The 228823-nt window shown below is 68.1% G+C and carries 218 protein-coding genes, 5 tRNA genes and 1 other RNA gene (2 of these 224 running past the window's edge); 93 read left to right on the top strand and 131 right to left on the bottom strand.

Features of this window, described 5'->3' with window-relative positions; genetic code table 11:
- Positions 1-588, top strand: partial view of a DUF1611 domain-containing protein gene (locus ASD13_RS08090; RefSeq protein WP_174799575.1) — the 3' portion only. It extends 570 nt beyond the left edge of the window; the window shows 588 of its 1158 coding nt (coding positions 571-1158); its start codon lies beyond the left edge, outside the window; its stop codon occupies positions 586-588.
- Here ASD13_RS08090 and ASD13_RS08085 read toward each other — a convergent pair.
- The 3 genes from ASD13_RS08085 to zapE form a co-directional block, all read right to left on the bottom strand.
- Positions 554-1108, bottom strand: coding sequence for a type II toxin-antitoxin system PemK/MazF family toxin (locus tag ASD13_RS08085; RefSeq protein WP_174799576.1), 555 nt, complete (start codon positions 1106-1108; stop codon positions 554-556). The two genes, ASD13_RS08090 and ASD13_RS08085, sit on opposite strands and share 35 nt — an antisense overlap.
- Positions 1109-1128: 20 nt before the next feature.
- Positions 1129-2367 carry an ammonium transporter gene (locus ASD13_RS08080; protein WP_055867970.1) on the bottom strand — a complete coding sequence of 413 codons (1239 nt, stop codon included), beginning with the start codon at positions 2365-2367 and terminating at the stop codon, positions 1129-1131.
- Positions 2368-2501: 134 nt separating this feature from the next.
- Positions 2502-3539: a cell division protein ZapE gene (gene zapE, locus ASD13_RS08075; RefSeq protein WP_055867968.1), complete on the bottom strand. Its 1038-nt coding sequence runs from the start codon at positions 3537-3539 to the stop codon at positions 2502-2504.
- Between the two features lie 145 nt (positions 3540-3684).
- Here zapE and ASD13_RS08070 point away from each other — a divergent pair, with 145 nt between their 5' ends.
- Positions 3685-4578, top strand: coding sequence for a sulfurtransferase (locus tag ASD13_RS08070; RefSeq protein ID WP_055867964.1), 894 nt, complete (start codon positions 3685-3687; stop codon positions 4576-4578).
- A 19-nt stretch (positions 4579-4597) separates the two neighbouring features.
- Positions 4598-5029 carry a SufE family protein gene (locus tag ASD13_RS08065; RefSeq protein WP_055867962.1) on the top strand — a complete coding sequence of 144 codons (432 nt, stop codon included), beginning with the start codon at positions 4598-4600 and terminating at the stop codon, positions 5027-5029.
- On the opposite strand, the gene ASD13_RS08060 is transcribed toward ASD13_RS08065, so the two are convergent.
- The gene (locus ASD13_RS08060) at positions 5013-6167 is read right to left on the bottom strand and encodes an alpha/beta hydrolase family protein (protein ID WP_055867953.1); all 1155 of its coding nucleotides are present in this window, start codon (positions 6165-6167) and stop codon (positions 5013-5015) included. The genes ASD13_RS08065 and ASD13_RS08060 overlap by 17 nt on opposite strands.
- A gap of 25 nt (positions 6168-6192) precedes the next feature.
- Here ASD13_RS08060 and ASD13_RS08055 point away from each other — a divergent pair, with 25 nt between their 5' ends.
- The 4 genes from ASD13_RS08055 to ASD13_RS08040 all read left to right on the top strand — a co-directional run bounded on the left by ASD13_RS08055 (position 6193) and on the right by ASD13_RS08040 (position 11391).
- Positions 6193-6774, top strand: coding sequence for a DUF3000 domain-containing protein (locus tag ASD13_RS08055; protein WP_055867949.1), 582 nt, complete (start codon positions 6193-6195; stop codon positions 6772-6774).
- Positions 6767-7960: a ribonuclease D gene (locus ASD13_RS08050; protein WP_055867943.1), complete on the top strand. Its 1194-nt coding sequence runs from the start codon at positions 6767-6769 to the stop codon at positions 7958-7960. Before ASD13_RS08055 ends, ASD13_RS08050 begins: the two co-directional genes overlap by 8 nt.
- A gap of 72 nt (positions 7961-8032) precedes the next feature.
- Positions 8033-9238: a thiolase family protein gene (locus tag ASD13_RS08045; RefSeq protein WP_017830501.1), complete on the top strand. Its 1206-nt coding sequence runs from the start codon at positions 8033-8035 to the stop codon at positions 9236-9238.
- Positions 9239-9246: 8 nt separating this feature from the next.
- Complete coding sequence (locus ASD13_RS08040; RefSeq protein ID WP_055869151.1) at positions 9247-11391, top strand: 3-hydroxyacyl-CoA dehydrogenase NAD-binding domain-containing protein; 2145 nt, start codon at positions 9247-9249, stop codon at positions 11389-11391.
- Positions 11392-11451: 60 nt separating this feature from the next.
- On the opposite strand, the gene ASD13_RS08035 is transcribed toward ASD13_RS08040, so the two are convergent.
- Genes ASD13_RS08035 through ASD13_RS08025 form a run of 3 tightly spaced genes read right to left on the bottom strand, consistent with a single transcriptional unit; the run spans position 11452 to position 15615 of the window.
- On the bottom strand, positions 11452-13074 hold the full coding sequence (locus ASD13_RS08035; protein WP_055867939.1) for a GMC oxidoreductase: 1623 nt from the start codon (positions 13072-13074) through the stop codon (positions 11452-11454).
- Positions 13071-13991: a YegS/Rv2252/BmrU family lipid kinase gene (locus ASD13_RS08030; protein ID WP_055867936.1), complete on the bottom strand. Its 921-nt coding sequence runs from the start codon at positions 13989-13991 to the stop codon at positions 13071-13073. Before ASD13_RS08030 ends, ASD13_RS08035 begins: the two co-directional genes overlap by 4 nt.
- Before the next feature lies 1 nt (position 13992).
- Positions 13993-15615, bottom strand: a complete 1623-nt coding sequence (locus ASD13_RS08025; RefSeq protein WP_235562503.1) for an FAD-binding oxidoreductase — start codon at positions 15613-15615, stop codon at positions 13993-13995.
- Between the two features lie 20 nt (positions 15616-15635).
- On the opposite strand from ASD13_RS08025, the gene ASD13_RS08020 reads away from it, so the two are divergent.
- From ASD13_RS08020 to ASD13_RS08010, 3 genes are all read left to right on the top strand, one after another.
- Positions 15636-16214: a TetR/AcrR family transcriptional regulator gene (locus ASD13_RS08020; protein ID WP_055867933.1), complete on the top strand. Its 579-nt coding sequence runs from the start codon at positions 15636-15638 to the stop codon at positions 16212-16214.
- Positions 16211-17662 carry a glycerol-3-phosphate dehydrogenase/oxidase gene (locus ASD13_RS08015; RefSeq protein ID WP_055867930.1) on the top strand — a complete coding sequence of 484 codons (1452 nt, stop codon included), beginning with the start codon at positions 16211-16213 and terminating at the stop codon, positions 17660-17662. Before ASD13_RS08020 ends, ASD13_RS08015 begins: the two co-directional genes overlap by 4 nt.
- Before the next feature lie 74 nt (positions 17663-17736).
- Positions 17737-18498, top strand: a complete 762-nt coding sequence (locus ASD13_RS08010; protein WP_055867926.1) for an SPFH domain-containing protein — start codon at positions 17737-17739, stop codon at positions 18496-18498.
- Between the two features lie 29 nt (positions 18499-18527).
- Here ASD13_RS08010 and dxs read toward each other — a convergent pair whose 3' ends face one another.
- The 5 genes from dxs to dut all read right to left on the bottom strand — a co-directional run bounded on the left by dxs (position 18528) and on the right by dut (position 25409).
- Positions 18528-20468, bottom strand: a complete 1941-nt coding sequence (gene dxs / locus ASD13_RS08005; RefSeq protein ID WP_055867924.1) for a 1-deoxy-D-xylulose-5-phosphate synthase — start codon at positions 20466-20468, stop codon at positions 18528-18530.
- Positions 20469-20636: 168 nt separating this feature from the next.
- Positions 20637-23471: an aconitate hydratase gene (locus ASD13_RS08000; protein WP_055867921.1), complete on the bottom strand. Its 2835-nt coding sequence runs from the start codon at positions 23469-23471 to the stop codon at positions 20637-20639.
- A 153-nt stretch (positions 23472-23624) separates the two neighbouring features.
- Positions 23625-24359, bottom strand: a complete 735-nt coding sequence (locus ASD13_RS07995) for a DUF3159 domain-containing protein (RefSeq protein ID WP_055867918.1) — start codon at positions 24357-24359, stop codon at positions 23625-23627.
- Positions 24356-24943 (bottom strand): DUF3710 domain-containing protein, encoded by a 588-nt coding sequence (locus ASD13_RS07990; protein ID WP_017830490.1) that lies wholly within the window; start codon positions 24941-24943, stop codon positions 24356-24358. Before ASD13_RS07990 ends, ASD13_RS07995 begins: the two co-directional genes overlap by 4 nt.
- The gene (gene dut, locus ASD13_RS07985; RefSeq protein ID WP_051056601.1) at positions 24936-25409 is read right to left on the bottom strand and encodes a dUTP diphosphatase; all 474 of its coding nucleotides are present in this window, start codon (positions 25407-25409) and stop codon (positions 24936-24938) included. Before dut ends, ASD13_RS07990 begins: the two co-directional genes overlap by 8 nt.
- Before the next feature lie 3 nt (positions 25410-25412).
- Here dut and ASD13_RS07980 point away from each other — a divergent pair, with 3 nt between their 5' ends.
- A complete protein-coding gene (locus ASD13_RS07980) occupies positions 25413-25886 on the top strand; it encodes a DUF3093 domain-containing protein (protein ID WP_051056600.1) in 474 nt (157 codons plus the stop codon).
- Between the two features lie 75 nt (positions 25887-25961).
- On the opposite strand, the gene ASD13_RS07975 is transcribed toward ASD13_RS07980, so the two are convergent.
- Entirely contained in the window at positions 25962-26255 is a 294-nt protein-coding gene (locus ASD13_RS07975) for a DUF4193 domain-containing protein (RefSeq protein ID WP_029259298.1), read from the bottom strand.
- 198 nt (positions 26256-26453) lie between these two features.
- Between ASD13_RS07975 and sepH the strand changes: the two genes are divergently transcribed.
- Complete coding sequence (gene sepH / locus ASD13_RS07970) at positions 26454-27503, top strand: septation protein SepH (protein ID WP_055867916.1); 1050 nt, start codon at positions 26454-26456, stop codon at positions 27501-27503.
- 32 nt (positions 27504-27535) lie between these two features.
- Here sepH and ASD13_RS07965 read toward each other — a convergent pair whose 3' ends face one another.
- The gene (locus tag ASD13_RS07965) at positions 27536-28606 is read right to left on the bottom strand and encodes an alkaline phosphatase family protein (RefSeq protein ID WP_055867908.1); all 1071 of its coding nucleotides are present in this window, start codon (positions 28604-28606) and stop codon (positions 27536-27538) included.
- Between the two features lie 95 nt (positions 28607-28701).
- Between ASD13_RS07965 and ASD13_RS07960 the strand changes: the two genes are divergently transcribed.
- Positions 28702-31143 (top strand): DNA gyrase/topoisomerase IV subunit A, encoded by a 2442-nt coding sequence (locus ASD13_RS07960; RefSeq protein WP_055867905.1) that lies wholly within the window; start codon positions 28702-28704, stop codon positions 31141-31143.
- Between the two features lie 42 nt (positions 31144-31185).
- On the opposite strand, the gene ASD13_RS07955 is transcribed toward ASD13_RS07960, so the two are convergent.
- Complete coding sequence (locus tag ASD13_RS07955; RefSeq protein WP_082524199.1) at positions 31186-33306, bottom strand: DNA topoisomerase IV subunit B; 2121 nt, start codon at positions 33304-33306, stop codon at positions 31186-31188.
- 181 nt (positions 33307-33487) lie between these two features.
- Between ASD13_RS07955 and ASD13_RS07950 the strand changes: the two genes are divergently transcribed.
- The gene (locus tag ASD13_RS07950) at positions 33488-33706 is read left to right on the top strand and encodes a DUF7455 domain-containing protein (protein WP_021200689.1); all 219 of its coding nucleotides are present in this window, start codon (positions 33488-33490) and stop codon (positions 33704-33706) included.
- Between the two features lie 45 nt (positions 33707-33751).
- Here the strand turns inward: ASD13_RS07950 and ASD13_RS07945 are convergent, their stop codons facing one another.
- Positions 33752-34792, bottom strand: coding sequence for an alanine racemase (locus ASD13_RS07945; RefSeq protein ID WP_055867902.1), 1041 nt, complete (start codon positions 34790-34792; stop codon positions 33752-33754).
- On the bottom strand, positions 34789-35493 hold the full coding sequence (locus tag ASD13_RS07940; RefSeq protein WP_235562501.1) for an alanine racemase: 705 nt from the start codon (positions 35491-35493) through the stop codon (positions 34789-34791). Before ASD13_RS07940 ends, ASD13_RS07945 begins: the two co-directional genes overlap by 4 nt.
- Positions 35494-35573: 80 nt before the next feature.
- Here ASD13_RS07940 and ASD13_RS07935 point away from each other — a divergent pair, with 80 nt between their 5' ends.
- On the top strand, positions 35574-36590 hold the full coding sequence (locus tag ASD13_RS07935) for a sugar-transfer associated ATP-grasp domain-containing protein (protein WP_055867896.1): 1017 nt from the start codon (positions 35574-35576) through the stop codon (positions 36588-36590).
- A gap of 61 nt (positions 36591-36651) precedes the next feature.
- On the opposite strand, the gene ASD13_RS07930 is transcribed toward ASD13_RS07935, so the two are convergent.
- The 3 genes from ASD13_RS07930 to ASD13_RS07920 all read right to left on the bottom strand — a co-directional run bounded on the left by ASD13_RS07930 (position 36652) and on the right by ASD13_RS07920 (position 39692).
- Positions 36652-37347 carry a coenzyme F420-0:L-glutamate ligase gene (locus tag ASD13_RS07930; RefSeq protein ID WP_055867893.1) on the bottom strand — a complete coding sequence of 232 codons (696 nt, stop codon included), beginning with the start codon at positions 37345-37347 and terminating at the stop codon, positions 36652-36654.
- Positions 37344-38582 (bottom strand): RNA polymerase sigma factor, encoded by a 1239-nt coding sequence (locus ASD13_RS07925; protein ID WP_017830477.1) that lies wholly within the window; start codon positions 38580-38582, stop codon positions 37344-37346. Before ASD13_RS07925 ends, ASD13_RS07930 begins: the two co-directional genes overlap by 4 nt.
- Positions 38583-38750: 168 nt before the next feature.
- Complete coding sequence (locus ASD13_RS07920; RefSeq protein ID WP_055867890.1) at positions 38751-39692, bottom strand: proteasome assembly chaperone family protein; 942 nt, start codon at positions 39690-39692, stop codon at positions 38751-38753.
- Between the two features lie 113 nt (positions 39693-39805).
- Here ASD13_RS07920 and ASD13_RS07915 point away from each other — a divergent pair, with 113 nt between their 5' ends.
- The 3 genes from ASD13_RS07915 to sucB all read left to right on the top strand — a co-directional run bounded on the left by ASD13_RS07915 (position 39806) and on the right by sucB (position 44489).
- Complete coding sequence (locus tag ASD13_RS07915) at positions 39806-41278, top strand: leucyl aminopeptidase (protein WP_055867888.1); 1473 nt, start codon at positions 39806-39808, stop codon at positions 41276-41278.
- A 3-nt stretch (positions 41279-41281) separates the two neighbouring features.
- Positions 41282-42655, top strand: coding sequence for a dihydrolipoyl dehydrogenase (lpdA, locus tag ASD13_RS07910; RefSeq protein WP_055867882.1), 1374 nt, complete (start codon positions 41282-41284; stop codon positions 42653-42655).
- A 67-nt stretch (positions 42656-42722) separates the two neighbouring features.
- On the top strand, positions 42723-44489 hold the full coding sequence (sucB, locus tag ASD13_RS07905; protein WP_055867880.1) for a 2-oxoglutarate dehydrogenase, E2 component, dihydrolipoamide succinyltransferase: 1767 nt from the start codon (positions 42723-42725) through the stop codon (positions 44487-44489).
- A 9-nt stretch (positions 44490-44498) separates the two neighbouring features.
- Here the strand turns inward: sucB and ASD13_RS07900 are convergent, their stop codons facing one another.
- Positions 44499-45974: a hypothetical protein gene (locus ASD13_RS07900; RefSeq protein WP_055867878.1), complete on the bottom strand. Its 1476-nt coding sequence runs from the start codon at positions 45972-45974 to the stop codon at positions 44499-44501.
- 161 nt (positions 45975-46135) lie between these two features.
- Here ASD13_RS07900 and ASD13_RS07895 point away from each other — a divergent pair, with 161 nt between their 5' ends.
- Positions 46136-46846: a DUF4191 domain-containing protein gene (locus ASD13_RS07895; RefSeq protein ID WP_055867876.1), complete on the top strand. Its 711-nt coding sequence runs from the start codon at positions 46136-46138 to the stop codon at positions 46844-46846.
- 59 nt (positions 46847-46905) lie between these two features.
- Here the strand turns inward: ASD13_RS07895 and ASD13_RS07890 are convergent, their stop codons facing one another.
- The gene (locus tag ASD13_RS07890; RefSeq protein WP_017830470.1) at positions 46906-48093 is read right to left on the bottom strand and encodes a RimK family alpha-L-glutamate ligase; all 1188 of its coding nucleotides are present in this window, start codon (positions 48091-48093) and stop codon (positions 46906-46908) included.
- A gap of 17 nt (positions 48094-48110) precedes the next feature.
- On the opposite strand from ASD13_RS07890, the gene ASD13_RS07885 reads away from it, so the two are divergent.
- Positions 48111-48599, top strand: a complete 489-nt coding sequence (locus ASD13_RS07885; RefSeq protein ID WP_036323483.1) for an ATP-dependent zinc protease family protein — start codon at positions 48111-48113, stop codon at positions 48597-48599.
- An 18-nt stretch (positions 48600-48617) separates the two neighbouring features.
- Here the strand turns inward: ASD13_RS07885 and ASD13_RS07880 are convergent, their stop codons facing one another.
- Positions 48618-49046 carry an RDD family protein gene (locus ASD13_RS07880; RefSeq protein ID WP_031206091.1) on the bottom strand — a complete coding sequence of 143 codons (429 nt, stop codon included), beginning with the start codon at positions 49044-49046 and terminating at the stop codon, positions 48618-48620.
- A 147-nt stretch (positions 49047-49193) separates the two neighbouring features.
- Between ASD13_RS07880 and glnA (ASD13_RS07875) the strand changes: the two genes are divergently transcribed.
- A complete protein-coding gene (gene glnA, locus ASD13_RS07875) occupies positions 49194-50618 on the top strand; it encodes a type I glutamate--ammonia ligase (protein ID WP_017830467.1) in 1425 nt (474 codons plus the stop codon).
- A 202-nt stretch (positions 50619-50820) separates the two neighbouring features.
- The gene (locus tag ASD13_RS07870; RefSeq protein ID WP_235562500.1) at positions 50821-51954 is read left to right on the top strand and encodes an AI-2E family transporter; all 1134 of its coding nucleotides are present in this window, start codon (positions 50821-50823) and stop codon (positions 51952-51954) included.
- Between the two features lie 34 nt (positions 51955-51988).
- Here ASD13_RS07870 and ASD13_RS07865 read toward each other — a convergent pair whose 3' ends face one another.
- The 4 genes from ASD13_RS07865 to ASD13_RS07850 are packed head-to-tail and all read right to left on the bottom strand — an operon-like array spanning position 51989 to position 57509.
- Positions 51989-52909 carry a diacylglycerol/lipid kinase family protein gene (locus ASD13_RS07865; RefSeq protein WP_055867871.1) on the bottom strand — a complete coding sequence of 307 codons (921 nt, stop codon included), beginning with the start codon at positions 52907-52909 and terminating at the stop codon, positions 51989-51991.
- A 50-nt stretch (positions 52910-52959) separates the two neighbouring features.
- Positions 52960-55935, bottom strand: a complete 2976-nt coding sequence (locus tag ASD13_RS07860) for a bifunctional [glutamine synthetase] adenylyltransferase/[glutamine synthetase]-adenylyl-L-tyrosine phosphorylase (RefSeq protein WP_055867869.1) — start codon at positions 55933-55935, stop codon at positions 52960-52962.
- A gap of 9 nt (positions 55936-55944) precedes the next feature.
- Positions 55945-57282 carry a type I glutamate--ammonia ligase gene (gene glnA / locus ASD13_RS07855; protein ID WP_017830463.1) on the bottom strand — a complete coding sequence of 446 codons (1338 nt, stop codon included), beginning with the start codon at positions 57280-57282 and terminating at the stop codon, positions 55945-55947.
- A gap of 2 nt (positions 57283-57284) precedes the next feature.
- Positions 57285-57509 (bottom strand): hypothetical protein, encoded by a 225-nt coding sequence (locus ASD13_RS07850; protein ID WP_017830462.1) that lies wholly within the window; start codon positions 57507-57509, stop codon positions 57285-57287.
- A gap of 68 nt (positions 57510-57577) precedes the next feature.
- On the opposite strand from ASD13_RS07850, the gene ppgK reads away from it, so the two are divergent.
- Complete coding sequence (gene ppgK / locus ASD13_RS07845; protein WP_055867859.1) at positions 57578-58324, top strand: polyphosphate--glucose phosphotransferase; 747 nt, start codon at positions 57578-57580, stop codon at positions 58322-58324.
- Positions 58325-58425: 101 nt separating this feature from the next.
- Here ppgK and ASD13_RS07840 read toward each other — a convergent pair whose 3' ends face one another.
- The 5 genes from ASD13_RS07840 to ASD13_RS07825 all read right to left on the bottom strand — a co-directional run bounded on the left by ASD13_RS07840 (position 58426) and on the right by ASD13_RS07825 (position 62551).
- Positions 58426-59082: a YoaK family protein gene (locus tag ASD13_RS07840; RefSeq protein WP_055867856.1), complete on the bottom strand. Its 657-nt coding sequence runs from the start codon at positions 59080-59082 to the stop codon at positions 58426-58428.
- Positions 59083-59234: 152 nt separating this feature from the next.
- Positions 59235-59591, bottom strand: an RNA gene (gene rnpB / locus ASD13_RS11055) — RNase P RNA component class A.
- Positions 59592-59634: 43 nt separating this feature from the next.
- A complete protein-coding gene (locus ASD13_RS07835) occupies positions 59635-61335 on the bottom strand; it encodes a bifunctional 3'-5' exonuclease/DNA polymerase (RefSeq protein WP_055867854.1) in 1701 nt (566 codons plus the stop codon).
- A 22-nt stretch (positions 61336-61357) separates the two neighbouring features.
- Positions 61358-62092 (bottom strand): zinc ribbon domain-containing protein, encoded by a 735-nt coding sequence (locus ASD13_RS07830; protein ID WP_055867851.1) that lies wholly within the window; start codon positions 62090-62092, stop codon positions 61358-61360.
- Between the two features lie 36 nt (positions 62093-62128).
- A complete protein-coding gene (locus tag ASD13_RS07825; RefSeq protein ID WP_082531443.1) occupies positions 62129-62551 on the bottom strand; it encodes a YchJ family protein in 423 nt (140 codons plus the stop codon).
- A gap of 42 nt (positions 62552-62593) precedes the next feature.
- Here ASD13_RS07825 and ASD13_RS07820 point away from each other — a divergent pair, with 42 nt between their 5' ends.
- Positions 62594-63442, top strand: a complete 849-nt coding sequence (locus tag ASD13_RS07820) for an aldo/keto reductase (protein ID WP_055867848.1) — start codon at positions 62594-62596, stop codon at positions 63440-63442.
- A gap of 38 nt (positions 63443-63480) precedes the next feature.
- On the opposite strand, the gene ASD13_RS07815 is transcribed toward ASD13_RS07820, so the two are convergent.
- The 3 genes from ASD13_RS07815 to ASD13_RS07805 all read right to left on the bottom strand — a co-directional run bounded on the left by ASD13_RS07815 (position 63481) and on the right by ASD13_RS07805 (position 66512).
- Positions 63481-64434, bottom strand: coding sequence for an L-lactate dehydrogenase (locus ASD13_RS07815; protein ID WP_017830455.1), 954 nt, complete (start codon positions 64432-64434; stop codon positions 63481-63483).
- A gap of 72 nt (positions 64435-64506) precedes the next feature.
- Positions 64507-65394, bottom strand: a complete 888-nt coding sequence (locus ASD13_RS07810) for a TIGR01777 family oxidoreductase (protein WP_055867845.1) — start codon at positions 65392-65394, stop codon at positions 64507-64509.
- Between the two features lie 104 nt (positions 65395-65498).
- Positions 65499-66512, bottom strand: coding sequence for an alpha/beta hydrolase family protein (locus ASD13_RS07805; RefSeq protein ID WP_082531442.1), 1014 nt, complete (start codon positions 66510-66512; stop codon positions 65499-65501).
- 38 nt (positions 66513-66550) lie between these two features.
- On the opposite strand from ASD13_RS07805, the gene ASD13_RS07800 reads away from it, so the two are divergent.
- Both ASD13_RS07800 and ASD13_RS07795 read left to right on the top strand, forming a co-directional pair.
- On the top strand, positions 66551-67141 hold the full coding sequence (locus ASD13_RS07800; protein ID WP_055867839.1) for a GNAT family N-acetyltransferase: 591 nt from the start codon (positions 66551-66553) through the stop codon (positions 67139-67141).
- Entirely contained in the window at positions 67138-67932 is a 795-nt protein-coding gene (locus tag ASD13_RS07795; RefSeq protein WP_055867836.1) for a PaaX family transcriptional regulator, read from the top strand. Before ASD13_RS07800 ends, ASD13_RS07795 begins: the two co-directional genes overlap by 4 nt.
- A gap of 65 nt (positions 67933-67997) precedes the next feature.
- On the opposite strand, the gene ASD13_RS07790 is transcribed toward ASD13_RS07795, so the two are convergent.
- Positions 67998-68070 (bottom strand) — tRNA-Val (locus tag ASD13_RS07790).
- A 153-nt stretch (positions 68071-68223) separates the two neighbouring features.
- Between ASD13_RS07790 and aceE the strand changes: the two genes are divergently transcribed.
- The 6 genes from aceE (at position 68224) to ASD13_RS07760 (ending at position 75840) form a co-directional block, all read left to right on the top strand.
- Entirely contained in the window at positions 68224-70950 is a 2727-nt protein-coding gene (gene aceE / locus ASD13_RS07785; RefSeq protein ID WP_055867833.1) for a pyruvate dehydrogenase (acetyl-transferring), homodimeric type, read from the top strand.
- A gap of 31 nt (positions 70951-70981) precedes the next feature.
- A complete protein-coding gene (locus tag ASD13_RS07780; protein WP_055867830.1) occupies positions 70982-72178 on the top strand; it encodes a PucR family transcriptional regulator in 1197 nt (398 codons plus the stop codon).
- A 90-nt stretch (positions 72179-72268) separates the two neighbouring features.
- Positions 72269-73189, top strand: a complete 921-nt coding sequence (locus ASD13_RS07775; protein ID WP_055867828.1) for an ACP S-malonyltransferase — start codon at positions 72269-72271, stop codon at positions 73187-73189.
- Entirely contained in the window at positions 73186-74187 is a 1002-nt protein-coding gene (locus ASD13_RS07770) for a beta-ketoacyl-ACP synthase III (RefSeq protein WP_055867826.1), read from the top strand. The genes ASD13_RS07775 and ASD13_RS07770 overlap by 4 nt, the downstream gene beginning before the upstream one ends.
- Positions 74188-74255: 68 nt before the next feature.
- The gene (locus ASD13_RS07765; RefSeq protein ID WP_017830435.1) at positions 74256-74504 is read left to right on the top strand and encodes an acyl carrier protein; all 249 of its coding nucleotides are present in this window, start codon (positions 74256-74258) and stop codon (positions 74502-74504) included.
- Between the two features lie 97 nt (positions 74505-74601).
- On the top strand, positions 74602-75840 hold the full coding sequence (locus ASD13_RS07760; protein ID WP_017830434.1) for a beta-ketoacyl-[acyl-carrier-protein] synthase family protein: 1239 nt from the start codon (positions 74602-74604) through the stop codon (positions 75838-75840).
- A gap of 138 nt (positions 75841-75978) precedes the next feature.
- Here ASD13_RS07760 and yczE read toward each other — a convergent pair whose 3' ends face one another.
- The gene (yczE, locus tag ASD13_RS07755; protein ID WP_055867823.1) at positions 75979-76644 is read right to left on the bottom strand and encodes a membrane protein YczE; all 666 of its coding nucleotides are present in this window, start codon (positions 76642-76644) and stop codon (positions 75979-75981) included.
- Between the two features lie 95 nt (positions 76645-76739).
- Between yczE and yczR the strand changes: the two genes are divergently transcribed.
- Positions 76740-78143 carry a MocR-like transcription factor YczR gene (gene yczR / locus ASD13_RS07750; protein WP_055867821.1) on the top strand — a complete coding sequence of 468 codons (1404 nt, stop codon included), beginning with the start codon at positions 76740-76742 and terminating at the stop codon, positions 78141-78143.
- Positions 78144-78279: 136 nt separating this feature from the next.
- Here yczR and ASD13_RS07745 read toward each other — a convergent pair whose 3' ends face one another.
- Positions 78280-78783 (bottom strand): DUF3145 domain-containing protein, encoded by a 504-nt coding sequence (locus ASD13_RS07745; RefSeq protein ID WP_017830431.1) that lies wholly within the window; start codon positions 78781-78783, stop codon positions 78280-78282.
- Between the two features lie 181 nt (positions 78784-78964).
- Entirely contained in the window at positions 78965-79738 is a 774-nt protein-coding gene (locus tag ASD13_RS07740) for a hypothetical protein (protein WP_021200730.1), read from the bottom strand.
- A gap of 176 nt (positions 79739-79914) precedes the next feature.
- Here ASD13_RS07740 and ASD13_RS07735 point away from each other — a divergent pair, with 176 nt between their 5' ends.
- The 3 genes from ASD13_RS07735 to ASD13_RS07725 are packed head-to-tail and all read left to right on the top strand — an operon-like array spanning position 79915 to position 83506.
- A complete protein-coding gene (locus tag ASD13_RS07735; RefSeq protein WP_055867807.1) occupies positions 79915-81918 on the top strand; it encodes a DUF262 domain-containing protein in 2004 nt (667 codons plus the stop codon).
- Positions 81915-83168 carry an alpha/beta fold hydrolase gene (locus tag ASD13_RS07730; RefSeq protein ID WP_157535605.1) on the top strand — a complete coding sequence of 418 codons (1254 nt, stop codon included), beginning with the start codon at positions 81915-81917 and terminating at the stop codon, positions 83166-83168. Before ASD13_RS07735 ends, ASD13_RS07730 begins: the two co-directional genes overlap by 4 nt.
- Before the next feature lie 56 nt (positions 83169-83224).
- Positions 83225-83506 (top strand): hypothetical protein, encoded by a 282-nt coding sequence (locus tag ASD13_RS07725; RefSeq protein ID WP_017830427.1) that lies wholly within the window; start codon positions 83225-83227, stop codon positions 83504-83506.
- A gap of 92 nt (positions 83507-83598) precedes the next feature.
- Here ASD13_RS07725 and ASD13_RS07720 read toward each other — a convergent pair whose 3' ends face one another.
- The 3 genes from ASD13_RS07720 to glgA all read right to left on the bottom strand — a co-directional run bounded on the left by ASD13_RS07720 (position 83599) and on the right by glgA (position 85935).
- Positions 83599-83856, bottom strand: coding sequence for a type B 50S ribosomal protein L31 (locus tag ASD13_RS07720; RefSeq protein ID WP_017830426.1), 258 nt, complete (start codon positions 83854-83856; stop codon positions 83599-83601).
- 91 nt (positions 83857-83947) lie between these two features.
- The gene (locus ASD13_RS07715; protein ID WP_017830425.1) at positions 83948-84733 is read right to left on the bottom strand and encodes an ABC transporter ATP-binding protein; all 786 of its coding nucleotides are present in this window, start codon (positions 84731-84733) and stop codon (positions 83948-83950) included.
- A gap of 17 nt (positions 84734-84750) precedes the next feature.
- Positions 84751-85935 carry a glycogen synthase gene (glgA, locus tag ASD13_RS07710; RefSeq protein WP_055867804.1) on the bottom strand — a complete coding sequence of 395 codons (1185 nt, stop codon included), beginning with the start codon at positions 85933-85935 and terminating at the stop codon, positions 84751-84753.
- A gap of 46 nt (positions 85936-85981) precedes the next feature.
- Here glgA and glgC point away from each other — a divergent pair, with 46 nt between their 5' ends.
- The 3 genes from glgC to ASD13_RS07695 are packed head-to-tail and all read left to right on the top strand — an operon-like array spanning position 85982 to position 88648.
- The gene (glgC, locus tag ASD13_RS07705; RefSeq protein ID WP_017830423.1) at positions 85982-87223 is read left to right on the top strand and encodes a glucose-1-phosphate adenylyltransferase; all 1242 of its coding nucleotides are present in this window, start codon (positions 85982-85984) and stop codon (positions 87221-87223) included.
- Between the two features lie 49 nt (positions 87224-87272).
- Positions 87273-87908 (top strand): phosphoserine phosphatase SerB, encoded by a 636-nt coding sequence (gene serB / locus ASD13_RS07700; RefSeq protein ID WP_055867802.1) that lies wholly within the window; start codon positions 87273-87275, stop codon positions 87906-87908.
- Positions 87909-87952: 44 nt separating this feature from the next.
- Positions 87953-88648 carry an alpha/beta fold hydrolase gene (locus ASD13_RS07695; RefSeq protein WP_055867799.1) on the top strand — a complete coding sequence of 232 codons (696 nt, stop codon included), beginning with the start codon at positions 87953-87955 and terminating at the stop codon, positions 88646-88648.
- 15 nt (positions 88649-88663) lie between these two features.
- Here the strand turns inward: ASD13_RS07695 and ASD13_RS07690 are convergent, their stop codons facing one another.
- Complete coding sequence (locus tag ASD13_RS07690; RefSeq protein WP_017830420.1) at positions 88664-89374, bottom strand: beta-ketoacyl-ACP reductase; 711 nt, start codon at positions 89372-89374, stop codon at positions 88664-88666.
- Between the two features lie 140 nt (positions 89375-89514).
- On the opposite strand from ASD13_RS07690, the gene ASD13_RS07685 reads away from it, so the two are divergent.
- Genes ASD13_RS07685 through ASD13_RS07675 form a run of 4 tightly spaced genes read left to right on the top strand, consistent with a single transcriptional unit; the run spans position 89515 to position 91430 of the window.
- On the top strand, positions 89515-90027 hold the full coding sequence (locus ASD13_RS07685) for a DUF4190 domain-containing protein (protein WP_235562499.1): 513 nt from the start codon (positions 89515-89517) through the stop codon (positions 90025-90027).
- Between the two features lie 55 nt (positions 90028-90082).
- A complete protein-coding gene (locus ASD13_RS07680) occupies positions 90083-90430 on the top strand; it encodes a DUF3099 domain-containing protein (protein WP_082531440.1) in 348 nt (115 codons plus the stop codon).
- Positions 90427-90621 (top strand): hypothetical protein, encoded by a 195-nt coding sequence (locus ASD13_RS17640; RefSeq protein ID WP_082524193.1) that lies wholly within the window; start codon positions 90427-90429, stop codon positions 90619-90621. Before ASD13_RS07680 ends, ASD13_RS17640 begins: the two co-directional genes overlap by 4 nt.
- Positions 90618-91430: an SURF1 family cytochrome oxidase biogenesis protein gene (locus ASD13_RS07675; protein ID WP_055867793.1), complete on the top strand. Its 813-nt coding sequence runs from the start codon at positions 90618-90620 to the stop codon at positions 91428-91430. Before ASD13_RS17640 ends, ASD13_RS07675 begins: the two co-directional genes overlap by 4 nt.
- A gap of 113 nt (positions 91431-91543) precedes the next feature.
- Here the strand turns inward: ASD13_RS07675 and ASD13_RS07670 are convergent, their stop codons facing one another.
- On the bottom strand, positions 91544-92167 hold the full coding sequence (locus ASD13_RS07670; protein ID WP_200942466.1) for a pyridoxine/pyridoxamine 5'-phosphate oxidase: 624 nt from the start codon (positions 92165-92167) through the stop codon (positions 91544-91546).
- A 53-nt stretch (positions 92168-92220) separates the two neighbouring features.
- The gene (gene abc-f, locus ASD13_RS07665; protein ID WP_055867785.1) at positions 92221-93819 is read right to left on the bottom strand and encodes a ribosomal protection-like ABC-F family protein; all 1599 of its coding nucleotides are present in this window, start codon (positions 93817-93819) and stop codon (positions 92221-92223) included.
- Positions 93820-93982: 163 nt separating this feature from the next.
- Between abc-f and ASD13_RS07660 the strand changes: the two genes are divergently transcribed.
- The 4 genes from ASD13_RS07660 (at position 93983) to ASD13_RS07645 (ending at position 97990) form a co-directional block, all read left to right on the top strand.
- Positions 93983-94600, top strand: coding sequence for a DedA family protein (locus ASD13_RS07660; RefSeq protein WP_055867783.1), 618 nt, complete (start codon positions 93983-93985; stop codon positions 94598-94600).
- Between the two features lie 5 nt (positions 94601-94605).
- Positions 94606-95901, top strand: coding sequence for a sensor histidine kinase (locus ASD13_RS07655; protein ID WP_055867780.1), 1296 nt, complete (start codon positions 94606-94608; stop codon positions 95899-95901).
- Positions 95898-96569, top strand: coding sequence for a response regulator (locus ASD13_RS07650; protein WP_055867766.1), 672 nt, complete (start codon positions 95898-95900; stop codon positions 96567-96569). Before ASD13_RS07655 ends, ASD13_RS07650 begins: the two co-directional genes overlap by 4 nt.
- Positions 96570-96667: 98 nt before the next feature.
- Entirely contained in the window at positions 96668-97990 is a 1323-nt protein-coding gene (locus ASD13_RS07645) for an acyltransferase family protein (RefSeq protein ID WP_055867763.1), read from the top strand.
- 1 nt (position 97991) lies between these two features.
- Here ASD13_RS07645 and ASD13_RS07640 read toward each other — a convergent pair whose 3' ends face one another.
- The gene (locus ASD13_RS07640) at positions 97992-98591 is read right to left on the bottom strand and encodes a CbiQ family ECF transporter T component (RefSeq protein ID WP_235562498.1); all 600 of its coding nucleotides are present in this window, start codon (positions 98589-98591) and stop codon (positions 97992-97994) included.
- The gene (locus ASD13_RS07635; RefSeq protein ID WP_055867760.1) at positions 98582-99280 is read right to left on the bottom strand and encodes an energy-coupling factor ABC transporter ATP-binding protein; all 699 of its coding nucleotides are present in this window, start codon (positions 99278-99280) and stop codon (positions 98582-98584) included. Before ASD13_RS07635 ends, ASD13_RS07640 begins: the two co-directional genes overlap by 10 nt.
- Positions 99281-99346: 66 nt before the next feature.
- Here ASD13_RS07635 and ASD13_RS07630 point away from each other — a divergent pair, with 66 nt between their 5' ends.
- Positions 99347-99931 (top strand): TetR family transcriptional regulator, encoded by a 585-nt coding sequence (locus ASD13_RS07630; protein WP_055867757.1) that lies wholly within the window; start codon positions 99347-99349, stop codon positions 99929-99931.
- Here ASD13_RS07630 and ASD13_RS07625 read toward each other — a convergent pair.
- The 7 genes from ASD13_RS07625 to sufB all read right to left on the bottom strand — a co-directional run bounded on the left by ASD13_RS07625 (position 99894) and on the right by sufB (position 106577).
- A complete protein-coding gene (locus ASD13_RS07625) occupies positions 99894-101264 on the bottom strand; it encodes an MFS transporter (protein ID WP_055867754.1) in 1371 nt (456 codons plus the stop codon). The genes ASD13_RS07630 and ASD13_RS07625 overlap by 38 nt on opposite strands.
- A complete protein-coding gene (locus ASD13_RS07620; protein ID WP_055869144.1) occupies positions 101261-102415 on the bottom strand; it encodes a MalY/PatB family protein in 1155 nt (384 codons plus the stop codon). Before ASD13_RS07620 ends, ASD13_RS07625 begins: the two co-directional genes overlap by 4 nt.
- 90 nt (positions 102416-102505) lie before the next feature.
- Positions 102506-102835 (bottom strand): metal-sulfur cluster assembly factor, encoded by a 330-nt coding sequence (locus ASD13_RS07615; RefSeq protein ID WP_017830405.1) that lies wholly within the window; start codon positions 102833-102835, stop codon positions 102506-102508.
- Between the two features lie 9 nt (positions 102836-102844).
- Complete coding sequence (gene sufC, locus ASD13_RS07610) at positions 102845-103615, bottom strand: Fe-S cluster assembly ATPase SufC (RefSeq protein WP_017830404.1); 771 nt, start codon at positions 103613-103615, stop codon at positions 102845-102847.
- Between the two features lie 3 nt (positions 103616-103618).
- Positions 103619-103945, bottom strand: a complete 327-nt coding sequence (locus ASD13_RS07605; protein WP_017830403.1) for a non-heme iron oxygenase ferredoxin subunit — start codon at positions 103943-103945, stop codon at positions 103619-103621.
- Positions 103942-105159, bottom strand: coding sequence for a Fe-S cluster assembly protein SufD (sufD, locus tag ASD13_RS07600; RefSeq protein WP_055867751.1), 1218 nt, complete (start codon positions 105157-105159; stop codon positions 103942-103944). The genes ASD13_RS07605 and sufD overlap by 4 nt, the downstream gene beginning before the upstream one ends.
- Positions 105159-106577 (bottom strand): Fe-S cluster assembly protein SufB, encoded by a 1419-nt coding sequence (sufB, locus tag ASD13_RS07595; protein ID WP_055867748.1) that lies wholly within the window; start codon positions 106575-106577, stop codon positions 105159-105161. The genes sufD and sufB overlap by 1 nt, the downstream gene beginning before the upstream one ends.
- Positions 106578-106810: 233 nt before the next feature.
- Here sufB and ASD13_RS07590 point away from each other — a divergent pair, with 233 nt between their 5' ends.
- On the top strand, positions 106811-107917 hold the full coding sequence (locus tag ASD13_RS07590) for a COX15/CtaA family protein (RefSeq protein ID WP_055867745.1): 1107 nt from the start codon (positions 106811-106813) through the stop codon (positions 107915-107917).
- A 68-nt stretch (positions 107918-107985) separates the two neighbouring features.
- Positions 107986-108435 carry a hypothetical protein gene (locus ASD13_RS07585; RefSeq protein ID WP_235562497.1) on the top strand — a complete coding sequence of 150 codons (450 nt, stop codon included), beginning with the start codon at positions 107986-107988 and terminating at the stop codon, positions 108433-108435.
- 74 nt (positions 108436-108509) lie between these two features.
- Here ASD13_RS07585 and ASD13_RS07580 read toward each other — a convergent pair whose 3' ends face one another.
- Positions 108510-109430 (bottom strand): heme o synthase, encoded by a 921-nt coding sequence (locus ASD13_RS07580; RefSeq protein ID WP_371861307.1) that lies wholly within the window; start codon positions 109428-109430, stop codon positions 108510-108512.
- A 205-nt stretch (positions 109431-109635) separates the two neighbouring features.
- Here ASD13_RS07580 and tkt point away from each other — a divergent pair, with 205 nt between their 5' ends.
- Genes tkt through pgl form a run of 6 tightly spaced genes read left to right on the top strand, consistent with a single transcriptional unit; the run spans position 109636 to position 117749 of the window.
- The gene (tkt, locus tag ASD13_RS07575) at positions 109636-111747 is read left to right on the top strand and encodes a transketolase (protein WP_055869143.1); all 2112 of its coding nucleotides are present in this window, start codon (positions 109636-109638) and stop codon (positions 111745-111747) included.
- The gene (tal, locus tag ASD13_RS07570) at positions 111744-112856 is read left to right on the top strand and encodes a transaldolase (protein WP_055867735.1); all 1113 of its coding nucleotides are present in this window, start codon (positions 111744-111746) and stop codon (positions 112854-112856) included. Before tkt ends, tal begins: the two co-directional genes overlap by 4 nt.
- A complete protein-coding gene (locus ASD13_RS07565; protein WP_055867732.1) occupies positions 112853-114460 on the top strand; it encodes a glucose-6-phosphate isomerase in 1608 nt (535 codons plus the stop codon). Before tal ends, ASD13_RS07565 begins: the two co-directional genes overlap by 4 nt.
- 21 nt (positions 114461-114481) lie before the next feature.
- On the top strand, positions 114482-116032 hold the full coding sequence (gene zwf, locus ASD13_RS07560; protein ID WP_055867729.1) for a glucose-6-phosphate dehydrogenase: 1551 nt from the start codon (positions 114482-114484) through the stop codon (positions 116030-116032).
- Entirely contained in the window at positions 116029-116964 is a 936-nt protein-coding gene (locus tag ASD13_RS07555) for a glucose-6-phosphate dehydrogenase assembly protein OpcA (RefSeq protein ID WP_055867726.1), read from the top strand. Before zwf ends, ASD13_RS07555 begins: the two co-directional genes overlap by 4 nt.
- 5 nt (positions 116965-116969) lie before the next feature.
- Complete coding sequence (pgl, locus tag ASD13_RS07550; RefSeq protein WP_031206051.1) at positions 116970-117749, top strand: 6-phosphogluconolactonase; 780 nt, start codon at positions 116970-116972, stop codon at positions 117747-117749.
- Positions 117750-117787: 38 nt separating this feature from the next.
- Here the strand turns inward: pgl and ASD13_RS07545 are convergent, their stop codons facing one another.
- Positions 117788-118882 carry a DMT family transporter gene (locus ASD13_RS07545; RefSeq protein WP_055869142.1) on the bottom strand — a complete coding sequence of 365 codons (1095 nt, stop codon included), beginning with the start codon at positions 118880-118882 and terminating at the stop codon, positions 117788-117790.
- 61 nt (positions 118883-118943) lie between these two features.
- On the opposite strand from ASD13_RS07545, the gene def reads away from it, so the two are divergent.
- Positions 118944-119510, top strand: a complete 567-nt coding sequence (def, locus tag ASD13_RS07540) for a peptide deformylase (RefSeq protein ID WP_082524191.1) — start codon at positions 118944-118946, stop codon at positions 119508-119510.
- A gap of 129 nt (positions 119511-119639) precedes the next feature.
- The gene (locus tag ASD13_RS07535) at positions 119640-120146 is read left to right on the top strand and encodes a septum formation family protein (protein WP_235562496.1); all 507 of its coding nucleotides are present in this window, start codon (positions 119640-119642) and stop codon (positions 120144-120146) included.
- 61 nt (positions 120147-120207) lie between these two features.
- Here the strand turns inward: ASD13_RS07535 and ASD13_RS07530 are convergent, their stop codons facing one another.
- A complete protein-coding gene (locus ASD13_RS07530; protein WP_055867717.1) occupies positions 120208-121626 on the bottom strand; it encodes a PucR family transcriptional regulator in 1419 nt (472 codons plus the stop codon).
- Positions 121627-121740: 114 nt separating this feature from the next.
- Between ASD13_RS07530 and ASD13_RS07525 the strand changes: the two genes are divergently transcribed.
- Entirely contained in the window at positions 121741-122838 is a 1098-nt protein-coding gene (locus ASD13_RS07525) for an alcohol dehydrogenase catalytic domain-containing protein (RefSeq protein ID WP_055867714.1), read from the top strand.
- Positions 122839-122890: 52 nt separating this feature from the next.
- Positions 122891-124327, top strand: coding sequence for an APC family permease (locus tag ASD13_RS07520; RefSeq protein WP_055867711.1), 1437 nt, complete (start codon positions 122891-122893; stop codon positions 124325-124327).
- Between the two features lie 121 nt (positions 124328-124448).
- On the opposite strand, the gene ASD13_RS07515 is transcribed toward ASD13_RS07520, so the two are convergent.
- The 5 genes from ASD13_RS07515 to dusB form a co-directional block, all read right to left on the bottom strand.
- Positions 124449-124524 (bottom strand) — tRNA-Asn (locus ASD13_RS07515).
- A 97-nt stretch (positions 124525-124621) separates the two neighbouring features.
- Positions 124622-125395: an ATP-binding cassette domain-containing protein gene (locus ASD13_RS07510; RefSeq protein ID WP_017830385.1), complete on the bottom strand. Its 774-nt coding sequence runs from the start codon at positions 125393-125395 to the stop codon at positions 124622-124624.
- Between the two features lie 36 nt (positions 125396-125431).
- Complete coding sequence (gene dnaG / locus ASD13_RS07505; RefSeq protein WP_055867709.1) at positions 125432-127291, bottom strand: DNA primase; 1860 nt, start codon at positions 127289-127291, stop codon at positions 125432-125434.
- A complete protein-coding gene (locus ASD13_RS07500) occupies positions 127291-128676 on the bottom strand; it encodes a deoxyguanosinetriphosphate triphosphohydrolase (protein ID WP_055867706.1) in 1386 nt (461 codons plus the stop codon). The genes dnaG and ASD13_RS07500 overlap by 1 nt, the downstream gene beginning before the upstream one ends.
- Positions 128666-129820 (bottom strand): tRNA dihydrouridine synthase DusB, encoded by a 1155-nt coding sequence (gene dusB / locus ASD13_RS07495; RefSeq protein ID WP_055867704.1) that lies wholly within the window; start codon positions 129818-129820, stop codon positions 128666-128668. Before dusB ends, ASD13_RS07500 begins: the two co-directional genes overlap by 11 nt.
- A gap of 60 nt (positions 129821-129880) precedes the next feature.
- On the opposite strand from dusB, the gene ASD13_RS07490 reads away from it, so the two are divergent.
- Positions 129881-130375 carry a glutathione peroxidase gene (locus ASD13_RS07490; RefSeq protein ID WP_017830381.1) on the top strand — a complete coding sequence of 165 codons (495 nt, stop codon included), beginning with the start codon at positions 129881-129883 and terminating at the stop codon, positions 130373-130375.
- Here the strand turns inward: ASD13_RS07490 and ASD13_RS07485 are convergent.
- The gene (locus ASD13_RS07485) at positions 130372-131058 is read right to left on the bottom strand and encodes a DsbA family oxidoreductase (protein WP_055867703.1); all 687 of its coding nucleotides are present in this window, start codon (positions 131056-131058) and stop codon (positions 130372-130374) included. The two genes, ASD13_RS07490 and ASD13_RS07485, sit on opposite strands and share 4 nt — an antisense overlap.
- Before the next feature lie 69 nt (positions 131059-131127).
- Here ASD13_RS07485 and ASD13_RS07480 point away from each other — a divergent pair, with 69 nt between their 5' ends.
- A complete protein-coding gene (locus tag ASD13_RS07480; RefSeq protein ID WP_055867701.1) occupies positions 131128-131739 on the top strand; it encodes an AAA family ATPase in 612 nt (203 codons plus the stop codon).
- Here the strand turns inward: ASD13_RS07480 and ASD13_RS07475 are convergent.
- Positions 131679-132482 (bottom strand): isoprenyl transferase, encoded by an 804-nt coding sequence (locus ASD13_RS07475; RefSeq protein ID WP_055867699.1) that lies wholly within the window; start codon positions 132480-132482, stop codon positions 131679-131681. The two genes, ASD13_RS07480 and ASD13_RS07475, sit on opposite strands and share 61 nt — an antisense overlap.
- Positions 132479-133222 carry a DNA repair protein RecO gene (gene recO / locus ASD13_RS07470; protein WP_055867697.1) on the bottom strand — a complete coding sequence of 248 codons (744 nt, stop codon included), beginning with the start codon at positions 133220-133222 and terminating at the stop codon, positions 132479-132481. The genes ASD13_RS07475 and recO overlap by 4 nt, the downstream gene beginning before the upstream one ends.
- Positions 133223-133256: 34 nt before the next feature.
- Here recO and ASD13_RS07465 point away from each other — a divergent pair, with 34 nt between their 5' ends.
- Positions 133257-133955: a trimeric intracellular cation channel family protein gene (locus ASD13_RS07465; RefSeq protein ID WP_055869141.1), complete on the top strand. Its 699-nt coding sequence runs from the start codon at positions 133257-133259 to the stop codon at positions 133953-133955.
- A gap of 149 nt (positions 133956-134104) precedes the next feature.
- Here ASD13_RS07465 and leuA read toward each other — a convergent pair whose 3' ends face one another.
- Positions 134105-135859, bottom strand: a complete 1755-nt coding sequence (gene leuA / locus ASD13_RS07460; protein ID WP_055867695.1) for a 2-isopropylmalate synthase — start codon at positions 135857-135859, stop codon at positions 134105-134107.
- A gap of 193 nt (positions 135860-136052) precedes the next feature.
- On the opposite strand from leuA, the gene ASD13_RS07455 reads away from it, so the two are divergent.
- Positions 136053-136700: a hypothetical protein gene (locus ASD13_RS07455; protein ID WP_235562495.1), complete on the top strand. Its 648-nt coding sequence runs from the start codon at positions 136053-136055 to the stop codon at positions 136698-136700.
- Between the two features lies 1 nt (position 136701).
- On the opposite strand, the gene ASD13_RS07450 is transcribed toward ASD13_RS07455, so the two are convergent.
- From ASD13_RS07450 to hrcA, 12 genes are all read right to left on the bottom strand, one after another.
- Positions 136702-137655, bottom strand: coding sequence for a quinone oxidoreductase family protein (locus tag ASD13_RS07450; RefSeq protein ID WP_055867688.1), 954 nt, complete (start codon positions 137653-137655; stop codon positions 136702-136704).
- 15 nt (positions 137656-137670) lie between these two features.
- Complete coding sequence (locus ASD13_RS07445; RefSeq protein WP_055867685.1) at positions 137671-138144, bottom strand: hypothetical protein; 474 nt, start codon at positions 138142-138144, stop codon at positions 137671-137673.
- On the bottom strand, positions 138141-139121 hold the full coding sequence (locus tag ASD13_RS07440; protein ID WP_055867681.1) for a hypothetical protein: 981 nt from the start codon (positions 139119-139121) through the stop codon (positions 138141-138143). Before ASD13_RS07440 ends, ASD13_RS07445 begins: the two co-directional genes overlap by 4 nt.
- A complete protein-coding gene (locus tag ASD13_RS07435) occupies positions 139114-139641 on the bottom strand; it encodes an RNA polymerase sigma factor (protein WP_055867678.1) in 528 nt (175 codons plus the stop codon). Before ASD13_RS07435 ends, ASD13_RS07440 begins: the two co-directional genes overlap by 8 nt.
- Positions 139642-139695: 54 nt before the next feature.
- Positions 139696-140592: a GTPase Era gene (gene era, locus ASD13_RS07430; RefSeq protein WP_031206042.1), complete on the bottom strand. Its 897-nt coding sequence runs from the start codon at positions 140590-140592 to the stop codon at positions 139696-139698.
- A complete protein-coding gene (locus ASD13_RS07425) occupies positions 140585-141880 on the bottom strand; it encodes a hemolysin family protein (RefSeq protein WP_055867675.1) in 1296 nt (431 codons plus the stop codon). The genes era and ASD13_RS07425 overlap by 8 nt, the downstream gene beginning before the upstream one ends.
- Positions 141877-142335: an rRNA maturation RNase YbeY gene (gene ybeY, locus ASD13_RS07420; protein WP_017830368.1), complete on the bottom strand. Its 459-nt coding sequence runs from the start codon at positions 142333-142335 to the stop codon at positions 141877-141879. The genes ASD13_RS07425 and ybeY overlap by 4 nt, the downstream gene beginning before the upstream one ends.
- Positions 142332-143357 (bottom strand): PhoH family protein, encoded by a 1026-nt coding sequence (locus tag ASD13_RS07415; RefSeq protein ID WP_229778869.1) that lies wholly within the window; start codon positions 143355-143357, stop codon positions 142332-142334. Before ASD13_RS07415 ends, ybeY begins: the two co-directional genes overlap by 4 nt.
- Before the next feature lie 79 nt (positions 143358-143436).
- Entirely contained in the window at positions 143437-143787 is a 351-nt protein-coding gene (locus ASD13_RS07410; protein WP_055867669.1) for an HIT domain-containing protein, read from the bottom strand.
- A 67-nt stretch (positions 143788-143854) separates the two neighbouring features.
- The gene (locus ASD13_RS07405) at positions 143855-144583 is read right to left on the bottom strand and encodes a 16S rRNA (uracil(1498)-N(3))-methyltransferase (protein ID WP_055867666.1); all 729 of its coding nucleotides are present in this window, start codon (positions 144581-144583) and stop codon (positions 143855-143857) included.
- A 2-nt stretch (positions 144584-144585) separates the two neighbouring features.
- The gene (dnaJ, locus tag ASD13_RS07400) at positions 144586-145701 is read right to left on the bottom strand and encodes a molecular chaperone DnaJ (protein WP_031206040.1); all 1116 of its coding nucleotides are present in this window, start codon (positions 145699-145701) and stop codon (positions 144586-144588) included.
- Between the two features lie 36 nt (positions 145702-145737).
- The gene (gene hrcA, locus ASD13_RS07395) at positions 145738-146769 is read right to left on the bottom strand and encodes a heat-inducible transcriptional repressor HrcA (protein ID WP_055867663.1); all 1032 of its coding nucleotides are present in this window, start codon (positions 146767-146769) and stop codon (positions 145738-145740) included.
- Positions 146770-146872: 103 nt separating this feature from the next.
- On the opposite strand from hrcA, the gene ASD13_RS07390 reads away from it, so the two are divergent.
- Positions 146873-148291: a carboxylesterase/lipase family protein gene (locus tag ASD13_RS07390; protein WP_055869140.1), complete on the top strand. Its 1419-nt coding sequence runs from the start codon at positions 146873-146875 to the stop codon at positions 148289-148291.
- 13 nt (positions 148292-148304) lie between these two features.
- Here ASD13_RS07390 and hemW read toward each other — a convergent pair whose 3' ends face one another.
- The 3 genes from hemW to lepA all read right to left on the bottom strand — a co-directional run bounded on the left by hemW (position 148305) and on the right by lepA (position 152113).
- Positions 148305-149522: a radical SAM family heme chaperone HemW gene (gene hemW / locus ASD13_RS07385; RefSeq protein WP_055867660.1), complete on the bottom strand. Its 1218-nt coding sequence runs from the start codon at positions 149520-149522 to the stop codon at positions 148305-148307.
- Positions 149522-150175: a DUF1990 family protein gene (locus tag ASD13_RS07380; protein WP_017830360.1), complete on the bottom strand. Its 654-nt coding sequence runs from the start codon at positions 150173-150175 to the stop codon at positions 149522-149524. Before ASD13_RS07380 ends, hemW begins: the two co-directional genes overlap by 1 nt.
- A gap of 84 nt (positions 150176-150259) precedes the next feature.
- A complete protein-coding gene (gene lepA, locus ASD13_RS07375) occupies positions 150260-152113 on the bottom strand; it encodes a translation elongation factor 4 (protein ID WP_055867657.1) in 1854 nt (617 codons plus the stop codon).
- 241 nt (positions 152114-152354) lie between these two features.
- Here lepA and ASD13_RS07370 point away from each other — a divergent pair, with 241 nt between their 5' ends.
- From ASD13_RS07370 to ASD13_RS07350, 5 genes are all read left to right on the top strand, one after another.
- Positions 152355-153338, top strand: a complete 984-nt coding sequence (locus tag ASD13_RS07370) for an ABC transporter permease (RefSeq protein WP_055867654.1) — start codon at positions 152355-152357, stop codon at positions 153336-153338.
- 2 nt (positions 153339-153340) lie between these two features.
- Positions 153341-154270, top strand: coding sequence for an ABC transporter permease (locus tag ASD13_RS07365; protein WP_055867651.1), 930 nt, complete (start codon positions 153341-153343; stop codon positions 154268-154270).
- A complete protein-coding gene (locus ASD13_RS07360) occupies positions 154267-156195 on the top strand; it encodes an ABC transporter ATP-binding protein (protein WP_055867648.1) in 1929 nt (642 codons plus the stop codon). Before ASD13_RS07365 ends, ASD13_RS07360 begins: the two co-directional genes overlap by 4 nt.
- A 116-nt stretch (positions 156196-156311) precedes the next feature.
- On the top strand, positions 156312-158021 hold the full coding sequence (locus tag ASD13_RS07355) for an ABC transporter family substrate-binding protein (RefSeq protein WP_055867645.1): 1710 nt from the start codon (positions 156312-156314) through the stop codon (positions 158019-158021).
- 75 nt (positions 158022-158096) lie between these two features.
- A complete protein-coding gene (locus tag ASD13_RS07350; RefSeq protein WP_055867641.1) occupies positions 158097-158852 on the top strand; it encodes an alpha/beta fold hydrolase in 756 nt (251 codons plus the stop codon).
- Here ASD13_RS07350 and ASD13_RS07345 read toward each other — a convergent pair.
- Positions 158847-160085 carry an MFS transporter gene (locus tag ASD13_RS07345; protein ID WP_157535604.1) on the bottom strand — a complete coding sequence of 413 codons (1239 nt, stop codon included), beginning with the start codon at positions 160083-160085 and terminating at the stop codon, positions 158847-158849. The two genes, ASD13_RS07350 and ASD13_RS07345, sit on opposite strands and share 6 nt — an antisense overlap.
- The gene (locus tag ASD13_RS07340) at positions 160082-161464 is read right to left on the bottom strand and encodes a glycoside hydrolase family 1 protein (protein ID WP_055867638.1); all 1383 of its coding nucleotides are present in this window, start codon (positions 161462-161464) and stop codon (positions 160082-160084) included. Before ASD13_RS07340 ends, ASD13_RS07345 begins: the two co-directional genes overlap by 4 nt.
- Before the next feature lie 223 nt (positions 161465-161687).
- Between ASD13_RS07340 and rpsT the strand changes: the two genes are divergently transcribed.
- A complete protein-coding gene (gene rpsT / locus ASD13_RS07335) occupies positions 161688-161948 on the top strand; it encodes a 30S ribosomal protein S20 (protein WP_017830351.1) in 261 nt (86 codons plus the stop codon).
- Between the two features lie 105 nt (positions 161949-162053).
- Here rpsT and holA read toward each other — a convergent pair whose 3' ends face one another.
- The 3 genes from holA to ASD13_RS07320 are packed head-to-tail and all read right to left on the bottom strand — an operon-like array spanning position 162054 to position 166070.
- The gene (gene holA, locus ASD13_RS07330) at positions 162054-163091 is read right to left on the bottom strand and encodes a DNA polymerase III subunit delta (RefSeq protein WP_055867635.1); all 1038 of its coding nucleotides are present in this window, start codon (positions 163089-163091) and stop codon (positions 162054-162056) included.
- A 40-nt stretch (positions 163092-163131) separates the two neighbouring features.
- Positions 163132-165435: a ComEC/Rec2 family competence protein gene (locus ASD13_RS07325; RefSeq protein ID WP_235562494.1), complete on the bottom strand. Its 2304-nt coding sequence runs from the start codon at positions 165433-165435 to the stop codon at positions 163132-163134.
- Between the two features lie 20 nt (positions 165436-165455).
- Positions 165456-166070: a ComEA family DNA-binding protein gene (locus tag ASD13_RS07320; RefSeq protein ID WP_055867632.1), complete on the bottom strand. Its 615-nt coding sequence runs from the start codon at positions 166068-166070 to the stop codon at positions 165456-165458.
- Positions 166071-166254: 184 nt separating this feature from the next.
- Between ASD13_RS07320 and ASD13_RS07315 the strand changes: the two genes are divergently transcribed.
- Complete coding sequence (locus ASD13_RS07315; protein ID WP_055867629.1) at positions 166255-166893, top strand: phosphatase PAP2 family protein; 639 nt, start codon at positions 166255-166257, stop codon at positions 166891-166893.
- A 69-nt stretch (positions 166894-166962) separates the two neighbouring features.
- Here the strand turns inward: ASD13_RS07315 and leuS are convergent, their stop codons facing one another.
- A complete protein-coding gene (leuS, locus tag ASD13_RS07310; protein ID WP_055869137.1) occupies positions 166963-169539 on the bottom strand; it encodes a leucine--tRNA ligase in 2577 nt (858 codons plus the stop codon).
- Between the two features lie 34 nt (positions 169540-169573).
- Entirely contained in the window at positions 169574-170893 is a 1320-nt protein-coding gene (locus ASD13_RS07305; RefSeq protein ID WP_055867626.1) for an anthranilate synthase component I family protein, read from the bottom strand.
- A gap of 41 nt (positions 170894-170934) precedes the next feature.
- Here ASD13_RS07305 and ASD13_RS07300 point away from each other — a divergent pair, with 41 nt between their 5' ends.
- The 3 genes from ASD13_RS07300 to ASD13_RS07290 are packed head-to-tail and all read left to right on the top strand — an operon-like array spanning position 170935 to position 173501.
- Positions 170935-171606: a DedA family protein gene (locus tag ASD13_RS07300; protein WP_055867623.1), complete on the top strand. Its 672-nt coding sequence runs from the start codon at positions 170935-170937 to the stop codon at positions 171604-171606.
- Between the two features lie 4 nt (positions 171607-171610).
- Positions 171611-172636, top strand: coding sequence for an App1 family protein (locus ASD13_RS07295; RefSeq protein WP_055867622.1), 1026 nt, complete (start codon positions 171611-171613; stop codon positions 172634-172636).
- A gap of 1 nt (position 172637) precedes the next feature.
- On the top strand, positions 172638-173501 hold the full coding sequence (locus ASD13_RS07290; protein ID WP_055869136.1) for a hypothetical protein: 864 nt from the start codon (positions 172638-172640) through the stop codon (positions 173499-173501).
- Between the two features lie 4 nt (positions 173502-173505).
- On the opposite strand, the gene ASD13_RS07285 is transcribed toward ASD13_RS07290, so the two are convergent.
- Entirely contained in the window at positions 173506-174717 is a 1212-nt protein-coding gene (locus ASD13_RS07285) for a glycoside hydrolase family 3 N-terminal domain-containing protein (RefSeq protein ID WP_055867618.1), read from the bottom strand.
- A 19-nt stretch (positions 174718-174736) separates the two neighbouring features.
- Positions 174737-175393, bottom strand: a complete 657-nt coding sequence (locus ASD13_RS07280) for an SDR family oxidoreductase (protein ID WP_055867615.1) — start codon at positions 175391-175393, stop codon at positions 174737-174739.
- Positions 175394-175529: 136 nt separating this feature from the next.
- Here ASD13_RS07280 and ASD13_RS07275 point away from each other — a divergent pair, with 136 nt between their 5' ends.
- On the top strand, positions 175530-176552 hold the full coding sequence (locus ASD13_RS07275; protein WP_055867612.1) for a DUF2804 domain-containing protein: 1023 nt from the start codon (positions 175530-175532) through the stop codon (positions 176550-176552).
- Here the strand turns inward: ASD13_RS07275 and ASD13_RS07270 are convergent.
- On the bottom strand, positions 176539-177609 hold the full coding sequence (locus tag ASD13_RS07270; RefSeq protein WP_055867609.1) for an NAD(P)-binding domain-containing protein: 1071 nt from the start codon (positions 177607-177609) through the stop codon (positions 176539-176541). The genes ASD13_RS07275 and ASD13_RS07270 overlap by 14 nt on opposite strands.
- 148 nt (positions 177610-177757) lie before the next feature.
- Between ASD13_RS07270 and ASD13_RS07265 the strand changes: the two genes are divergently transcribed.
- The 6 genes from ASD13_RS07265 to ASD13_RS07240 all read left to right on the top strand — a co-directional run bounded on the left by ASD13_RS07265 (position 177758) and on the right by ASD13_RS07240 (position 181230).
- A tRNA-Ala gene (locus ASD13_RS07265) sits at positions 177758-177830 on the top strand.
- A gap of 83 nt (positions 177831-177913) precedes the next feature.
- On the top strand, positions 177914-178537 hold the full coding sequence (locus ASD13_RS07260; protein ID WP_055867606.1) for a hypothetical protein: 624 nt from the start codon (positions 177914-177916) through the stop codon (positions 178535-178537).
- Between the two features lie 69 nt (positions 178538-178606).
- Positions 178607-179191, top strand: coding sequence for a helix-turn-helix domain-containing protein (locus ASD13_RS07255; RefSeq protein ID WP_055867603.1), 585 nt, complete (start codon positions 178607-178609; stop codon positions 179189-179191).
- 133 nt (positions 179192-179324) lie between these two features.
- Positions 179325-179558, top strand: coding sequence for a PLD nuclease N-terminal domain-containing protein (locus ASD13_RS17490; protein WP_200942465.1), 234 nt, complete (start codon positions 179325-179327; stop codon positions 179556-179558).
- A complete protein-coding gene (locus tag ASD13_RS07245) occupies positions 179555-180472 on the top strand; it encodes an ABC transporter ATP-binding protein (RefSeq protein WP_055867601.1) in 918 nt (305 codons plus the stop codon). The genes ASD13_RS17490 and ASD13_RS07245 overlap by 4 nt, the downstream gene beginning before the upstream one ends.
- Complete coding sequence (locus tag ASD13_RS07240) at positions 180469-181230, top strand: hypothetical protein (RefSeq protein ID WP_055867598.1); 762 nt, start codon at positions 180469-180471, stop codon at positions 181228-181230. The genes ASD13_RS07245 and ASD13_RS07240 overlap by 4 nt, the downstream gene beginning before the upstream one ends.
- Positions 181231-181380: 150 nt before the next feature.
- On the opposite strand, the gene ASD13_RS07235 is transcribed toward ASD13_RS07240, so the two are convergent.
- The 11 genes from ASD13_RS07235 to rplU form a co-directional block, all read right to left on the bottom strand.
- Positions 181381-181665 carry a hypothetical protein gene (locus ASD13_RS07235; protein WP_055867594.1) on the bottom strand — a complete coding sequence of 95 codons (285 nt, stop codon included), beginning with the start codon at positions 181663-181665 and terminating at the stop codon, positions 181381-181383.
- A 134-nt stretch (positions 181666-181799) separates the two neighbouring features.
- Complete coding sequence (locus tag ASD13_RS07230) at positions 181800-182489, bottom strand: SDR family oxidoreductase (protein ID WP_055867590.1); 690 nt, start codon at positions 182487-182489, stop codon at positions 181800-181802.
- A 1-nt stretch (position 182490) separates the two neighbouring features.
- The gene (rsfS, locus tag ASD13_RS07225) at positions 182491-182871 is read right to left on the bottom strand and encodes a ribosome silencing factor (RefSeq protein WP_017830333.1); all 381 of its coding nucleotides are present in this window, start codon (positions 182869-182871) and stop codon (positions 182491-182493) included.
- The gene (locus tag ASD13_RS07220) at positions 182871-184070 is read right to left on the bottom strand and encodes a hypothetical protein (RefSeq protein ID WP_055867587.1); all 1200 of its coding nucleotides are present in this window, start codon (positions 184068-184070) and stop codon (positions 182871-182873) included. The genes rsfS and ASD13_RS07220 overlap by 1 nt, the downstream gene beginning before the upstream one ends.
- Positions 184067-184672, bottom strand: coding sequence for a nicotinate-nucleotide adenylyltransferase (nadD, locus tag ASD13_RS07215; RefSeq protein ID WP_055867584.1), 606 nt, complete (start codon positions 184670-184672; stop codon positions 184067-184069). The genes ASD13_RS07220 and nadD overlap by 4 nt, the downstream gene beginning before the upstream one ends.
- Before the next feature lie 6 nt (positions 184673-184678).
- Positions 184679-184903 (bottom strand): hypothetical protein, encoded by a 225-nt coding sequence (locus tag ASD13_RS07210; protein ID WP_021198522.1) that lies wholly within the window; start codon positions 184901-184903, stop codon positions 184679-184681.
- Positions 184904-184968: 65 nt separating this feature from the next.
- Positions 184969-186222 carry a glutamate-5-semialdehyde dehydrogenase gene (locus ASD13_RS07205; RefSeq protein ID WP_055867580.1) on the bottom strand — a complete coding sequence of 418 codons (1254 nt, stop codon included), beginning with the start codon at positions 186220-186222 and terminating at the stop codon, positions 184969-184971.
- Positions 186223-186231: 9 nt separating this feature from the next.
- The gene (proB, locus tag ASD13_RS07200; protein WP_055867577.1) at positions 186232-187017 is read right to left on the bottom strand and encodes a glutamate 5-kinase; all 786 of its coding nucleotides are present in this window, start codon (positions 187015-187017) and stop codon (positions 186232-186234) included.
- Positions 187014-188513 carry a GTPase ObgE gene (obgE, locus tag ASD13_RS07195; RefSeq protein WP_055867574.1) on the bottom strand — a complete coding sequence of 500 codons (1500 nt, stop codon included), beginning with the start codon at positions 188511-188513 and terminating at the stop codon, positions 187014-187016. Before obgE ends, proB begins: the two co-directional genes overlap by 4 nt.
- Positions 188514-188613: 100 nt before the next feature.
- Positions 188614-188871, bottom strand: coding sequence for a 50S ribosomal protein L27 (rpmA, locus tag ASD13_RS07190; protein WP_028501603.1), 258 nt, complete (start codon positions 188869-188871; stop codon positions 188614-188616).
- An 18-nt stretch (positions 188872-188889) separates the two neighbouring features.
- Complete coding sequence (gene rplU, locus ASD13_RS07185; RefSeq protein ID WP_028501602.1) at positions 188890-189198, bottom strand: 50S ribosomal protein L21; 309 nt, start codon at positions 189196-189198, stop codon at positions 188890-188892.
- Positions 189199-189443: 245 nt separating this feature from the next.
- Between rplU and ASD13_RS07180 the strand changes: the two genes are divergently transcribed.
- Positions 189444-189710: a DUF4031 domain-containing protein gene (locus ASD13_RS07180; protein ID WP_055867569.1), complete on the top strand. Its 267-nt coding sequence runs from the start codon at positions 189444-189446 to the stop codon at positions 189708-189710.
- Here the strand turns inward: ASD13_RS07180 and ASD13_RS07175 are convergent.
- Positions 189675-191810, bottom strand: a complete 2136-nt coding sequence (locus ASD13_RS07175) for an Rne/Rng family ribonuclease (RefSeq protein ID WP_055867565.1) — start codon at positions 191808-191810, stop codon at positions 189675-189677. The two genes, ASD13_RS07180 and ASD13_RS07175, sit on opposite strands and share 36 nt — an antisense overlap.
- Positions 191811-191827: 17 nt before the next feature.
- Here ASD13_RS07175 and ASD13_RS07170 point away from each other — a divergent pair, with 17 nt between their 5' ends.
- On the top strand, positions 191828-192148 hold the full coding sequence (locus ASD13_RS07170) for a hypothetical protein (RefSeq protein ID WP_055867562.1): 321 nt from the start codon (positions 191828-191830) through the stop codon (positions 192146-192148).
- Positions 192149-192615: 467 nt separating this feature from the next.
- Positions 192616-193233, top strand: coding sequence for a vitamin K epoxide reductase family protein (locus tag ASD13_RS07165; RefSeq protein ID WP_017830322.1), 618 nt, complete (start codon positions 192616-192618; stop codon positions 193231-193233).
- Positions 193234-193319: 86 nt separating this feature from the next.
- On the opposite strand, the gene ndk is transcribed toward ASD13_RS07165, so the two are convergent.
- The 4 genes from ndk to ileS are packed head-to-tail and all read right to left on the bottom strand — an operon-like array spanning position 193320 to position 198886.
- Complete coding sequence (ndk, locus tag ASD13_RS07160; RefSeq protein WP_017830321.1) at positions 193320-193736, bottom strand: nucleoside-diphosphate kinase; 417 nt, start codon at positions 193734-193736, stop codon at positions 193320-193322.
- Between the two features lies 1 nt (position 193737).
- Positions 193738-194151, bottom strand: coding sequence for a DUF4233 domain-containing protein (locus ASD13_RS07155; RefSeq protein WP_235562543.1), 414 nt, complete (start codon positions 194149-194151; stop codon positions 193738-193740).
- Positions 194148-195500, bottom strand: a complete 1353-nt coding sequence (locus ASD13_RS07150) for a bifunctional folylpolyglutamate synthase/dihydrofolate synthase (RefSeq protein WP_055867556.1) — start codon at positions 195498-195500, stop codon at positions 194148-194150. Before ASD13_RS07150 ends, ASD13_RS07155 begins: the two co-directional genes overlap by 4 nt.
- Entirely contained in the window at positions 195497-198886 is a 3390-nt protein-coding gene (ileS, locus tag ASD13_RS07145; RefSeq protein WP_055867554.1) for an isoleucine--tRNA ligase, read from the bottom strand. Before ileS ends, ASD13_RS07150 begins: the two co-directional genes overlap by 4 nt.
- A 312-nt stretch (positions 198887-199198) precedes the next feature.
- Between ileS and ASD13_RS07140 the strand changes: the two genes are divergently transcribed.
- The gene (locus tag ASD13_RS07140; RefSeq protein ID WP_055867550.1) at positions 199199-199849 is read left to right on the top strand and encodes a pentapeptide repeat-containing protein; all 651 of its coding nucleotides are present in this window, start codon (positions 199199-199201) and stop codon (positions 199847-199849) included.
- A gap of 25 nt (positions 199850-199874) precedes the next feature.
- Here the strand turns inward: ASD13_RS07140 and ASD13_RS07135 are convergent, their stop codons facing one another.
- Genes ASD13_RS07135 through ASD13_RS07120 form a run of 4 tightly spaced genes read right to left on the bottom strand, consistent with a single transcriptional unit; the run spans position 199875 to position 204775 of the window.
- The gene (locus ASD13_RS07135) at positions 199875-201383 is read right to left on the bottom strand and encodes an ATP-binding cassette domain-containing protein (RefSeq protein ID WP_055867545.1); all 1509 of its coding nucleotides are present in this window, start codon (positions 201381-201383) and stop codon (positions 199875-199877) included.
- A complete protein-coding gene (locus ASD13_RS07130; RefSeq protein WP_055867542.1) occupies positions 201380-202192 on the bottom strand; it encodes an ABC transporter permease in 813 nt (270 codons plus the stop codon). The genes ASD13_RS07135 and ASD13_RS07130 overlap by 4 nt, the downstream gene beginning before the upstream one ends.
- Entirely contained in the window at positions 202189-203133 is a 945-nt protein-coding gene (locus ASD13_RS07125) for an ABC transporter permease (protein WP_235562493.1), read from the bottom strand. Before ASD13_RS07125 ends, ASD13_RS07130 begins: the two co-directional genes overlap by 4 nt.
- Before the next feature lie 28 nt (positions 203134-203161).
- Positions 203162-204775, bottom strand: a complete 1614-nt coding sequence (locus ASD13_RS07120; RefSeq protein WP_055867534.1) for an ABC transporter substrate-binding protein — start codon at positions 204773-204775, stop codon at positions 203162-203164.
- Positions 204776-204945: 170 nt separating this feature from the next.
- Here ASD13_RS07120 and valS point away from each other — a divergent pair, with 170 nt between their 5' ends.
- Positions 204946-207561 (top strand): valine--tRNA ligase, encoded by a 2616-nt coding sequence (valS, locus tag ASD13_RS07115; protein ID WP_055867529.1) that lies wholly within the window; start codon positions 204946-204948, stop codon positions 207559-207561.
- Positions 207561-207776 carry a hypothetical protein gene (locus tag ASD13_RS07110; RefSeq protein ID WP_055867525.1) on the top strand — a complete coding sequence of 72 codons (216 nt, stop codon included), beginning with the start codon at positions 207561-207563 and terminating at the stop codon, positions 207774-207776. The genes valS and ASD13_RS07110 overlap by 1 nt, the downstream gene beginning before the upstream one ends.
- A gap of 27 nt (positions 207777-207803) precedes the next feature.
- Here ASD13_RS07110 and ASD13_RS07105 read toward each other — a convergent pair whose 3' ends face one another.
- The 4 genes from ASD13_RS07105 to tdh are packed head-to-tail and all read right to left on the bottom strand — an operon-like array spanning position 207804 to position 210924.
- On the bottom strand, positions 207804-208022 hold the full coding sequence (locus tag ASD13_RS07105; RefSeq protein ID WP_017830310.1) for a hypothetical protein: 219 nt from the start codon (positions 208020-208022) through the stop codon (positions 207804-207806).
- Positions 208019-208642 (bottom strand): ArsR/SmtB family transcription factor, encoded by a 624-nt coding sequence (locus ASD13_RS07100; protein WP_055867522.1) that lies wholly within the window; start codon positions 208640-208642, stop codon positions 208019-208021. The genes ASD13_RS07105 and ASD13_RS07100 overlap by 4 nt, the downstream gene beginning before the upstream one ends.
- A gap of 60 nt (positions 208643-208702) precedes the next feature.
- On the bottom strand, positions 208703-209881 hold the full coding sequence (locus ASD13_RS07095) for a glycine C-acetyltransferase (RefSeq protein WP_055867518.1): 1179 nt from the start codon (positions 209879-209881) through the stop codon (positions 208703-208705).
- Positions 209881-210924 (bottom strand): L-threonine 3-dehydrogenase, encoded by a 1044-nt coding sequence (gene tdh, locus ASD13_RS07090; protein WP_055867514.1) that lies wholly within the window; start codon positions 210922-210924, stop codon positions 209881-209883. Before tdh ends, ASD13_RS07095 begins: the two co-directional genes overlap by 1 nt.
- An 82-nt stretch (positions 210925-211006) precedes the next feature.
- Here tdh and ASD13_RS07085 point away from each other — a divergent pair, with 82 nt between their 5' ends.
- From ASD13_RS07085 to ASD13_RS07075, 3 genes are read left to right on the top strand one after another with little or no spacing between them, the layout of a single operon-like run.
- On the top strand, positions 211007-211924 hold the full coding sequence (locus tag ASD13_RS07085) for a LysR family transcriptional regulator (protein ID WP_055867510.1): 918 nt from the start codon (positions 211007-211009) through the stop codon (positions 211922-211924).
- Positions 211925-211957: 33 nt separating this feature from the next.
- A complete protein-coding gene (locus ASD13_RS07080) occupies positions 211958-214009 on the top strand; it encodes a M3 family metallopeptidase (RefSeq protein ID WP_055869134.1) in 2052 nt (683 codons plus the stop codon).
- A 19-nt stretch (positions 214010-214028) separates the two neighbouring features.
- Entirely contained in the window at positions 214029-214526 is a 498-nt protein-coding gene (locus tag ASD13_RS07075; RefSeq protein WP_055867507.1) for a GyrI-like domain-containing protein, read from the top strand.
- Positions 214527-214597: 71 nt separating this feature from the next.
- Here the strand turns inward: ASD13_RS07075 and ASD13_RS07070 are convergent, their stop codons facing one another.
- The 12 genes from ASD13_RS07070 to ASD13_RS07015 form a co-directional block, all read right to left on the bottom strand.
- The gene (locus ASD13_RS07070; RefSeq protein ID WP_055867504.1) at positions 214598-215134 is read right to left on the bottom strand and encodes an NUDIX hydrolase; all 537 of its coding nucleotides are present in this window, start codon (positions 215132-215134) and stop codon (positions 214598-214600) included.
- Positions 215131-216399 carry an ATP-dependent Clp protease ATP-binding subunit ClpX gene (gene clpX, locus ASD13_RS07065; RefSeq protein WP_017830302.1) on the bottom strand — a complete coding sequence of 423 codons (1269 nt, stop codon included), beginning with the start codon at positions 216397-216399 and terminating at the stop codon, positions 215131-215133. The genes ASD13_RS07070 and clpX overlap by 4 nt, the downstream gene beginning before the upstream one ends.
- Before the next feature lie 130 nt (positions 216400-216529).
- Positions 216530-216817 carry a hypothetical protein gene (locus ASD13_RS07060; protein WP_082531437.1) on the bottom strand — a complete coding sequence of 96 codons (288 nt, stop codon included), beginning with the start codon at positions 216815-216817 and terminating at the stop codon, positions 216530-216532.
- A gap of 333 nt (positions 216818-217150) precedes the next feature.
- Complete coding sequence (locus ASD13_RS07055; protein ID WP_055867497.1) at positions 217151-218002, bottom strand: aldehyde dehydrogenase family protein; 852 nt, start codon at positions 218000-218002, stop codon at positions 217151-217153.
- The gene (locus ASD13_RS07050) at positions 217999-219441 is read right to left on the bottom strand and encodes an aldehyde dehydrogenase family protein (protein ID WP_017830299.1); all 1443 of its coding nucleotides are present in this window, start codon (positions 219439-219441) and stop codon (positions 217999-218001) included. The genes ASD13_RS07055 and ASD13_RS07050 overlap by 4 nt, the downstream gene beginning before the upstream one ends.
- A 13-nt stretch (positions 219442-219454) precedes the next feature.
- Entirely contained in the window at positions 219455-220456 is a 1002-nt protein-coding gene (gene deoC / locus ASD13_RS07045) for a deoxyribose-phosphate aldolase (protein ID WP_017830298.1), read from the bottom strand.
- A complete protein-coding gene (locus ASD13_RS07040; protein ID WP_235562492.1) occupies positions 220453-221388 on the bottom strand; it encodes a sugar-binding transcriptional regulator in 936 nt (311 codons plus the stop codon). Before ASD13_RS07040 ends, deoC begins: the two co-directional genes overlap by 4 nt.
- 152 nt (positions 221389-221540) lie before the next feature.
- Entirely contained in the window at positions 221541-222182 is a 642-nt protein-coding gene (locus ASD13_RS07035) for an ATP-dependent Clp protease proteolytic subunit (protein WP_017830296.1), read from the bottom strand.
- A 20-nt stretch (positions 222183-222202) separates the two neighbouring features.
- Entirely contained in the window at positions 222203-222799 is a 597-nt protein-coding gene (locus ASD13_RS07030) for an ATP-dependent Clp protease proteolytic subunit (protein ID WP_017830295.1), read from the bottom strand.
- Positions 222800-222880: 81 nt separating this feature from the next.
- Positions 222881-223375 carry a tetratricopeptide repeat protein gene (locus ASD13_RS07025; RefSeq protein ID WP_055867493.1) on the bottom strand — a complete coding sequence of 165 codons (495 nt, stop codon included), beginning with the start codon at positions 223373-223375 and terminating at the stop codon, positions 222881-222883.
- Positions 223376-223447: 72 nt separating this feature from the next.
- Entirely contained in the window at positions 223448-224917 is a 1470-nt protein-coding gene (tig, locus tag ASD13_RS07020) for a trigger factor (protein ID WP_055867489.1), read from the bottom strand.
- Between the two features lie 63 nt (positions 224918-224980).
- Positions 224981-225054, bottom strand: a tRNA-Pro gene (locus ASD13_RS07015).
- Positions 225055-225163: 109 nt separating this feature from the next.
- Between ASD13_RS07015 and ASD13_RS07010 the strand changes: the two genes are divergently transcribed.
- Both ASD13_RS07010 and ASD13_RS07005 read left to right on the top strand, forming a co-directional pair.
- Positions 225164-225237, top strand: a tRNA-Gly gene (locus ASD13_RS07010).
- 109 nt (positions 225238-225346) lie between these two features.
- Positions 225347-226549, top strand: coding sequence for a hypothetical protein (locus ASD13_RS07005; RefSeq protein ID WP_055867485.1), 1203 nt, complete (start codon positions 225347-225349; stop codon positions 226547-226549).
- 69 nt (positions 226550-226618) lie between these two features.
- Here ASD13_RS07005 and ASD13_RS07000 read toward each other — a convergent pair whose 3' ends face one another.
- The 4 genes from ASD13_RS07000 to ASD13_RS06985 all read right to left on the bottom strand — a co-directional run.
- Complete coding sequence (locus tag ASD13_RS07000; protein WP_017830291.1) at positions 226619-226972, bottom strand: RNA polymerase-binding protein RbpA; 354 nt, start codon at positions 226970-226972, stop codon at positions 226619-226621.
- A complete protein-coding gene (gene secG / locus ASD13_RS06995; RefSeq protein WP_017202783.1) occupies positions 226972-227220 on the bottom strand; it encodes a preprotein translocase subunit SecG in 249 nt (82 codons plus the stop codon). Before secG ends, ASD13_RS07000 begins: the two co-directional genes overlap by 1 nt.
- Positions 227221-227301: 81 nt before the next feature.
- The gene (gene tpiA, locus ASD13_RS06990; RefSeq protein WP_021201515.1) at positions 227302-228093 is read right to left on the bottom strand and encodes a triose-phosphate isomerase; all 792 of its coding nucleotides are present in this window, start codon (positions 228091-228093) and stop codon (positions 227302-227304) included.
- Positions 228084-228823, bottom strand: partial view of a phosphoglycerate kinase gene (locus ASD13_RS06985; RefSeq protein ID WP_055867482.1) — the 3' portion only. The gene runs 475 nt beyond the window's last position; the window shows 740 of its 1215 coding nt (coding positions 476-1215); its start codon lies off the right edge, out of view; its stop codon occupies positions 228084-228086. The genes tpiA and ASD13_RS06985 overlap by 10 nt, the downstream gene beginning before the upstream one ends.

Raw genomic sequence — 228823 nt, 5'->3', positions numbered from 1 at the left:
GGCAAGCGCACCACGGCGACGATCCTCGTGCGGGCGCTCAATGAGCGGGGCGTGCACGCTGTGATGGTCGGCACCGGGCAGACCACGATCATCCAGGGCGGGCGCTACGGTGTCGCCCTCGACGCCCTCGTCCCGCAGTTCTGCTCCGGCGAGGTCGAGAATCAGGTCGTCGCGGCGTTCGAGGGCGAGAACCCGGATGTGATCATCGTGGAAGGACAAGGCGCACTCAGCCATCCCGCCTACATCACCTCCGCGCACATCCTCCGCGGCAGCCAGCCCGCAGGCGTGATCGTGCAGCACGCCCCCGGACGCAAGGTCCTCGGCGACTTCCCCATGGTGGCGATGCCCACGGTCGCGAGCGAGATCGCCCTGATCGAGGCGTTCGCCGACACGACGGTGATCGGCGTGACCGTCAACCACGAGAACCTCTCGACGGAACAGCTGGCCACCGCGATCGACGAGATCGAGCTCCGCACGGGACTCCCCGCGACCGACCCGCTCACACGACCGCTGGCCGAACTCGTCGATATGGTGCTGCAGGCGTTCCCGATGCTCAGCCCGCGACGGACCAGCCGTAGCGCCGCGTGAGAGCCGTTCCGACGCGGTCGTAGCGGCGGCGATCGAGGACCGCCGCTTCCCGTCGCAGTCCGCGTTCGTGGACGCTGTACAGCTGCTCGATGTCGACCCAGGACTCGCGTCCCTGAGAGTCCCAGGCCCCGGTCCCGATCGAGAGGTAGTCCCGCTCCCCGTCGTGCGGCTTGCTGGTCATCCGCACCGCGTACACGCGATCCGCTGACTGCCGGCCGATCACGAGCACGGGACGGTCTTTGCCGCGCCCGTCGTTCTCCTCGTAGGGCACCCAGGTCCAGACGATCTCGCCGGCATCCGGGGCACCGTCCCGCTGCGGCGCATAGGCGACCCGCAGATCCCTGATCCGGTCCGGATCGATGCGGGCGGTCTCGGTGCCGGCGGGGGCGGAGGTCTCCTGCGGGGTCCGCAGACGCGCGTCCGGGCGTCTCGGATCTGTTGTCCGAGACGCCCGGCCGGAGCCCACTGCCTTGAGCAGAATCTCCGCGAGTGTTGCCAGGATGCCGTTGGTCTTGCTCACACGGTCACCCTAACCGCAGATCACGCGTCGGCGAGTGCGTAGCCCTCCTCGCCGTGCACGACCTGGTCGACACCGGCGATCTCGTCCTCGTTCGTGACACGGAAGCCGATCGTCTTCTCGATGGCGAAACCGATGATGAAGGCGACCACGAAGGAGTAGATCAGCACTCCGAGCGCGGCGATCAGCTGCACGGCGAGCTGGCGGGCGTCGCCGCCGACGAAGAGGCCGGTCTCGGTGGCGAAGAAGCCGAGGTACACCGTTCCGATGAGACCACCGACGAGGTGGATGCCGACGACGTCGAGGGAGTCGTCGAAGCCGAGACGGAACTTCAGTTCGATCGCGAGTGCGCACACGACTCCGGCGAGTGCGCCTAGCAGCAGGGCCCAGCCCGGCGTCAGGTTGGCGCACGCCGGGGTGATCGCGACCAGACCGGCGACCGCACCGGAGGCGGCACCGACCGAGGTGGGCTTGCCGTCCTTGATCTTCTCCACGAGGATCCAGCCGAGGATGGCGGCAGCGGTCGCCCCCAGGGTGTTCAGACCGATGAGTCCGACCCCGCCCATGTCCTCCGCGAGCCACTCCGCGCCGGCGTTGAAGCCGAACCAGCCGAACCACAGCAGCGCGGCGCCGAGGAGCGTCAGAGGCACGTTGTGGGGCTTCAGGATGCCCTTCTGGAAGCCGATGCGCTTGCCGAGCACCAGCGCGAGAGCGAGGGCCGCGGCACCCGCGTTGATGTGCACGGCGGTACCACCGGCGTAGTCGATCACACCGATGCCGCTGTCCTCGCCGAAGAGCGTGGTGCCGAGGTTCATGATCCAGCCGCCGCCCCAGACCCATGCGGCGACCGGGAAGTAGCCGACGGTCGCGAAGATGCCGGCGAAGATCAGCCAGCTGCCGAACTTCGCACGATCCGCGATCGCTCCGGAGATCAGCGCCACAGTGATGATGGCGAAGGTGGCGCCGTAGGCGACTCCCAGGAGCGCGACGTTCGAGCCCTCACCCTCAGCCAGGCTCGAGAGCCCGATGTCGGCGAAGGGGTTACCCGCGAAAGCGGTCGGGCTGTCGACGGCGCTCATCGAGAAGCCGAAGAGAATCCACAGCACGGCGACGAGTCCGATGGAGCCGAAGCTCATCATCATCATGCTGACGACGCTCTTCGCCTTGACGAGACCGCCATAGAAGAAGGCGACGCCGGGCGTCATGAGCAGGACCAGCGCTGTCGCGGTGATCGCCCACGAGATGTTGCCGGGAGCATCCATAGGAAAACCTCACATCCGAAGTAATTGAGAGCTTCAGTGTGACGACCTGCGGTTTCGTCAATGCGTGAGGTTTGTTTCCCCGCGGTTACAGCGCGGCTCCGCCCGTGAACATCGCGTTACGCGATTCTGCGGGCTTACGCAGAATGTGTGAGGGCGTTGAGCCGAGAGATGGCGCGCAGGTACTTCTTGCGGTACCCGCCGGCGAGCATCTCATCGGAGAAGACGGAGTCGAGCCCGAGCCCCGTGGCGAGGATCGGGATCTGCGCGTCGTACACGCGGTCGACGAAAGCCACGAAGCGCAGTGCCTCCGACTGATCGGTGAGCTGGCGCACCCCGCGCAGACCCACACCGTCGACGCCGTCGATGAGTCTGATGTAGCGCGACGGATGCACCTGTGCGAGGTGGCGGATCAGGTCGTCGAACCGGTCGTCGGATGTCGCACCGGCGGCGCCCGCCTTCTCGACCGCGTCGGCGTACGCCGCGTCGTCGAGCACGACCGCGTGCCCGTCGAGGGCGCGCTGGCGGAAGTCGACGCCGTCGATGCGCAGCGTCTGGAAGCTGTCGGACATGGCGTGGATCTCCCGCAGGAAGTCCTGTGCGGCGAAGCGTCCCTCGCCGAGCGCGTTCGGCGGGGTGTTCGAGGTCGCCGCGAGCCGGGTGCCGGTCGGCACGAGCTCCCCCAGCAGACGGGTCATCACCATCGTGTCGCCCGGATCGTCGAGCTCGAACTCATCGATGCACAGCAGGTCGGCGCCTTTGAGCAGATCGACGGTGTTCTTGTAACCGAGCGCGCCGACGAGCGCGGTGTACTCGATGAACGAGCCGAAGTACTTCCGACGCGCAGGCATCGCGTGGTAGATCGACGCCAGAAGGTGCGTCTTGCCCACGCCGAACCCGCCGTCCAGGTAGACGCCGGGCTTGAGCTCCGGCTCCTTCTTCGCGCGGCTGAACAGACCGCCGCGCTTCGCAGGCGTTCCGCGCCCGGCGAAGCGCATCAGCGTCTCCTTCGCCTCCTCCTGCGAGGGATAGGCCGGATCAGCGCGGTAGCTGTCGAACGTCGCGGAGTCGAACTGGGGCGGCGGCACCAGGCTCGCCAGCATCTCGGGTCCGCTGACAGTCGGCTGACGCTCGGTGAGGTGCACGATTCCCGTGCGGCTGGTCTGGTCGGTCATCACAGTCCTGAATCAGGTGCTCACCTGTGTCGAAGTCTTACGAATCGGGCGCAGGGTGCTCGGCGGGGATCTATCGTCGAAGGGACGGATCAACACTACGCCGTCTGCCACCGCCCCCTCGTCCGCTCAATGCTTCGGAGATCCCATGGCCATCGAGTTCGATTCCTCCTCCCCCAAGTTCGCCGAGTATGCCGAACCGGGCCGCCTCGTGACCACGCAGTGGCTCGCGGAACGGCTGGGAGCGCCGGGTCTGGTGGTCGTCGAGTCCGATGAAGACGTCCTGCTCTACGAGACCGGCCACATCCCGGGAGCGGTGAAGGTCGACTGGCACACCGAGCTCAACGACCCCGTGGTGCGCGACTACGTCGACGGCGAGGGCTTCGCCGAGCTGCTGAGCCGCAAGGGCATCGATCGCTCGGACACGGTCGTCATCTACGGCGACAAGAACAACTGGTGGGCCGCCTACGCCCTCTGGGTCTTCTCCCTCTTCGGTCACGAGGACGTGCGTCTGCTCGACGGCGGACGCGACCGCTGGATCGCGGAGGGGCGCGAGCTCACGCGTGAGGCGACCAGCCGTCCGGCCACGGAGTATCCGGTCGTCGAGCGCGACGACTCCCTCATCCGCGCGTACAAGGATGACGTTCTCGCCCATATCGGCAGCCCTCTGATCGACGTCCGCTCTCCCGAGGAGTACACCGGTGAGCGCACCACGGCGCCCGCGTACCCCGACGAGGGCGCGCTGCGTGCCGGCCACATCCCCACCGCGCAGAGCGTGCCGTGGGCCAAGGCGGTCGCCGAGGACGGCGGCTTCCGCAGCCGTGCCGAGCTCGACGCGATCTACCGCGACGGGGCCGGGCTGAAGGACGGGGACGATGTCGTCGCCTACTGCCGCATCGGGGAGCGCTCGAGCCACACCTGGTTCGTGCTCACCCACCTTCTGGGCTTCGAGAACGTGCGCAACTACGACGGGTCCTGGACCGAGTGGGGCAGCGCGGTGCGTGTGCCGATCGTCACCGGCTCAGAGCCCGGCACGCTCTGAACATGTGACAATGACAGGGATGACCACAAGCGACGTTCCTGACGCCCTCGCCGAGATCCGCGACGGTTTCCTGGAGACCCCCGAGTCCGATCGTCTTCTCCTGCTGCTCGAGTTCTCCGACGAGCTCCCTGACGTGTCCGACGAGGTCGCGGCCCACCCGGAGATGTACGAGCGCGTCGCTGAGTGCCAGTCGCCGGTGTACATCCACGTCGAGGTGAACGACGACATCGTGACCATGCACGCCACGGCGCCGCCCGAGGCTCCGACCACCCGCGGTTTCGCGAGCATCCTGGTGCAGGGCCTCACCGGCCTGACCGCCGACGAGGTCCTCGCGATCCCGAACGACTATCCGCAGTCGATCGGGCTCACCAAGGCGGTGTCGCCTCTGCGCATCGGAGGCATGACCGGGATGCTGATGCGGGCGAAGAACCAGGTCACGCAGAAGCGCTGAAGCCCTGGGCCTCGAGCCAGTCGGTGATCGCGGTGGTCCAGCCCGTCTGGTCGTAGTTCCAGAGCTTGGTGTGGCGCGCGACCGTGAATCTGGGCATCGTCACGAGATCCGGACGCGCCTCCTGCAACGCGTGCGACGAGTCGGCAGGGACGAAGCCATCGTCGTCGCTGTGCAGGATCAGGATGGGCGCCGTCAGCTCGTCGGCGCGGGCGACCATGTCCAGGCGATCGAACGCGATCGGCTCGTCGGCTCCGCTGAGGCGCGCGGTGAGCGGCATCTGGAGCGCGCCCATGGCGAGTTCGGGCAGCGGTGCCCGAACTCCGGCCATCTTCGCCTGGAATCGCAGCACGGTGCGCCAGTCGACGACGGGAGATTCGAGGATGATCCCGGCGATGCGATCGCGGTGCTCCGACGTCACCGCAGCCTGCAGCGAGACCGCTCCCCCCATCGACCACCCCATCAGGATGACCTGTTCGGCGCCGTGTCGGAGTGCGTAGGCGATCGCGGCGTCCACGTCACGCCATTCCGAGGCTCCGAGGGCGTAGGCGCCCGCCCTGGTGCGGGGGGCCTCGCCGTCGTTGCGGTAGGAGACGACGAGGTTGGGCAGGCCCGCGGCAGAGAGCACCGGAACGGCCCGCAGGCACTCGGCGCGCGTCGCCCCGCGTCCGTGGACCTGGATCACCCAGGTCGAGGACGACGCCGGGAAGTACCAGGCAGGGCACGGACCGGCCGGGGTGCCGATCAGCAGGTTCTCCCAGCGCAGGTGGAGCTCGCTCGGGGATGAGTAGTAGTAGCCGCTGAAGGCCGCGGCACGATCGACGCGGGCGCCGGGCTCGATCTGCGTGAGGAGCTTGCGGCGAACAGTCGAGCCGTCTGCGCTGAGGACGGCACCGAGCTTCACATAGCCGTAGGTTCCGGTCGTGAACAGGCCGTACCGTCCGGGGAGCTCGGTGTCGAGGGTGCGCTGCAACTCGATGGTCTGCGCACCGGTGTCGACGGCGAGGATCTCGGTGTCGGTGGCACGACGCATGGGCGTGACGACCCGACGGGCGACGGCGAACACGACGAGAGCGAGCGCCGCCCCGAAAGCGAACAGGGCAGGGACAAGGAGCGTAACGGCGTGCCTGAGACTCTTCATCGCTTCCTGACTCTAGCCTGTTGCCGTGACCGCACACCCCGAGGCCGGGACGCCTTTCGAGAGCGCCGTGGCCGAACTGCGCGAGACCGAGTTCCGTGATGACATCACGGTGCGCGAGATCGCCACCCCGCAGGGCCTCGCGCCCTTCGCCATCGCCCTCGCCGCCGACGTGCGCCCGGAGGGTGACGGCGAGTCGGTGTACGGCACCGGTCGGTTCGTCCTGCTGCACGATCCGGAAGAGCCCGGCGCGTGGGGAGGCTCGTGGCGTATCGTGTTGTTCGCCCAGGCGCCGTTGGAGACGGAGATCGGCACCGACCCGCTTCTCGCCGACGTGACCTGGTCGTGGCTGGTCGACGCGCTCGACTCCCGCGACGCGATCTATCACTCGGAGTCGGGCACCTCGACCAAGACGCTCTCGAAGGGATTCGGTGGGCTCGCCATCGAAGGAGACGGCGCCCAGATAGAATTGCGGGCGTCCTGGACTCCGGAGGGCCCGTTCCGACCGCACGTCGAAGCATGGGCCGAACTGGTCGGAATGCTGGCGGGGCTTCCGCCCGGCTCCGAGGGCATCGCCGTGATCGGCGCGCGAAAGGCTGTACGTGACTGAATACTCCGTGATCTCGGATGTCGAGGAGTTCCGCGCAGCCTGCGCCGTGCTCGCCGCAGGAACCGGCCCCGTGGCCGTGGACGTGGAGCGGGCATCCGGTTTCCGGTACTCGCAGCGCGCCTATCTGGTGCAGGTGTTCCGCCGCGACGCAGGAGTCTTCCTGTTCGACCCGCCGGCCATCGGCGACTTCGCACCTCTGCAGGATGCGATCGGAGACGTGGAATGGGTGCTGCACGCCGCGAGCCAGGATCTGCCTTCACTCCGGGAGCTGCACCTCGAGCCGCCGGTGATCTTCGACACCGAGCTGGCATCGCGCCTCCTGGGGCATGAACGCGTCGGACTCGGTGCCGTCGTCGAGGACACCCTGGGCATCACGCTCAAGAAGGAGCACTCCGCGGCCGACTGGTCGACGCGGCCGCTGCCAGACTCCTGGCTCGAGTACGCCGCCCTCGATGTTCTGCACCTGATCGACGTGCGTGACGTGCTGGTGCTCGAGCTCGAGGAGCAGGGGAAGACGGAGTTCGCCGCGCAGGAGTTCGCCGCCACGCTCTCTCGCGCCCCCAAACCACCGCGCGAGGACCCCTGGCGCCGGCTCAGCGGCCTGCACCAGGTGCGCGGAGCCCGTAACCTCGCCGTCGCCCGCTCGCTCTGGCAGGCTCGCGAGGCGTTCGCGCAGGATCAGGACGTCTCCCCCGGACGTCTCGTCCCCGACCGTTCCCTCGTGGCGGCGGTCATGGCGAATCCCACGTCGAAACAGGCACTGGCAGGCATCAAGGAGTTCCAGGGGCGCGCGAGTCGCACGCAGCTCGATCGGTGGTGGCAGGCGATCGTCGATGGCCGGGCCTCGGAGGAGCTCCCTCGCGAACGCGTCCCGAGCGACACTCTTCCTCCGCCGCGCGCCTGGGCTGATCGGAACCCCGAGGCGGATGCGCGTCTGAAGGCCGCCCGCCCCGTCGTCGAGGCCGTGGCCGAGGAGCTGGGGATGCCGACGGAGAACCTCCTCACTCCGGAGTACCTCCGTCGCGTGGCCTGGGATCTGCCCGGCGAGACCGCGGAGGAGATCGGCGCTGCTCTGGCCGCCCTGGGCGCGCGACCCTGGCAGATTGCACAGACCGCACAGAAGATCGCCACCGCCTTTGTAGAGGCGGCGCAAACGCCCGACACGACCCCCGCACCCGCTTCGTAGGTTCGACCCAACCGATTCCTCCCCGTTTCGCGGGCTTCATAGACTGAGGCCACGCACTAACTTGGAGGCAGAGTGGCCGAGATCTCGGACGTCTTCTTCGTCGATGGAGTACGCACCCCCTTCGGGCGCGCCGGCGAAAAAGGCATGTACTGGAACACCCGCGCAGATGACCTGGCCGTCAAGGCGACCATCGGCCTGCTGGAGCGGAACGCGGCGGTCCCCACCGACCGCATCGATGACGTCGCGATCGCCGCGACGTCGCAGACGGGAGATCAGGGCCTCACGCTCGGCCGCTCCGTGGCGATCCTGGCCGGGCTGCCCCAGACGGTCCCCGGCCTCGCCGTCGAGCGCATGTGCGCCGGCGCGATGACGAGCGTCACGACGATGGGCGCCTCGATCGGCGTCGGCATGTACGACTTCGCCCTCGCCGGCGGCGTCGAGCACATGGGCCACCACCCCATCGGGGCGAACGCCGACCCGAACCCCCGCTTCGTGGCCGAGAAGATGGTCGACCCCGGCGCGCTCAACATGGGCGTCACGGCGGAGCGCATCTTCGATCGCTTCCCGCACCTGACCAAGGAGCGCTCGGACCGCTTCGGCATGCTGAGCCAGCACAAGGTGCAGGCCGCGTACGACGCCGGCAAGATCCAGCCCGACCTCGTTCCCGTGGCCACCAAGGGGCCCGACGGCGCCTGGGGTCTCGCCACCGAAGACGAGGGCCGTCGCCCGCAGACCACCATGGAGGACCTCGCGGCCCTCAAGACGCCGTTCCGCCCGCACGGCCGCGTCACCGCCGGTACCTCTTCGCCTCTCACCGACGGCGCGACGATGTCGCTGCTCGCCGGCGGCGGTGCGGTCAAGGAGTTCGGACTCGCGCCGAAGATGCGGATGGTCTCGTTCGCGTTCGCCGGAGTGCAGCCGGAGATCATGGGCATCGGACCGATCCCGTCGACCGAGAAGGCCCTGAAGAAGGCCGGCCTCACGATCGCCGACATCGGCCTGTTCGAGCTCAACGAGGCGTTCGCCATCCAGGTGATCTCGCTGCTCGACCACTTCGGCATCGCCGACGACGATCCCCGAGTGAACCAGTGGGGCGGCGCCATCGCGTTGGGCCACCCGCTCGCGGCATCCGGCGTGCGTCTCATGATCCAGCTCGCGGCACAGTTCGCCGAGCGCCCCGACGTCCGTTACGGCCTGACCGCCATGTGCGTCGGCCTCGGCCAGGGCGGATCGGTCATCTGGGAGAACCCGCACTACGACGGCAAGAAGAAGAAGTGAGCGCCACCGTGACGAACTACGACGAGATCGACTTCTCCCCCATCCAGGCGCTCACCGAGGGCGAGGTCATCACCCAGTCCCCGGTGCGCGACATCCGTCTCCCCTCGGGCAAGGTGCTGGCCCTGATCACGCTCGACAACGGTCGTGACCACACCCGTCCGAACACGCTGGGCCCTGCGACGCTCACGCAGCTGGGTGAGACGCTCGACGGTCTCAAGGCGCGAGCCGCCGCCGGCGAGATCCAGGCCGTCGGCATCACGGGAAAGCAGTACATCCTCGCCGCGGGTGCCGACCTGTCCGACATCAGCAAGGTCGGCTCGCGCGACAACGCACGCCTCATCGCGCAGCTCGGCCACAAGGTGCTCGGCAAGCTCGGCGATCTCGGCGTGCCGTCGTTCGCCTTCGTGAACGGCCTCGCCCTGGGCGGCGGCCTGGAGATCGCACTGAACTCCAGCTACCGCACGGTCGACGCGTCTGCGGCAGCGGTCGCACTCCCCGAGGTCTTCCTCGGCATCATCCCCGGTTGGGGCGGCGCCTATCTGCTGCCGAACCTGATCGGCATCGAGAACGCCCTCGAGGTCGTCATCTCGAACCCGCTCAAGCAGAACCGGATGCTGAAGCCCCAGCAGGCGTTCGATCTCGGCATCTTCGACGCGATCTTCCCCGCCGCGAACTATCTGGAGAACTCGCTCTCCTGGGCGGACGCCGTACTCGGCGGCAAGAAGGTCGAGCGCAAGAACGAACCAGGGAAGATCGAGCGGCTCACCAAGTGGCCGATCGCGATCAAGATGGCGCGCGGCATGCTCGAATCGAAGATCGGAACGGTACCGAAGTCTCCGTACGCGGCGCTCGACCTGCTCGACAAGGCGAAGAGCGGCACCAAGGCCGAGGGCTTCGCCCGCGAGGACGAGGCGCTCGCCGACCTCGTCACCGGCGACCAGTTCGCCGCGTCGATGTATGCCTTCGACCTCGTGCAGAAGCGCGCGAAGCGGCCTGTCGGTGCTCCTGACAAGGAGCTCGCGAAGAAGGTCACCAAGGTGGGCATCATCGGTGCCGGACTCATGGCCAGCCAGTTCGCGCTGCTGTTCGTGCGCAAGCTCCAGGTGCCCGTGCTCATCACGGACCTCGACCAGGCACGCGTCGACAAGGGCGTCGCCTACATCCACGAGGAGATCGGCAAGCTCGAGGCCAAGGGGCGTCTGGACGCCGACTCTGCGAACAAGCTGCGCGCGCTCGTGACCGGCACCACCGACAAGAGCCTCTACGCGGACTGCGACTTCGTGATCGAGGCCGTGTTCGAAGAGGTCGGCGTCAAGCAGCAGGTGTTCGGAGAGATCGAGAAGATCATCGCCGAGGACGCGATCCTCGCGACCAACACCTCGTCGCTGTCGGTCGAAGAGATCGGTGCGAAGCTCGCCCACCCCGAGCGCCTGGTCGGGTTCCACTTCTTCAACCCGGTCGCGGTGATGCCGCTGATCGAGATCGTGAAGACGCCCGACACCGCCGATGCGGCGCTGTCGACGGCCTTCGTCGTCGCGAAGAACCTCGGAAAGAACGCGGTTCTCACCGCCGACGCCCCGGGCTTCGTCGTGAACCGGCTGCTCGCGAAGGTCATGGGAGAGGCTGCACGTGCCGTCTACGAGGGCACGCCGATCGCCGACGTAGAGAAGGCCTTCGGCCCGCTCGGCCTGCCGATGGGACCCTTCCAGCTGATCGACCTGGTCGGTTGGAAGGTCGCAGCCCATGTGCAGGACACGATGGTGCAGGCCTTCCCCGAGCGGTTCTACGCGAACGAGAACTTCCATGCCCTCGCCGAGCTCGACGCGGTCGTGGAGAAGGACAAGGGCGGACGCGTCGTCGGCTGGAGCAAGCAGGCCGAGAAGGTCCTGAAGCCCGCTGTCGGGAAGACTCCGGCGGCGGCTGCGACGATCCTCCAGCGTGTGCAGGACGGTCTCGCGCAGGAGATCAAGCTGATGCTCGACGAGGGCGTGGTCCCCGAGGTCGAGGACATCGACCTGTGCCTGATCCTCGGCGCCGGCTGGCCCTTCATCGACGGCGGCGCTTCGCCGTACCTCGACCGCGAGGGTGCTTCCGAGCGGGCGTTCGGCGGTTCGTTCCACACCCCGCAGATCCGCGGCATCGAGAGCCGCTGATCACCGCCGAAGGGGTCGCATCGAAAGATGCGGCCCCTTCGTCGTCTCCTGCGCGGTCGTCTACTGCGAGGGCCGCTGATCCGTCTCGTCGGTCTTCGGCCAGTAGGACAGCGCGCGTTCGGCCAGAGCGGTGATCGTGAGAGACGGGTTGACGCCGGGGTTCGCGGGCACGGCCGAGCCGTCGACCACGTGCAGCCCCGCGTGTCCCCAGACCCGGTGATAGGGATCGATCACTCCGTCTTCAGGCGACGCCGAGATCACCGCACCGCCGAGGAAGTGCGCGGTCAGCGGGATCCCGAAGACCTCGGGCCACGAGCCGCGGGCTTCCGCGGACACTCCGCCTTCCTGCTCGACGCGCCTCGCGATCGCCGCAGCGGCCGTGTGCGCCTGCGGGAGATGACTCGGGTTCGGTTCACCGTGTCCCTGTGCACTGGTCATCACGAGGCGGCCGAAGCGGCGTCGCAGGGACAGGGTGAGCGAGTTGTCGGCGGTCTGCATCACCAGCGCGATGATTCCCCGTTCGCTCCACCGGCGGAGGTTCCCGAGACGGAACTGCCGCACCGGCGATCGGAGCACTTGTCTGATGAGGCTGCCCAGTCGTGCGCCCAGACCACGGTCGCCCGGCACGAGGACGGTCGCGAGCGCACCCATCAGGTTCGAGCCGGGACCGTAGCGCACGTTCTCCACATGAGTGCGGTCGTCGACGTGGAAGGAGGTGGTGATCGCGATTCCCCGCGCCAGCTCCAGAGACTCCGGAACCGCGGTCGCCACCGCGCCGTCGAGGGCCTCGGAGTTGGTTCGGGTGAGCCTCCCCAGGGCATCGGAGACCCGTGGCAGCGCACCGGAGGCCTTCATCCGGTGCAGCAGCTGCTGAGTGCCCCAGGTGCCGCCGGCGAGCACGACCTGCTCTGCCGTCACCGTGCGACGTCCGTGCCGGAACCAGGCACCGCTGCGCTGCGTGGTCACCGCGAATCCGCCGCCGGGGAGTTCACGCACCTCGCTCACCGTGCGCAGCGCCTCGATCGAGACACCTCGACGTTCCGCGAGGGCGAGGTAGTTCTTCATGAGGGTGTTCTTCGCGCCCACACGGCAGCCCACCATGCAGTTGCCGCAGAGCGTGCAGCCGGTGCGGTCCGGTCCTTCACCGCCGAAGAAGGGATCGGTCGTGCGCTCCCCCGGCTTCCCGAACCAGACGCCGACGGGGGCACGACGAAAAGTCGAGCCGACGCCCAGGTCGTCGGCCGCACCGGCCATGATCCGTTCGACAGGCCCCGTGTGCGGATAGTGCTCCACCACGCCGAGCATCCGCTTCGCGGTGGCGTAATGCGGCGACAGCTCCGACTCCCACTCGGCGATGCCTCGCCACTGCGGATCCTGGAAGAACGCGGGACCCGGCTGATAGAGCGTGTTCGCGTAGTTGAGCGAGCCTCCGCCCACTCCCGCGCCCGCCAGGATCATCACGTGCGGAAGCCGATGGATGCGCTGCACACCGTAGCACCCGAGCATCGGCGCCCAGAGGTAGCGGCGAAGATTCCAGCTCGTCTTCGCGAAGTCGTCATCCTCGAAGCGACGGCCGGCCTCGTAGACGCGGACCCGGTAGCCCTTCTCCGCCAGTCGCAGCGCGGCCACGGACCCGCCGAACCCGGAGCCGACGATCACGACGTCTTCATCGAACCTCGTCATCGCACACCCTCCGACCGCATCGTCGCCTCCGGCACCATCATCGTCAGCGCCGCAGGGAGCACCGCGACGGTGCACACATTCTCGCCGATACGCTCGCCATCGGCGTACACCACCAGGCCAGGGGCCGAGACCGTCACGGTCCGCGCTCGGCGGTGAGAGACCTCCGGTCGACGCAGGTGCGATCCTCGCAGCAGCAGCGGGAAGAGACGCAGCAGCCGCAGTCGGCCCAGAGGTGCGACATGAACGATGTCGAGCAGTCCGTCGTCGGGAACCGCCCCGGCGCAGATCGGCATCCCCCCGCCGTAGCTCGAGGTGCTGCCGGCGGCGATCAGCGTACCCGGAGCCCTCCGCGCGGGTTCGCCGTCGATGGCGAGCGAGAAGTCCATCGCACGCAGACGCACGAGTTCGATCAGCAGCGCCAGATAGTAGCGCGGTGCCCCGTGCGGCCAGCGGAGCCGGTTGGTGCGGTCGCTGACCTTCGCGTCGAACCCGAACGCCGCGATCGTGAGGAACTTCCGCGTCCCGGCCGCCGTGCTGACCTCACCGACATCGACCGGTCGCGGCACACCGGTGAGTGCCAGCTCCGCAGCGGCCGCGGCGTCACCTCGGGGCAGGCCGAGGGCACGCGCGAGGTCGTTCCCCGTTCCGGCCGGCACCAGGACGACCGGGGTGGCGGCTGCACACACCGTGTCGAGAATGCCCGACAGCGTGCCGTCTCCGCCGACGACCACGAGCGCTCGTGGATCGTCGGCCAGGGCTGCGACCGCGAGCCGGGCCGTGTCGGCCGCGGAGCCGCCCGCATAAGCGCGCACCTCGGCCCCGCGACTCCTGAGGTGCAGGACAGCGGCTTCGGCTGCCCTTCCGCCCCGCCCCTTGCCGGAGGACGGGTTCGCGAGCACCGCGATGTGCTCGGCCACGTCAGCGCGACCGCTCGATCGGGATCACGGCGCCGGGGTTGAGCACGCCGACAGGATCGAGTTCACGCTTGATGGCGGCGAGGATCCGGATGCCGGTCTCGCCGATCTCCTCACGGAGCCAGGGCGCATGATCCCTGCCGACCGCGTGGTGGTGGCTGATGGTTCCGCCCGACGCGATGATCGCATCATTGACGCGCGACTTCACGGGCTCCCACACCCCGAGCGGATCGGAGCGGATACCGGCGAGGACGGTGAAGTAGAGCGACGCCCCCGTCGGGTAGATGTGGGACACGTGGCACATGACGTACGACTTCGCCCCGGCATCCGCGAAGCCGTCCTTGAGAGCCGCTTCGACGGCCGATCGCAGCCTCTGCAGGTTCGACCACGTGGTCGCGGTCTCCAGTGTCTCGCAGAAGACTCCGGCGTCGAGCAGTGAATCCCTCAGGTAAGGACCGTCGAAGCGGCCCTTCAGCCAGTCCTCCGCCGCCCCCTCCCCTGCCGAGATGCCGCCGGCGGCAGCCAGCTGAGCGCTGGTACGAGCCCGTCGTTCGGCGATGCCATCGCCCTCGTACACGGTCACCACGCTCGCGCCCTTCGAAAGAGCCTTACCGATCTTGCCGACCTGCGCGAGGCTCACCGCCGTCTCCGCTTCGTCGGACAGTCGGATGACGGTGGGTCCGTTGCCCTGCTGTGCGACGCGTCGAAGCCCCTCGGCGCCGCTGGCGAAATCGGGGAAGGACCAGGACTCGAAGACACGCTCGCGGGGGATCGGATGCACCCGCACCCGCACCTCGGTGATGACGCCGAAGATGCCCTCCGACCCGAGGAACACCCTGATCAGGTCGGGACCCGCCGCCGAGCCGGGCGACCGTCCGAGCTCGATGTCGCCGGTCGGCGTCGCCACGCGGATTCCCGTCACCATCGAGTCGAAGCGCCCGTTGCCCGCCGAGTTCTGTCCCGACGACCGCGCTGCGGCGAAGCCGCCGATCGTCGCGTAGCGGAAGCTCTGCGGGTAGTGGCCGAGTTCGAATCCGTGCGCGGACAGCAGTGCCTCCGCCTCGGGCCCCGTGGTGCCGGCGGCGAGCACGGCCTCGCCGCTGATCTCATCCAGCCGGACCACACCGCTGAGACGTCGCAGGTCGAGGCTCACCACCGCGTGATGCGCGCCCCGCTGCGGGTCGAGTGCGCCGACGACGCTCGTGCCGCCGCCGAAGGGGATGACTGCGATTCCACGCGCGACGGCGACGTCGAGACACGCGCGCACCTCGTCGTGGTCGGCGGGACTCACGACGGCGTCCGGCGCGTCCTGCCGGGTCTCGCGACGACGCAGGAGATCGGCGGTCGAACGCCCTCCGGCATGGCGGATACGCGCCTCAGCGGTGTCGTCGACGTGAGCGGGGCCGACAGCGGCGGAGAGGGCCGCATGGTCTTCGTCGGACAACCGTGAAGGCGCCAGCTGCACCTCGGCCAGCGTGGCTGCCGGCTCGGGCCTGCGCACACGCCCCAGCAGCATCGGGAGCAGCGCGCGCACCGGCAGGGGCAGGTCCTTCGCCTTGGCCGGGTCACCCCAGCCGTTCCACCTCATCGACGGGTCCGCATCGACCCTGCCATTGTCTGGGTTCATGCGTTACAGTGTGACACATCATGGAAGAACGTCAACCTTCGTGGGACGCGACGCAGACGAGGATCCTCGATGCCGCCGACGCGCTGATCGAGCGCCGTGGCGTGCACGGGGTCACCATCGCCGAGCTCGCCCGCCGCGCCGACCTCAGCCGTCCGACGATCTACCGCAACTGGAGCGATGCCGATGACGTCGTCCGCGCCGCGCTGCTGCGCCGCGTGGACGGCATCCTGAGCACCTTCTCGGCGGACGCGCGCACGAGGACCGCTCTCGTGGACGACGTGCTGCGCTTCACGACGCTGTTCCGGAGCGACCCTCTCTACGGGCGGCTGCTCGCCGACGAACCCGAGGCCTTCACGCGGTACACCCTGCAGCGCGTGGGCTCGAGCCAACGCATGATCCTGCGCTGGCTCGCCAGGGCCATCAGTTCCGCACAGGGTGACGGATCGGTCAGGCCCGGCGAGCCGCAGGAGATCGCGGTCATGCTGCTTCTCATCGCGCAGTCCGCGGTCCTCTCGCACGGCACGGTGGCCGACCTCATCTCCGAAGCCGGGTGGGAACGCGAACTGCGCGCCGCACTCGACGGGCTGCTGAGACCGTGAACGGGGCATCATCCGCGCTCAACGTCGCGCGACGGAGGATCGATCTCGCACTCGCGGCCGAGGAGCGCGCCGACGTTCTCGTCGTGGGAGGTGGCATCACCGGTGCGGGAGTCGCGCTCGATGCCGCATCTCGCGGCCTCCGCGTGACGCTGATCGAAGCGGATGACCTCGCTTTCGGAACCAGCCGGTTCAGCTCGAAGCTGGTGCACGGCGGCCTGCGCTACCTCGCGACGGGCGACATCGCGACCGCGAGAGAGAGCGCACACGAGCGTCATCTCCTCATGACGACGATCGCCCCGCATCTGATCCGCCCGCTCGGGCAGCTCCTGCCGTTCTCACACGGCGTCACACTCCGCCAGCGCACGGCAGGCGCGGTCGGGATGGCGCTGGGTGATCTGCTGCGGATGCGCGCGCACACGCCTCGCAGCGTGCTGCCGGCCCCGGTGCTCGTGTCGGCGCGCACCGCTGCTCGGCTGGCGCCCGCTCTCGATCCGCACGGTCTGCGCGGGGGCGTGCTGTCCTACGACGGCCAGCTCGTCGACGACGCACGACTCGTGGCGACCGTGGCGCGGACTGCAGCTGACCTCGGCGCCCGCATACTCACCCGGGTCCGTGCGGTGGCGCTGCGTGCGGACGGTGCCACCGTCGAGGAGACGACGACGGGTGAACGATTCGACATCAGCGCACGTGCCGTCATCAACGCGACCGGGGTGTGGGCGGGCACGCTCGACCAGGCGATCGGGGTGCGACCGAGCCGAGGCACCCATATCGTGCTCGATGCCGCCGACCTCGGAACTCCTTCGACGGCCCTCACGATCCCCCACGAGGGCTCGATCAGCCGCTATGTGTTCGCGCTGCCGCAGGCATACGGTCGCGTGATCGTGGGGCTCACCGACGAGGACTCTCCCGGTGCCGTGCCACGCGTGGCGCAGCCGACGGAGCCGGAGATCGACTTCCTCCTGCGCAGCCTCAACCGGGTGATCGCCGCACCGATCGGTCGCGATCAGGTGCGAGGGGCCTTCGCGGGCTTGCGGCCGCTGGTCGACAGCGGTACGGACTCGAGCGCCGACGTCTCGCGCAGGCACCTGGTGGCGATGTCAGAGGCCGGGTTCGTCACTGTTCTCGGCGGAAAGCTGACGACGTATCGGCGGATGGCCGAGGATGCGGTCGATCTCGCAGCTCGGACACGGGGCCTGCAGGCGACATCGAGTCGGACGGCATCGTTGCGACTCGTCGATCGCGTGATCCCCTCCTCGCCGGAGCTGCTGGACGAGACGACGGGGTTGACCGCAGCCGAGGTCGAGTACGCCGTCCGTGTCGAGGGGGCGATGACCGTCGACGACGTGCTCGACCGCCGCACACGCGTCGGTCTCGTCGACGCGGATCGCGAACGCTGCAGGGGGGCGGTGGAGACGATCGTCGCTCGCACCGTCGCCGACCTCGTCTGAGCCCGTCCCCCGGCGGATCGGGACCGGGGCGTATCCACCGAGAAGCATCGCGGAGAACGCGCGGGGAACAGCGCATGAACTCCCCCGAACCGGGCGTCTCCCCGGTACTCCCGTGCGCCGCGACCCTGCACAGTGGTGTCATGGACATGCTCTTCACGATGCTGGGCGGCAAGGGGATGTCGGGGCTGCTGAAGACCGGCACGGCGATCCTCACCACGCTCCTGGTCCTGCCCGCCCTCCTCAAGCTCTTCATCGTCACGGTCGATGAGGGCTGGGCAGCGATCCGGACCCGCAACGGCAAGCCGATCATCCGGAACCGTCCACAGCGACGCCCGTCCGCTCGCGCAGGCGCGGTCGGCGAGGTCGTGGTGCTGCACCCGGGGTCCCACGGCGCCTTCCCGCTGTTCTACTGGTACAAGCTCATCGATGTCCGCTGCCGCGCGACGGATCTACCCGCGCGCGAGATGACCGGATCCAGCGGCCATCAGCATCGGGTCCACGCCTCTTTCGAGTGGCGCCCCATACCGACGGGAAGCGACCTGCGGGTCTTCGAGCTCGATGTGGTCAACGTCAAGGAACGCGCATCGAACATCGTCGGCGCGGCACTGAGGGATGTGATCCGTGGGCTCGAGGGGGCCGAGCTCCCGCACAACGACGAGATCAACACCCGCGTCATCGCCGCCAGCGCCGAGGAGGTACGCCGTGCTTGCGGCGTCGAGCTGGTGCGCTTCATGGTCACCGGCGACGCGCTCACCGACGGCTATCTGCTCTCGACGGCGCTCCGTGACGTCGACCGAGGCGCACAGGCCGTCGCGGCACTGCACGCGCTGAACTGACGGCGGCGGCGCCGACATCCGATCGGGCGTCAGTGCCGCTCGTGCAGCGGGATGTCGATGGTTCCGCTCTCCCCCGCGTGACGCGCCTTCGGAATGCGCGTCCCGAGCACCTGCGAGACGATGTCCTGCGCGATCTTCGGTGCCGTGAGACCGGCGTCGGAGAGGATCTGATCACGCGAGGCATGGTCGATGAACTCGTCCGGCAGCCCCAGCTCGTCCACCGCGGTGTCGATCCCGGCCTCCCGGAGAACCTGGCGCACACGAGTGCCGACGCCACCGACGCGTATGCCGTCTTCGAGCGTGATCACGAGGCGATGATGCGCCGCGAGCTCGACGATCGATGGCTGCACGGGGATGGCCCAGCGCGGATCGATGACCGTCGCACCGATCCCCTGCGCACGGAGCCGCTCGGCGACGTCGAGAGCGAGTTCGGCGAACGGGCCGATGGCGACGATGAGAACGTCTTCAGACTCACCGCGGGCGAGCACGTCGACACCGTCGCTCAGTCGTTCGATCGCCGGCAGATCGGCGGCGACCTCCCCCTTCGGGAACCGGATGACGGTGGGGGCGTCTTCGACATCGACGGCCTCGCCGAGGGCTTCCGTCAGACGCGCACCGTCGCGAGGCGCGGCGATGCGGATGTGCGGAACGATCTGCAGCATCGCGAGATCCCACATGCCGTGATGGCTGGGACCGTCGGGACCTGTGACGCCGGCGCGATCGAGGACGAAGGTGACCCCGGCACGGTGCAGGGCGACATCCATCAGCACCTGATCGAAGGCACGCCCCATGAAGGTGGCGTAGAGGGCCACGACGGGGTGCAGGCCCCCGTATGCCAGGCCGGCGGCGGACGCGACGGCGTGCTGCTCGGCGATGCCCACGTCGTAGACCCGATCGGGGAAGCGCTCGGCGAACGGCGCGAGCCCGGTCGGGCGCAGCATCGCAGCCGTCATCGCGATCACGTCGCTGCGCTGCTCGCCGACGGACACCAGCGCGTCGGAGAACACATCCGTCCAGCCTCGCCCGCCGGAGGAGAGCGTCTCGCCGGTCGTCGGATCGATCTTGCCGACGGCGTGGAACTGATCGGCCTCGTCATCCCGAGCCGGCTGGTAGCCCCGCCCCTTCTCGGTGATCGTGTGGACGATGACAGGGGCCCCGTAGGACTTCGCCAGCTCCAGCGTCTCCAGGAGCGCAGGCAGGTCGTGTCCGTCCACCGGGCCGAGATACTTGATGTCGAGGTTCGAGTAGAGGGCCTCGTTGTTCGTGAAACGTGAGAGGAAGCCGTGCGTGCCCCCACGGACGCCGCGGAAGACCGCACGCCCTACGGGACCGAACGCCCGGAACAGGCGGTCGGAGCGCTGGTGGAGGTCCTTGTAGGCCGCTGCCGTGCGCACGCGGTTGAGGTACCGCGACATGCCGCCGATCGTCGGTGCATACGAGCGCCCGTTGTCGTTGACGACGATGACCAGGTTGCGGTCGTTGTCGTCGGAGATGTTGTTCAACGCCTCCCAGGTCATGCCACCGGTGAGTGCGCCGTCGCCGACGACCGCGACCACGTGACGGTCCGCGCGTCCGGTCGCCGTCAGCGCCCGCGAGATGCCGTCGGCCCAGCTGAGCGAGCTGGAGGCGTGCGAGGACTCCACGACGTCGTGGGGGCTCTCCCCCCGCTGCGGATAGCCGGCGAGGCCGCCTCGGACGCGCAGAGCGGAGAAGTCCTGGCGCCCGGTGAGGAGCTTGTGCACGTAGGACTGATGTCCCGTGTCGAAGATGAAGGGATCGTCCGGGGAGGAGAACACGCGGTGCAGAGCGATCGTCAGCTCGACGACACCGAGATTGGGCCCCAGATGGCCGCCCGTGCGGGACACGTTCTCGACCAGGAACTCGCGGATCTCCGCGGCGAGCTCCGCCAGCTGCTCTGTCGAGAGCGCATCCAGATCACGGGGTCCTGAGATGCTCGGAAGAATGGGCATCTGCACCTCCTCACAGGCTCCGTCACAAGCGCCCGACGAGGGTGCGGACGTCTCTAGATCCTACCCCGAGACTCCGGGAAACCCCGGAGGGCGCCGCCCCCTTGACAGGAAGGGATGACGCGATGAGGGGGCTCGGATCCGAAGATCCGAGCCCCCTCATCTGTGCGATCAGACCAGCGAACGCAGCACGTACTGCAGGATGCCGCCGTTGCGGTAGTAGTCGGCCTCGCCGGGGGTGTCGATGCGGACGACCGCGTCGAACTCGACCGGCTGCTTGCCCTCGGGCGAGTTCTCGCTCGGGATCGCCGTGACCTTGACCGTCTTGGGCGTGACGCCGTTGTTGAGCTCTTCCAGACCCGAGATCGAGACGATCTCGGTGCCGTCGAGGCCCAGCGACTCCCAGCTCTCGCCGGCGGGGAACTGCAGCGGGACGACGCCCATGCCGATCAGGTTCGAGCGGTGGATGCGCTCGAAGCTCTCGGTGATGACCGCCTTGACGCCCAGCAGGCTCGTGCCCTTGGCCGCCCAGTCACGCGACGAGCCGGAGCCGTACTCCTTGCCACCGAAGATGACCAGGGGTGTGCCCTCTGCCTGGTAGTTCATGCTCGCGTCGTAGATGTACGACTGCGGGCCGCCCGGCAGAGTGAAGTCACGCGTGTAGCCGCCCTCGACCACCTGTCCGTCGTTGACGGCCGCGACCATCGCGTTCTTCAGACGGATGTTGGCGAAGGTTCCGCGGATCATGACCTCGTGGTTGCCTCGACGCGAGCCGAAGGAGTTGAAGTCCTTGCGGTCGACGCCGTGCTCCGTGAGGTACTGCGCCGCAGGCGTGCCGGCCTTGATGTTGCCGGCGGGCGAGATGTGGTCGGTGGTCACCGAGTCGCCGAGGGTCGCCATGACGCGTGCACCCTCGATGTCCTTCACCGGGGTGAGCTCCATCGTCATGCCCTCGAAGTACGGCGCCTTGCGCACGTAGGTCGAGTTCTCGTCCCACTGGAAGATGTCGTCGTCCGGAGTGGGCAGGCTGCGCCAGCGCTCGTCACCGTCGAAGACCGTCGCGTACTGCTTGATGAACTGCTCTCGCGAGATCGAGGAGTCGACGAGCTCCTGCACCTCTGCCGGAGTCGGCCAGATGTCCTTGAGGAAGACGTCTTCCCCATCGGTGCCCTTGCCGAGCGCGTCGTTCTCGAAGTCGAAGTGCATCGACCCGGCCAGCGCGTACGCGATGACCAGCGGCGGGCTGGCGAGGTAGTTCATCTTCACGTCGGGGCTGATGCGCCCCTCGAAGTTGCGGTTGCCCGAGAGGACGGCCGTGACGGCGAGGTCGTGCGAGTTGATCGCCTCGGACACCTCTTCGATCAGCGGACCCGAGTTGCCGATGCAGATCGTGCAGCCGTAGCCGACGGTGTAGAACCCGAGGCCCTCGAGGTCCTTGTCGAGTCCGGACTTCTCGTAGTAGTCGGTGACGACCTTCGAGCCGGGGCCGAGCGTGGTCTTGACCCACGGCTTCTGCTTCAGGCCCTTCGCGAGCGCCTTGCGTGCGACGAGACCGGCGGCGATCATCACCGACGGGTTCGACGTGTTGGTGCACGAGGTGATGGCCGCGAGCGTGACGGCACCGTTGTCGAGGATGTACTTCTCCCCCGACGGCGTCGTGACCGGCACGGGCTTCGAGGCGTTCGCCGGGGCACCGCTGTTGATGTGCACCGGGCGCGTGGTCGGCTCCTCGTCACCGGGTGCCTGACCGGGGTCGGACGCCGGGAACGAGTGCTTCGACTCGAGATCGACGATCGAGTCCGAGGTGGACGGCGAGGCGTAGCTCAGGATGTCCTGCTCGAACTGCGACTTCGCCTCGGAGAGGAGGATGCGGTCCTGCGGGCGCTTCGGGCCGGCGATCGACGGCACGACGGTGCCGAGATCGAGCTCGAGGTACTCGCTGAAGGTGGGCTCGTGCGCGGCGTCGTGCCAGAGCTTCTGCTCCTTGGCGTACGCCTCGACCAGCGCGACGGCCTCTTCGCTGCGGCCGGTGAGGCGCAGGTACTCGAGGGTGACGTCGTCGATCGGGAAGATCGCGGCGGTGGAGCCGAACTCCGGGGACATGTTGCCGATGGTCGCGCGGTTGGCGAGCGGCACCGAGGCGACGCCCTCACCGTAGAACTCGACGAACTTGCCGACCACACCGTGCTTGCGCAGCAGGTCGGTGATCGTGAGCACGACGTCGGTCGCGGTGACCCCGGCGGGGATCTCGCCGGAGAGCTTGAAGCCGACGACGCGCGGGATGAGCATCGACACGGGCTGGCCGAGCATGGCCGCCTCGGCCTCGATGCCGCCGACGCCCCAGCCCAGCACACCGAGGCCGTTGACCATGGTGGTGTGCGAGTCGGTGCCGACACAGGTGTCGGGGTATGCGCGGAGCACGCCGTCGACGTTGCGGTCGTAGATGACCTTGGCCAGGTGCTCGATGTTCACCTGGTGGACGATGCCGGTCCCGGGCGGGACGACCTTGAAGTCGCTGAATGCGGTCTGACCCCAGCGCAGGAACTGGTAGCGCTCGCCGTTGCGCTCGTACTCGATCTCGACGTTGCGCTCGAGCGCGTTCTCCGAGCCGAACAGGTCGGCGATCACGGAGTGGTCGATGACCATCTCGGCGGGCGAGAGCGGGTTGATCTTGTTCGCGTCACCGCCGAGCGCCGTCACGGCCTCGCGCATGGTGGCGAGGTCGACGATGCAGGGCACACCGGTGAAGTCCTGCATGACCACACGGGCCGGCGTGAACTGGATCTCGGTGTTCGGCTCGGCCGCGGCATCCCACGAACCCAGCGCCTCGATCTGCGCCTTCGTCACATTCGCGCCGTCCTCGGTGCGAAGCAGGTTCTCGAGGAGAACCTTGAGACTGAAGGGGAGCTTCTCGAAACCGGGCACCGTGTCGATGCGGAAGATCTCGTAGTCGGTGCTGCCGACTGTCAGGGTGCTCTTGGCACCGAAGCTGTTCACCGTGGACACGGATCCGTCTCCTTCTATTCGGATGGGAGCGACAGGCGCCTCCATCTTGCTCGCCAGCGAGCCCCTGCGGCTAGCAAGGCGGCCCTAACCAGTCTGCTCCGCGCAGCTCACCGGCGAAAGCCTGCGATTTATCTTGATGTCAAGATAAATCTATCACGCCTCCGGAGCATCCTCGCTCGCGGGCTCGCGCGGGTGGAGAGCGCGAACGACGAGCCAGGTGACGGCGATCAGCGGCGCGAAGAGGGGCAGGCCCATGATGAGCTTGAGAGTGCCGAGCGCTGTGACATCTCCGGCGAGATAGAGCGGCAGCTGCACGGCCAGACGCGCGAAGAACAGCGCGGCCCAGGCGATCCCGAGCCAGAAGTAGGCACGACGCTTGCGGCGATCATTGCGCCAGGTGGTGCCCTCCCCCATCAGGAATCCGACCGCGAGGCCGATCAGCGACCACCCGATCAGAGCGGAGACCAGGATCACCGATCCGTAGACCGCGTTCGTGATGAGTCCGGGGACGAAGTTGTCAGCGCCGCGTCCGGTCCACAGCGCCAGCGCCGCAGCCGCACCCGCGGCGACGAGACCGCCGAGGGCTGCCGAGGGCGGTGACTTCTGAGCGAGCCGGATGATCGTGAAGACCGCCGCGAGACCGACCGAGATCCCGAGCGAGAGGATCAGCGGCTCCGGGCGGATCGTGAAGATGATCACGAACGCGAGGCTGGGCAGCACCGACTCGAGGATGCCGCGCCACCCGCCCATCGCGGACCAGACCACCTTGTGCGTGCTCGAGCTCTCGGCGGGGTCGAGGCCGGCGCGACGCGCGGCGCCTCCGAGAGCCTGCCCGAGAATCTCGGAGGTGCTCTTGTCTCGTTCGGGTCCGGGCTCGGGAGCGCTCACGCGGAACCCGGGGTCGCCGGCATCTTGAGCGGGATCAGGTCGCGCGGAGGCATGGGGGATCCGCCACGGACGACCACGATCGAACGGAAGAGGTCTTCGACCTTCGCGGCCGCATCCGGGTCGGAGGCTCCAGCGCCACCGATCACACCGCGGAGGAACCAGCGAGGACCGTCGATGCCGATGAAGCGCGCGAGGCGCAGCCCGGATCCCTCCGCCGCCGTGGCGGGCACTTCGGCGAGGAGCTCCTTGCCCAGCGGGCCTTCCCTCTCCTCGACACGGCCGCCCTGCGCCTTGACCTGGTCGCGCAGCTGCACGCGCGTCTCGTCCCACAGCCCACCGGTGCGCGGGGCCGCGAACGGCTGCACCTGCAGCGAGGAGTCCGCGTAGTCGAGACCGACCGCCACGATGCGCTTCGACTGCTCCTCGACCTCGAGACGGAGGTTCAGGCCCTCCCGCGGAAGGATCTTGATCCCGCCGAGGTCGATGTACGGGCGGACGGGGTTCGCCTCGGAGTCATCGAAGGGACCGTCGGTGGCACGATTCAGCGGTGCCGACTTCGAAGGGGTCTCGTTGTTGTCAGTCATTGGCCTGTCCTGCTTCGTTCTGGTGGGTCGCTGCCTGATAGCCGGTGGATCCGAATCCTCCGGCGCCGCGGACGCTGTCCGGCAGCTCGTCGACCGGGATGAACGTGGCGCGCGTGACGGGCATGATGATCAGCTGCGCGATACGATCGCCGACGGCCACATCGTACGCGCTCCGGGTATCGGTGTTGATCAGGCTCACCTTGATCTCGCCGCGATAGCCCGCGTCGACAGTTCCGGGCGAGTTCACGATCGAGATCCCGTGCTTCGCCGCCAGCCCGCTGCGCGGAACCACGAACGCTGCGTACCCCTCGGGGAGGGCGATACGCACGCCCGTCGGCACGAGTGCGCGCTCCCCCGGCTCGAGGTGCACGGCTTCCGCCGCGATCAGATCGGCACCGGCATCGCCCGGATGCGCGTACCCGGGCACCACTGCAGCGATAATGGGGATATCAACGGAATCGGTCACCCCATGAGGCTAATGCAGAACCCCGCCACAGACACACGCCCCCGCTACCGCGAAAGGCTCTCGCCGAGCCTCTGGTTGCTCGTGACCGTCGCGGTCGCCGGCCCGATGGTCTCGCTCGTCTTCGTGCCGATCGGCTCGACCGTCGCGCTCGTGCTCGGCGCGGCCGTGTCGGCTCTGCTGGTGCTGGGCTTCATCGCCGCCGCCCCGGTCGTCTCCGTCGTCGGCTCCGTCTTGCACGCAGGCCGCGCACACATCGACACCAGGCATCTCGGCGACCCCGTGGCCCTGACGGGCGAAGAAGCTCGTCACGCCCGCGGCCCGGGGCTGCCGGCACGTGGGTGGCACCTGATCCGCGGCGGCATCGACGGCATCGTCGTCGTTCCGAACCTCGACCAGGACGACCCGGTCGACGCCTGGACGATCTCGACCCGCACGCCCGACCGCCTGGCCGCGGCGATCCGCGCCTCGCGCGACTGAGACGCTTCCCGCAGACGACAGCGCGCCCCTGACCGGAGTGGTCGGGGGCGCGTGATACGTCGCTCGGAGGACTGCTTACGCAGCGCACTCCTTGCAGATGGGCCCGGATGCGCCCTCGTGATCGAGCTGTGAGCGGTGCTTCACGAGGAAGCAGCTCATGCACGTGAACTCGTCCTGCTGCGCGGGCAGCACGACGACGTCGAGCTCGAGGTCGGAGAGGTCGGCACCCGGAAGGTCGAAGCTCGACGGGTTGTCGGAGTCTTCGTCCCCGCTTGAGCCGGAGAGCTTGTCCGGCACACGCTCCTTCAGGGCTTCGATCGACTCGGAGTCGTCTTCGCTCTTTCGGGGGGCGTCGTAATCGGTTGCCATGCGGTAGATCTCCACTTTCATGGTGCGAGTGGGTGGTGCGCCGTCGGGTATTCGGCGGCCATAGTTTGCACGACCAAACGACATAACGCAAATGCTCGTCCGTGCGACGGAGGAAACTCACGGCACGCCCAAGGTATTCCCGGGCCTGACGCCCCGCACGTGACACCATGAACGGACACCCATCAGAGGGGCATTCGCATGGAAAACGTCACCATCGTCGGCACAGAAGCAGGAGTCCTCGTACTCGCGACCGAGTCGGGCGAGCGGTTCGCGCTGCCCATCGACGACATGCTGCAGCGCGAGATCCGTCGCGCCACGCGTCAGAGCGAGCCGACGGCCCAGAAGCTCGCCGCGAGCCCGCGCGACATCCAGGCGCAGATCCGTGCCGGCCTCACGGCCGCCGAGGTCGCAGAACTGCTCGGCATCGGCGTCGACGACGTCGCACGGTTCGAAGGCCCGGTCCTCGCCGAGCGCGAGCATGTGATCGGGCAGGCGCTCGCCGTTCCCGTGCTCATCGGCAGCGAGGTCGAACCCGATGCGCAGCCGACCTTCGGCGTCGCCGTGCGGGCCAAACTCGCCGAGATCGAGGCCACGTCCGAGCGTTGGGCGAGCTGGAAGGATGAGTCCGGCTGGATCATCAAGCTCGAGTTCACGGCCAACGACGTCGATCACGATGCGCGCTGGAGTTTCGACCCTCGCCGCAGCGCTCTCTCGCCGCTCAACGCCGACGCCACGCAGCTGTCGCGGCAGGGTTCGCTTCCTGAGGGCCTCATCCCCCGCCTGCGGGCCGTGGACGCCGACCGGATCACCTCGCCGTACAAGGACGAGAGCCGCTTCGACTCCGGCGCCTTCGGGCCACGCCTGCTGCCGGCGCCCGATGCGGAGATCGAGGACCCGTCGTTCCCTGAGCGCTCCGACGCCGCCGCGCAGGACGCGGCGATCAAGCGCGCGCCCGCAGCGCAGACGACGAGTCCGGAGACCGCCGATCTCCTGGAAGCGCTTCGTCGACGACGCGGCCAGCGGGAGACGGCGCCGCTGCTCGACGATGTCGAGGACGCAGAGCGCCCCGAGCCGAGCCCGATCTCCCTGTTCGAGGCTCTGGAGCAGCCGGATGACGAGCCGGAGCCGCAGCAGCCTGCACCGCGTCCGTCAGGTTCGGACTCGGGTGACTCCAACGGCCGACGACGCCGCCGGAACGCGATGCCCTCCTGGGACGAGATCGTCTTCGGCGCCCGCACCGACGAGTGAGACCCGTCTGATCGCGGCTTCCGCGATCGGCGTCAGCGCGAGAACGCGCCGAGCCTGATCACCGGTACCTGCCGCTCCTCGGGTGTGAGCGCTCCGTGCTGACCGACCATCCCTCGTCCGCGCTGGTCGGCAGCCGTGCCGTCGTAGACGGCCCAGGTTCCGCGGGCAATCGCGAGCACATCGCCGATCCGCGACGAGGCCGCCTCGGTGACCGTCGGTCCGAAGAGCCCCGCGTGCACAGCTTCGTCACGGGTCACGACGTCGGCCACGCCTTCGAGGTCGGCGCGCCATCGTGCGGTCACCGCGGCGGCGTCCGCCTCGGGCTGCAGGTAGGCGTGCAGCATGCGCGGCTCTCCCCCGACGTGACGGATCCCCTCGAGGTGCGTCTCCTCCAGAACCACCTGTCGATTCGGCGCCACGTCGACCATCCCGTGATCCGATGTGACCACCACGCCGACGCCGGGGGGCACGCGTGTCGACAGGGCGGCGTCGACGTCCTCCAATGCAGCGACCCATTCCGCTGAGGCGATGCCGTGCTTGTGCCCGGCCTTGTCGACCTCGGGAAGATAGCAGTAGACGAGAGAGCCCGGATGAGTCTGCGCGAGCTCGTACGCCGCTTCGATGCGAGCGCGCGCTGTGGTCGCCGCGACGAACTCGGCCCCGCGGAGCGTTGCCTTGGTGAAACCGCTGTGGGCGTACCCGGCGAATCCGACGGCGAAACTCGCATGACCGCCGCGGGCCGCTCGCTCGAAGATCGTGGGCGCCGCTTGCCACGTAAGGGGATCGATCCCGTCGGTCTCCCAGCCGCTGAGCTGGTTCACGAGCACATCGCGGCTCGGATCGAGCACGCGATAGCCCACGAGACCGTGCTCCCCCGGCCACACGCCCGTGACGATGCTGGTGAGCGCCGCCGCCGTGGTGGAGGGGAACACCGACTGCGCGACGTCCTTCTTCGCCATCCCCGACGTCAGAGCCCGTGCGTGCCCGGCATGCCCGCGCAGACTGATCGCGCCGAGACCGTCGATCACGACGAGGACCACCGAATCCGCGCGCGGCAGCACCTCGGACTCACCGCGCAGAGCGGCGAACAGGTCGTCCGCCACCCCGACGACACTCCGGGAACTCGGCGGCGCGGACGGTAGCATGAAGGACATCCGAGCCAGTCTGACACAGGCTCCCGTATGCCCTCAGGAAGTCCATGCCGAAAACCCCGCCGCCCGAGCCTGTCGAGGAGCGCATCCAGGACATCGACCTCTCCACCGAGATGCAGGGCTCGTTCCTCGAGTACGCATATTCGGTGATCTACTCGCGCGCTCTGCCCGACGCGCGCGATGGTCTGAAGCCCGTGCAACGCCGCATCCTCTACCAGATGGCGGAGATGGGCCTGCGCCCCGACCGCGGGCACGTCAAGAGCGCGCGCGTCGTCGGCGAGGTGATGGGAAAGCTGCACCCCCACGGCGACTCCGCGATCTACGACGCCCTGGTGCGCCTCGCTCAAGAGTGGGCCCTGCGCGTTCCCCTGGTCGACGGGCACGGAAACTTCGGATCCCTCGACGACGGGCCCGCCGCGGCCCGCTACACCGAGGCACGGCTCGCCGCCGCTGCCCTGGCGCTCACCGAGAACCTCGACGAGGATGTCGTCGACTTCATCCCGAACTACGACGGTCAGTTCCAGCAGCCCGCCGTGCTGCCGGCGGCCTTCCCCAATCTCCTGGTCAACGGTGCGAGCGGTATCGCCGTGGGTATGGCCACCAACATGGCGCCGCACAACCTCATCGAGGTGGTCGCGGCGGCCACGCACCTGCTCGAGCACCCGGATGCGACCACCGAGGAGTTGATGGAGTTCGTTCCCGGTCCCGACTTCCCCTCTGGCGGAATCCTGATGGGACTCGACGGCGTCAAAGACGCCTACACGAACGGACGCGGGGCTCTGAAGGTCCGGGGCAAGACGTCGATCGAGCCTCTCGGTCCCCGGCGCACCGGCATCATCGTGTCGGAGCTGCCGTACATGGTCGGTCCGGAACGACTGCTCGAGAAGATCCGCGACGCGGTGCAGGCGAAGAAGCTGCAGGGCATCAGCGACGTCACCGACCTCACCGACCGCAATCACGGGCTGCGCGTCGCGATCGGCATCAAGACCGGCTTCGACCCGAACGCGGTGCTCGAACAGCTCTACCGCCTGACCCCGTTGGAAGACTCCTTCAGCATCAACAACGTCGCCCTGGTCGAGGGCCAGCCGCGCACGCTCGGCCTCAAGGAGATGCTGAGCGTCTACGTCGGCCACCGCCTCGAGGTCATCACCCGTCGCAGCCGCTACCGCCTGAAGCGTCGCGAGGAGCGTCTGCACCTCGTGGAGGGTCTGCTCATCGCGATCCTCGACATCGATGAGGTCATCCAGGTCATCCGCTCGTCCGACGACTCGGAGCAGGCCCGTGCGCGACTGCGATCTGTCTTCGACCTGAGCGAGCTCCAGGCGGAGTACATCCTCGAGCTGCGTCTGCGCCGCCTGACGAAGTTCTCCCGGATCGAGCTCGAGACCGAACGCGATGCGTTGCTGGCCGAGATCGCTGCCCTCCGCGAACTCCTCGGCAGCCCCGTGCTGCTGCGCGCCGCTGTGGCCAAGGAACTCGACGCCGCAGCCGAGGCATACGGCACCCCCCGGCGGACGCTGCTGATGAACGCCGCTCCTCCCAAGCCCCGCGCCACCAAGGGCGCGGTCGACCTGCAGATCGCCGACGCACCGACCGTGCTGGTGCTCTCCACCACAGGTCGCACGGTCCGCGTCGACCTCGGCGAAGGCCAGGAGCTCTCCGTCCCCGCCAGGCGCAGCAAGCACGACGCGATCCTGACGACGGTCGAGACCACGGTCAGAGCCGAACTCGGAGCACTCACCAGCCTCGGCCGCGTCGTGCGCTTCTCCCCCGTCGACCTCCCGTCCGTGCCCGCCACCTCCGTGCAGCTCGCCGCCGGCACCCCGCTGCGCGACTACCTCGGCATCACGACCAAGGGTGAACGCGTGGTCGGGTTCGTGCGTTTCGACAGTGAGACGCCGATCGCACTCGGCACGGCGCAGGGCACGGTCAAGCGCATCGTTCCCTCGAGCCTGCCTGTGCGTCCCGACCTCGAGGTCATCGGAATGAAGCCGGGAGACACGGTCGTGGGAGCGGCTGAGGCCCCGGACGACGCCGAGCTGGTGTTCGTGACGACCGACGCCCAGCTGCTGCACTTCCCGGCGTCGGCGGTGCGCCCGCAGGGAGCACCGGCCGGCGGAATGGCGGGAGTCAAGCTCGGCTCGGGGGCATCCGTGCTCTTCTTCGGTGTGGTCGATCCGTCTGCGGATGCCGTCGTCGCCACGGTGTCGGGTGGAGAGAGCATCCTCCCCGGTACCGACCCCGGCCGGGCCAAGGTGTCGTCGTTCGCGGAGTACCCCGCCAAGGGCCGCGCGACCGGTGGCGTCCGCGCGCATTCCTTCTTGAAGGGCGAGGACCGGTTGACGGTCGCCTGGGTGGGTCCGAACCCTCCGCAGGCGGTCGATCCGACCGGTGCCGTGCGCAAGCTCCCCGAAGCGGGAGCACGCCGCGACGCCTCTGGTCAGCCCATCGACGGCGTCATCGGCAGCATCGGCCGCACACTCGTCTGAGCGATCCGGAGGCTGCGGGTCACCGCCGGCCTCCGGATCTCCTCACGCGTCGATCGACTCGCGCGACAGCCGGTCGGAAGAGTCGATGATGAACTCGCGACGCGGAGCGACCTCGTTGCCCATCAGGAGCTCGAACACGCGCCCCGCGGCCTCCGCATCCTCCATGCGCACACGACGCAGAAGACGACCGGAGCGGTCCATGGTGGTGTTCGCCAGCTGCTCGGCGTCCATCTCTCCGAGACCCTTGTAGCGCTGGATCGGCTCGTGCCAGCGCTTGCCCGCCTTGCGGAGCTTCGCCAGCAGCGTGTGCATCTCCTGCTCGCTGTAGGTGTAGATCGTCTCGTTCGGCTTCGATCCGGGGTTCATCACGATGATTCGATGCAACGGCGGTACGGCGGCGAACACGCGGCCGTGCTCGATCAGCGGTCGCATGTAGCGGAAGAACAGGGTGAGCAGCAGGGTGCGGATGTGGGCACCGTCGACGTCGGCATCGCTCATCAGGATGATCTTGCCGTAGCGCGCCGCGTCGATGTCGAAGGTCCGCCCTGAGCCGGCCCCGATGACCTGGATGATCGATGCGCACTCGGTGTTCGAGAGCATGTCGCCCACGGAGGCCTTCTGCACGTTGAGGATCTTCCCTCGAATCGGCAGCAGGGCCTGGAACTCGCTGTTGCGCGCATTCTTGGCGGTGCCGAGCGCCGAGTCGCCCTCGACGATGAAGAGCTCGCTGCGCTCGACCTCGTTGGTGCGGCAGTCGACGAGCTTCGTCGGAAGAGTCGACGACTCCAGCGCGTTCTTCCGACGCTGAGTCTCCTTGTGCGCACGCGCCGAGACGCGTGCCTTCATCTCGGAGACGACCTTGTCCAGCAGCTGGGACGCCTGGTTCTTGTCGTCGCGCTTGGTGGAGCTGAAGCGCTGCGCCAGGTCCTTGCGGATCACCTGAGCCACGATCTGCCGGACCGCAGGGGTGCCGAGAATCTCCTTGGTCTGCCCCTCGAACTGCGGTTCGGGCACGTTGACCGTGAGCACGGCCGTCAATCCGGCGAGGACGTCGTCCTTCTCGAGCTTGTCGTTGCCGACCTTGAGACGGCGGGCGTTCTGCTCGACCTGCGCGCGGAGCACCTTGAGGAGCTCCTGCTCGAAGCCCTGCTGATGGGTTCCACCCTTGGGCGTCGCGATGATGTTGACGAAGGAGCGCACCTTGGTGTCGTAGCCCGTGCCCCACCGCATTGCGATGTCGACGGCGCACACACGCTCCACCTCGGTGGCGATCATGTGTCCGTCGGCCTGCAGGACCGGAACCGTCTCCTTGAACGTTCCCTCACCCTGGATGCGCCAGTTGTCGGTGATCGGCGGGTCGACGGCGAGGTAGTCGACGAACTCCGAGATACCGCCTTCATAGAGGTAGGAGGTCACGGTTCCGGGGGAATCCGCGTCCTCGGAACCGAGCTCCGGGGCGTCAGGACGATTCGTGCGCTTGTCGGCGACCTCGATCTCGAGCCCCGGCACCAGGAAGGCGGTCTGACGGGCGCGGGTCTCCAGCTCGGACAGCTGGAAGGCCGCATCCTTGGTGAAGATCTGCCGATCGGCCCAGTAGCGCACCCGGGTGCCGGTCACGCCGCGGGGCGCCTTGCCGATCACCCGCAGTTCGCTCTTCTCCTGGAACGGTGTGAAAGGAGCGTCCGGGCGCTTCTCCCCCGAGTCCGCGAAGATGCCGGGCTCGCCGCGATGGAACGACATCGCATAGGTCTTGCCTCCGCGGTCGACCTCGACGTCGAGGCGCTCGGAGAGCGCGTTCACCACGGAAGCGCCCACGCCGTGCAGACCACCGGATGCCGCGTAGGAGCCGCCACCGAACTTGCCGCCGGCGTGCAGCTTCGTGTAAACCACCTCGACACCGGTCAACCCGGTGCGCGGTTCCACATCGACCGGGATGCCGCGCCCACGGTCGTGCACCTCGACGCTGCCGTCGGCATGCAGGATGATGTCGATCTTCGTGCCGTTGCCGGCGACCGCCTCGTCGACGGAGTTGTCGATGATCTCCCAGAGGCAGTGCATGAGCCCGGGCGAGCCGTTGGACCCGATGTACATCCCTGGGCGCTTGCGGACGGCCTCGAGGCCTTCAAGCACCTGGAGATGATGGGCGGAGTACTCGGCATTCACAATCTCCGAGTCTAATCTCGTGAGCTCCCCGGACTCCGCAGACACTCCCCGCGGGAGGCCACTCGGCGGGGGTCGCGTACGCGCTGAGCGAAACACGCCGCAAACCGGGCATGCGTACAGGTGGAGCGTGGTTGGATTGACCAAATCCCCCAGCGAAGCCGACACCCGAGGAGGCACCGAGATGAACGCAACGACCGAACGTGACACCTCCACCGTCGAGTTCCGCCTGACAGCCATGGATCGTTGTGATTCCTGCGGCGCTCAGGCGTACATCGCCGCTGAGGTCAACGGGTCCGAGCTCCTGTTCTGCGCCCACCATGGTCGCAAGTACGAAGAGAAGCTCCGCAGCATCGCCACCAGCTGGCACGACGAGACGGCCCGCCTCGTCGAGACGGTCTGATCGCATCCTGACTCCCCTCGGCTGACCGTGGTCAGCCGAGGCAGATCAGTCGGCGACGACTCTGCGCACGCGCGGCGTGAGCCGGGTGAGGATCTCTTCTCCCACGGTGTCGATGCGCTCGGCGAGAGTCGTCGCCGACGTCTCTCCGCGCTCACCAGCGCCGAACACGACGACCTCGTCACCGACCCGCGCTCCCGGCCACCCCTCGACGACCGATGAGGTGTGTCCCACCGACACGAGCGTCCGTGCTCCGCCGGAGGTTCCGACGCGGCTTCCGGAGAGTGTGGAGGGGAGGCCGTCGAAGCTGCCGATCCCGATCGATACCCGATCCCCGTGGAGGTCGACGACCGTCGCGACGAGGCTCGCGGCCGGGCGGATGCCGTCGAGTTCCGGTCCCTCCGCTGATCGGATGCCGTAGCAGAACGCTCCGATGCGTGAGACCGTTCCCCGCAGCTCGGGACGCCACCACGAAGCCGCCGAGGCGGTCAGGTGAAGCGCCGCGGGGCTCGCGCCCGACTCCCGGACGACGCGGACCGCGTCGAGGAACGCCTCGTGGGCGATGTCGTCGTCGGCGTCACTCGCCTCCGCGATATGGCTCCACACGCCAGCGAACTCCAGGAGCCCCGCCTGCTCGGCTCCGCGCGCTTCCGCCACAGCCACCGCCCAGTCCTCCGGGAGGATCCCGTTGCGGTGCAGACCCGTGTCGATCTTGAGGTGCACGCGTGCAGATCGTCCGAGCGCCTCGGCGCGCGCGATGATCCGCCGCAGATAGTCGATCGTGCCGACGCCGAGGTCGATACTCTGCATCAGCGCATGGTCGATCTCTTCATCCGTCGATGTGACCCAGGCGAAGATCCTGGCATCGCCGCCGGCGATCCTGCGGACGGAGAGACCGGTGCGGATGTCGTAGCTTCCGAACCACTCGATTCCCGCGTGCACCGCGGCATCCACCGCCCAGGAGAGACCGTGACCGTACGCATCGTCCTTGAGCACGAGCATCAACGTCGACGGGTCGACTCGGGCGCGCACCGCATCGATGTTCGCTCGGAAGACGCTGCTGCTCAGACGCAGTTCGGGGCGACTCATGCCTCCCACCCCCGCACGGCATGAGCGCCGGCGACGGTGATGAGCTCGGCCGCACTCATCCGGGTGACGGCGGCCCACCGCGAGATCCCTGACGACGCCGGTCCCTCGCCGCCGAAGTAGGTGACTTCCGTGCCTGCCGCGACGTCGGCGCCCTGGAGGTCGACGACGCAGACGTCCATGGCGACGCGCCCGACGATGGGCCTGCTCACACCATCGATCTCCACCTCGGCGTGATTGCCGAGCGCGCGCACGATGCCCTGTGCGTAGCCGCCGGTCACGAGCGCCACCACGGTGTCCCGGGACGCACGGTAGGTGTAGCCGTAGGAGACGGCATCTCCCGGCCGAAGGCGCTTGGTCGACAGGACTCGGCCGGTCAACCGCATGACCGGTCGTGTCGCGAGCTCTCGGTCCGAATCGGGGATGCCGTAGAGGAGAGACGCGTCGATATCGGGCTCTCCGGTCGTGACACCGTGGATTCCCTCGAGCTGCAGTGCCTCGACCTCGCCCTGGGCATCGACGAGCACATGTTCGGCACCGGCCGCGGTCACGACCTGGGCGACGGCGAGGACGCCGTGACCCCACGCGTCGCGGCGGAGATCGGCCACACGACCACCGGCTGCCACCGCCGCCGACGCTCCTGCCGCCAAGGCGGAGCGGGAGATCATCGCACGCGGCAGGGAGCTGGAAGTCGTGTCACACACGTGTTCCAGCCTAGCTTCCGGCTCCCAGGTCGGCCTCCCCGGCCCCCGTAGACTGGTGGGGACCCCGACCCTGGAGCCTCATGTCTCGTCTTTCCCTCACGCCCCGCATCCGCTATCTGATGGGACGTGCCCGCCGCATCGACGTCGGATCGGTGGTGGAACGCGCCAAAGAGGCCTCCGAGCAGCACCACAAGGCGGTCCCCGCGATCGTCGTCGACATGCTCTGGTCGGCCGCGCGCCACAACGTCGGGTTCCAGGACTACATCGACTACGACTTCGCGATGCTGACGAAGGCCGAGCGCGCGACGTACATGACGCATCCGGTCTCGAACCAGCTCTCCCAGCGGTACGACCACCCGGACTATCGCTGGATCTTCCAGGACAAGGTCGAGTTCGACAAGCAGTTCTCCGACCATCTGCATCGTGAGTGGATGGTCGTCGAGGAGGGCAACGCCGACGCTGTTCGCGAGCTCACCCAGCGCCTCGGAACGATCGTCACCAAAGAGCCGGTGGGCCAGGCGGGCACCGGAGTGCACCGCTATCACGCCGCCGACATCGCCGACTGGGACGAGTTCCACCGTGGGCTGCTGGCCCGCGGCGAACTCCTGATCGAGGAAGTCATCCGTCAGCACGACGCCCTCGCAGCCGTGTGCCCCGGCACGGTGAACACCACCCGGATCACGGCGTTCTTCGACGGCGAGAAGGCCCATATCCTCGCGATGGCCCAGAAGTTCGGGCGTGGTGCCGTGAGCGACCAGATGACGTTCGGCGGCTTCTACACGATGCTCGACGAGAACGGTCATGCCGTCGGCGCAGGGTACGACTCGCACGGCCACGTGCACGAGACGCATCCGGACTCAGGCTTCCGCATCGCCGACTTCCAGCTTCCCTACATGGACGAGGTGCGCGCGTTCATCGACGAGGTCGCCCGCGTCGTGCCGCAGGTGCAGTACGTCGGCTGGGACATCGTGGTCTCCCCGGACGGGCCCGTGCTCGTCGAGGGCAACTGGGGAGCCGGCGTGTACGAGAACAAGCCCAGCGTCACCGGCATCCGCACGGGGCACAAGCCTCGCTACCGCGAGGTCATCGGCTTCTGAGACACACGAAGAAGGCCCCGGATGCTGAGCATCCGGGGCCTTCTTCGTGGATCTGAGCGGATCAGACCGCGCGGACGATACCGAGCGGCGTCGACTCCAGGCCCTGTCCGAGCGGGTTGTCGCCGAGGATCTTGACGAGGCGACGCTCTGCGTCCTTGTCGAGCGTCGAACCGAGGATGTTGCCGCCGAGATCGTTGATGTCGACCACCGCCACCTCCGCCTGACCGCCGATCAGCGCCTTCACACGTGCGGCCACGCCGTCGGGATCCTTGGGTCCGAGCACGACGGCCTCGTTGTAAGGAGGGATGGTGTGCTTGGTCGGACCGTCGATCGCGCGTGCCTTGTCTCCGGCGATGCGGTAGAAGTCACCACGACGGCCGAAAGCCTTGGTCACCGCCGCCACGGCGGACGCGAACAGGATACGCGGGGTGCCGCACTCCCGCAGCGCCATCTCCATCGTCTCGGGCATGCCGAGTCCGATGCCGTACGGCGTGCGGGTGACGTACTTCGAGAGGAAGAGCGCGAGCTTGCGCGGCTTGATCTCGTCGAGACGGTAGGACCGCCCCTGGGTGATCGCCACGATCTTCTCGGTCACGAACAGCAGGTCGCCCGGCTGCACGGCGTCCTTGGCGTACTCCGTGATGATCGCGTCGAGGTCGTCCTCGGGCATGACCACGCGGGTGCGCAGCGGGATGCGTGCGTAGCTCTTGCCGTCGACGCTCGCCTCGAGCGCCTTGCCGTCGTTCGCCTGACTCATTCGAGGTAGTCCCGCAGGGACTGCGAGCGGCTCGGGTGACGCAGCTTCGCCATCGTCTTGGACTCGATCTGGCGGATGCGCTCACGCGTCACACCGAACGTGTCGCCGATCTGGTCGAGCGTCTTCGGCTGACCGTCGCCCAGGCCGAAGCGCATGCGGATGACACCCGCCTCACGCTCGGACAGCGAGTCGAGCAGCTGCTCCAGCTGACGCTGCAGCATGGTGAAGCCCACGGCGTCGGCGGGGACCACGGCCTCGGTGTCCTCGATGAGATCACCGAACTCGCTGTCGCCGTCTTCACCCAGCGGAGTGTGCAGCGAGATCGGCTCACGGCCGTACTTCTGCACCTCGACGACCTTCTCGGGCGTCATGTCGAGCTCACGGCTGAGCTCTTCCGGAGTGGGTTCGCGGCCGAGGTCCTGCAGCATCTGACGCTGCACTCGCGCGAGCTTGTTGATGACCTCGACCATGTGCACCGGGATGCGGATGGTACGGGCCTGGTCGGCCATGGCGCGGGTGATCGCCTGACGGATCCACCAGGTGGCGTAGGTCGAGAACTTGAAGCCCTTGGTGTAGTCGAACTTCTCGACAGCGCGGATCAGACCGAGGTTGCCCTCCTGGATCAGATCCAGGAACTGCATGCCGCGGCCGGTGTAGCGCTTGGCGAGCGAGACGACGAGTCGCAGGTTCGCACCCAGCAGGTGGCTCTTGGCACGCTGACCGTCGCGGGCGACCCACTGCAGGTCGAGACCGAGCTGGCTCGTCTTCTCGGCCGCGGTCATCGCCGACAGCTTCTCCTCGGCGAACAGACCCGCCTCGATGCGCATCGCGAGCTCGACCTCTTCGGCCGCGTTCAGGAGCGCGACCTTTCCGATCTGCTTCAGGTAGTCCTTGACAGGGTCGGCCGTCGCACCGGTGATCTGCGTCGAGTAGACGGGGACGTCTTCGTCGTCGTTCGACGAGATGACGATCGCGCCGGTCGGCAGCGGCTCGGTGAACTTCGGCTTGGCGTCCTCGTCCTCGTCATCCTCTACAGCGGCAGCTGCGGGAGCCTCGTCTTCTTCGACGACGTCCTCGGACTTCTTCTTCTTGACGGGGGCGCGCTTCGCTGCCGCACGCTTCGCCGCGCTCAGGGGCGCGGGTTTCTCGGGCGCATCGGCCTCGACCGGAGCGTCGGCGGTCGTCTCTTCGGCAGCCTTCTTCGTCCGGGTGTTCTTCGTCGTGGCAGGAGTCACGTTTCGCCTTTCACGGAGCTGCTGTGTAGCCCCGGGACATTTCGGACACTAGTAAGACCCTTGTCAAGTCCAGCGCTCGAAAACACTGATTGACAACGGGTCAGAGTCCTAGTATCGCACACGTGTGGCGATGCGGACGCATTCCGACGAAGTTCTCGCGGATCCGCCTCAACCGCGACCGGGCTTGTCCTCGTCGCCGGACGGGCGCGAGGCCAGGTAGCGCTCCAGCTCCGCGGCCAGCTCATCGGCACTGGGAAGGTCGCGCTCGCTGAAACCGCCCTCGTCGTAGGAGTCGTCGTCGGGGTTTCGTCCCGCCATGTACGCGTCGTAGCGGCGCTCGAGATTGTGGACCATCTGCTGCAGTTCGTCGTTCCCGGCGACCTGCTCGTCGACCCGCGTCAGATAGTCCTCGCGGCGCTCCTGGACGGCATCCAGCATGAGCACGAGTCCGGTCGACGCCATCAGCCGCTCCGCCGCCGCGATGACCGCGTCGGGATTCTCGGTCTCGGCGAGGTAGTGGGGAACCAGCAGAACGAAGCCGACGGCTCGATCGCCGCGCTCGACGAAGCGGAATTCGAGCAGGTGCCCCGCTGTCGCCGGGACCTGCGTGCGCGGACGCCACACGGAGTGCGCCACGGTGAGCTCTCGGCGATTGCCGCTGACCGTCGTGCCGATCGGGCGCGTGTGGGGTACCGGCATCGCGATCGAATGCACCCAGTGCAGGCCCGAGACCTCGAACTCGGCCGCCAGCGCGAGAACCGTTTTCGCGAAGAGGTTCCACGCGAAGTCGGGCTCGTATCCGGCGAGGAGCAGGAACGGACGACCGAGTGCATCGGTCGCCAGCGACAGCTCGAGTCGTGGTGGCGTGAACTCCGTGAGATGGTCCTGGTCGAACGAGATCACCGGACGACGCGCACGGTAGTCCAGCAGCGCGTCGTTCTCGAACACCACGACCGGCTGTGGCGATGCGGTCTCGCGCAAGTGGTCGATCAGACCGGAGACCGCGCTGCCCGCATCCGTGAAACCGGTGAGAAGCAGCACCAACGGCAGGCCATGCGGCACTGCGGGCGCATTCGCGACGCGTTCGTGGATCTCACCGGAGAAGGGCATGTCTCCATGCTACGAGCAGGTCCGGATGCCGGGGCGCGGAGCGTCATGCTGAGAGCGAACACGCGCACGGACGGCGCGCGACCATGCCGCGGCGAAGATCCTAGGATGGAGGTATGACGCTTCCCGTGCTCTCGCACACCACCGCTCAGTTCCCCGGAAGCGCTGCAGATGCCGCAGTGCTCGTCGTCGCCGCTCTCCCCGATTCGGCGGATTCCCTGGCCGGTTACCCCGGCCTCGCCGACACGTTGGCCGGCATCGGATTCACCGGCTCCGCCGGATCCTTCGCCCGCGTGTACGCCCCTGATGTGACGTCTCTGCCGTTCGCCGTCGTCGGCGCCGGCGCCAAGCCCGACGCCGCAGCGGTGCGCAACGCGGCCGGTACGGCGCTGCGCACGCTCACCGGCTTCGAGCACGTCGCGCTGGCCCTCGCCGAAGGCCTCGAGCCTTTCGCCGCGGCAGCGGCCGAGGGAGCGGTGCTCGGCGGGCACAAGTTCGACGGATACCGCACGGAGAAGGGCAAGGCGCGCGCCACTGCGGTCACCCTGCACGCCGAACTCGACGACGAAGACGCAGAGTACGCCCAGGTCATCGGCGACGCGGTCGCGCTGATCAAGGACCTCGTGAACGTTCCCGCCGAGTGGCAGAGCCCCGCACAGCTCGCGCAGAGCGCGGCCGACAGCGTCGCCGACCTCGACGTCACCGTCGAGATCCTCGACGAGAAGGCCCTCGCCGAGCAGGGCTTCGGCGGCATCCTGGGCGTGGGGCAGGGCTCGGATCGTCCCCCGCGTCTCGTGCGCCTCGACTACTCCCCCGCCGACGCTTCGCGACACATCGCCCTTGTCGGCAAGGGCATCACGTTCGACACGGGCGGCCTGTCGCTCAAGCCCGCTGCGTCCATGGTCGGCATGAAGTTCGACATGGCGGGTGCCGCGACGTCGCTCGCCGCGATCCGTGCGATCGCTTCGCTCGGCCTCCCGGTCCACGTGACGGCGTGGCTCTGCATCACCGACAACATGCCGTCGGGCAGGGCGCTGCGCCCCGGCGACGTCATCCGCATCCTCGACGGCACCACGGTCGAGGTCCAGAACACCGATGCCGAGGGTCGACTCGTGCTCGCAGACGGTCTCGTGGCCGCGAGTCGCGAGAACCCGGACGTCATCATCGACGTGGCCACTCTCACGGGCGCCATCGTCGCCGCACTGGGCCACCGGCACACCGGCGTCTTCGGCGACGTCGAGACCGTGTCCTCGTTCATCTCCGCGACCGCTCAGGTCGACGAGCCCGCATGGCACATGCCACTGCCGGAGTACATGGAGGAGTCGCTCGAATCCCCCATCGCCGACCTGCAGAACGCGAACATGGGCGACCGGATGGGCGGCGCCTCCTACGCCGGCCTGTTCCTGCGCCGCTTCGTGGGTCGTACGTCGGATGCCGACGACGCTCCGCGCATCCCTTGGGTGCACCTCGACATCGCGGGATCCGGCGAACACGCCGGCGCCCCGTACGGCTTCACTGAGAAGGGCCCCACCGGGGCGATGGTCCGATCGATCGTCGCCTTCGCCGCAGCATCCCACACGGAGGCATGACATATGACAACCCACACCTTCGACATCGTCGTCCTGGGCGGCGGCAGCGGCGGTTATGCCGCGGCACTGCGGGCGAGTGAACTCGGCAAGTCCGTCGCGCTGATCGAGAAGGACAAGGTCGGAGGGACCTGCCTGCACCGCGGGTGCATCCCGACCAAGGCGCTGCTGCATGCCGCAGAGGTCGCCGACCATGTGCGCGATGCCGCGTCCGTGGGCGTGACCGCAGCACTGCAGGGCATCGACACCGCCGGGGTCCGCGCCTACCGCGAAGGGATCGTCGCCAAGAAGTTCAAGGGCCTCGAGGGACTCGTCAAGGCCCGCGGGATCACCACGGTCGCCGGACTCGGCCGCCTGAACGCGGATCGCAGCGTCAGCGTCGGCGACGACGTCTACGTGGGGACGGATGTGGTGCTCGCCACCGGCTCGTACAGCCGCTCCCTCCCCGGCCTCGAGATCGGCGGCCGAATCCTCACCAGCGAGCAGGCTCTCGCTCTGGACGTCGTGCCCGACCACGTGCTCATCCTCGGAGGGGGTGTGATCGGTGTCGAGTTCGCGAGCGTCTGGCGCTCCTTCGGATCCGAGGTCACCATCATCGAGGCGCTCCCGCACCTCGTCCCGAACGAGGACATCGCCCTCAGCAAGGGACTGGAGCGCGCATTCCGTCGTCGCGGCATCAAGTACTCCCTCGGCACCCGCTTCCAGAGCGTCGTGCAGGACGAGTCATCCGTCACGCTGACGCTCGAAGACGGCACGCAGTTCACCGCCGACTACCTCCTCGTCGCCGTCGGTCGCGGTCCCGTCACGGCCGATCTCGGTTTCGAAGAGGCAGGTGTGACCCTCGATCGTGGATTCGTGATCGTCGACGAAGATCTGCGCACCGGTGTACCGGGGCTCTGGGCGGTCGGCGACATCGTGCCCGGCCTCCAACTCGCGCACCGTGGATTCCAGCAGGGCATCGCGGTCGCCGAACGGATCGCCGGACTCTCGCCTGCCAACATCCCGGATGCGCAGATCCCCAAGGTCACGTATTCGAGCCCCGAGGTCGCCTCGGTCGGTGTGACCGAGGCCGCCGCCGCCGCCGAGCACGGCGCGGACGCGATCGTCGCCTACGAGTACAACCTCGCCGGCAACGGCAAGAGCGAGATCATCGGAACCGGTGGTCTCGTGAAGGTCGTCCGTCTCAAGGACGGGCCCGTCATCGGTGTGCACCTGCTCGGCGATCGTGTCGGCGAGCTCATCACCGAGGGGCAGCTCGCCGTCGCCTGGGAGGCGCACCCGGAGGACATCGCTCCTCTGATCCACGCGCACCCTACCCAGAGCGAGGCGCTCGGCGAGGCCTTCCTGGCTCTGGCCGGCAAGCCCCTGCACGCCCTCTGAGCACCAACCGGTGCCCGAGTCACTAAGCTAGACAAGCGTCATACAACTTCCTGAAGGAGACTCAGTCATGAGCACATCCGTCGTCCTCCCCGCTCTCGGCGAGAGCGTCACAGAGGGTACGGTCACCCGCTGGCTCAAGCAGGTGGGAGACACCGTGCATGCGGACGAGGGCCTGCTCGAGATCTCGACCGACAAGGTCGACACCGAGATCCCCTCCCCCGTCAGCGGCGTGATCGAGGAGATCCTCGTGGCCGAGGACGAGACCGTCGAGGTCGGCGCTCTCCTCGCGCGCATCGGTGATGGCAGCGCTGCGGCCCCGGCTGCAGATGCCCCCGCCGCCGCGGCCCCCGCCGCAGCAGAGGCACCGGCCCCCGCCGCAGAGGCTCCGGCCGCTGAAGCACCGGCACCCGCTGCCGAAGCACCGGCCGCAGAAGCCGCACCCGCAGCGCCCGCCGGCGATGCGACCGACATCGTTCTTCCCGAGCTGGGTGAGAGCGTCACCGAGGGCACCGTCACCCGCTGGCTCAAGCAGGTGGGTGACAGCATCGCCGTCGACGAGGCTCTTCTGGAGATCTCCACCGACAAGGTCGACACCGAGATCCCCTCGCCGGTCGCCGGCGTGCTGCAGGAGATCGTCGCCGGCGAAGACGAGACCGTCGCTGTCGGCGCCGTGCTGGCACGTGTCGGCTCGGGTGCCGCACCCGCCGCCGAAGCACCCGCGGCCCCGGCACCCGCTGCCGCTCCGGCACCCGCCGCTGCCCCGGCACCCGCTGCCGCTCCGGCACCCGCTGCCGCTCCGGCACCCGCCGCTGCCCCGGCACCTGCTGCAGCTCCGGCACCTGCTGCTGCAGCTCCGGCACCCGCGGCTCCGGCACCTGCTGCTGCAGCCCCGGCTCCCGCCGCGACGAAGCTCGCACTCCCGACAGAGAACGACAACCTCTACGTGACCCCGCTCGTGCGCCGTCTGGCGTCGCAGCAGGGCGTGGACCTGGCTTCGGTCACCGGCACCGGTGTGGGTGGTCGTATCCGCAAGGAAGACGTGCTGAAGGCCGCGGAGACCGCGACGGCGGCACCTGCTGCTGCTGCAGCCCCGGCTCCCGCTCCGCTCGAGGTCTCGCCCCTGCGCGGCACGACGCAGCCGATGTCGCGTCTGCGCAAGGTGCTCGCCAAGCGTGCTGTCGAGTCGATGCAGCAGACGGCTCAGCTGACCACGGTCGTCGAGGTCGATGTCACGGCCCTCGCCGACTACCGCGACAGCGTGAAGGCGTCGTTCCTGGAGAAGACGGGCGACAAGCTCTCCTTCCTGCCGTTCTTCGCTCTCGCCACGGCTGAGGCGCTGCAGGCGTTCCCGATCGTCAACGCGACCGTCGACGGCGAGAACATCGTCTACCCCGCCAGCGAGAACGTGTCGATCGCCGTCGACACCGAGCGCGGTCTGCTCACGCCGGTGTTGCGCGACGCCGCTTCGAAGAACATCGCGCAGATCGCACACGAGATCGCCGATCTCGCCGCGCGTACCCGCGACAACAAGCTGAAGCCCGATGAGCTTGCCGGCGGCACGTTCACGCTGACCAACACCGGTTCGCGTGGCGCCCTGTTCGACACTCCTGTCGTGTTCCTTCCCCAGTCGGCGATCCTGGGTACCGGCACGGTCGTCAAGCGTCCGGGTCTCGTGAAGGTCGGGGGTGCTGATGCGATCGCCGTCCGGTCGTACGTGTACCTCGCGCTCTCCTACGACCACCGGATCATCGACGGCGCCGACGCAGCCCGATTCCTGGGCGCGGTGAAGGCCCGCCTCGAGTCGGCACAGTTCGCCGCTCAGCTCGGCGCCTGACCGCACGAGTCATCCTGGCTGGTCCGCGACGTCATAGACGTCGCGGACCAGCCATTTCTCTTCTGTGCGGATGAGGACGACGATCGTCTGATCGGACCCCTGCCCCTCCGCGTCTCCCTCCCCGTCATCCACCCCACTCGTCCGAAGGCGTACCACCGCGACGTCCCCGTACTCGTCCACGAGTTCGGGGCTCGGCTTCACCGGATCCACACTGCCAAGAGCCCCCATGACGTTCTCGGCGTCGCCGGCCACGGCATCCGTGCAGGAGGTATCGCCCTGGGCGCGGCAGTCCGCGATCGCACGCAGGAGAGATGGCACGGCGCCGAGGGGATCCTCCTCGGCGGAGGAGGACTCCGACCTCGAGGCCTCTCCGCCCGCGGGAGCTGCTCTCGGGGGCGGTGTGCTCGCCGACGCTGCATCTCCCCCCGGCGCCGACGACCGCGTCTGAGAGCTGCCATCTGCTGCCCCGTCGGCCTTCCCTGCTTCTTCGCCGTCAGGCCAGAGAAGCCCTCCGGCGAGCACCAGAGCCGCGGCCACCCCCGCCACCAGCACTGATCTCTTCCGCCGGTCTGCTGTCGTCTCAGACTGCCCTGCCCCGCTGTTCCGAGGTCGTGTGCGAGCGGGACGGGTTCGTCGCCTGTCCTCCAGTCGCGCATGGATCGCCTCGACGAACACGCGGAGAGCATCGCGGATCGCGTCCCGTCTGCGGCTCGCCCGATGCGGTTCACCGGTGCGGACGCGATCCGCACGCAGACGGAGCGCACCCTGACGGTCCTGGGGAACACCTGGCGCGGTCGCGCGAGCGAGGTCTCGTGCGCGCTCGGGAGCGTGGAGTTCGCGCTCGAGCGGCTGCGGAGCCGCGATGTCGAGCATCGACCGCTCCCACGAATCGATGAGCGTGCGAGGAAGTCGCGGATGGGTGAGAGTCTTCTCCAATCCGTCCTCGACAGCACCCAGCACGCGCGTGAGTGCTTTGTCGGGAGTCTGCTCCCTCAGGCTCTCGAGGATCTCCATGACTCCTGCTCTGGCGTCAGGACCATCTCCGAGCACGAAGACAGGACGCCCTCCGTCTGTCAGCCACCACGTGCCGGTGCGTGCGCCGCCGGCACCCTCTCCCAACTCGTCGAGACCCCGCAGAAGGCTGACGACGAGCGTGCTGGATTCACCGGGAGTGATGTTCCCTCCCGCCGCGGATCGCCGGCCCAGGAACCCCCGCACCCGCTCCGTGCACCACGGAAGCAACGCATCGTGCCCTCCCCTACGACGACTGACATCGATGGGCGCCGCGATGTGCTCGGCTCCCGCGAACCGCCATCCGTCCCAGCCGCGGAGGATCGCTGCGTCCATCCGCACAGCGACGCCTTCCCCCTGGGTCACCAGCGTGCCCGAGAACGGCCCCTCGGTCGGATCGAGCGTCCTCACCACGCGATGCGCCCCCGGTACGAGTGGCGCTCCCCGGCCGTCGTCGATCGCGATGTCGTTCATCTCCCCATCACAGCGCAGGAGGCGCTTTCGTCACCGGGTTCTGAGGCGACCCGGACGGATTCCGGCTGAGTCCCCGATGTGCAGGAGGAGTGAGAGGCGCCCGCTCCGCTTCGCGCGAACGTCGACATCACGAGGCCGTCGGACTCGGTAGGCTGGTCCTCATGGCAAAGAGTGCTCCTGAACCCGAAAAGCGTCCTGGGTTCTTCTCCCAGATCAAGTCCCTCTTCCGGTTCACACGTGAGGCCTACTCATGGCTTCCGTGGGCGCAGGCCGCGATCCTCATCGGCGGCGTGCTGCTCGGCCTCGTCGCCGGCTATCTCATCCCGCCCTTCCAGATCTGGACACTCGTCCTCTGGGGCATCACCGGTCTCATGCTCGGCATCCTCGGCGCCCTGTTCCTGATGACGCGCCTGTCGACCTCGGCCATGTACAGCAAGATCGACGGCATGCCCGGCGCCACCGGTCATGTGCTCAGCACCAGCCTGGGTCGCAGCTGGCAGGCGTCCGAGACGCCCGTCGGCATCAACCCGAAGACGCAGGAAGCCGTCTACCGCACCATCGGCCGCGGTGGCATCGTGGTCGTCGGCGAAGGCGCACGCGGTCGGCTGACCCGCCTCGTGAACGAAGAGCGCAGCAAGGCCCAGCGCGTCGCGCACGGCGTTCCCGTCACGGTTCTCTACGTCGGTCACGGCGATGACGAGGTGGCGATCGCCGATCTCTCGAAGACGATCAAGAAGCTCCCGAAGGTGATCGACAAGGCCACGATGGCCGCCGTCATCCGCCGCGTGGATTCTGTGTCGCAGTCGCTGTCGTCGCTGCCGATCCCGAAGGGCATCGACCCGACCAAGGTGCGCTCCCAGCGTCCTCGTTGAGCTCGCGCACACGAGCCTCGAGCGCGGCCGTCCTCCTGTGAGGGCGGCCGCGCTCTGTTTCACTCGGAGAGCGGCTGCCGCGGCAGACGACGGACCTTCGCACGACGGCGACGACGCTCCGGGACCATCGAGCGCATCTCGTCGAGCTTGCCGAAGCAGAACAGGCGGTCATCCGCTTCCAACACGACGTGCTTGCGCGGGTTGGGGATCACGCTGACACCGCGGTGCAGCGTGAGAACCGTGATGTCCCGTTCCCACAGACCTGCTTCGCCCAGAGTCTTCCCGACCAGGTCGACCGCGCCGTGCACCATGAGTTCGGCGACGCCGTAGCCCGTCGAGACCGTCAGGCGCTGGCGCACGTCGATCTCGGGGAACGCCACCTGACCGGCGATGTAGTCGATGATGGCGCCCGCGACGTCGAGCTTCGTCGCCGTCTCGATGCCCTGCAGCCCCGGCGAGGAGTTGACCTCCATCACCAGCGGACCGTCATCGCCTTCGAGCATGTCGACGCCGGCCACGCGCAGGCCCATGATCTGCGCGGAGCGCACGGCTGCGCGCTCGTAGACGGGGTCGAGCTCGATGGCCTCCACCGAACCGCCGCGGTGCACGTTCGATCGGAACTCGTCCCCTGCCGCCGATCGTCGCATGGCGGCGACGACGCGATCGCCGACGACCAGCGCTCTGATGTCCCGGCCACGGCTCTCGGAGATGAACTTCTGGATGAGCACGTTCTGCTTGGTGGAGTGCAGGGTCTCGATGATCGCCTCGGCGACCTTCACCTGTGGTGCGAGGATGACCCCGATCCCCTGCGTGCCCTCCAGGAGCTTGATGACCACGGGCGCTCCACCCACACGCTCGATCGCAGGGCGCACGTCCGCACGGTTGCGCACGAATGCCGTGGGCGGCATCGCGATGTTGTGGCGGGAGAGGATCTGGTTCGCGCGCAGCTTGTCGCGGGCGCTCGAGATCCCGTTCGCGGTGTTCGGCGTGTAGACGTCCATCTGCTCGAACTGTCGCACGACGGCCGTGCCGAAGTATGTGATCGAGTTGCCGATGCGCGGCAGGATCGCGTCGTAGTCGCTGAGCTGACGACCTCGATAGTGCAGGTCCGGTTCCTCGGCGGTGAGGTCGATCGCGAAGCGCAAAGTATTGAGCACCTTGACGTTGTGCCCGCGCTGAAGCGCGGCTGCACGCAGCCGCTGGGTGGAGTACGCCTGCGGCGCGCGGGAGAGCACTGCGATCTTCACGGGGATTTCCTGCCAGGATGTATCAGGTGAGTAGGTCTACCCATTCAAACACCCTTACGGGGTGGCGAGAGTGGGTGAGCCTGCCCGATCTCGGCGTCGACTGGCTCAAAGCCAAGATCGACACCGGTGCGCGCACCTCGTCGCTGCACGCTTTCGACATCGTCGAGTTCGAACAGGACGAGCAGCCCTGGGTCCGTTTCAAGGTCAAACCCTGGCAGGACAGCCAAGAGGACGCGGTCGTCGTCGAGTTGCCGGTCCACGATCGTCGCGCGGTACGGAGCTCTTCCGGTCATGCCCAGGAGCGACTCGTCGTCGAACTGCTCATCCGTCTCGTGGACCGCGAGGTGCTGGCCGAGGTGACTCTGAGCAATCGCGACGAGATGGGTTTCCGGATGCTCATCGGACGTGAGGCTCTGCGCCGCGGGTACATCGTCGATCCTGCGCGCTCGTTCCTCGGTGGAAGGGCGCCGCGCGAGGCACGCCGGCGCAACCGCGGGCGCGCCTGAATCCGCCCGACCGCGTGGTCAGGTGCGGATCAGAACCGTGCCGACCGCCTTGTCGTGCAGACCGCGCTGATCGGCGTCCCAGATCACGGCCGGCACGACCACCACGAGCAAGAGCGTGCGCACGATCGGACGCCACAGCCCGACCCAGCTGCCGTCCATGCGCGCCAGACGCATTCCGAGGATACGGTGCCCCGGGCTGCCGCCCGCGGTCGGGATGAAGACGATCTGCAGCACCGCGAACACCAGCATCGGAGCGAACTGGCTCAGGCCGGCTTCCGTCGGCAGCGCGAACTGGTTGAATCCGAGGAATCCGGTGGCGATGATCGTCGCCGCCGCGTAGTCGATCAGGAGGGCGCCGATGCGGCGTCCGGGGCGGGCGATGCTCCCGGAGCCGGATTCCGGGAGTCCGAGTCGTTCACCGGGGTACGCGTTCACAGCATCCGTCACTCCCCCAGCCTACCCAGCGCGATATGCCGCGCTGACGCCGTCGCGCCTGTAACACGCCCGAAACAAAGCGGATACCGTAGAGAAATCCCCCGTCCGTACTCTGCAGAGTGGCCGTGAAGCCATCGATCCGCATTACAGGAGTCGTACATGTTCAAAGATTCGTCCGAGGTACTGACCTACATCAAGGAGAACGACGTCAAGTTCCTTGACATCCGTTTCACCGATCTCCCGGGTGTTCAGCAGCACTTCAACATTCCTGCATCGACGGTCGACGAGGCTTTCTTCACCGACGGCCAGCTGTTCGACGGCTCCTCGATCCGTGGCTTCGCCAGCATCCACGAGTCCGACATGCAGCTCATCCCCGACGTCACGACGGCGTACGTCGACCCGTTCCGCGAGGCGAGCACGCTCGTCATGCTGTTCGACATCTACAACCCGCGCACGGGCGAGATCTACTCGAAGGACCCGCGTCAGGTCGCCAAGAAGGCCGAGAAGTACCTGACCTCGACCGGGATCGCCGACACCGCGTTCTTCGCCCCCGAGGCGGAGTTCTACATCTTCGACGACGTCCGCTACAACGTCACCTCGAACTCGAGCTTCTACAGCGTCGACTCGGAAGAGGGCGCGTGGAACACCGGCCGCGAGGAAGAGGGCGGAAACCTCGCCAACAAGACGCCGTACAAGGGCGGCTACTTCCCGGTCAGCCCGGTCGACAAGACCGCCGACCTGCGCGACGACATCACCCTCAAGCTGATCGACGCCGGATTCATCCTCGAGCGCTCGCACCACGAGGTCGGCACCGGCGGCCAGCAGGAGATCAACTACCGCTTCGACACCATGGTCCACGCGGCGGACGACATCCTCAAGTTCAAGTACATCGTCAAGAACACCGCCGAGGAGTGGGGCAAGGTCGCGACCTTCATGCCCAAGCCCCTCTACGGCGACAACGGCTCGGGCATGCACACCCACCAGTCGCTGTGGAGCGACGGCAAGCCGCTGTTCTACGATGAGGCCGGCTACGGACAGCTCAGCGACATCGCGCGCTGGTACATCGGCGGCATCCTGGCGCACGCGCCCGCGCTGCTCGCCTTCACCAACCCGACGCTGAACAGCTACCACCGTCTGGTCAAGGGCTTCGAGGCTCCGGTCAACCTGGTCTACTCGGCCGGAAACCGCTCCGCCGCGATCCGCATCCCGATCACGGGCTCGAACCCGAAGGCCAAGCGCATCGAGTTCCGTGCGCCCGACGCGTCCGGCAACCCGTACCTCGCCTTCGCCGCACAGCTCATGGCCGGCCTCGACGGCATCAAGAACCGCATCGAGCCGCACGAGCCGGTCGACAAGGACCTCTACGAGCTTCCCCCCGAGGAGGCCAAGGACATCCCGCAGGTCCCGAACTCCCTGCTCGACTCGCTCGACGCTCTGGCGGCCGACCACCAGTTCCTCCTCGAGGGTGGCGTGTTCACCAAGGAGCTCATCGAGACCTGGATCTCCTACAAGTACGAGAACGAGATCCTGCCGATGGCGCAGCGTCCGCACCCGTTCGAGTACGAGCTGTACTTCGGCGTCTGACGACCAGAACATCGCGAAGAGCCCGTCTCAGCGTCCGCTGGGCGGGCTCTTCCGCATTGTCGTGCGATGTCGGATCGACGCTCGAGTGACGTCGCGAACACCGGAGGTCGCCACACCGCGTCATCGGCTTGACCGCGCGGCATCCCGGGTGGTCAACTGGTGAGTCTGACCATCGACCGGGGGAATCATGCGCCGTAGAAGAGTGACCGCGAACACCGAGCTGCGCACCCCGGCCGACCCCCGGCCCTCGCAGCCCTCGAATGCGGTCGCCGCATACGCCAGGACCAACCCGTTCATGTTCGGACTGCTGGGTGCCCTCGGCGTGCTGGTGGCGCTGGGTATCGGAAGCGTCGTCGGTCAGCTCGCGACCGTGCTCGTCTACATCGGCGTCGCGGTGTTCCTCGCGCTCGGCCTCGATCCGATCGTCACCTTCATCGAGAAGAAGCTCCCCCGCCCCGCCGCCGTCACGATCGTGGTGGCCGGGGTCATCCTCGCTTTCGCCGGCATCATCCTCGCCATCGTCCCGATCCTCGTCGAGCAGATCAGCAATCTGATCAAGGACGGCCCGCGGATGATCGAGGACTTCATGGCCAGCGCCTGGTTCAAGGACGTCAGCGGTCAGTTCGGCTCCACGATCGACGATGCCGTGCAGGGCGTCCTCAGCTTCGTGAAGGACCCGAACAACTTCCTCGACATCGGCGGCGGCGTGTTCGCGGTGGGTGCGGGCATCGCCGGCGGCTTCACCGGGATCACGATCGTCCTGATCCTGACGCTCTACTTCATGGCGTCGCTGCGCAGCATGAAGCACGTCGCCGCCCGCTTCGTCCCGGCCTACCAGCGCGACACCTTCAGCAGCCTCCTCGAAGACGTCTCCGGCGCCGTCGGTCGCTACGTCATCGGTCAGGTGAGCCTCGCGCTCGTCAACGGAATCCTGAGTCTCATCTTCCTCAGCATCATCGGCGCCCCGGTGCCAGCCCTGCTCGCGCTCATCGCGTTCATCGGCTCGATGATCCCGTTGGTCGGAACGCTGACCGCGTCGATCATCAACTCGCTGATCTGCCTCTTCGTCTCACCGCTGACGGCGCTGATCGCGATCATCTATTACCTCATCTACATGCAGATCGAGGCCTACGTGCTCTCGCCGCGCATCATGAGCAAGGCCGTCGCCGTGCCCGGCGCCCTCGTGGTGATCGCCGCGGTCGCCGGTGCCGCGCTGGGCGGCATCCTGGGCGCACTCGTCGCGATCCCCGTCGCCGCGAGCATCATCATCATCATTCAGAAGGTGACCTTCCCCGCGCAGGATCGGAAGATCGTCCCGCCGCCCGTCACCCGCTGAGAGGACGGCGCCGGGACGGCGAGCTCGATGATCCTCAGCGGACCAGCAGCGCACCAGGCTCGACGCGCACGTCGAACGCGGTGACCTCGCCCATCTCCTCGCCATCGATCTCGAACACGAGCGGCGTCTTCAGCTCGACCGAGATGGTCTCGACGGGCAGATGACGAGCGGACTCGGTGCTGACGGCCTCATCCGTGGCGCCGAAGAGTCGGCGGATACCGTTGTCCCACACAAACGAGCGCAGCGTGTCGAGCCACTGCAGCGCGCCATCGGCGCTGATCATGAGAACGTCGAGCTTGCCGTCGTCGAGAACGGCGTCCGGGAGCAGACGGATGCCGCCCTGCACCATGCCGCAGTTGCCGATGAGCATGGTGTGCCCTCGCACGGCGACAGCCTTCTCGCCGTCGATCCCCAGGGTGATGTCGGTCATCTCGGTGCCGGCCAGTGCACGGCCCATCGCCTCGACGTAGGCCAGCCACCCGGCCTTGGACTTGAGGTCGTCGTCGGTCTCCACCAGCATCTGCGCATCGACGCCGAAGCCGACCATCACGGCGAACGCGTGCTCGGTGCCGTCGTACGAGACCCAGCCCAGGTCGATGCGTCGAGGCTCGGCGTCGCGAACACGCTCCAGCGCGGCCTTCACGTTGTTCAGCGGGACCTCGAGGTTGCGCGCGAGGAGGTTGCCCGTCCCCTGCGGCACGATCCCGAGAGCAGTCTCCGATCCCGCCAACGACTCGGCCACAGCCCGCACGGTGCCGTCTCCACCGACCGCGATCACGATGTCGCGGCCTTCCTCGCGGGCCTCGCGAGCCATGCCGCGGCCCGGGTCCTCCGGAGTGGTCTCCCACCAGCGGATGTCGTACTGATCATCGAACACACCGCTCACCGCGGTCTGCAGAACCTCCTGCTCGACCTTCGAAGGGTTCCAGACGATGCCGATTCGCGCGTGGGTCATATCGTCAGCTTGGGACACCTCGTCCGATACCGCAAACTGAGGCTGCTCGATCAGCCGTAGAAGAGCTGCTCGAACGTCTTGCGTGCACGCCGCGTCACACCGAGGTAGTCCTCTTCGAGCTCGGTCGCCGAGCGGTCGGGATACCCGAGCAGTCTCCCGATCGCGTCGAGCTGCCTGCGGTCCGCGGGCAGCACATCGCTGGTCTGACCGGTCAGCAGGGTGATCGCCGACCGGAGACGGCTGGAGAGCAGCCAGGCCTCACGAAGACGTGCGGCATCCTCCTCGGTCACGAAGTCCGCTGCCACCGCGGCCTCGAGCGCACCGAGGGTCGACGTCGTGCGCAGTCCGGGGACGGCGTGCGCGTGCTGCAGCTGCAACAGCTGGACGAGCCACTCCACGTCACTGAGCGAACCGGGCCCGAGCTTCAGGTGACGCCGGGGATCTGCGCCCTGCGGCAACCGCTCCCCCTCGACCCTCGCCTTGATGCGCTTGATCTCGCGTGTGCCCTGCAGATCGACCGACTCCGGGTAGCGGATCGTGTCGGCCAGTGCCGTGAACCGCGCGATCAGCTTGGCGCTCCCCGCCACGCCGCGGGCCCGGAGCAGCGCCTGGGCCTCCCACGAGAGCGACCAGCGCCGGTAGTACTCCGTGTATGCCTCGATGGACCGCACGACGGGGCCGTTGCGCCCCTCGGGGCGCAGGTCGGCATCGAGGTCCAGCGGCAGGCGGTGGTCGGTGAGATGCTCGCGCAGCCCCGCCACGATCTGCGTCGCGAGTTTCTGCGCGCGCTGCGGATCGACGCCGTTCGCGTCGTAGACGTAGAGGATGTCGGCGTCGGACCCGAAGCCCAGCTCGGCGCCGCCGAAGCGTCCCATCGCGATGACCGCGAAATCCAGCGCCTCATCATCCGGTGGAACGACCTCACGGATCACCGCACGCAGGGCCGCCTGGATCGTCGCCTCGGTGATCTCGGTGAGCGCCGTGGCGACCTCCTCGATCGTGAGGACGTCGAGGACAGCGCCCATCGCCGTGCGCAGCAGCTCCCGCCTGCGCAGCGCCCTGACGGCGCGCAGGGCGTCGCCGATCGTCTCGTGGCGCGTCTGTATCGCGCGCGCCTCCTCGTCCAGCGCAGCGGCACCACGAGGCCGCAGGCGTCCCGTGCTGTCCAACCAGGCCACAGATTCCGGGATCCACTCCAGGAGCTCGCCGATGTAGCGCGAGGAGGACAGCAGCCGCGTGAGGCTCTCCGCCGCGCCGGAGGAGTCGCGCAGCATCCGCAGGAACCAGGGGGTGTCCCCGAGACGCTCGCTGATGCGGCGGAAGGCGAGCAGCGCATAATCCGGATCGCTGCCGTCTGCGAACCACCGCACCATGATGGGCATCAGGTGGCGCTGGATCGTCGCCTTGCGACTGAGGCCGCTCGTGAGGGCGCCGATGTGGCGCAGGGCTCCCGCCGGATCGCGGAACCCGATCGCCGCCAGGCGGTCGTGTGCCTGGGCGGCGGAGAGCGTGCGCTCCTCCTCAGGCAGGCCGGCGACGGCGCTCAGCAGCGGACGGTAGAACAGGCGGGTGTGGATCTCACGCACCTCGCGTCGCACGCTCTCCCAGCGCGCCCACACCCGCTCACCGCTCTCGGCGAGTCCGGTGCCCCTCGCCAGGATCCGCAGGCCGGCGGGAGTGCGCGGCATCAGATGCGTCCGGCTGAGCTCGCGCAGCTGGAGGCGATGCTCCATGAGCCGGAGCAGCCGATAGTCGTCGGCGAACGCGGCGGCGTCGACCCGCCCGATGTAGCCGCCCTCGACGAGCGCGTCGAGGCTCTCGAGCGTGCCACGGGTGCGCAGCGACTCATCGGTGAGGCCGTGCACGAGCTGCAGCAGTTGCACGGTGAACTCGATGTCGCGCAGGCCGCCGGCGCCGAGTTTGAGCTGGTACGGGGCGTCCTCGGGATCGATGTGCTCCATCACGCGCTCGCGCATGCGCTGCACGCTCTCGACGAAGTCCTGTCGGGCGGCGCTGGACCAGATCTTCGGCTGCACCGCGGCGATGTACTCGGCGCCGAGCTCGACGTCGCCGGCGAGCGGGCGCGCCTTGAGCAGGGCCTGGAACTCCCAGCTCTTCGCCCAACGGTCGTAGTAGGCCAGATGCGACGCGAGCGAGCGGACCAGCGCGCCCTGCTTGCCCTCGGGACGCAGCGCGGCATCCACCTCCCACAGCGGGGGCTCCACCTCGATCGCATCGAGGTTGCGCATCGTCTCGCGCGCGAGACGGGTCGCGATGTCGATGGCGCGTGCCTCCGTGACCACCTCTTCATCGCTGCTGCCGCCGACGAAGATCACGTCGACATCGCTGACGTAGTTCAGCTCCCGCGCTCCGGCCTTTCCCATGCCGATGACGGCGAGGCGCGTCGCCGCCACTTCGCCAGACCCCATCGAGTCCCGCAACCGGGTCCTGGCGACCGCAAGCGATGCTTCGAGCGCGGCACCGGCGATGTCCGCCAGCGCCGCCGACACCGGTGCGATGATCGTCTCCGGCGCAGGATGCGACAGGTCGTAGGCGGCGATGGCTGCGAGATTGCGCCGATACGCGACTCGGATCGCGACGACGGCTTCGTCTCCGGACGACTGCGCGAAACCGTCGTGCGCACCCACCGAAGCCAGCAGACGCTCGCGCAGTTCGTCAGACGACGGCAGAGCAGTGAGGGGGCCTTCCAGGACGGTCAGCTGGTCCGGATGACGGAGGAAGAAGTCGGCGAGCCCTTCGGACGCACCGAACACCCGCCAGACCCGTCGACGCGTCTCCTCGTCGACGAGGAGTCTCCGCAGCGGCGCCTCGTCCCGGCGCGCCACTCTGAGCAGCCCGCGCACGGCGGCATCGGGATCCGCCGCATCCGCCGCTTCGAGCAGCACGGTGCGCGGCTGGTCGAGGATGCTCGCCAGCTCCGACAGGGACGCTGCCGCCTCACTCAGCTCGGCGAAGCCGAGTCTGGCCAGCGCGGAGAGCGAGACGGAATCGTCCGGACGGGCCATGCGCGCCCCTCAGAGAAGCTCGAGGTTGTTCTTCAGCTCGAGCGGGGTGACCTGACCGCGGTAGGCCTCCCACTCCTTGCGCTTGTTGAGCAGCACGTAGTTGAACACCTGCTCCCCGAGCGTCTCGGCGACGAGTTCGGACGCCTCCATGTACTCGAGGGCGTGGTCGAGGCTCGCCGGCAGCGCCGAATAGCCCAGGGCCCGTCGCTCCGCGTCGCTGAGCGCCCAGACGTTGTCCTCGGCCTCCGGCGGCAGCTCGTATCCCTCTTCGATGCCCTTGAGCCCGGCCGCCAGCATGAGCGCGTACGCCAGGTAGGGGTTCGCGGCCGAGTCCAACGCGCGGTACTCCACGCGCGACGACTGCCCCTTGTTGGGCTTGTACATCGGCACGCGCACGAGCGCGGAACGGTTGTTGTGGCCCCAGGTGATGAAGCTCGGCGCCTCGTCGCCGCCCCAGAGGCGCTTGTACGAGTTCACGAACTGGTTCGTGACGGCGGAGATCTCGTTCGCATGCTTGAGCAGGCCCGCGATGAAGTGCCGCCCCGTCTTGGAGAGCTGGTACTTCGCGCCCTCTTCGTAGAACGCGTTCTGATCGCCCTCGAAGAGCGACATGTGCGTGTGCATGCCGCTGCCGGGCTGACCGCTGAGCGGCTTCGGCATGAACGTCGCGTAGACGCCCTGCTCGATCGCCACCTCCTTGATCACCGTGCGGAACGTCATGACGTTGTCGGCTGTGGTCAGCGCATCGGCGTAGCGCAGGTCGATCTCGTTCTGACCGGGGCCGCCCTCGTGATGGCTGAACTCGACGGAGATGCCGAGATCTTCCAGCATGCGCACGGAGCGACGGCGGAAGTCGTGCGCCGTGCCCCCGGGAACGTTGTCGAAGTAGCCGGCGGAGTCGACGGGCACGGGGCCGTCGGGTCCGAACGAGGACGACTTCAGGAGATAGAACTCGATCTCCGGGTGCGTGTAGAAGGTGAATCCGGCGTCTGCGGCCTTTGCGAGCGTGCGCTTGAGCACGTGACGCGGGTCGGCGACGGCCGGCTGGCCGTCGGGGGTCGTCAGGTCGCAGAACATGCGCGCGGTCGGGTCGATCTCACCGCGCCAGGGCAGCGTCTGGAACGTCGTCGGATCGGGCTGGGCGAGCAGGTCGGATTCGTAGGTGCGTGTCAGCCCCTCGATCGCCGAACCGTCGAATCCGATGCCTTCCGCGAAAGCCCCCTCGACCTCGGCGGGCGCGATGGCCACCGACTTGAGAGTGCCGATCACGTCCGTGAACCACAACCGCACGAACTTGACGCCGCGCTCCTCGATGGTCCGGAGGACGAAGTCCCTCTGCTTGTCCATGGCTACTCTGCGCCCTGGCCCTTTGCGTCGCCCTTGGCGTCCCAGCCCTGCTCGACGGCCTCTTCCTCGGCCCAGGAACGCGCGCGCTCCTTGACGACCTCGGGAGCACGGCGGGCTTCGGCCTCCGTGTCGAACGGACCGATGCGGTCGATGGCGGGCGAGATCATGCCGAACTCGATCTCGCCAGTCGCGGAGTTGTACCAGTACTTGTGGTCGCCGTCAGACATGTCTGCCCCTTCTTCACGTGATGTCATCGATCCTACTGGCGCGCACCGTGGTCGCTAAGCTATCGCCCATGGCAAAAGCGATCGGCGTCGACATCGGCGGCACGGGAATCAAAGCAGGAATCGTCGACCTCGAGCACGGCGTCATGGCATCCGACCGGGTGCGGGTCCCCACTCCCGAGGGCGCATCGCCGCAGGACGTGCTCAACGCCGTGCAGACCGTTCTGAAGACGCTCGACGTGCACGAGTCGACGCTGCCGCTCGGAGTCGCCTTCCCGGCGATCGTCAAGCGCGGCAAGACGCTCTCGGCCGCGAACGTGTCCAAGGAGTGGATCGACTTCGACGCCGAACGATTCTTCCGCGACGGCCTCGGCCGCAACATCGTGTTCGTGAACGACGCCGACGCCGCGGGTGTCGCCGAAGCCCGCCACGGAGCGGCCAGAGATGTGCGCGGCTTCACACTCCTGACGACCCTCGGCACCGGCATCGGATCCGCATTCCTCTACGACGGGGTGCTGCTGCCGAACACCGAGCTCGGTCACCTCAACTTCCGCGAGTTCGAGTCGGTCGAGACGTACGCCGCGACGTCGGCACGCGAGCGGGAGAACCTCAGCTGGGCGGAGTGGGCCGAGCGCCTGCAGGCGTTCTACTCGCACATCGAGTTCCTGTTCAGCCCCGACCTGTTCGTGGTCGGCGGTGGCGTCTCGAAGAACGCCGGAGACTTCCTGCCGCTTCTCGACCTCAAGACGCCGATCGTCCCGGCGATCCACCGCAACAACTCGGGCATCATCGGCGCCGCATCCCTCGCCGGCGACTGATCCACGCACGTCCCTGACACCGAAGACCCCGAAGACTGCCGTAGTCATCGGGGTCTTCGCATGTTCGCGAAGGTGCGGGCCGGAGCCTTCCTCCCGCCCGCTCAATCGATCGGAGGTTCCCGTCGAACGCGGGTCCTCATGGCCAGACCCACCCCGGCGGCGGCGAGCACGACGGCGGCGAAGAGCAACGCGGGGCCGCTTCCGAGCCGGTGCGCCGCGGCACCGACCACCGCGCCGCCCGCGAGGGATCCCCACAGCAGGAGAGGGCGGCGCCAGGCGGATCCGGAACGCCCGGTGAGCAGCGCCGCGACCGCGAGACCCAGACTGACCAACGTGCCGGTCGCGTACGTGATGGCGACCCGCGCACGTCCGTCCGAGAGGTACAGGGTGTTCAGCGCCCCCATGGCGAAGGCCAGCATCCAGAACCGAGCAGGGCTCGTCGGTACCACCGCAGCGAGGACGGCGCTCAGAGCGACGGCGGACGCGGATGCCGCCACCGCCCAGGCGCGCCGTCTCCCGTTCCCGCCGATCATCGCGCCGGCGGCGACGCCCAGGACGAAAGCCACCACCAGCGTCAAGGGCAGAAGCGACGACGCCAATCCCTGCTCGAGGATGTCCACACCGGCCTGGGTCGAATTGCCGCTCATGAAGGAGACGAAGAAGCCGCCGGTGTCGATGAACCCGATCGCGTCCACATACCCCGCGACGCCGCTGAGCACCAATGACAAGGCCAGACCCCGTCGTGTGACATCTCTCATGGCGTAGGCCTCATGGACGTGCCTTTCTGGGTGGCTACTCCGAGCCTAGGCGGTGCGGTCCGCCGCGCCCCGGCACGCCCTCCCTGAGAACAGCGCTCTGGGCGCGCTGCCGGGAGTCGGGCGGAAGGAGACCTGATCAGATCTTCTTTATGCGAATGGGCCGACCTGTACGCCGGGTTCTGTTCCGGGGTTCTTCGCCCCTTCGACGGCCATCTCTCTCGGCGACACGTTGCCGTGGCACTCTAGCGGTCTACCCGAGGACTCGGCGAGCCGCGTCAACATCCTCTGTCTGACCTTGCTCCGGACGAGGTTTACCTGGCGGGCCATGTCACCATGGCCCCCGGTGGTCTCTTACACCACCCTTTCACCCTTACCCCTTGCGGGGCGGTCTACTCTCTGTGGCACTTTCTCGCGGATTGCTCCGGGTGGGCGTTACCCACCGTCCTGCCCTGAGGAGCCCGGACGTTCCTCGGTGCGGTTGCCCGCAACGCGGCCGTCCAGTCGACCCATTCGCGTCTCCAGTCTACGTTCTCGGAGACCCGCGGCCTGCGGCTACTTCTGCGCAGACTCCGCGATGCGCAGATCGAGGGGCACGTCGATCGGGAACGAGCCGAACAGTCGCGTCGTCGCCGTGGCCGCCGCCTCGCGCACGGCCTCGGCCGCCGCCTCCGCATGTTCGAGCGGAACGTGCAGGATCACCTCGTCGTGCAGGAAGAACGCCAGGTGCGGGGAGCGTGCGAAAGGACCGGAGGCCGCAGCCTCGGCGAAGACCTCGGGGATCTGCTGCAGGCGGTGACGGATCTCGGCCAGCCAGATCAGCGACCACTCCGCAGCCGTGCCCTGAACGACGAAGTTCCGTGTGAACCGCCCCCAGTCGCGCGCCCTGCGCCGAGCGAGGGCCACCACCGCGGGATCGGCATCCGCATCGGTCGCCTCGGATTGCAGTCGCATCCACTCCACGGATGGGCGGGGTGATGATCGACCGAGCCAGGTCGACACGATGCCGCCGTCCTCCCCCGTTCGTGCCGCGGCGTCGACGAGTCCCATGGCGCGCGGGTACACCTTGCGCAGCCGCGGGACCAGTCGGCCGCTGTCGCCCGTCGTGGCACCGTACATCGCACCGAGGACCGCATACTTCGCCTCCTCGCGAGTGGCGACCGCCCCGGAAGCGACGACGCCCGCATAGAGGTCGCTCCCCCTGGCCGCACGAGCCATCGCCTCGTCGGCCGCCATCGCGGCGAGCATCCGCGGCTCGAGCTGCGCGACATCGGCCACGACCAGCGTCCACCCGGGGTCGGCACGCACCGCAGGGCGCAGGCTCCGCGGAAGCTGGAGCGCTCCCCCACCGGCGGAGGCCCATCGCCCGGTGACGACGCCTCCGGGGATGTACACGGGGCGGAACCGGCCGTCATGCACCCATTCCGCCAGCCACGCCCACCCGTTGGCGCTGAGCAGCCGGGAGAGCTTCTTGTACGCCAGCAGCGGTTCGACGACCGGGTGGTCGTGCTCGGCGAGCTCCCACCGGCTCGTTGACTCGACCTGCACCCCGACGCGGTGCAGCGCCCTGAGCAGCTTCTGCTGACTGTCCAGGTGCAGCGAGGCATCGCCGAGGAGCTCGCGCACACGATCTCCGAGTTCGAGCATGCGACTCGGCACGCCGCCGGCTACCGGGCGGGTGCCCAGGGTGTCGGTGAGGATCGCGTCGTGCACGCCCTCGTCCCACGGCAATCCTGCGGCCCGCATCTCTTCCGCGATGAGACCGCCCGCCGACTCCGCTGCGCACAGGAGCGTGAGACGTCCATCCGGCGCCGCGGCGATCACGCGGCGCTGCGCCCGATACTGATCCAGAGTCGCGGCGATCGCATCCTCACCGCCCACCTCATCGAACACATCGAAGAGGGACGGTGCCGCCACGGTCGGTTCCCGCCGTTCCCACTCCTGAGAGGCCGGGAGTGGCGTCGGCACCGAGGAGGTGTCGCGCAGGATCGCATGACACAGCACCAGGTCGTGACTGCGAGTGATCCGCACTCCGGCTCCGAGGAGGAGCGCGTAGGTTTCGGCGGCGGTCCGCATGATCCATCGCGGGGCGTCTGATGCCTCGGCGGTGCGGACCCAGTCCGGGAGGTCATCGGTACGCAGCGACGTGCGATCCTGCTCCTCGTCGTTCCCGTCGAGCTCGACGGCGACATATTCGTGAGCGCCGACGGAGATGAGCGCGATGCGTCGTTCGACGCCCGACGCCGGCGCTGTCATCGCCGGCGAGCGGAGGCACCGCTCATGCGAGCCCTGACTCCTCGGTACGCACGAGGATGCACCCGCACTCGGGGCAGGAGACCACGAGGTCGTCCGCCGCGCGGCGGATGTCGTTCAGATCGGTGCTGGGAAGCAGGATGCGGCAGCCTTCGCAGGTGCCACGGGTGAGCAGCGCGGCACCCGCACTGTTCACGGCGCGACGGGCGTACTCCGCCAAGAGCTCGGGCGACACTCCCTCGGCGACGGCCGCACGATCGCGGGCGAGCTGCGCACCCAGGTCTGTGGCGGCAGCGACATCGGCCTTCGCCTGTGCGGTGAGCGCCGAACCCTCGGCTGTCGTCGCGTCCAGAAGCGCCTGCTGCGCGGCGAGGGCGGCTTCTGCCTCTTCCAGCCGACCCATGACGTCGAGTTCGGCGTCTTCGAGGTCGCTCTGGCGCCGAGCAAGGCTCGCGAGTTCGTGCTCGAGCGCCTGCGCGTCCTTCGAGTTCGTCGACGCGGCGAGACGCTCCGCATCGCGATTCCGACGCGCCTCGACGACGGCGACGTCGGACTCCAGACGCTTCAGCTCGGTGCGCACGTCGTCACGGGTGCCGGCGAGAGCGGTCAGCTCGCGCAGCTGCTCCTGACGGATGGCGACGAGCTCGGTGATCCGCCCCGCCTGGCTCGGCTTCGTTCGGGCACGCTCGGCCTGCGCGATGCGCCGGTCGAGGTCGGCGATGTCGAGCAGGGTGCGCTGGTTCTCGGGGCTGGCGTTCACGCTTCCAAATCTAGTCGCTGTCGCGACATCCGCCCATCAACGCACGTCGCCGTCGACGTAGTACCAGTGCCGGTCCTCGCGCACGAAGCGGCTGCGCTCATGGAGCGAGCCCCTCGCAGCGCCCTGCCGCCAGAACGCCTCGAACTCCACCACGCCCTCGCGGTCGAAGGGGCCTCCGGCCGCGCGATCGATCACCAGCAGCCGTCGCCACTCGAGGTCCGGCTCGAAATCGATCGTCTCCGGCCTCGTGGTCGAGTGCCAGGTGCGCAGGAGGTGCCCGGCGTCCTGGAGGCCGAACGCGGTGTAACGCGAGCGCATCAGACGCTCCGCCGTCGGCGCGGGCGCACCTTCGAGCAACGGCCCGCAGCAGCCGCCGAACACGTCCCCGGACGCACACGGGCAGCGATCCTGGTCCTCGATCGCGGCGTCATCCGACGCCATCTCCGCCTCCGTCGTCATCCCCTCAGCGTACGCTCGGGGAAAAGGCCAAGAAGGAGCACCGTGACCACTCAGCCCGTCGTCCCCTCGTTCACCGCCCACAACGGGTTCGCCCTTCCGGCCATCGGCCTCGGCACCTACGGACTCCTCGGAGATGCCGGGGCAGACGCAGTCGCCGGAGGCATCGGTGCGGGTTACCGTCTCGTCGACACGGCGTTCAACTACGAGAACGAGGGTTCGGTCGGCCGTGGCGTCGCGGCCGCCGATGTGCCGCGCTCCGAGGTCATCGTCACCACGAAGCTCCCCGGTCGCCATCACCCGTCGGCGAAGGCACGCACCAGTATCGAGGAGAGCCGTTCGCGCCTCGGACTCGATGTGACGGATCTGCACCTGATCCACTGGCCGAATCCCCTCCAGGACGAGTACGTCCAGGCGTGGGCCGCGCTCGTGGACGCCCAGTCCCGCGGCGTGGTCCGACAGATCGGCGTCTCCAACTTCCTTCCGGAGCACCTGGAGCGCCTCGAGCAGGAGACCGGGGTGCGACCCGTCGTCAATCAGATCGAGGTGCATCCGTACTTCCCGCAGGAGGAGCAGCTCGCGTATCACCGGGAACACGGCATCCTCACCGAAGCGTGGAGCCCGTTGGGGCGGGCGAGGGAGCTCTTCGACGAGGCCGTGATCCACGAGATCGCTGCGGCCCGCGAGATCACGACCGCCCAGACCGTGCTGGCCTGGCACGTCGCCCGCGGTACGGTGTCGATCCCGAAGGCGTCGTCGCTCGAGCACCAGGTGGCGAACCTCGCGGCGGCGCAGATCGTTCTCGACGATGCCGAGGTGGCGGCGATCACCGCGCTCGGACGTCCGGACGGACGCCTGTTCGACGCCGACCCGAGGACTCACGAGGAGTCCTGACGCAGACCCGCCTCAGAGACCCTGCGTCACCCGCCTGGTCACGGCCGCAATGATGCGGCGGCTGCCGTGAGCGCGTCAGCGGACTGACGCAGCAGCGCCAGCTCACCCTCCGAGAACGAGGTGTTCCGGATCGGCACGGCACCCTTCGCGCTCACGATCGACGGCACCGAGAGCGCCACACCGTCCAGCCCGTGGAAGTCGCGCAGCACGGTGCTGACGGGCATCACGGCATGCTCGTCGCTCAGGATCGCTTCGACGATGCGTGCACTCGACAGTCCGATCGCGTAGTTGGTCGCCCCTTTGCCGAGGATGACCTTGTACGCGGCGTCGCGCACGTCGACGGCGATCTCCTGCAGTTCGTCGAGGGTGAAGCGAGGGTGGCCGGGCGTCTCCCACTCCAGGATCGGCACGGTGCCGATCGTCGCGCGAGACCAGAGGGGGAACTCGGTGTCGCCGTGCTCTCCGATGATGTGCGCGTGGACGCTGGCGGTGGAGACACCGGCTCGCTGGGCGAGCTTCCACCGCAGCCGCGAGGTGTCGAGCACCGTTCCGGAGGCGAAGATCCGCTCGGGAGGAAGCCCGGTCTCCTCCTGCGCGATGACCGTGAGCACATCGCACGGGTTCGTGACGATCACATAGATCGCGTTCGGGGCGACCTCGAGCAGGTCGGGCATCATGCTGCGGATGATGCCCGCGTTGACCTCGGCGAGCTCGATGCGGGTCTGACCGGGCTTCTGCTTCGCGCCCGCGGTGATCACCACGACGTGCGAGCCGGCGGCGACCGAGATGTCGCTGCCGCCGATGATGTCGCTGGAGCCCGTGAACTGCGTGCCGTGGGCGAGGTCGAGCACCTCCGCCTCGACCTTCTCGGTGGCGATGTCGTACAGCGCGACATGACGGGCGGAACCCCGGATCAGTGCCGCGTAGGCGACACTCGACCCGACGCTTCCTGCGCCGACGACCGTGAGCTTCGAGTTCTCGATGATCTCCATGCGCTCAGTCTCGCAGTGGTGAACCCCGATCAGCGAGCGATCTCGCCGGATCAATGTGTCCCACAGAGAAGGTCACAGAGCGGCGGCGACCGCCTCCGTCGCGGTCGCGTGCGTGAACCGGAACCCCGAGCGCTCCAGCACCAGCGGCCGCACGTCGGCATCGGGAAGCAGCAGCGAATCGGCCGCGTCGCCGAGGGCGAAACGCAACGCCCACGCCGGCGCCGGCACCCAGAACGGCCTGTGCATCCGAGCGGCCAGGGTTCGTCCGATGTCGTTCGCAGACGCGGGTGTCGGTCCCGTGAGGTTGACCGGGCCCGCGATCTTCTTGTCCAGGATGTGGCGGATCGCCCGCACCTCATCGTCGAGCGAGATCCAGGGCCAGATCTGCGTCCCGCGCCCGAGCGGCCCGGAGACGCCGAAACGGGTCAGCTGGATGAGCGGCTTGAGCACTCCGCGCCGGTGGATGACCGGCGCCGTGCGCAGCAGCGCGACCCGGGTGTGATCTTCGGCCTGACGCGCCTCGGCCTCCCAACGCACGGTCAGATCGGCCAAGAAGGTCTGCCCCGCAGTGGAGTCCTCGGTGAGGACCTCGCCGGGCGCAGAGCCGTAGTAGCCGACGGCCGATGCCGAGATGAGGGCCGGAGCGTCGGAGCGCAGTGCACGAAGCGCGGTGGTCAGGGTGCGCGTCGCTCCCAGGCGCGAGTCGATGAGCTCCTGACGGTAGCCACGCGTCCACGGGAGTCGTCCGACGCTGGCACCGCCGAGCGCGACGACCGCATCTGCTCCCGCCAGCACCTCCGGATCGAGCGCGCTCTCCCCCGGCTCCCACTGCGCCTCGTCCTCCGACCGCGGCGGGCGGCGGACGAGGGAGGTGACCTCGATGCCGTCGGCGCGCAGGGATGACGCGAGTGCGGAGCCGATGAGGCCCGATGCCCCGCTGATGACGATTCGTCCTGCCATCGGAAGGCGTCCTCTTCTCGGTCGTCGAGTGGTGCTTCGCTCCAGCGTACGCGCCTCGGATCCCGTGCACGGTCGGACCTGCACGTGTCGCTTCGGTCGTGCCGTCAATCCACGCCGCGCAAGAACGTGGCATACGCATCGACGACGCCAGCGGCGAGAAGCGCTCGGGGCCAGAAGATGCCGACCGAGGCTCCGATGAACTCGTTGTCGTCGACGACGGGTCGCGCAAGGGAGTGAACGGCGTCGAAGTGCTCGACGGTGAGGTTCTCACCGAAAACCCGCTCGTAGACGATCTCCGTCTCACGCATGTCGACGTTGCGATCGCGTTCGCCGGCCATCAGCAGAACAGGGATGTTCGCTTCGGCCGCATCACGCAGATCGAGGGTGGCGTCGGCATCGAAGTTCTGCGCGACGAACATCCAGCGTGCCCTGGTCATCGGCGACTCCTCGGTCGTGACGGCGAGGTAATCCTCGTAGCCCGCGCGGCGCTCCAGGATTCCGCGTATCTCGTCGCTTTCGGCAAGGGCGTGCGACCGCTCTGAATCGGTTGCTCTGTCGTGATCAAGCTCCGCCAGCAGGTTGTATCGACCTTGCGAGAGCCAGTTGATCGCCGTGCCCACCGCGACGACGGCATCGATGTCCTCCCTCTGGGCGACCACTTTCGGAAGCACCCACCCTGCCTGACTGGCGCCCCACAAGACGATGCGGTCGGTCGGGAGCCCGGGCTGCGCGAGAGCCCAATCGACGACCTCGGACACCTCATCAGCACGATCGTCCATGGTCTGAGCCAGCCAATCCCCCGTGGATCCACCCACCCCTGGCTTGTTCCATGACAGCGTCGCGAACCCGGCATCCGCCGCGCCCTCAAACCACGGCGAGTACAGCCCGCCCTGCGTCGCGTCGACGGCAGCGTCCCCATGAACCATGATCACGACGCCACGTGCGCCGACACCGGGCGGCGTCGTGAGAACCCCATCGAGTTCACCGTTGGCGGTCGGGATGCGAACCGCCGTCTGCTCGTACCTGTAGTCGTTGCCCACGACGATCACGCCCACCGCAACCAGTGCCAGCACCGCGGCGGAGCCGACCCACATACGGATGCCGCGATTAACTTTCATTCTTTTCACGTTCGTAGCCTACGTGATAGTTTTGGCCTATGGGTGCTCGAGATATTGCCATCGGATTCGACGATTCGGAACGCATCCGTGTCGGTTCGCTCTACTGGGAGGCCTTCCACCGCAAGCTCCAGCCCGCCTTCGCCGACGAGGAGACAGGTCTTCGAATCGTTCGGGCTTCTCTGCGCGCAGAACGGATGCTCGTCGCTCGCGTGGAGGAGGTCGTGGTCGGGGTGTGCGGGTTCATGGACCAGGGCATCGGGGCTACGCGTCTCTCCTGGGTGGCTCTCAAGTCGGCACTTCCCCTTCAGCAGGCCGTGCGTGCCGCTCTCGCGATGAGCGTGCTCGCTCGGAGCGAGGCAGGTGACCGGCTGGTACTCGACGGCATCTGCGTCGACCGGGCGCATCGCGGAGGCGGGATCGGCACGGCACTCCTCGGCGCGGCCGAACAGCATGCGCGCGAACGTGGACTCCACGCGGTGCGGCTGTCGGTGGTCGACAGCAACCCACGCGCCGAGGCGCTCTATCGCCGTCGTGGATTCACGACGGTCGACGGCGGGTCCCTCGGGCTGCTCGGCTACGTGTACGGGTTCGACCGATATACCGTGATGGAGAAGGAGGTGTCCCGTTGAACACGCAGATCTCGCCCCGGACCATCATCGAGGCGCTCCTCCCTTTCGATGGCGCTGCCAACCTGGGCATCATCTACGACACGGCGAATCGACTGCAGGTCGGCGACCAGCCCGTGCGCCTGGCGCTGCGACGCCTCATCTCGACCGGGGACATCACCCAGCACGGCCGCGGACGCAACGGCACCATCGAACTCACCGAAGCCGGAAGAGCACGCCTCGAACGAGAGCGGATCGGACTCCGCCTCGCGTTCGCCCAGGATGCCGATCAGGCACCGTGGGACGGCTACTGGCATCTCCTCGCACTCAGCGCCCCCGAGAGCGAGCGCGCGGTTCGCGACACATTTCGTCGGGAGATGCACGCGCTGGGCGCCGTGTCGATCTCCACGGGTCTCTACCTCACCCCCCACGCCATCGACGCCGCCCTCGCCCCGGAGCTCGACCCGTACCTGGTCACCGCGAGCGTCACCGCGCTGACCGTCCGGGGGACCGACAGGAACGAAGACATCGCCGAAACACTCTGGCCTGCCCGCGACACCGTCATAGCGTATGAAGCACTGGAGGCGGCCCTCAGCGTCGACATCAGCGACCAGGAACCGGTCGCGCGCCAGCTCATACTCGCGGAATCGCTGGATGCGGCATTGCGGGACGACCCCCTCATCCCCGTCGAACTCCGCCCGACGCCGTGGCCGCCGACCGCTGTTCGCCGCCGCTGGCTCGACCGGTGGCGAGAGGCGACGGCGTCTGCTCCCGACCTTCACGTCTACCAGGGGTGGCTCTCTCGCGACGCCTGAGCACGCACAGTGATCGCGCGGGCGCTCCGCGAGCGAGTATCGCCCGCGGCGAGCGGGGTGTGGTGTGGGCCCTGCCGGGATCGAACCGACGACATCCACGGTGTAAACGTGGCGCTCTACCAGCTGAGCTAAAGGCCCTGGTGTCGCCAGTCTATCGGGAGGCCGATGCGCACCCGTGTCGTAGAAGAGGGATAGGCTGAATCCGGCGCGCGTTGTGCACAGCTGACAAGGCTGCCCGTGTCGCTTCCCGTTTCCTTGGCATGACCTGCCAGCTTGACGAAAGGTTCCCCCGTGACCGTGCACGACCAGGATCCGTACTCCCAGGGCCCCCTCGACAGCGATCCGGAGGAGACCGGCGAGTGGCAGCAGTCCCTCGATGAGCTGGTGGATGCCAAGGGCCACGGCCGCGGCCGCGAGATCATGCTCAGCCTGCTCAAGCGCTCGAAGGAGCTGCACCTGGGCGTGCCGATGGTCCCGACGACGGACTACATCAACACCATCGCCTCGGAGAACGAGCCCGAGTTCCCCGGTGATGAGGAGGTCGAGCGCCGCTACCGCGCCTGGATCCGCTGGAACGCCGCGATCACGGTGCACCGCGCTCAGCGACCCGGCATCGGCGTCGGCGGCCACATCTCGACCTACGCCTCCTCGGCTGCTCTGTACGAGGTGGGCTTCAACCACTTCTTCAAGGGGGCGGACAGCCCCGGTGGTGCAGACCAGATCTTCATCCAGGGTCACGCCTCCCCCGGCACCTATGCCCGGTCGTACCTCGAAGGACGCCTGACCGAGGACCAGCTCGACGGATTCCGCCAGGAGAAGTCGCACGCCCCCTACGGCATCCCGTCCTACCCGCACCCGCGCCTTATGCCGGAGTACTGGCAGTTCCCGACCGTGTCGATGGGCCTCGGCCCGATCAACGCGATCTACCAGGCGATGTCGAACAAGTACCTCGAGAACCGCGGCATCAAGGACACGTCCCAGTCGCGTGTCTGGGCCTTCTTGGGCGACGGCGAGATGGACGAGGTCGAGAGCCGCGGACAGCTGCAGGTCGCCGCCAACGAGGGCCTCGACAACTTGACGTTCGTCGTGAACTGCAACCTGCAGCGTCTCGACGGGCCCGTGCGAGGCAACGGCAAGATCATCCAGGAGCTCGAGTCGTTCTTCCGCGGTGCGGGCTGGAACGTCATCAAGGTCGTCTGGGGTCGCGAGTGGGACGACCTGCTCGCCCGCGACACCGAGGGCGCGCTGCTCAACCTGATGAACGTCACCCCCGACGGCGACTACCAGACGTACAAGGCCGAGTCCGGCGCGTACGTCCGTGAGCACTTCTTCGGCCGCGACGAGCGCGCCGCAGCCCTCGTCAAGGACTACTCCGACGACGACATCTGGAACCTCAAGCGCGGTGGCCACGACTACCGCAAGGTCTACGCCGCGTTCAAGGCAGCGACCGAGCACAAGGGCAAGCCCACCGTCATCCTCGCGAAGACCGTCAAGGGCTACGGCCTCGGTCCGCACTTCGAGGGCCGCAACGCGACCCACCAGATGAAGAAGATGACGCTGGACAACCTCAAGACGTTCCGCGACGCGATGCACATCCCGATCACGGATTCGCAGCTCGAGGAGAACCCGTACCTGCCCCCGTACTACAACCCGGGCCCCCAGGACGAGACGATCCAGTACATGCTCGAGCGTAGAAACGCACTCGGCGGCTTCCTGCCGGAGCGCCGCTCTACCCATGTCGGCCTCTCGCTGCCGGATGACACCGCCTACGCCCTGCCGAAGAAGGGCTCTGGTACGCAGGAGATCGCCACGACCATGGCGTTCGTCCGTCTGCTGAAGGACCTGCTGCGTTCCAAGGACTTCGGTCACCGCATCGTCCCGATCATCCCGGATGAGGCACGTACCTTCGGAATGGACGCCTACTTCCCTTCGGCGAAGATCTACAACCCGAACGGCCAGCACTACACCTCGGTCGACCGCGAACTTCTCCTCGCCTACAAGGAGAGCCCGCAGGGCCAGATCGTCCACGTCGGCATCAACGAGGCGGGCGCCCTCGCGGCGTTCACCGCGGCCGGCACGTCGTACGCCACGCACGGCGAGCCGCTGATCCCGATCTACCTCTTCTACTCGATGTTCGGATTCCAGCGCACGGGCGACGCCCAGTGGGCAGCCGGCGACCAGATGGCCCGCGGCTTCATCATGGGCGCGACGGCAGGGCGCACCACCCTCACGGGTGAGGGTCTGCAGCACGCCGACGGCCACTCGCACCTGCTCGCCGCCACCAACCCGGCGACGGTCTCGTACGACCCGGCGTACGGCTATGAGATCGCGCACATCATGCGCTCCGGTCTCGAGCGCATGTACGGCGGCAACCACGAAGACCCGAACGTCATGTACTACATCACGCTCTACAACGAGCCGATGGTGATGCCGGCTGAGCCGGAGAACGTGGACGTCGACGGCATCGTGCGCGGCATCCACCGCGTCTCGGTCGGCGAGGGCGAAGGCCCCCGTGCCCAGCTCTTCGCCTCGGGCGTCGGACTTCCCTGGGCCCTCGAGGCACAGCAGCTGCTGAAGAACGACTGGGGTGTGATCGCCGATGTCTGGTCGGTCACCTCGTGGACCGAGCTGCGCCGCGACGGCCTCGCCGCCGACGAGCACAACTTCCTGCACCCGGAGGAAGAGCCTCACACCGCGTACCTCACCCAGAAGCTGCAGGGCGCCGAAGGCCCCGTGGTCGCCGTCAGCGACTTCATGCACGCCGTGCAGGACCAGATCCGTCCGTGGGTGCCGAACCGCTTCGCCACTCTCGGCGCCGACGGTTTCGGCTTCTCGGACACCCGTGCCGCTGCCCGTCGCTTCTTCAAGATCGACGGCCCGTCGATCGTGGTGCGCACCCTGCAGTCGCTCGCCGAAGACGGGGTCGTCGACCGCTCGCTCGCCGCGCAGGCCATCCAGAAGTACAGCCTGCACGATGTGAACGCCGGCACCAGCGGCAACGCGGGCGGCGAAAGCTGAGCCCTCGGTGACAGGTTCTCCTCCTTCCGGCATGGACAAGGCCGCGACACTCACCTGGCTGCGCCGGATCTCCGGTGACATCGCCTCGGTGACGATCAAGCGCCTGGAGGACACCCTCCCGTGGTACGCCGACATGCCACCAGCCCGCCGCTCTGCGGTCGGGCTGGTGGCCCAGGCGGGTATCACGTCGTTCATCCAGTGGTACGAGGACCCCACCTCCACTCCGTGGATCGCGGCGGACATCTTCGCGGCGGCTCCTCGCGAGCTGCTGCGAAGCGTGAGCCTCCAGCAGACTCTGCAGCTCATCCGCGTGACCGTCGAGGTCACCGAGGAGCGGGTCGCCGGGCGGGGGAACGATCTGCGCGAGGCGATCCTGCTCTACTCCCGCGACGTCGCCTTCGCGGCGGCCGACGTGTACGCGAGGGCAGCCGAGGCCCGCGGCCTATGGGACGCGCGCCTGGAAGCACTCGTCGTCGACTCGATCCTCACCGGCGAGGCCGATGAAGAGCTGCCGAGCAGGATCGCCGCACTCGGGTGGCACGGTCACGGCGAGGTCGCCGTCCTCGTCGGGACGACACCTCCGCAGTTCGACGTCGACTTGGTCCGCCGCACCGCCAGGAAGCTCGCCGTCGACGTGCTCATCGGTGTGCAGGGCTCCCGCCTCGTCCTGGTGCTCGGCCGCGCCAGGGTCGAGGGTCAGGAGCTCGAAGAGGAAGAGCTCGGCTTCCAGGAGATCGCCTCCCGCCTGGAGCCGTCGTTCGGACCAGGATACGTCGTGCTCGGACCCGAGGTCGCGGCGCTCGTGGACGCGAGCCAGAGCGCCCGTGCCGCCCTCGCAGGATTCGCGGTCGCCCGCGCATGGCGCGGCGCACCCCGTCCGGTCGAGGCTGATGATCTGCTGCCAGAGCGCGCACTCGCCGGAGACCCGTTGGCGAAGCAGACGCTGATCGAGCGCATTTTCCGCCCCTTGCAGGCGCACTCCACCGACTTGGTCACCACCCTCTGGAGCTACCTCGACAACGGGCGCTCCCTGGAGGCCACGGCGCGCGAGCTGTTCGTGCACCCCAACACCGTGCGCTACCGCCTCAAGCGCGTGAGCGAAGTCATCGGCTGGGATGCCACCGGCCCCCGCGAAGCGCTCATCCTGCAGACCGCTCTGATCCTCGGCTCGATCGGTGCGGCGGATCAGGTCCGTCGGCGCGCCCCGCTCCGACGCACCCAGCGCTGAACCCTTCTCTGTACGCCACACACAAGGGTTTTTCGGAATCTTGTGATGGATCATCCACCGCTCTGCCGCAAACGTTGGCAGACTGGGTGGGTGATTGTCGTCGTATGCCCAGGTCAGGGCTCGCAGACCCCCGGATTCCTCGCTCCTTGGCTCGAGCTCGACGGAGTGGCAGAACGCCTCGACGCCTACTCGGACGCCGCGGAGGTCGATCTTCGCGAACACGGCACGGCATCGGACGCCGACACGATCCGGGACACCCGCATCGCTCAGCCGCTGATCGTCGCCGCGTCGCTGATCGCCGGGGATGCCCTCACGCAGCGCGCCGGTCGACGTGCCGACGGCATCGCCGGGCACTCGGTCGGTGAGATCGCCGCACTCGTCGGCAGCCGTGTGATCGATGCCGACACCGGCATGCGCCTGGTGGGCATCCGCGGCCGCGCGATGGCCGATGCGGCAGCGCAGGAGCAGACAGGAATGAGTGCGGTCCTCGGCGGTGACGAGGAAGCCCTTCTCGCGCGCCTCGCCGAACTCGACCTCTCCCCCGCCAACTACAACGGCGGCGGCCAGATCGTGGTCGCAGGCGCCCTCCCCGCTCTCGCGGCACTCGCCGAGGAGCCCCTCAAGGGCACCCGCGTGATCCCTCTGCAGGTCGCCGGCGCGTTCCACACGCGGTACATGGCATCGGCCGTCGCCTCGCTCCGCGATGCGGTATCCGACGTCACGCCCGCCAACCCCGACATCACGCTGTGGACCAACCGCGACGGCTCCGCCGTGGCCGACGGAGCGCAGGCGCTGAGCTTCCTCGTCGATCAGGTGTCGTCCCCGGTGCGTTGGGACCTCTGCATGCAGTCCTTCGCCGACGCGGGCGTCACCGGTGTCATCGAACTCGCTCCGGCCGGCGCCCTGGTCGGCCTCGCCAAGCGCGGCCTCCGCGGTGTACCGACCGTCGCTGTGAAGACCCCTGAAGACCTTGATGCAGCCGTCGCGCTGCTGAACGGAGAAGCCGCATGAGCGTCACGCTCGCCCAGCTCACCGGTCCCGCGTACACGCGCATCTACTCCTACGGCGCCGCCCGTGGCGAGAATGCCGTGCCGAACGAAGACCTGATCGGCCCCATCGACTCCAGCGACGAGTGGATCCGTCAGCGCACCGGCATCGTCACCCGCGCTCGCGCCGACAAGGGCACCGATGCGATCGACCTCGCGACCGCGGCGGCTGCCGAGGCCATCGAGAAGTCGGGCGTCGCGGCGGACCAGGTCGACCTGGTGATCGTCGCGACCATCAGCAACCCCAAGCAGACCCCCTCGGTCTCGGCCATCGTCGCCGACCGTGTCGGGGCGAACCCCGCAGCCGCCTACGACATCAACGCGGCCTGCGCAGGATACGCCTACGCGATCGCCCAGGCCGACGCGCTGATCAAGGCCGGCGCCGCCCGCTACGCACTGGTCATCGGCACGGAGAAGCTGTCCGACGTCGTCGACCCGACCGATCGCAGCATCTCGTTCCTGCTCGGCGACGGTGCAGGCGCAGCCCTGATCGGTCCGAGCGACACGCCGGGCATCGCACCGGCGGTGTGGGGTTCGGATGGCTCGAAGGCCGACGCTGTGGGAATGAACGGCACCCTCACCGACTTCCGCGACGGCGTGGTGCCGTGGCCGACCCTTCGTCAGGAGGGCCCGACGGTCTTCCGCTGGGCCGTCTGGGAGATGGCCAAGGTCGCCCGTGAGGCGCTGGACAAAGCCGGCGTCGAGCCGACCGACATCGCCGCGTTCATTCCCCACCAGGCCAACATGCGCATCATCGACGAGTTCGCCAAGCAGCTCAAGCTGCCGGAGAGCACGGTGATCGCCCGCGACATCGAGACCACGGGCAACACCTCGGCGGCGTCGATCCCGCTGGCCAGCCACCGCCTGATGGCCGAGCACCCCGAGTTGTCGGGCGGTCTCGCACTGCAGATCGGCTTCGGCGCCGGCCTCGTGTTCGCCGCACAGGTCGTCGTCCTTCCCTGAGAATGCGCTGACTTTCCCTAGACTGTTCCACGGTTCCGAAAACAACCCGCAAGAAAGAGGAAGACCACATGGCTTTCACCAACGATGAGGTCCTCGCTGGCCTCGCAGAGCTCATCACCGACGAGACCGGCATCAACGCTTCCGAGGTCGCCCTCGAGAAGTCGTTCACGGACGACCTCGACATCGACTCCATCTCGATGATGACGATCGTCGTCAACGCCGAGGAGAAGTTCGGCGTCACCATCCCCGACGACGAGGTCAAGAACCTGAAGACCGTCGGCGACGCCGTCAGCTTCATCGTCGCGGGCCAGGAGTAATCCCGGCAGGATGCCACCCCCGCACCTCGCGGGGAGTGGCATCCTCCGACCTGCCCTCCCACCCGTTCGACTTCGTTTCGACAAGGAACCACACCCCATGACCAAGCGCATCGTCGTCACCGGCATCGGCGCCACCTCCGCCATCGGCGGAACGGCCCCGGAGAACTGGACGAACCTGCTGGCCGGCATGTCCGGCACCCGCACGCTCGAGCACGACTGGGTACAGCAGTACGAGCTGCCCGTCACCTTCGCCGCCGAGGCGATCGTCCGCCCGGAAGAGGTTCTCCCCCGCCACGAGGCCAAGCGTCTCGACCCCTCGTCGCAGTTCGCGTTGATCGCGGCGCGCGAGGCGTGGGCGGATGCCGGTTCCCCCGAAGTCGCCCCCGAGCGACTCGGTGTCGACTTCGCCACCGGCATCGGTGGACTCTGGACGCTCCTGGACGCCTGGGACACCCTCCGCGAGAAGGGCCCGCGACGGGTGATGCCGCTCACCGTCCCGATGCTCATGCCGAACGCCGCTGCAGGAAACCTGTCACTGCAGTTCCACGCCCGCGCCTACGCGCAGACCGTCGTCAGCGCGTGCGCCTCCAGCACCGAGTCGATCATCCATGCCTTCCACCACCTTCAGGACGGTCTCGCCGACGTCGTGATCGCCGGTGGCACGGAGTCCGCGATCCACCCGATCACGATGGCATCGTTCGCCTCCGCGCAGGCGCTCTCGCGTCGGAACGACGACCCGGCCCACGCGTCCCGACCGGGCGCGATCGACCGTGACGGATTCGTCATGGGCGAGGGGGCCGCAGCCCTGATCCTCGAGACCGAGGAGCACGCGAAGGCTCGCGGCGCCAAGATCTACGGCTATGTGCTCGGCGGAGGCGTCACCGCCGATGCCTACCACATCACCGGCAACGACCCCGAGGGCAACGGTGCCGCACGTGCGGTGACGCAGGCGCTCGAAGAGGCCGGCATCACCGCCGACCAGGTCACCCACATCAACGCGCACGCGACGTCGACCCCGGTCGGCGACCCCAACGAGTACGTCGCGCTCAAGAAGGTCTTCGGAGACCGGATCGACGAGATCCCCGTCTCGGCGACGAAGGCATCGACCGGGCACCTGCTCGGAGGCACCGGCGCACTCGAGGCGATCTTCGCGCTCCTCGCCCTGCGCGACCGTGTCGCACCGCCCACGATCAACATGACCGAGCCCGATCCCGCTGTCCCGTTCCGTCTTTCGGGCGACGCCACGCCGCTCGGCGAGGGTCCGCAGTTCGCGATCAGCAACTCGTTCGGATTCGGCGGTCACAACGCCGTGCTCGTGGTCGCCAGCGCCGACTGACACTCCATAACGATGAGCGGCCCTCGGGATTCCGAGGGCCGCTTTTCTCATCTGCATGAGGATCACACGGATGCCTGAGCATCCGCCGGTACTCAGTCATGCACGTGTGCGCAGGTCATGCAGGTGCGCGGTGATCCATCAGGCGGAGCGGAGGCTCCCGAGCTTCTGCGAACGTGCTTCCCTCATCCGCGTGATGCGCGGCAGGAACCAGCCGATCAGCGGCCCGACGCCGAAGGCGAAGAGCACGGTTCCCACGCCGACGGGTCCACCGAGCAGGAAGCCGATCAGCAGCACGCCGCCTTCGATCAGTGTCCGCACCAGCCACACCGCCCAGCCGGTACGTCGGACGAGGCCCGTCATCAATCCATCGCGAGGTCCGGGACCGAAGTCTGCGGCAATGTACAGACCGGTCGCGAAGGACAGCAGCAGGAGTCCGAAGACGAACATGGGGGCGCCGATCCACACCGAAGCGGGCTGCGGGATCAGAGCGAGCGCGAGGTCGGCGCTGGGCCCGACGAGGAGCGCGTTCAAGACGGTGCCGAGCCCCACCCGCTGACGCAGCGGGATCCACAGCAGCAGCACGACGATGGACACGACGACGGTCATCACGCCGTATCGGAGGCCGGTCTGCTCGGCGAGACCGAGCGCCAGCACGTCCCACGGCGCGACGCCGATGCCGCCGCGCACCATGAAGCCGAGGGCCACGCCGTAGAGGAAGAGACCCACGAGCAGCTGTACGAGCCGCTCGACGAGGTCACGCCGACTGGTGGCGGTCACGGGGAGCACGACGGAGCGCAGGAGCATGCTTCCACTCTGGCCCCTGGGCCACGTCCGTCAGCGAATCCACTCAGCGCAAAGTGGCCTGCACTCGTCAGGCCACTTTGCGGCATGCTAGACGCATGGGATCACGACTCGTCGAACAGCTCGGGGCGCACAACGTGGCGGGCTCCGCAGCGACGACGCTCGCCGACCGGATCAGGGCGCTGATCCTCGACGGCCGGCTCACGGTCGGCGAACGTCTGCCGAGCGAGCGCGCTCTCGCGGTGGAGCTTCGCCGTTCCCGCTCCACGATCACCCGCACCTACGGGCTTCTCAAGGCCGACGGGTACGTCTCCCGTCTGCACGGAGGCAGCACGCGCGTCACCCTGCCGAACGGACACGCCGCGCCCGGCACGGATGCCGACGACGACGCCATCGATCTGTCCATCGCATCGATGGACTCCACACCGGGACTGTATGACGCGACGGTCCGATCCCTCCCCCGTCTTGCGGCCTTGCGCGGCACCAGCGGATACTCCCTCCGTGGCCTTCCGGAGCTCCGAGAGGCCGTAGCGCAGCGGTACCGCGATCGCGGAGCACCGACCTCGGCCGACGAGATCATCATCACCTCCGGGGCGCTCAACGCGGTGAACCTGATCCTCGCGGCGATCGGACGGCGCGGCGAGAGGGCCCTGGTCGAGCAGCCCACGTTCCCGCACGCGCTCGAGGCGCTGCACCGGCATGGATACCGTCTGCTTCCGACCCCCGTCGACGTCGACGGATGGGACACGCGCCATCTGAACGAGACTCTGCTCGGCTCCCGCCCCCATGTCGCCTACCTCATTCCCGACTTCCACAACCCGACCGGCGCCACGCTGCCTGACGAGGAGCGCTCACGCATCGTCACGACGGCGCGCAACGTGGGCACTCAGCTCATCGTCGATGAGACGACCACCGAGCTCGATATCGACCGCGGCTGGTCGCCGGCTCCGATGGCCGCGAGCGGACCCAATGTGATCACGGTCGGATCGATGTCGAAGATCGCGTGGGGCGGGATGCGCATCGGTTGGATCCGTGCGGAGCGCACGGTCATCGCTCGACTGCTCGCCGTTCGTCCATCCTTCGAGCTGGGCACCGCCCTGCTCGAGCAGTGCATCGCCGTCGAGCTTCTCGCCGACATGCCTGCGCTCACCTCGCACGTCGGTCAGCGTCTGCACGACGGTCGCGCAGCGGTGGAGGCCGGCGTGGCGGGCATCCCCGGCTTCCGGATGCCACCGACACCAGGAGGGCTGTCCGCATGGCTCGACATCGGTGCGCCGCTGTCCACCTCGCTGTCCCTCGCTGCTCGCGAGCGGCAGCTGATCCTGCCTCCCGGACCGCGCTTCACGACGGGCGGCGTGCTCGAACGTCGACTGCGCATCCCCATCACCCTGCCGCCCGAGCGCACGGCTGAGGCCATGCGTCGCCTTTCGTTGGCCTGGGAGGACGTGCGCGGCGCCAGCACGTCCCCGCACGCAGAGCTGCAGCACGCCGCGGTGATCTGACCGACGACGAGGACCCCACCTCGTCTCCGGGGCGGGGTCCTCGTCGTGCGGAGCGGGGAAACGTCTTCTCAGCGTCCGGGATGACTCACCGGCATCCGATACTCACGCCTCCCCCGTTCCGGTCTGTGGGGTCGGCCTAGCCGACCTTGTGGAGCCAGACGACTCTGGCGTCGTCGCTGGCATGGCGGAAGGGCTCGAGTTCCTCGTCCCACGCGGAGCCGAGGGCGATGTCGAGCTCGCGCTGCAGCTCGACCGCGCTGCCCGCAGCGATCTCCATCGCATAGCGGATGCGGTCTTCACCGATCACGATGTTGCCGGCGGCATCGGTCTGCGCGTAGTGGATACCCAGATCGGGAGTGTGCAGCCAGCGGCCGCCGTCGCTGCGGGGCGTGGGATCCTCGGTCACCTCGAAGCGGAGGTGCTCCCACCCGCGGATCGACGTCGCGAGAGCGGCACCGGTGCCGACGGGGCCGTCCCAGTAGAACTCCGCACGTCGGGCGCCGTCGAGGACGGGCTGCTCGGTCCAGTCGAAGTTCACCGCACGCCCGATAGCGCGACCCACCGCCCATTCGAGGTGCGGGCAGAGCGCGCGAGGCGCAGAGTGGATGAACACCACTCCGCGTGCGTAAGCCGTCGCCATGATCTCTCCGTTTCATCAGGTGCGTCTTCCCCAACGACCTGAACCACGAAGTGGCGAGAATATGCGGTTGTGGGCCCATTCTCGCCGAGATCTGCGGAAACCACAAGCATGTCATTCGACGACGAAGGCCCCGGTCATGACGACCGGGGCCTTCGGACCGCGAACGGTCGAGTCGGTGAGGTCAGGCCTCGCTCATGGCCTGCTTGACCTGCTGGCCCTTGGCGGCGTAGTACGCCGCGCGGGCAGCGTCCTTGCGCGCCTGCTCGGCGTAGCCGAACTCGAGCGTCTCCTGGTCGACCTCGTAGTTGGGCACGTCGTCGGTGCCGTGGTACTTCTCGATGTAGGCGTCGAGCTCGGGGCCCGAGGTCCACGACGTGATGAGGCAGTAGCGCGGCTCGGTGCCGTTGTGCGTGGCGGCGTGCCACAGGCGCTGGGTGTCGACGATGAGCTGAGCGCCGGCGGGGAGCGCGATGCGGTACTCGATGCTCGGGTCGGTGCGGTTCTCGCGCAGGACGAAGTAGCTGTCCTTGTCATCGGTGAGGTTGAAGAAGCCGCGGACCACCCAGCCGGTGCCGTCCGGGTTCAGACGGTTGTTGTCGTCCTGGTGGAGGTTGTAGAGGCAGTCTCCGTACGGGGTCGGCTGCAGCTCGATCACGCGGCAACGGCCGACGTTGGCGCCCGGCTCCTGCGCGCGACGCGTCAGGTTCGGGGCCTTCTCGGTCTGCGAGTCGATCCAGACGCCGTCCTTGTCGGTGCGCGGCGGCTTGTGGTTCCAGAACCCGTTGCACTCGATGTCGCCGAAGGCACTGGCGAGCGGCGCGAAGCGGGTGTCACCCGACGACTTCCAGTCGTTGTACTCGATGTCGAGCCATTCCTTGGGGTCGAGCTCCTGGTTGTAGCTGTCGAGGACGACGAATCCCTTTTCCTCGAGGGCAGCGGACTTGATGTAACCCATGATCGAGTCATGTTCCTTTCATCGGGGGCCAGCACGTTTTAACAGGCTCTGATAAGGCAAGCCTAACAGCGTCACCCGCGAGCCCTTCGGAGGTCCGCCGTGCATAACCGAATAGACTGATCGGGGCGCCCGGCGAGTCCTCGGCACCCGTCGCTACGGGAGGACGAGACACCAGCATGAGCACCGCGACCAACGTCGAGGCGACAGCAGTCAACACGATCGAGTGGCTCGCGGCGGGCACCACCACCATCGTCGTCCCCGTGTATCAGCGGCAGTATCGGTGGGACATCGGGGGATGCGAACGCCTCCTGTCCGACATCCGCGCGGTCGCCCGTGAAGACGACGCCCACCGTCACTTCATCGGTTCGATCCTGTCCGCCGAAGACGGCGCCTCAGCCGAGTCGGACCTGATCCTCATCGACGGGCAGCAGCGCATCACCACGCTCATGCTCCTGGTGGCGGCTCTGCATCACGCGGTCCGCGACACCGACCAGGCTCTGGCCGCGGCGCTCGAACGCGTGCTGGTGCGCTCCGATGCCCCCGGCCGCACGAAGCTGCGCCCGCACGACGCCTGGGCAGACCTGTACGAATCCGTGGTGCTCGACCGACGCGACGATGCCGACCGCGAATCGCGCTTCGACGACAACTACGCCTTCTTCCGCAGCCAGATCCACGTGGACGAGGTTCCGCTCATCTGGCGCGGGCTGCAGAAGCTCGAGCACGTGTCGATCACCCTCGGCGCGCAGGCGAACGCCCAGCAGATCTTCGAGAGCCTGAACTCGACGGGTGAGCCGTTGCGCGACCACGAGCTCATCCACAACTACATCCTCATGGGGCTGAGCCACGCTGAGCAGGTCGATGTCGAATCCCGCTTCTGGGTGCCCATCGAGCGGCACACCGGCGAGGCGATCGGCGCCTTCTGGAGGCACTACCTCGTGCTCATCACCGGACGTGAGGTCGCGGCGAACGGCGAGCACGGCGTGTACAGCGCGTTCCGGCAGTCGTTCCCCCGCGTCGATCTCTCCCACCTGCAGGCGGATGCGTCCGAGTGGCGGCACCACGCCGAGATCTACGGCATCCTGCTCGATCCGTCGCGGGAGCAGGACCCCGAGATCGCGCAGCAGCTGCGCCACGTCAACACGTTCGGCCGCTCCTCGTATCCGCTCGTGATGAGCGTCTACAGCGATCACGCGCGGGGCGTCATCGACCGCTCCGAGCTCATCGAGACATTGGAGTGGCTGCAGACCCTCTACCTTCGACGCGCACTGGTGAATCTGCCGACCGAGAGACTGGTCGCGAGGCTCTGCCGCGCGCGGCGCGACGGCCGGGACGCACTCGCACGTGCGTTCGCGCGCATCACCCCGTCCGACGAACGTGTGAGCGCCGTCCTGAAGTACAGCGAACTCCCCCACCCGGCCTACGTCCTCGGCAGGCTGGAGGGGGTCGACGACCTCGAGTCCTTCGACGTCGAGCACATCGTGCCTGTCGTGCCGGGTGACACGTGGTCCGGCGATGGCGAACGGCCCTGGATCGAGTACACCGAGGACGAGCAGAACAGCCACCGCGCCCTCGCCCCGACCCTCGGCAACCTGACCCTGCTCGAACAGCCCCTCACCGAGCGGGTGTTCGGCGCCTCGTTCCCCGTCAAGCGCACGGACGCCTACGCCCGCAGTTCCGTACCCGCCACGCGCGACCTCGCCGACGTCGACGCGTGGAACACGGCCGCGATCACTCGGCGCACGATCGCACTCACCGCCGACCTGATCCGCATCTGGGCGCGTCCCGCACTCCCGGAGATCGACGACGACGGCCTGACGCCGATCCTCGATGCCGTCCGCCGTCGCGGATGGCCGACGGGCTGGGAGCGGGAGTTCGACTACGTCGAGTACCGCGGTGAGCGCTGGGAGGTGCCCGACGTGAAGTACCTGTTCAACCGGGTCTTCCGTCGCGCCTGGACGGACACGAGGACCGCCGCGCTCGCGTACTGCGCCGCACACGGGGGCCCGATCTACCAGGACATGGCCTGGAAGGGCCAGTGGGACGCGCTCGACGAGGGCCATTTCCTCTACATGGGCTGGGATTCCAACTACATGATGACCGCTGTGCAGGGTGTGCTCGAGGAGTCGGGCATCGCCTCGGAGGTCTTCGTCAAGTACTCCTATATCGGAAATGTGATGTGAACATGAGCACCGTCATCCGCACGCTGCAGGATCTCACCGTCGAAGAGCACACGCTCACCGTCCCCCTGGTGTGGGGCGATCCCGCCGACCACCGCACGATCGACATCTTCGCGCGCGTCGTCGCCCGCGAAGGCGGAGAGTCCCTCCCCTACCTCGTCTTCCTGCAGGGCGGGCCGGGGCACGAGGCACCGCGCCCGTTCCACTCCTCGACGTCGCCGGCCTGGCTCGATGAAGCACTCGCCCACTACCGCCTGGTCCTTCTCGACCAGCGCGGGACCGGGCTCTCCACCCCGGTCGGGGATCACGACCTCGCGCGCGGCGCGGAGGCCGTGGCCGAGCACCTCACGCACCTCCGCGCCGACGCGATCGTGCGCGACTGCGAGGCGATGCGGGAGCACCTGGGCGCCACCACGTGGAGCGTGCTCGGGCAGTCGTTCGGCGGCTTCACGACCCTGGCCTACCTCTCCACCGACGCCGCCGCTCTCGAAGACGTCTTCATCACGGGTGGTCTCAGCGCCGTCGGACGCCACCCCGACGATGTCTACGCGCTCTGCTACGACAAGATGCGCGACGCGTCCGAGCGCTACTACCGCCGATTCCCGGAGCACCGCGACGCCATGCGGCGACTCGTCGATCTTGCGGATGCCGGCGGCATCGTCCTTCCCGACGGCGAGGTGGTCTCCCGCTCGCGCCTGCGGTCGGTGGGGTCGGCGCTGGGCACCAACGACGGGTGGCAGACCCTGTGGTCGATCCTGGAGCGCGATCCGTCCTCCAACGCCTTCCGGTACGACCTGATGCACGCGATGCCCTACGACGGCCGCAACCCGCTGTACTTCGCGTTCCACGAATCGAGCTACGCCGACGGCCATGCCACCCGGTGGTCGGCCGAGCGGACGGAGCCGACAGACTTCCGCGACGACCCGACGCTGTTCACCGGCGAGCACATCCGCCGCGAGTGGACCGAGACGGTGCCCGCGTTCCAGCCGTGGCGCGATGTCGCCCTCCACCTCGCCGAGTTCGAGTGGCCGAGCATCTACGATGCCGCCGCCATCTCGGCGTCGGGTGCGACCGGTGCGGCCGCGGTCTACATCAACGACGTCTACGTGCCCTACGAGTTCTCTCTCGAGACCGCGAAGCTGCTCCCGGGCGTGCAGCTCTGGCAGACGAGTGAGCACGAGCACAACGGCCTGCGCAGCGGACCGGTGCTGTCCCACCTGATCGACCTCGCCCACGGCCGCCGCGTGCGCTGAGCTTCTCCTCCTCGAGGAGGATGCCGTCGTCCCACCCGACGCCTAGTCTGGAGCGCATGGAACAGGGTGTGGGGGTGATCGTCACGGTCGGAGTGCTGCTGCTCCTGGTCTCCGCCGTGATCGTCATGATCGCCTTCGGCTTCTCGAAGGTACCCATCGAGAAGAAGTACGAGAGCAGTGGAGGTGGCCTCGGCGGCGCGTTCGACGCCGTCTGGTCGCCGACTGCGCATGAAGCGGGAATGGAACGCGACCGCCAGACGCAGAGGACAGCTCCGGCACCAGCGCCCGGCGATCCCCCTGACACGATCGACGACGGGCGGATCCGGCTCGACCTCTGACGCCTCGGAGCACGGTCGGATGCGACGCACACATCCGAGAACGAAGAAGGCCCCACGCTCCGAGGAGCATGGGGCCTTCTTCGTGACGGTCGTTACTTGGACGAGCCGCCGAAGCCCTTGAAGCGCTGGTTGAACTTCTCGACGCGGCCGGCCGAGTCCATGATGCGCTGCTTGCCCGTGTAGAACGGGTGCGAAGCCGAGGAGATCTCGACGTCGATGACGGGGTACTCCACGCCGTCCAGCTCCATGGTCTTGTCGCTCGACACGGTCGAACGGGTGAGGAACGTCTCGCCCGATCCGAGGTCGCGGAACACGACAGCCTTGTACTCGGGGTGAATGTCAGTCTTCATGGGATTCCTTAGTTGCTGCCCTGGATTGTGCCAGGGACGAGGGAAGTCTGCGGTGCAGAGAGCACCAAGGGTCGATTCTATCAGACGCTCATCAGGATGCTGCGCGTGCCGCGTAGCGTCCGTCTTCGCTGGTGAGCACGATCGGCATGCCGAAGGTGTCGGTGAGCGCCTCCGCGGTGAGCGTCTCGGCGATCGGTCCTGCAGCCACGACGGCACCGTCGCGGATCAGCATGACGTGGGTGAACCCCACGGGGATCTCCTCCACGTGGTGCGTCACCATGAGCATGGCCGGGGTCGTCGGGGAGGAGGCGTAGCCGCTGAGGAGCGCGAGGAGCTCTTCTCTGGAGCCGAGATCGAGCGATGCCGTGGGCTCGTCGAGCAGCAGGAGCTCCGGGTCGGTCATCACGGCGCGCGCGATCTGGACGCGCTTCTGCTCGCCGTCGCTGAGCGTGCCGAAGGTGCGGTCGGCCAGGTGGTCGAGGCGCCAGTCGGCGAGGACACGGAGCGCGCGACGCTCATCGATGTCCTCGTAGCTCTCGTTCCATCGGCCGAGCACCGAGTAGGCGGCAGTGAGCACGGTGTTGAGGACCGTCTCGTCACGAGGGACCCGCTTGGCCATCGCCGAGGAGGCGAACCCGATACGCGGACGCACCTCGAACACGTCGGTGCGGCCGAGGGTCTCCCCCAGCACCGTCACCGTTCCGGCGGTCGGGTGCATGAGTGTGTCGGCCAGCTGCAGGAGCGTCGTCTTGCCCGCGCCGTTCGGGCCGAGGATCACCCATCGCTGATCATCGTCGACCTGCCAGGTCACGTGATCGATGATGTTGCGCCCCTCACGGCGCACGACGACGTCAGTGAATTCCAGAGCGCTCGGCATGTCCCCAGCCTATCGGCTCAGGCGGTCAGCTCCGCGTAGAGCGCGCGCGTCGTCTCGGCGATCGCCGCCCAGCTGAACTCGTTGCGCGCCCGCTCGCGTCCGGCCTCGCCGTAGGCGCGTGCCCTCTCCGGATCCATCGCCACCTCGGTGAGCACGGCGGCCAGATCCGCGACGTAACGCTGCGGATCGACCGGTGTGCCCGTGCCGTCCTGTACCTGCTCGATCGGGACGAGACGCCCGGTGACGCCGTCGGCGACGACCTCCGGGATCCCGCCGGTCGCCGTTCCCACCACGGCAGCACCACACGCCATGGCCTCGAGGTTCACGATGCCCAGCGGCTCGTAGATCGACGGGCAGACGAACGTCGTCGCTGCCGTCAAGATGGCGGACAGCTCGTCCCGCGGCAGCATCCGCTCGATCCAGATCACGCCGTCGCGATTCTGCTGGAGCAGGCGCACCCCCTCCTGCACCTCAGCCATGATCTCCGGCGTGTCCGGAGCGCCGGCGCAGAGCACCAGCTGCACCTCCGGAGGGAGCAGCCGCGCAGCCTGCAGCAGATAGGGAAGCCCCTTCTGCCTCGTGATGCGTCCTACGAAGACCACCGAAGGACGGTCCGGATCCATCCCGATCGAGCGCAGGAACGACTCGTCCTGCACAGGGCGCCAGCGTTCGACGTCGATTCCGTTGTGGATCACCCGGACCTTCGCCGGGTCGACCTGCGGGTAGCTGCGCAGGATGTCGGCGCGCATCCCTGCGCTCACGGCGATCACGGCTGCGGCGTTCTCATAGGCCAGTCGCTCGATCCCGCTCGAGACGGCGTAACCGCCCCCGAGCTGCTCCGCCTTCCACGGCCGCAGGGGCTCGAGGCTGTGCGCTGTGAGGACGTGCGGGATGCCGTGCAGCTGGGAGGCGAGGTGACCGGCGAAGTTCGCGTACCAGGTGTGACTGTGCACCAGGTCGGCGTCGGCGATGGCCGAGACGATCTCCAGATCGGTGCCGAGCGTCTGCAATGCGGCATTCGCCCCCGCGAGCTCCACGGGCGTGCGGTACGCGAAGGTACCCGCCTCGTCTCGGGGAGCGCCGAACGCGCGCACCTTCACGTCCACGTGCTCCCTGAGGGCCGCGACGAGCTCGGCGACGTGCACGCCGGCACCGCCGTAGACCTCCGGCGGGTACTCCTTCGTGATCATTTCAACTCGCATGTCTGAACGCTAGTACAGCGACGACGAAGGCATCTATGGTGGAGCCATGTCCGCTCCAAAGAAGGTCTTCGGGATCATCCTCGCCGGCGGCGAGGGCAAGCGCCTCATGCCCCTCACGGCCGACAGAGCGAAACCCGCAGTGCCGTTCGGCGGACAGTACAGGCTCATCGACTTCGCCATCTCGAACCTCATCAATTCGGGACTGCGCCAGATCGTGGTGCTGACGCAGTACAAGTCCCACAGCCTCGACCGGCACATCTCGCAGACGTGGCGGATGTCGGCTCTGCTCGACTCGTACGTCACGTCCGTGCCCGCGCAGCAGCGCCTGGGCAAGCGGTGGTTCTCCGGCTCTGCCGACGCGATCCTGCAGAGCATGAACCTCATCAACGACGAGAAGCCCGACATCGTCGTGGTGATCGGCGCCGACCACGTCTACCGTATGGACTTCCGTCAGATGCTCGAGGCCCACATCGAGTCCGGCGCGAAGGCGACCGTCGCCGGCATCCGTCAGCCGCTCGCGCTCGCGTCGCAGTTCGGTGTGATCGACGCCGACGCGGAATCGGGAAGGATCAAGCAGTTCCTGGAGAAGCCGACCGACATCGCAGGTCTCGAGGACTCCCCCCACGAGGTGCTCGCCTCGATGGGCAACTACATCTTCGACGCCGACGCGCTGATCGCCGCCGTCGAGGCAGACGGGGAGTCCCCCGTGTCGGGGCACGACATGGGTGGCGACATCGTCCCCTATTTCGTCGAGCGCGGCGAGGCCGGCTACTACGACATGAAGCAGAACGAGGTCCCCGGCTCCTCGCCGCGCGACCGCTCGTACTGGCGAGACGTGGGGACGATCGACTCGTTCTACGACGCGCACCGCGATCTGATCTCCACCCTGCCCATCTTCAACCTCTACAACATGGAGTGGCCGATCCACTCGCAGGCGGTCAACTCCCCGCCGGCGAAGTTCGTCCGCGACTCGGTCGGTCGCATCGGCAACGCGATCGACTCGATCGTCTCGCTCGGATCCGTGCTGTCCGGTACCCACCTGGAACGCAGCGTTGTGGGTCCGTGGACCCTGGCAGGGGGCGGATCGACCATCACGGACTCGGTCGTCTTCGACCACGTGCACGTCGGGCAGGGGGCGCGCATCCATCGGGCGATCCTCGACAAGAACGTGGTGCTGGCCGATGGTGCGACGGTCGGCGTCGATCGCGAACGCGACCTGGCCCGTGGTTTCACCGTCACCGAATCCGGCATCACGGTCGTCGGCAAGGGCGTCTTCATCGAACGCTGAGTGCGTCACGGAGCACGCCGACCGTCCCGGTGATCGCTAGGCTCGACGGGTGACTGCCGCGCGTTTCCTCGTCGTCCTCGATGCCGATTCCACCCTCATCCGCAATGAGGTGATCGAGTTGCTTGCCGACGAAGCCGGACGGCGCGCCGAAGTGCAGGCCGCTACCGAGGCGGCGATGCGCGGCGAGGTCGATTTCGCGACGAGCCTGCGCTCCCGGGTGGCGGCACTCGAAGGCGTTCCCGTCTCGGCGTTCGAGCGTGTCCGGGCGCGGATCGAGCCCACCCCCGGGGTACGTGAACTCACCGCGGCCGTCCACGACCGCGGAGGTGTCGTCGGCGTCGTCTCGGGAGGCTTCCACGAGATCCTCGACAGCGTCGCCCCCGAGCTCGGCGTCGATCGCTGGCGAGCGAACCGCCTCGACGTCGCAGACGGCGTGCTCTCCGGCCGGGTCGACGGCGACATCGTCGACGGCGCCGCGAAGGCATCCTCGCTCCGGGAATGGGCCGCAGAGCTCGGCGTCGGCCCCAGGGCGACCATCGCGATCGGCGACGGCGCGAACGACCTGCAGATGATGGCGGTGGCAGGCCTCGGCATCGCCTTCAACGCCAAGCCCGCCGTGCGCGCGGCCGCCAGCCTCGTGATCGGCCCGCAGGATCTTGCCGAGGTCATCGCACTGCTGCCGTAGACCGAAGCCTGGAGAAAGCCCGGCGCCACCGCTAGCGTCGGTTCATGGACATCCTGCTCATCCCCGGCCTCTGGCTCGACGCATCCAGCTGGGAAGAGGTGGTCCCCGCGCTCGAAGAGGCAGGGCATCGCGCGCATCCGCTCACCCTGCCCGGACTCGATGACCCCGCGTCGACGTCTGCCGAGATCGGCATCGCGCGCTGGATCGCGGCAGCGGTGTCCGCCGTGGACGCTCTGTCAGGAGACGTCGTGGTGGTCGGTCACAGCGGCGGCGGGAACGTCGCGTGGGGCGTGGCCGATGCGCGCCCCGAGCGCGTGAGCCGTGTCATCTTCGTCGACACCGCTCCGCCGCCGGCCGGGAGCGGGATCAGCGAGTTCGAGGTCGTCGACGGTGTGGTGCCCTTCCCCGGCTGGGACTTCTTCCCCGACGAGGACGTCATCGATCTCGACGACTCGACGCGAGCGCGTACGGCGCCGCTCACCCGCAGTGTTCCCGCCAGAGTGCCCACCGACGCCATCGCGCTGGTGAATCCTGCGCGGTACCGAGTGCCGGTGACGCTGCTGATGGGTGGCCTGGATCAGGCCGCGTTCGAGGGGATGATCGACCAGTGGGGCGCCTACGCCGCCGAGTACCGTGCGATCGACGACGCCGAGGTCGTGCGCATCGGCTCCGGTCACTGGCCGCAGTTCTCGGTTCCCGAGAGGCTCGCGGAACTCCTCAACGCGGCGATCGCACGCTGAGATTCGACCTCGGGATCAGTGCCCCATCCCGAGTCCGCCGTCGACGGGGATGACCGCGCCCGAGATGTAGCCGGCGTCATCACCCGCGAGCCAGGTCACCACGCCCGCGACCTCATCGGGGGTCGCGAATCGTGCCGCCGGGATGCTCGCCTTGTACTGCTTCTGGGTCTCCTCGGGCAGTTCCGCGGTCATGTCCGTCTCGATGAAGCCCGGAGCGACGACGTTGGCCGTGATCCCGCGGGCCCCGAGCTCACGCGTGATCGAGCGGGCGAAGCCGACCAGGGCGCTCTTCGATGCGGAGTAGTTCGCCTGCCCGGCGGAACCGTAGAGCCCCACGACACTCGAGATCAGGATGATGCGGCCGAACCGCGCGCGGAGCATGCCCTTCGAGGCACGCTTGACGACGCGGAACGTTCCTCCCAGGTTCGTGGCGACCACGCTGTCGAAGTCGTCCTCGCTCATGCGCATGAGGAGGGTGTCCTTCGTGATGCCGGCGTTGGCGACGACGATCTCGACCGGACCGAGCTGCTGCTCCACCTCGGTGAACGCGGCGTCGAGGGCAGCAGCATCCGTGACGTCCGCGCGGACGGTGAGCGTTCCCTCCGGCCCTTCGCCGCTGCGGGCGGTGACCGCGACGCGGTACCCGTCCCGCACGAAGCGCTCCGCGATCGCGCGGCCGATACCGCGGTTTCCGCCGGTGACGAGGACGACGCGCTCAGCGCTCATGGGGACACTCCTGCTCTGGGCCGGTGGCCCGAGTTCCCGAGCCGTCATCGATCCTACCGACGATGCCCCGCCCGACCACCTCCCGGCGTTTGACAGGCACGGACGGTGCTGGAACTCTGATCGAGACGAAAGGCTTCACCGTGAGCGACAACCGCACTCCCCCTCCTGCCGGCGAGCCACCACGCATTCCGCCTCGGCCGCCCGCTCCGGCTGCCTTCCCCGTCGTGCCGGCCCTTCCCGCGTATCCGGTGCAGCCCGCCCCGCAGCCGGCGCAGAACCAGCCCGTCCCGCCGGCGTACAGCCCGACGACCCCGCCTGCATATGCGCCCTACGGCGCACCGGTCTACCCCGCAGTCCCGGCCCCGCGCCCCACGAGTGGACTCGCGATCACCTCGCTGATCTGCGGCATCGCCGGAGTCGTGCTCGTCTGGGCCATCATTCCGGTGCTGGCGTCGATCGCAGCCGTCATCACCGGTCACATGGCGCTCGGGCAGACCCGGCGTGATCCCGACATCGGCGGTCGAGGCATGGCCATCGCCGGACTGATCCTCGGCTACGCGATGATCGCGATCGCCGCATTCACCCTCATAGGCATCATCATCAGCTTCCTGTTCGTCGGAGCGTTCAGCCTGCCCTTCATCTTCTCCCGCTGATCCGCCGCAGAAGGGGCACGCCGACGGGTCGGCAGCGGCGTAGGCTTGAGGCATCGTGAAGAACGCGCGTCAAGTCCCGGCCGTCACCTCCCTGCCGCAGTCTCCGCAGGACGAGGCTGACCATCGCGTGCGCCGATATGTCCTGACGATGACCATCCGCATCGTGTGCTTCGCACTCATGGTGCTCGTCCAGCCCTACGGGTGGTACACCTGGGTCTTCGGGATCTCGGCGGCCGTGCTTCCGTACATCGCCGTGGTGTTCGCGAACGCGGGCAGCGACAGCACCGAAGCCACGGCGGAGTCGCCTTTGCAGGAGCTGGAAGCGCCGGGACCGGTTCCGATCGAGCCCGAGGCGACGACCCCGCCGGTGTTCACGATCCATGAAGGCCCCAAGGACCGATGACACAGCTCGAATGCTCGCGCGCCGGGTGCCGGAGCGCGGCGACCAGACAGGTCGTGTGGCGTAATCCTCGGATCCATGCCATTGATCGGGAGAAGATCTGGCTGGCCTGCGATGAGCATGTCGAGTACCTCCGCGACTACCTCGCAGCACGTGAGTTCCCGGTGACTGTTCGAGACGGAGTTCCGGCATGAGCCGACGACTGACCCGGTGGGTCATCTACGTGCTCATCGCGATCGGATTCGGGGTCGCGTGCGTGTTCCTGTCGCATTGGCAGTTCGAGCGGAACGAATCCCGCGCTGCGCAGATCGAGCTCGTCGAGCAGAACTACGACGCCGACCCCGTCCCCCTGGCCGATCTCATCGGAGACGACGGCGCGCTCGATCCGGCCGATGAGTGGCGCCCGGTGGTCCTGAAGGGCGAATACCTGGCGGAACAGCAGCTACTGGTCAGGAACCGCCCTCACGGTGGGACCAGTGCTTTCGAGGTGCTGGTGCCGTTCCGTGACGCCGATGGACGCATCTTCATCGTCGATCGCGGCTGGGTGCCGCCCGGCGACGGCGATGCCCCGGATTCGGTGCCGGCCCCTCCCTCCGGGGAAGCCGAGGTCACGGTGCGACTTCGCCCGGGCGAGCAGCTTCCGGCCTCGGGTCGCGGGGCACCCGAAGGACAGGTCCCGACCATCAACCTGCCGTCGATCGCGACGCTCGTCGACGGCGATGTGATCACGAGCGCCTACGGACGAGTGATCAGCGAGGAACCGGCAGGGGACGGCGCCCTGGGTGGATTCGACTCCCCCACCGACGATCCCGGTCCCCATCTGTCGTACGCGATCCAGTGGATTCTCTTCGCCCTGATGGGCTTCATCTTCATCGGATACATCATCCGCACGGAAATCGTGAAGCACCGCGAAGAGGTCGAGGGCGCGCCGGCCCCGGTCAGGAAGTCGCGTCGCAAGGACCACGATGCCGACGTCGAGGACGAACTGCTCGACGTGCGCTGATCGGTGCAGCCGCTGCGGAGACAGAGCCAGCGCCGTTCATCGCGAGACGTCGAAGCCACCGTGGTGGGGGCGCCATTCCTCGAGCGCCCCGATCTCGACCATCTGACAGTCACTCATGCACGTCCGTCGACGATCTGATCGCTCTCCACGCCGGTGATCGAGCCCGTCACGGTGCGTTGCCAGCCACCCTCCGCGCGACGATAGATGATCCGGTTATGGTTCCGGTCCGCTGATCCCTGCCAGAACTCGACTCGCGTCGCAACGATCCTCCAGAGAACCCATTCCCCCGGCGCGATGCCACCGCGGGCCTCGGCCGAGCGCGCGGCGAGATCTGCGGCGCTCTCCACCGGAGAAGCTTCTCGGATCATTCCTCGCACGCGAACGGCTCGCCGGAGCGGCTGCCACCAGAAGTTCAACGCCGCGGCGGGGCGCGCAGCGATCTGCTGGCTCTTGCGGGAAGAGCGCGCCCCGGCGAACGACCATCCCTCCGCATCGACGTTCTTGAGGATCAGTGTCCGCGCATCCGGTATGCCGTCATCGTCCACCGTCGCCAGTGTGGCCGTGTGCGGCTCTGCGACCCCGCTCTCGGCCGCCTCCCCGATCCACTCGACGAAGAGCGGCTCAGGATCCTCGGGAAGCTCTGCGAGGTCGAGCGTCGGCGCGGCGCCGGTGAGGGAAGGCTGCGCACGCAACCACTCCCTGATGTCTGACAAGGACGGGGGTTGCGCAATCGACATGGTCCCGACTATGCCACGAATACTCTGCGGATCCACACAACCCCGCGAAGGGATCAGGCGAGCTCGATGAGGTCCTGGTACTCCTGGCTCCAGATGTCCTCGACACCGTCGGGCAGGATGAGCACGCGCTCGGGGTTGAGCGACTGCACGGCGCCCGGATCATGCGAGACGAGCACGACAGCGCCCTCGTAGTGCGCGAGCGCACCGAGGATCTCCTCGCGGGAGGCGGGGTCGAGGTTGTTGGTCGGCTCGTCGAGCAGCAGCAGGTTCGCGGACGAGACGACGAGCGTCGCAAGCGACAGACGCGTCTTCTCTCCACCGGAGAGCACTCCGGCGGGCTTGAGCACATCGTCGCCCGTGAACAGGAACGACCCCAGCACCTTGCGGGCCTCGGTCTCGGTGATGTGCGGAGCGGCCGAGACCATGTTCTCCAGCACCGAGCGGTTCACATCGAGGTTCTCGTGCTCCTGCGCGTAGTACCCGACCTTGAGACCGTGCCCCGGCTCCAGCTGCCCCGTGTCCGGCTGGTCGACACCGGCGAGCATGCGCAACAGCGTGGTCTTGCCCGCACCGTTGAGACCGAGCACGACCACCTTGGAACCGCGATCGATGGCCAGGTCGACATCGGTGAAGATCTCGAGCGATCCGTACGACTTCGACAGGCCGGACGCCATCATCGGCGTCTTGCCGCAGGGCGCCGGCTTCGGGAAGCGCAGCTTCGCGACCCGGTCTTCCTGGCGCACCTCGTCGAGCCCCGCGAGCAGCTTCTCGGCGCGCGCGATCATCTGATGCGCAGCAGCGGCCTTCGAGGCCTTCGCCCCGAAGCGTGCGGCCTGCAGCTGCAGGGTCGTCGCCTTCTTCTCGGCGTTCGCACGCTCTTTCTTGCGGCGCTCCTCATCGGCCACCCGCTGGCGCAGGTAGTTCTTCCAGTTCATGTTGTAGGTGTCGATGCTCTGGCGGTTGGCGTCGAGGTAGAACACGCGGTTCACCGTCTCGCCGACCAGCTCGACATCGTGGCTGATCACGATCAGTCCACCCTTGTAGCCCTTGAGGAACTCCCGCAGCCACACGACGCTGTCGGCGTCGAGGTGGTTCGTCGGCTCGTCGAGGATCATCGTCTCGGCGTCGGAGAACAGGATGCGGGCGAGCTCGATGCGGCGACGCTGACCACCGGAGAGCGTCGACAGCGGCTGGTCGAGGATGCGGTCGGGAAGCGACAGGTTGTTGGCGATGGAGGCGGCCTCGGCCTCTGCCGCATAGCCGCCCTGTGCCTCGAACTGCTCGGTGAGGCGGGCATAGCGCTTCATCGCCTTGTCGGCCACCGCCGGGTCGTCGGAGCCCATCGCGAGCGCGGCCTCGGTCATGCCGAGGTTGAGCTGACCGAGCCCGCGAGCATCGAGGATGCGGGTGCGCGCGAGGTCTTCGGGGTTGCCCGAACGGGGGTCCTGCGGCAGGTAGCCGAGCTCGCCGGAGCGGGTCACACTTCCGCCGGAGGGCAGCACGTCGCCCGCGAGCACCTTGGTGAGCGTGGTCTTTCCGGCCCCGTTGCGGCCGACGAGTCCGATCTTGTCTCCGTCGGCGACGCGGAACGAGACGTTCTCCATCAGCAGGCGCGCGCCAACGCGGATCTCGAGGTCGTGCACGGCAAGCACAGCGGACGTCCGTTCTTTCGGGGAGGTTGTTCGGCCGATCGGCCAGCCTCCCAGTATAAGCGTCGTAGCCGGGCGTCGCGGTCAGCAAGATCAGCCCGGAGAGTGAGCGTCCCGATACCTCAGAGGGATGCCTGTGCCATCGCCTGCCGCATAACGTGCGGGAGTGGACATCCTCAACGAGCTCATCATGCAGGCGATCGCGTCGCCCTGGCTGTATCTGGTGCTGTTCGCCGTCACCATCATCGACGGCTTCTTCCCCCCGATCCCCAGCGAGACCGTGCTCGTGGCCGCGGCGGCCGTCACCGCCTCCACCGGCGAGGGGAATCTGCTGCTGCTCGGTGCCGTCGCCGCGATCGGCGCGGCCATCGGCGACAACATCGCCTTCCTCATCGGCCGCGGGCTGGGCACCACCCGCTTCGCGTGGATGCGACGGCCACGGGTCGCTGCGGCGTTCGCACATGCTCAATGCGCACTCGATCGCCGCAGCGCCACCCTGATCCTCGGCGCCCGGTACATTCCCGTCGGACGGGTCGCCGTCAACATGACGGCCGGGGCCCTCGACTTCCCCTGGCGGCGTTTCCTCCCGCTCAGCCTGATCGCCGGAGTCAGCTGGAGCGTGTTCAGCCTGGCCATCGGTCTGCTCGCCGGCGCCTGGATCAAGGATCAACCTCTGCTCAGCGCCGGGCTCGGCATCGCCATCGCGCTGGTCGTCGGCTTCGTGATCGACAGGATCGCCGCAGCCCGTCGACGCCGTGTGCCGACCCCGCAGCTGGCAGGATGACTGTCATGGCACGCCGCCGCGAGCGCTCACCTCGCCGACCACGGATCAGCCGCCGCACCTCCGCCTTCATTGCGCTGTGTGCGGCGGTCGTGGCGCTGTTCTCGGTGCTGGTGTCGCTGCAGAGCGTGCTGTACGGCACTCCGCTGCCCCTGTCGTTCATCCTCGGCGCGGCTCTGTGCGTCTCTCCGCTGCTGTCGATCTCGCACCCCCGCTGGGCCATCGGGCTGTTCACCGCCGGGGCGCTCGCCCTTCCGCTCACGGTCGTGCCGGAACTGGCGATCCGCTCCCCGTGGCCCTGGTCCGTCCCCGCGCTCCTGACGTTCGTCCTGTTCGTCGGTGTGCTCACGTTCCTGCACGGCGCACGGCTCGGCGCCTTCGCACTGATCCTCGGGGCGATCGCTTCTCTTCTCGCGCCTCTGCTTCGTCCCGACATGGTGGCGCTGCCGGAGTCATCCGCGAGCGCCACAGCCGACCTCATCGTGACGACGGCCGTCGCCTCCGCCATGTTCCTCATCGCGGCGCTCATCGCCGGGCGCGCCAGAGTGGCCGCCGAGCTGACACGCGAGAAGGAGCACAGCGCGCTCGAGGAGGCCAGACGCGCTCTCGTGGAGGAGCGCACGAAGATCGCCAGAGAGCTGCACGACGTGGTGGCGCACAGCATGTCCGTGATCCAGGTGCAGGCCTCGACCGCGAAGTACCGGATCCCCGAGCTCGACGATGCGGCGATCGCCGAGTTCGACGACATCGCGGCGACCGCCCGGGGCTCACTCACCGAGATGCGCCGCATGCTCGGCGTGCTCCGCACCGAGGACCAGAGTGCCGAGCTCGCGCCCCAGCAGGGTATCGACGACATCCCTGCCCTGGTCGACAGCATCCGCCGCGCCGGCGTCGAGGTCGGACTCCTGCTGGAGGGCGGCGAGACCGCCGCCTCGGCCACCCCCGCCGTGCAGATCGCCGCGTTCCGCATCGTCCAGGAGGCGTTGAGCAACGCCGTCCGCCACGCCCCGGGTGCGCGGATCTCCGTGCGTGTGCGCGCGGAGGCCCGCACTCTCCGCATCCTGGTGCACAGCGCCGCACCACCACGCAGCCCGGACGGTCATGGCGGCGGCTACGGCCTCCGCGGAATGCGCGAGCGCGCAGAGATCCTCGGCGGAAGCCTCTCCGCAGGACCGGCGCCGGACGGCGGGTGGAATGTCGACGCCGTGCTCCCCCTCGACGCCGGTGTCGCCGCCGACACGACCGCGGCCCCGTCGCTGAGGAGCCCAGCACTGTCCACCCCCCTCGAGAAAGAGAACCCGTGACGATCAGCGTGCTCATCGCCGACGATCAGGCCATGGTACGAGCAGGCTTTGCTGCGCTCCTCGATGCCCACGACGGCATCCGCGTCACGGGGCAGGCCGCCAACGGTGCGGAGGCGGTCACCCTGGCGGCGCGTCTCGATCCCGACGTGATCCTCATGGACGTGCGCATGCCCGAGCTGGATGGGATCGAGGCGACTCGGCGCATCCTCGGCCCCGCCTACCCCGCGGCGCACGTGCCCCGGATACTGATGCTGACGACGTTCGACATCGATGACTACGTGTACGACGCCCTCGAGGCCGGTGCCAGCGGGTTTCTGCTGAAGGACGCACTACCGGAGGAACTCGTGCACGCGGTACGGGTCGTCGCAGGTGGAGATGCGCTGCTCGCCCCCAGTGTGACCCGTCGCATGATCGAGCAGTTCGCCGGCCGTCGCCCCCGGGCACCGCGTTCGGCGACAACCCTGGCCGACCTCACCGATCGGGAGCGCGAGGTGCTCGTGCTCATCGGTCGAGGACGCTCCAACACGGAGATCGCCGCCGAGCTCTTCATCGCGGAGCAGACCGTGAAGACGCACGTCGGCAAGGTGCTCGCGAAGCTGAACCTGCGCGACCGCGTGCACGCCGTGATCCTCGCCTACGACACCGGACTCGTAGAGCCCTCATCCTGACTCACCCCGTCGTAGGGGGTCGCAACAGCACCCGAGGGTGATGCCTCCGCCTGCACCGCGTCCATAGTCTCCTGGAACACCGCTTCCGAGGAGGACTCATGACCATCGTCCAGGCACCGCGCGCCGTCAGCACCACGGCTCCCCCGCGCGCATCCCGTGACACCGGGATCGACTTCCTCCGGGCCCTCTGCGTCCTCGGCGTCGTCCTCCTGCACGCGATCATGGTCGGCGTCACCGTCGGCGAGTCCGGCCCGGTCTTCGACAACGCCAGCGACGAAACGGCATGGATCGCACCGCTCAGCTGGTTCCTGCAGGTGATGCCGCTGTTCTTCGTGATCGGAGGCTTCTCCGGACTCCTCGCCTATCAGCGGATGCGTCAGCGCGGAGGAACGGCTATCGGCTTCGTCGCCGGCCGCGTGCACCGCCTGCTGCGTCCGGCGATCTTCACGATCGCCGTCATCGGACTCGCGCTCGCCCTGCTCACAGTCTCGGGCGTCCCTGCCGACCTGATCGCGACGGCCGGCTTCCGCTACGGGCAGCCGCTCTGGTTCCTGGGGGTCTTCCTCCTCTGCCAGGCGTTGCTCCCCCTCCTCGCCGCCTCTCACGAGCGCGCGCCCCTGCGGACCATCGGCGCCCTGGCCCTCACCGCGATCGCCGTCGACGTACTTCGGGCGGCCTCCGGGCTCGAAGGCCTGGGCTTCCTGAACCTCGCCTTCGTGTGGATGACCCTCCAGCAGCTCGGTTTCTTCCTCGCCGACGGCAGTATCGACCGCCTCAGCAGACGCGTCCGTGCCGCTGCAGGCATCGCCGCCCTCCTGACGCTGGTGGCGACGTTCGCCTTCGGGATCTACTCCCCCGACCTGATCGCCAACATCAACCCGCCCACGGCTGCGCTCCTGCTGGTCGGCGTCGCCCACACCAGCCTGCTGTCGCTGCACCGTGAGCGTCTCGAGCGGTTCAGCCGTCGCCCGCGGGTCGCCACGTTCACCGGGTTCGTCACGGCGCGCACGATGACGATCTACCTGTGGCACATGCCGGTGCTGCTGCTCATGGCCGGCTCCACCGCCGTGTTCGCCCTCATGACCGGCATGACGCTGCCGGCGCTGGACAGCGCGGGCTGGTGGGCCGGGCGCCCGCTCTGGCTCGCGACCGCCATCGCTCTGACGGCCCTCGTAGCCGTCGCGTTCACGCGATTCGAATCGCAGCCCGCACCCCCGGCGACGTCCTCGATGCGTCGTCTCGTCGTGGGAACCCTGAGCGGCCTCGTCGGCATCGTGCTGCTCCTGGCTCTCGGCACCTCGGTCGCGACCGCGCTGATCGCGATCGCACTGATCGCGGCCTCCCTGCGGCTGTCGTCGCTTTCCTCCGCAGGGGCGGCGTCTCAGTCGGCATCCCCCACCGCCAGGCTCGTGCCGGCCTGAGTCAGCCCATGCCCCTCGCCGCCAGTGCGTCTCCGACCTCATCCGCATGCGTGAGCGCGAGCACGAGCAGGGGCACTACGGTGCGGACGCCCAGGCGCACGTCACGCGCCTGCTCAGCCTCCCGGACGCGTGCGGCGAACCCGGCGATCACCGGGATGGTGGCGAGGGTCAGCGATATCGTCAGCGCCATCGCCTCCGGGTCCGCCCCGACCCTGCGCAGCGGCCGCAGGAGCCGGTGCAACACCTCGAGAAGGTCTGCCATCCGGGTGGTGAGCGTGAGCAGGCTGGCCAGGAGCAGCACCGCCAGGACCCTTCCTGTGCTGATCCACGCGGCCACCGGCGACACGAAGATCACCAGGGCGGCGGTGAGGACGAGGACGATCCACCGCAGTCGCCACATCTCGACCAGGAGCACGCGGAGCGGCATCCCGCTCACGCCGTAGAGCCCGACGACGATCAGGAGCGAGACGGCGATGCTGACCGGGTCGTGAGGATACAGCGAGAGAAGGAGAGCCCCTAGCGCGAGCGCAGCGAGCTTGACCCCGGCGGGGAGGCGATGGAGTATCCCTGTTCCCGGGCGGTACAGCGCGATCACGCGCACGCCTGACGATATGCCGCGATCACCGTCGGTGGCGGACCCGAGGCGACGATCCGTCCGTCCTCGAAGAGCAGCGCGGTGTCGCAGCGGGCCGCGAGATCGAGGTCGTGCGTCACCACCACGACCTGAGCCTGCTGGGCGAGCAGGAGGTCGCCGATGCGGCGGGCGTTGCGCAGATCGAGGAGTGTCGTCGGCTCGTCCGCGACGATGATCCTCGGCGCCGCGATCAGCACCGAGGCCAGCGCGAGCATCTGCTTCTGCCCGCCGGACAGGCTCGACGCGGGCATCTCCGCATGTGCCTCCAGTCCGTGCGCCTGGAGGGCCTGTCTGACGCGTTCGGCGATCTCCTTCCTCGGGAGGCCGCGCAACGACAGCGCGAGGTCTTCGGCAGGGGTCGGCATGAGGATCTGCGCATCCGGGTTGGTGAACACGAAGCCCACGAGTCTGCGCACCGCGGCACGCTCACGCACCGTGTCGAGCCCGTGTACCGACACCGAACCACTGTGGGGCGCGATGAGGCCGTTCAGCACTCTCGCAAAGGTCGACTTGCCGGACCCGTTCGCCCCGATCACGGCGATGGTCGCCGCTGTGAGCTCGGCGCTGACGTCGTGCAGCACCCGACGACCGTCGATCTGCACCGACACCCGGTCGAGGCTGATCGGAGCGATACCGATCTGAGGGGATGTCGTCACCTTGGGCCTCTCCACGCGTCTCACCTGAACACTGTTCACCTGAACGTCGTTCACTATAATCGGAGCATGAGCCCTGAGCCCAATCCCGCACGTCACGACCGCGACAGCGTGGCCAGGAGTGCCCTCGCTCTGCTCGACGAGGTGGGGCTGGCAGACCTCTCGATGCGGCGTATCGCGGCAGGCCTCGACGTGCAGCCGAGCGCGCTCTACTGGCACTTCGCGAACAAGCAGGAGCTGCTCGCGGAGCTGGCCGATCGGATCACCGCGACGATCCCGAGCGAGCCGACCGACGTCGTGGCGACGGCGCGGGGCATCCGTGACGCGCTCTTCACCTACCGCGACGGCGCGGAGCTGGTCCTCAGCACGTACGCGCTCCAGCTCGGCTCCTCGCAGGCGCAGACCGCGTTGGCCGATGCGCTGCGCACGCAGGGTGCCGCCGATGTGGAGGATCTGAGCGCCGCGATCCTGCACTTCGTGCTCGGCCATGCCACGCTCGTGCAGCAGCGCATGCACGCCGACAGCCACGGCGCCCTGCCGGACTCCGACGACGTCGATGTCACCGCCGGCCTCGATCGCGTCTTCGAGCTCGGGGTCACCGCCCTCGCCGGAGTGATCAGCGCGCCGCCGACTCCGCCGCGTGCCCGAGCCTGAGACCGGGCACCAGAGCCAGCACGACGAGGACGATACAGAACGCGAACACCGCGCTGAACGCCCCTGCCCCGCCGCCGAGGGTCGCGACGCCGAGCCCGGCGAGGGCGATGGCGACGGCCGATCCGGACGCATCCGAGATGGACAGCGCCGAGGAGTTGAACCCCTGGTCGGTATCGTCCGAGTAGGCCAGCGTCAGCACCGTGAGACGAGGATAGAGCAGCCCCATCCCGCCCCCGGCGAACGCCCAGCCCACCACGACCACGGCGGCCGAGACATCGAACACCGCGGCCGTGAGCACGCACAGCATGGCGATGAGCAGCGAGCTCAGGCTGATCGTCGTGATGCGGTGATTCCCCAACCGCTCCCCGAATCGCCCCTGCAGAGCCGAGGCGCCTGCCCAGGCCAGCGCCGCGAGCATCAGGGCGATGCCCGCCCATGTCGCGGTGAAGTCGAACTTCTTCATCAGCAGATACGGGATGTACGCCTCAGCCGCGAAGAAGGCCCCGGCCACGATTCCCCGCATCAGCACCACGCTGGGGAGCCCCGCTCCGGCGCGGAGTGTGCGCCGCGGCAACAGCGGCATCACGGCGAATCCGATAGCCAGCACGGCGCCGAGCGCCACCGGCCACCTCATCGAGGGCTGCAGATCCGCCGAGAAGCCGACCACGACGGCCAAGACCGCGACCACCACCGCCAGCACCAGCCGCACGATCAGCGTCTTGCGGTCCTGCGGGGTGCCGCGGCCGAGGTCCACACCGCGAAGACGGACGGCGATCATCAGGAATGCCGCAGCCGTGAGCACCGCCACGCCGAGGAACGCCCAGCGCCAGTCGAGATACTCGGCGACCGCACCGGCGAGGAAGGGACCGACCATCGACGGCACGACCCATGCCGCGGCGAAGGCAGCGAAAATCCGACCGTGCAGATGCGGCGGATACAGCCGGGCGACCACGACGTACAGTGCGACCGTCTGCCCTCCGGTCCCGAGGCCCTGGACGAGTCGTCCGATCAGGAACTGATGCATCGTGACGGCGAAGCCGGAGAGCAGCAGGCCGATGATGAAGAGGGTCACGGCGACGTACAGGGCACCGCGCGGTCCGCGGGCATCCGACCATGCTCCGGTCGCGACCATGCCGATCACACTCGTCGCCAGAGTGCCGGCGAAGGCGACGGCGAACAGAGACTCACCGTTCAGCGCTGCGCTCACGATCGGCATCACGGTGGTGACCGCGAGGGCTTCGATCGCCCCGAGGAAGATCAGCGCGACCGCGCCGAGGGTCACCCAGATGCGTTGGCGGTCCCAGATCGTCGCGGCGTCGGCCGGGGCGGTCATCGACCGACGAGCGCCGCGATGCGCTCGATGGCCTCGGTGAGGATCTCCGGGCTGGTGCCGAAGTTCAACCGCACGTGGCCCGCGCCCTCCGCACCGAAGGCCGGCCCGAAGTGCAGGGCGACCTTGGCGTCCTTGAGGATGCGCCGCGCGGGATTGTCTCCCCATCCCAGCGCGGAGAGGTCGATCCACGCGAGGTACCCGGCGTCGGGGAGGCGATAGCGCGCGCCGGGGAGGCGCGCGGCGAGAAGGTCTTCGAGCAGCACCCGGTTCTCGTCGAGAGTGCGCAGCAGTCCATCGAGCCAGGCGTCGCTCTCCTCAGAGAAGGCGGCGACAGCGGCGAGCAGACCGAACTGCCCGGTACGCCACTCCACCTCGACCGGAAGCCCGCGCACGACGGCACTCGTCTCGTCGTCGGCCGTGACCATGAGAGCGCACTTGAGCCCGGCGAGGTTGAACGCCTTGCTCGCGCTCACCACGGCGTAGCCCACCCGCTGCGCGGCATCGTTCACGGCGAGGAACGGGGTGAACCCCGTGCCCGGCTGAGCGAGCGGGGCATGGATCTCGTCCGAGACCACCGCGACGCCGAACTCGTCGGCCAACTCCGCGAGAGCAGCGAGGCTGTCGCGGTCATGCACGGTGCCGGTGGGGTTGTGCGGGTTGCAGAGCAGGATCGCGGTCGCGCCGTCATCGAACGCCGTGCGGATGCCGTCGAGATCGAGCTCCCACCCGGTTCCGGTATCGCGAAGCGGTACACGCTCCACCTCTGCACCGGCCTCGGCCACCAGATCGCAGAAAGGCGGGTACACCGGCGGCGTGACGACGATGCGCTCTCCCGGCTGGGTCACGCGACGGAGGATCTCGACGATCCCCATGCTCACGTCCGCCGTGCTGCGCATCCGAGCGGGATCAGGCTCCCACCCGTAGCGTCGGGACGTGAAGGACGCGAACGACTCGGCCAACGGGGTCCGCGAGGCGATGTATCCCGTGTCGCCAATCTCGACGGCACGCTGCAACGCCGTCGAGATGGCCGGAGCCAGCGGGAAGTCGGTTTCCGCGACGAACAACGGCAGGACGTCTGCGGGGTACTCCCGCCACTTCTCGCTGCTGCGCTCGCGGAGCTCCGCCAGAGGCAGGGCCTTCACCTGAAGCATTCTCTCTCCCGAGGTTCCGACACGCGCCGTCGCGGTGTCATCCGATCCGACGCGCGCCGACAACGCCTTCCGGCAATGCTCCTGCGCGGGTCAGATCGCGAAGCCGAGGGCGCGCATCATGTCGCGCCCATCGTCGGAGATCTTCTCCGGACCCCACGGCGGCATCCACACCCAGTTGATCCGGAAGCGATCGACGACGTTGTCCAGAGCCTGAGCAGTCTGGTCCTCGAGGACGTCGGTGAGCGGGCATCCGGCACTGGTCAGCGTCATGTGGATGACGAGAGCGTCGTTCTCGTCATCCCAAGCGAGATCGTAGATGAGGCCGAGGTCGACGACGTTGATCCCGAGCTCGGGATCCATCACGTCTTTGAGGGCCTCGGTGACCGCGTCGTACTTCTCGTCCGTGAGGGTCGCTGTCATGCGATCAGCCTACGCCTCGATCGGAGCTGCAGGGTCGAGGAAACGGTCGTATCCCTCGTTCTCCAGCCGGTCTGCCAGCTCGGGGCCGCCCTCTTCGACGATCTTGCCCGCGACGACCACGTGGACGAAGTCGGGGCGGATGTAGCGGAGGATGCGGGTGTAGTGCGTGATCAGCAGCACGCCGAGTCCAGTGGACTCCTTCGCGCGGTTGACACCCTCGGAGACGATCTTGAGCGCGTCGACGTCGAGGCCGGAATCGGTCTCGTCGAGGATCGCGAACTTCGGCTTCAGCACCTCGAGCTGCAGGATCTCATGGCGCTTCTTCTCGCCACCGGAGAAGCCCTCGTTGACGTTGCGCTGCGCGAACTTCGGGTCCATGCGCAGGTTCGACATGGCCGCCTTGACGTCCTTGGTCCAGCCGCGGATCGCCGGTGCTTCGCCGTCGAGCGCCGTCTTGGCCGTGCGGAGGAAGTTCGTCACCGTGACGCCGGGGATCTCGACCGGGTACTGCATCGCGAGGAACAGGCCGGCGCGGGCCCGCTCGTCGACGCTCATCTCCAGGACGTCCTGGCCGTCGAACGTGATGGATCCCGAGGTCACCGTGTACTTGGGGTGACCGGCGATCGTGTAGGCCAAGGTCGACTTGCCGGAGCCGTTGGGGCCCATGATGGCGTGGGTCTCACCGGTGTTCATGGTGAGGTTGATTCCGTTGAGGATCGGGGTGGTCCCCGCCTCGGTCTCGACCGTCACGTGCAGGTCGCGGATCTCGAGAACAGACATTCTTCAGACTTCCTTAATCACAGTCGGATCGATGAGCACGTCATCGCCGTCGATCTGGACGACATAGACCGGGACGGGCTCATAAGCGGGGAGATTCTGGGGCTTGCCGGTGAGCAGCGAGAAGGCGGAGCCGTGTGCCCAGCACTCCACCGTGTCACCCTCAACGAAGCCCTCGGACAGCGAGATGTCGCCGTGGGTGCAGGTGTCGCCGATGGCGTGGATGACACCCTCGCCGTCTTTGATCACCGTGATGGGCACGCCGCCCGGGTCCACGCGCAGAGGCATGTCCTGTTCCAGGTCGGCGACGCCGCAGACGCGCTCGGCGGTCATGCACTCACCTCGGCGAGCTCCGTCTCGATGGCTGCGAGCAGCTCGGCCTCGAGTGCGGGGATGCCCAGGCGCTGCACGATGTCGGTGAGGAATCCGAGCACGACGAGGCGTCGCGCCTCTTCCTCGGTGATACCGCGTGCCTGCAGGTAGAACAGCTGCTCGTCGTCGAAACGACCGGTGGCGCTCGCGTGACCGGCACCGAGGATGTCGCCCGTCTCGATCTCGAGGTTCGGGATCGAGTCGGCGCGTGCACCTTCGGTGAGGACGAGGTTGCGGTTCGCCTCGTAAGAGTCGGTGCCCGTCGCGTCGGCGCCGATGAGGACGTCGCCGATCCAGACGCTGTGCGCGCCCTGACCCTGCAGCGCGCCCTTGTAGAGGACGTCGCCCTTGGTGTGCGGGCCCTTGTGGTGCAGGTACACCTGGCTCTCGAGGTGCTGCCCGGCGTCTGCGTAGGAGAGGCCGTAGAGGTAGCCCTCGGAACCGGCGCCGGCCAGCTCGACGTTCGGGTTGACGCGCACGATGCCGCCGCCGAAGCTCACGACGAAGTGCTTGAGCGTCGCATCGGCGCCGACCCGAGCCTGGTGTGCGGCCGCGTGAACCGCGTCGTCCTCCCACTGCTGAAGGCTGATGACCGTGAGCTTCGCGCCGTCGCGGACGATGATCTCGACGTTCTGCGCGTACTGCGCGGAACCGGTGTGCTGGAGCACGACCGTCGCAGAGCTGTGCTCCAGTGCCTCGATCACGATGTGCGCGTCGGCACGGCGCTGCGCTCCGAGACCCGCGATGGAGATGAAGACAGGCTCGGCGACCTCTTCCTCGCGCGGGATGCGCACGTGGAGTGCCTCGGTGCTCCCCTGCCACGCGACGGCGGCCGTCACGTCTTCCGCGAGGAAGACCTCGCCACGGGGAGCCGCACCGATGGCGAGCGGAGCGGCGATGTACTGCTCCCCCGCGCCGTACGTGTAGCTGACACCGTCGTTCGGCGACGCCACCTCGAACAGCGAGGTGAGCTGCGCGACCGGGGTGTGCTTCCAGTTGACCTCGCGCCCTGTCGGGGCACCGAAGTCGGCGGGCTCGAAGGAGTGCGGCCGCTCCGAGCGGGTCTGCACCGGGACGAAGCCCGCGGCGGCGACCTGGGCCGCCGGGTCGATGTGCGCGCCTTCGGGCGCGTTGCTGTGCTGCGCCTCGGCAGGCGCTGTCGTCGAGGCCGTCACTAGCCGACCGATCCTTCCATGCCCATCTCGATGAGCTTGTTCAGTTCCATCGCGTACTCCATGGGCAGCTCACGCGCGATCGGCTCGATGAAGCCGCGCACGATCATCGCCATCGCCTCGTCCTCTGGCATGCCGCGGGACTGCAGGTAGAACAGCTGCTCCTCGCTCACCTTCGAGACCGTGGCCTCGTGGCCGAGCTGCACGTCGTCGACACGGATGTCGATCGCCGGGTAGGTGTCGGAGCGGGACTTGGTGTCCACGAGCAGGGCGTCGCACCGCACGGTGTTCGCGGAGTGGTGTGCCGCAGCATCCACTCGCACCTCGCCGCGGTAACCGGCGCGTCCTCCACCGCGGGCGATCGACTTCGAGACGATCGACGACTGCGTGTACGGGGCCATGTGGATCATCTTCGCGCCGGCGTCCTGGTGCTGACCGGGACCGGCGAAGGCGACCGACAGCGTCTCGCCCTTGGCGTGCTCGCCCATCAGGTAGATCGACGGGTACTTCATCGTCACCTTGGAGCCGATGTTGCCGTCCACCCACTCCATGGTCGCGCCCTCGTACGCCACGGCGCGCTTGGTGACCAGGTTGTAGACGTTGTTCGACCAGTTCTGGATCGTCGTGTAGCGAACGCGGGCGTTCTTCTTCACGATGATCTCGACGACGGCCGAGTGCAGGGAGTCCGACTTGTAGATCGGAGCCGTGCAGCCCTCGATGTAGTGGACGTAACTGTCCTCGTCGGCGATGATCAGCGTGCGTTCGAACTGACCCATGTTCTCGGTGTTGATGCGGAAGTACGCCTGCAGCGGGATCTCGACGTGCACGCCCTTGGGAACGTAGACGAACGAGCCGCCGGACCACACGGCCGTGTTGAGAGCTGCGAACTTGTTGTCGCCGGCGGGGATCACGGTGCCGAAGTACTCCTCGAAGAACTCGGGGTGCTCGCGCAGCGCGGTGTCGGTGTCCATGAAGATGACACCCTGCTGCTCCAGGTCCTCACGGATCTGGTGGTAGACGACCTCGGACTCGTACTGCGCCGCGACGCCGGCCACGAGGCGCTGACGCTCGGCCTCGGGGATGCCGAGGCGCTCGTAGGTCTCACGGATTTCGGCGGGAAGGTCTTCCCACGTCTGCGCCTGCTTCTCGGTGGAGCGGACGAAGTACTTGATGTTGTCGAAGTCGATCTCGCTGAGGTCTGCACCCCAGGTCGGCATCGGCTTGCGCCCGAAGAGCTGGTACCCCTTGAGGCGGGTCTTCAGCATCCATTCGGGTTCGTTCTTGAGGCCCGAGATCCCACGGACGACGTCTTCGGAGATACCGCGTTTCGCGATGGCACCCGCAGCATCCTCATCGTGCCAGCCGAATTCGTACACCCCCAGACCGTCAAGCTCCGGGCGGTCGATCAGCACATCCGACATCCAACACTCTCCTCACAGGTCCCAAACGGTGTCATCCGCCCCGACACACCTGATCCCCGTCGAGCCTGCGGGAGCGGGTGCCGTTGGTGGGCCCTCATCACCGGCGCTTCCATCGCGCCTAAACTGTTGACGATGCTTCAGCGCTGTCAGCGCTCATCGCAACAATCCGATTCTACAGGTTCCGCCTGACAGACGGGCCATGCCCGCCGCGTCTCGTGCGGTCCGGAGGACTTATGCCCGACACGATGATCCCCGCCACCTCGACGACGCAGGGGGTCCCCCCTCGTTCCTCGTCCTGGGGTCGTGCGTTGACGGTCTTCGCGTGGTTGTCGTTCATCAGCGAGACGATCATCATCGGCACCGGCGGGGCCGTGCGGCTCACCGGCTCGGGCCTCGGGTGCTCGGACTGGCCGCTGTGCACCCCGGACTCCCTCGTGCCGATCCTCGAGGTGCAGGGCATCCACGGGATCATCGAGTTCGGCAATCGACTGATGACGGGCGTCGTCGGCATCATCGCCCTGGCGGTCGTGCTGCTGGTCCTGCATCTGTTCAGCGGAAAGCGCGGCCTGGTCAACGCCCTCTGGTTCGCACTGGGTGGGATCGTCGCGGCTGTCGCAACGTTCGCCATCGCCACTCCCCTGCATTTCCCCGCCTCGCCGATCGCCCTCGCCGTCCTGCTGGTCGCCGTCATCGCTGCAGCCGTGCGCTCGGTGCGCACTACTCCCGCCCGACGCGACCTCGTCTTGCTCGCGTGGCTCACCCTGATCGGCGTGGTGGCCCAGGCGCTCGTCGGCGGCATCACGGTCCTGACCGGCCTCAACCCCTTCATCGTGGGCTTCCACTACACGTCCTCCCTGCTGCTCGTCTGCATCACGGCGGCCTTCCTCGTACGCCTGAAGACCTCGCCCGGACCTCGCGAGCGCGCCGTGCCCGCCTGGTTCGCCGCCGTCACCCACGTGACCGGTCTCGCCCTGGCTGTCACGATCGTCTTCGGTGTGCTGACGACCGGATCCGGTCCGCACTCCGGCGATGCCGACGTGCTGCGCCACGGGTTCGACGCGACCGTGCTCGCGCACGTGCACTCGTGGCCGGGCTACATCCTCGCGGCGCTGGTCCTGTTCCTGACGGTCTCCGCCTGGGTGCTGCGCCTGGAGCCTCGACGCTGGCTGCTCGTGCTCGTGCTGGCGATCCTCGTGCAGGTCGGGGTCGGCATCTGGCAGGCCAGAGAAGGACTCCCCCCGCTGCTCGTCGGCATCCACATGGTCCTGGCCTCGCTCTCGGCGGCCGCCTACACCGTCGTGGTGCTGCGCCTCAAGCGTCCGGTACCCGTCGACGCCTGAGGGCCCGCACAGTCGTTCCATAGCTTTCACATCGCGGACTCATCAGCGCATCCGCGAGGGTGGGCGACATGAACAAGTCACTCACACGAAGCATGGGGTTCTGGCTCCTCCTGGTCGTCTCCCTCGCCACCACGGCGGTCGGCGCCTGGTTGATCTCGGGTCAGATCGGCACGATGACGACCACGTTGCTCGATGGCACGGCCACCGGCGTCGAGGTCTACGTCGGCCAGTCGCTCGTCGTGGTGGGTGCCGGAGTGCTCGCGGCCGGAATCGTCGGCATCCTGCTGACGCTCACGCTCGTCGCCGCGCGATCGCTCGTCCCTGCACCGGCACCGGCGGTCGTCGAGGCCATCGACTGGACCGTCGAGGCTGAGGAGACGCCCGCTCCCGTCGCCACGACCCCGTCTGCGGACACGACCCCCGCAACCGAAGATGTCGTTCACGAAGACGAGGTCACCAGAGACGACGCCCCGGCCACCGACGCGAACCCGGACGGCTCACCCTCGCTCACCCGCTGATCGACCACCGGGCGGGAAACGACGAAGCGGCGGAGAGGAATTCCTCGGCGCCGCTTCGTCGTTCTGAATCAGTGTCAGAACGGGAGCAGCGGGTCGACCGCGACCGCGACGAAGATCAGCGTCAGGTAGGTGATCGAGGCGTGGAACACGCGCATCGGACGCGGCTCGGTGCCGTGGACCGCACGGTTGTAGAGGCGGTGCGACTCGTAGATGAACCATCCGCCGAAGACCGCAGCGGAGATCGTGTACACGAGGCCCATGTTCGCGATCGGTACCAGCAGGAGCGAGCAGGCGACGGTCGCCCACGCGTAGAGGATCACCTGGAGGCCGACCTGCGAGGCGTTGCGCGTGACGCCGAGCATGGGGACGTCGACGTCCTCGTAGTCGTCCTTGTACTTCATCGACAGCGGCCAGTAGTGCGGCGGCGTCCAGAGGAAGACGAGGAGGAAGAGGATGAATGCCGGCCAGTCGAGCGAACCGGTGACCGCGGACCAGCCGATCAGCACCGGGAAGCAGCCCGCGATGCCGCCCCACACGATGTTCTGCTCGGTGCGGCGCTTCAGGATGATCGTGTAGATCACGACGTAGAAGAAGATCGCCGTGGCCGAGAGGGCCGCCGTGAGCCAGTTGGTCGTGGCGAGCAGCCAGACGGTCGAGGCGATGGCGAGTGTCCACGAGAAGACCAGGGCACCGCGAGGGCTGACCTCGCCTGTGACCAGCGGACGGTTCTCGGTGCGGTGCATGTGCGCATCGATGTCGCGATCGAGGTACATGTTGAAGGATGCGGCGGAACCGGCGCTCAACGAACCGCCGATGACGGTCGCCAACACGAGCCACAGGTTCGGCAGTCCCCCCTGCGCCAGGAACATCACCGGCACGGTCGACACGAGCAGGAGCTCGAGGACACGCGGCTTGGTGAGCGTGATGTAGGCCTTCACCGTGCGACCGATGGACGACTTCCTCACGGTCTGATCAGACATCGTCGAGATCTCGATCGCCTCCTCCGCACGTGTGACCGGACAACCTCTCCAGTGTATGACACCGGATGACGTGTTCCGGCTCGCGGGCCCGCGTAGCGCAAGTCACCTCACCGCTATGCTGAAACCACTCGCGCGCCCGGCGATGTGCACACCTCTCCGTGATGATGCGGATGCGCCAGGGAATACGGGCGCCCTCGAAACTGTCGGAAAGGGCATGAACGTGTCGGAATTGCAGTGGGATGAGATCGATCGGCGCGCGGTGGACACCGCACGAATCCTGGCGGCCGATGCCGTGGAGAAGGTCGGTAACGGTCACCCCGGCACAGCCATGAGCCTCGCTCCGGCGGCATATCTCCTGTACCAGCGCGTGCTGCGCCACGACCCGAACGATGTGGACTGGCTCGGTCGCGACCGCTTCATCCTCTCTGCCGGCCACTCCTCCCTCACCCAGTACGTCGAGCTCTACCTCGGCGGCTTCGGGCTCGAGCTCGACGATCTGAAGGCACTGCGCACCTGGGGCTCGCTGACACCGGGCCACCCGGAGTACGGCCACACCAAGGGCGTCGAGATCACCACCGGTCCGCTCGGACAGGGCCTCGCCTCGGCCGTGGGCTTCGCCTACGCCGCCCGTTACGAGCGCGGTCTCTTCGACCCCGAGGCCGCGGCGGGAACCAGCCCGTTCGACCACTTCGTGTACGTGATCGCCGGAGACGGCGACCTGCAGGAGGGCGTGACCAGCGAGGCCTCCTCGCTCGCAGGCCACCAGCAGCTCGGCAACCTGATCGCGATCTACGACTCGAACCAGATCTCCATCGAGGACGACACGAACGTCGCCTTCACCGAGGATGTCGCGAAGCGCTACGAGTCCTACGGCTGGCAGGTGCAAGTCGTCGACTGGAAGAAGACCGGCGAGTACGTCGAAGACGTCGCCGAGTTGCACGCCGCCATCGAGGCCGCCAAGGGCGAGACCGCCAAGCCCTCGCTCATCATCCTCAAGACGATCATCGGCTGGCCGTCGCCCGGCAAGCAGAACTCCGGCAAGATCCACGGCTCCGCTCTCGGCGCCGAAGAGCTGGCCGCCACGAAGAAGGTCCTCGGGTTCGACCCCGAGCAGAGCTTCGTCGTCGCCGATGACGTGATCGCGCACACCCGCGGACTCGCGGCCCGCGCCGCCGAAGCCCGTGCCGCATGGCAGGAGTCGTTCGACGCCTGGGCCGCGGCGAACCCCGAGAAGAAGGCGCTGCTCGACCGCCTCGAAGCACACCAGCTCCCCGACGACATCACGAGCGCGCTGCCCGTGTTCGAGGCGGGTAAGGAAGTCTCGACCCGCGCGGCATCCGGCCAGGTCATCAACGCCCTCGCCGCTGAGCTCCCCGAGCTGTGGGGCGGTTCGGCAGACCTCGCCGAGTCGAACCTCACGACGATCAAGGGCGCGCCCTCGTTCATCCCCGCGGAGTGGTCGACCCACGAGTGGTCGGGCAACCCCTACGGCCGGGTGCTGCACTTCGGCATCCGCGAGCACGCCATGGGCGCGATCATCAACGGCATCGTGCTGCACGGACCCACCCGCGCGTTCGGCGGCACCTTCCTCATCTTCAGCGATTACATGCGCCCGCCCGTCCGTCTCGCCGCGCTCATGAACGTGCCGAGCATCTTCGTCTGGACGCACGACTCGGTCGCCCTCGGTGAGGACGGCCCCACCCACCAGCCGATCGAGCAGCTGGCGACGCTCCGCGCGATCCCGAACTTCACGGTCGTGCGACCTGCGGACGCGAACGAGACGGCCGCCACGTGGCTGGAGATCCTCCGTCGCCACGAAGGACCGGCAGGCATCGCGCTGACGCGTCAGAACATCCCGGTGTTCGCGCGTGGCGAGGGCGCGGCATCGGGCGACACGTTCGCCTCGGCGGACAACGCGGCCAAGGGCGCCTACGTGCTCGCCGAAGCGCCGAACGGCACGCCGGACGTCATCATCGTGGCCACGGGCTCCGAGGTGCAGCTGGCGGTCAACGCCCGTGAGGCACTGGCCGCCGAAGGCGTGAACGTGCGCGTCGTCTCCGCCCCGTCGCTGGAGTGGTTCGACGAGCAGGACGCGGAGTACCGCGAGAGCGTGCTGCCGGCCTCCGTCACCGCCCGCGTCTCCGTCGAGGCGGGCTCGGTGCTCAGCTGGCGCGGCATCGTGGGCGACCGCGGCCGCTCGGTCGGCATCGACCACTTCGGCGCCTCCGCCGACTACAAGACCCTCTTCGAGAAGTTCGGCATCACCACCGAGGCCGTCATCGCGGCCGCCCGCGAGACCATCGCGGCCAACAGCACCAAGGAGAACGCATGAGCACCCCCACCGCACAGCTCGCCGCCGCCGGCGTCAGCATCTGGCTCGACGACCTCTCCCGCACGCGCATCGCCTCGGGCAACCTGGCCGATCTGATCTCGTCGCGCAACGTCGTGGGTGTCACGACCAACCCGACGATCTTCGCGAATGCGATCACCGACAAGAACGACACGTCGTACGACGCACAGGTCACCGAGCTCGCCGCCTCGGGCGCGACGGCGGAGGAAGCGGTCTTCGCCGCCACCACGCAGGACGTCGCGGCAGCCCTCGACGTGTTCCGCCCCGTCTGGGAAGCCTCGAACCACGTCGACGGCCGCGTCTCGATCGAGGTCTCCCCCGACCTCGCGCACGACACCGCCGGCACGGTCGCGCAGGCCAAGGAGCTGTGGGCCAAGGTCGACCGCCCGAACCTGCTCGTCAAGATCCCCGCGACCAAGGCCGGCCTTCCGGCCATCGCCGAGGCGATCGGGGCGGGGATCAGCGTCAACGTCACGCTGATCTTCAGCCTGGAACGCTACGCCGAGGTCATCGAGGCCTACCTCACCGGTCTCGAGACGGCGAAGGCCGCAGGCATCGACCTGTCGACCATCCACTCCGTCGCCTCGTTCTTCGTGTCGCGTGTCGACACCGAGACCGACAAGCGCCTCACCGCGATCGGCACGGATGCCGCCGAAGCGCTCAAGAGCAAGGCCGGTCTGGCCAACGCACGCCTCGCCTACGAGCTGTTCGAGAAGACCTTCGCCGGCGACCGCGCCACGGCGCTGCTCGACTCCGGTGCGAACCTGCAGCGTCCGCTGTGGGCGTCGACCGGTGTCAAGGACCCGGCCCTTCCCGACACCCTGTACGTCACCGAGCTCGTCGCCCAGGGCGTGGTCAACACGATGCCCGAGAAGACGCTCGAGGCGACGTTCGACCACGGCGTCGTCACGGGCGACACGATCACGGGCGGCTACGAAGAGGCACGAGCCGTGTTCGCCGGCCTCGCCGAGGTCGGGATCGACTTCGCCGATGTCACCCAGGTGCTGGAGGACGAGGGCGTCGCGAAGTTCATCGACTCCTGGCACGACCTGCTGACGCAGGTCGCCGAGGGTCTGGAGTCGCAGCGATGACGTTCTCGATCCACACGTCCGGTGCAGCACGCGCCGCGATCGATGAGACGGTGCCCAGCCTCGTCCACGATCTGGTCGCCTCTCGCATCACCGGCGGGGACGCGACGCTCTGGGGGCCGGCCGCCGAGGCTGAGGCATCCGTCCGGCTCGGATGGGTGGAAGCCGTGTCGATCTCGCGTCCGCTGGTCGCCGAGATCGTCGCGCTGCGCGCCGACCTCAACGCCAAGGGCGTCACGCGCGTCGTGCTCGCGGGCATGGGCGGATCATCGCTTGCCCCCGAGGTCATCGCGCAGACCGCCGGAGTGCCGCTGACCATCCTCGACTCGACGGCTCCGGGCCAGGTGCTCGCCGCTCTCGACGAGGGCCTCGCCGACACGGCGCTGGTGGTCTCCTCGAAGTCCGGCTCCACGGTCGAGACCGACTCGCAGCGTCGCACCTTCGAAGCGGCGTTCCGCGACCTCGGCATCGACCCCGTCGAGCGCATCGTCGTCGTCACTGATCCCGGCTCTCCGCTCGATGTCTCGGCCCGCGAGGCGGGATACCGCGTCTTCAACGCGGACCCCAACGTCGGCGGACGCTACTCGGCGCTTACCGCCTTCGGCCTCGTGCCGTCGGGGCTCGCCGGTGTCGACATCGACGAGCTGCTGAACGAGGCCGAGGCCTCGCTTCTGGAGGTCGCCGTCGACTCGGCAGACAACCCCGCCCTTCGTCTGGGCGCGGCGATCGCGGCGACGACACCCCGCCGCGACAAGCTCGGCCTCATCACCGACGGCACGCACATCAAGGGCCTCCCGGACTGGATCGAGCAGCTGATCGCCGAGTCCACCGGCAAGGAGGGCACCGGAATCCTCCCGGTCGTCCTGCTCCCGGTCTCCCCCGAGCTCGACCCCGTGCCCGCCGACCTGCAGATCGTGCGGCTGGTCGACGACGCCAACGAGTTCCACCTGCACGAGCGTCACGAGGGCGAGATCCTCGTCAGCGGGACGCTGGGCGCTCAGCTCATCGTGTGGGAGTACGCGACGGCGATCGCCGGTCACCTGCTCCACATCAACCCGTTCGATCAGCCCGATGTCGAATCGGCCAAGATCGCCGCGCGCGGGCTCCTCGACGCACGCCCGGAGCCGACGGCTCCCGCGTTCATCGAGAACGGCGTCGAGGTGCGGGTGTCCGACCCGGCTCTCGCCACCTCCGGCAGCGTCGAGGGCGTGCTCGATGCGCTCTGGGCCCAGCTCCCGGCAGACGGATACGTGTCGATCCAGGCCTACGTCAACCGTCTCGAGGTGCCGCAGCTCCAGGGCCTGCGCGAACTCGTCGCGGCGGACTCCGGACGACCCACGACCTTCGGATGGGGACCGCGGTTCCTGCACTCGACCGGCCAGTACCACAAGGGCGGGCCCGCGCAGGGCGTGTTCCTGCAGATCCTCGAGCGCACCGAGGTCGACCTCGAGATCCCGGACCGTCCGTTCACCTTCGGACAGCTCATCCAGGCGCAGGCCGCCGGTGACGCCGCCGTACTCGCCGAGCACGGCCGCCCCGTCGTGACGCTGACGATCACCGAGTCCTCCGACGACGTGCTCGCCCTCTTCGAAGCCGCACAGAAGTAACAGCAGGAGAATCCCCCACCGATGTCTGTTCCCATCTCGCGCGGGCACAACCCGCTGCGTGACCCCGATGACCGCCGTCTCAACAGGATCGCCGGGCCCAGCGCCCTCGTGATCTTCGGCGTCACCGGAGACCTCTCACGCAAGAAGCTGATGCCCGCGGTCTACGACCTCGCCAATCGCGGACTGCTCCCGCCCGGGTTCGCCCTGGTCGGATTCGCCCGCCGGGACTGGGAGGACCAGGACTTCGCGCAGGTCGTCTACGACGCCGTCAAGGAGCACGCGCGCACACCGTTCCGCGAGGAGACCTGGACCCAGCTGCTGCAGGGCATCCGCTTCGTCTCGGGCGAGTTCGACAATCCGGACTCCTTCCGCAAGCTCCGCGAGACCATCGAGAAGCTCGACGTCGAACGGGGGACGATGGGCAACCACGCGTTCTACCTGTCGATCCCGCCGAAGGACTTCCCGCTGGTGGCGAAGCAGCTCAAGGAGTCCGGTCTCGTCGGCGAGAACAGCGACGACGACGAGCGCTGGCGTCGCGTCGTGATCGAGAAGCCCTTCGGCCATGACCTCGAGTCGGCGCGGGCGCTCAATGCCGCGCTCGAGGTTGCCTTCCCGGCCGACTCGATCTTCCGCATCGACCACTACCTCGGCAAGGAGACGGTCCAGAACATCCTGGCGCTGCGCTTCGCGAACGAGCTGTACGAGCCGATCTGGAACCGCAACTACGTCGACCACTTGCAGATCACGATGGCCGAGGACATCGGCGTCGGCGGACGCGCGGGTTACTACGACGGCATCGGTGCGGCCCGTGACGTGATCCAGAACCACCTGCTGCAGCTGTTGGCTCTCACCGCGATGGAAGAGCCGATCAGCCTCTCGGCTGAGCACCTGCGCGCCGAGAAGGAGAAGGTGCTCGCGGCGGTGCACGTCCCGGACGATCTCTCCCTCGCGACCGCTCGCGGTCAGTACGCGGGCGGCTGGCAGGGTGGCGAGAAGGTCACCGGCTTCCTGGAAGAAGAGGGGATGAACCCCGAGTCGACCACGGAGACGTACGCCGCGATCAAGCTCGAGATCGACACGCGCCGGTGGGCGGACGTGCCGTTCTACCTGCGCACGGGCAAGCGTCTCGGACGCCGTGTGACCGAGATCGCCGTCGTCTTCAAGCGTGCGCCTCAGCACCTCTTCGGGCGCGGAAACGCCTCGGAGCTCGGGCAGAACGCCCTCGTCATCCGCGTCCAGCCGGATGAGGGCGTCACGATCCGCTTCGGGTCGAAGGTTCCCGGCAGCGGCACGAACGTGCGCGACGTGACGATGGACTTCGGATACGGCCACGCCTTCACCGAGGCGAGCCCCGAGGCCTACGAGCGTCTGATCCTCGATGTCCTCCTGGGCGATCCGCCGCTGTTCCCGCGGCACGAGGAGGTCGAGCTCTCCTGGAAGATCCTCGACCCCGTGGAGAAGTACTGGGCAGCCGAAGGCGGCCCGGTCGAGCAGTACGCGCCCGGCTCATGGGGACCGTCATCCGCTGACGACCTGCTGGCCCGCGATGGACGAGTCTGGAGACGCCCGTGATCATCGACCTTCCCGACACCACCGTCAGCCAGGTCGCGAAGCAGCTGGTCAAGGTCCGCGAAGAGGGTGGAGCCGTCGCCCTCGGCCGCGTGCTCACGCTCGTGATCGCTGCGCGCAACGGCGTCGCAGAAGCGGCTATCGATGCCGCGAACGACGCCTCACGAGAGCACCCGATGCGGGTCATCGTCATCACAACAGGTGAGGGCGAGTCACGCCTGGACGCGCAGATCCGCGTCGGTGGAGATGCCGGCGCCAGCGAAGTCGTGGTCCTTCGCGCCTTCGGAGACGCCGCCAGCAACGAGGAGAGCCTGATCACCGGCCTCCTGCTGCCCGATGCTCCCGTGGTCGCCTGGTGGCCGGAGGCGGCCCCCGTGGCGCCTGCGCAGTCACCGCTCGGCAAGATCGCGCAGCGACGCATCACCGATGCCGCCACCGCGAACGACGTCCGCGACCGGCTCGCGCTCCTGGGCGAGACCCACGCCCCCGGCGACACCGATCTGTCGTGGACGCGTCTGACCCACTGGCGCGAGCAGCTCGCCGCTGTGCTCGACCAGCCGCCGTACGAGCAGATCACCGGCGTCGAGGTGCGCGGAGCCGCGGCCTCCCCGTCGACCGCGCTGCTGGCCGCCTGGCTGCAGATGGCGCTCGATGTTCCGGTGCGCTGGTCCTACGAAGACCCCGAGCACTGGGCGGAGGGCATCAAGTCGGTGCGCCTGACACGCGAGTCCGGCGACATCCTCCTGGAGCGCCCGACTCCCGGCGTCGCCGTGCTCACGCAGCCGGGACAGCCGAACCACGACCTGCACCTGCCGCGACGCACTCTGCGCGAGTGCCTCGCAGAGGAGCTGCGTCGACTCGACCCGGACGTCCTGTACGGTCGAGTCATCACCGAGGGCTGGGAGAAGCTGGGTCCGCCCGAGACAGGAGAGTGACGTCGATGACGACATCGTCCGCAGAGAAGCGGGTCGTGGTGGAAGCCACGCCCGCAGCCCTCGCCACCCGAGTGGCCGACCGGTTCCTGACACGGGTGCGCGCGCGCACACGCAACGGGCGGATCGCGCACATCGCCCTCACGGGCGGTTCGATGGGCGGTGCGGTGCTGCGTGCGGCGTCCGAGCACCCGCGAGCGGCGGAGATCGACTGGTCGCTCGTGCACTTCTGGTGGGGTGACGAGAGATTCGTGCCGCGCGACGACGTCGATCGCAACTCGCTGCAGTCCCGACAGGCTCTCCTCGACCACATCCCTGTGCCCCAGGAGAACGTGCACGAGGTCGCCGGCCCTGACACCGGCTTGACCCTCGACGAGTCCGCGGCGGCGTACGCGGCGGACCTGGCGCGGTTCGGTACCGACGAGCATCCGTGGCCCTCTTTCGCCGTGTGCTTCCTCGGGGTCGGCCCCGACGGGCACATCGCCTCCCTCTTCCCGGATCGGGAGGAGGTCACTGTGACGGATGCCGCAGTCCTCGCCGTCCGCAACTCGCCGAAGCCGCCGCCCGAGCGTGTCACGCTGACCCGCCCGGTGCTCAACTCTTCGAAGCGGGTCTGGCTCGTGATGACGGGCGCCGACAAGGCTTCGGCTCTCGGCCTCGCTCTCGCGGGGGCGAGCTACTCGAGCGTGCCCGCCGCCGGCGCCAAGGGGCGCAAGCGCACGGTGTTCTTCGTGGATGAAGCCGCGGCCTCCGAGGTCTCGGTCGACCTGATCGATCAGGCCTACTGAGTCGGCGCCGCCACGCGCGGCCGCTCAGTTCGCTGTCGCTAGGGTCGCTCTGACGAACCGTCGTGCCACGGCGGCGTCTGCGGACGTCCCGAGCCGTCCGAGTGCTCCGGAGCATTCGTCGCGGCGGGCTGCGACGAGGAAGCCTCTCCAGGGCCGCCCTGCGAGGATCCACCTGGCGTGCTGCCTCGCTGGATTCCCAGATCCTGGCTGTCGCTGAGCACCTGAGGGTGGTAGCGGGCGAGCCCGACCACGCCCCAAACGGCGATCCCTCCGGCGACGGCGAAGATCACGAGCACCCACCACGGAGCCGCAGAGGCTTCGCCCAGCACGACCATTCCGATGAGCACGGCGACGAGAGGGTCGACGACCGTGAGCCCGGCGATCACGAGGTCGGGCGGACCCGAGCTGTACGCGGTCTGCACGAAGTATGCGCCGACAGCGGCCGCCGAGACGAGGGCGAGCACGCAGATCCCGGTGATCCATTCGAACTGACCGGCCTCGATGCGCTTGATGACGACCTTGGCCAAGGTGGCGACGAACCCGTAGAGGATTCCCGCGCCGATCACGTAGAACAGGGCGCGCATCCGGCGGCGCAGGATCAGCCAGCAGGCGCCGAGGACGATGATGACTACGAGCAGGAGCGCCAGGATCGTGAAGAGCTCACGGTCGGTGACCTCCTGCTCGGTCGCGTAGATCGCCGCGAAGAACACGAAGAGGAAGATGCCACCGACGCAGCACACGATGGCGGTCAGCGACTGCCGCGTCGGCGAGTGGCCGGAGATCCGCGCGTTGAGCAAGGTCGTGATCACGAGGGCGATCGCCCCGAGCGGCTGGACGACGATCAGCGGCGCCTGCACGAGGGCGGCGAGCTGACAGACCACGGCGAGTCCGAGCATCAGCGTGCCGATGAGCCATGACGGACGGGTCAGGAGGCGCTTGAGCTGATCGAGACTCAGGCCCGAGGCGCCGTTGGCACCGCTGAGGCGTTCGACCTTCTCGACGCCGCGGTGCTGGTACTGGGCGCCGAGGGACATGAAGACGGCGCCTGCGAGAGCGAGCGGGATGCCGAGCAGCAGCCCCGGGTTCTGGAACGCGCCGACGAGCTGATCGCCGACGTCCTCGACCGCGTTCATCCACACCCCAGCATTCACAGTACGACCCTACCTGGCGAGTGCCGCCGACTAGGGTTGTGACGTGGCTGTACTTCCGATTCGCATCATGGGCGACCCCGTCCTGCACTCCCCCGCTTCCCCCGTCGACGAGATCACCGACGACGTCCGCGCCCTCGTCGCCGACATGTTCGAGACGATGGACACCGCCCCAGGGGTCGGTCTCGCCGCTCCGCAGGTCGGAGTGCCCCTGCGCATCTACACGTACGCCTATGTCGATGACGACGACCACCCCTGGCGCGGCGTTCTCATCAATCCCACTCTCTGGATGGTGCCGCTCGAACCGGGTGAACCCGACCCGGATCTCGAATCCGAGGGTTGCCTCTCGTTCCCCGGCGAGCGGTTCCCGCTGCGCCGGTCGGAGCGCGTCCACGTCACGGCCACCGACCTGGAAGGGCAGCCGGTCTCGATCGATGTCGACGGGTGGCGTGCCCGCATCATGCAGCACGAGTTCGATCACCTCGACGGCATCCTGTACGTCGATCGCCTGTCGGACAGCGACTGGAAGACCGCGCAGAAGATCGCCCGAAAGCGCGGGTGGGGACGCCCCGGCGCGAGTTGGATGCCCGGCGTCGACGACCTCGAAGGCTGAGCGCTCCCAGCCGAACCACAGCATCCTTCGAGTTGCGTCACAGACTCGCCGGGGGTTAGCGTGTTCGCGGCGGGGGCTTTTCGCATGCCTCCGCATCACGCTTCGGAGGGGAAACAGATCATGATGAAGATGCGCACTCGACGCGCCCTGATGCTCGCAGGATCGGCAGTGGCGCTCTCGGTCGCCCTCAGCGGGTGCAGCGCTCTCAACGGCATTCTCGGCGGCGGTTCCGGCGACGCCAACCGCGACGAGGAGAGCGGCCAGGTCACGGAGAGCTCGAACGTCGGCGTCTTCTCGGTGAAGCTGGGCGACTGCATGCTCGACACCGGTTCCGGCACGATGACCGAAGCCAACATCCTCCCCTGCACCGACCCGCACGACCAGGAGGTGTACTACGAGATCACGATGCCGGATGGCGAGTTCTCCGACACCGACATCGACGCGGCGACGCAGGAGTGCATCGGAGACGCGTACACGACGTTCGTGGGCGTGGCCTACCAGGACTCCGCATTCGATGTCACGACGCTCGTTCCCACCAAGGACTCGTGGGAGCGGAACAACGATCGCGTGATCCAGTGCATCGTCTTCGACCCGGCTGGGCAGACCACGGGTTCGCTGGCCGGCGCCGCGCGCTGATCCACCGTCTCAGAAGAGGGCCCCGCCATCCGGCGGGGCCCTCTTCGTCGTTCCGAGGGGTTCAGCCGTCCGACGCACGCAGCGCGAGCCAGGCGGCCACACGATCATCAGGATCCGACAGCGAGAGACCGATCAGGTCCTCGATCCGTCTGATCCGCGCGGCCAACGTCTGCCGGTGGATCCGCAACCGCGTAGCGCTCTCACCCCAGGCGCTGTTCGTGGAGAGGAAGACGCGCAGGGTCTCGATGAGCTCGGGTTGCTGCTCGACGCCGCGCAATGGATCCAGAAGCCGACTGATCCGCTGCGTCTGGTCCGCATCCAACTGTCCGAGCACGAACGACACCGTCGGGATCGATGCGTAGCGGACGACGCGCTCCCCACCCGCACGAGCCGTCTCGCAGGCCTGTCGGGCCTCGTCGACACTGCGGGCGAGCGCATCCGTCGTGGCCGGGCGCCCGAGTCCGAGATAGAGCGTCGAGGCGAAGGCCTGCGCCCGATGCGCGATCTCCTGCGCATGATCCTCGCGCACGACGCCGCGGATGAGTCCTCGTTGCGCGGCGAAGACATGCTCGGCCCCGAGTTCGTCGAGCCACAGCGCGAGCAGGTGCTCGACGTCCACTCCGCTCGTGCGTGAGGCCAGCGCGAACCCCACGAGGCTCGGCTCGTGCACGCCCCAGCGTCGGAGAAGCCGTGTCGCCTTCTCCCCTCCCTCCAGCACGGTCTCCAGCATCATGGATCGGCCCAGGCGTTCGAGGTGGCTGCTGTCCCGGGTGCGCATCAGGAGATCGAGCAACGCTGCGGCCTGAGAGCTGAGTTCCCTCCCTCGACCGGAGCTGTCGTTGCGCGGCGCGGTGACCAGCTGCGCGGTGATGTCCTGCCCCGGACCGACAGGATGCACCTGAAGCGCGCGGTGGCGCACCCGCACGGGGCGGCCGACGGCGACCGCGATCGCATCGTCGATGTGCAGGCTCCCCGCGCCTGCGGTCGTGATCACCTCTCCGTGGCGGTCGAGGAGCACCGCCCATCCGTCGATCCGGTGCGCGAGTTCGGCGATGACGCCGGTGATCCCGCTGCGTCGAGCGGCGAGCGTGAGCACCCGCATCGCCGAGGTGATCGCTCTCGCCTCGGCCGCCTGGTCGACGGCGAGCAGGGTCGTCAGCGTCGGCATCAGCAGCTCGTGCGACGTGCCCGCTCGGACGATAGCGGTGACGCCGCCCTCCTCGAGCATGCGCCGGACCGCTGGCGTGTCCGCGCCGGTGACCACGACCACGTCCCGGAGGAGGGTGAGCCGGTCCGCATCGTCGGCGAGTTCGTCCCACTGCGCGGCGTCGACGACGACGAGAGTGGCGAACAGGCGGTCTGTCGGAGCGCCGAAGGACTCGAGAGCGACGACCGAGTTCACATGCCGGGCACTCGACACCCCGCCATGCAGCAGCTCGCCTTGGAGGTATCGCGCCACGGAGGCGACATCACGAGCCACACCTTGATCATACAAAGTGTGAACGGGTGGCACCCCATCCACATATTTGTCGGATGCCCGACGGTCAGCACTCTCCTAGCATCGTCGGCATCCCCTCTCCACCCGAAGGATGTCATGAAAGCTGTAGTCTTCCGCGATCCCCAGTCACCGATCGAGTTCGTCGACGTCGACCTCGCACCCCCGCGCGCGGGTGAGGTGCGCGTGCGCATCGCCGCTGCCGGCGTGTGCCACTCCGATCTGCACGTCAAGCGCGGCGAGTGGGATGCCGCCGCTCCCCTGGTCATGGGCCACGAAGGCTCCGGCGTGGTCACCGAACTCGGCGAAGGTGTCACGACCCTCGCTGTCGGCGATCACGTCGTCCTGAGCTGGGTACCGCCGTGCGGTGAGTGCCGCTACTGCCGAGCCGGTCACGAGGCCCGGTGCCAGAAGGTCGCCACGGTCGTCGCTCCCCTCGGAGTGCTGTTCGACGGCACGTCCCGCCTCAGCCGTGACGGTGAACCGCTGCACCACTACCTCGGCGTCTCCTCGTTCGCGGAGGAGGTCGTGGTTCCCGCATCCGGTGCGGTCAAGGTCCGAGACGACGCCCCGCTCGACGTCGTCGCCGTCGTCGGCTGCGCCGTGGCCACCGGCGTCGGCGCGGTGCTCAACACAGCCGCCGTCGAGCCCGGCTCCACCGTCGTCGTCATCGGTTGCGGCGGCGTCGGACTCAACGTCGTCCAGGGCGCACGACTCGCCGGCGCCGAGCGCATCGTCGCGATCGATGTGCGTCCCGAGAAGACCCAGATGGCGCTGCAGTTCGGTGCGACCGACCGTATCGACGCGTCGCAGGGTGACGCCGTCGCCCAGCTGCGTGAGCTCATCCCCGACGGCGTCGACTACGCGTTCGACGCGATCGGTCGCACGTCCACAACCGAGCAGTCGATCCAGATGCTCGGTCTCGGCGGCGCCGCCGTCATCGTCGGGCTTCCTCCCACGGGCGCCCGCGCATCGTTCGAGCCCCTCGTCCTGGCCGAGGCCGATCAGCGCATCCTCGGCTCGAACTACGGCTCCGTGCGCCCCTCGATCGACGTTCCCGCTCTCGTCGACCGATACATGGACGGCCAGCTCAAGATCGATCCCCTGATCTCGGGGCGGCGCCCGCTGTCCGAAGCCGCCGCCGCGCTCGACGACCTCGAGGCCGGATCCGCGCTTCGCACGCTCCTCATCCCCTGACCGCCCTCGGCGGACCCCACCCCCACCCCTGAAACCCGAATCCAGGAGAACCATGTCAGACACCGTCGTCGCCCCGCCTGGCGCACCCAAGGATGCCGGTCTTCGCACCGGCGTCATGAGCGGACCCGAACTCGCCGCCCAGGCCATCGCCAACATCGCCCCCAGCGCCGTCATCGCCTTCACCGCAGCGGCGATCTTCCTCGGTGCGGGTAACGGCACCATCTACGCCTTCGCTCTCGCAACCATCGTCATCCTGTGCGTGGGCTACTGCGTGGTGGTGTTCGCCCGCAAGCACGCCTCGGCCGGGTCCCTCTACACCTACGTCTCGAAGGGACTCGGCCCGTTCGGCGCGTTCCTCGCCGGCGTCACGCTGCTGATCGGCTGCTTCGGCATCGCCGCGGCCTCGCTCAGCGGATCCGTCAGCTACATGGCGCAGTTCCTGAGCATGCTCGGCCTCCCGGCACAGGGACTCGGCTGGGACATCGGTCTCGCCATCGTGCTCGGCGGCCTGGCGACGCTGTTCACCATCCGCGGCATCCGCCTGTCCGCCCGCGTCTCGCTCGTCCTCGAGCTCGTCTCGGTCGGGATCATCCTCGTGCTGCTGATCGCCGCTCTGGTCTGGGCCGGCCCGGCCGCGTGGGACCCCGCGCAGGTGCTCGCCACCGGTTCGTCGTTCCAGGGCGTCGCCTCCGGCATGGTGCTCGGCATCCTCGGCTTCGTGGGCTTCTCCTCGGCCGACGCGCTCGGTCGTGAGGCCAAGGAGCCGTACAAGGCCATCCCCCGCGCGATCATGTGGAGCGCGCTCGGCGTGGGTGTGCTGTACGTCTTCGCCGCGTACACGCAGATCACCGTGCTCGGGGACGATCTGGCCACCTCGTCCAGTCCTCTGGAGAGCATGTCGGCCCTGATCGGCATGCCGGGCTGGTTCGCCGCCGTGCTCACGTTCGGCGTCTCCGCGTCGTTCTTCGCCGTGGTCGTCGCCCCGCTCAACGTGATCGGACGCATCGTCTACGTGATGGGCAAGGAGGGCGTCGTCGCGGAGCGGTTCGGACGCACGCACGAGCAGCATCTGACGCCGCACCGCGTGCTCATCATCGCCGGCGCTGCGGCCGTCGCGGTCGACATCGTGCTGCTGGTCTCGGGCGCCGCGACCGGAGAGATCCTCGTCTGGGTCAACACCTGGGGCACCTACGGCTACATGGTGGCCTACGCCCTCGTCGCGATCGCCTGCGTCGTCTACACGCAGCGGGCGAAGATGCGCAACGGCCTCGTGAAGGCGTGCGCGACCGTCGCCGTCGTCACGATGGGGTACGTGTTCTTCGCGAACGTCTGGCCGGTGCCGGCATTCCCCTACAACGTGATCCCGTACGTGTTCCTGGCGACGGTGGCCCTGGCCCTCACGCGATACGCCTACCTGGCGCGTCGTCGCCCCGATGTCATCGCCCGCATCGGCAACACCGAGACGAGTGCGATGGAGGGCGTCGGCTGATCCTCTCTCGCCGCCGTGCAGAAGAGCCCCTTCCATCGAAGGGGCTCTTCTGCGTCCAGTCCATTGCTCGACTTCACGGGGAAACGAGAGAAGCCCCCTCCGTGGAGGGGGCTTCTCTCGTTGGCTCCCCGGCTTGGACTCGAACCAAGAACCTGCCGGTTAACAGCCGGCTGCTCTGCCAATTGAGCTACCGAGGAATGTGCACCGCTGAGCGGGCAACTCGACAAGCTTAGCAAACTCCGGGAGGTGTTCACGACACCGAGGCGCCGTTCGGGAATGCCGGGCGTGTCGGACTCAGTGCCGCGAATCCGACTCCGCGTTCGGCACCCAGAGCAGATCCTTGCCCACGCCACGGGCGACCACGTGCCCACTGCGGAGCATCAACGTCTCGGCATTCAGCTCGCGGATGAAGTCGGCGTCGTTGGTCACCAGGAGAGCGGCCATCGACTGCTCCTTGCGGCGACGGGTGATCGCATCGAAGACGACCGGCCGCACCTCGAGGTCGAGGTTCGCGAGCACCTCGTCGGCGATGAGCACCTTCGGCTCCAGGACAAAGGAGCGGGCGATCGCCACACGCTGACGCATGCCGGCACTGAGCTCATAGGGGAACTTCGCCGCCGTGCCGAGGGGCAGGTGCAGCTCGTCCAACAGCGTCGCCACACGGATCGAGAGCGCCTTCGTGTTCACCCGACGTTCGCGGATGAGGATCGGCTCCGCGATCACCTCATTCACGGTGAGCCGCGGCGGCAGGTCGGCGCCCGCCCCCTGCGGTACGAATCCGGTGCGATAGGTGAGGATCCGGTGCTTGCGGCCAGGCCGGCGCACATCGACGCCGCATACCTGGGCCCGTCCTCCGACGACCTTGACCGAGGGATCGGTGGAGCCGGCGAGGGCGGCGACCAGCGTCGACTTGCCGGAGCCGGTGGGCCCAGCGACGCAGATCAGACCGCCGGGCGCGAGCGAGAAGGTGACGCCGTCGACGGCACGCGTCGGCATCCCGTGGCCGATGCGGTCGATCACCAGATCAGAGCAATCGATCGCGTTCGTGGATTCGGGCCTGCGGGACATGACTCCATCCTGCCCTCTGCGCGATGCCGGTCGGGGTTACGACTCGGCGAAGCGCTGACGCTCCGCATCGATGTCGCGCAACCGCATCCGCAGCGCGCGGCCTCCGTCGGAATCCGCGGGCACTCGCTGCACCGCGCCGAGGAGCTCCTGCTTCTCGCGCTCGAGCTGACGGAGCACGAGTCGACGGGTGAGGTCGGCCACGGTGGCGACGGCTCGCTCTTCGTCGCGGGCGGGGAACGGCGTCATCAGCAGCTCCCCCGCGAGCGAACGGTAGGGCTCACGGACGCTGTTCACCGCCTCGGTCACCCACCCGGCTCTGGTGCGGTCGGGGGCGGCGGCGACGGCCTCGCGCACGGCGTCGAGACCGGGGGTCCGGAACGGCGCCTCCAACGCCCTGTTGAGGAGGGCCTGATCGACCTGATGGCCGTACTGCAGGGCGCCCATCAGCGCGTCGCGTTCGACGGCGACGTCGGGGCTGCGCGGCAGGCTCGACAGAGTGACCGGAGCGACGACGGGAGCACCCGTCACCGCATCCGTCAGCGGAGCCTCCCGACGCACCTGCTGCGGAGTCGACGCGCCGCGTGCCGCGCGTTCGACCTCGCTGCGCACCTCAGTGGGATCCATCCCGAGCCGGCGCGCCAGCACCCGCTCGTATCCCGGGCGAAGAAGCTGGTCGCGGATCTCGGCCACGATGGGCGCGGCCGCACGCAGCGCGCCGACCCGCCCCTCGACGGTGGAGAGGTCGAAGCCGCCGAGCTTGCGGTCGATCGCGAACTCGAACATCGGCTGCTTCGCGTCCATCAGCCCGCGCACGGCCGCATCTCCGCGCTGGAGTCGCAGGTCGCACGGATCCATGCCGTCAGGGGCGACGGCGACGAAAGTCTGCGCGTTGAACCTGTCGTCCTCCGTGAATGCACGCAGGGCCGCCTTCTGTCCCGCCTCGTCTCCGTCGAAGGTGAAGACGACCTCGCCCGAGGCGTTGTCGTCGCCCATCACCCGGCGCAGCACCTTGATGTGCTCGGTGCCGAACGCCGTGCCGCAGGTGGCGATCGCGGTCGTGAGACCCGCGAGGTGGCAGGCCATCACATCGGTGTACCCCTCGACCACGACGACACGGCGAGGATCCCCGCGAGCGATGTCGCGCTTGGCGAGGTCGAGCCCGTAGAGCACCTGGGCCTTCTTGTAGATCGGCGTCTCGGGGGTGTTCAGGTACTTCGGCCCCTGGTCGTCGTCGAACAGTTTGCGCGCGCCGAAACCGATGGTCTGTCCCGACACGTCCCGGATCGGCCACACCAGCCGCCCGCGGAAGCGGTCGTACACGCCGCGCTGTCCCGTCGAGACGAGACCCGCGTTGCTGAGTTCCTCGCGCGTGAATCCCTGCGCGGTGAGGGCCTTGAGCATCCCGTCCCACCCGCGCGGGGCGAAGCCGACTCCGAAATGCGCGGCAGCACCCGCATCGAACCCGCGCTCGCCCAGGAAGCGACGCCCGGCCTCGGCATCGGGGGTGAGCAGTTGCGCACGGAAGAACTCCGCCGCCGCGGTGTTGGCCGCGTACAGACGGCTGCGACCGCTGGTCTCGGGAGCCGCTCCCCCGTCTTCGTAATGCAGCGTGTATCCGATACGCCCGGCGAGACGCTCCACGGCCTCGGTGAAGCTGACGTGGTCCATCTCCCGCAGGAACGAGTAGACGTCGCCGGATTCCCCGCAGCCGAAGCAGTGGTAGTACCCCACCTGCTGGCGCACATGGAAGCTCGGGCTCTTCTCGTCGTGGAAGGGACACAGTCCCTTGAGGGATCCGACCCCGGCCGATCTGAGAGCCACACGCTCACCGATGATGTCGGCGATGTTCGTCCGCGCCTTCACCTCGTCGACGTCGGCCTGCAGGATCCGCGGCATCAGTGCGCCCCTTCGACCACGGGCAGCCGCTCGGCGTGCGCCTGCGCGCCCGGACGGGGGTGACGCGGAGTCCAGATCCCGACCTCGGCCGGATCGATCTCGCCGACGAGCCGGTTGTGCCAATCGATCGCGCTCTGGTCGGTGAGGCTCGCGATCTGATCCACCACGACCCTGGCGCGCTCGGCGTCGTTCTGCGCGGCGACGAAGTCGGCCGCGAATGCAGGCTCGAGCACATCGGAGCCCGCGGACCACAGCGCGTCGGTCGACCAGAGGGCGTCGGCGAGCCGCTTGAGCACGCGTCGCTGCTCCTTGTAGACGCCCTTGCGGGCTTCGATCGTGACGATCGCCTGGCCCATGATGCCCTTGAGGACCGCGATCTCCACCTCGATCACGCGTGGCACGACGACGTGGGCGTTGTAGCGCACCAGGGCGGTCGAGCCGTACGCCTCCTTCGTGGCGGAGACCGAGGCACGGGCGAAACGTCCGATCAGGTCGCTCGTCAGGTTCTTGAGTCGGGCGAGTGCCTGACGGGAGCGGTCGAACGACGACAGCCACATCGGCTGCGATGCCAGGCGGTACAGAGCATCGGCGAGCTCGTCGCGCGTGAAGTCGTAGCCCACCCACTGCTGGATGCGTCCGACGAGGGCATCGTGCTGGCGCGGATCGGCGAGCTGGGCGACGTCGACGTAGCCGTTGACGATCGCATCCTCGAAGTCGTGGACCGAGTAGGCGATGTCGTCGGAGAGGTCCATGATCTCGGCCTCGATGCAGCGCAGACGCCCCGGTGCCCCCTCGCGCATCCAGCGGAAGACCGCCTCGTCCTCGGGGTAGACGCCGAACTTCAGGCGACCACCCGGGTCCGGAACCGGGCTGTCGACCGTCCACGGGTACTTGCACGTGGCGTCGAGACTGGCGCGGGTGAGGTTCAGTCCGACCGAGCGGTCATCGTCGTCGAGGACCTTCGCCTCGAGTCGGGAGAGGATGCGCAAGGACTGCGCATTCCCCTCGAACCCTCCGATGGGCTCGGCCCATTCGTTGAGCGCCCGCTCGCCGTTGTGGCCGAAGGGAGGGTGACCCAGGTCGTGGCTGAGGCACGCGGTGTCGACGACATCGGCCGAGACGCCGAGGGCGACCGCGAGCTCACGCCCGACCTGTGCGACCTCCAGGGAATGCGTCAGGCGGTTGCGCGCGAAGTCGGCTGTACTGGCGGGGCTGAGCACCTGCGTCTTCGCGGCGAGCCGGCGCAGCGCTGCGGAATGCAGCACCCGCGCGCGGTCGCGGGCGAAGTCGTTGCGCTCGGAACGGTGGGTCTCGGCGAAGAAGCGCTCGGCGTCGCGCGCGTCATAGCCGTCGGCGCGCAGGCCGACCTGGGGATCAACCACCACTGTTCTCGATCTCCGCTCCACGCATCATCTCGGAGGCCGACGATGCGAGCTCCCGAGACTCCAACCACTTGTCGGGCAGCGCCGTGCGCTTGGGGTGACCTGACCGACCGCGCTGGCCCTCGGCATCCGCGCCCGGGTACGGCGCGGTGTGGTCGAGGCGCCCGAGGAAGTCGTCGATCTCCGCGAGGCTGGACGCGGTGGCGAGCCCCGTGCGGATGTCGCCGCCGACCGGATACCCCTTGAAGTACCAGGACACGTGCTTGCGCACGTCGCGGCACCCGCGGTCCTCATCCTCGAAGAACTCGACGAGAAGCTCTGCGTGACGCCGGAAGGCGTTCGCGACGAATCCGAGCGTGGCATCGACGGTCTTGCCCTCGCCGCCGAAAGCCGTCGCCAGCTCGCCGAACAGCCACGGGCGTCCGAGGCAGCCGCGTCCGACCACGACGCCGTCGCAGTCGGTCTGGGCCATCATGCGCACCGCGTCGTCGGCCGACCAGATGTCGCCGTTGCCCAGCACAGGAATGCTCGTGACGGCCTGCTTGAGCTCGCCGATGGCATTCCAGTCGGCGAAGCCGGAGTAGAACTCGCTCGCGGTGCGGGCGTGGAGGGCGACCGCAGCCGCACCGGCATCTTCGGCCGCGCGCCCGGCGTCGAGGAACGTCAGGTGATCGCGGTCGATGCCCTTGCGCATCTTCACCGTGAGCGGCACGTCACCTGCGGCCTTGACGGCCTGGTCGACGATGTCGGCGAACAGCTTCGATTTCCAGGGCAGCGCCGCTCCCCCGCCGCGGCGGGTGACCTTCGGCACCGGGCACCCGAAGTTGAGGTCGATGTGGTCAGCGTGATCCTCGGCCACGATGATGCGCACCGCCTCGGCGATGGTCTTCGGGTCGACGCCGTAGAGCTGGATCGACCGCGGCGTCTCCGACTCGTGATGGCGGATCAGCCGCATCGTGGTCTCGTTGCGCTCGACCAGGGCACGCGAGGTGATCATCTCGCTCACATAGAGCCCGGCGCCGTACTCACGGCACAGACGCCGGAAGGCGGTGTTGGTGATCCCCGCCATGGGGGCGAGGACGACCGGCACGTCGAGATCGATCGGACCGATGCGAAGGGGGCGGGCGGGGGCGGTGGCGAGAGTCATGTCCCCTCCATTCTCCCAGACGCAGAGCCACGAGGGATGCTGCGATCTAAGCTGTGAAGTATGACCGATTCCGCGCTCCGCACGATCCCGTTCACCGACGCGAAGGGCGAGGAGAAGACCCTCGACGATCTCGGCGCCGACGTGGTGCTGGTCGTGAACGTCGCCTCCAAGTGCGGCCTCACGCCCCAGTACGAGCAGCTCGAGGAGCTGCAGCGTCTGTACGGCGACCGCGGGTTCACGGTCGTCGGCTTCCCGTGCAACCAGTTCTTCGGCCAGGAGCCCGGCTCGGTGGACGACATCCTCGAGTTCTGCTCGACGACCTACGGCGTCACGTTCCCGGTCAACGACAAGGTCAAGGTGAACGGGAAGAACGCCGCGGAGCTCTACAAGGCGCTCAAGGAGACCCCGGACGCCGGTGGCAAGGCCGGCCGGGTGGAGTGGAACTTCGAGAAGTTCCTCGTGCTGCCGGACGGGGACGTCCTGCGCTTCCGCCCGAAGCAGAAGCCGGACGCCCCCGAGATCGTCAGCGCGATCGAAGCGGCTCTGACCCGCTAGACCGCTGCGGTCTCCGTCTCGCTCTCTCCGCGCTTCGACCAGAGGTCGCGAAGGACGTTCTCGAATGCGGCGGGCGGCTGGGCGCCGCTGATGCCGTACTGGCCGTCGACGACGAAGAACGGCACGCCCTGGATGCCGTAGGCGCGAGCCTGAGCCTGGTCCTGGCGAACGGCCGGAAGGAACTCTTCGCTCTCGAGCGCCGCACGTGCTCGATCGGCGTCGAGGCCGACCTCGACCGCGAGGTCGACGAGGTCGTCGATGCGCCCGACGTGCTTGCCCTCGGTGAAGTAGGCGGACATGAGCCGCTCCTCCATCTCGTGCTGACGCCCCTCGGCCTTCGCGAAGTGCAGCAGCTCGTGTGCCTTCACCGTGTTGGTGTGCTGCAGCAGATCGAAGCGGTACTCGAGCCCCGCGTTCGCGGCCACGCCGGTCACGTTCGACAGCATCTGCTCGACCTGCTCGCGCGGCATGCCCTTGTGCCCGGCGAGGAAGTCGACCTCGTCACCGTCGAAGTCGACGGGAGTGTCGGGCGAGAGCTCGAACGAATGGAAGGTGATGTTGACCTGCGGCGCGTCCTCATCGGCCGCGACCGCTTCGAGACCCTTCTCGAGGTTGCGCTTGCCGATGTAGCACCAGGGGCAGGCGATGTCGGACCAGATGTCGATGGAGATGGGTTCAGTCACACTTTTATCCAACCGCATGCGCCTATGAGCTATTCCTCGGCGCCGCGCCACGGTGGGTAGGATTCTCGGATGCTCTGCGCCGACGATCCGCTCCCGTTCACCCCGGAGCGGGTGCTGGTGGCCGGCGTCTCCGGATCGGGGAAGACCACGTTGTCTGGTCGCATCGGCGCACTGTGGGGGCTCCGCCACATCGAGATCGACGGCCTGTTCCACGGGGCGAACTGGACTCCGAGGCCCGAGTTCCTCGACGACGTGCGCGCCTTCGCCGCCGAGGATCGATGGGTCACCGAATGGCAGTACACGAGCAAGGGCACCGACGCGATCCTCGCACCGCGCGCCCAGCTCGCGCTCTGGCTCGACTACCCCTACCGTGTGGTGCGCGGCCGTCTGATGCGGCGCACCCTGGCCCGAGGCATCCTGCGGCGAGAGCTCTGGAACGGCAACCGCGAGAAGGGACCGTGGAACCTCCTCAACCGCGATCCCGAGGAGAACATCCTGGCGTGGCAGAGGGCGACACTGCACAAATGGCACGAGCGGTTCCCGGAGATGCAGGAGCGCTTCCCGCACCTCACCGTCGTGCGGCTACGGCATCCGCGGGAGACGGAGCGATGGCTGCGGTCTCAGGCCGACGCGTCAGGAGTGTCGATCGCGCCGCCGAAGCGGCGGTCCCGGGCGAGGTAGACGCCGATCGCCCGCCACAGTTCCTCACGTGAGAAGTCGGGCCAGAGCGTGTCGAGGAACACCATCTCGGCGTATGCGGACTCCCACAGCAGGAAGTTCGAGGTGCGCTGCTCCCCCGAGCTGCGCAGGAACAGATCGACGTCCGGCATGTCGGGCACGTAGAGGTTCCGACGGATCATCTTCTCGCTGATCGCCTTGGGCTTCACGCGCCCGGCGGCGACGTCTTCGGCGATGGCCCGCATCGCATCGACGAGCTCGACCCTGCCGCCGTAGTTCACGCACATTGTGAGGGTGAGCACGTCGTTGTCGCGGGTCAGCTGCTCGGCGTACTGCAGCTCCTTGATGACGCTCCCCCACAGCCGGGGCTTGCGGCCGGCCCAGCGGATGCGCACGCCCCATTCGTTGAGCTGGTCACGACGGCGATGCAGCACATCGCGGTTGTAGCCCATGAGGAAGCGGACCTCTTCCGGAGAGCGCGCCCAGTTCTCGGTGGAGAAGGCATAGACCGAGAGGTGCTTCACTCCCGCCTGTATCGCGCCGGCGACCACGTCGAGCAGCACCTCCTCGCCCGCTTTGTGTCCTTCGATGCGAGTGAGTCCCTGGCGGTTGGCCCAGCGTCCGTTCCCGTCCATCACGATCGCGACGTGCGCGGGTACGGCGCGGAACGCGGGCGGATACACGCCCGTCCAGTCCAGCGGGCGATAGGCCACGGCGTCTTTGTGCGTGTACGGCTTCGGGCTCACCGTTCTCCTCCTGAAGTGATGTCGGACACGTGGGCGAGCGAGCGGATGCCGCGCTCCAGGTGCCATTGGGCGTAGGCGGAGACGAGTCCGGACGCAGCGGCGGTGTCGGCGTGCGGAGCGGCGTCGATCACGTCCCACTCCCCCGCGATGAGAGATCGGAGCAGGCCCAGGGTCTTCTCGGCGACGCGCGGGCTGCCGGCGGGGGCGCAGTTCTGGCACACCACGCCGCCCAGCTGCGCGACGAACCGCGAGTGCGGGCCTGGTGTGCCGCACCGTGCGCACTCGTCGAGCGAGGGCGCCCACCCGGACAGCGACATGACCCGCAGGAGGTACGAATCGAGGATGCTCCGGGCGACGTGCTCTCCGCGCGACAGCGCCCGCAGTCCACCCACGAGGAGCAGGTACTGATCGGGAGTCGCCTCCGCGTCGCTCAGGCGGTCGGCGGTCTCGACCATGGCGTTCGCCGCGGTGAAGCGGTCGTAGTGCGCGGCGATGTCCGTTCCGTAGGAGCCGAGCGACTCGGCCTGCTGCACGATATCGAGGGAGCGGCCCTGGTAGAGCTGCACGTCGGCCACCATGAACGGCTCGAGCCTGGCACCGAATTTCGACGACGTCCGGCGCACGCCCTTGGCCACCGCCCTGACCTTGCCGTGGCGTCGCGAGAGCATCGTGACGATGCGATCCGCCTCACCGAGTTTGTGGGTGCGCAGGATCACCGCTTCGTCTCGATAGGTGGGCACCCTTCGATTATCCTCCGTGCGCGAGAATGGACGCGTGACCGAACCGCTCTTCACCATTCCGCTGTGGGCGGACCTGCTCGGCGTCGGCCTCGGCGGGGTCCAGGGCGCGATGTTCGCATCGGGGTTCCAGGGCCAGCGTCGGCTCGATTGGCTGGGTGTCGCCATCATCGGCATCATGATCGGCATGGGCGGAGGTCTGATCCGCGACATCCTGCTCGGGCAGACGCCCGCGACGCTCCAGAACCAGTGGTATCTGGTGACGGCAGGCGGCGCCGCGCTCCTCGGGATGCTGCTGTCCGGCCTCTTCACCCGCCTGAACACGGCGATCGTCGTGCTCGATGCCGTGGTGATCGGCATGTTCGGAGCTTTCGGGACGAGCAAGGCCCTCGCATTCGGCATCCCCGAGGTGCCGGCCGTCTTCATCGGCGTCTGCGCCGCCGTCGGCGGCAGCGTGCTCCGCGACATGCTGATGGGCCTGCCGACCGCGATCATGCACGTCGGCTCGCTCTACGCTGTGGCCGCCGGCGCGGGGTGCACGTTCATCGTGATCGCCGTGGCGCTGGGGATGCCGATCACACTCGCCGCGGTCGTCGGCATCGCGGTCACCGCTGTCATCCGGGTCCTCGCCGTGACCTTCGACGTCTCCCTGCCGGAGCAGCGGCGGATCTACCGTCGCAAGGTCGCCGCCGAGACGGGTGCCATCGCGATCGTCAAGCCCGGCATCGACCTCTGACGCGGGCGGCATCCCGAGCCCGGCTCACGCCGTGACGACGAGGAGACCGCACGCGCCGACGTGCCCTGCGCGGACGACCGTCAGCGCAGATGCAGGCGACGGCGGCCGGGATCCGCAGGGGATTCCGGCCGCCGTCTGTGCGTGGACGATCAGACCGCCGCGAGCTCCTGCTGACGCGTGCGGATCGAGCGGTTCACTCCCGACACGATCGCCTTGAGCGACGCCGTCGAGATGTCGCCGTCGATGCCGACGCCCCACAGACGCTGGTCACCGACCTGCAGTTCGACGTAGGCCGCGGCCTGCGCGTCACCGCCGGCGCTGAGAGCGTGCTCGACGTAGTCGTACACCGTGATGTCGAAGCCCTGTGCGCGCAGCACCTCGACGAAGGCAGCGACCGGACCGTTGCCGTTGCCGGTGACAGACACCTGCTGGTCGTCGTCGCGCAGCACGACATCGAGCACGACCTCGCCGGACATGTCGCTGCGGGTCTGCGTCGCGAGCAGTTCGAAGCGTCCCCACTTGGCCGCGGTGTCGGCGGCGGGCAGATACTCGTCGTTGAAGATCGACCAGATCTGGTCGCTCGTGACCTCGCCGCCCTCGGCATCGGTCTTCGCCTGCACGACACCGGAGAACTCGATCTGCAGCTTGCGGGGCAGGTCGATGGCGTGGTCGGCCTTCAGCAGGTAGGCGACGCCACCCTTGCCGGACTGCGAGTTGACGCGGATGACGGCCTCGTACGAACGCCCCAGATCCTTCGGATCGATGGGCAGGTACGGCACCGCCCACTCGATGTCGTCGACCGTGACGCCCTCGGCCTCGGCACGAACCGCCATGGCCTCGAAGCCCTTCTTGATCGCGTCCTGGTGCGATCCGCTGAAGGCGGTGAAGACCAGGTCGCCCGCCCACGGGCTGCGCTCGGGCACCGGCAGCTGGTTGCAGTACTCGACCGTGCGCTTGACCTGGTCGATGTCGCTGAAGTCGATCTGCGGGTCGATGCCCTGGGTGAACAGGTTGATGCCCAACGCGACGATGTCGACGTTGCCCGTGCGCTCTCCGTTGCCGAACAGGCAGCCCTCGATGCGGTCGGCACCGGCCATGTAGCCGAGCTCAGCGGCAGCGATCGCGGTACCGCGGTCGTTGTGCGGGTGCAGCGACAGGATCACGTTCTCGCGATGCGCGAGGTGGCGGCTCATCCACTCGATCGAGTCGGCGTAGACGTTGGGCGAGGCCATCTCGACGGTCGCCGGCAGGTTGATGATGACCTTGCGGTCGGGGGTGGGCTCGAAGACCTCGATCACCTGGTTGCAGATGTCGACGGCGAACTCGAGCTCGGTGCCGGTGTAGCTCTCGGGCGAGTACTCGTAGTAGACCTTCGTGTCGGGAATGGTCTTCTCGAACTGACGACACAGGCGTGCACCCTCGAGCGCGATGTCGATGATGCCCTGCTTGTCGGTGCGGAACACGACTTCGCGCTGCAGCACGCTCGTGGAGTTGTAGAGGTGCACGATGGCCTGCTTCGCGCCGGCGATCGACTCGTAGGTGCGGGCGATGAGGTGCTCACGCGCCTGGGTCAGCACCTGGATCGTGACGTCGTCCGGGATCAGGTTCTCTTCGATGAGCTGGCGGACGAAATCGAAGTCCGTCTGGCTCGCCGAGGGGAAGCCGACCTCGATCTCCTTGTACCCCATGCTGACGAGCAGCTCGAACATCACGCGCTTGCGCTCGGGCGACATCGGGTCGATCAGGGCCTGGTTGCCGTCGCGGAGGTCGACCGCGCACCAACGGGGCGCCTCGGTGATGCGGGCGTCGGGCCAAGTGCGGTCAGGCAGGTGGACGTTGATCTGCTCGTGGAACGGCCGGTACTTGTGGATCGGCATCGCGGACGGGCGCTGAGTGTTCTGCATGATGGGGCTTCTTCTCTTCGTCAAGATGAACGGGCCAACACAAGCGCCGCGACGAGGAAGGCCCTAGCTTTAGGACTCGTCGCGGCAGCTAAGAAGAAGCAGACCGCCGAAAGGCATGAGGTCATGGTAGCAGGGATGCCATGACGGTTTCGACGAGGCTGAGACGATCACGGCGGTGACGACACTCCCCGGTATGAGCACATCGCAGCGTCGCCTGGCCATCGCCGCGGCCTCAGTCGTCGGCCTCCTGTTCCTGAGCGCGTGCACGTCGGGCCCCGGAAGCTCCGCGGCCCCGACGAGCACGACGGCGCCCTCCGACCAGCGTTTCGAGGACGTCCGCCCCGATCTCCCCGACGGGCGCGTCATCGGGGTGGGCACGGTGCTGGACGTGGCCGGCGACGTGCAGCTGTGCATGGGCGCGATCAGGGAGTCGTACCCTCCGCAGTGCAGCGGAGTCCCCCTCGACGACTGGTCCTGGGAGGGCGTGGAGGGAAGCGAGTCCAGCGGGGAGACCACCTGGGGGGCCTATGCCGTGTATGCGACCTTCGACGGCGAGCGACTCACCAACACCGACGTGCCCATCATGCTCGCGTTGTACGACCCGATCGCTCCGGAGGATCCGACAGGCGGGGTCGACGGCGCGACGCCGAGCGATGAGCTCACCCGGATCCAGGACGACATCTCCGCACGTCTCGGCGAGGAGGCACTCGCTCTCCGCACCGATCGCGGGTACGTCTGGCTGAGTGTCGTGTGGGACGACGGAAGCATCCAGGATGCCGTCGATGCCGAGTACGGCGACGACGTCGTGATCGTGGCCTCCGCGCTCCGCGAGATCGACTGATCTACGGGACCAGCGCGAGCTTGCCGCCGGGATGCCCGGTGGCGAGAAGCCGATGCGCCACGGGTGCCTCGCCCAGGGCAAAGGCGCGGGCCACGGGGACGACGAGATCGCCGTTCTGCGCCAGGGCGATCAGCTCGCTGCGCACCTCGTCGCGGAAGCGGGCGCTTTCGGGCATCGAACCCGCGATGAACGTGATGCCGTCGGTCGCGGCTCTACCGGCAGCGGCGATCGTGACGATCCGCCGACGGTCTCGGACGAGTTCGAGGGACACGTCGACAGCCTCGGTCGTCCCCACCGCATCCAGCGCCGCGGCGATCGGATCGCCCGCCAGGTCGCGCACGCGACCAGCGAGCCCCGGGCCGTACTCCACCGGAATGCCCCCGAACCGTCGTACCTCGTCGAAGCGGGCCTCGCTCGCCGTTCCGATGACGCGGACGCCGCGGAGTCGCGCCTGCTGCAACACGCTCACCCCGACAGCGCCGGAAGCGCCATGGAGAAGGATCGTCTCCCCCGGCGCCGCACCGGTGACGGCGAGCATCTCCGCGGCGGTCGTGCCGACCAGCAGCAGGTTCGCCGCCTCAGGATGCGTGAGAGTCGACGGCTTCGCGAACACCTTCTCGGCGGGTACGGTGATCTCGGTCGCGTAGCCGCCGCGCACGCGGAAGGCGATGACCTCGTCACCGATGTCGACGGCGCCCGAACCGATCCGGGTGTCCGCGCCGATCGCCGAGACCTCCCCCGAGATCTCGTACCCGATCGGGACGGGCAGTTCGGCGCCCGGGCGGGCGGCAGCCACATGCTTCGCGTCTGCGGGGTTCACCCCGGCGGCGAGGACACGGATCGTGACCTCACCCTTCTGCGGGGAAGGAGTGTCGTGCTCGACGAACTCCCAACTGTCGGGTGGCCCCCAGGCCGTCGCGACCCAGTGCCGAGACTGCGGAGTACTGACCGACATGGTGCCCGACCCGGCTCAGAGGACGCAGCGGAGGTTGTTGACCGCAGCGCCGAGGTTCGCCCAACTTCCCGCATTCACCGTGGCCACGGTGGCGCTCCCGTACCGTGCCTGAACATAGCCGGTACCACGAGCGTTGGCGACCGATTTCGCGATGAACGTCGAGGGAATCGTGTTGACGCTGCACAGGCTGAACGTCAGCTTGTTGCCGCCGAGCGCCCCGGCGCTGTAGGCACAGAGCCGATCGGTCGCACAGCTGCCGACCGAACGCACTGATCTGGTGGAGACGGACCTGATCGAGAGTTCCATACCGAGGGCGGGCCACACAGCATGTGTCGAATCGATGATCACGCCGCCGGGCACTTCCTCGAGCATCGCGATGATCTCGGGATCGACAGTGTCGTCACCCTGCGGTGCTGCCTGCGCGGGCGTCACTCCGAGCGTGAGCATCGCGCCCAGCGCCGCCGCTGCGACGATCGTGCTCCACGTCATCTGATCGCCTCCTCATCGATGTCCCACATCCGATAGGAGATGATCGAACCGGCGGCGTAGACCTCGTCTGCGATCAGGACTGTGCGTTCGACGCCGACGATCCTCCCGGTATCACGTGAGACCAGGATCAGATCGCTGGCGGCGCCGTCAGGTGACACCACCCTGACTCCGCTCACATCACGCCCCAGACGGTCCTTCGTCACTCCGAGCGCCTCACCGCCCTGCGCCCCCTCGAGGAGTCCGAGCAGTTCGCGGTGTTGAGCATTCGTCAGCGTCCATTGATCGAGGACCGATGTGAAAGCCAACTCGACGTCGTATGCCGTCGGGTTCTCCGGCATGCCGAAGGCACGGAGGATGGCGATCATGTCCTGACGAGTCTCGCCGGGCACTTCTGTCCAGGGCGTGTAGAAATCGCCGGGCGCCATCACGAGGTCGGTGACGACCTCCCCGCTGCTGGTCACCTCAGCGGCGTTGCTCGCGACCGCGTCCTCAGGGTCGTAGGGAACACCGGCGATGATCGTCATGCGACCCGAGCCGTCCGGTTCCCACGTGAGCGTGGAGAGCTGCGGCACCACCTTGCTGACCTTCGCCTCGACTTCGACCGAGAATCCCCAGAAAGCGGTCCTGACGGTGCGCTCCGGCGCCGCGGGTCCGGTCGAACCGGCGAGAGCCGTCTCGGCGTCGTCGACCACCTGGGCGACCGTGGTCGCGCCTTCGAAGTCGAGAGGCGACGGCATCCCCGCCACCGCGGCACCCTGAGGAGAGAACACGGCGAATGCCAACGCCATCGATGCGGCGACTGCCGTCAGACCGGAGGCCCAGCCCCAGGCACGTCGACGCCGTCTGCGGGGCGCCAGACTCGTGCGGAGGATGCGGTCACGTGTGGCAAGCGCCCGCGCATCGGGCGCAGCGTCACGGGGCGTCGGCGCGGGGTCGGCGTCGCTCAGCATACGTTCGAGCACGGCGTTCTCAGTCATCACCCGTTGTCGCCCCCTCCAGGCCCAGCTCCGCGCACAGGCGATGCCGCGCGCGTCCCAGCGTCTTGCGCACTCGGAACTCGGAAGCGCGCATCAACTCCGCGATCTCCCCCACCGTGAGTCCGTCCCAGTACGTGAGCATGATGATACGCCTCTGTCCTGGTTTGAGGACAGACAAGGCCCGGAGGACTTCGACGCGGTTCCGTTGATCCGGTCGGCCCTCTTCGCCGGAGAGTCCCATATGCACCGCGTCGAGCGCACCGTACGGAGTGGACGATCGACCCGAACGCGCACGTAGCCGCCGATCCGCGGTGCGCAGCAGCCAGACGCGACTGGGCGGTCGCGCGGGTCTGAGCTTCGTCCACGCGAGAAGGAACACCTCCGAGACGATCTCGGTGACTTCTTCCTCCGCACCGACCACACCCTCGATGTGATGGCGCACTGCCGCCCAGTGCTCGTCGAACACTCGGGTGAAGACCTCGGTGCGCAGCGGATCCGGGTCTTCGCTGCGACCGCTCATGTCGCCGGGGTCGGCGGTCTTCCCGCCGCCATCGACGTGGTGCCGGACGTCATCTCAGAATCCGAGCCTGCCGAGCTGCTTCGGATCGCGCTGCCATTCCTTCGCGACCTTCACATGCAGCCCGAGGAACACGCGTGTCCCCAGCAGCTCTTCGATCCCGACACGCGCGCGTGCACCCACCTCGCTGAGCCGCTTTCCCTTGTGCCCGATGATGATCGCCTTCTGGCTGTCCCGTTCGACCACGATCGAGGCATGCACGTCGGTCAGGTCGGTGCCCTCCCGGGGTGCGATGTCGTCGATCACGACGGCGATCGAGTGCGGAAGCTCATCGCGCACGCCTTCGAGGGCGGCCTCGCGGATCATCTCCGCGATCCGGTCCTCTTCCGACTCGTCGGTCGTGATGCCCTCCGGATACAGCGCAGGACCCTGCGGCATCAGCGAGAGGATCTCGTCCGAGAGCACGTCGAGCTGCTCACGGGTCAGTGCAGACAGCGGGATGACCGCGGCCCAGTCCTCCCGGAGGGAGTCGACCTCCATCAGCCGCTCGGTGACCTCGTCGCGCCCGGCCGCATCCATCTTGGTCACGATCGCGATCTTCTTCGCGCGCGGGTAGCCGTCGAGAGAGGCGGCGATCCGCCGGTCTCCGGGGCCGACCTTCTCGTTGGCGGGTACACAGAAGCCGATCACGTCGACGTCGCCCAGCACCTGCTCGACGAGATCGTTGAGCCGCTCGCCGAGCAGCGTACGCGGCTTGTGGATGCCGGGGGTGTCGACGATGACGAGCTGCCCCTCCGGCCGGTTGACGATTCCGCGGATCGCCCGACGCGTCGTCTGCGGCTTCTCGCTGGTGATCGCGATCTTCTCGCCGACGAGCGCGTTGGTGAGCGTCGACTTCCCGACATTGGGGCGGCCGACGAAGGTCACGAACCCGCTTCGAGTGTCGTCAGTCATCGTCTCGATCTCCTTCATCCTGCACATCGTCGGGTTCCCCCGCCGCACGTTCCACGAACACCGTCGCGATCCCTCGCCCACGACCGCGCGATGCGCCGCCCGTGAGCACCAAGCCTTCCACGGTGGCCGTCGCCCCGGGCTGCGGAACCTGTCCCAGCGCCTTGCCGAGCAGACCGCCGATCGAATCGACGTCCTCGTCCTCGAGCTCGAGACCGAACAGGTCGCCGACATCCTCGAGCGAGAGTCGGGCGCTCACGCGGTATCGTCCGTGACCGAGATCGACGAATTCCGCCGATACCTGATCGTACTCGTCGGAGATCTCGCCGACGAGTTCCTCGATCAGATCCTCCAGAGTCACCAGGCCAGAGATCCCCCCGTGCTCGTCGATCACCAAACAGACGTGCACGGCGTCGCGCTTCATCTGCTGCAGGAGCGTCTCCGCGCGCATCGACTCGGGGACGAAGGTCGCAGGGCGGGCGATCGGCCGGATGGACGCCGCGCGCCACGCACTGTCGTCGCGGTACGCGAACTGCACGAGATCCTTGAGGTACAGCACTCCGACGACGTCGTCGGCATCGTCATCGACGACGGGCATCCGGGACACACCGCGGTTCAGGAAGAGCGACATCGCCTCGTCCGTGGTCGCCGTCGCATCGACCGTGACCATCTCCGTGCGGGGCACCATCACGGCGCGGACGAACTGATCGGTGAAGTCGAAGACCGAGTGGATGAGATCGCGGTCGTCCTCCTCGATGAGGTCGTTCGACGCCGCCTCGTCGACCATGCTGAGCAGTTGGTCCTCGCTGGTGAAGGAGCTGCGGCCCGTGCCGGGCGTCACGCGGTTGCCGAGCAGGACGAGCCCCTGCGCAAGCGGTCCGAGGAAGATCCGGAGCCCTCGCACGATCGAGGCCGTGCCGCGGATCATCGCCTCGGCGTGCTGGCGACCGAACGACCGAGGACTCGCTCCCACGAGCACGAACGTGATGGCCGTCATGAGGACGGCGGCGGCGAGCATCGCCCACCAGTTGTTGTCGATCAGGATCGTGAATGCCACCGTCACGAGCACGGCCGCTGTGACCTCCGCGAGCACGCGGATGAAGGCCACGGCGTTCACGTGCGCGTCGAGGTCAGCGGCGATGCGACCCAGCGCCTTGGCTCTGCGACCCTCTGTCGCCATGTCGGCGAGCCCGGCGCGCGATGTGACTCCGTATGCGGCGTCGATCGCGGACATGAGACCGCCGAACGCCACCAGCAGCACGGCGGCGATCAGGAGGAGAGCCGCGGTCATCGCCGGCGTTCAGCTGCGGCGAAGCCCTGAATCAGCTCCTTCTGCAGTCCGAACATCTCACGCTCCTCGTCGGGCTCGGCGTGATCGAAACCGAGGAGGTGCAGCAGCCCGTGAGTGGTGAGCAGGATGAGCTCGTCCATCAGGGTGTGCCCGGCAGCCTGAGCCTGCGTCTCGGCCACCTGCGGGCAGAGCACGATGTCGCCGAGCAGGCCGGGAGCCGTCGGACGGTCCTCGGTGCCGGGACGCAGCTCGTCCATCGGGAAGCTCAGCACGTCGGTGGGACCGGGCTCATCCATCCACTGCACGTGGAGGGCTTCCATGGCTCCCTCGTCGACGAGGACGATCGCCACCTCGGCATCCGGGCTGACGTGCAGCTGCGCGAGGTTGAAGTCCGTCAGCCGCTGCAGCACGGCCTCGTCGACGTCGATGGCCGACTCGTTGTTGATCTCGATCATGAGAGTCCTCGTTTCGGCGCGCGGTCACGCGGTCCTGGTCGTTGTGCTCCCCTGCGCTCGGCACGATTGGCGAACTCGGCCGCCTGTTCGCGCTCGAAACGCTGCGCGGTGCGCTTCTCGTCGTATTCGCTGTACGCGTCGACGATGCGTCCGACCAACGAATGCCGCACGACGTCGTCACTCGTGAGCCGGGAGAAGTGGATGTCGTCGATGCCGTCGAGCACGCGGGTCACCAGGCGGAGTCCCGAGGACCCCTGCGGAAGGTCGACCTGCGTGATGTCACCGGTGACGACCATCCGCGTGCCGAAGCCGAGACGGGTCAGGAACATCTTCATCTGCTCGGGGGTGGTGTTCTGCGCCTCGTCGAGCACGACGAAGGAGTCGTTGAGGGTACGGCCGCGCATGTAGGCGAGAGGTGCCACCTCGATCGTGCCGGTCGCCATGAGGCGCGGGACGATCTCCGGGTCCATCATCTCGTTGAGCGCGTCGTACAGCGGGCGCAGGTACGGATCGATCTTGTCGGTCAGGGTGCCGGGGAGGAAACCGAGCCGCTCCCCCGCCTCGACGGCGGGACGCGTGAGGATGATGCGGGTGACCTCTTTGCGCTGGAGCGCCTGCACGGCCTTCGCCATCGCGAGGTAGGTCTTGCCGGTACCGGCGGGACCGATGCCGAACACGATCGTGTTCTCCTCGATCGCGTCGACGTACTCCTTCTGCCCGAGGGTCTTCGGACGGATGACCTTGCCGCGGGTCGTCAGGATAGCCTCGCCCAGGACCTCGCTCGGACGCGGGCCCCCCTCCTGCCGCAGCATGCGTGCTGAGCTGGAGACATCGCTCGGGGCCAGATCATGGCCTGCCCTGGTCATCTCGAGAAGCTCTTCGACCAGTGTCTTCGCCTTCGCGACCGCATCGGCGGTGCCGCTGAGTGTGATCTCGTTGCCGCGCACCAGCACCTGGACGTCACGGTGCTCCTTCTCCAGCATCCGCAGAAGCCGGTCCTGCGGCCCGAGCAGCTGGACCATCGCGACGCCGTCGGCGTAGATCTTCTCGACCGCCTCGGGAGGCTGGCCGCCGAGGCTCCGCTCCTGGGGTTCGTGGTTCTCAGGCACCGACGCTCTTCTCGGTCAATCCGCCGGCCAGCACATGCGCGTGGACGTGGAAAACGGTCTGTCCGGCGTTGGCGCCGGTGTTGAAGACGAGGCGGAAGTCGCCGTCTTCGGTGTGCTCCTGGGCGAGCGTCCCCGCGAAGGCGATCATCTCGGCCAGCAGTGCGGGATCCCCCGCAGCGAGTTCGGTGACATCGCGGTACTCCGCCGACTTCGGCACCACGAGCAGATGCACCGGTGCCTGCGGGGCGATGTCGCGCAGAGCGAAGAGGCGGTCGGTCTCGCCGATGATCTCGGCAGGGATCTCCCCGTTCAGAATGCGCGTGAAGATCGAGGTGTCCGTCATGCCGACAAGTCTACTGACCACAGCGACCCCGCAGCCGTGAGCCCGTCGTCGTGTGCTCGCGGTGCCGTCACCATCGCCCGAGCGCGACCGACAGCACGGCGATCGCGGCAGGTCCCGCCGTCGAGGTGCGCAGCACCGTGTCCCCGAGGAGCACGCGTTCGGCCCCCGCCTCCGTCAACCGGCGGAGCTCCTCCTCGGAGATCCCTCCCTCCGGCCCCACGACCAGCACCAGGTCACGGTCGTCCGGCTCGATCTCCGACAGTCGCACGGGCGCGGTCGGATCGAGCAGCAGAACGCGCTGCTCACGCGCCCGCTCGGCGAGCTGCGTGGTCGACACCGGCGCGACGACGTCGGGGAGCCAGGCGCGGTGAGCCTGCTTTGCGGCCTCGCGCACGATGGTCGCCCAACGTTCGCGGCCCTTCGCCGCCTTCGGTCCCTCCCAGCGCGACACGCTCCGGCTCGCCTGCCAGGGCACGATCTCGTCGACGCCGAGTTCGCACGCGGCCTGCACGGCGAGCTCGTCGCGATCGCCCTTCGCCAGCGCCTGGACCAGAACGATCCGGGGCGTGGGCGCAGGATGCTCGACGCGCTCCGCGATGCGCACATCGACGCGAATGGGAGACACCTCCTCGGCGGTCCCGGTCAACCACACTCCGGCGCCGTCGCCGACCGTGACCGCCTCGCCGACCCGAAGTCGTCTCACGACGGCTGCGTGCTTCGCCTCGCCCCCGGTCAACGACACGAGGTCGCCGACAGCGGCATCCGTCGACGATTCGACGAGGAAATGCAGTGCCATGATCAGTGGCTGCGGAAGCGGTCGCGGAGCTTGGAGAAGAGTCCCTGCTGGAACTGTGCCAACTGCGGCTCGGGCGACTTCGCCTTCTTCGCGAAATCCTCGATGAGCGCCCGCTGCGCGGAATCCAGCCGCGTGGGGGTGAGCACCTGCACGCCGACGCGCAGGTCGCCCCGCTGCGTGCCACGAAGCGGGGTGATGCCCCGGCCCTTGATCGTGAGCACGTCGCCGGACTGCACGCCGGGGCGGATCTCGAGGTCGACCTCGCCGTCGAGCCCCTGGATCTTGGTCTCGGTGCCGAGGATCGCATCCGTCATGGACACCTCCAGGGTCGCGAGCAGGTCGTCGCCGTCACGGCTGAAGGCCGCGTGCGGGTTGACCGTCACCTCCACGTAGAGGTCTCCGTTCGGTCCGCCCGCCTTGCCGACCTCGCCGGAGCCGGGCAGCTGCAGACGGAGCCCGGTCTCGACGCCGGCCGGGATGTCGAGAGACACCGTACGGCGCGAACGCACACGGCCCTGGCCGCCGCAGGTGCCACAGGGGTACGGGATCGTCGTGCCGTAGCCCTCGCAGGTGCCGCAGGGCTGGGAGGTGACGACGTTGCCGAGCAGGCTGCGGACCTGACGCTGCACGTGACCGGAGCCGCCGCAGATGTCGCAGGTGACCGGGGAGGTGCCCTCCTGGCAGCACGAACCCTGACATGTCTCGCACAGCACCGCCGTGTCGACGTCGATGTCACGGTGCGCTCCGAACACGACGTCGCCGAGATCGAGCGTCACGCGGACGAGGGCGTCCTGGCCGCGCTCTCGGCGCGAACGCGGACGCGCACCGCGTCCGCCGCCTTGCGAGGCACCGAAGAACGTCTCGAAGATGTCGCCGAACCCGCCGAACCCGCCGAAGTTCCCCGCAGCGCCGTCTCCGCCGCCCATGTCATAGCGTCGGCGGGAGTCGTCGTCGCTGAGCACGTCGTACGCGTGCGTGACGAGCTTGAACTTCTCCGCAGCGTCTTCTCCCGGGTTCACATCCGGGTGCAACTGCCGTGCGAGACGTCGGTACGCCTTCTTGATCTCGTCGGTGGAAGCGTCTCGGGACACCCCGAGAACCTCATAGTGGTCCGCCACGATCGCCTTTCTGCGTGTGTACTGTCGGCGACCGCGTCAGCGGCCGGCCTCGTCTTCATCGAGCATCCGCGACAGGTAGCGGGCCACGGCCCGCGCTGCGGCGAGGTTGCTCGGGTAGTCCATGCGCGTCGGCCCCATCACGCCGACGCGCGCCGTGCCACTGGGCGCGGCGTAGTTGCTGGCGACGATCGACGCCTCACCGAGCCCGAACGGGGCGTTCTCGGTGCCGATGCTGGCGGCGAGCCCGTGCTCGTCCGTCACCATCTCACTCATCAGACGCAGCAGCGTGACCTGCTCCTCGATGGCTTCGAGGAGGGGGTGGATGCTGCCGCGGAAGTCCTGCTCCCGGCGCGCGAGGGTCGCCGCTCCCGCCATCACCAGACGCTCCTGGCGGAATCCGCCGAGCTCGTCCACGACGACACCGGCGAGCGTGCGCAGCACCGCATCCTGGGGCTTCTCCTCGGCGGCCAGCAACGCCTGCAGCCGGTCGGAGGCCTCGCCGATGCCCTGACCGGTGATCAACGCGGACAGTCGGGCGCGAAGCACCGCCATATCGGCTTCGTCGATCGCCTCCGGGAGGACGGCCATGCGCTGAGAGACTCCACCCGCATCCGTCACCAGCACGATGAGAAGCCGATTCGGCGCCAGCGCGACCAGCTCGACGTGCGTGACGTGCGCGCGCGCGAAGGAGGGGTATTGGGCGAGCGCGACCTGTCCTGTCAGCTGCGTGAGCACCCGCACCGTGCGGACCATCAGGTCATCGAGGTCGGCAGGCTCGCCGAGGAACGACTCGATCGCCGAGCGCTGAGCCGACGAGAGCGGTCGCAGCTGGGCGAGGTGATTCACGAACACCCGATAGCCCTTGTCGGTGGGCACGCGCCCTGACGAGGTGTGCGGAGCCGTGATGAGCTCTTCGTCCTCGAGCAGCGCCATGTCGTTGCGGATCGTCGCCGCGGAGACGCCGAAGGAGTGCCGGTCGACGATTGATCGGCTGCCGACGGGCTCGTGGGTCTCGACGTAGTCCTGCACGATCGCGCGGAGAACCTGGAGTCCTCGCTCTGTGACCATCACCCTTCCCTTCCGCTGGCACTCGGACGTTCAGAGTGCCAATCCTACCCCGTGCAGCTCGGGATTCTCCGTACCTCGGACGCACGACCCTATGATGACGCTCATGACCACCTCGCCCCAGGCCACCTTGTCGAGCGGCATCGTCCGCGGGACCGAGGAGGCCGGGATCGTCCGCTACCTCGGCATTCCCTACGCGCAGGCGCCGTTCGGAGAGAACAGGTTCCGCGCGCCGCGTCCGGCCTTGGCCTGGGAAGGGGTGAGAGATGCGACGCGGTTCGGTCCGACCCCTCCCCAGGTTCCCTACGCCGGCGCCATCGGCGAGCTGCTGGGTTCCGTGCGCATCGACGGCGACGACATCCTCACCGCGAACGTGTGGGCGCCGTCGGACGCTTCCGGTGCGCCGGTGCTGCTGTGGATCCACGGCGGCGCCCTGGAACGCGGTACCGCTGCGCTGCCCCTCTACGGCGGCACGGTCTTCGCCACGGCGGGCATCGTCTTCGTCTCGATCAACTACCGACTGGGTTCGGAGGGTTTCTCGGTGTTGGAAGGCGCGCCCCGAAACCTCGGTCTGCGCGATGCCGCGGCCGCGCTGGAGTGGGTGCACCGCGAGATCAGCGCGTTCGGTGGTGATCCGGCGCGGATCACCGCGATGGGTGAGTCGGCCGGCGGAGCGATCGTCGCCGGCCTCCTCGCTCGCGACAGCTCCCGCGAGCTGATCGGCAGGGCCATCATCGAATCCGGGCCGCTCCAGGCGCAGACGGCGCGGAAGGCGGGACGGGTGACCGCACAGCTCGCGAAGCGGCTCGGGGTACGAGCGGACCGCGAGTCCTTCGCGGCGCTGACACCCGAGCAGCTCCTGGAAGCGCGGAGGGCGCAGGCCGCGGGGTCGTCGCCGCTCGGCGGAGCACCGGGCTTCCAGTTCGCGATCGACCCCGACAGCCTTCCCCGGTCGCCGCACGAGGTTCTCGCAGAGATCGACACTCCTCTGCTCATCGGCAGCAACACCGACGAGTATCGGCTCTGGTTCCCACCCGAGGCGCTCGCGGGCATCAGCGAGTTCAAGATGCAAGCCGCCCGGATCGTCTCCCGGATTCCCCGGCGCGCGGTCGCCGAGTACCGCTCGGCCTTCCCCGGAGCGATCACCGGAGAGATCTTCGGGCAGCTCGTCACCGACATGATGCTGCGGGCGCCCCTGAGTCGGGTGGCGGCCGCTCGCCCAGACGCGACGCACGTCTACGAGTTCGCATGGCCGAGTCCGGTCCGAGACCTGCGTGCGGCCCACGCGCTGGAACTCGGCTTCGTGTTCGACCGGCTTGAGGATGCCGAGGCCCAGCGCATGGCCGGCCCTGACGCTCCCCGTGGACTCGCCGCCGAGATGAACGCCGCGTGGGTCGCGTTCGTGACCACGGGCGACCCCGGCTGGCCCGCGTACGGATCGGGTCGCCGGACGCGACTCTTCGATGCGGACAGTACGACGGTGGCGCAGCGACGAACAGCCGCGATGGATCTGCTCCCCGGCTGACGGCGGCCGTCGGTCAGTCGGTCAGTTCGCGAACCACGGCGTCGGCGAGAAGGCGACCGCGCAGGGTCAGCCGGATGCGTCCCTGGAGCGCCGCGACCGGGTCGATGAGCCCGTCGGCCATGAGCCCGGCGACTCTGCTCCGGTTCGCGCTCGGCACGTCATCGACGGCGATCCCCTCGCGGATGCGGCTGAGCAGCAGGATGCGCTCGAGCGTGCGCGACTCGTCGTCCGGGCGCTCGGTTCCGGCTGCCGGCGATTCGGCTGCCGCGAGACGCTGCGCGTAGGCGGCCGGGTGCTTCACGTTCCACCAGCGCAGACCGGCGACGTGGCTGTGCGCACCGGGACCGAAGCCCCACCAGTCGCTCCCCCGCCAGTACGCGAGGTTGTGGCGGGAACGGCGATCGGGCGTGCGCGCCCAGTTGCTCACCTCGTACCAGTCGAAGCCGCCGTCTGCGAGACGGGCATCGGCGAGCTCGTACATGTCGGCCTGGAGGTCGTCATCCGGAGTCGGAACCTCGCCGCGGCGGATCTGGCGGGCGAGCTTCGTGCCGTCTTCGATGATGAGCGCGTAGGCGGAGATGTGGTCGGGTTCGAGCACCAGCGCGGCATCGAGGGAGGCCTCCCAGTCGGACAGCGACTCCCCCGGGGCCCCGTAGATCAGGTCGACGCTCACCGCGAGCCCCGCGTCCTTCGCTGCGGCGACGGCGGTGCGCACGTTCTCCGGGCGATGGGTGCGATCGAGCGCGGCGAGCACGTGCGGAACAGCCGACTGCATGCCGACCGACATCCTCGTGACTCCGGCCCGCGCCAGAGTGCGGGCCACCTCGGGCGTCACGGTGTCGGGATTCGCCTCGACCGTGACCTCCGCCCCATCGGCGAGGCCGAAGGCACCGGTCGCGGCTTCGAGCATGCGCGCGAGGTCGCCTGCGGGAAGAAGCGTCGGTGTACCGCCGCCGAAGAAGACTGTATCCATCGGCCGCAGCGCTCCCGCGTCGCCCAGCACTCGACGGGCGAGCGCGATCTCGGAGATCAGAGTCGAGGCGTAGTCCTCCTGCTTCGCCCCGCGCAGTTCGGTCGACGTGTAGGTGTTGAAGTCGCAGTACCCGCAGCGCACAGTGCAGAACGGAATGTGCAGATACGCGGAGAACGGCACCGTCGTATCGATCGGAAGATCGGCCGGCAGGTGCCCGTCCGCGGGCGCGGGGTCTCCGAGAGGAAGCGGTCCCGCCATCAGAGCGGGGTCGCGTAGAGCGGGGAGATCGCCCGGAGGTAGCGTGCGAAGAGCTCACGGCGGCGACGCTTCACGAGCGCCGGAATCGTGCGGTAGAGAAGACCGTTCGGCGCGTCGAACGCACGGACGGTGAACCACACCTCGTCGTTGTCCTCGCGCCAGTCCACATCGAAGGACTCCTCGCCGCTGACCACCGATCCGCCGACCGTCCCGAGGACGAAGCCGACGCGTCGGGTCTCCTCCGTGACGGAGATCACTCGCAGCTCGGAATCGGCGCGCATGCCGGCGACGCGTCCTCGAAGGTGCAGCGTCATCCCCGCCCCGACGAAGGGCATGCCCTCCGCGTCGTAGCGGGGCTCGACGTCGCGCTTGCTCGGCGCGATCGGATTGCCTTCGGCATCGAAGCTCACGCCCGCATAGGCGGGCCCTGGCGCAGGACGCACGTCTTCCACCGACAGTCCGGCCGCACGCTGCGCGGTCCACGACAGAAGGGCTTCACCGGCGGTCTGGAAACGTTCGACACCGCTGCCGATGCGCCAAGACTCCTCCGCCGGGATGCTGCGCTCCGGCGGGTACTGCATCAGGTCGGGCGCATGGGTCGCACCCACGGCCGCATAGTCCACCGTGTCGTCTCGGAAAGTCCCGCGCCGCATGACTTCCACCCTACTTCGCGTTACCTGAGCGAACACCCCCACGCGCCGCGGGGCGTCATATCCCGCGGGCGCGATCGAGGCTCGCTACTTCTTGTCCTTGCCTTCGACGTCGCCCGAGAGCGCGGCGATGAACGCCTCCTGGGGGACCTCGACGCGGCCGACCATCTTCATGCGCTTCTTGCCCTCCTTCTGCTTCTCGAGGAGCTTGCGCTTGCGGGTGATGTCACCGCCGTAGCACTTGGCGAGCACGTCCTTGCGAATAGCGCGGATCGTCTCGCGCGCGATGATGCGGGCACCGATCGCGGCCTGGATCGGCACCTCGAACTGCTGGCGAGGGATGAGCTTGCGCAGACGCTCGGCCATCATCGTGCCGTAGGCGTAGGCCTTCTCGCGGTGGACGATGGAGCTGAACGCGTCGACCTTCTCGCCCTGGAGGAGGATGTCGACCTTCACGAGGTCGGCGTCCTGCTGCCCTGAGGGCTCGTAGTCGAGAGAGGCGTAGCCCTGCGTCTTCGACTTGAGCTGGTCGAAGAAGTCGAACACGATCTCGCCGAGCGGCATGTTGTAGCGCAGCTCGACGCGCTCCTCGGAGAAGTACTCCATGCCGAGCAGCGTTCCACGACGCGACTGGCACAGCTCCATGACCGTGCCGACGTAGTCCTTGGGCAGCAGGATCGCCGCCTTGACCATCGGCTCCGACACCGAGCCGATGCGCCCGTCGGGATACTCGCTCGGGTTGGTCACGGTGACGGTCTCGCCGGTGTCGCTCGTCAGTACTTCGTAGATCACGCTGGGCGCGGTCGTGATGAGGTCGAGGTTGAACTCGCGGGCCAGACGCTCGGTGATGATCTCGAGGTGCAGCAGTCCGAGGAAGCCGCAGCGGAAACCGAAACCGAGCGCGACCGAGGTCTCCGGCTCGTACACGAGGGAAGCGTCGGAGAGCTTGAGCTTGTCGAGGGCCTCGCGCAGCTCGGCGTAGTCGCTGCCGTCGATCGGATACAGCCCGGAGAAGACCATCGGCTTCGGGTCGGTGTATCCCGGCAGGGCCTCGGATGCCGGCTTCCGCGACGTGGTGATGGTGTCGCCGACCTTCGACTGGCGCACATCCTTCACGCCGGTGATGAGGTAGCCCACCTCGCCGACGCCGAGCCCCTTGGTCGGAGTCGGCTCCGGGCTCGACACGCCGACCTCGAGGGCTTCGTGGTTCGCTCCGGTGGACATCATCTGGATGCGCTCGCGCGGTGACAGGCTTCCGTCGACCATGCGCACGTAGGTGACCACACCGCGGTAGGCGTCGTACACCGAGTCGAAGATCATCGCGCGGGCCGGAGCATCCGCGTCGCCGGTCGGCGCGGGGATCTCCTGGACCAACCGGTCGAGCAGCTCTTCGACGCCGACACCGGTCTTGCCCGAGACGCGCAGCACGTCCTCCGGCTTGCCGCCGATGAGTGAAGCCAGCTCCTTGGCGTACTTCTCCGGGTCGGCGGCCGGCAGGTCGATCTTGTTGAGCACCGGGATGATGTGCAGGTCGTTCTCGAGCGCCAGGTAGAGGTTTGCGAGAGTCTGCGCCTCGATGCCCTGTGCGGCGTCGACGAGCAGGATCGCTCCCTCACAGGCCGCGAGCGAACGCGAGACCTCGTAGGTGAAGTCGACGTGACCGGGCGTGTCGATCATGTTCAGAGCGACGGTCTGACCATCGAGCTCCCACGGCATCCTGACCGCTTGGCTCTTGATGGTGATGCCGCGCTCGCGCTCGATGTCCATGCGGTCGAGGTACTGCGCACGCATGTCGCGATCGGAGACGACTCCGGTGATCTGGAGCATGCGGTCGGCGAGCGTCGACTTGCCGTGATCGATGTGGGCGATGATGCAGAAGTTACGGATCTGCGCAGCCGGCGTCGCAGCAGGCTGAAGAGGAGTGAGAGCGCGTGGGGACATGTCCACTCGATTCTACGGTCAGGGGAGGCTAATCCCCGATTCGGGCATACCGGTGATAGTCTCCCGAAGTTGCCAGGGAAAATCCGTGACACCGGATCCCGCAAGCGATAAGACTCCGTCATACACCCCGTGATGGTCGTCGCGTCGCAGAGTTCGGTGGATGGCGATTGTGTATCCAACTGACTCAGCGTTGCGTCGGCAGATCCCGAGCGCGTCTGTAGAAGAGAAAGACTGACCCCCCTTGATCAAGTACCTCCTGCGCCGAGCACTCGGCTGGCTGCTCATGATCGTGGTCGCCACGAATCTCACGTTCTTCCTGGCGTGGGGTTTCCTGGATCCGCGCAGCAACTACGTCGGGCGCCGACCTCCGCTTTCCCCGGAGCAGATCGACAACGTCCTCATCCCCCGCAACCTCAGCGACACGGTTCCGCTGATCGAGCGGTGGTGGAACTGGTTCAGCGGCATCCTGATCCGCTGGGACTGGGGTGTGAGTCCCACCGGTCAGTCAGTGAACGAGCAGGTCTCATACCGCATGTGGGTCAGCGCCGAGCTCGTTCTCGGGGCCACGATCATCGCGGCGGTGCTCGGCATCTGGCTCGGTGTCTACACCGCCTCGCGTCAGTACAAGCTCGCCGACCGCATCGGCCAGGCGACCTCGATCATCACAATGAACGTGAACATCATCGTCGCCGGACTCGCCGTGGTGCTCCTCGCGATCTCCCTCAACGAGTGGACCGGCGTCCGCATCTTCTACGTCACCGGCTCCTCGAGCCCCGGCGTCACCGGCTTCTTCCCCGTGCTGGTCGACACCCTGCAGCACCTCACGCTGCCCACGATCGCGCTCGTGATCGTCGGCTACGCCCAGTACCACTTCCTGCAGCGGTCGCTGCTGCTGGACAACATCAACGCCGACTACGTGCGCACCGCCCGGGCCAAGGGGCTGACCAAGGCGCAGGCGGTGCGCAAGCACGCCCTGCGCACGTCGCTCATCCCGGTCGCGACGCAGGTCGCCTTCACGATCCCCACCATCTTCACCGGCGCGATCCTGACGGAGCGCATCTTCGCCTGGCAGGGCATGGGGCGGTACTTCCTCGACACCATCAACAACAACGACATCAACGGCGTCGTCGCCGTCGCCGCTTTCGGCGCCGTGCTGACAGCGATCGGTGCGGTGCTCGCCGACATCATCGTCGTCGTTCTCGACCCGCGAGTGAGGGTGAGCTGATTATGACCACCGATATGATCGACCCCCTCGTCGAGCCGCCGGCAGCGCCGTCCAGCGCCGACCGCGCCGCGGACAAGTCGCTGTCCAAGTGGACGCTCTACACGCGCCGGTTCATGCGCAACAAGCCGGCCGTCGGCGGCGTCGTCGTCCTGCTCGTGCTGGTCCTCTTCTCCACGCTGGGTCCGCTGCTGTCGCCGTACGCCGTCGACAGCATGGACTTCCTCGCGCTGAGCCAGCCGCCGTCCGCGGCGCACTGGTTCGGCACCAACGGTGCCGGCAACGACACCTACACGCAGACGGCCATCGGCCTGCAGCGATCCCTCATGATCGCGATCACGGTCTCGGTGGGAACGACGATCCTCTCCGCGCTCGTCGGTACCGCCGCCGCGTACTTCGGCGGCTGGTTCGAGCGAATCGCGCTGCTCGTCATCCACTTCATGATGGTCGTGCCGACCTTCCTCCTGCTGTCGATCATCTCGAACGACTCCGGCGGCGTGTGGTGGGTCATCGCGTTCGTGATGATCTTCGTCAGCTGGTTCTTCCCCGCTCGCATCATCTGGACGATGACGCTCTCGCTGCGTGAGCGCGAGTACGTCCAAGCCGCGCGCTACATGGGCGTCCGCGGCCTGCGCATCGTGACGCGTCACCTGATCCCGAACATCGGATCCCTGCTGGTCATCAACTTCACCCTCGGCATCGTCGCGGCGGTGACGACCGAGACCGGCCTGTCCTTCATCGGCTTCGGTGTGAAGATCCCCGATGTCTCGCTCGGCTCGCTGATCGGTGAGGGCAGCTCCTCGATCACCAGCTCGCCGTGGCTGTTCTACTTCCCCGCGTTGGTCCTCACCATGCTGACCGTGTCAATGGCGCTCATCGCCGATGGACTGCGCGATGCCCTCGATCCCACTTCGGCTGCAGGAGGCCGCGCATGAGCCCCGTACTCTCCGTCCGCGACCTCAAGGTCAGCTTCGCTTCCGAGGCGGGCCGCGTCGACGCCGTGCGCGGCGTCTCCTTCGACCTCGAAGCGGGAAAGACCCTCGGCATCGTCGGCGAGTCCGGTTCCGGCAAGTCCGTCACCTCTCTCGCGGTGATGGGCTTGCTCGATGAGAACGCCAAGGTCTCAGGGTCGATCGTGTTCGACGGCCAGGAACTCCTGGGCAAGACCGACGCGCAGCTCTCCGCCATCCGCGGCAACGGGATCTCGATGATCTTCCAGGACCCGCTGACCTCTCTCACCCCGGTCTACACGATCGGCGCGCAGCTGATCGAGGCGCTGACGGTGCACCGCAACCTCAGCATCAAGGAGGCGACGGCGCGCTCGATCGATCTCCTCAAGCTGGTCGGCATCACCGAGCCCGAGAAGCGGATGAAGTCCTTCCCGCACGAGTTCTCGGGCGGCATGCGGCAGCGCGTCGTCATCGCCATCGCGATGGCCAACGACCCGAAGCTGATCATCGCCGACGAGCCCACTACGGCTCTCGACGTCACGATCCAGGCGCAGATCCTCGACCTGATCGAGAAGGCCCAGGCCGAGACCGGTGCCGCCGTGATGATGATCACCCACGACATGGGAGTCGTCGCCCGCACGGCCGACGATGTGATGGTCATGTACGCCGGCAAGCCGGTCGAGCAGGCGCCGGTCCGCGAGCTGTTCCACCAGACCCGCATGCCCTACTCGATCGGTCTCCTCGGTGCCATCCCTCGTGTGGACAAGGCGGAGAAGGAGCCTCTCACCCCGATCAAGGGCAACCCTCCCCTGCTGATCAACCTGCCGGATGCCTGCCCGTTCGCTGACCGCTGCCCCATCGTCATGGACGCGTGCCGCACCAGCGAGCCCGAGCTCCTGCCGGTCCTCACCGGCGGCGGCGAGGAGCACCGTGCAGCCTGCATCCGCGCGAACGAGATCACCGACGGCGGCCTGCTCGGAGGTCTGCCCGTGTACCCCGTTCGTGAGGCACCCGAGAGCCCGCTGACCCGGCTCCCCCGGGAACAGCGACCGATCACCCTCGAGGTGAAGAACCTCACCAAGACCTTCCCCCTGCTCAAGGGTGCGTTCCTGAAGCGCAAGGTCGGCGAGGTGCACGCGATCAAGGGCATCAGCTTCGACGTGCGCGAGGGAGAGACCCTGGCCATCGTCGGCGAGTCCGGCAGTGGGAAGACCACGACGCTCCTCCAGATCATGGACATGGTCAAGCAGACCGAGGGCGACATCGTGATCGCGGGAACCAGCGTCAACGACATCCGCAGCCACAAGGTGGAGCGGGCGCTGCGCCGCGACATCCAGATCGTGTTCCAGGATCCGATGGGAGCCCTCGACCCCCGCATGACGGTCGCGGACATCATCTCGGAGCCGCTGTCGGCCATCGGTACGCCGAAGGCCGAGGCGCACCGGCGTGTCAAGGAGCTGATGGACCTCGTGGGGCTCAACCCCGCGCACAGCGACCGCTTCCCTCAGGCGTTCTCCGGTGGACAGCGTCAGCGCATCGGCATCGCCAGGGCGCTGTCGACCAACCCGAAGATCCTGGTGCTCGATGAGCCGGTCTCCGCGCTCGACGTGTCGATCCAGGCCGGCGTCATCAATCTGCTGGACGACCTCAAGGTCAAGCTCGGACTGTCGTATCTGTTCGTGGCTCACGACCTTTCCGTCGTCCGACACATCGCCGACCGGGTCGCCGTGATGTATCTCGGCGACTTCGTCGAGCACGGTGACGTGGACGATGTCTTCGACAACCCGCAGCACCCGTACACCAAGGCCCTGCTGTCGGCGATCCCTGTGCCGGACCCCGACATCGAGCGCACCCGCGAGCGGATCGTGTTCGATCCGGCGACCATGTCGGCCCGCCCCGCTGCCTCCTGATGAGGAGCGCATCACCGTCCGGTAACGGTTAGCCCATATTCACTCGCCGCCCGGGCAATCGGGGATTCGGCGAACTATTCTCCCCTTATGACACGCCGCAAGGCGAAAGGAGCACCATGAAGCAGTACAAGCTGATGGGAGCGCTGGCACTCACCGGCGCTTTCGCACTCGCGCTCAGCGGGTGCGCTACCGGCACCACCGGTGGTAGCGACAAGGGCGACAGCGGCGAAGCAGCCGGTGTCGAGATGGCGAACTACAACCCGCAGCCGCGCGAGAACCTCAAGGAGGGTGGCACGGTCAACTTCGCCATCCGCGAGGTCCCGCCGCAGCTGAACTCGTTCAACAGCGACGGCAGCGCCGACACCGCGCGCATCGCCGCGTGGTACATGCCGCAGATCATCCTCATGAAGCCGGATGGCACGCAGTACAAGAACGACAACTACCTCTCCGAGTGGAAGAACGAGGTGAAGGACGGCAAGACGGTCCTGACCTTCACGTTCACCGACGAGGCGCACTGGAACGATGGCACCGACATGGACTGGACGGCCATCGACGCCACGTGGAAGGCCAACCGCTCCTACGACGAGGGCTTCAACCCGAACGCGACCGACGGCTACAAGGACATCGAGTCCGTCGAGCAGGGCGACACGGCCAAGACCGCCATCGTCACCTTCAAGGGCGAGTTCGCCTGGCCGCAGATGCCGTTCAACGGCGGCGTCATGCACCCCGCGCTCGCTGACCCGACCACCTTCAACGAGGCCATGATCGAGAACCCGCACCCCGAGTGGGGCGCAGGTCCGTACACGATCAACGAGTTCGACGCCAACAAGGGCTACGTCTCGTTCAAGCCGAACCCCGAGTGGTGGGGCGACGCTCCCCTGCTCGACGAGGTCACGATGACCGGCATGGACGCCCAGGCCGGCGTCAACGCCTTCAAGAACGGCGAGGTCGACATGGTCGAGACGGGCTCCCAGGAGCTCATCGATCAGGTCAAGGACGTCGACGGCGCCGTGGTCTACCGCGCACAGCAGACCGCCAACACCATCCTGCAGGTCGACTCGACCAAGCCGCAGTTCGAGGACGTCAAGGTTCGCGAGGCGTTCTTCAAGGCGATCAACATCGATCAGCAGAAGCAGATCGCTTGGAACGGCCTCGGATACGAAGAGGACCCGGCCGGCTCGCTGACCCTGTTCTCGTTCCAGCCCGGCTACTCCGACTCGATGAAGGCCGCCGGCTGGAAGTTCGATGTCGAGGGTGCCAAGAAGCTCCTCGACGAGGCCGGCTGGACGGAAGGCTCCGACGGCATCCGCGAGAAGGACGGCGTCAAGCTCTCCGTCGTGTACCCGATCTGGGCTGACTCCGCGACGCAGAAGGCCCTCGCGCAGTCGCTGCAGGCTCAGGAGAAGGCGATCGGCATCGACGTCAAGGTCGAGGTCCGCCCGGCCAGCCAGTTCTCCGAGGACTACACCTCGAAGAACTGGGATGTCTCCGGCCTCCGCTTCACCTCCTCCGACCCGTTCGGTGCCGCGTGGTTCTGCCAGCTGTACTGCTCGGACTCTGGTCTCAACCTGTCGGGTGTCGGTGACGCCGAACTCGACGCCGAGATCAAGGACAAGGTCGAGTCGCAGAGCGACCCCGAGGCGCAGACCGCTGCCGCGATGAAGCTCGAGCCCGAGATCTACAAGCGCTGGGGCCTCATCCCGCTGTACAACGGCCCGCAGATCTACACCGTCAAGGAAGGCCTGGCGAACCTCACGCCCGAGCCCTACGTCGGTCTCGACCTGTTCGGCATCACCCCGGTCGAGAACGTCGGCTGGGAGAAGTAACACTCTCTGACACACATCGTGTCGAAGCGGGGTCGGTGGTTCATCCACCGGCCCCGCTTTCCTTATGCTGAACCCGTGAGCGCCCAGATCGTCTTCGTGCATGGCATCCGCACCTCGGCCACCATGTGGCGATCTCAGGCTGCCCACCTCGAAGAGCGCGGCGCCGCGTTCACCGCCGTGGATCTGCCGGGTCACGGCACGCGCATGCAGGAGGACTTCACCCTCCACGAGGCGCTGCACACGATCGACGTCGCGGTGCGCGCCGCAGCCGAGAGGGGTCCGGTGCTCCTTGTGGGGCATTCCATGGGCGGCCTGCTGTGTCTCGCCTATGCCGGCGGGGCAGAGCGTCCGCCGGTCGCCGGGCTCATCGCCGCCGCCTGCACGTCGCTCCCCCGCGGTGCCGGTCTTCGCGCCTATCGCCTGTTCGCCCGGGCCGTCGATTCCCTCCCCGACCGTGGGATGTGGCTCACCAGACGGATGCTCGAGGCCACAATCCCCCTCGAGACCCGATCCGACTTCGCCGCAGGCGGGTACGCGCTGGACACCCAGGACGCCGCGCTTCGCAGCCTGGCGGCACTCGACATCGCCGCTGCGATCCCCCGCATCACGATTCCGCTCTGGTTCGTGAACGGGCAGTACGACCAGCTGCGGCTCAACGAATCGCTGTTCCGACGGCTCGCACCGCACGCCGAGCTCATCATCGTGCCGCGGACGACGCACCTCGTCACCGCGATGCGACCGCAGATCTTCAACGCTGTGCTGCAGCTCGCCATCGCTACAGTGGAGCGGGATGTCGACGGTGACCTGGAGCGGGACTCCTCGACCTCATGACGTCCTGACCGGCTGGCGCGCGAAGGCCGTGAGCAGCCCGCCGACGAGGGACAGCACTGCGGCCGCGACGAACACCAGCCAGAAGCCGCCCACGAGCGCGACCAGCCCCGCCCCCAGCACAGGTCCGATGAGCTGCCCGAGAGCGGCTGTCACGTTCACGATCCCGAGATCCCTCGCATGGTCCTGCTCGTCCGGCAGCAGGTCGGCGGCGAACGCGAGGCCCACCGTGGAGAACGCTCCGTAGCCGAGCCCCATCAGGGCGGCAGCGACCATCGTCATCTCGAAGGTCGGCACGAGCGCGATCGCCACACCCGAGGCCGCCTGGACGACGGTCGCGGCCACCGTGAGCGTCCGCCGATTCCCGGTGCGGTCGGAGACGATTCCCGTGACCACCGAGGCGATGACCACGAACACCGTGTAGACGACGATGAGCAGCAGCAGGTTGTCCTGCGCCACCGCACTCGGCTGGCCGAGGCCGTGCAGCAGGAAGAACAGGAACAGCGCGGTTCCGAGCGCGTTGCCGACATTCGTCACGAGGCGCCCGGAGAGCATCCAGGCGAAGTCCCGATCTCGCAGCGAGGCCAGACGGCGTCGTCCGATCTGCTTCGGTCGCATCGCCTCCGTGGTCGGGGGATCCGGCAACAGCAGAGCGGTGGTCGTGCCGACCACCGCGATGACGCCCGCGAGCAGGAGATACCCCTCGTGGATCCCGAGGCCGAGGAGGACGACGAGCCCCACCCCGACCACGATGCCGACGGCCTGGCTGGAGCCGACGGCAGCAGAAGCGGCCCCACGCTGTGTCGTCGGCAGCTGGTCGGCGATGAGCGCGGTGAAGGCCGCCGACGACACGGCGACGCCGATCGACACTCCCACCCAGCCGGCGCCCACGGTCCACGGGTTTTCGGCGTAGCCCGTGAGCGCGAGACAGGCCGCGGTGAACAGTGCGCCGCCCACGGCCCACGGGCGCCGACGGTGGCGTCCGGCCGCCGCACGATCCGAGAGCGCACCGGCGGCGGGGCCCGCGATGATCCCCGCGAGTCCGCCGATGCCGAGAACCAGTCCGGAAGAGACGACACCACGGATCCAGTCGTCCTCCGGGGTGTCGAGCTGCAGCGGCAGCAGCAGCTGGACGGGCGTGAGCTGCACGGTCCAGATCGCCAGCCACGCCAGCGTGAACAGCGACATCCATCGCGCCCCCGCCCGCACCGTGCGAGCGCCGGCGACCTCGGTCACCGCTTCTCCCCCGTCCCCGCCGCCAGCGGGGTCGCTGCACGCGAGCTGGCGATGACCTCTCGATACCAGTCGTAAGATGCCTTGGGCGTGCGCTCGCCCGTATCGAAGTCGACGTGGACGAGGCCGAAGCGCTGAGTGTAGCCGTCGGCCCACTCCCAGTTGTCCAGCAGGGACCACACCGTGTACTCCTCCACCGGCACCCCCGCATCGATCGCATCGCCGACGGCCGCGATGTGGTCGGCGAGGTAAGAGATCCGGTCGGCATCGTCGACGCGGGCGGCACGGTCGGGCTCGGGGAACGAGGCCCCGTTCTCACCGATGATCACGGGCGGCAGCTGCGGATGCCGGGCGTGCAGGTCGATCAAAAGATCGTGCAGAGCGCTCGGCATGATCGGCCATTCCGGACCGAACCCGGTCACCGGCACTCCGGGTGTGGGCACGATGTCGAACGGGATCGGGCTCTCCTCCGCTGCTGCGGTCACCGTGGTCGGGTTGTAGAAGTTGATGCCGTAGAAGTCGATCGAGCGGCCGATGGCTTCGAGGTCACCGTCCTGCACAGGCATCGGAGGCAGGCCGAGTGCTTCCAGGTCGGGGTACGAACCGGCGAGGAGCGGCTCGCTGAAGACGCGGTTGTGGATCAGGTCGTAGATCGCCGCCGCTTGGTGGTCCTCGGCGGTGTCGCGCAGCGGCAGGACCCAGGTGTGGTTGTTGACCAATCCGACCGATGCGGCACCATGCTCGCGCAGAGCGGCCGCCGCCCGAGCGTGGGCGAGCAGCTGATGGTGCGCGGTCGGCAGCGCGCCGAAGAGGAGCTGCTTCCCGGGTGCCAGCGCACCGACCGCATAGCCTTGGAGCGTCGTCATGGCGGGCTCGTTCAGGGTGTACCAGTGCTGCACACGGTCGCCGAGACGATCCGCCACGATCGCTGCGTAGTCGGCGAAGCGCTCCGCCGTGTCCCTCTCGAGCCAGCCGCCGCCCGCTTCGATTCTGCTCGGCATCTCCCAGTGGAACAGGGTGGGAAACGGCACGACTCCCGCGTCGAGGAGAAGATCGACCAGACGGGAGTAGTGATCGAGCGCCACCCCGTCGCCGCATCCGAGGCCGTCCGGCTGTACGCGGGCCCAGGGGATCGAGAACCTGTAGCGATCGAGCCCGAGCCCGGCTGCGAGAGCGACGTCGGCCTCGGGGTGTCGATAGCTGTCACAGGCCGGGTCTGCGACCGAACCGTCGAGGATAGCTCCCGGCCTCTCGAGGAAGTCGTCCCAGATCGATCGTCCTGATATCCCGGTGGGGCGCGACCCCTCGATCTGGAAGGCCGAGGTCGCCGCGGACCAGCGGAGCCCTGAGGGCAGGGACGAACGAGAGGACTCGGGGGTCATGTGGGCTCCTTGACATCAGTGTCGGGATAGTGATGATTCTGCACCCGGTACCATCGAAAGCGCGACGGCGTCTCATGTTCCCGTCGCCGTTTCGCGTCAACAGCCCGTCTGCTGGTAGACTCGGCTCTTGGCTTGCGTGTGGGTTCTTCCCTCACGACCGCTGTGCAGCAGCCCTCTTCTGCTGCCGGCATTCCGAACACTCCTGTACAGAAAGCGTCCACACGTGGCAAACATCAAGTCGCAGATCAAGCGCAACAAGACCAACGAGAAGGCGCGCGAGCGCAACAAGGCCGTGAAGAGCGAGCTCAAGACGGTCATCCGCACCACTCGCACGGCCGTCTCCGCCGGCGACAAGGCAGCCGCAGAGGCTGCCCTGAAGAAGGCCGCCGTCAAGCTCGACAAGGCCGTCAGCAAGGGTGTCCTGCACAAGAACCAGGCGTCGAACCGCAAGTCGGCTCTCGCCAAGCAGGTCGCTTCCCTCTGAGCCGAAGCTTCTGAGAAAGGCCCGTCCCGTCATCGGGGCGGGCCTTCTTCATTGCCTCGGAAAGGTCATCGCCTCGGCGAGCCGGCCGGGTCCTGAGGCGATCGGCTACTCCCCGAACGGCTGACGCGTGGCGATCACGGTGACCATGCGCTCGAGCGCGAAGATCGGGTCACGAGCGGCACCCTTGACCTCGCCGTCGGCCCTCGCCGTGGCCTGGATCGCCATCCCGAGCGAGCGCTCGTTCCAGCCTGCGAGGTCGCGGCGGGCACGATCCACCTGCCAGTCCTTCATGCCCAGGCGCTGAGCGAGCTGGCGGCTCGGCTCGCGGTTGCCGGCGACACGCGCCATGGTGCGCAGCTTCATCGCGAACGCCGCGACCATCGGCACGGGGTCGGCGCCCGATGAGAGCGCATGGCGGAGGGCGATGAGGGCCTCACCGTACCGACCGGCGATCGCCGTGTCTGCGACGACGAAGGCCGAGACCTCGACACGGCCACCGTAGTACTTGGTGACGATCTCTTCGGAGATATCGCCCTCGACGTCGCCGATGAGCTGCTGACAGGCCGCAGCGAGCTCGGTGAGATCGTCGGCGAATGCAGAGACCAGCGCGCGCAGAGCGGGAGGCGCGATGCGCTTCTTCGCCGCACGGAACTCGCCGGCGGCGAAGTCGACCCGGTCGCTGTCGCGCTTGATGGCTGGGCAGGCGATCTCGATACCGCCGCCGTTCCCGGCGCGAAGCGCGTCGAGAAGCTTCTTGCCGCGCACGCTGGCGCCGGTGTGGCGAAGGATGACCGTCGCCCCCTCTTGCGGGTTGTCGAGGTAGGACACCGCCTCCTGGATGAACGCATCGGAGCATTTCTCCACACCCGAGACACGTACCAGGCGGGGTTCTCCGAAAAGCGACGGTGAGGTGAGAGAGAGCAGCGTTCCAGGAGCGTAGTCATCGGCGCGGACGTCGCTCACTTCGAGTGCAGGGTCTTCGGCCCGGAGGTAGTCGCGGACACCGGCGATCGCTCTCTCGGCACAGACCTCTTCCGGGCCCGACACGAGCACGATCGGGGCGGGGTGCGGCTCGCGCCAGGAGACCTGAGGAATCTTGGTGGGCTTCGCGCCGCCGCGGGAGGGGGTTCGCGAAGCTGCCATGGATCCAGCCTACCGGCGGTGGCCGACATGGCTCGGACTGTCACCGCCCCACCTGCTCCGTCCAGACCTGCAGCTCGCCGTCCCGGAGGCCGAGCAGGACGCGTCCCTGCTCGTCGGTGCGCAGCACATGCGCGCCGGTCGCGGCCAAAAGGTCGAGGGTCTCGGAGCGTGGATGGCCGTAGTCGTTGTCCGCTCCGACGCTGAACAGGGCCACCCGCGGCCGGATCATCTCGTACAGCCCTGGCTCCTGATCCGCACTGCCGTGATGAGCCACCTTGACCACCGCGTACGGCGTCAGCCTCGCTGAACGCTGCAGCATGCGCTGAGGGGCTGCGGAGAGGTCGCCGAGGAAGATCGAGCGCGGCAATCCTCCCCCGTCGAACTCCATCACGACACTCGCGTCGTTGCCTTCGGGGAACGCGACGGACTTCCGCTGCGGCCAGAGCACTCGCCATGCCGCCTCGCCGAGCATGCCGTGCTGGCCCGCCGAGGCCTCATCGACGCGCGCGCCTCCCGCGACGAGGTCTTCCAGAAGACGTCGATCCGAATCCTCGGCGACCGGACCGTGCAGAGCCGTGGAGACTCGCCCCTGGACAGCGCCTATCCCGCCGACGTGATCGAGGTCGAAGTGGGTGAGCACGAGAAGGTCGATGCGCTCGATGCCGAGCGATCGCAGGCACGCGGAGAGAGGCTCAGGATCGGGCCCTACGTCGATGAGTGCGACCTCGGTCGCCGAGCGCACGAGCACTGCGTCTCCCTGTCCGACATCGCATACCGCGATGGCCCACCCCTCCGGAGCGGTCGCCGTGGCCAGGGGACCGTCGAGGAGCACACGGGATCCGGCCAGCGAAAGTACGACCACGAGGATCGCCGCCGCTCCTCGCCTCACCCACACGCTCGCGCGCGCGACGCTCGATCCCAGGTCACGGGAGGGTGCCCGAATCAGCACGATGGCGACCGCCGCACTCACCACGGCCACCAGCAGGGCACTGCCGGGCCCAGAAGGCACCAGGACCTGCGCGCCCGGCAGCCGCGCGGTTGTGGCCGCAGTCGTTGCGATCCAGGCCGCCGGCAACCACGCCGAGGACGCGAGCAGATCAGCGAACGCCGGCAGGGGCGCCGCGACGCAGGCGAGGAGCCCGATCACTGTCGCCAACGGAGCCGCCGGAGCGGCGATCAGGTTCGCGGCGACGCCGATCAGAGACTGCTGCGGCGCGAACAGTGCGATGATCGGCCCGCACGCGAGCTGTGCGGCCAGCGGCACAGCGACGGCCAGGGCGACGGGATGGGGCATGCCCCGGCTCATGCCCCGCGCAAGCGGTGGAGCGAGGAGGATCAACGCGCCCGAGGCGACCACCGACAGCGCGAACCCGGGTGTCGCCGCCAGCCATGGATCCGCCAACAGAATCCCGGTCGCACACAGGGACAGCATGCCGGCACCGGCGCTCGGCCTGCCCAGGAGCACCGTGAGCATGCCCACAGCCGCCATCACGCCTGCCCGGATCACGCTCGGCTCAGGAGTGACCAGGACGACGAATCCGGCAAGTCCTGCGAGGGAGAGCCCGACGCGCATCCCTCGCCCGCCGCCGCACACTGCCGTGAGCCAGAAGAGTGCACCGACGACGATCGCGCAGTTCGCACCGCTGACGGCGGTGAGGTGGCTGAGGCCGCTGATGCGCATGTCTTCGTTCAAAGCAGACGTCACCGCACGGGTGTCGCCCACCGCGAGGCCGGGTAGAAGGCCGGATCCTGGCTCCGGCAGGCGCAGCGAGCGTTCGACGAACGCGCTCTTGAGACCTGCCGCGACACCGAAGGCACCGGATGCGGGTGAGACGACCTCCGCGTCACTCGCGAAGACGACCAGCGCCGAATGCTCCCCCGCATCGGTCGCCGACGACTCTCCCACCGCGCGGATCTGCGCTCCGAGATCGAAGCCTTCGGCAGGATCGACGCCGAGGCGCACCGGCGCGCTGGAGTCGGCCGGATGCCCCGGCGGACCGAGCGCGGTCGTCGCCGCTTCGAACCACAGCCGCCCGTCTCGTCCGACCGAGGCGGAGGATGTCACCTCGGCAGTGATCTCGACGACCCGCCCGTCCCATCGCATGGCCGCCTCCCGCGCGGGGAGGGCGAACCCGACGCAGGCCGCCGCCGCTGCCATCGTGGCCAGCACCACGACCACGAAGCCCCCGTGGTCGCGCTGACCACGCGCGCCGTGCGACCGGCGGCACACGAAGGCCAGCACTCCCACCGCGGCTGTCGTGCACGCGCCGGCACACCCCCACGCGACCGCCGGGAGCAGCACGCACAGCAGCACCACGCCCCACACCGCCACTGCGAGCGGCACCAGCCGAAGATCACGCGCCCTCACACTCTGACCCCGTCGCGGAGTCCCGCGAGCAGCTTCTCGCCGATTCCGGGCACGGCGAGCAGATCATCGACCGACGTGAACCTGCCGTTCTCGTCCCGCCAGGCGATGATCCGCTCCGCGAGCGCCGGTCCGATGCGCGGCAGCGTCTCCAACGCGGCCTGATCCGCAGCGTTGAGGTCGATGCGGTCATCGCCCGGTGGCGGTGCTGCGCTGCCGGGCGCACCGCCCGCCGCACCGGCTGCCGGCACCACGACCTGCTCCCCGTCTTCGAGCACACGTGCGAGATTGACCGCAGCCAGGTCAGCATCGGGGGTCGTCCCGCCCGCGGCCGCCAGCGCATCGACGAGTCGCGCGTCGAGATCGAGCACGTAGAGCCCCGGCTTCTCGACGGCGCCCAGAACGTGCACGTAGAGATCGCCGGACGGTTCGGCGCCGGATCCGTTCCCCGATCCGGTATCGGTCAGCGGCACCGATTCGACGGGGGCCGCCTGCCCCCTCATGATGCCGAGCCCGACAGCAGCCGACAGCACGACGAGCGCCAGCACCACCGCCGCGCCGATGCTCAGCCGCAGGCGATGACGGGGCGGAAGGGGTGCCTGCGGGGATGCCATCCGGCCACGTTAGGCGGGCGGCGTGACCCCGGTCGGCGCCTCGGACATCAGCCGTGGACAAGTGTCTGAGATGGCGCCCCGTGCAGGAGATCGCGAAGACCACGCAGCGTCTCCTCCGTCCGACCGATGCGGCTACTTCTCCGGACGGATGTTCTTCGGATGCCCTTTCCGTACGTTCGTAGGCATGCCTTCGACACGTCTGCCCGCGCGCAGTCTCCTGCCCGTGGTCGTCACGATCTGCACCGCGGCCCTCCTGCTGACGATTCCGATGCCCGGCAGCGTGAGCGTGCTCGGCACGCGGTGGCTCCATTCCACCGCCGCCGGAATGCCCGGACTCGAGCTGATCTCCGACGCGGGACTGATGCTGCTCGCAGCCACGACGGCCGTGTCTCTGGGACGCACCTGGTGGAGTCATCCGGAACGCCGACCACGGATCGTGATGGCCGCCGCGGGTGTCGCTCTCGCATACGTTCTGAGCGAGGGCGGGAAGCTCGTCTTCGCCCAGGAGCGCCCGTGCACCGTGTGGCTGATCGCCGCCGAATGCCCGCCTCCGGGAGACTGGTCGCTGCCGTCGAATCACGCGACGCTCGCGTTCGGTGCTGCTGCCGCCATCGCTCTGACGGTCGGGCGTTCCTGGCTCACCTGGTCGGCGATGGCGCTCGCCGCGGTGGTCGCGGTCGCACGGGTCGCCCAGGGCGTCCACTATCTCCACGACATCGCGTTCGGTGCACTGCTCGGTGTCGCCGCGCCGATCATCGTCGTCGCGTTGTCGGAGAGACTTCGCGAGTCTCTGCGCACCGGATCGCCGGCACGCCCCGAATGAGATCAGGGACCTCGCGGCGTACCGCGGGGCCCCTGACCGGATCATCGTCCTCCGTGGAGGAAGAGGTGATCAGCCTTTGACGACGAAGCTCACGATCTTCGGGGCACGCACGACGACCTTCACGATCTCGCGGTCGCCGATCGACCGGATCACGCGCTCGTCCGCGCGTGCCAAAGCCTCGAGCTCCGACTCGCCGATGCGGGCGGAGACCTCGAGCTGGGCGCGCACCTTGCCACCCACCTGCACGACGGCGGTGATCTTGTCCTCGATCAGCAGCGCCGGGTCGGCGGAACGCCACGTCACCAGGCCGACGGAAGGCTCGTGACCGAGGATCTCCCACATCTCCTCTGCGGTGTGCGGAGCGATGAGGTCGAGCATCACGGCGATCGTCTCAGCGGCCTCGCGCACAGCGGGGTCGGCTGCGCCCGCTGCGCCGTCGATCGTCTTGCGGGTGGTGTTCACGAGCTCCATCAGGCGGGCGACCAAGACGTTGAACTTGGTCTGCTCGACCAGGCCCGGCGCCTCGGAAAGGAGCTTGTGCGTCGCACGCCGAAGAGCGGCGTCGCCACCGTCGAACACCACATCGACCGGGCTCGATACCTCGCCGGCGATGCGCATCGCGCGCGCCAGGAACTTCTGAGCGCCGGTCGTCGAGACGTCAGCCCAGTCCTTGTCGTCCTCCACAGGACCGGCGAACGCCAGCCCCACGCGCAGGGCGTCGGCACCGTGGGCGTCGAGCTCCTCCTGGAAGAGAACCAGGTTGCCCTTGCTCTTGGACATCTTCTGCCCGTCGAGCAGCACCATGCCCTGGTTGATGAGGTTCGAGAAGGGCTCGGTGAAGTCGATCAGCCCCATGTCGAACAGCACCTTCGTGATGAAGCGCGCGTACAGCAGGTGCAGGATCGCGTGCTCGACACCGCCGATGTACGAGTCGACCGGCGCCCAGCGGGAAGCCTGGGCCGGATCGAACGCCACCGTGTCGCTGTTCGGCGAGAGGAAGCGCAGGAAGTACCACGAACTGTCGACGAACGTGTCCATCGTGTCGGGGTCACGCAGCACGGGCTCACCCGTGTGCGGGTCGGTCGTGCGCACCCAGCTCTCGGCGCCACCCAGCGGCGACGTGCCCTTGGGCTTGAGGTCGAGTCCCTCGACGCTCGGCAGCTTGACGGGGAGCTTGTCCTCGGAAACCGGGATGATGCTTCCGTCCTCAGCGTGCAGCATCGGGATCGGCGTGCCCCAGAACCGCTGACGCGAGATGAGCCAGTCGCGCAGACGGTAGTTCTTGGCGGCACGACCGGTACCGGTGGCCTCCAGCTGCTCGATGGCCCGCGCGATGGCGTTGCGCTTGGAGAGTCCGTTCAGCGCCCCGGAGTTGATCATGCGACCCTCGCCCGTGAGCGCGATGCCGGTGGTCGCGGGGTTCTGCTCCTCGAGCGCGGCACCGGTGTCGATCGGCACGCCCTCCTCGTCGACCTCGATGACCGGCATGGCACCGGTGACGGGGGCCGTCGTGTCGACGACCACCTTGACGGGCAGGTCGAACGCGCGGGCGAAGTCCAAGTCGCGCTGGTCGTGTGCCGGGACGGCCATGACCGCGCCGTGACCGTAGTCGGCCAGCACGTAGTCGGCTGCCCACACGGGCAGCTTCTCGCCGTTGACGGGGTTGATCGCGTAGCGCTCGAGGAAGACGCCGGTCTTCGGACGGTCCGTGGACTGCCGATCGATGTCGGTCTCCTTCTGCACCTGCTCCAGATACGTCTGGAAGCGCTGGCGCACCTCGTCCGGAGCATCGGCTGCGAGTTCCGACGCCAGGTCGGAGTCGGGGGCGACCACGAAGAACGTCGCCCCGTGCAGGGTGTCAGGACGCGTCGAGAACACCGTGACCGGCTCCTCGCGACCCTCGATGAGGAAGTCGACGTCGGCACCCACCGAGCGACCGATCCAGTTGCGCTGCATCTGCAGCACCTTGTGCGGCCAGAAGCCCTCGAGCTGGTTCAGGTCATCCAGCAGACGGTCGGCGTAGTCGGTGATGCGGAAGTACCACTGGGTGAGCTTCTTCTTGATCACCTCGGCGCCGCAACGATCGCAGCGTCCGTCGACGACCTGCTCGTTCGCCAGGACCGTCTGGTCGTTGGGGCACCAGTTGACCGGACTCTTCTTGCGATAGGCCAGACCGCGCTCGTACAGCTTCAGGAACAGCCACTGGTTCCAGCGGTAGTACTCGGGGTCGGAGGTGTGCAGCACCCGGCTCCAGTCGAACGAGACGCCGTACGCCTCGAAACCGACCTTCTGCTGCGCGATGTTCTGGTAGGTCCACTCCCGCGGGTCGGCACCCTGACGGATCGCCGCGTTCTCGGCGGGCAGACCGAAGGAGTCCCAGCCGATCGGGTTGAGCACGTTGTGCCCGCGGTGGCGCCAGAAACGGGCCACGATGTCGGAGTAGAGGTAGTTCTCGGCGTGCCCCATGTGCAGGTCGCCCGAGGGATAGGGGAACATCGCCAGCACGTACCGCCGCGGGCGCGTGTCGTCGTCGCCGCCCGTGAGGAACGTGCCGTTGTCCGCCCAGTACTTCTGCCACTTGTTCTGGATGGCGTGCGCCGACGGGGCCTCGTCGTCGGCAGGAGCGGTGGACAGGTTCTCAGACAACGAACGCACGACCAATCTGAAGGAAAAAGCGGGATCAGTTCAGGATATCGGAACGCCAGAGCACAGGCATTCCGGCGCCGAGCGCGGCGAGCGGTGCGCGCGCCTTGGTCGCCACCTCCGCTACCTCGGACGCGGCGACGGAGCCCCAGGTGATGCCTCCCCCGGCGCCGACGACGGCCAGCTCCCCCTCGATCAGGATGCTGCGGATCACCATGGCCAGATCCAGGGTGCCGTCGGCGCCGATGTAGCCGAAGCAGCCCGCGTACACGCCGCGGGGCCCGCCCTCCAACTCGTGGAGCCTGGTCATCGCCGACAGCTTCGGAGCGCCGGTCATGCTGCCGGCGGGGAAGGCCGCCTCCAGCAGAGCACCGACCGTCGTCCCTGCGGCCGCGACGCCGCTCACCGTGCTCACGAGCTGGTGCACGGCCGGATAGCTCTCCACCACCCACAGCCCCTCGACACGGATGCTCCCCGGCTCGCACACCCGCGAGAGATCGTTGCGCATCAGGTCGACGATCATGACATTCTCGGCGCGCTCCTTGCGATCCGTCGCGAGCTCTGCGGCGAGCGCGGCGTCTGCGACGGGATCGGAGCTTCGGGGCCTGGTGCCCTTGATGGGACGCGTGCGGATGATGCCTCCGTCCGCATGGAGGAACTGCTCCGGGCTCGCGCTCAGCAGCGTGCGGTCGCCGATCCGCACGAACCCGCCGTGGTGGGCGGGCGTGGCGGTGCGGAGCCGGTGGTAGACGTCCACGGCGTCATGCGCTCCCCTGACGGTGAAGCGCGTGGTCAGGCACAGCTGGTAGGCGATACCCGCACGGATGAGATCGCGGCAGCGTTCGATGAGGGCCGCATACTCCTGCGGGTCGTGTCGCGCCTGGGCGACGCGGGTCTCGTCGGCCCGCACGGGCATGGGCACGGATTCCCGCGCCCCGACCAACGCGGAGACAGCGGCTGCCCAGGCTTCGGCGTCGTGATCCGCACTGAGGGTCCACGCGCGGCCGAGGGAGTGGTCGAAGGCGACGACACGGGTGGCGCGCAGCCAGGAGCCGCCGCTCTCCTCGACGGTGCCGGCCACGGGCGCCCCGGCGACACGGGCGCCGCTCTCATAGTCGAGCCAGCCGACCCACCCCCCGGTGAACGGCGGCAGCGCGGGATCGGCGGCACCCCTGTCGAGGCGCACTTCGCGCGGAAGTGTCGAGGGCTCCCCCGTACCGACGAAACTCCACCCCGTCGTGGCGGCCGCGCCGGCATCGAGCCAGAACACGTCCGCGGCTCCGGCTTCCAGCATCCCGAACACCGACGACGGCTCCACCCAGGCGGGAAGCGGGCGAGCACTCAGCTGTTCGGGCACCTTTCCAGCCTAGGACCGGGCGGCTCCCGTATCCTCATGGGGTGGACGACCTCCTGATCTGGCTCCTCGACACCGTGCAGTCGATCGATCCGGTCGCCCGCACGCTGATCGCCGGGCTCGCCGTGATGCTGGAGACGAGCATCCTGATCGGTCTCGTCGTTCCCGGTGACACGATCGTGATCATCGCCTCGATGGGGGTCGCCACTCCGCTGGAGGGCGTCGCGATGGGCGTCGCGGTCGTGATCGGGGCCCTGATCGGCGAGAGCATCGGCTTCTGGCTGGGGCGCTGGCTGGGCCCGCACATCCGAGTGTCGTGGTTGGGGCGCAGAATCGGTGAGCACAACTGGGTTCGCGCCGAGAACTATCTCGAGCGCCGCGGCGGCATCGCGATCTTCCTGTCCCGCTTCCTCCCGGTGCTGCATTCCCTCGTGCCGCTCACCGTGGGCATGAGCGAGTACCCGTACCGCAGATTCCTGGCGTGGACGGCTCCCGCGTGCGTCCTCTGGGCCACCGCCTACGTGAGCGTGACCTCGCTCGCTGCGGGCAGCTTCCGCGAACTGGTCGATCGCGTGCACTTCGCGGGATACATCTTCGTCGGCGTGATCGCGCTCTTCCTGCTCCTGGCGTTCCTCGGCAAGAAGCTCCTTCAGCGCGTCGAGGCCCGTCATCTGGAGGGCCCGGAGGCAGAGGCCGACGCCGACGTGAAAGACTGAGGCAATGGCATCGGCTCCCCCGGCCCCCCGGATCCACTGGTTCGCCCGACTCGAACATCGCCTCCACGTCTGGCGAGAGGGTCGCGCGCGCCGTCGAGGCCGCGTCGCGACGATCCTTCCCTTCCCCGGCTACGGCGGTCCCGGCTGGGTCCGCGTCGTCGGCCGTGTTCTGATCGTGCCGCCGCAGCGTCGTACCCGCGACGGTGAACCCGCGAGCGTTCGTGGCTGGCGCAGCTTCGTCGGCATCCCTGTGGGCTTCGCCGCCGTGAGCGTGCATTTCGGCGGCACCACGCATCAGGTCGCCGCCGACCGCGGCGGTGTGGTCGACGCCATGATCCGCGTCGATCTGGAGCCCGGCTGGCAGACGTTCACGTTCTCCGTCGAGGGACAGCCTCCGGTGGAGGCACGAGCGTTCATCGTCGCTGAGGGCACGTCGTTCGGTGTGGTGTCGGATGTCGACGACACCGTGATGGTCACGGCTCTCCCTCGTCCCTTCATCGCCTTCTGGAACTCCTTCGTGCTCGACGAGCATGCACGTCTTCCCGTACCGGGGATGGCCGTGCTCCTCGACCAGCTGCTGCGGCAGCACCCCGGCGCGCCGATGGTCTACCTCTCCACGGGGGCGTGGAACGTCGCCCCCACCCTGTGGCGCTTCCTCGGCCGTCATCTGTTCCCCGCCGGTTCCATGCTCCTGACCGACTGGGGGCCCACGCATGAGCGCTGGTTCCGCAGCGGGCGCGAGCACAAGCTGACGAACCTGCGGCGACTCGCGACCGAGTTCCCCGATGTGAAGTGGCTGCTGATCGGTGACGACGGCCAGCACGACGAGTCGATCTACAGCCAGTTCATGGAGGAGTACCCCGACTCCGTCGCGGGCGTCGCGATCCGTCGTCTCCTCCCTGCCGAGGCCGTCCTCGCGGGTGGTCGGGCAGGCCATGAGCCGCACTCCGAGGATGTCGCCCCGTGGGTGAGTGCCGAAGACGGTGCCGGTCTTCGCGATCTGCTGGGCGAAGCCGGCATCCTGCACTGACATGTCCCTCTCCCGCCAGGACTGGCTGGTCCTCGAAGAAGCGCATCGTGAACGTGCCGATGCTCTCACTGCTGCGCACCGTGACCGGGCGACCCGGGCGGAGAAGCACCCGGTGTGGGACTTCCTCTTCACGTACTACTCGTACAAGCCCGCACATCTGCGCCGCTGGCACCCGGGCGCCGGCGTCGAGCTCGCCGATGCCGGCGAACGCCTCGACTGGCGCTGGTACCGCGCAGGACGATCCGCTGACAGCGCGGTTCCCGATGCGGCAGCTTTCGGCCGAGAGAAGGCGGAGCTGGCATCGCTCATCGAGAAGATGCTCCGCCGCACGGCATCGCGGCCAGGGCAGTTCGGCTGCTTCGGTCTGCACGAGTGGGCGATGGTGTACCGCGCCGACGAGCACCGACATGCGGTTCCGCTGCGACTGGGGCAGGCGGGCACGGATGCCGTCGTCGAGAATCACGACCTGCGCTGCACTCATTTCGACGCCTTCCGCTTCTTCACCCCCGAGGCGGTCCCCCGCAACCGCACCTCGTTGAGTCGCGACGAGCAGCCGCTGTTCGAGCAGCCGGGGTGCCTGCACGCGGGGATGGACCTGTACAAGTGGGCGACGAAGCTCGGGCCCCTCATCCCGGGCGACCTCCTCCTGGATTCGTTCGAACTCGCTCGCGACATACGCCTTCTCGACATGCAGGCGGCACCGTACGACCTCTCGGCGTGGGACGTGGTTCCCGTGCCCATCGAGACGCCCGAGGGCAAGGCCGAGTACGTGCGTCGGCAGCGAGGGTTCGCGGACCGCGGGGCCGCCTTGCGCACCGCACTGTTGAACGCGTGGCTCGGCGCCGGGGTCCGCGACGCGGCCTGAGCGCTCAGTCCACCCGGTCGCAGTCTTCGCAGACCGCCCAGGAGGCCGTCGCGGTGGAGAGCTGCAGCCGCAGCGCGACCACGCGCGTCGCCGCTTCTTCGAGGCGCTCGGGCGACAGCGTGCCCGTCTCGACCGCCGCGGTGATGCCGTGCACCATCGATCCCGCCGTCTGCGCATCGGAGCCCGCGACCATCAGCACCAGGTCGTTCCCCGCGGCGATCGCCGCCACCCCGTTCGCGACCGGGTCCGCATAGGCCGGGTCGCCCGACGAGAGCAGCATCCCGAGGTCGTCGGTGACCGCGACGCCCGTGAAGCCGAGCTCGTCCCTGGCGATCTCATGCCAGGTCGGCGAGAGGGATGCCGGCAGGGTGTCGACGGCCGTGTAGGCCAGATGCCCGTACATCAGCAGCGAGGCCCCCGCGTCGATCCCTGCAGCGAACGGAACAGCGGCGGTGGCACGCCACTCCTCGAGCCCCATCGTCGTGCTCGGGATCGCATGATGCGAGTCGCCGGGCGCCGCACCGTGCCCGGGGAAGTGCTTGAGCGTCGAAGCGAGGAACTGCTCCTGCGCACCGGTCGCGGCCGCCACGCGCTCCGCCGCACCGACCGGATCGGTGCCGAGTGCGCGGCCATGGATGAACGAGCCGGGATCGGCCGTGTAGTCGGCCACGGTGCCGAAGTTCACGGTGATCCCCGCGCGTGCCACCAACGAGCCCCGCGCGGCGAACGCCGCGGAAGTCTCAGACACCGGAAGACCCTTCAGCGAGGTGGAGGCGGCATGGTCGTCGCCGTTCAGACGCGAGACCAGACCGCCCTCCTGATCGACGGCGATGAGCGGCGGCCGCGTCGGATCCACAGTGAGCGCGGCGGTGAGCGCCTGCAGCTCGGCTTCGGATGCCGGGATGTTGGCTCCCATCAGGATGAATCCGCCCAGGCCCGATTCCATGTACGCCCGGAGCGCGCCCGGATCGGTCCCCGCCACGTGTCCCATCACCACGGTCGATGCCTGTTCCCCGACAGGCATCGCCTTCACCAAAGCTGTCGCGCGGTCGACGAACCTCTCGGCTCCGGTGCTCGGCACCGTGGCCGAGGGAGTGCGCGGAGCCGTGGTCGCCGTGATCGAGGCCGACGCCGCCGACGAGGCGCAGAGCCCCACCGCTGCGGCGAGCGCGAGTGCGCCTGCCGCCCGTCCCCGGTGTCGAGAGTTCACGCGCATCGGTGCGGTGCAGGGCTCGTCAGCAGGAGAGGGCCTCGGCGATCGGCACCGCGGCGTCGGTGTCGCCGTTCCCGAACCGGATCGTCCGGCCGACCGTGCACGGCTCGTGGAGGGTGGCTGCGATCACGGCCGCGACGTCGGCGCGTGATACCGCTCCTCGACCGTCGGGGTCGATCTGGATCCGGCCGGTGGGCTCGTCGAAGGTGAGCGTTCCCGGTGCGAGGATCGTGCCCTCGAGGCCGGTTCCTCGCAGGTGCTCGTCGGCGGCCCACTTCGCGTCCGCGTATGGGAAGAAGGAATCGTCCTGCGGCACGCCATGATCGGCGGTGGAGCCGAGCCAGGACACCATCACGTACCGTCGGACGCCCGCGCGTTCGGCCGCGTCCATGGAGCGCTGCGCCGCGTCGCGGTCGACCGCGTAGGTGCGCTCGGCAGACCCGCCGCCGGCACCTGCCGACCAGACGACGGCGTCGTGACCTCGGATGATCTCGGCGAGCGCCTCGACGTCCATGCTCTCGACGTCGGCGACCAGCGCTTTCGCCCCGCCGGCTTCCACATCGGAGGAATGATCCGGGTTGCGGATCACTCCCGTCACCTCATCCCCTCGAGCGACCAGGAGCGGCGCGAGCAGGAGGGCGATGCGGCCGTGGCCGCCGAAGACGATGATTCGCGACATGTCTTCACCCTACGCTCCCCTCCCCGAGCGCGGCGGGGGTCTGGTCGCTGTCGATCCCGAACCCGGCACTCGGTCCTCTACACTCGGGTCAACGACGCCGACCCGAGACGGTGTCCCTCCCGACAGCAGGACGACGATGCCCACACCGCTGATCGAGCGCGAGATCACCGCGCACGTGTCACTCACCACCCCCGACGGGGCCTTGAACCACGATGCGCTGGGCTGGTCGCGCGTACCGGTGCACGACACCTCGGGGATCCCGGGCCGCGGTCATTGGGGGCGCAACAAGCGCTGGGAGTATTGGAACGTGATGACGGCGTCGCACATCATCGCCTTCACGGTGTCGTGCGTCGACTACATGTCGCTGCATGAGGTGTGGGTGCTCGACCGAGCGACCGGTGACGACATCGGCACGACGGTGATATCGCCGGGAGGCCGCAGCGCGACGCTACCGGCGTCTCTCGGTGCAGGGCCCGTCCGAGCGCGCACCCGTCGCATCACCATCGACGTCGACGAGACGTTCGACGGGACCCGTCTGCGTGGCACCGCTCCACGGGTGTCCTTCGACCTGCTGGCGGGCCGTCCTCCCGGTCACGAGTCCCTCGGTGTCGTCGTCCCCTGGCGCCGAGGAGAGGACATCTCCCGTTTCCAGTACACGGTGAAGGATGTGGCACGCCCGACGACAGGGACGGTGACGGTGGACGGCGTCACCCACGACGTGTCCGCGGGCAGCTGGGCGGTGCTCGACCACGGGCGCGGACGCTGGCCCTACCGTGTGCGTTGGAACTGGGCGACGGGGAGCGGTACCGTCGACGGCCGCGTCATAGGGCTGCAGCTGGGCTCGAAATGGACCGACGGCTCCGGGGCGACCGAGAACGCGCTGCTGGTCGACGGGCGCCTGTCGAAGATCAGCGAAGAGCTCGTCTGGGACTACGACCCGGAGCAGTTCCTGCGCCCGTGGCGTGTGCACGGGACGAGCGCCGACCTCACCTTCACCCCGTTCTATGACAAGCACTCGCGCACGAATGCCCTGGTGATCTCGAGCACGACGGATCAGCTCTTCGGCGTGTGGTCGGGCTGGGTACGGGACGACACCGGAACGCAGGTGCATGTCGACGGCATCGAAGGATTCGCGGAAGAGGTGCTCAACCGCTGGTGACGCGCGCGTTCGTGGACTGCAGCGCCCGCTGCACTCCCTTCGCCGCCGAGCGACCGGCACGATTGGCACCGATCGTGCTCGCCGACGGACCGTAGCCGACCAGCTGCACGCGGGGGTCTGCGACAGCCGTCGTACCGCGGCCGTTCCGGTCCAACTGGATGCCCCCGGCCGCACTGCGCAGGTGAAGAGGAGCCAGGTGCGTGACCGCAGGGCGGAACCCGGTGGCCCACAGGATCACGTCGACCTGCTCGAAGCTGCCGTCGGCCCACCGCACCCCGTCGGGTTCGATCCGCTCGAACAGGGGGCGCCGGTCGGCGTAGGCGCCCAGACGCTCGGCCTCCCGCTCCTGCGGGCGGAGCATGAGCCCGGTGACGCTGACCACGCTCTCAGGGGGGAGACCGGCGGCGACGCGCTGCTCCACGAGCGCGACGGCTGCAGCTCCTGCCTCCGGTGTGAAGTCGTCGTTGCGCCACACCGGTTCTCGACGGGTGACCCACAGCGTGTCGGTGATCGGCGCGAGTGCGCCGAGGAACTGCACGGCGGACGCTCCCCCGCCCACGACGAGCACCCGCTTGCCGATGAAGTGCTCCGGCCCCGGGTAGTCGACGGTGTGCAGCTGTTCGCCGACGAAGGTCTCCATACCGGGGAAGTGCGGCAGGAAGGGATGCGACCAGGTGCCGGTCGCATTCACGAGGGTGCGGGTCGTCCACTCCCCCTCGCGGGCGCGCACGACGAGCACGCCATCCCGGTCGTCCACCCGCTCCACGTGCACGGGACGGAGCACCGGGAGGGCATGCCTGTGCTCGTAGGCGGCGAAATAGGCGGGCACTGCCTCGTTCGCGCGTGTGCCGTCGCGTGGTGGAGGCGTGTCTCCCGGCAGCTCTGCGACCCCGTGCACGTCACGCATGGTCAGCGCGTCCCACCGGTGCTGCCAGGCACCCCCGGGACGCGTATCCGCGTCGAGGACCACGTGCGAGATGCCCAGCCGCGCGAGGTGGAAGGATGCCGAGAGGCCGGCCTGCCCTGCGCCGATCACCAGACTGTCGAGGATGCTCACGCCGGGTTCAACGCCCCGCTCCACGCGCTTGTTCCTCTCCGCCGTCGTCCACGCCGTGACGCGCCCGGGATACCCACCCCGATTGGTGCTCGTGTCGATTCGTGTAGTACTCTTTTCAAGTTGCTCCGGCTGGTCCGGAACAGCGTCTGGGCCTGTGGCGCAGCTGGTAGCGCACCTGCATGGCATGCAGGGGGTCAGGGGTTCGAGTCCCCTCAGGTCCACAGAAAAAGCCCCCGGTTCTCCGGGGGCTTTCTTCGTCTCATGGGGGTCGCTCCAGTGGACGAGGACGCGATCAGGAGGCGCCATGACGGAGACACCCCTCGCCTACGCGGACCGCGTGCGCATGCTCCTGGGTTATCGGACGGTGAGCGAGCTCATCGCGGACGATCACAACGTCTTCATCGACCCCTACTCCGCCCTCCTCTCCGTGCACGCTCGGATCGGGACAGGAAACGTGTTCTCACCGAACGTCCGTATCGACGCTGAATCCGACGCTCTCCGTATCGGAGACGGCAACAGGTTCTTCGAGGGCACCCGCATCGAGGCGACCGACGGCGGGCGCGTGAGCATCGGTGCCGACAACGAGTTCGGCCCGCACGCCGTTGCCCTCCTCGCGAATCGTCACGATGCCGTGATCACCGTCGGCAGCCGAGTGCGTCTCATCGGGAGGATCGACCTCGCAGGCGCTTCCACGCTGGGCGATGGATCGCAGATCCTCGGCGACGTCGCCGCGGTGAACGTCTCGCTCGTCGGCGGCGGGAGCCACCGCGACCCCGACCCTGACCTGCGCGGCGCCGTGCTCAAAGGACGGGGCCGCGCCACCGGACTCACACTGGCTCGCGGCCACGTCATCAATGCAGACGGTGATTTCGCCACCGCAGCCGTAGAAGCTCAATCGGTCTATCACCCCCGCCCCGCGGTCGACTGACCTGTCGACCGCGGGACACCAGGCCACGTTGTTTACCATTATCACTATCAATACTGATAGCGTTGCGATGTGGCTACTTCTTCGGCACTTCTGCATCCGGTTCGCCTTCGTATCGTCCAGACGCTGCTGGGCGAGGAGGAACTCACGACGCACCAGCTTCATGAGCGCTTGGCCGACATCCCGATCGCCACCCTCTACCGGCACGTCGGCCACTTGGTCACGCACGAGCTGATCGAGGTGGCAGATGAGCAGCAGGTTCGAGGAGCGAGCGAGAGGACCTACCGCCTCTCCCCGAGTTTCGCCAACCCCTCAGCGGAGGAACTGAACTCCCTGAGCAACGAGGAGCTGCTGACGGCGTTCACGGTCTTCACCTCCGGACTGATCCGCGACTTCAGCGACTATCTGCACGCCGGAGACCCGGACCTGCACGCCGATCAGGTCAGTTTCGCTCAGGCGTCCTTCTGGGCCAGCGACGAGGAGGTCGATGAGTTCGGGCGCACCCTCATGACGGCACTCGAAGGCGTGCTGACCAACGAACCGTCCGCGGGTCGCCGTCGTCGCACTCTCAGCACGGTTCTGATGCCGCGCGAAACCGCCCCCGGAGGCGATGCGCGTCGGGGCAGCACCCCGAAGAGCTCGGAGCCGAACGGCTGAGCGATATCGACGTCGCGAAGGCGGCGAGTCAGTGGTGGTTTGGTGCCCACCACTGATTCAGCTCGCCGTGCGTGGCTCGTGCAGCACCCGCGCACTCTGCCACGGCAATCCTCTGAAAGAAAGGGAAGTCCTTGTGAACCCCGTGAACTTCGACACGTCGATGCTCCTCCCCCTCATGCCTGTTCTCGTCCTCGTGGCCGTGCTCATCGGATGGTCACTCGTCGACATCATCCGCAGGCCCGTCGAGCATCTCCCCAAGTGGGCGTGGGTATTGATCGTGCTGTTCGCCGTCCCGGTCGGCGCGGTCATCTACATCATCATCGGCCGAGCCGGGGGCGAGAGACTCAGAGACGAGGACCTGCGGTGACCGCGGCGCTGAAGGTCGGAGACCTCACCCGTATCTACCCGGGCGGTGGTGGCATCCGTGGCATCGACTTCACCGCTGACGAACGCGCCGTGACGGCCGTCATCGGGCCCAACGGAGCCGGAAAGACGGTCCTGTTCAGCATCATCGCAGGCCTCGCCCGGCCCGAGTCGGGCACCGTCGAGTTCGCCTCGCCGAACGCACGTGTGGCGTATTGCCCTGACGTGCCCCAGTTCGAGTCCTGGCTCACCGCACTCGAAGTGGTGGAGATCTCCCTCGCGATGTCGCGCAGACGCGAGGACCGAGCGCGAATCGTTCGTGAGACCGCACGGGAGGCCCTCGAGGCGTGCGGCCTCGGATCGGTGAAGGATCGTCGTGTCGCAGACTTCTCGCGCGGCATGCTCCAACGCCTCGGCATCGCGGCAGCGCTGGTCACGGATCCGGAGATCCTGATCCTCGATGAGCCGAACAGCGCGCTCGACCCCATCGGCCGCACCGACGTGCGCGGGATCATCACCGCGCAGAAGCGCCACCGCTGCATCCTGCTCTCCAGCCACATGCTCAGCGAAGTCGAACAGCTTGCCGACCACATCGTCGTCATCGACCAAGGGCGCGTCATCACCCAGGGAACGACGGCGTCGATCCTCACTGAGGGCATCGCGCCCGTCTGGGCGATCCGCCTCGGCGCCCCCGCGCAGATCAGCGCTGCCGACCTTGCGGTTGCTGTCCCTGAAGCGCGCTTCGAGTTCGACGCGGACATGCTGTGCACGGTCCGCTTCCCCAGCTTCGAGTCAGCCGCCGAACACCTGGTGACCGCCCTGCAGAACCTCCGCGCGCCCATCATCGAGGTCACTCTGCGCGATCGCGACCTCGACGCGTCATTCGCCCGCATCATCCAGAACCAGGAACACCGATGACCCTCATCCTCGCCTCGGCCCGCGTCGAGACGCGACGCCTCATCCGTTCCGGAGCGCTGATCGGTCTGCTCGCCGTGTTCGCGTTCTTCGGACTCTCCGGCCCCGCCCTCGCGCTCTACATGCCCGAGTTGCTGGCCGCTGCCGCCGGCACCGAGCAACTCACCATCGAAGCTGCCGACGCCACCCCGATGGACGGGATCGCATTGTTCAACCAGAGCGCCATGCAACTCGGTCTCATTCTGGCTGTCGCCCTCGCGATCACCTCCATGAGTTGGGACACCCGCCCCGGCTCTTCGATCTTCTACCGCACCCGGGTCAGACACCTCGCCCCGCTGATGCTGCCCCGCCTCGTCATCAACTGGATCGCGGCCGTCGGGAGCTACGCCGGGGCCCTGCTGCTCGCTGCCGCACTCACCACGGTGTTCCTCGGTCCGATCGACAGCGGGCTGATCATCACTGTCGGCGTGGCGTCGGCGCTCTACCTCGTCATGGCGATGAGCATCGGATACCTCATCATGGCGCTGACCAGGCGCACCGCCCCCGCGATCGCCGCCGCGACCCTGCTGATGCTGGTACTGCCGCTGCTGAGCAGCGTCGACGCACTGGTTACCTGGGCTCCGACGACGCTGCTCACTGCATCAGGCGTCGGACTCGCGGATGTCGCGGCGCCGCTGCTCTCGGCGGCAGCCGTCTCCGTCGGATGCGTGATCACTGCCGGTCTCATCTCGAACCGGCAGAGCCTTCGACGCGACGCATAGGTCGCGTGTGAGCGTGTCCGCGCGGCCTGACGCACGCGGATTCTCCGAGCACCTCGGTCGGTGGAGCACTCCACAGGCGAACGACGAAGCGCACCCCTCGTTGATCGAGGGGTGCGCTTCTTCGCGGCGGCCAGCGCCTCGTGCGGTCGACTACGTCGCCAGCAGCGGCGGCCGATGGGGAATGGAGATCGGACGTGTGGCTCTGCTCGAACCACGCATCCGCTCGACGTCCTCGAGCACCTCGAAAACGGTCCCGTATCGGGTGGCGAGAGGCAGGTCGCGCAACCAGGTCACTTCGACTTCTGTTTCGGCGAGCTCGTACACGCACGCGACCACGTGGCGTGGATCGTTGGGCGAGTAACGAAGGTCGTTGATCACCCACTCCGATGCCGTGATGCGATTCAGCATGAAACGCGGATCCGGAAGTTCAGACATGTGGGGGCCCTCCAGGACTCTCTCTCCCTAGAGAGTGCGCCACGAACCGCTGCCGGGGAAGCCCCTTGACACCACACGAGGACGGTGCCGTCGGTGGATTCGGTCGCGGCACGGGCGCGGAGAACAGCGACGACTCAGCGGCCCGGTCGCACCGTGAGGTCGGTGATCTCCGCGTCGCGAGGGAGGTCGAGCGCAGTGAGGATCGTCGTGACGACGGCCTCCGGGGTGATGAAGCGGCCGGCGTCGTACTCCTGCCCCTCCTGCTGATGCACGCGCTCCTGCATCGGAGTGGCGGTGCGCCCGGGGTAGATCGAGGTCACCCGCACGCCGTGCTGGGCCTCTTCCGCCCGCAGCGCATCGGCGAGGGCCCTGAGCCCGTGCTTCGATGCCGCATACGCCGACCATCCGGCGTTGGCACGGAGCCCGGCGCCCGAGTTCACGAACACGACCTGACCCTGAGACACGCGCAGCACCGGCAACAGGAGGCGCGTGAGCTCCGCGGGCGCGATGAGGTTGACCGCGAGCTGCTGCTCCCAGAGTGAGGGGGCGAGGTCGGCGACGTCACCGAGATCGACGACGCCGGCGACGTGCACCAGCGAGTCGATGCGGTCGGGCAGATGCTGCTTCGACAGCGCCCACGACAGACGGCCGGGCTGCGCGAGGTCGCCGACGAGGACGGATGCGCCGGGGAGCTCTTCCGCGATCTGCCGGGCACGCCCAGCGTCACGGACCAGCGCCACCACGCCGTCGCCACGGGACAGCAGTCGATGGGCGAGAACCGCGCCGATGCCGGAGCCCGCACCCGTGATCAGGTGCGTCGACATGTCAGCTGGGGTCTGCGGCAGGCTCGGCCACGTCGATCGGAACGACGGGGCAGTCCTTCCAGAGACGCTCGAGACCGTAGTAGACGCGCTCCTCCTGGTGGAAGACGTGCACGATCAGGTCGCCGAAATCGAGCAGCACCCACCGGGCTTCTGCACGTCCCTCGCGTCGTACCCGCTTGTGGCCCGACTCGATCAGTCGGTCCTCGATCTCATCGGCGATCGCGGCGACGTTGCGCTCGCTGTTTCCGGTGACGAGCAGGAAGATGTCCACGAGCGGAAGCGGCTCGGAGACGTTGAGCGCAACGAGATCCTCTCCACCCTTGTCGATGGCGGCTTGTGCTGCGAGGCGCAGCATCTCTTCGGCGGTTTCAGGTGATTGCATCAGAACACATTCGTGGTGATGGCGATGATGACGACGACACCGACAGCGAGGGCGAGGCCTCCGGCGACGATCGCCAGGGTGATCATCAGTCGGTTGCCCTTCTCAGGCGCCGGCGGACGGATCACCTCGCCGGCGGGCTTGATGGTGCTGACCGCCGAGCTGGCGGCGATCGGCGTGGGGGACGACGCGGGAGGAAGCTCGCCATCGATGAGAACAGCGTCGACGTCCTTGCCGTCGGTGGTTCCGAGAGCATGGCCCTGCGAGCCCATGCCCTGCGGCAGTTCGTATGACCCGGTGACGAGAATCTCGCCGGTGGAGGCGACAGGGCCGGAGAGTGATCCTTCGCCCGGAGACGGGGTGAAGATCAGGGCGTTCGGCGCGGAGTGCTGCGAGCCGGTCGAGTCGCCCACGGTGAGCAGTTCGTCGAACGACGGGCGGAACGGCGCGTGCGGGTCCGGGGCATCGGCGAGGAGCCCCTCGCCGAAGGCGGGGTTGACCGTGGGGCGAACCTCGGCGTCATCGTCGTCGTCGTCATCGGCATCGTCGACGTCGGCGAGCACGTCGTCGGCATCTTCGTCGGAACCGTCGGCGTCCTCCGTCACGAGGCCGAGAGCCGAAGCCACGTCCTCGTCGTGCGCCGACTCCTCAGCCTGCTCATCAGCGACCTCGAGCGGAACTTCGCCCACCGAGTCCGCGGCGACGGATGCGCTCACGGGTGCGATGGCGACCTCGTCGTCGATGTCGTCGTCGTCGCCGGGCTCTTCGTTCCTGGTGAAGTCCGGGACACCCGACACGATCTCCGCAGGAGCGTCAGCATCGTCCGCGATGGCGGCGGTCGACTCGACGGGGTTCTCCTCCGGCGCGTGGTCGGCAGGCTGCTCCGACTCCGTGTCGTCGGAATCCTCTGCAGCATCGTCGTCGGCGATGACCGGAACCGAGGCGGTGCGGACCTTCTCCAGCTCACGTGCCTGACGACGCGTCAGGGGTGCATCGCCGTTCGCCTCGTCGGCGTTCGACGTCGGTGCCGGCGCGACCTCGACGGGTTCGACAGCACGGGGCAGCGGCGGCACGGGGGGTGCCGCCTCAGCCGCCGCAGCGGCCTCTTCGTTGGAGATGACCGGGGTCGATCCCGTCAGCCGGATCTCCCGCAGCTGCTTTCGCGTCAGCGGACCCTGCTCCTGCTGATCCGATGTACTCATGCCTTGCTCCGATACAGATGATGCTTCGCGATGTACTGAACGACCCCATCAGGGACCAGATACCAGACCGGCTGATCGTCGCGAACGCGTTCACGGCAGTCCGTCGACGAGATCGACAGCGCCGGCACTTCGAGTTGGCTGACGTTGTCGCTCGGGAGGCCGTCGGTGCTCAGGACATGTCCGGGGCGTGAGACCGCGACGAAGTGGGCCAACTCCCACAACTCATCATGGTCCCTCCAACTGAGAATTTGCGCCACGGCGTCGGCACCGGTGATGAAGAAGAGCTCTGCATCCGGACGATCGCGCTTCAGATCGCGCAGCGTATCGATCGTGTAGGTGGGGCCCTCGCGGTCGATGTCGACGCGGCTGACCGTGAACTGCGGGTTCGAGGCGGTGGCGATCACCGTCATGAGATAGCGATGCTCGCTCGGCGAGACGCCCGACTTCTGCCACGGGTGTCCGGTCGGCACGAATACGACCTCGTCGAGACCGAGGGAGTTCGCGACTTCGCTGGCTGCGACCAGGTGGCCGTGATGGATGGGGTCGAACGTGCCGCCCATCACGCCGATGCGCGGGGTGCGCGTGGTCGCAGCGTCGTTCATGGGGGCCTAGTGGCCGTGTCCCGCCTCGTGACCGTCCTTGCCGTGCTGCGCAGCCCAGGCCTCGGCCTTCGCCGAGTGACGGTTGGCGACGTTCTTGTAGGAGAAGGTCACCAGTCCGAGGAAGGCGAACACGACCGCAGCGATGGCTCCGAAGATCACCGTTTCGAGCGCGACGTTGCCGTGGTGCTCGGTTTCGGCAGCGGCCATCGCGATCTGTGCGACGAGGTTCATCCTGACTCCGTTTCGTGGCGTGCTGTTCGGGATCCTGTGATGTACAGCGTCCCCCAGTCTAGCCCTCAGCCGCGGGTCTGCCCCGCCCCACGCGCGAGCCATTTCGTGCTGGTCAGCTCCGACAGGCCCATCGGCCCCCGCGCATGCAGCTTCTGGGTGGAGATGCCGACCTCCGCTCCGAAGCCGAACTCGCCGCCGTCGGTGAAGCGGGTCGAGGTGTTCACCATCACGACGGCCGAGTCCACCTCGGCGAGGAAGCGCTCCGCATTGCGCGAGTCGGTCGTGATGATCGATTCCGTGTGACCTGTGCTGTATCGGCGGATGTGATCGAGCGCCTCATCGAGGGAGTCGACGACCTTCATCGCGATGTCGAGGCTCAGGTACTCGGTCTCCCAGTCGTCCTCGACCGCGGGGATCACGTTGGAGACGAGACCGGCGACCATGTCGTCGCCGTGGATCGCGACCCCTTCGCTCTGCAGCGCGCTGGCCACCAGGGGGATCAGACGCGGAGCCGCCTGACGATGCACCAGAACGGTCTCCACCGCGTTGCACACGCTCGGGCGCTGGACCTTGGCGTTCACGACGATGTCACTCGCCCAGTCGTCCGGCGCCGTCTCGTCGAGGAAGATGTGGACGTTGCCCGCTCCGGTCTCGATGACGGGCACGGTCGACTCCGTGACGACCGCCTCGATGAGGCCCGCACTCCCCCGCGGGATCAGGACATCGATGAAGCCACGACCGTGCATGAGCGCCTTCGCGCCGTCACGACCGAAGTCGTCCACGGTCTGGATCGCCTCGGGCGTGAGTCCAGCGTTCTGCACGGCGCTGCGCATGACGTCGACGAGGACGGTGTTGGAGTCGCGGGCAGCACTCCCGCCACGCAGCACCACGGCGTTGCCGGAACGCAGCGCGAGCGCGGCGATGTCGACCGTCACGTTGGGGCGGGCCTCGTAGATCGCGCCGACCACACCGAACGGCACGCGCACCTGCTCGAGAGCTACGCCGTTGGGCATCCGGTGTCCGCCGACCACGCGGCCGACGGGATCTGCGAGAGCGGCCACCTCGCGCACAGCCGCGGCGAGGGCCGCCACGCGCTTGTCGTCGAGACGCAGCCGGTCGATGAGCGACTCCCCGATGCCGTCCTCGCGTCCGCGGGCGATGTCGCGACCGTTCGCCTCGATGATGCGCGGCGCCGCATCCAGAAGCGACACGGCGATGGATTCGAGCACACGGGCCTTGTCATCGCTCGTGAGCGCTGCCGTGGCGCGGGAGGCCTCTTTGGCGCGCTCGAGGCGTGCCTGCGGGGTCTGGTCGGTCATCCGCCCAGTTTATGAGGTGGCCGGCTCGAACCAGGTCCCTATTTCGGCGCCGGCGAGAGCCTGCTCGACGAGGTCGGCACTGGTGACCAGCACCCCGATCCCCGACGCCGCCGCGAGGCGCGCCGCCGAGACCTTGGTGGCCGCTCCCCCGGTGCCGACGCTGTTGACGACCGTCGCTCCGAACTCGAGGCCGGTCAGGTCGGCGTCCGGGGCCACGATGTCGATCGGCTCGGCGTCGGGATCGGTCGGAGGCTTCGTGTAGAGCGACTCGATGTCGCTGAGCAGGATGAGCGCATCGGCTTCGATCAGCTGGGCGACGAGCGCACCGAGCCTGTCGTTGTCGCCGAAGCGGATCTCCTGAGTTGCGACCGTGTCGTTCTCGTTCACGATCGGCAGGGTGCGCAGCCCGAGCAGTCGCTCCATGGCACGACGGGCGTTGGAGCGCGACGTCGGGTTCTCGAGGTCACCGGTGGTGAGGAGCACCTGCCCTGCGACGATGTCGAACGGACGCAGGGACTCCTGGTAGCGATACATGAGGATGTTCTGACCAACGGCCGCCGCGGCCTGCTGGGTCGCGAGGTCGGTCGGGCGGGCGTCCAACCGCAGGAACGGGATGCCCGACGCGATCGCACCCGATGACACCAGCACGACCTCGGCTCCGCGTGCATGCGCGGCAGCGAGGGCCTCGACGATGACGGGGATGCGCCAGGACGACTCACCGCTGATCGAGGAGGATCCGACCTTGACGACGATGCGGGACGCAGTGGCGAGTTCTGCGCGGGTTCGTGCTGTCACTCGCCGTCCTCGCGGTACGCGGCGAGACGCTGCGTCTCGACCTCGGCGCGGGCTTCGGCCTTGGCATCCATGCGCTCGTAGTACTGCTCGCGTCGCTCCGACGTCGTCCGTCGCGCGTTCGGGGCCAGACGGGGGTCGGTTCCACGCGGCGCACTCATCAGCTCCGCGGCCGATGTCATGGTGGGCTCCCAGTCGAAGACGATGCTGTCGCCCTCGCCGATGACGACGGTCGAGCCCTGAACGGCGCCGAGACGGAAGAGCTCGTCCTCGACACCGAGCTTCTCGAGTCGATCGGCGAGATAGCCGACGGCCTCTTCGTTCTGGAAGTCGGTCTGCTGCACCCATCGAACCGGCTTCTCACCCAGGATGCGGTACACGTTGCCGTAGGTGCCACCCTCGACACGGATGGTGAATTCCTTCTTGGAGCCGCGAGGACGGATGATGACGCGCTCCGGCGGCGTCTCGAGCGCGGCTTCGGCACGCGCCTTCTCGACGAGCTCGCCCAACGCGAAGGTGAGCGGACGCAGCCCCTCATGGGAGACCGTGGAGATCTCGAACACGCGGAACCCGCGGGCCTCGAGATCGGGACGCACGAGCTCGGCGAGGTCGCGTGCCTCGGGGACGTCGATCTTGTTCAGAGCGATGAACTGCGGGCGCTCGAGGAGCGGCGTCTGTCCCTCGGGGACCTCGTAGGCACCGAGCTCGGCGAGGATGACGTCGAGGTCGGAGATCGGGTCACGACCGGGCTCCAGAGTCGCGCAGTCGAGCACGTGCAGCAGCGCCGAGCAGCGCTCGACGTGGCGGAGGAACTCGAGACCGAGTCCTCGGCCCTCGCTGGCGCCCTCGATCAGCCCGGGCACATCGGCGACCGTGTAGCGGAAGTCACCGACCTGCACCACGCCGAGGTTCGGGTGGAGGGTCGTGAACGGGTAATCGGCGATCTTGGGCCGGGCGGCGGAGATCGCACCGATCAGGCTCGACTTGCCGGCGGACGGGTAGCCCACGAGGGCGATGTCGGCGACCGTCTTCAGCTCGAGGATGATGTCACCCTCGTGCCCAGGGGTGCCCAGGAGAGCGAACCCGGGGGCCTTGCGCTTCGGGGTGGCGAGGGCGGCGTTGCCGAGGCCACCCATCCCGCCCTTGGCGACGACGAACCGCTCACCGGGGATGATCATGTCGATGAGGACTTCGCCGGCGGTGTTCTTCACCACGGTGCCGACCGGGACCGGCAGCTCGAGCGTCTCACCGAGGAACCCGGAGCGGTGGTCGCCCATGCCCGGACCGCCGTTGCCGGAGGAACGGTGCGGCGAGTGGTGATACGACAGCAACGTGCCGGTCTGAGGATCGGCGACGAGCACGACGTCGCCGCCGTCACCGCCGTTGCCTCCGTCCGGGCCGCCGAGCGGCTTGAACTTCTCGCGGTGCACGGAGACGCAGCCGTTGCCGCCCTTACCCGCACGCAGGTGCAGTGTGACGGTGTCGACGAACGTGACCATTTGCTAGTCCTCTGGGTTGCTGTGCGTTTTCGGAGGGCAGATACACGGACGGGGCGAGCCGAAGCCCGCCCCGAACCGGATATCTAGTGTCGCGCTGTGATCACTCAGCTGCGGCGACGATGTTGACGACCTTGCGGCCGCCCTTCGCGCCGAACTGGACCGCACCGGCGGCCAGAGCGAACAGCGTGTCGTCGCCGCCACGGCCGACGTTGACGCCGGGGTGGAAGTGCGTGCCGCGCTGGCGGACGATGATCTCGCCGGCGAGGACCTGCTGACCGCCGAAGCGCTTCACGCCGAGGCGCTGAGCGTTGGAGTCACGACCGTTACGGGTTGAGCTTGCGCCCTTTTTATGTGCCATGTCCTAATCCCCTCGGGCTTACTTGATGCCGGTGATCTTGACGCGCGTGAGCTCCTGGCGGTGGCCCTGACGCTTCTTGTAGCCGGTCTTGTTCTTGTACTTCTGGATGATGATCTTCGGGCCGCGGAGGTTGCCGATGACCTCAGCCGTGACCTTGACCTTCGCGAGCGAGTCAGCGTCGGTGGTCACCGTGGCGCCGTCGACGAGCAGCACTGCAGCCAGCTCGATCTTCTCGCCCTGGGCAGCCTTGACACGGTCGAGCTGAACGATCGTGCCGACCTCGACCTTCTCCTGCCGCCCACCGGCGCGCACTACTGCGTAAACCACTTCATACCTGTTTCGTTGGGGAGCTCGCGGCTCCGAGATCTCACGGGAAGACTGTTGCTTGCATGCACCGCAGAACGGCGGGTGCGAACGCAAGACTCTCCGCTTCGGCCGACGAGGACGACGCGGCATACGCACCAAGGGACTACTTTACCGGATGCGGGTCTGTGTCGCAAAGCGGGCCGCCTCCGATCTGTCTGGGCGCACGCTCGAGCCCCACCCCATCGCTGCGGACGTAGGCTGACGAGGTGACCGTACTCGTCGACGACCCGCTCTGGCCCGCCCACGGACGCCTGTGGGCACACCTGGTCAGCGACGAGAGCCTCGATGAGCTGCACGCGTTCGCGCGGGCGAACGGCATCGCTCCGCGCGCGTTCGACCTCGACCACTACGACGTGCCGGAGGAGATCATCCCCCGGCTCGTCGCCGCCGGCGCTCAGCATGTGAAAGGCAAAGAGTTGGTGCGTCGCCTGATCGCCTCAGGACTCCGAGTCCGCAGCCGCGACCGGCGCTGACGGTTCGTTGTTCACCGAGACGGGAGTGCCGGTGAGCGCTGCCGTGCTCACCCGACGACGCCCTCGCCCCTGACCGGGTGCCTTCGGCTCCGGAAGGGCATCGAGAACCGAGTCGAGCAGCTGCTCAGCGGGAGTCTTCGGGCCCTTGCGGTCGCCGCCGCGCTTCTTGCGGGCCTTCTTCGGACGCTCGGCAGCTGCGGGCGCCTCCGCCGCGACGTCGACCGTCTCGGCTTCCTGCGCCGCCCCCTCGGCCGTCGGAGCGATGGTCGAGGCCGCGATCTGCGCGAGAGCCGACTTGGCGCCCTCTGTGATGCTGTGAGTGACGGCCGGCGCCGCAGGAGCGCTCTGGCTCTGCCCGTTGCCGTTGCCGTTGCCGTTGCCGTTGCCGCCGTTGCCGCGCTGGCGACGACCGCTCTGCCCGTTGCCGTTGCTGTTGCCGCCCCCATTGCTGTTGCTGGAGCGGTGCTTCACGACCGGGTCGTGGTGCACGATCACGCCACGACCGGCACACACCTCGCACGCCTCGCTGAACGTCTCCAGCAGGCCGAGGCCGAGCTTCTTTCTCGTCATCTGCACGAGGCCGAGTGAGGTGACCTCGGCGACCTGGTGCTTCGTGCGGTCGCGGCTCAGGCATTCGATCAGTCGACGCAGCACGAGGTCGCGGTTGGATTCGAGCACCATGTCGATGAAGTCGACGACGATGATGCCGCCGATGTCACGCAGACGCAGCTGGCGGACGATCTCCTCCGCAGCCTCGAGGTTGTTCTTGGTGACCGTCTCCTCGAGGTTTCCGCCGGAGCCGACGAACTTGCCGGTGTTGACGTCGACGACCGTCATGGCCTCGGTGCGGTCGATCACGAGCGAGCCGCCGGAGGGCAGCCACACCTTGCGGTCGAGCGCCTTCTCGATCTGCTCCGTGATGCGGAAAGCATCGAAGGGGTCGGTCTCGTCCTCGTAGGCCTCGACGCGCTCCAGCAGGTCGGGGGCGACGCTCTCCAGGTACGCACGGATGGTCTGCTGCGCATCTTCGCCCTGGATCAGCATCTTCGTGAAGTCCTCGTTGAAGACGTCGCGGACGATCTTCACGAGAAGGTCGGGCTCAGCGTGCAGGAGCGCGGGCGCCTGCTGGTTCTCGACCTGCTTCTGGATGTGCTCCCACTGCGAGGTGAGTCGCTGTACGTCACGGGTCAGCTGGTCTTCGGTGGCACCCTCGGCCGCAGTGCGGACGATCACGCCGGAGGACTCCGGCAGCACCTCCTTGAGGATGCGCTTGAGGCGCGCACGCTCGTTGTCGGGGAGCTTGCGGCTGATGCCGTTCATCGACCCGCCCGGCACGTAGACCAGGTAGCGGCCGGGGAGCGAGATCTGGCTCGTGAGACGCGCGCCCTTGTGTCCGACCGGGTCCTTCGTCACCTGCACGAGAACGCGGTCGCCGGGCTTGAGCGCCAGCTCGATGCGACGCGGCTGGTTGCCGGTCTCGACACCGTCCCAGTCGACCTCGCCGGAGTACAGCACGGCGTTGCGCCCGCGACCGATGTCGACGAAGGCGGCCTCCATGCTGGGGAGGACGTTCTGGACGCGGCCCAGGTAGACGTTCCCGATGAGCGACGCGTCCTGGTTGCGGGCGACATAGTGCTCGACGAGCACGCCGTCCTCGAGGACGCCGATCTGGGTACGGCCGTTCTTGGACCGGACGACCATCTTGCGGTCGACCGACTCACGGCGCGCGAGGAACTCTGCTTCGGTCACGACGGGGCGACGGCGTCCGGCATCGCGGCCGTCGCGGCGACGCTGCTTCTTCGCCTCGAGACGTGTCGACCCCTTGATGGCCTTCGGCTCGGTGATGTACTCCACGACGCGCTGACGCTGACGCGGCTCTTCACGCTGATCCTCGCCCTCGGAGCCACCGCGGCGACGACGGCCACGACCACGGCCCGCCGCGTCTTCCTGGGGCTGCTCGCGTTCGGCGATGCGGTCGAAGATGCGCTCGCGACCCGGGCGTGCGGGAAGAGGGACGACCTCCGGCGCGTAGAAGTGCAGCTGCGTGGAGACCTGGGAGACGAACACCTCGGGAAGCAGGCCGAGCGACACGGCGGTCACCGGAGCCTCCTCGGGCGGTGCTCTCCTCGACGGCCGTCTCCGAGGCGGTGGTCTCCGAGGCGGTGCTCTCCTCGACGGCCGTCTCCGAGGCGGTGGTCTCCGAGGCGGTGSTCTCCTCGACGACCGGCTCGGCGACGGGCTCTGCGTCTGCCTCTGAAGAGGCAGCCGGCAGCGTCTCGGTGTCGGTGCTCACCGTCTCGGTGGTCTCCTCTGCCTCAGCGCTCGCTCCTGCAGCGGCTTCCGCGTCAGCTTCTGCTTCCGCCTGTGCATCCGCGACCGACTCGGCGGCAGCAGCAGCGTCGTCGGCAGCGGCCGCGGCGTCATCCGCAGCGGCATAGCCGGCGGCGACGTCATCGGCGGCGGCGTCCTCTGCCACCTCTGCCGCTTCGGAGAGCTCATCGCCCTCGTCCGACGACCCTGTGAGGTCGTCCGCCTCGGGAGCAGTGGGCTCCGTCAGCTCTCCCGCGGCGTCAGCCGGGAAGTCGAGGGTAGGGGCGTTGTTGTCATTGTTGTCATCGGCCATCTCTGGCTTACTCCCTGCACGGGACACTCGGTGTCCTGTGAAATCTCATGCGGTACCCGCGGGTTCCGCGAACTCACTCGGTTTGCGACCGGCTCATGGCTCTGATCGCGTGGGGCATTGGACCCCGAAGTCTGCTCGATGCGTGTCGCGGCAACGCCGTTCATCGCATCACAGGCCATTATCGCACCAAGTGGCTCCGTTCGCGGCATCCCATCACGCGCAGCGAGTTTTCTCCGGCCTGTTCTCGCCGCATCCATAGCAGTCGCTGGGATAATCCCCAGTATGAGCGAGCAGCGCACCCGCCCCGTCATCTATGCCGTCTGGCTGATCATCGCGAGTGTGGTGGGCTGGTTCGCCGCCTTCCAGCTCACGATCGAGAAGTTCGTGCTGGCGGCGAATCCGGACGCCGTGCTGAGCTGCAACGTCAGCGTCATGATCCAGTGCGGCAAGAATCTCGACTCGTGGCAGGGCGAGGTGTTCGGCTTCCCCAACCCCCTGCTCGGCATCGCCGGTTGGATGGCTCCCCTGTTCATCGGCGTCGCACTGCTCGCCGGCTCGCGCTTCCCTCGATGGTTCTGGATGACGTTCGGTGCGGGCGTCACGTTCGCCTTCGGCCTCGTGTGCTGGCTGATCTGGCAGAGCATCTACGCGCCCAACCTCGGCGTGCTCTGCCCCTGGTGCATGCTGACCTGGTCGGTCACCATCCCCACCTTCTTCGCGACGATGCTGCATCTGACCCGCAACGGCACGTTCACGAGCAACGAGAAGCTGAAGGACCGGGCGAACCGGCTGATGGTCTGGGTCCCCCTTGCGACGATCCTCGCCTACGCCGTGGTCATCCTGCTCGCGCAGCTGCGCGGCCTCGACCTCCTCGGAGAGGTCATCGGCATGGTCTTCTGACCCTCGGCTGATATCGGACGGATACGGAAGAAGCCCGCCCGTCGATCCTCGGATCGACGGGCGGGCTTCTTCGGCGTGACGGGCGCTCAGTCGAACCAGATGCCGAGCTCGCGAGCTGCCGACTCGGGGCTGTCCGAGCCGTGCACGAGGTTCTGCTGCACCTTGAGTCCCCAGTCGCGACCGAAGTCGCCACGGATCGTGCCGGGGGCCGCGGTCGTCGGGTCGGTGGTGCCCGCGAGCGAGCGGAAGCCCTCGATCACGCGGTTGCCCGCGAGACGGATGGCGACCGAGGGGCCGGAGAGCATGAACTCGAGCAGCGGCTCGTAGAACGGCTTGCCCTCGTGCTCTGCGTAGTGCTCGGCGAGCAGGTCGCGGTCGGGCTCGACCAGGCGGATGTCGACGAGGGCGTAGCCCTTCGCCTCGATGCGGGCGAGGATCGCGCCGGTGAGGCCGCGAGCGACACCATCGGGCTTGACGAGGACGAGGGTTTCTTCGGTGGCCATGTCATTCACTCTCTGTCTGAGTCTCGGTCGTGGGCTCGGCGGGGCGTCGTGCGTCCAATCGGGCCCCTCCGATGGTCGCATACGCCCACATGCCGCCGAAAATCAGGACGACGAGCAGGATCGACGGGACGAAGAACGCCGACAGGGCGACGACGGCCTGGATGACCCATCCTGCGGTGAGCGCCCAGGGCTTCGTGATCATACCGGCGATCACGATGCAGGCGAGCGCGAGCACGGCGCCAGCGACGATCGCCCACCACTGCTCGACCCCCTCGGGAAGCTGGCGCAGCCCGAAGATCGTGAGGCCGACGAGGAAGACCACGATGGCCTCGAATCCCAGCACGACCGGTGCGAGCTTCTGCACGAGGGTGCGCGGCGGACGTGGCCGGCGAGCAGGTGTCGCCTCGGCGCTCATGCGCGCCACCCCGCCTTCCAATCCTCGTCCTGCGCCAGCGCGATCGCCTCACCGGCGAGCACGACCGACCCCGCGATGATCACCGCGCGCCGGTCGGAGGATGCGGCCCACTCACGCGCGGCGTCGGCGGCATCGGCGAGCGAGTGGTGCACGGTCGCGCGCTGTCCGTTCTGCTCGACGAGGTCGGCGATCGCGTCCGCGTCGCTCGCGCGGTCGGAATCCGGAGCGGTGGCGAACACGTGAGCCGCGGTGGGAGCCAGCTCAGCGACGATACCGGCGGCATCCTTGTCGGCGAGCACACCGAGTACCAGACCCCACTCGTCGAAGTCGAAGCTGTCGTCCAGCGCCTGAGCGAGCGCCTTGGCGCCGTGCGGGTTGTGCGCGGCGTCGACGATCACGGTCGGGGCGATGCCGAGCAGCTGCAGCCTTCCGGGCGAGGTGCTCTCCTGCAGGCCTGCCGTGACGATGTCCGCGGCGATGCGCTGGGTGGCCCCGCCGATGAGCGACTCGACGGCGGCGACGGCGAGAGCGGCGTTGTGCCCCTGGTGCGCGCCGTAGAGCGGGAGGTACTCCTCGGCGTACTCCCCCGCCAGGCCGCGGATCGTGAGCAGCTGCCCACCGACCGCGAGCTTCTGCTCGGTGAGACCGAACTCCTCGCCCTCGAAGGCGATGGTCGCGTTGCGCTCCGCCGCCACCCGACGCAGCACCTCGGCCGCCTCTGCGGGCTGCTGGGCCGACACCACGGCCGCGCCCTCCTTGATGATGCCGGCCTTGACCTCGGCGATCTCGGCGATCGTGCTGCCGAGACGGTCGGCGTGGTCGATGTCGATCGGGGCGAACACCGCCACGTCACCATCGGCCGTGTTCGTGGAATCCCACTCGCCGCCCATGCCGACCTCGAGCACCAGCACGTCGATCGGCGCGTCGGCCACTGCGACGAACGCCAGCACGGTCAGCAGCTCGAAGAACGTCAGCGGAGCGTCGCCGGCTGCCTCGAGCTCGGCGTCGACGATGTCGACGAACGGCTCGATCTCGTCCCACGCGTCCGCCACCGCCTCGTCGGCGATCGGCTCGCCGTCGATCATGATGCGCTCGGTGAAGCGCTCCAGGTGGGGACTCGTGAACAGTCCGGTGCGCAGATCATGCGCCCGCAACAGGCTCTCGATCATCCGCGCGGTCGACGTCTTGCCGTTCGTGCCCGTGATGTGCACAACGCGGTAGGTGCGCTGCGGGTCGTCGAGGAAGGCGAGGATGCGGGCGGTGCGCTCCTTGCGGGGCTGCACCCAGCGCTCTCCCGCGCGGCTCAGAAGGGCTTCGTAGACGGCATCGGCCCGGTCGGCGGCGCTCATGCTGCTGCTCCCATCCTGGTGACGGCGATCGTGAAGTCACCGGCGTTCGCATACGTGCCGGCGGGGATGACGGCGGAGAACTCGGGCGTCACTGCCGCGGCGGCGGCGAGCACCGTCCCGTGTCCGAAGATCGAGTCGCCCTGCGCGTCGATCACGAAGTACTCCTCGGCCAGGGTCTCCGCCGCGATCCCGGCGAGGTCGAAGGCGGAGACGACAGCTGTGGTGTCCACGTCGTCCTGGAACCGGAGCACCAGCTGGATGCGATCGCTGACGTCGAAGTCGGCGTTCTTGCGGGTCTCCTGCACGGCGCGGATCACATCCCGGGCGAGCCCCTCGGCTTCCAGCTCCGGGGTCGTCGTCGTGTCGAGCAGCACGAAGCCGCCGGTGGGGACGATGGCGAGAGCCTCTCCCTCCGGGCGGCCCGTGGTCTCGAGCACGAGCTCGTACTCCGAGGGTTCGAGCACGATGCCGCCCGCGGTCACGACGCCGGACACCTCACTCCAGTCGCCCGAACGCGCAGCCTGGATCGCCTTCTGCACGTCCTTGCCCAGACGCGGCCCCGCCGCGCGGGCGTTGACGCTGAGGCGGTGGGCGATGCCGTACTCCGTCGCCGTGTCATCGGCGAGCGGGACGAGCTCCACCGACTTCACGTTCAGCTCCTCGCGGAGGATGTCCTCGAACTGGCCGAGCGACGCCGCCAGCGGCGAGACCACGGTGAAGCGGGCGAGCGGGAGGCGCACGCGCAGCTTCTCCTTCTTGCGCAGAGCATTGCCGACGCTCGACAGCTCGCGTACTGCGTCCATCGCGTCGCGGATCTCGTCCGCCGCCGGGAACTGCGCCGCGTCGGGCCAGTCGGTCAGGTGCACGCTGCGTCCGCCGGTGAGGCCCTGCCACACGCGCTCGCTGACGAGCGGTACGAGAGGCGCCGCGACACGGGTGAGCGTCTCGAGCACGGTGTAGAGCGTGTCGAAGGCCTCGCGGCTCTTCGGGTCTTCCGTCACGCCGGTCCAGAAGCGGTCGCGCGAGCGCCGGATGTACCAGTTGGTGAGCACCTCGGCGAAGTCACGCAGACGCGCGGACGCGGTGGTGGAGTCGAGGCCCTCGAGGTCGGCGCGCACCTCGCGGACGAGGTCGCCCAGACGCGCCAGGATGTAGCGGTCGAGCACATCGGTGGAGTCGGTGCGCCAGGAGGCCTCGTATCCGTCGGTGCCGGATGCATTGGCGTAGGTCGCGAAGAAGTACCACGAGTTCCACAGCGGCAGCAGGAATTCGCGGACGCCCGAGCGGATGCCCTCCTCGGTGACAGCGAGGTTGCCTCCGCGCAGCACCGAGCTCGACATCAGGAACCAGCGCATCGCGTCGGAGCCGTCGCGGTCGAGCACCTCGGAGACGTCGGGGTAGTTGCGCAGCGACTTCGACATCTTGTAGCCGTCGCTGCCGAGCACGATGCCGTGGCAGCTGACACCCGTGAACGCGGGGCGATCGAACAGCGCGGTCGACAGCACGTGCATGACGTAGAACCATCCGCGGGTCTGCCCGATGTACTCGACGATGAAGTCGGCCGGCGAGTGCGAGTCGAACCACTCCTGGTTCTCGAACGGGTAGTGCACCTGCGCATAGGGCATCGAGCCCGAGTCGAACCACACGTCGAAGACGTCTTCGATGCGGCGCATCGTGCTCTTGCCGGTGGGGTCGTCGGGGTTCGGGCGCGTGAGGTCGTCGATGTACGGCCGGTGCAGGTCGATCTCGCCCTCGGGGTTGCGCGGCAACGTGCCGAAGTCGCGCTCGAGGTCCTCCAGCGAGCCGTAGGCGTCGACACGCGGGTACTCCGGGTCGTCGCTCTTCCAGATCGGGATCGGCGAACCCCAGTAGCGGTTGCGGCTGATCGACCAGTCGCGCGCACCCTCGAGCCACTTGCCGAACTGCCCGTGCTTGACGTTCTCCGGCACCCACGTGATCTGCTCGTTGTTCGCGAGCAGGTCATCCTTGATGTCCGTCACGCGGATGAACCAGCTCGAGACGGCCTTGTAGATCAGGGGGTTCCGGCAGCGCCAGCAGTGCGGGTACGAGTGCTCGTAGCTCTGCAGGCGGATCAGACGACCGTTGTCGCGGATCAGGCGCACGAGCGGAGTGTTCGCCTCCATCCACAGCTCGCCCGCCACATCGGTGACGTTCGGGAGGAAGCGTCCGCCGTCGTCGAGGGACAGGATCGTGGGGATCCCGGCGGCGCCGGCGACCCGCTGGTCGTCCTCACCGTAGGCCGGGGCCTGGTGGACGATGCCGGTGCCGTCGCTGACGGTGACGTAGTCGTCGACCAGGATGCGCCAGGCGTTCTCGGTCCCGTAGGTCTCGGTGTCGGCGTAGTAGTCGAACAGCCGGTCGTACGTCACATCCTGCAGCTCGGCGCCGCGGACCGTGGCGTCGACGGCCGCGAGGGCCTCTTCGGTGCTCTCGTAGCCGAGGTCCTTGGCGTATCCGCCGACGAGCTGACGGGCGAGCAGGTAGCGGTGCGCGGAGGACTCGATCGCGGCATCCGTCGTCCCTGCGGCCTGGTGCACGTCGGCCGCACCGTTCGGACCGGCGGGGAGCACGACGTACTCGATCTCCGGGCCCACGGCGAGCGCGAGGTTGGTCGGCAGGGTCCAGGGCGTGGTCGTCCAGGCGAGGGCGCGGACGCCGGTGAGACCGAGCGCTTCCGCCTTGGCTCCCGTCAGCGGGAAGGTGACCGTGACGGACGGGTCCTGACGCATCTGGTAGACGTCGTCGTCCATGCGCAGCTCGTGGGCGCTGAGCGGAGTCTCATCGCGCCAGCAGTACGGCAGCACGCGGTATCCCTCGTAGGCGAGGCCCTTGTCGTAGAGGGTCTTGAACGCCCACAGCACGCTCTCCATGTAGCCGAGGTCGAGCGTCTTGTACCCGCGCTCGAAGTCGACCCAGCGCGCCTGACGGGTAACGTAGTCCTGCCACTCGTGCGTGTAGGTCAGGACCGAGCTCTTCGCCTTCGCGTTGAAGACGTCGATGCCCATCTCCTCGATCTCGGCCTTCTCGGTGATCCCGAGCTGCTTCATGGCCTCGAGCTCGGCCGGCAGCCCGTGCGTGTCCCACCCGAAGACACGATCGACCTTGTGGCCGGTCATGGTCTGGAAGCGCGGGAACACGTCCTTCGCGTACCCGGTGAGCAGGTGGCCGTAGTGCGGCAGGCCGTTCGCGAACGGAGGCCCGTCGTAGAACACCCATTCGGGTGAGCCCTCACGCTGCGCGATCGAGGCGCGGAAGGTGTCGTCCGTCTTCCAGAACGCGAGCACCTCCTCCTCGATCTGCGGGAAGCGGGGGCTGGGCGCGACGGAATCGGCGGCGGGGCCGAAGGAGGAACGGGGGTAGGTCATCGTGTCTCGCAGTGGTCGTCGTGGCGGATGCTCCTGCGAGGACGATCCTCGCGGACCGCGGTACCACCTCGCGTGCCACGCCTTACGACGCGACCACTCTCACTGCGGCTGTGACGGGCCTGCCCCGCTCGGTTCTACTGAGCGCTTCCCGAGGGCGACGCCGTTCTTCCGAGAGCTCCCCGGTGATGGCCGGATCGATGCTCGTGTGTCCAGTGTACGCGTGCGTACACCCTCAGGACGCTCCTCTGCTCTCCTGGCCCCGGCCTCCCGCGCGCCGGAAGCGATGTCGCCGGCGCACCCTACGCTCGAAGCATGGCCCGCACCCCCGAGTCCCCCGCCCCTCCCCGCATCACCGCTCCCGACCTGCCGCCCGTGCTCGAGCCCGCGCTTCCCGCGCGCAGCGCCGACCTCATCGCCGCCCGGCTCGACCTGAACGGCACCGTCGATCTCGCCTACTCGACGCTCGAGCAGTGCATCCTGAGCGCCGACGCCGACGCCATCGACCTCACCGGCGCGACGGTCGTCGACGTCGACATGTCCGGTGTGCGCATCGCCTCGCTCCGCATGCGCGATGCCGGTGTGCGGCGGGTGCGGATCAGCGGCGGGCGTATCGGCACTCTCGACCTCAGCGAGGCGCTCATCTCGGAGCTCGATCTGCGGGATGTGCGCATCGACTATCTGAATCTGGGGGCGGCGAAGATCACCGATCTCGAGATCTCGGGGTGCAGCATCCGCACCATCGACATGCCGCAGGCCGAGCTCTCCCGTGTGCGCTTCACAGCCACATCGAGCGACGAGGTCGACCCACGGGGCATGCGTGCGAAAGACGTGGATCTGCGTGGGCTCGACGCCGTCGCCTATCTCGACGCCCACAGCCTCCGCGGGGCCACCCTCACCTCGTTCCAGGTGCAGCAGCTCGCCCCGGCGCTGGCGGCGGGCATCGGCATCCAGATCAAGGACTGACGGCAGATCAAGGACTGACGGCAGATCAGAAGCCGGCGGGGCCACTCGCGTCGAGCAGTTCCCGCGTGAACGGATGCTGGGGCGAGGCGAACACGTCGACGGTCGCCCCCTGCTCGACGATCCGTCCCTCCTGCATCACGAGCACCTCGTCGGCGACCGCGCCGACCACGTCGAGATCGTGGGAGACGAGGATCATCGTCAGCTGCCGCTCCTGCTGCAACCGGCCGAGCAACCGCAGCACCCGCTCCCGCACCGAGGGGTCGAGCGCCGAGACGGGTTCGTCCAGCACCAGCACCTCCGGGTCGGCGGCGAGCGCGCGGGCGATCGCAGCCCGCTGTCGCTGACCCCCGGAGAGGGCGCTCGGACGCCTGTCGGCGATCTCCGGCGAAAGACCGACCTCGGCGAGGAGCTCCCCGACGCGGGCGACACGTCGCGCGCGAGGCACGCCGCCCGCCTCCAGTCCCTCCCGCAGCGATCGGCCGATCGTCCACCGTGGATCGAAGGCGCCGAGCGGGTTCTGGTGCACGAGTTGCACCCGTCGCTCCGCCGTCCACCGCAGGGTGCCGCTGTCCGGCGTGTCGACCCCGACGATCATGCGCGCGAGTGTCGTCTTGCCCGACCCCGACTCCCCCACGATGCCGAGCGTCTGTCCGTCCTTCACCGTGAACGTCGCGTCGATGACGGCGGGCACCGTGGCGAAGCTGCGCGAGAGGCCGCGGGCGATCAGCACCGGCGAGGACTCCGTGGGGGCCGCAGCTCTGGGCTCGTGCATCGTCGCGGCGATGAGCTGCTTCGTGTACTCGTGCCGGGGGTTCTCGAGCACCTCGGAGACCGTGCCGGATTCGACCACGATGCCATCCTTCATCACGAGGACTCGGTCGGCGATCCGGCGAACCGCGGCGAAGTCATGACTGATGAAGACGAGCGCGGTACCTGCATCGGTGATCTCGCGCAGCAGTCCGAGGATCCGGGCCTGCACGGTGGCATCGAGTGCGGTCGTCGGCTCGTCCGCGATCAGCACGGCGGGGCCCGCGGCGAGCGCGGAGGCGATGAGCGCCCGCTGTCGGAGGCCTCCGGAGAGCTCGTGCGGGTGCTGTCGGGAGCGACGTTCGGGGTCAGGCATCCATACCCGCGCCAGGAGCTCCTGCACCCGCCCCGCCAGCGCCGCACGTCCGCGGACGAGCCGATGCAGCAGCAGCGGCTCGGCGACCTCCGCCCCGACCCGGCGAAGGGGGTCGAGCGAGACCAGAGCGTCCTGGGAGACGAGCGCGATCCCGGCTCCGCGAAGGTCGCGCCACGCACGTTCGGAGAGCCCGGCGGCATCCCTTTCGTCGATGAGGAGGCCCTCCAGGGAGACGGTGGCCTCTGCCGGCGTCAACCCCAGCAGTGCGCGGGCCGTGAGCGACTTCCCCGCGCCGGACTCCCCGACGATCGCGACGCACTCCCCGCGTTCGACCGTGAAGGAGACGTCGTCCACCACGCGCTTCCCGTCGAAGGCGATCCGCAGCCCCCGCACCTGCAGTGCAGCGTTCATGCCGCCCTCCCGTCTGCGCGCGCCCGCAGGATCCGTCCGACGACCGTCGCCGACACCACGGTGAGCGTGATCGCGATGCCGGGGAAGAGCGAGATCCACCACGCCTGTCCCAGCACGTTGCGACCACCGGCGAGCATGAGCCCCCACTCCGGTGTCGGCTCCGAGGGGCCGAGACCCAGGAAGCTGAGCCCGGCCGCGGCCAGGATGCTCGAACCGATGCCGATGGTCGCGAGCACGCTCAGTGCGCCGAGGACGCCGGGCACCACGTGCCGCGTGAACGCGCGCACCCGCGGGACGCCGAGGATGCGGGCCGCCTCGACGTGCTCGGCGACGCGCAGCGTCTGCGTCTGCACGCGCGCCAGCCGGATGTAAACGGGCACAGCGGCCAGGGTCACCGCGATCGCGATGTTCACCGGCCCCGGACCCAGGACCGCGACCACGACCAGCGCGACGAGGAACTCGGGGAAGGCCATCAGCACGTCGTTCACCCGCATCACGGTGGTATCGATGCCCTTCGGTGCGACTCCGGCGAGCGCGCCGATGACGAGCCCGACGACGAGCGCCACCCCGGTGGCGAGGAGTCCGATGCCCAGCGAACGCCCTGCGCCGTAGATGACTCGCGAGTACACGTCGCGCCCGCTCTGGTCGGTGCCGAACAGGTGCTCGGCACTCGGCGGAAGCAGGGCGGAGCGAACGGCGGTCTGCAGCGGATCGTGAGTGGCGAGCACGCCGGGCCAGAGCGCCGCGAACACGATCACCGCGAGCACCACGATCGCGACCCACAGCAGCACCCGCTGCGCGCGCCTCATCGGATGTCTCCGGCTCGCGAGGCCCTGACACGCGGATCGATCAGGGGATGCACGAGTTCGACCACGAGGTTCACCGCGACGAAGACCAGGGCGCTCAGCAGGATGATCCCGGTGATCACCGGCAGGTCGCGGTCGCTGATCGCGGCGAGGGTCACGCGGCCCAGGCCCGGACGCGCGAACACGGTCTCCACCAGCACCGCACCACCGAGCACGGATCCGGTCAGGTAGGCCGCGAGCGTCACGGCCGATGCGGCGCCATGCCGCAGTCCGTGCCGCAGGGTGAACCACGAGGGGCTCGCACCCCGGGCACGCACCGTCTCGGCGAACGGCATGCGCTCCGCCTGCATCAGGCCGTCACGCAGCACCTGGCTGAGCAGCGCGGCGACCGGGAGCGCGAGAGTGATCGCCGGCAGGACGAGCGTGGCGGGGTTGCGGGCTCCCGACACCGGGAACCAGCCCAGTCCGAACGCGAAGACGCTGAGCAGGACGAGCCCGATCCAGAACACCGGGGAGGAGAGCACCACGAGCTCCACAGCGGCCGCGATCGTGCGCGCTGCCCTGCCCCGCACGAGGACCGCCACCGCGAGCGCGAGCACGAGGGCGATCACGAGCGCGAGCACCGAGAGCTGCACCGTCGCTCCGAGCTGACGTCCGATCACCTCCGTCACCGGCATCCGCAGCTGGTACGACTCCCCCAGATCTCCCCGAGCGAGCTGGCCGATGAAGCCGAGGTACTGCTCGAACGGCGGACGGTCGAGCCCCAGGTCGGCGCGGATCCCGTCCTTGACGGCCTCACTCACCTGCGCCTGGGGCCCCAGCATCACCGAGACGGGGTCACCGGGGATCACCCGGAACGCGAGGAAGGCGACGGTCGCCGCGCCCCACAGGACGATGACGACGGATGCGACCAGACCGGCGATACGGGCGAGAGCAGCCTTCACCACCCGTGCCCTCCGCTCCGTCGACGGTTCAGCCGACGGTCACATCGTAGAACAGCGGCCGACCGTACAGGTCGTACTCGAGTCCCTCGACGCGGTCGCCGACGGCCGTGATCGCCGACGGGCTGTACAGCGGCACGATGGCCGTGTATGTGGCATTCCACTGCTGCAGCTGGGTGTACAGCTCGTTGCGCTTGTCCTGATCGCTCGAGGCGACGGCCTGCTCGAGCAAGGCATCGATCTGCGGGTCGCTCACCTGCGAGGCGTTCTGGAATCCGTCGGTGTGCAGGTGACTGCGCAGCAGATCGGGATCGACGCCCGAGAAGCCCCAATCGGTCAGATCGAAGGTCTTCGGCTCGTACTGCTCGTTGTAGGCGCCGGGCTCGAGCTCCTCACGCTGAACCTCGAAGCCGATGCTCTTCAGGTCCGACTGGATGGCGTTGCCCAGCGCGGCGCGGTCGTCGGGAACCGGCGTCCAGGCGATCCAGCGCACGGAGAGTCGCTTGCCGTCCTTCATGCGGATGCCGTCGGCGTCGCGATCCGTCCATCCGGCCTCGTCGAGCAGCGCATCGGCCGCATCCTGATCGAACGGCCAGCTGCCCTCGAGCGACGCGTCGTAGCCCGGAGTCGTCGAGCCGAGGATGCTCCATGCCCGCGGGAACTGTCCGAAGTAGATCTCCTCGACAGCGGCGTCGATGTCGATGCCGCGGGCGAAGGCCTGGCGCACCTTCTCGTCGGCGAACACCCCGTACTTCTCGTTCAGGTACAGCGAGTACGGCAGCCCCGGGTACTCGATCGAGTCGACCGTGACGCCGTCGCCGAGGTCCTTCGCGAGGTTCGGCGGGATGTTGCTGGCGAGGTCGGCCTCGCCGCTGGTGACGACACCGGTGCGGACCGAGGCCTCCGGCTGGATCTCGACGCGCAGGGTCTCGAACTTCGGAGCCTCGGTGTCGTGCGGACCCCACGCGTAGTCGTCGTTGCGGGTGTAGACGATCTCCTGGTCTGGCGTGTACTCGGTGAGCTCGAACGGCCCGGTGCCCACGGTGATGTCGGGTCCGCCGGCCTTGAGCTTGTCTGCGGACTTCGCGATCACGGCCGGCGAGTAGAAGCCCAGCTGCGGCGTGCTCGCCGCCTGCAGGAACGGGGCGTACGGCTGGGTGAAGGTCACCGTGACCGTGTAGTCGTCGACGACCTCCGTGCCCTTGTAGAAATCGGCGCCGAGCATGCTGGCAGCCTGAGCGGAAGCCGTCTCGGGGTCCACGATGCGGTCGAAGTTCGCCTTGACCGCGGCGGCGTCGAACTTCTCGCCATCGGTGAAGGTCACGTCGTCCCGGAGCACGAAGGTGTACTCCGTGCTGTCCGGCGAGACTTCCCAGCTCTTCGCAAGCCACGGGCTGAACGTTCCGTCCGCCTCCTGGAAAACCAGCGAGTCGAGCACGGCCCGCTGCACCATGCCGGAGACGTCGAGCTGGCTCACCTGCGGGTCCATGTGCCCGGCCGAGAGGTTCGCGCCCTCGATGGACCACACCAGCTCTCCTCCGCCTTCTCCCTCGGAACCGGGGGCCGCGCAGGCGCTGAGCACCAGCGCGGTGGCAGCGGCGAGCGCCGCGAAGGGCAGGAGACGACGCACTGATTTTGCGGGCATGACGATTCCTCTGGACGAGCGGGTCGGGATCCCTCCATCCTACGGCGGATTGTTGGACCGGGTCGATCTGCGGCGACCTGCCGGCCCCGCGATGCTCGGTAGACTGTTCGGCACCACCCACACTCAGGCACGCTCACACAGTGCCGCATACATCGCTCGAGGAGACCTTCATGCCTGCTTCCGAATCGTCGCAGAACCAGATTCCCGACAAGCCCGTACTCGAAGGCCTCGAAGCGAAGTGGGATGCCGCATGGGCCGAGCAGGGCACCTACCTGTTCGATCGTCTGCGCGCGGCACAGGCCGGCCGTGACGGCGTGTACTCGATCGACACCCCTCCTCCCACGGCATCGGGCAGCCTGCACATCGGACACGTGTTCTCCTACACGCACACCGACGTGAAGGCGCGCTTCGAGCGCATGCGCGGCAAGACCGTGTTCTACCCGATGGGATGGGACGACAACGGCCTGCCCACCGAGCGCCGCGTGCAGAACTACTACGGTGTGCGGTGCGACCCCTCGCTCCCCTACACGCCCGACTTCACACCCCCGTTCGAGGGTGGCGACAACAAGTCCAGCCGTGCAGCCGATCAGCAGCCGATCAGCCGCCGCAACTTCATCGAACTCTGCGAGCGCCTCACGATCGAGGACGAGAAGCAGTTCGAAGCACTGTTCCGCCAGCTCGGACTGAGCGTGGACTGGACGCAGACCTACCGCACGATCTCCGACGACACCATCCGTCAGAGCCAGCTCGCGTTCCTGCGCAACATCGAGCGCGGTGAGGCGTATCAGGCGCTGGCCCCGACGCTGTGGGACATCGACTTCCGCTCCGCCATCGCGCAGGCCGAGCTCGAGGACCGCGACCAGCAGGCGGCCTATCACACGATCGAGTTCCCCTTCGCGGACGGCTCGGGATCGATTGCGATCGACACCACCCGCCCGGAGCTGCTCCCCGCGTGCATCGCGATCGTGACGCACCCTGAGGGCCCGCACAAGCACCTCATCGGCACCAAGGTGAAGACCCCCTTCTTCGGCGCCGAGATCGAGATCCACGGGCACCACCTCGCCCAGCCCGACAAGGGCACCGGCGCTGCCATGGTCTGCACCTTCGGCGATGTGACCGACATCATCTGGTGGCGCGAGCTGCGCACCACCGACAACGAGTCGCTGCCGAACATGACCACGATCGGCCTGGACGGGCGATTCCTGCCCGATGCCCCCGCCTCCGTCGCGAACCCCGAGGCGGCGACCTGGTACGGCGAGGAGATCGCGGGCAAGACCGTCTTCAGCGCGCGCAAGGCGATCGTGGAGAAGCTGCAGGCGACGGGCGACATGACCGCTGTCGGCAAGCCGTTCAACCACGCGGTGAAGTTCTTCGAGAAGGGCGACCGTCCGCTCGAGATCGTCTCCACGCGGCAGTGGTACATCCGCAACGGTGCCCGCGACGGCGAGCTGCGCGACAAGCTCATCGCCCACGGCGAGGAGCTCGCCTGGCACCCCGAGTTCATGCGTGTGCGCTACGAGAACTGGGTCGGCGGCCTGACCGGCGACTGGCTGGTGTCGCGTCAGCGCTTCTTCGGTGTGCCGATCCCCCTCTGGTACGCCCTGGACGAGAACGGCGAGCGCGACTACGACCGCGTGCTCGCCCCGGATGCGGCGACGCTCCCGATCGACCCGACCACCGATGTGCCCGCCGGATACACCGAGGACCAGCGCGGCGTGGCGGGCGGCTTCGACGCCGAGGCTGACATCCTCGACACCTGGGCGACCTCGTCCCTCACTCCGCAGCTCGCGGGTGGCTGGCAGCGCGACAAGGAGCTCTGGCAGCTCACTGCTCCGTTCGACCTGCGCCCCCAGGGTCAGGACATCATCCGCACCTGGCTGTTCTCGACGATGCTGCGCTCGACGCTCGAAGACGGCAGGACGCCGTGGCGCAACGCCGCGATCTCCGGATTCATCGTCGACCCCGACCGCAAGAAGATGTCGAAGTCGAAGGGCAACGTGGTCACCCCGGCCGACGTGCTCGAGGCCCACGGCTCCGACGCGGTGCGCTATTGGGCCGCCTCGAGCCGCCTCGGCATGGACGCGGCGTTCGACCCGCAGAACCCGACGCAGGTGAAGATCGGTCGCCGTCTGGCCATCAAGGTGCTGAACGCGGCGAAGTTCGTGCTGTCGTTCCCCGTGCCCGAGGGTGCGCAGGTGACTCATGCCCTCGACGCGTCGATGCTGACCGCGCTCGACAGCGTCGTCGTCGAGGCCACCAAGGCGTTCGAGCGGTACGACGCCGCTCGTGCGCTGGAGCTCACCGAGGCCTTCTTCTGGACGTTCTGCGACGACTACCTCGAGCTCGTGAAGGAGCGCGCCTACAACCAGGCCGACGTGGGACAGGCCTCCGCGGCGCTCTCGCTGCGTCTGGCCCTGTCGACGCTGCTCCGCCTGCTGGCTCCGGTGCTGTCCTTCGCGGCAGAGGAATCGTGGTCCTGGTTCGAAGAGGGCTCCGTGCACACGGCCGCGTGGCCGACGCCGCTCGGCATCGACGGCGACCCGGCGGTGCTGGCTGCAGCCAGTGAAGCGCTGATCGGCATCCGCCGCGCGAAGACCGAGGCGAAGGCCTCGCAGAAGACTCCGGTCTCGCGCGCGGCGATCGCCGCCCCCGCCGCGAAGCTCGACGCCCTCCGCGCAGCCGCCGACGACCTCCGCGCCGTCGGCCGCATCGCCGAGCTCGAGTTCACCGAGGCGGAGGCGTTCGCGGTCACCGCGATCGAGCTCGCTCCGGTCGAGGCGTCCTGATGCAGCTGGGCACGCGCTGGGCGGCGGGGTCCGAGGCTCCGGCTTCCGTCCCCGCCTCCCTACGACCGGCGATCGCCGAGGTCGAGGCCAAGGGGCTGACCGGTCACTGGACGCTCACCTGGCTGGAAGGCCGCGCGATCGCTGAGCTCGACGCGGGGTGGGAGGTCTTCCAGACCGCCTCCGGCGAGATCGTCGCCCGCCCCTTCGAGGACTGAACCTCCTCGCCAGGACGACACCGGGTCTCAGCGCCGGGTCAGCCCGAGCTGGGCGAGAGCGTGGTCGACGGCGCGCGGATCCTGCCTGCGGGTCTGCTGTTCGCGCAGCAGATCCAGGGAGAGCTCACGCCGTTCGGCGCGCCGCGAGATGCGGTGCTCGACGTAGGCGGTGAGATGGCCGGCGAGTCTCAGCAGCCCGCGTTCGGTCTGGGTCGGCGCCACCAGGTGAAGAGTCGCGCTGGTCATGATTCCTCCACGGTGTCGTCGCTGGATCCGTGCGTCGCCTGCTGCGGCGTCGGAAGGTCGAAGAGTTCGGTGCGGAGCGAGACGCGTCGAACATCGGGGCCGGTCTGACCCCGGTAGCGCTCGATGGCGCTCTCCACGATGCTCTCGAGCTCCTCCCGGAGCGACATGGCCTGCTCCGGCGTCATATCGAGGTGGGTGGTGATCGTGATCCCCACATCGCGCCAGGCCTCGGGCACCTCGGACTGCGGCCGGTTGAGGTACGACATCAGCGTCTCGTGCCGCAGCCGGAAGAACTCCGACGTGACGATCTGCGCAGCGGCACGGTTCGCCGGCGAGGTCATCTCGTCGGGCCCCGGCACGTCGATGCGCCCCTTGGGCCGCTCCCACCATCGCTCGCGTGCCGTGCCCCGCCCCTCGACCTCGCGGATGAGGTCGTGCGCGGCGAGGGCGCGGAGGTGGTAGCTGGTCGATCCCGAGGTCTCCCCCACGAGGGCGGCGAGCGAGCTCGCCGTCTGCGGACCACGAGCGGCGAGAAGGTCGAAGATCTTCACCCGGAGCGGGTGCGCCAGGGCCTTCAGCGCACTGGCGTCCAGAGTCCTGACCTGGGTCTCGTTCGTCATGCTTGCAAAGATACCGTTGCAAAGAAGTCTTTGCAAGTGTTTCTTTGCAAGTTGTGCGGATCAGTCGATCGCCGCCCGTGCAGCGACGAAGGCCGCGACGCAGCGCTCGATCTGATCCGGCGTGTGCGCTGCCGAGAGCTGCACCCGGATCCGTGCCAGGTCGCGGGGCACGACGGGGAAGCTGAAGGCGGTCACGTAGACACCGCGCTCCTGCATCTCGCGAGCGATCCGCGCCGTCTTCGCGGCGTCGCCGAACATCACCGGGACGATGGGGTGCTCTCCCGGCAGCAGGTCGAACCCCTCGGCGGTCATGCGCTCGCGGAAGAGCGCGGCATTGCTGCGCAGACGCGCACGAAGATCGGCCGACCCCTCGACGAGGTCGAGCGCGGTCAGGGTGCCTGCCACGATCGCCGGGGCGAGCGTGTTCGAGAAGAGGTAGGGACGGGATCGCTGGCGCAACAGAGCCACGATCTCCGCGTGCGAGGCGACGTAGCCTCCGGATGCGCCGCCGAGCGCCTTGCCGAATGTGCCGGTGTAGATGTCGACACGGTCGGCGACTCCGCAGAGCTCCGGCGTCCCCCGGCCGTTCTCGCCCACGAAGCCGACGGCGTGCGAGTCGTCGACGAAGACGAGGGCGTCATAACGCTCTGCCAGGTCGCAGATCTCGGCGAGCGGTGCGATGTAGCCGTCCATCGAGAACACGCCGTCCGTCACCACCACGCGGAAACGGGCGTCCGAGGCGGCCTGCAGCTGCGCTTCGAGGTCGGCCATGTCGCGGTTCCGGTAGCGGAGCCTGCGCGCTTTCGAGAGCCGGATACCGTCGATGATCGACGCATGGTTGAGCTCGTCCGAGATGATCGCATCCTCGGCGGAGAAGAGCGTCTCGAACACGCCCCCGTTCGCGTCGAAGCACGACGAGTACAGGATGGCCTCGTCCGTGCCGAGGAAGTCGGCGAGCCGACGCTCGAGCTCGAGGTGCTGCTCCTGAGTACCGCAGATGAAGCGCACGCTGGCCAGACCGTAGCCCCATTCCTGCAGGGCCGTGGTCGCGGCGTCGAGGATGCGCGGGTCGTCGGCGAGGCCGAGGTAGTTGTTGGCGCAGAAGTTCAGCACCTCCGTGCCGTCCGCGGTGATCGAGGCGTTCTGCGGTCCGCGGATGCCGCGCTCATGCTTGGTGAGTCCGGCCTCCTCGATCCCCGCCAGCTCTCCCGCCACATGCTTCTGAAAAGTCCCGTACATCACAGCTCCGTCCAGTCGAGGATGATCTTGCCCGTTCCCGCAGACTCGGCCGCAGCGAAGCCGCGCTCCCAGTCGCGAGCGGGGACGACCTCGGCGATCACCCGGCCGATGGCGTCCCGCAGGGGCGCGCTGGTCTGCAGCATCGCCCCCATCGCGTTCCATGTCTCGAACATCTCGCGTCCGTAGATGCCCTTGATCGTGAGCATGTGGGTGACGAGCTTGCCCCAGTCGACTCCGAACCCCGCGCTCGGCAGACCCAGCATCGCAATGCGGCCGCCGTGGTTCATGTTGTCGATCATGGCCGGGAGAGCCGAGGGCGCACCGCTCATCTCGAATCCGATGTCGAACCCCTCCCGCATTCCGAGCGCCTGCTGCGCATCGCGGATGTCGCGGACCGAGACGTCGACCACCTCGTCGGCGCCCATCCGGCGGGCCATCTCCAGGCGGGGTGCGCTGACGTCGGTCGCCGTGATGAACCGTGCACCCGCGTGCCGGGCCACCGCGATCGCCATCAGCCCGATGGGTCCGCAGCCGGTGACGAGCACGTCCTCACCGACGAGCGGGTACGTGAGGGCGGTGTGGACGGCGTTGCCGAGGGGATCGAAGATCGCACCGAGTTCGGGCGTCACCTCGGAGTGGTGCACCCACACATTCGTCGCGGGAAGAGCGAGGTACTCCGCGAAGGCGCCGTCGCGCTGCAGACCGAGGCCGATCGTGCGGATGCACATCTGGCGGCGACCCGCTCGGCAGTTGCGACACGTGCCGCACACGATGTGTCCTTCGCCGGACACCCGGTCGCCGACGGCGATGTCGTGCACACCGGGGCCGACCTCGACGACCTCCCCGTAGAACTCGTGGCCGGGGATGAGCGGAGCGGCGATCGCGGACGCCGCCCAGTCATCCCAACGGAGGATGTGCAGATCGGTGCCGCAGATCCCCGTGCGCAACACCCGGATGACGACGTCGTCGGTGCCGGCGATCGGATCAGGACGCTCGACGAGCTCGAGTCCGGCGCCGGGTGCGCCTTTGTACAGTGCCTTCATGTGTTCGATCCCATCGCATCAGACGATGTAGAACAATCGGCATCGTCTGCATCATCGATGTAGCCGCACCTACACTGAGAACGTGGAACTCCATCAGCTGCAGATCCTGCGAGAGCTTGGTGCTCTCGGGAGCGTGACGGCGGTGGCCGATGCACTCCGGGTCACCCCCTCCGCCGTATCCCAACAGCTCGCTGCCCTGCAGAGAGGCGTTCCGACCCCGCTGACCCGCAGGCTCGGTCGCACACTCGCTCTCACACCTGCCGGCGAGGTGCTGGCAGCGGCGGGTGCCGAGGTCATCGACGCGATGGCCTCGGCGCGGCACGCCCTCGACGACTTCGAAGGTGCCGCCACGGGGGTCGTGAGCGTCAGCGGATTCCACAGTGTCGGACAGGCCCTGTTCGGCCCCTTGGTGAGGGAGCTGTCGTCCTCCGAGAACGCGCCGACGGTGCAGCTCACCGACGAGGACGTCGCCCAGAGCGAGTTCCCCGCGCTCACCGCACGCTACGACCTCGTGCTCGCGCACCGCATGGAGCATTCCGAGCCCTGGCCCGATCAGGGCGTGCGCAGCCTCACGCTGATCCGCGAGCCGCTCGACGTCGCCGTCTCGACGGCCCATCGCCTCGCCGATCGCGCGAACCTCACACCGGCCGACGTCGCGGGCGAGAGATGGGTCACCAGTCGCATCGGATACTCCCCCGATGACGTGCTCCGTGCCGTGTCGGCGGTTGCTCGTCACCCCGTCGACATCCAGCACCGCATCAACGACTACGGCGCGGTGTCCGCGGTCGTGGCCGCGGGCGGGGTGATCGGGATGCTGCCCCGATTCACGTCACGCAGCGTCGACGACCGCGACATCGTGCGCATCCCGCTCGAGGGGGTGAGCACTCATCGGATGATCGACCTGCTCGCCCGTCCCGAGACTCTGCGTCGCCGATCGGTCCGCGTGGTCGTCGAAGCCCTCCGCGGGGTGATGACGCGCCTGAGCGAGGACGGATCCTGAGCACGCCGGGTCACGGTGGATAGGCTCGTGGGCATGACCGACGCCACGAATCCGCTGATGCAGCCGTCGACGCTCCCCTACGGGCTCCCCGACTACGGCGCGATCCGGCCCGAGCACTATCTCCCCGCGTCCCAGGCAGGTTTCCAGGAGCAGCTTCGCGAGATCGCCCGCATCACGATGGTGCGCTCGATGCCGACGTTCGAGAACACGATCGAGGCGCTGGAGAGATCAGGCGAACTGCTCGACCGCGTCGCGCACACCTTCTACACGGTGAGCTCGGCCGATGCGACGCCCGAGATCCAGGAGATCGATGAGCAGCTCGCACCGCTCATGGCCGCACACCAGGACGCGATCACGCTCGACGGTCAGCTCTACTGGCGGGTGCAGCGGGTGTACGAGCAGCGCGATGCCCTGGACCTCGACCCCGAGCAGCGCTACCTCGTGGAGCGCCATCACCGCGAGATGACGCACGCGGGTGCGAGTCTCGACGACGAGGACAAGGCGCAGCTGACGGCGCTGAACCAGAAGCTGTCGACGCTGACCAACACCTTCGAGCGCAACCTGCTGAACGACACCAACGCCCTCGCCGTGGTGTTCGATGCCGCCGATGAACTCGACGGGCTGAGCGCGGGCGAGCTGTCCGCTGCCGCGCGCGCGGCGGCGGATCGGGGGCTCGACGGCAAGTACCTCATCGCGCTGCCGCTGTTCAGCGGGCATCCCGCACTGGCGCAGCTGCGCGTGCGGGAGTCGAGGCGGCGCATCATGGCGGCCTCGCTCATGCGGGCCTCTCGGGACAACGCCAACGACAACCGACCGGTACTGCGGGAGATCGTGCGGTTGCGCGCCGAACGCGCGAAGCTGCTCGGCTACGACTCGCACGCGGCCTATGTCACCGCTGATGAGACCGCGGGGACGCCGGATGCCGTGGAGAAGATGCTCCGCCGCCTCGCCGCCCCGTCCGCGCGCAACGCCCGCGCCGAGCATGCCGCACTCCAGGCGATCGTCGACGAGACCGAAGCGTCGCCCTTCCCGGTCGAGGCACATGACTGGGCCTTCTACACGGAACGCGTGCGCACAGCCAGGTACGACATCGACTCCAGTGCGCTGCGCCCCTGGTTCGAGGCAGAGCGCGTCCTGCAGGACGGTGTCTTCTTCGCGGCGAACCGGCTCTACGGGGTGACCTTCTCCGAGCGCGAAGACCTCGCCGCGTACCACCCCGGCGCACGAGTCTTCGAGGTGCGCGACGCCGACGGAACCGCAGTCGGTCTCTACGTGCTCGATCTGTACACCCGCGACTCGAAGCGCGGCGGCGCCTGGATGAACGCCATCGTGAGCCAGTCCCGACTGCGCGGCACGGCACCCGTCGTCGTCAACAACCTGAACGTGCCCCTCCCCGGAGACGGCGAGCCGACGCTGCTGACCCTCGACGAGGTGACCACGCTGTTCCATGAGTTCGGGCATGCGCTGCACGGACTCTTCGCGACCGTGACCTACCCGCACTTCGCCGGGACGAACGTGTTCCGCGACTTCGTCGAATTCCCGAGCCAGGTGAACGAGATGTGGATCCTGTGGCCCGAGGTGCTCGACAACTACGCCCGGCACCACGAGACCGGTGCACCGCTCGACTCCGCGATCGTGGAGCGCCTGCGCGCGACCGAGACCTTCGACCAGGGGCATGCCACCAGCGAGTATCTGGCGGCGGCATGGCTGGATCAGGCATGGCATCGGCTGGGCACAGACGCACACGTCGACGACGTCGCCGCTTTCGAGGCTGCAGCGCTGACCGACATCGGACTCGACGATCCGGCCGTCCCGACCCGATACTCATCCACCTACTTCGCCCATGTGTTCTCCGGCGGCTACAGTGCCGGCTACTACTCGTACATCTGGAGCGAAGTGCTCGACGCCGACACGGTGGAGTGGTTCCGCGAGAGCGGCGGTCTGACGCGAGGCAACGGCGACCGATTCCGCCAGCGCCTGCTCGGAGTGGGCGGCTCGAAGGATCCGCTCGAGGCCTACCGCGACTTCCGCGGCCGCGATGCCGACATCGAACCCCTCCTGAAGCGCCGTGGACTGGGCTCGTGAGTCGTGAGACCCTGAGCGCATGAGTGCATTCCCCGACGCCCCCTTCGGTCCTGCCGACCGGCTCGACCTCGACGCCGTCCCCCTCGCCGTCATCCGACACAAAGGCATCCGCATGGCCGACCTCCCGGCCGCGTTCGACGCGAGCTACTCGGCGATCGCACTGACGTTCGCGGGCGACGTGTTGATCCCGACCGGCCCTGCGCTGGCGATCTACCACGGTGATCCGATGGGCGTGTTCGACCTCGAGATCGGTTACCCCGTGCAGTCGCCGCCCGATCATCCCATCCCGACCGCCAGCGGGAGTGTCATCGTCGCCTCGACCCTGCCCGAAGGCCCAGCGGTCGCGACGACCCTATTGGGTTCCTACGAAGAGCTCGGCGCCGCGTGGGCAGGGCTGGTCGAGCGCGCAGCGGCAGAAGGCCTCCGTCCCGGAGGCGTCTGGATCGAGGTCTACGTCTCCGACCCGAGCACCGCGCCGGCGGAGCTGCGCACCGATCTGCTCATGCAGACCGCCTGACCCGCGACGAGGCAGCGCCGACTACTGCGGCGGAGCGGTGTGGCGATTCCCGCCCAATGCCGCAGCACCGGTCATCGTCCGAGCCAGTCCATCGCCTTGTACCAGGTGAGCTGGTGGTAGCTCTGCGAGAGGCGGTCACCGAGCCCGTCGAGCGACAGCACGTGCACCGCGATCGACTCTCCGTCGTCGAGCGACTGCTCCGCGACGCGCCGGCATCCTCGCGCGAGGAAGTGGTGCACGCGGTTGGTGTGGTTGCCGAAGTTGGCCCACGTCGCACCGAGCCCGATGAGGTCGTCGGACTCGAAGCCCGTTTCCTCGAGGAGTTCCCGGGCGGCCGCGTCCTCCGGCGACTCCCCGGGCTCCACTCCCCCGCCGATCGTGCCGATGGCCACGATGGCGGCGCCGTGACGGTACTCCTCGACGACGATCGCGTCGTCGTTCCCGTCGAGGGCCAGTACCGAGATCCAGTCGCCGTACTCCAGCACGTAGTACGGCGCTATCGACCGGCCGCTGATGTCTTCGCAGTCGTCCGCGCGCAGACGGATCCACCGGTCTTCGACGACCGTCCTGCGGGCGATCGTCGTCCAGGCGGCCGGCTCAGCGCTCACGCGCTCTTGCGCTTGCGCTCCATCACGATGGTGGGCGGTGCGCCTTCGTCGACGGCCGCGCGCGTGACGATGACCTTGGCGACATCTTCCGCCGACGGGATCTCGAACATGATCGGTCCCAGCACGTCTTCCAGGATCGCGCGGAGTCCGCGGGCACCGGTCTTGCGCTCGACAGCGAGGTCCGCGATCGATCGCAGTGCATCCTCTTCGAACTCGAGCTGCACGCCGTCGATCTCGAACATGCGCTGGTACTGCTTCACGAGAGCGTTGCGCGGGCCGGTGAGGATGTCGATGAGCGCGGACTGGTCGAGAGGCGACACCGAGGTGACGACCGGAAGACGCCCGATGAACTCGGGGATGAGTCCGAACTTGTGCAGGTCTTCGGGGAGCACCTCGCTGAAGAGATCGAGGTCTTTGCCCTTGTCGTGCAGCGGGGCGCCGAAGCCGATGCCGTGCTTGCCGACACGCGCCGACACGATGTCTTCCAGGCCTGCGAAGGCTCCGGCGACGATGAACAGCACGTTCGAGGTGTCGATCTGCAGGAACTCCTGGTGCGGGTGCTTGCGGCCGCCCTGCGGCGGAACCGAGGCGACCGTGCCCTCGATGATCTTCAGGAGAGCCTGCTGCACGCCCTCCCCCGAGACGTCGCGGGTGATCGACGGGTTCTCGGCCTTACGGGCGATCTTGTCTACCTCGTCGATGTAGATGATGCCCTGCTCCGCGCGTTTGACGTCGTAGTCCGCAGCCTGGATGAGCTTGAGGAGGATGTTCTCGACGTCTTCGCCGACGTAGCCGGCCTCGGTCAGCGCGGTGGCATCGGCCACGGCGAACGGGACGTTGAGGCGCTTCGCGAGCGTCTGTGCGAGGTAGGTCTTGCCGCATCCGGTCGGGCCGATGAGCAGGATGTTGCTCTTGGCGATCTCGACCTCTTCCGCCTTCTGCTCGGCGGTCTGCAGGGTGCCGTGCGCACGCACGCGCTTGTAGTGGTTGTAGACGGCGACGGCGAGGGCGCGCTTCGCGGGCTCCTGGCCGACGACGTACTCCTCGAGGAACGCGAAGATCTCACGCGGCTTGGGAAGCTCGAATTCGGCGACCCCGTCGGCGGACGACTCGGCCATGCGCTCTTCGATGATCTCGTTGCACAGTTCGACGCACTCGTCGCAGATGTACACGCCGGGGCCCGCGATGAGCTGCTGGACCTGCTTCTGACTCTTTCCGCAGAAAGAGCATTTGAACAGGTCAGCGCTTTCACCGATGCGTGCCATGCGCGTCCTCCTAGGGGGGATCAGAGATCGTCCTTCGAGCCTAACCGCTGCATACGACACCGGGCCGCATTGGCGCGTAGTGCTTTGCGCATACCGGCGAGCTCTGGTCTGCGGCGAGTGGGATCCGGACTCACTGCGCGGGCAGGCACCCTCCGTCCATGATGTATCCGCCCGCCTCGACGCGGACCGCGTCCTGACGCACCTCGCCGAACACGCACCCGCCCTCCGGCGCGCCGGCTCCGAACTCCACGGCAGCCTCGTCACCGCGGACCACGGCGCCCGGGAGGCCGATCTCCTGCAACGCCTGCTCGACGGCCCGGATCGAGACCTCGCCTTCCGTCCGCAGTGCTTCCAGACGCACACGCAGGTCGGCCACCGGCTGCACCGCTGCTGCCGCAGCCTCGTCAGAGAGCTCCATGCGATCCCGATATCGATCGTTCTGCGCCATGGCGTGATCTGGATCGTACGGCGCGCATTCCGGGGGAAGCACCGCACCGTCGTTCTGGGGGCACGCCACGGTGGGCATGGGCGGGGCCGGACTCCCCGCACCGCCCGTCTCGGCCGGCACCACGGCGCATCCCCCGAGCAAGAGTGTCCCGGCGAGCAGGAGCGACAAGACCGCGGAGGGATTCCGACGTGGCGTGATCGTCATGCCGTCATGAAACCACAGTGATGCTCCCGCAACGCCCTTTCGAGAGAGAAGGCCCTGCGGCGCGATGCGCGGCAGGGCCCTCCGTCGTTCCGACGTCCGTCAGACCATGCTCTTGGTGTGCCAGACGGTCTTGATCTCCGTGAACGCGCCGATCCGCTCCGGAGAGGCGACGACCTCGCCCGGAGTCAGCACGCGCTTGAGCGTCTCGGCCGCAGCGATCTGCATGTCGACCCAGTCGAGAGCACCCGCTCCCGCCAGGTCGAGCGCGTTCACGTCCTGGTGCGAGGCCATCCACGGAGCGATCTCCGCCGGCGAGCCCGTGAGGACGTTGACGACGCCACCGGGGACGTCGCTGGTGGCGAGCACCTCGGCGAGGCTGATGGCCGAGAGCGGGTGCTGCTCGCTCGCGACGACGACCACCGTGTTCCCGGCGACCAGAGCCGGAGCCACGACCGACACCAGACCGAGCAGCGCCGAGTCCTGGGGTGCGACGATCGCGACGACCCCGGTCGGCTCCGGCACGGAGATGTTGAAGTACGGACCCGAGACGGGGTTCGCGTTACCCGCCACCTGGGCGTACTTGTCGCACCATCCGGCGTACCAGACCCAGAGATCGATGGCTTCGTCGACCTGCGAGGCCGCGGCCGCCGCCGAGACGCCCTCCTGCGCCGAGATCTCCTCGACGAACTGCGCACGACGGCCTTCGAGCACCTCCGCGACGCGGTACAGGACCTGTCCGCGGTTGTAGGCGGTCGCACCGGACCAGCCCTTGACCGCAGCACGAGCGGCCACGACGGCGTCGCGAGCGTCCTTGCGGGAACCCTTCGCCGCGTTCGCGAGGAAGGCACCCTTGGGGGTGAGCACCTCGTACGTGCGGCCGGACTCGCTCCGCGGGAAGGCCCCGCCGATCGCCAGCTTGTACGTCTTGGGCACGGTCAGTCGCTTGCTCATGCTGCGGCTCCCTTGAGGTAGGCGGTGAGACCCTGGCGGCCGCCCTCGCGGCCGAACCCGGACTCCTTGTAACCGCCGAACGGGCTCGACGGGTCGAAGCGGTTGAAGGTGTTGGCCCAGATGACACCGGCACGCAGGCGGTCGGCCACCGCGAGGATGCGCGATCCCTTGTCGGACCAGATGCCTGCGGACAGGCCGTAAGGCGTGTTGTTCGCCTTCGCGATGGCCTCGGCGGGCGTGCGGAAGGTGAGCACCGAGAGCACGGGTCCGAAGACCTCATCACGGGCGATGCGATGCGACGCCTCGACACCGGTGAAGATCGTCGGGGCGAACCAGAAGCCCTGCTCCGGGATCGCGCAGTCCGCGCTCCAGCGCTCTGCGCCCTCGGCTTCCCCGATGTCGCTGAGCTCACGGATGCGCGCCAGCTGGGCTGCGGAGTTGATCGCACCGATGTCGGTGTTCTTGTCGAGCGGGTCGCCGAGGCGCAGCGTCGACAGGCGCGTCTTGAGCCGGTCGACGACCTCATCGTGGATCGACTCCTGCACCAGCAGGCGGCTTCCCGCGCAGCACACGTGACCCTGGTTGAAGAAGATCCCGTTCACGATGCCTTCGATGGCCTGATCGATGGGGGCGTCGTCGAACACGATGTTCGCGGCCTTGCCGCCGAGCTCCAGCGTCAGCTTCTTGTGGGTGCCTGCCACGGCCCGTGCGATGTCGCGGCCGACACCGGTCGAACCGGTGAAGGCCACCTTGTCCACATCCGGGTGGCGAACGAGAGTGGAGCCGGTGGCACCGGCACCCGTCACGATGTTCACGACACCGGCCGGAAGGTCGGCCTGCTGAAGGATCTCCGCGAAAATCAGCGCCGTGAGCGGCGTGGTCTCCGCAGGCTTGAGCACGACCGTGTTGCCGGCGGCGAGTGCAGGCGCGATCTTCCAGGCGAGCATCAGCAGCGGGAAGTTCCACGGGATGATCTGCCCGGCGACGCCGAGAGCGCGGGGGTTCGCGCCGAGTCCGGCGTGATCGAGCTTGTCCGCCCAGCCCGCGTAGTAGAAGAACCACGAGGCGACCAGCGGCACGTCGACGTCGCGACTCTCCTTGATCGGCTTGCCGTTGTCGAGGCTCTCGGCGACGGCGAGCTCGCGGGCGCGCTCCTGCACGAGGCGCGCGATGCGGAAGAGGTACTTGCCGCGATCGCGGCCGCTCATCTTCGACCAGGTCTTCTCGTAGGCGCGACGAGCGGCGGCGACCGCGCGGTCGACATCCTCGTCACTGGCCGAGGCGATCTCGGCGATGTGCTTCTCCGTCGCCGGCGAGATGGTGTGGAACGGGGTGCCCGAGCCGTCGACGAACTCGCCGTCGATGAACAGGCCGTAGCTGTCCTTGAGGTTCAGGATCGCGGTGGACTCCGGTGCGGGAGCGTATTCCAGAAATGACATGTTCGTCTTCCCGTCAGTCGATCGTGACGTAGTCGGGGCCCGAGTAGTGGCCGGAGCTGAGCTTCTGACGCTGCAGGAGCACATCGTTGAGGAGGCTGGATGCGCCGAAGCGGAAGAGGTGCGGCTGGAGCCACTCCTCGCCCACGGTCTCGGCGACGGTCACGAGATACTTCACCGCGTCCTTCGAGGAACGGATGCCACCGGCCGGCTTCACGCCGATCTTCTCTCCGGTGCCACGGTGCCAGTCGCGCACGGTCTCCAGCATCAGCAGGGTGGTCGGGAGCGTCGCGGCGGGCTGGACCTTGCCGGTCGAGGTCTTGATGAAATCGCCTCCGGCCAGGATGCCGAGCCACGAGGCGCGCTTGATGTTGTCGTAGGTGTTCAGCTCACCGGTCTCCAGGATCACCTTGAGGGAGGCGTAGGAGCCGTCTTCGCGACGGCACGCTTCCTTGACCTGGGCGATCTGGTCGAACACGAGACCGTAGCGGCCCGACAGGAACGCCCCACGGTCGATGACCATGTCGATCTCGTCGGCTCCGGCGGCGACCGCCTCAGCGGTGTCGGCGAGCTTGATCGCGAGCGACGAGCGCCCGCTCGGGAATGCCGTGGCCACCGCCGCGACGGAGATCAGACCGTCGTCGGGGTCGCCGTGCAGGCTCCCCAGCGCCGTGACCGCGTCGGCGACCATGTCGCCGTAGACGCAGACGGCGGCAACCCGCGGGGTCGACGCATCGGCGGCATCCGGGTTCTTCGCCTTGGCGACCAGGGAGCGCACCTTGCCGGGGGTGTCCGCGCCCTCGAGCGTCGTCAGGTCGATCAGCTTGATGATCGTGTCGAGCGCCCACGCCTTCGAGGTGGTCTTGATCGAGCGGGTGCCGAGCCCGGCAGCGCGCTGCTCCAGACCGACGGCGTCCACTCCGGGAAGTCCGTGCAGGAAACGCCGGAGCGTGGCGTCGTCGGGCTCTCCGCCCAGAACGTCCACCGCCGTCCTGCGGTTGAGTTCTTTGGTCGTCACAGTTCCTCCAACAATGCTCGTGCTGTGGTCTCATCGGTCACCAGAACGCCGCACAGGCCGCTGGTCACGACAGTGCGCGCGATGTCGTGCTTGGCGGGTCCCGCCGTGACGAAGATCGCGCGGGTGGCTCCGCGCAGGCGGTCGAGCGAGACGCCGACCGTTCGCGCATCGAGCTGCGAGTCGACGATGTTGCCCTCGGCGTCGACATAGCGCCCGAGAACGTCTCCGACCGCGCCTCGACGCGCGAGCTCTTCCACGTCCTCGGCGCTGAGGTATCCGTTCTCGACATGAGCGGAAGAGGCATCGCAGGGTCCGGCGGTGAACAGGAACGCCTGCGCCTCCGCGGCTTCTTCGAGCACCGCGGCGACCGTGCGGTCGGACTCGATCGCCTGCTTCGTCTCCACGCGCTCGAGGATCGCGGGGCTCGGAAGCAGGGAGACCTGTCCCGAGGCGCGCTGCGCGATCGTGACAGCGAGGCCGGCAGCACCGCCGGAGCGCCGGTTCAGGCTCACTCCCCCGTTGAGCTGCACGACGGTCACGCCGTTCGCCCACCCGTCGGGGAGCGCTTCGGCGACTGCGCGGAGCGTGCGTCCCCAGCTCACCCCGAGAGTGCGGGGCACCGGCCGGAGGGCGGTCAGGAAGTCTGCGGCGGCCTGCGCGACGCGCTCGAGTGTGCCGTCATCGCCGTCGGGCGCCGGCACGACGACGGCATCCGTCAGTCCGAACCGGTCGACCAGAAGCCGCTCGAGGCCGAGCCTGCGGGCGCGCGGGTGCACGATCTCGATGCGCACGATGCCTCGTTCACGGGCCTGCGTGAGCAGCCGACCGACCTTCCACCGGGAGATCTTGAGGAGTCCGCCGATCTCGTCCTGGGTCTTGTCCTCGTCGTAGTACAGCTCGGCGACGCGAACCATGAGCAGATCTTCTTCCACGGCTTCCTCCTTCCTCCTCCAGAGTAGGCCTTTAACAGCGTTCGCGCACCATCTTGCTCATATGCGCATACTGCGCCAGGGCGAGTGCACATCCGCCGGGACGACGAAAGGGCGCCCGTCGTGATGACGGACGCCCTTCGAGTCGATCGGGATCAGACGCGCTTGCGCGTCGTGAGCACCTGGTCGACGATGCCGTACTCCAGCGCCTGCGATGCGGAGAGGATGTTGTCGCGGTCGATGTCGCGGTTCACCTGCTCCGGGGTGCGCTTGGTGTGCCCGGCGAGGGTCTCCTCGAGCCACGTGCGCATGCGGAGGATCTCCGCGGCCTGGATCTCGATGTCGGAGGCCTGGCCGTGCCCGGCCTCCCCCATCGCGGGCTGGTGGATGAGCACCCGGGCGTTCGGGAGCGCGAGGCGCTTGCCCGGCGCACCTGCCGCGAGCAGCACGGCCGCAGCAGAGGCCGCCTGGCCGAGCACCACGGTCTGGATCTGCGGCGCGACGTACTGCATCGTGTCGTAGATCGCCGTCATCGCGGTGAACGAGCCACCGGGCGAGTTGATGTACATCGTGATGTCACGCTCGGCATCCTGGCTCTCCAGGACGAGGAGCTGCGCCATCACGTCGTCGGCCGAGGCGTCGTCGACCTGCACGCCGAGGAAGATCACGCGGTCTTCGAACAGCTTGTTGTACGGGTCCTGACGCTTGAAGCCGTAGGCCGTGCGCTCCTCGAACTGCGGGAGCACGTAGCGGCTGGAGGGCAGGTCACCGGCTGAGCGGAAGGTGGGTGTGTACATGAGCGTCCTTTCGCTTTCCGTTACTCGGTGTCCTGGTCGGTTCCGCCGCCGCCGATGACGTCGGAGGCCGATTCGCGGATGTGGTCGACGAAGCCGTACTCGAGCGCTTCCTCGGCCGTGAACCAGCGGTCGCGGTCACCGTCGGCGTTGATCTGCTCGACGGACTTCCCGGTCTGGGCCGCCGTGATCTCGGCGAGGCGGTTCTTCATCGACATGATGAGCTGCGCCTGGGTCTGGATGTCGCTCGACGTTCCGCCGAAGCCACCGTGCGGCTGGTGCAGCAGCACTCGCGCGTTGGGCGTGATGTACCGCTTGCCCTTGGTGCCCGCGGTGAGCAGCAGCTGGCCCATCGAGGCGGCCATACCGATGCCGACCGTGACGATGTCGTTCGGCACGAACTGCATCGTGTCGTAGATCGCCATGCCGGCGGTGATGGAGCCACCGGGTGAGTTCACGTAGAGGTAGATGTCTCGCTCGGAGTCCTCTGCGGCGAGAAGAAGGATCTTCGCGCAGATCTCGTTCGCGTTCTCGTCGCGCACCTCCGACCCCAGCCAGATGATGCGGTCCTTCAGCAACCTGTCGAAGACGCTCGTTGCGAGGAGGGGTTCTGCAGCCATGTCAGCTCCTGATTCCGTGTTTCAGTGATTCGAATCTACCGGCGTCAACGCAGCACCCAGGCCGTGTTCGCCGTCGGCATATCAGGTGTCGGCGTCCGCGATCTCGCGGGCATATGCCGTCATCGACCGGTGGTAGCGCGGCAGATGCGGCACCAGGGCGAGCAGAGCCACCGACAGACCCTGCGCCGGCCGTCCCGCGCTCGCGAGGATGAGGGCATGGACGCACGCGATGGCGTCGCGATACGGACCGTCCGCCGACAGCTCCTCCTCGGCGCGGATCACGGCGAGAGCGTCGTCGTACTCGCCGAGGTTCCGCAGAGAGCTGGCCATCTGGATCACGCACTGCGGGCGATGCTCCTCGTCCAAGCCCAGCGCCAGGGCGCGCCGATACAGCACGACGGCCTCCGCCGGTCTCCCCGCGGAATCCCGCGCACCACCGCGCTCGAACTCCGCACGAGCGTCATCCGGTCCGCGTTCGGCGGCGAGGGCGTCGATGCGGGCGATCGTGTCGTCGCCGACCTCTTCGCCTGTCGCGTCATCCCACACCTCGTCGATGCGCTCATCCCACGTCTTCATCACTGTCCGCTCCCTGTATGGAAAAGAGGGCGGATGCCGCAGCATCCGCCCTCTTCACTGGATCGTGTCCGATCACTCGGCCTTGTCGGCCGCCTTCTTGGCCGGAGCCTTCTTGGCGGCGGGCTTCTTGGCAGCCGGCTTCTCGGCCTCGTCAGCCGCGTCGGCCTTCTTGGCCGGAGCCTTCTTGGCAGCAGGCTTCTTGGCAGGAGCCTTCTTGGCCGGCTTCTCCTCGACCTCGGCGGACTCGGCCTCGGCGGCCTCGTCGTCGGTGACGATGAAGTCGGACAGATCGACGGGCTTGCCGTTGCTGTCGACGACCTTCACCTTGCCCAGGGCGATCGCGAGGGCCTTGTTGCGGGCGACCTCACCGACGAGCGCCGGCAGCTGGTTCGAGGACTGCAGCGCCTCGACGAACTCCTGCGGAGCCATGCCGTACTGCGCAGCCGACTGGATGAGGTACTGGCTGAGCTCTTCCTGCGACACCTGAACATCGGCCTGCTCGGCGATCGTGTCGAGGAGAACCTGCGTGCGGAACTGCTTCTCGCTGGCCTCGGTGACCTCGGCGCGGTGCACCTCGTCCTCGAGACGGCCCTCGCCCTCGAGGTGGTTGTGCACCTCGTCTTCGATGAGCTGCGGCGGGACCGGGATCTCGATCTGCTCGAGCAGCACCTCGACGAGCTTGTCGCGCGCGGCGGAGCCCTGCGTGAAGACGCCCTGCTGAGCGACGCGCTCGGCGAGGCTCTCGCGGAGCTCGGCGATCGTGTCGAACTCGCTCGCGATCTGCGCGAAGTCGTCGTCGGCCTCGGGGAGCTCGCGCTCCTTGACCGCCTTGACCGTCACGGAGACCTCGGCCTCGGAACCGGCGTGGTCGCCGCCCACCAGAGCCGAGCGGAACGTGGTGTCCTCACCGGCGGTGAGCGACTCGATCGCGTCGTCGATGCCCTCGAGCAGCTCGCCGGAGCCGACCTCGTAGGAGACGCCCTCGGCGCGGTCGATCTCGGCGCCGTCGATCGTGGCGACGAGGTCGAGCTCGACGAAGTCACCCTTCGCGGCGGGACGGTCGACCGGGACGAGCGTGCCGAAGCGGGCGCGCATGTTGTCGAGCTCTGCGTCGAGCGCGGCGTCATCGGCCTCGACGGCGTCGACCGTCACCGTGATGCCGTCGTAGGAGGGCAGCTCGATCTCGGGGCGGACGTCCACCTCGATGTCGACGAGCAGGTCGCCCGAGAAGTCCTTCTCGTTCGGCCACTGCGTGATGTCGGCGGCCGGGCGGCCGACGACGCGCAGCTTGTGCTCGACCGTCGCGTCGCGGAAGAACTTGTCCAGGCCCTCGTTGACGGCGTGCTCGATGACGGCGCCACGACCGATGCGCTGGTCGATGATCGGAGCCGGGACCTTGCCCTTGCGGAAGCCGGGGATCTGCACGTCCTGAGCGATGTGCTCGTACGCGTGAGCGATGCTGGGCTTGAGGTCGTCCGGGGTGACCGTGATGGTGAGCTTGACCCGGGTCGGGGTCAGCTTCTCGACGGTGCTGTTCGCCATGCTGGTGTGTTCTCCTTGTGATTTCCGCTTCGAATCGCGGCTGTAAGGTCCGTGGGGGCCGTGTCGGGGCGACAGGAGTTGAACCTGCGACCTCCCGCTCCCAAAGCGGGCGCTCTACCAAACTGAGCTACGCCCCGGGGAATCCGCACGCGGATTCAGCCCCACCGAGTCTAACGGACAGGAGCATGCGTCAGAGTCCGGTATAGTCGATGAGTCGGTACCGAACCTTTCCGAAGGTGCGGATCCGGGGCTGTAGCTTAGTGGTAAAGCCTCTGTCTTCCAAACAGATGATGCGAGTTCGATTCTCGTCAGCCCCTCCACTCGAGAAGGCCCCCACCATCGGTGGGGGTCTTCTCGCATTCCTGTCCCTCCCGTCGAATACGCTGACAGCACCGCTGCACGCAGTCTCCGACCGGAAGGCACCATCGAATGGGTCAGACGCTTCGCGACGGCGGGCACCAGCTGCCCGTCCAGTTCTCCGCGGCATCCTCCGCCCCTGTACCGACGCCGCCACGCCGAAGCACGCGCACCGGACTCCTTCTCGGCCTGCTCGGTGGAGCCGCCGTGATCGCGGCCTTGGCCATCACTCAGGTGACCTCGAATCTCGGATACGACAGCGCCGCGTCGCAGTACGAGAGCGCCGCCGAGACGACGTCGAGCGCGAAGGCGCAGGTGCGCGACGACATCGCCGACCTGCGTGCAGCAACCGATGCGGCCGGACGGGTCATCTCGGGAGGGAACCAGCCGATCGCCGTGCCCGACGATGTGCATGCCGGGCTCGCCTCGGCGGTCGAAGACAGCACCGCCACGGCCTCGGACGCGGATGGCGTCGTCGCGACGGACATCCCTGCCGTTGGTACGAAGCCCGGCTGGTTCTGGGAGCTGTTCGGCGCCACGTCGGAACTGGACGAGCGACTCCGCGACGTCGATGCCCTCGCCGACGAGCTCGTGGACGCCTCGACCGATATCGAAGACGCACGGGCGACGGTGACCGAGAGCGGTCTGGCTGTGATCACCACCGCGGGCGAGGCCGCGCCCGGGTTCGAAGGCGCTCATCTCTCGGCGCGCACCGAGACCGTGATCGCCCTACGTGACGCGGCCGCGGAGGCGACGGCCGCGACGGCGGTGGATGAAGATGCGGCCACGGCCTACCTCGCCCTGCAGGACGCGGCTGCGCAGGTCATCGCGACCGAGAACGAAGAGCTGGCGGAGAAGGCAGGGCCGCTTCTGGACACCCGGCTCGAGATCGAGGCGTTCGCGCGGTCCCTCGCTCCCGGCGTGCTTCTCGACTTCGACTGGGCGCCGGTGGTCAGCGGCGCCGGCTACAACGGCAGCATGGGCGGCTATACGACGTGGTGGTGGGGAGAGAAGGGGCGGGCGACCATCGCACTCTCGAACTCGGTTGCCGAGCAGTGGCCGGGCGTCCGGAGCAAGGCGCTCGTCGCACACGAGGTCGGGCATGCGATCAGTGTCAAGTGTCAGAGCATGTACGACTCCTCCACGCAGGACAGCATCGAGAAGTGGGCGACCGCCTGGGCCATCAGCATGGGCTACACCGACGATGCCAACGGGGTCTGGGCATACGGATACCCTCCGCAGAACTACATCGACGCAGCGGCGGGCTGCCGCTGAGCACGGTCTCCGGATACGGAAGAAGCCGCCGCGATCACTCGCGGCGGCTTCTTCTAGGTCAGACCGAGGTCACTGCCCCCGGCGCTCACGCAACTGCGTGAGAGCATCGTCGAGAAGCTGGACGGCTTCCTCGTCGGTACGACGCTCCTTCACGTAGGCGAGGTGAGTCTTGTACGGCTCCGCCTTCGCGAGCGCAGGAGGATTCTCCTTGTCGCGACCGGCGGGGAGACCGGACTGCGGGTGATCGATCGTCTCCGGGATCTCCTCTTCCGGGAGACCGGCGGCGAAGTACCGCACGGTCTCGTTGCCGAGGCCGTCCCAGTACGAGACCGCGATGCGGTCGGCGTGATAGCCGTGGTCCTGCTCGCCCATGGGGCCGGAGCCCACTCGGGTTCCGCGGATCGCGTTTCCACCGGTTGCCATCAGATGACCTCGAATTTCGTGATGAGGCCCAGCGCGACGATGGAGACGAACCACGTCAGAGCCAGGACGACCGTGAAGCGGTTCAGGTTCCGCTCCGCGAGTCCGGAAGAGCCGACCGCGGAGGTCATGCCTCCACCGAACATGTCGGACAGGCCACCGCCGCGACCTTTGTGCAAGAGGATGAGGAGGGTCAGCAGAACGCTGGTGATACCCAGCACGACCTGCAGGACGAACTCGAGAATTGCCACGAGAAAGAGCCTTTCGCTGGGGCCGGAGCGCCCCCGTAACGGTCAAGTATACGGTGCAGCGGGGCCGAAGCCCCGCTGCACTCACACGCCGACGTGCTTCTCGAAGCGGATGATCGCGGCGAACTCGTCCACGACGAGGCTCGCCCCGCCGACCAGAGCGCCGTCCACATCGGGTTCGCGCATGAAGCTGGCGATGTTGCCCGACTTCACCGAACCGCCGTAGAGGATGCGCGTGCGCGCGGCCGCTTCGTCGCCCAGAACCTTCGCGATGACGGCGCGCAGTGCGGCGCAGACATCCTGCGCCTGCTGCGGGGTCGCCGCCTGGCCGGAGCCGATCGCCCATACGGGCTCGTAGGCCACGACGATGTCCGCCTTCGGCGAGACACCCTCGAGCGCGGCTTCGAGCTGCGACACCGGAACCGCACTGGCGCCGAACTTCTCGAGGTCGCCAGCGGTCTCACCGACGCAGATCACGGGCACGAGGCCGTGCTTGAGCGACGCCTTCACCTTGGCGGCCACGATGTCGTCGCCTTCGGAGTGGTACTCACGACGCTCGGAGTGTCCGATGATGACGTACTTCGCGTCGAGCTTCGCCAGGAACGCCCCGGAGACCTCGCCGGTGTACGCACCGGAGTCGTGCGCCGACACATCCTGCGCACCGAGCGCGAACGGGATCTTGTCCGCATCGATAAGCGTCTGCACGCTGCGGATGTCGGTGAAGGGCGGGAAGACCGCCACCTCGACGGACCCGTCCTCGTGCTTGGCATCCTTCAACGTCCAGTGCAGCTTCTGCACGAACGCGACCGCCTGAAGGTGGTCGAGATTCATCTTCCAGTTTCCCGCGATCAGCGGGGTACGGGAGTTCACGCCCATCCGAGGACCTCCAGCCCAGGTAGTTTCTTGCCCTCGAGGAATTCGAGGCTCGCGCCGCCGCCGGTCGAGATGTGACCGAACTGGTCGTCGGAGAATCCGAGCTGACGCACGGCCGCCGCGGAGTCACCGCCGCCCACCACGCTGAGGCCGTCGACCTCGGTGAGCGCCTGCGCCACGGTCTTGGTGCCGGCCGCGAACGCGGGGAACTCGAACACGCCCATCGGGCCGTTCCAGAACACCGTCTTCGACTCGCGGATGACCTCCGCGAAACGCTCCGCCGTCGCAGGGCCGATGTCCAGTCCGATGCCGGAGGCACCGAACGGCGTCGACTCGATCGCGTCGGCTGCGGCGACTTCGTGCGCGGCGTCCGCGCCGAAGGATGCGGCGACCACGACATCGGTGGGGAGCACGAGCTCCACGCCACGCTCGGCGGCCTCCGCGATGTAACCGCGAACCGTCTCGAGCTGGTCCTCTTCCAGCAGGCTCGACGCCACGGCGTGGCCCTGTGCCTTCAGGAAGGTGAACAGCATGCCGCCGCCGACGAGGATCCTGTCCACCCGCGGAAGCAGATGCGAGATGACGCCCAGCTTGTCGCTGACCTTCGATCCGCCGAGGACGACCGCGTACGGGCGCTCCGGGTTCTCGGTCAGACGATCGAGCACATCGAGCTCGGCGGCGATCAGCAGGCCTGCCGCCGACGGGAGCAGCTCGGCGAGCTCGTAGACGCTCG

Origin of the sequence: Microbacterium sp. Root1433D1 (assembly GCF_001426835.1) — a bacterium.
GTDB classification, from domain to species: domain Bacteria; phylum Actinomycetota; class Actinomycetes; order Actinomycetales; family Microbacteriaceae; genus Microbacterium; species Microbacterium maritypicum.
Note: the sequence above shows the minus strand (reverse complement) of the source record. Positions and strands in the feature narration are given on the sequence as shown.

Coding starts and splice junctions, on each gene's coding strand:
- ASD13_RS08080 (WP_055867970.1), bottom strand. CDS start 2,367: ATGGATGCTCCCGGCAACATCTCGTGGGCGATCACCGCGACAGCGCTG.
- zapE (WP_055867968.1), bottom strand. CDS start 3,539: ATGACCGACCAGACCAGCCGCACGGGAATCGTGCACCTCACCGAGCGT.
- ASD13_RS08070 (WP_055867964.1), top strand. CDS start 3,685: ATGGCCATCGAGTTCGATTCCTCCTCCCCCAAGTTCGCCGAGTATGCC.
- ASD13_RS08065 (WP_055867962.1), top strand. CDS start 4,598: ATGACCACAAGCGACGTTCCTGACGCCCTCGCCGAGATCCGCGACGGT.
- ASD13_RS08060 (WP_055867953.1), bottom strand. CDS start 6,167: ATGAAGAGTCTCAGGCACGCCGTTACGCTCCTTGTCCCTGCCCTGTTC.
- ASD13_RS08035 (WP_055867939.1), bottom strand. CDS start 13,074: ATGACGAGGTTCGATGAAGACGTCGTGATCGTCGGCTCCGGGTTCGGC.
- ASD13_RS08025 (WP_235562503.1), bottom strand. CDS start 15,615: ATGAACCCAGACAATGGCAGGGTCGATGCGGACCCGTCGATGAGGTGG.
- ASD13_RS08020 (WP_055867933.1), top strand. CDS start 15,636: ATGGAAGAACGTCAACCTTCGTGGGACGCGACGCAGACGAGGATCCTC.
- ASD13_RS08010 (WP_055867926.1), top strand. CDS start 17,737: ATGAACTCCCCCGAACCGGGCGTCTCCCCGGTACTCCCGTGCGCCGCG.
- dxs (WP_055867924.1), bottom strand. CDS start 20,468: ATGCCCATTCTTCCGAGCATCTCAGGACCCCGTGATCTGGATGCGCTC.
- ASD13_RS07990 (WP_017830490.1), bottom strand. CDS start 24,943: ATGACTGACAACAACGAGACCCCTTCGAAGTCGGCACCGCTGAATCGT.
- ASD13_RS07980 (WP_051056600.1), top strand. CDS start 25,413: ATGAGGCTAATGCAGAACCCCGCCACAGACACACGCCCCCGCTACCGC.
- ASD13_RS07975 (WP_029259298.1), bottom strand. CDS start 26,255: ATGGCAACCGATTACGACGCCCCCCGAAAGAGCGAAGACGACTCCGAG.
- sepH (WP_055867916.1), top strand. CDS start 26,454: ATGGAAAACGTCACCATCGTCGGCACAGAAGCAGGAGTCCTCGTACTC.
- ASD13_RS07960 (WP_055867905.1), top strand. CDS start 28,702: ATGCCGAAAACCCCGCCGCCCGAGCCTGTCGAGGAGCGCATCCAGGAC.
- ASD13_RS07950 (WP_021200689.1), top strand. CDS start 33,488: ATGAACGCAACGACCGAACGTGACACCTCCACCGTCGAGTTCCGCCTG.
- ASD13_RS07945 (WP_055867902.1), bottom strand. CDS start 34,792: ATGAGTCGCCCCGAACTGCGTCTGAGCAGCAGCGTCTTCCGAGCGAAC.
- ASD13_RS07935 (WP_055867896.1), top strand. CDS start 35,574: ATGTCTCGTCTTTCCCTCACGCCCCGCATCCGCTATCTGATGGGACGT.
- ASD13_RS07930 (WP_055867893.1), bottom strand. CDS start 37,347: ATGAGTCAGGCGAACGACGGCAAGGCGCTCGAGGCGAGCGTCGACGGC.
- ASD13_RS07920 (WP_055867890.1), bottom strand. CDS start 39,692: ATGCCCTTCTCCGGTGAGATCCACGAACGCGTCGCGAATGCGCCCGCA.
- ASD13_RS07915 (WP_055867888.1), top strand. CDS start 39,806: ATGACGCTTCCCGTGCTCTCGCACACCACCGCTCAGTTCCCCGGAAGC.
- lpdA (WP_055867882.1), top strand. CDS start 41,282: ATGACAACCCACACCTTCGACATCGTCGTCCTGGGCGGCGGCAGCGGC.
- sucB (WP_055867880.1), top strand. CDS start 42,723: ATGAGCACATCCGTCGTCCTCCCCGCTCTCGGCGAGAGCGTCACAGAG.
- ASD13_RS07900 (WP_055867878.1), bottom strand. CDS start 45,974: ATGAACGACATCGCGATCGACGACGGCCGGGGAGCGCCACTCGTACCG.
- ASD13_RS07895 (WP_055867876.1), top strand. CDS start 46,136: ATGGCAAAGAGTGCTCCTGAACCCGAAAAGCGTCCTGGGTTCTTCTCC.
- ASD13_RS07885 (WP_036323483.1), top strand. CDS start 48,111: ATGTATCAGGTGAGTAGGTCTACCCATTCAAACACCCTTACGGGGTGG.
- glnA (WP_017830467.1), top strand. CDS start 49,194: ATGTTCAAAGATTCGTCCGAGGTACTGACCTACATCAAGGAGAACGAC.
- ASD13_RS07865 (WP_055867871.1), bottom strand. CDS start 52,909: ATGACCCACGCGCGAATCGGCATCGTCTGGAACCCTTCGAAGGTCGAG.
- ASD13_RS07860 (WP_055867869.1), bottom strand. CDS start 55,935: ATGGCCCGTCCGGACGATTCCGTCTCGCTCTCCGCGCTGGCCAGACTC.
- glnA (WP_017830463.1), bottom strand. CDS start 57,282: ATGGACAAGCAGAGGGACTTCGTCCTCCGGACCATCGAGGAGCGCGGC.
- ASD13_RS07850 (WP_017830462.1), bottom strand. CDS start 57,509: ATGTCTGACGGCGACCACAAGTACTGGTACAACTCCGCGACTGGCGAG.
- ppgK (WP_055867859.1), top strand. CDS start 57,578: ATGGCAAAAGCGATCGGCGTCGACATCGGCGGCACGGGAATCAAAGCA.
- ASD13_RS07840 (WP_055867856.1), bottom strand. CDS start 59,082: ATGAGAGATGTCACACGACGGGGTCTGGCCTTGTCATTGGTGCTCAGC.
- ASD13_RS07835 (WP_055867854.1), bottom strand. CDS start 61,335: ATGACAGCGCCGGCGTCGGGCGTCGAACGACGCATCGCGCTCATCTCC.
- ASD13_RS07825 (WP_082531443.1), bottom strand. CDS start 62,551: ATGACGACGGAGGCGGAGATGGCGTCGGATGACGCCGCGATCGAGGAC.
- ASD13_RS07815 (WP_017830455.1), bottom strand. CDS start 64,434: ATGGAGATCATCGAGAACTCGAAGCTCACGGTCGTCGGCGCAGGAAGC.
- ASD13_RS07810 (WP_055867845.1), bottom strand. CDS start 65,394: ATGGCAGGACGAATCGTCATCAGCGGGGCATCGGGCCTCATCGGCTCC.
- ASD13_RS07805 (WP_082531442.1), bottom strand. CDS start 66,512: ATGAAAGTTAATCGCGGCATCCGTATGTGGGTCGGCTCCGCCGCGGTG.
- ASD13_RS07800 (WP_055867839.1), top strand. CDS start 66,551: ATGGGTGCTCGAGATATTGCCATCGGATTCGACGATTCGGAACGCATC.
- ASD13_RS07780 (WP_055867830.1), top strand. CDS start 70,982: ATGGACAAGGCCGCGACACTCACCTGGCTGCGCCGGATCTCCGGTGAC.
- ASD13_RS07770 (WP_055867826.1), top strand. CDS start 73,186: ATGAGCGTCACGCTCGCCCAGCTCACCGGTCCCGCGTACACGCGCATC.
- ASD13_RS07765 (WP_017830435.1), top strand. CDS start 74,256: ATGGCTTTCACCAACGATGAGGTCCTCGCTGGCCTCGCAGAGCTCATC.
- ASD13_RS07760 (WP_017830434.1), top strand. CDS start 74,602: ATGACCAAGCGCATCGTCGTCACCGGCATCGGCGCCACCTCCGCCATC.
- yczE (WP_055867823.1), bottom strand. CDS start 76,644: ATGCTCCTGCGCTCCGTCGTGCTCCCCGTGACCGCCACCAGTCGGCGT.
- yczR (WP_055867821.1), top strand. CDS start 76,740: ATGGGATCACGACTCGTCGAACAGCTCGGGGCGCACAACGTGGCGGGC.
- ASD13_RS07745 (WP_017830431.1), bottom strand. CDS start 78,783: ATGGCGACGGCTTACGCACGCGGAGTGGTGTTCATCCACTCTGCGCCT.
- ASD13_RS07740 (WP_021200730.1), bottom strand. CDS start 79,738: ATGGGTTACATCAAGTCCGCTGCCCTCGAGGAAAAGGGATTCGTCGTC.
- ASD13_RS07735 (WP_055867807.1), top strand. CDS start 79,915: ATGAGCACCGCGACCAACGTCGAGGCGACAGCAGTCAACACGATCGAG.
- ASD13_RS07725 (WP_017830427.1), top strand. CDS start 83,225: ATGGAACAGGGTGTGGGGGTGATCGTCACGGTCGGAGTGCTGCTGCTC.
- ASD13_RS07720 (WP_017830426.1), bottom strand. CDS start 83,856: ATGAAGACTGACATTCACCCCGAGTACAAGGCTGTCGTGTTCCGCGAC.
- ASD13_RS07715 (WP_017830425.1), bottom strand. CDS start 84,733: ATGCCGAGCGCTCTGGAATTCACTGACGTCGTCGTGCGCCGTGAGGGG.
- glgA (WP_055867804.1), bottom strand. CDS start 85,935: ATGCGAGTTGAAATGATCACGAAGGAGTACCCGCCGGAGGTCTACGGC.
- glgC (WP_017830423.1), top strand. CDS start 85,982: ATGTCCGCTCCAAAGAAGGTCTTCGGGATCATCCTCGCCGGCGGCGAG.
- ASD13_RS07695 (WP_055867799.1), top strand. CDS start 87,953: ATGGACATCCTGCTCATCCCCGGCCTCTGGCTCGACGCATCCAGCTGG.
- ASD13_RS07690 (WP_017830420.1), bottom strand. CDS start 89,374: ATGAGCGCTGAGCGCGTCGTCCTCGTCACCGGCGGAAACCGCGGTATC.
- ASD13_RS17640 (WP_082524193.1), top strand. CDS start 90,427: ATGACACAGCTCGAATGCTCGCGCGCCGGGTGCCGGAGCGCGGCGACC.
- ASD13_RS07675 (WP_055867793.1), top strand. CDS start 90,618: ATGAGCCGACGACTGACCCGGTGGGTCATCTACGTGCTCATCGCGATC.
- ASD13_RS07670 (WP_200942466.1), bottom strand. CDS start 92,167: ATGTCGATTGCGCAACCCCCGTCCTTGTCAGACATCAGGGAGTGGTTG.
- ASD13_RS07655 (WP_055867780.1), top strand. CDS start 94,606: ATGGCACGCCGCCGCGAGCGCTCACCTCGCCGACCACGGATCAGCCGC.
- ASD13_RS07645 (WP_055867763.1), top strand. CDS start 96,668: ATGACCATCGTCCAGGCACCGCGCGCCGTCAGCACCACGGCTCCCCCG.
- ASD13_RS07630 (WP_055867757.1), top strand. CDS start 99,347: ATGAGCCCTGAGCCCAATCCCGCACGTCACGACCGCGACAGCGTGGCC.
- ASD13_RS07625 (WP_055867754.1), bottom strand. CDS start 101,264: ATGACCGCCCCGGCCGACGCCGCGACGATCTGGGACCGCCAACGCATC.
- ASD13_RS07620 (WP_055869144.1), bottom strand. CDS start 102,415: ATGCTTCAGGTGAAGGCCCTGCCTCTGGCGGAGCTCCGCGAGCGCAGC.
- ASD13_RS07615 (WP_017830405.1), bottom strand. CDS start 102,835: ATGACAGCGACCCTCACGGACGAGAAGTACGACGCGGTCACCGAGGCC.
- sufC (WP_017830404.1), bottom strand. CDS start 103,615: ATGTCTGTTCTCGAGATCCGCGACCTGCACGTGACGGTCGAGACCGAG.
- ASD13_RS07605 (WP_017830403.1), bottom strand. CDS start 103,945: ATGACCGCCGAGCGCGTCTGCGGCGTCGCCGACCTGGAACAGGACATG.
- sufB (WP_055867748.1), bottom strand. CDS start 106,577: ATGTCGGATGTGCTGATCGACCGCCCGGAGCTTGACGGTCTGGGGGTG.
- ASD13_RS07590 (WP_055867745.1), top strand. CDS start 106,811: ATGCCCGACACGATGATCCCCGCCACCTCGACGACGCAGGGGGTCCCC.
- ASD13_RS07585 (WP_235562497.1), top strand. CDS start 107,986: ATGAACAAGTCACTCACACGAAGCATGGGGTTCTGGCTCCTCCTGGTC.
- tal (WP_055867735.1), top strand. CDS start 111,744: ATGAGCACCCCCACCGCACAGCTCGCCGCCGCCGGCGTCAGCATCTGG.
- ASD13_RS07565 (WP_055867732.1), top strand. CDS start 112,853: ATGACGTTCTCGATCCACACGTCCGGTGCAGCACGCGCCGCGATCGAT.
- zwf (WP_055867729.1), top strand. CDS start 114,482: ATGTCTGTTCCCATCTCGCGCGGGCACAACCCGCTGCGTGACCCCGAT.
- pgl (WP_031206051.1), top strand. CDS start 116,970: ATGACGACATCGTCCGCAGAGAAGCGGGTCGTGGTGGAAGCCACGCCC.
- ASD13_RS07545 (WP_055869142.1), bottom strand. CDS start 118,882: ATGAACGCGGTCGAGGACGTCGGCGATCAGCTCGTCGGCGCGTTCCAG.
- ASD13_RS07535 (WP_235562496.1), top strand. CDS start 119,640: ATGCGCACTCGACGCGCCCTGATGCTCGCAGGATCGGCAGTGGCGCTC.
- ASD13_RS07525 (WP_055867714.1), top strand. CDS start 121,741: ATGAAAGCTGTAGTCTTCCGCGATCCCCAGTCACCGATCGAGTTCGTC.
- ASD13_RS07520 (WP_055867711.1), top strand. CDS start 122,891: ATGTCAGACACCGTCGTCGCCCCGCCTGGCGCACCCAAGGATGCCGGT.
- ASD13_RS07510 (WP_017830385.1), bottom strand. CDS start 125,395: ATGTCCCGCAGGCCCGAATCCACGAACGCGATCGATTGCTCTGATCTG.
- dnaG (WP_055867709.1), bottom strand. CDS start 127,291: ATGCCGCGGATCCTGCAGGCCGACGTCGACGAGGTGAAGGCGCGGACG.
- dusB (WP_055867704.1), bottom strand. CDS start 129,820: ATGACTCTCGCCACCGCCCCCGCCCGCCCCCTTCGCATCGGTCCGATC.
- ASD13_RS07490 (WP_017830381.1), top strand. CDS start 129,881: ATGACCGATTCCGCGCTCCGCACGATCCCGTTCACCGACGCGAAGGGC.
- ASD13_RS07480 (WP_055867701.1), top strand. CDS start 131,128: ATGCTCTGCGCCGACGATCCGCTCCCGTTCACCCCGGAGCGGGTGCTG.
- leuA (WP_055867695.1), bottom strand. CDS start 135,859: ATGCAGAACACTCAGCGCCCGTCCGCGATGCCGATCCACAAGTACCGG.
- ASD13_RS07455 (WP_235562495.1), top strand. CDS start 136,053: ATGAGCACATCGCAGCGTCGCCTGGCCATCGCCGCGGCCTCAGTCGTC.
- ASD13_RS07450 (WP_055867688.1), bottom strand. CDS start 137,655: ATGTCGGTCAGTACTCCGCAGTCTCGGCACTGGGTCGCGACGGCCTGG.
- ASD13_RS07445 (WP_055867685.1), bottom strand. CDS start 138,144: ATGACGTGGAGCACGATCGTCGCAGCGGCGGCGCTGGGCGCGATGCTC.
- ASD13_RS07440 (WP_055867681.1), bottom strand. CDS start 139,121: ATGACTGAGAACGCCGTGCTCGAACGTATGCTGAGCGACGCCGACCCC.
- ASD13_RS07435 (WP_055867678.1), bottom strand. CDS start 139,641: ATGAGCGGTCGCAGCGAAGACCCGGATCCGCTGCGCACCGAGGTCTTC.
- era (WP_031206042.1), bottom strand. CDS start 140,592: ATGACTGACGACACTCGAAGCGGGTTCGTGACCTTCGTCGGCCGCCCC.
- ASD13_RS07425 (WP_055867675.1), bottom strand. CDS start 141,880: ATGACCGCGGCTCTCCTCCTGATCGCCGCCGTGCTGCTGGTGGCGTTC.
- ybeY (WP_017830368.1), bottom strand. CDS start 142,335: ATGATCGAGATCAACAACGAGTCGGCCATCGACGTCGACGAGGCCGTG.
- ASD13_RS07415 (WP_229778869.1), bottom strand. CDS start 143,357: ATGGTCCAGCTGCTCGGGCCGCAGGACCGGCTTCTGCGGATGCTGGAG.
- ASD13_RS07410 (WP_055867669.1), bottom strand. CDS start 143,787: ATGACGGACACCTCGATCTTCACGCGCATTCTGAACGGGGAGATCCCT.
- ASD13_RS07405 (WP_055867666.1), bottom strand. CDS start 144,583: ATGGCACTGCATTTCCTCGTCGAATCGTCGACGGATGCCGCTGTCGGC.
- hrcA (WP_055867663.1), bottom strand. CDS start 146,769: ATGGTCACAGAGCGAGGACTCCAGGTTCTCCGCGCGATCGTGCAGGAC.
- ASD13_RS07390 (WP_055869140.1), top strand. CDS start 146,873: ATGACCACCTCGCCCCAGGCCACCTTGTCGAGCGGCATCGTCCGCGGG.
- hemW (WP_055867660.1), bottom strand. CDS start 149,522: ATGGCGGGACCGCTTCCTCTCGGAGACCCCGCGCCCGCGGACGGGCAC.
- ASD13_RS07380 (WP_017830360.1), bottom strand. CDS start 150,175: ATGCGGCGCGGGACTTTCCGAGACGACACGGTGGACTATGCGGCCGTG.
- lepA (WP_055867657.1), bottom strand. CDS start 152,113: ATGTCCCCACGCGCTCTCACTCCTCTTCAGCCTGCTGCGACGCCGGCT.
- ASD13_RS07365 (WP_055867651.1), top strand. CDS start 153,341: ATGACCACCGATATGATCGACCCCCTCGTCGAGCCGCCGGCAGCGCCG.
- ASD13_RS07360 (WP_055867648.1), top strand. CDS start 154,267: ATGAGCCCCGTACTCTCCGTCCGCGACCTCAAGGTCAGCTTCGCTTCC.
- ASD13_RS07355 (WP_055867645.1), top strand. CDS start 156,312: ATGAAGCAGTACAAGCTGATGGGAGCGCTGGCACTCACCGGCGCTTTC.
- ASD13_RS07340 (WP_055867638.1), bottom strand. CDS start 161,464: ATGACCCCCGAGTCCTCTCGTTCGTCCCTGCCCTCAGGGCTCCGCTGG.
- holA (WP_055867635.1), bottom strand. CDS start 163,091: ATGGCAGCTTCGCGAACCCCCTCCCGCGGCGGCGCGAAGCCCACCAAG.
- ASD13_RS07320 (WP_055867632.1), bottom strand. CDS start 166,070: ATGGCATCCCCGCAGGCACCCCTTCCGCCCCGTCATCGCCTGCGGCTG.
- ASD13_RS07315 (WP_055867629.1), top strand. CDS start 166,255: ATGCCTTCGACACGTCTGCCCGCGCGCAGTCTCCTGCCCGTGGTCGTC.
- ASD13_RS07295 (WP_055867622.1), top strand. CDS start 171,611: ATGGCATCGGCTCCCCCGGCCCCCCGGATCCACTGGTTCGCCCGACTC.
- ASD13_RS07290 (WP_055869136.1), top strand. CDS start 172,638: ATGTCCCTCTCCCGCCAGGACTGGCTGGTCCTCGAAGAAGCGCATCGT.
- ASD13_RS07285 (WP_055867618.1), bottom strand. CDS start 174,717: ATGCGCGTGAACTCTCGACACCGGGGACGGGCGGCAGGCGCACTCGCG.
- ASD13_RS07280 (WP_055867615.1), bottom strand. CDS start 175,393: ATGTCGCGAATCATCGTCTTCGGCGGCCACGGCCGCATCGCCCTCCTG.
- ASD13_RS07275 (WP_055867612.1), top strand. CDS start 175,530: ATGCCCACACCGCTGATCGAGCGCGAGATCACCGCGCACGTGTCACTC.
- ASD13_RS07260 (WP_055867606.1), top strand. CDS start 177,914: ATGACGGAGACACCCCTCGCCTACGCGGACCGCGTGCGCATGCTCCTG.
- ASD13_RS07240 (WP_055867598.1), top strand. CDS start 180,469: ATGACCCTCATCCTCGCCTCGGCCCGCGTCGAGACGCGACGCCTCATC.
- ASD13_RS07235 (WP_055867594.1), bottom strand. CDS start 181,665: ATGTCTGAACTTCCGGATCCGCGTTTCATGCTGAATCGCATCACGGCA.
- ASD13_RS07230 (WP_055867590.1), bottom strand. CDS start 182,489: ATGTCGACGCACCTGATCACGGGTGCGGGCTCCGGCATCGGCGCGGTT.
- rsfS (WP_017830333.1), bottom strand. CDS start 182,871: ATGCAATCACCTGAAACCGCCGAAGAGATGCTGCGCCTCGCAGCACAA.
- ASD13_RS07220 (WP_055867587.1), bottom strand. CDS start 184,070: ATGAGTACATCGGATCAGCAGGAGCAGGGTCCGCTGACGCGAAAGCAG.
- nadD (WP_055867584.1), bottom strand. CDS start 184,672: ATGAACGACGCTGCGACCACGCGCACCCCGCGCATCGGCGTGATGGGC.
- ASD13_RS07210 (WP_021198522.1), bottom strand. CDS start 184,903: ATGAACCTCGTCGCACAGATCGCGATGGCCGCTGCCGAAACCGAGCAC.
- ASD13_RS07205 (WP_055867580.1), bottom strand. CDS start 186,222: ATGACCGACCAGACCCCGCAGGCACGCCTCGAGCGCGCCAAAGAGGCC.
- obgE (WP_055867574.1), bottom strand. CDS start 188,513: ATGGTCACGTTCGTCGACACCGTCACACTGCACCTGCGTGCGGGTAAG.
- rpmA (WP_028501603.1), bottom strand. CDS start 188,871: ATGGCACATAAAAAGGGCGCAAGCTCAACCCGTAACGGTCGTGACTCC.
- ASD13_RS07165 (WP_017830322.1), top strand. CDS start 192,616: ATGAGCGAGCAGCGCACCCGCCCCGTCATCTATGCCGTCTGGCTGATC.
- ndk (WP_017830321.1), bottom strand. CDS start 193,736: ATGGCCACCGAAGAAACCCTCGTCCTCGTCAAGCCCGATGGTGTCGCT.
- ASD13_RS07155 (WP_235562543.1), bottom strand. CDS start 194,151: ATGAGCGCCGAGGCGACACCTGCTCGCCGGCCACGTCCGCCGCGCACC.
- ASD13_RS07150 (WP_055867556.1), bottom strand. CDS start 195,500: ATGAGCGCCGCCGACCGGGCCGATGCCGTCTACGAAGCCCTTCTGAGC.
- ileS (WP_055867554.1), bottom strand. CDS start 198,886: ATGACCTACCCCCGTTCCTCCTTCGGCCCCGCCGCCGATTCCGTCGCG.
- ASD13_RS07140 (WP_055867550.1), top strand. CDS start 199,199: ATGGCCCGCACCCCCGAGTCCCCCGCCCCTCCCCGCATCACCGCTCCC.
- ASD13_RS07135 (WP_055867545.1), bottom strand. CDS start 201,383: ATGAACGCTGCACTGCAGGTGCGGGGGCTGCGGATCGCCTTCGACGGG.
- ASD13_RS07130 (WP_055867542.1), bottom strand. CDS start 202,192: ATGAGGCGCGCGCAGCGGGTGCTGCTGTGGGTCGCGATCGTGGTGCTC.
- ASD13_RS07120 (WP_055867534.1), bottom strand. CDS start 204,775: ATGCCCGCAAAATCAGTGCGTCGTCTCCTGCCCTTCGCGGCGCTCGCC.
- valS (WP_055867529.1), top strand. CDS start 204,946: ATGCCTGCTTCCGAATCGTCGCAGAACCAGATTCCCGACAAGCCCGTA.
- ASD13_RS07110 (WP_055867525.1), top strand. CDS start 207,561: ATGCAGCTGGGCACGCGCTGGGCGGCGGGGTCCGAGGCTCCGGCTTCC.
- ASD13_RS07105 (WP_017830310.1), bottom strand. CDS start 208,022: ATGACCAGCGCGACTCTTCACCTGGTGGCGCCGACCCAGACCGAACGC.
- ASD13_RS07100 (WP_055867522.1), bottom strand. CDS start 208,642: ATGACGAACGAGACCCAGGTCAGGACTCTGGACGCCAGTGCGCTGAAG.
- ASD13_RS07095 (WP_055867518.1), bottom strand. CDS start 209,881: ATGTACGGGACTTTTCAGAAGCATGTGGCGGGAGAGCTGGCGGGGATC.
- tdh (WP_055867514.1), bottom strand. CDS start 210,924: ATGAAGGCACTGTACAAAGGCGCACCCGGCGCCGGACTCGAGCTCGTC.
- ASD13_RS07080 (WP_055869134.1), top strand. CDS start 211,958: ATGACCGACGCCACGAATCCGCTGATGCAGCCGTCGACGCTCCCCTAC.
- ASD13_RS07075 (WP_055867507.1), top strand. CDS start 214,029: ATGAGTGCATTCCCCGACGCCCCCTTCGGTCCTGCCGACCGGCTCGAC.
- clpX (WP_017830302.1), bottom strand. CDS start 216,399: ATGGCACGCATCGGTGAAAGCGCTGACCTGTTCAAATGCTCTTTCTGC.
- ASD13_RS07060 (WP_082531437.1), bottom strand. CDS start 216,817: ATGGAGCTCTCTGACGAGGCTGCGGCAGCAGCGGTGCAGCCGGTGGCC.
- ASD13_RS07055 (WP_055867497.1), bottom strand. CDS start 218,002: ATGAGCAAGCGACTGACCGTGCCCAAGACGTACAAGCTGGCGATCGGC.
- ASD13_RS07050 (WP_017830299.1), bottom strand. CDS start 219,441: ATGTCATTTCTGGAATACGCTCCCGCACCGGAGTCCACCGCGATCCTG.
- ASD13_RS07035 (WP_017830296.1), bottom strand. CDS start 222,182: ATGTACACACCCACCTTCCGCTCAGCCGGTGACCTGCCCTCCAGCCGC.
- ASD13_RS07030 (WP_017830295.1), bottom strand. CDS start 222,799: ATGGCTGCAGAACCCCTCCTCGCAACGAGCGTCTTCGACAGGTTGCTG.
- ASD13_RS07025 (WP_055867493.1), bottom strand. CDS start 223,375: ATGAAGACGTGGGATGAGCGCATCGACGAGGTGTGGGATGACGCGACA.
- tig (WP_055867489.1), bottom strand. CDS start 224,917: ATGGCGAACAGCACCGTCGAGAAGCTGACCCCGACCCGGGTCAAGCTC.
- ASD13_RS07005 (WP_055867485.1), top strand. CDS start 225,347: ATGGGTCAGACGCTTCGCGACGGCGGGCACCAGCTGCCCGTCCAGTTC.
- ASD13_RS07000 (WP_017830291.1), bottom strand. CDS start 226,972: ATGGCAACCGGTGGAAACGCGATCCGCGGAACCCGAGTGGGCTCCGGC.
- tpiA (WP_021201515.1), bottom strand. CDS start 228,093: ATGGGCGTGAACTCCCGTACCCCGCTGATCGCGGGAAACTGGAAGATG.